Annotated in this window: 170 protein-coding genes, 3 tRNA genes, 9 pseudogenes and 1 riboswitch (1 of these 183 cut by a window edge); of the genes and pseudogenes, 83 read left to right on the top strand and 99 right to left on the bottom strand. The window is 64.4% G+C overall.

Annotated features, from left to right (window positions below):
• Nucleotides 1-260: 260 nt before the first annotated feature.
• Nucleotides 261-1,517, bottom strand: a complete 1,257-nt coding sequence (locus H5J25_RS18635) for an MFS transporter (protein WP_225883236.1) — start codon at nt 1,515-1,517, stop codon at nt 261-263.
• Between the two features lie 168 nt (nt 1,518-1,685).
• Between H5J25_RS18635 and H5J25_RS18630 the strand changes: the two genes are divergently transcribed.
• Nucleotides 1,686-2,732: a YeiH family protein gene (locus tag H5J25_RS18630; RefSeq protein WP_225883235.1), complete on the top strand. Its 1,047-nt coding sequence runs from the start codon at nt 1,686-1,688 to the stop codon at nt 2,730-2,732.
• A 72-nt stretch (nt 2,733-2,804) separates the two neighbouring features.
• Here H5J25_RS18630 and H5J25_RS18625 read toward each other — a convergent pair whose 3' ends face one another.
• Nucleotides 2,805-3,812, bottom strand: coding sequence for a LacI family DNA-binding transcriptional regulator (locus tag H5J25_RS18625; protein WP_225883234.1), 1,008 nt, complete (start codon nt 3,810-3,812; stop codon nt 2,805-2,807).
• 135 nt (nt 3,813-3,947) lie between these two features.
• On the opposite strand from H5J25_RS18625, the gene H5J25_RS18620 reads away from it, so the two are divergent.
• Nucleotides 3,948-6,077 carry a transglycosylase domain-containing protein gene (locus H5J25_RS18620; protein ID WP_202093638.1) on the top strand — a complete coding sequence of 710 codons (2,130 nt, stop codon included), beginning with the start codon at nt 3,948-3,950 and terminating at the stop codon, nt 6,075-6,077.
• A gap of 15 nt (nt 6,078-6,092) precedes the next feature.
• Here the strand turns inward: H5J25_RS18620 and H5J25_RS18615 are convergent, their stop codons facing one another.
• Nucleotides 6,093-6,587, bottom strand: coding sequence for a hypothetical protein (locus tag H5J25_RS18615; RefSeq protein WP_202093636.1), 495 nt, complete (start codon nt 6,585-6,587; stop codon nt 6,093-6,095).
• Nucleotides 6,539-7,546 (bottom strand): SGNH/GDSL hydrolase family protein, encoded by a 1,008-nt coding sequence (locus H5J25_RS18610; RefSeq protein ID WP_202093635.1) that lies wholly within the window; start codon nt 7,544-7,546, stop codon nt 6,539-6,541. Before H5J25_RS18610 ends, H5J25_RS18615 begins: the two co-directional genes overlap by 49 nt.
• A 303-nt stretch (nt 7,547-7,849) precedes the next feature.
• Here H5J25_RS18610 and H5J25_RS18605 point away from each other — a divergent pair, with 303 nt between their 5' ends.
• Nucleotides 7,850-8,563 carry a helix-turn-helix domain-containing protein gene (locus tag H5J25_RS18605; protein ID WP_202093634.1) on the top strand — a complete coding sequence of 238 codons (714 nt, stop codon included), beginning with the start codon at nt 7,850-7,852 and terminating at the stop codon, nt 8,561-8,563.
• Nucleotides 8,564-8,614: 51 nt separating this feature from the next.
• Entirely contained in the window at nt 8,615-9,616 is a 1,002-nt protein-coding gene (locus tag H5J25_RS18600) for a threonine aldolase family protein (protein ID WP_202093632.1), read from the top strand.
• 4 nt (nt 9,617-9,620) lie between these two features.
• Here the strand turns inward: H5J25_RS18600 and H5J25_RS18595 are convergent, their stop codons facing one another.
• Nucleotides 9,621-11,750 carry a TonB-dependent receptor gene (locus H5J25_RS18595; protein ID WP_202093630.1) on the bottom strand — a complete coding sequence of 710 codons (2,130 nt, stop codon included), beginning with the start codon at nt 11,748-11,750 and terminating at the stop codon, nt 9,621-9,623.
• A gap of 141 nt (nt 11,751-11,891) precedes the next feature.
• On the opposite strand from H5J25_RS18595, the gene H5J25_RS18590 reads away from it, so the two are divergent.
• Nucleotides 11,892-12,728, top strand: a complete 837-nt coding sequence (locus H5J25_RS18590; protein ID WP_202093629.1) for an HpcH/HpaI aldolase/citrate lyase family protein — start codon at nt 11,892-11,894, stop codon at nt 12,726-12,728.
• Here the strand turns inward: H5J25_RS18590 and H5J25_RS18585 are convergent.
• The 3 genes from H5J25_RS18585 to folK all read right to left on the bottom strand — a co-directional run bounded on the left by H5J25_RS18585 (nt 12,708) and on the right by folK (nt 14,072).
• Nucleotides 12,708-13,439: a phosphatase PAP2 family protein gene (locus H5J25_RS18585; protein ID WP_225883233.1), complete on the bottom strand. Its 732-nt coding sequence runs from the start codon at nt 13,437-13,439 to the stop codon at nt 12,708-12,710. The genes H5J25_RS18590 and H5J25_RS18585 overlap by 21 nt on opposite strands.
• Nucleotides 13,440-13,494: 55 nt before the next feature.
• Nucleotides 13,495-13,570 (bottom strand) — tRNA-Lys (locus tag H5J25_RS18580).
• A 16-nt stretch (nt 13,571-13,586) separates the two neighbouring features.
• The gene (gene folK / locus H5J25_RS18575; RefSeq protein ID WP_202093627.1) at nt 13,587-14,072 is read right to left on the bottom strand and encodes a 2-amino-4-hydroxy-6-hydroxymethyldihydropteridine diphosphokinase; all 486 of its coding nucleotides are present in this window, start codon (nt 14,070-14,072) and stop codon (nt 13,587-13,589) included.
• Between the two features lie 23 nt (nt 14,073-14,095).
• Between folK and H5J25_RS18570 the strand changes: the two are divergent.
• Nucleotides 14,096-14,742: pseudogene (locus H5J25_RS18570) on the top strand (uracil-DNA glycosylase).
• A gap of 12 nt (nt 14,743-14,754) precedes the next feature.
• On the opposite strand, the gene H5J25_RS18565 reads toward H5J25_RS18570, so the two are convergent.
• The 12 genes from H5J25_RS18565 to gluQRS form a co-directional block, all read right to left on the bottom strand.
• Complete coding sequence (locus H5J25_RS18565; RefSeq protein ID WP_202093625.1) at nt 14,755-15,099, bottom strand: hypothetical protein; 345 nt, start codon at nt 15,097-15,099, stop codon at nt 14,755-14,757.
• Between the two features lie 9 nt (nt 15,100-15,108).
• Entirely contained in the window at nt 15,109-15,555 is a 447-nt protein-coding gene (locus H5J25_RS18560; protein WP_202093623.1) for a hypothetical protein, read from the bottom strand.
• 51 nt (nt 15,556-15,606) lie between these two features.
• Entirely contained in the window at nt 15,607-15,978 is a 372-nt protein-coding gene (locus tag H5J25_RS18555; RefSeq protein WP_202093620.1) for a hypothetical protein, read from the bottom strand.
• 52 nt (nt 15,979-16,030) lie between these two features.
• On the bottom strand, nt 16,031-16,555 hold the full coding sequence (locus H5J25_RS18550; RefSeq protein WP_202093618.1) for a response regulator transcription factor: 525 nt from the start codon (nt 16,553-16,555) through the stop codon (nt 16,031-16,033).
• A gap of 40 nt (nt 16,556-16,595) precedes the next feature.
• Nucleotides 16,596-17,456 (bottom strand): N-carbamoylputrescine amidase, encoded by an 861-nt coding sequence (gene aguB, locus H5J25_RS18545; RefSeq protein WP_202093616.1) that lies wholly within the window; start codon nt 17,454-17,456, stop codon nt 16,596-16,598.
• A 110-nt stretch (nt 17,457-17,566) separates the two neighbouring features.
• Nucleotides 17,567-17,959: an acyl-CoA thioesterase gene (locus H5J25_RS18540; protein WP_202093614.1), complete on the bottom strand. Its 393-nt coding sequence runs from the start codon at nt 17,957-17,959 to the stop codon at nt 17,567-17,569.
• The gene (locus H5J25_RS18535; RefSeq protein ID WP_202093612.1) at nt 17,956-20,013 is read right to left on the bottom strand and encodes a S9 family peptidase; all 2,058 of its coding nucleotides are present in this window, start codon (nt 20,011-20,013) and stop codon (nt 17,956-17,958) included. Before H5J25_RS18535 ends, H5J25_RS18540 begins: the two co-directional genes overlap by 4 nt.
• An 83-nt stretch (nt 20,014-20,096) precedes the next feature.
• On the bottom strand, nt 20,097-21,074 hold the full coding sequence (gene egtD, locus H5J25_RS18530) for an L-histidine N(alpha)-methyltransferase (RefSeq protein ID WP_202093610.1): 978 nt from the start codon (nt 21,072-21,074) through the stop codon (nt 20,097-20,099).
• On the bottom strand, nt 21,074-22,333 hold the full coding sequence (egtB, locus tag H5J25_RS18525; protein ID WP_202093608.1) for an ergothioneine biosynthesis protein EgtB: 1,260 nt from the start codon (nt 22,331-22,333) through the stop codon (nt 21,074-21,076). Before egtB ends, egtD begins: the two co-directional genes overlap by 1 nt.
• A gap of 45 nt (nt 22,334-22,378) precedes the next feature.
• Complete coding sequence (locus H5J25_RS18520; protein WP_202093606.1) at nt 22,379-22,954, bottom strand: cob(I)yrinic acid a,c-diamide adenosyltransferase; 576 nt, start codon at nt 22,952-22,954, stop codon at nt 22,379-22,381.
• A 33-nt stretch (nt 22,955-22,987) separates the two neighbouring features.
• Nucleotides 22,988-23,221, bottom strand: a complete 234-nt coding sequence (locus tag H5J25_RS18515; RefSeq protein ID WP_202093604.1) for a twin transmembrane helix small protein — start codon at nt 23,219-23,221, stop codon at nt 22,988-22,990.
• 9 nt (nt 23,222-23,230) lie between these two features.
• Nucleotides 23,231-24,067: a tRNA glutamyl-Q(34) synthetase GluQRS gene (gluQRS, locus tag H5J25_RS18510; protein WP_202093602.1), complete on the bottom strand. Its 837-nt coding sequence runs from the start codon at nt 24,065-24,067 to the stop codon at nt 23,231-23,233.
• A gap of 125 nt (nt 24,068-24,192) precedes the next feature.
• Here gluQRS and H5J25_RS18505 point away from each other — a divergent pair.
• Nucleotides 24,193-24,758, top strand: a pseudogene (locus H5J25_RS18505) (HNH endonuclease).
• A 40-nt stretch (nt 24,759-24,798) separates the two neighbouring features.
• Here H5J25_RS18505 and H5J25_RS18500 read toward each other — a convergent pair.
• From H5J25_RS18500 to crtY, 4 genes are all read right to left on the bottom strand, one after another.
• Nucleotides 24,799-25,752 (bottom strand): phytoene/squalene synthase family protein, encoded by a 954-nt coding sequence (locus H5J25_RS18500; RefSeq protein ID WP_225883232.1) that lies wholly within the window; start codon nt 25,750-25,752, stop codon nt 24,799-24,801.
• Between the two features lie 16 nt (nt 25,753-25,768).
• Nucleotides 25,769-26,350, bottom strand: coding sequence for an LOG family protein (locus H5J25_RS18495; protein WP_202093600.1), 582 nt, complete (start codon nt 26,348-26,350; stop codon nt 25,769-25,771).
• Between the two features lie 151 nt (nt 26,351-26,501).
• Nucleotides 26,502-28,007, bottom strand: a complete 1,506-nt coding sequence (locus H5J25_RS18490) for a phytoene desaturase (RefSeq protein ID WP_202093598.1) — start codon at nt 28,005-28,007, stop codon at nt 26,502-26,504.
• Nucleotides 28,004-29,194, bottom strand: a complete 1,191-nt coding sequence (gene crtY, locus H5J25_RS18485) for a lycopene beta-cyclase CrtY (protein ID WP_202093596.1) — start codon at nt 29,192-29,194, stop codon at nt 28,004-28,006. Before crtY ends, H5J25_RS18490 begins: the two co-directional genes overlap by 4 nt.
• A 105-nt stretch (nt 29,195-29,299) precedes the next feature.
• Here crtY and H5J25_RS18480 point away from each other — a divergent pair, with 105 nt between their 5' ends.
• From H5J25_RS18480 to thiC, 6 genes are all read left to right on the top strand, one after another.
• Nucleotides 29,300-30,121 carry a sterol desaturase family protein gene (locus tag H5J25_RS18480; protein ID WP_202093594.1) on the top strand — a complete coding sequence of 274 codons (822 nt, stop codon included), beginning with the start codon at nt 29,300-29,302 and terminating at the stop codon, nt 30,119-30,121.
• Nucleotides 30,084-30,482 (top strand): DUF2141 domain-containing protein, encoded by a 399-nt coding sequence (locus H5J25_RS18475; RefSeq protein ID WP_202093592.1) that lies wholly within the window; start codon nt 30,084-30,086, stop codon nt 30,480-30,482. Before H5J25_RS18480 ends, H5J25_RS18475 begins: the two co-directional genes overlap by 38 nt.
• A 67-nt stretch (nt 30,483-30,549) precedes the next feature.
• Nucleotides 30,550-31,434, top strand: coding sequence for a MipA/OmpV family protein (locus tag H5J25_RS18470; RefSeq protein WP_225883231.1), 885 nt, complete (start codon nt 30,550-30,552; stop codon nt 31,432-31,434).
• Between the two features lie 212 nt (nt 31,435-31,646).
• Complete coding sequence (locus H5J25_RS18465) at nt 31,647-32,633, top strand: ferritin-like domain-containing protein (RefSeq protein ID WP_202093590.1); 987 nt, start codon at nt 31,647-31,649, stop codon at nt 32,631-32,633.
• Nucleotides 32,634-32,689: 56 nt separating this feature from the next.
• The gene (locus tag H5J25_RS18460; protein WP_202093588.1) at nt 32,690-33,778 is read left to right on the top strand and encodes a ferritin-like domain-containing protein; all 1,089 of its coding nucleotides are present in this window, start codon (nt 32,690-32,692) and stop codon (nt 33,776-33,778) included.
• Between the two features lie 84 nt (nt 33,779-33,862).
• A riboswitch (TPP riboswitch) is annotated at nt 33,863-33,971 on the top strand.
• 39 nt (nt 33,972-34,010) lie between these two features.
• Complete coding sequence (thiC, locus tag H5J25_RS18455; RefSeq protein ID WP_202093586.1) at nt 34,011-35,918, top strand: phosphomethylpyrimidine synthase ThiC; 1,908 nt, start codon at nt 34,011-34,013, stop codon at nt 35,916-35,918.
• Here thiC and H5J25_RS18450 read toward each other — a convergent pair.
• The 4 genes from H5J25_RS18450 to H5J25_RS18435 all read right to left on the bottom strand — a co-directional run bounded on the left by H5J25_RS18450 (nt 35,915) and on the right by H5J25_RS18435 (nt 38,466).
• Complete coding sequence (locus H5J25_RS18450) at nt 35,915-36,505, bottom strand: DUF4276 family protein (protein WP_202093584.1); 591 nt, start codon at nt 36,503-36,505, stop codon at nt 35,915-35,917. The genes thiC and H5J25_RS18450 overlap by 4 nt on opposite strands.
• Entirely contained in the window at nt 36,502-37,650 is a 1,149-nt protein-coding gene (locus H5J25_RS18445; protein ID WP_202093582.1) for an AAA family ATPase, read from the bottom strand. Before H5J25_RS18445 ends, H5J25_RS18450 begins: the two co-directional genes overlap by 4 nt.
• Before the next feature lie 286 nt (nt 37,651-37,936).
• Entirely contained in the window at nt 37,937-38,224 is a 288-nt protein-coding gene (locus H5J25_RS18440; RefSeq protein WP_202093581.1) for a type II toxin-antitoxin system RelE/ParE family toxin, read from the bottom strand.
• The gene (locus H5J25_RS18435) at nt 38,224-38,466 is read right to left on the bottom strand and encodes a type II toxin-antitoxin system ParD family antitoxin (RefSeq protein WP_202093580.1); all 243 of its coding nucleotides are present in this window, start codon (nt 38,464-38,466) and stop codon (nt 38,224-38,226) included. The genes H5J25_RS18440 and H5J25_RS18435 overlap by 1 nt, the downstream gene beginning before the upstream one ends.
• A 125-nt stretch (nt 38,467-38,591) precedes the next feature.
• Here H5J25_RS18435 and H5J25_RS18430 point away from each other — a divergent pair, with 125 nt between their 5' ends.
• Nucleotides 38,592-39,641, top strand: coding sequence for a hypothetical protein (locus H5J25_RS18430; RefSeq protein ID WP_202093579.1), 1,050 nt, complete (start codon nt 38,592-38,594; stop codon nt 39,639-39,641).
• 238 nt (nt 39,642-39,879) lie between these two features.
• Here H5J25_RS18430 and H5J25_RS18425 read toward each other — a convergent pair whose 3' ends face one another.
• The 6 genes and pseudogenes from H5J25_RS18425 to H5J25_RS18405 form a co-directional block, all read right to left on the bottom strand.
• The gene (locus H5J25_RS18425) at nt 39,880-40,329 is read right to left on the bottom strand and encodes a pyridoxamine 5'-phosphate oxidase family protein (RefSeq protein WP_202093578.1); all 450 of its coding nucleotides are present in this window, start codon (nt 40,327-40,329) and stop codon (nt 39,880-39,882) included.
• A gap of 63 nt (nt 40,330-40,392) precedes the next feature.
• A complete protein-coding gene (locus H5J25_RS18420; protein WP_202093577.1) occupies nt 40,393-40,836 on the bottom strand; it encodes a DUF1810 domain-containing protein in 444 nt (147 codons plus the stop codon).
• Nucleotides 40,833-41,541: pseudogene (ung, locus tag H5J25_RS18415) on the bottom strand (uracil-DNA glycosylase). Before ung ends, H5J25_RS18420 begins: the two are co-directional and overlap by 4 nt.
• Before the next feature lie 9 nt (nt 41,542-41,550).
• Entirely contained in the window at nt 41,551-41,853 is a 303-nt protein-coding gene (locus H5J25_RS18410) for an alkylphosphonate utilization protein (protein WP_202093576.1), read from the bottom strand.
• 6 nt (nt 41,854-41,859) lie between these two features.
• Nucleotides 41,860-41,985 (bottom strand): hypothetical protein, encoded by a 126-nt coding sequence (locus H5J25_RS21230; RefSeq protein ID WP_263973942.1) that lies wholly within the window; start codon nt 41,983-41,985, stop codon nt 41,860-41,862.
• Nucleotides 41,986-42,381: 396 nt separating this feature from the next.
• The gene (locus H5J25_RS18405) at nt 42,382-43,401 is read right to left on the bottom strand and encodes a GGDEF domain-containing protein (RefSeq protein ID WP_202093574.1); all 1,020 of its coding nucleotides are present in this window, start codon (nt 43,399-43,401) and stop codon (nt 42,382-42,384) included.
• A 248-nt stretch (nt 43,402-43,649) separates the two neighbouring features.
• Here H5J25_RS18405 and hisN point away from each other — a divergent pair, with 248 nt between their 5' ends.
• Both hisN and H5J25_RS18395 read left to right on the top strand, forming a co-directional pair.
• Nucleotides 43,650-44,432, top strand: coding sequence for a histidinol-phosphatase (gene hisN, locus H5J25_RS18400; protein WP_202093573.1), 783 nt, complete (start codon nt 43,650-43,652; stop codon nt 44,430-44,432).
• 4 nt (nt 44,433-44,436) lie between these two features.
• Nucleotides 44,437-44,838, top strand: a complete 402-nt coding sequence (locus tag H5J25_RS18395; protein ID WP_202093571.1) for a ribosomal maturation YjgA family protein — start codon at nt 44,437-44,439, stop codon at nt 44,836-44,838.
• 14 nt (nt 44,839-44,852) lie between these two features.
• Here the strand turns inward: H5J25_RS18395 and H5J25_RS18390 are convergent, their stop codons facing one another.
• On the bottom strand, nt 44,853-47,003 hold the full coding sequence (locus tag H5J25_RS18390) for an AsmA family protein (protein ID WP_225883230.1): 2,151 nt from the start codon (nt 47,001-47,003) through the stop codon (nt 44,853-44,855).
• A gap of 182 nt (nt 47,004-47,185) precedes the next feature.
• Between H5J25_RS18390 and rpmI the strand changes: the two genes are divergently transcribed.
• The 7 genes from rpmI to H5J25_RS18355 all read left to right on the top strand — a co-directional run bounded on the left by rpmI (nt 47,186) and on the right by H5J25_RS18355 (nt 54,720).
• Complete coding sequence (gene rpmI, locus H5J25_RS18385; protein WP_017977259.1) at nt 47,186-47,389, top strand: 50S ribosomal protein L35; 204 nt, start codon at nt 47,186-47,188, stop codon at nt 47,387-47,389.
• A 13-nt stretch (nt 47,390-47,402) separates the two neighbouring features.
• A complete protein-coding gene (rplT, locus tag H5J25_RS18380) occupies nt 47,403-47,768 on the top strand; it encodes a 50S ribosomal protein L20 (protein ID WP_202093569.1) in 366 nt (121 codons plus the stop codon).
• Between the two features lie 126 nt (nt 47,769-47,894).
• A complete protein-coding gene (locus tag H5J25_RS18375) occupies nt 47,895-48,254 on the top strand; it encodes a GIY-YIG nuclease family protein (protein ID WP_202093567.1) in 360 nt (119 codons plus the stop codon).
• A 44-nt stretch (nt 48,255-48,298) separates the two neighbouring features.
• Nucleotides 48,299-49,375 (top strand): phenylalanine--tRNA ligase subunit alpha, encoded by a 1,077-nt coding sequence (pheS, locus tag H5J25_RS18370; RefSeq protein ID WP_202096489.1) that lies wholly within the window; start codon nt 48,299-48,301, stop codon nt 49,373-49,375.
• Nucleotides 49,372-51,735 (top strand): phenylalanine--tRNA ligase subunit beta, encoded by a 2,364-nt coding sequence (gene pheT / locus H5J25_RS18365; protein ID WP_202093565.1) that lies wholly within the window; start codon nt 49,372-49,374, stop codon nt 51,733-51,735. Before pheS ends, pheT begins: the two co-directional genes overlap by 4 nt.
• On the top strand, nt 51,728-52,603 hold the full coding sequence (locus tag H5J25_RS18360) for an aldose 1-epimerase family protein (RefSeq protein ID WP_202093563.1): 876 nt from the start codon (nt 51,728-51,730) through the stop codon (nt 52,601-52,603). Before pheT ends, H5J25_RS18360 begins: the two co-directional genes overlap by 8 nt.
• Nucleotides 52,604-53,148: 545 nt before the next feature.
• On the top strand, nt 53,149-54,720 hold the full coding sequence (locus H5J25_RS18355; protein WP_202093561.1) for a peptide chain release factor 3: 1,572 nt from the start codon (nt 53,149-53,151) through the stop codon (nt 54,718-54,720).
• A gap of 170 nt (nt 54,721-54,890) precedes the next feature.
• Here H5J25_RS18355 and H5J25_RS18350 read toward each other — a convergent pair whose 3' ends face one another.
• The 3 genes from H5J25_RS18350 to H5J25_RS18340 form a co-directional block, all read right to left on the bottom strand.
• Entirely contained in the window at nt 54,891-55,037 is a 147-nt protein-coding gene (locus H5J25_RS18350) for a hypothetical protein (protein ID WP_202093559.1), read from the bottom strand.
• Complete coding sequence (locus tag H5J25_RS18345; RefSeq protein ID WP_202093557.1) at nt 55,034-56,308, bottom strand: spinster family MFS transporter; 1,275 nt, start codon at nt 56,306-56,308, stop codon at nt 55,034-55,036. The genes H5J25_RS18350 and H5J25_RS18345 overlap by 4 nt, the downstream gene beginning before the upstream one ends.
• Before the next feature lie 117 nt (nt 56,309-56,425).
• On the bottom strand, nt 56,426-58,804 hold the full coding sequence (locus H5J25_RS18340) for a TonB-dependent receptor (protein WP_202093555.1): 2,379 nt from the start codon (nt 58,802-58,804) through the stop codon (nt 56,426-56,428).
• Nucleotides 58,805-58,931: 127 nt separating this feature from the next.
• Here H5J25_RS18340 and H5J25_RS18335 point away from each other — a divergent pair, with 127 nt between their 5' ends.
• On the top strand, nt 58,932-59,615 hold the full coding sequence (locus H5J25_RS18335; protein ID WP_202093553.1) for a TetR/AcrR family transcriptional regulator: 684 nt from the start codon (nt 58,932-58,934) through the stop codon (nt 59,613-59,615).
• Nucleotides 59,616-59,639: 24 nt separating this feature from the next.
• Here H5J25_RS18335 and H5J25_RS18330 read toward each other — a convergent pair whose 3' ends face one another.
• Nucleotides 59,640-60,164: a YceD family protein gene (locus tag H5J25_RS18330; RefSeq protein ID WP_202093551.1), complete on the bottom strand. Its 525-nt coding sequence runs from the start codon at nt 60,162-60,164 to the stop codon at nt 59,640-59,642.
• Nucleotides 60,161-60,679 (bottom strand): ubiquinol-cytochrome C chaperone family protein, encoded by a 519-nt coding sequence (locus H5J25_RS18325; protein WP_202093549.1) that lies wholly within the window; start codon nt 60,677-60,679, stop codon nt 60,161-60,163. The genes H5J25_RS18330 and H5J25_RS18325 overlap by 4 nt, the downstream gene beginning before the upstream one ends.
• A 112-nt stretch (nt 60,680-60,791) precedes the next feature.
• Between H5J25_RS18325 and H5J25_RS18320 the strand changes: the two are divergent.
• Nucleotides 60,792-61,278 (top strand): annotated as a pseudogene (locus H5J25_RS18320) (outer membrane protein assembly factor BamE).
• 134 nt (nt 61,279-61,412) lie between these two features.
• A complete protein-coding gene (locus H5J25_RS18315) occupies nt 61,413-61,964 on the top strand; it encodes an RcnB family protein (RefSeq protein WP_202093547.1) in 552 nt (183 codons plus the stop codon).
• Nucleotides 61,965-62,291: 327 nt separating this feature from the next.
• Here H5J25_RS18315 and H5J25_RS18310 read toward each other — a convergent pair whose 3' ends face one another.
• From H5J25_RS18310 to H5J25_RS18275, 8 genes and pseudogenes are all read right to left on the bottom strand, one after another.
• The gene (locus H5J25_RS18310) at nt 62,292-62,663 is read right to left on the bottom strand and encodes a tRNA-binding protein (RefSeq protein WP_202093545.1); all 372 of its coding nucleotides are present in this window, start codon (nt 62,661-62,663) and stop codon (nt 62,292-62,294) included.
• A gap of 13 nt (nt 62,664-62,676) precedes the next feature.
• Nucleotides 62,677-63,348 carry a glutathione S-transferase family protein gene (locus H5J25_RS18305; protein ID WP_202093543.1) on the bottom strand — a complete coding sequence of 224 codons (672 nt, stop codon included), beginning with the start codon at nt 63,346-63,348 and terminating at the stop codon, nt 62,677-62,679.
• Between the two features lie 57 nt (nt 63,349-63,405).
• Nucleotides 63,406-67,951 (bottom strand): annotated as a pseudogene (gene gltB, locus H5J25_RS18300) (glutamate synthase large subunit).
• Nucleotides 67,944-68,435, bottom strand: a complete 492-nt coding sequence (locus H5J25_RS18295; protein WP_202093541.1) for a hypothetical protein — start codon at nt 68,433-68,435, stop codon at nt 67,944-67,946. Before H5J25_RS18295 ends, gltB begins: the two are co-directional and overlap by 8 nt.
• On the bottom strand, nt 68,432-68,728 hold the full coding sequence (locus tag H5J25_RS18290) for a nucleotidyltransferase domain-containing protein (RefSeq protein WP_202093539.1): 297 nt from the start codon (nt 68,726-68,728) through the stop codon (nt 68,432-68,434). Before H5J25_RS18290 ends, H5J25_RS18295 begins: the two co-directional genes overlap by 4 nt.
• Nucleotides 68,725-70,179, bottom strand: coding sequence for an NAD(P)-dependent oxidoreductase (locus tag H5J25_RS18285; RefSeq protein ID WP_225883229.1), 1,455 nt, complete (start codon nt 70,177-70,179; stop codon nt 68,725-68,727). The genes H5J25_RS18290 and H5J25_RS18285 overlap by 4 nt, the downstream gene beginning before the upstream one ends.
• A gap of 160 nt (nt 70,180-70,339) precedes the next feature.
• Nucleotides 70,340-71,137: an undecaprenyl-diphosphate phosphatase gene (locus tag H5J25_RS18280; RefSeq protein ID WP_202096487.1), complete on the bottom strand. Its 798-nt coding sequence runs from the start codon at nt 71,135-71,137 to the stop codon at nt 70,340-70,342.
• A gap of 98 nt (nt 71,138-71,235) precedes the next feature.
• Nucleotides 71,236-72,171, bottom strand: a complete 936-nt coding sequence (locus H5J25_RS18275; RefSeq protein WP_202093538.1) for a complex I NDUFA9 subunit family protein — start codon at nt 72,169-72,171, stop codon at nt 71,236-71,238.
• A 103-nt stretch (nt 72,172-72,274) separates the two neighbouring features.
• Here H5J25_RS18275 and H5J25_RS18270 point away from each other — a divergent pair.
• A tRNA-Leu gene (locus H5J25_RS18270) sits at nt 72,275-72,361 on the top strand.
• A gap of 297 nt (nt 72,362-72,658) precedes the next feature.
• On the opposite strand, the gene rfbA is transcribed toward H5J25_RS18270, so the two are convergent.
• From rfbA to rfbC, 4 genes and pseudogenes are all read right to left on the bottom strand, one after another.
• Nucleotides 72,659-73,534, bottom strand: coding sequence for a glucose-1-phosphate thymidylyltransferase RfbA (gene rfbA / locus H5J25_RS18265; RefSeq protein WP_202093537.1), 876 nt, complete (start codon nt 73,532-73,534; stop codon nt 72,659-72,661).
• 43 nt (nt 73,535-73,577) lie between these two features.
• Nucleotides 73,578-74,461: pseudogene (rfbD, locus tag H5J25_RS18260) on the bottom strand (dTDP-4-dehydrorhamnose reductase).
• Nucleotides 74,458-75,522, bottom strand: a complete 1,065-nt coding sequence (rfbB, locus tag H5J25_RS18255) for a dTDP-glucose 4,6-dehydratase (RefSeq protein ID WP_202093536.1) — start codon at nt 75,520-75,522, stop codon at nt 74,458-74,460. The pseudogene rfbD and the gene rfbB overlap by 4 nt, the downstream one beginning before the upstream one ends.
• Nucleotides 75,523-75,529: 7 nt before the next feature.
• A complete protein-coding gene (rfbC, locus tag H5J25_RS18250) occupies nt 75,530-76,093 on the bottom strand; it encodes a dTDP-4-dehydrorhamnose 3,5-epimerase (RefSeq protein WP_202093535.1) in 564 nt (187 codons plus the stop codon).
• 305 nt (nt 76,094-76,398) lie between these two features.
• On the opposite strand from rfbC, the gene H5J25_RS18245 reads away from it, so the two are divergent.
• The 4 genes from H5J25_RS18245 to H5J25_RS18235 are packed head-to-tail and all read left to right on the top strand — an operon-like array spanning nt 76,399 to nt 82,184.
• Complete coding sequence (locus H5J25_RS18245) at nt 76,399-76,848, top strand: hypothetical protein (protein WP_202093534.1); 450 nt, start codon at nt 76,399-76,401, stop codon at nt 76,846-76,848.
• Nucleotides 76,821-77,183 (top strand): hypothetical protein, encoded by a 363-nt coding sequence (locus H5J25_RS20960; RefSeq protein ID WP_225883228.1) that lies wholly within the window; start codon nt 76,821-76,823, stop codon nt 77,181-77,183. The genes H5J25_RS18245 and H5J25_RS20960 overlap by 28 nt, the downstream gene beginning before the upstream one ends.
• Entirely contained in the window at nt 77,077-78,618 is a 1,542-nt protein-coding gene (locus H5J25_RS18240) for a Y-family DNA polymerase (protein WP_225883227.1), read from the top strand. Before H5J25_RS20960 ends, H5J25_RS18240 begins: the two co-directional genes overlap by 107 nt.
• Complete coding sequence (locus H5J25_RS18235) at nt 78,591-82,184, top strand: error-prone DNA polymerase (protein WP_202093533.1); 3,594 nt, start codon at nt 78,591-78,593, stop codon at nt 82,182-82,184. Before H5J25_RS18240 ends, H5J25_RS18235 begins: the two co-directional genes overlap by 28 nt.
• Nucleotides 82,185-82,213: 29 nt before the next feature.
• On the opposite strand, the gene H5J25_RS18230 is transcribed toward H5J25_RS18235, so the two are convergent.
• Nucleotides 82,214-83,188 carry an agmatine deiminase family protein gene (locus H5J25_RS18230; RefSeq protein WP_202096485.1) on the bottom strand — a complete coding sequence of 325 codons (975 nt, stop codon included), beginning with the start codon at nt 83,186-83,188 and terminating at the stop codon, nt 82,214-82,216.
• 4 nt (nt 83,189-83,192) lie between these two features.
• Nucleotides 83,193-84,848 (bottom strand): M28 family metallopeptidase, encoded by a 1,656-nt coding sequence (locus H5J25_RS18225; protein WP_202093531.1) that lies wholly within the window; start codon nt 84,846-84,848, stop codon nt 83,193-83,195.
• Between the two features lie 148 nt (nt 84,849-84,996).
• Here H5J25_RS18225 and H5J25_RS20955 point away from each other — a divergent pair, with 148 nt between their 5' ends.
• Together H5J25_RS20955 and H5J25_RS18220 are read left to right on the top strand one after the other, a co-directional pair.
• Nucleotides 84,997-85,299, top strand: coding sequence for a hypothetical protein (locus tag H5J25_RS20955; protein ID WP_225883225.1), 303 nt, complete (start codon nt 84,997-84,999; stop codon nt 85,297-85,299).
• A gap of 42 nt (nt 85,300-85,341) precedes the next feature.
• Nucleotides 85,342-86,973, top strand: a complete 1,632-nt coding sequence (locus H5J25_RS18220) for an alpha/beta hydrolase family protein (protein WP_225883224.1) — start codon at nt 85,342-85,344, stop codon at nt 86,971-86,973.
• 82 nt (nt 86,974-87,055) lie between these two features.
• Here the strand turns inward: H5J25_RS18220 and rpsD are convergent, their stop codons facing one another.
• A complete protein-coding gene (rpsD, locus tag H5J25_RS18215; RefSeq protein ID WP_202093529.1) occupies nt 87,056-87,670 on the bottom strand; it encodes a 30S ribosomal protein S4 in 615 nt (204 codons plus the stop codon).
• A gap of 230 nt (nt 87,671-87,900) precedes the next feature.
• Here rpsD and H5J25_RS18210 point away from each other — a divergent pair, with 230 nt between their 5' ends.
• Nucleotides 87,901-88,206 (top strand): chorismate mutase, encoded by a 306-nt coding sequence (locus H5J25_RS18210; protein ID WP_202093519.1) that lies wholly within the window; start codon nt 87,901-87,903, stop codon nt 88,204-88,206.
• Here the strand turns inward: H5J25_RS18210 and H5J25_RS18205 are convergent.
• Genes H5J25_RS18205 through rpiB form a run of 5 tightly spaced genes read right to left on the bottom strand, consistent with a single transcriptional unit; the run spans nt 88,203 to nt 91,345 of the window.
• The gene (locus H5J25_RS18205) at nt 88,203-88,955 is read right to left on the bottom strand and encodes an RNA methyltransferase (RefSeq protein ID WP_202093517.1); all 753 of its coding nucleotides are present in this window, start codon (nt 88,953-88,955) and stop codon (nt 88,203-88,205) included. The two genes, H5J25_RS18210 and H5J25_RS18205, sit on opposite strands and share 4 nt — an antisense overlap.
• Complete coding sequence (nrdR, locus tag H5J25_RS18200) at nt 88,952-89,413, bottom strand: transcriptional regulator NrdR (RefSeq protein ID WP_202093515.1); 462 nt, start codon at nt 89,411-89,413, stop codon at nt 88,952-88,954. The genes H5J25_RS18205 and nrdR overlap by 4 nt, the downstream gene beginning before the upstream one ends.
• On the bottom strand, nt 89,414-89,578 hold the full coding sequence (locus tag H5J25_RS18195; protein WP_202093512.1) for a hypothetical protein: 165 nt from the start codon (nt 89,576-89,578) through the stop codon (nt 89,414-89,416).
• A gap of 1 nt (nt 89,579) precedes the next feature.
• Nucleotides 89,580-90,896 (bottom strand): serine hydroxymethyltransferase, encoded by a 1,317-nt coding sequence (gene glyA / locus H5J25_RS18190; RefSeq protein ID WP_202093510.1) that lies wholly within the window; start codon nt 90,894-90,896, stop codon nt 89,580-89,582.
• Complete coding sequence (gene rpiB / locus H5J25_RS18185; protein ID WP_202093508.1) at nt 90,893-91,345, bottom strand: ribose 5-phosphate isomerase B; 453 nt, start codon at nt 91,343-91,345, stop codon at nt 90,893-90,895. Before rpiB ends, glyA begins: the two co-directional genes overlap by 4 nt.
• Nucleotides 91,346-91,603: 258 nt before the next feature.
• Between rpiB and H5J25_RS18180 the strand changes: the two genes are divergently transcribed.
• The 3 genes from H5J25_RS18180 (at nt 91,604) to H5J25_RS18170 (ending at nt 93,551) form a co-directional block, all read left to right on the top strand.
• The gene (locus H5J25_RS18180) at nt 91,604-92,122 is read left to right on the top strand and encodes a sigma-70 family RNA polymerase sigma factor (RefSeq protein ID WP_202096484.1); all 519 of its coding nucleotides are present in this window, start codon (nt 91,604-91,606) and stop codon (nt 92,120-92,122) included.
• Complete coding sequence (locus H5J25_RS18175; RefSeq protein ID WP_225883223.1) at nt 92,119-92,907, top strand: anti-sigma factor; 789 nt, start codon at nt 92,119-92,121, stop codon at nt 92,905-92,907. Before H5J25_RS18180 ends, H5J25_RS18175 begins: the two co-directional genes overlap by 4 nt.
• A 77-nt stretch (nt 92,908-92,984) precedes the next feature.
• Nucleotides 92,985-93,551, top strand: coding sequence for a fasciclin domain-containing protein (locus H5J25_RS18170; RefSeq protein WP_202093506.1), 567 nt, complete (start codon nt 92,985-92,987; stop codon nt 93,549-93,551).
• Between the two features lie 209 nt (nt 93,552-93,760).
• Here the strand turns inward: H5J25_RS18170 and H5J25_RS18165 are convergent, their stop codons facing one another.
• Nucleotides 93,761-95,233: a glycosyltransferase family 2 protein gene (locus tag H5J25_RS18165; RefSeq protein WP_202093503.1), complete on the bottom strand. Its 1,473-nt coding sequence runs from the start codon at nt 95,231-95,233 to the stop codon at nt 93,761-93,763.
• 96 nt (nt 95,234-95,329) lie between these two features.
• Here H5J25_RS18165 and H5J25_RS18160 point away from each other — a divergent pair, with 96 nt between their 5' ends.
• Nucleotides 95,330-95,890, top strand: coding sequence for a cytochrome b (locus tag H5J25_RS18160; protein WP_202093502.1), 561 nt, complete (start codon nt 95,330-95,332; stop codon nt 95,888-95,890).
• A gap of 2 nt (nt 95,891-95,892) precedes the next feature.
• On the opposite strand, the gene ppc is transcribed toward H5J25_RS18160, so the two are convergent.
• The gene (gene ppc, locus H5J25_RS18155; protein WP_202093501.1) at nt 95,893-98,574 is read right to left on the bottom strand and encodes a phosphoenolpyruvate carboxylase; all 2,682 of its coding nucleotides are present in this window, start codon (nt 98,572-98,574) and stop codon (nt 95,893-95,895) included.
• Nucleotides 98,575-98,644: 70 nt separating this feature from the next.
• Complete coding sequence (locus H5J25_RS18150; RefSeq protein ID WP_202093500.1) at nt 98,645-99,037, bottom strand: EF-hand domain-containing protein; 393 nt, start codon at nt 99,035-99,037, stop codon at nt 98,645-98,647.
• A gap of 202 nt (nt 99,038-99,239) precedes the next feature.
• Here H5J25_RS18150 and H5J25_RS18145 point away from each other — a divergent pair, with 202 nt between their 5' ends.
• Nucleotides 99,240-99,464, top strand: a complete 225-nt coding sequence (locus tag H5J25_RS18145) for a hypothetical protein (protein ID WP_202093499.1) — start codon at nt 99,240-99,242, stop codon at nt 99,462-99,464.
• On the opposite strand, the gene H5J25_RS18140 is transcribed toward H5J25_RS18145, so the two are convergent.
• Nucleotides 99,453-99,899 carry a hypothetical protein gene (locus H5J25_RS18140; RefSeq protein ID WP_202093498.1) on the bottom strand — a complete coding sequence of 149 codons (447 nt, stop codon included), beginning with the start codon at nt 99,897-99,899 and terminating at the stop codon, nt 99,453-99,455. The two genes, H5J25_RS18145 and H5J25_RS18140, sit on opposite strands and share 12 nt — an antisense overlap.
• 205 nt (nt 99,900-100,104) lie before the next feature.
• Nucleotides 100,105-100,335, bottom strand: coding sequence for a hypothetical protein (locus H5J25_RS18135; protein WP_202093497.1), 231 nt, complete (start codon nt 100,333-100,335; stop codon nt 100,105-100,107).
• Nucleotides 100,336-100,441: 106 nt separating this feature from the next.
• On the opposite strand from H5J25_RS18135, the gene H5J25_RS18130 reads away from it, so the two are divergent.
• Both H5J25_RS18130 and H5J25_RS18125 read left to right on the top strand, forming a co-directional pair.
• Nucleotides 100,442-102,256, top strand: coding sequence for an ABCB family ABC transporter ATP-binding protein/permease (locus tag H5J25_RS18130; protein WP_202093496.1), 1,815 nt, complete (start codon nt 100,442-100,444; stop codon nt 102,254-102,256).
• 103 nt (nt 102,257-102,359) lie between these two features.
• Nucleotides 102,360-104,474, top strand: a complete 2,115-nt coding sequence (locus H5J25_RS18125; protein ID WP_202093494.1) for a M3 family metallopeptidase — start codon at nt 102,360-102,362, stop codon at nt 104,472-104,474.
• A 39-nt stretch (nt 104,475-104,513) separates the two neighbouring features.
• On the opposite strand, the gene H5J25_RS18120 is transcribed toward H5J25_RS18125, so the two are convergent.
• A complete protein-coding gene (locus H5J25_RS18120; RefSeq protein ID WP_202093492.1) occupies nt 104,514-104,786 on the bottom strand; it encodes a GNAT family N-acetyltransferase in 273 nt (90 codons plus the stop codon).
• A 131-nt stretch (nt 104,787-104,917) separates the two neighbouring features.
• On the opposite strand from H5J25_RS18120, the gene H5J25_RS18115 reads away from it, so the two are divergent.
• From H5J25_RS18115 to H5J25_RS18080, 8 genes are all read left to right on the top strand, one after another.
• Nucleotides 104,918-105,496 (top strand): ComF family protein, encoded by a 579-nt coding sequence (locus H5J25_RS18115; RefSeq protein ID WP_202093490.1) that lies wholly within the window; start codon nt 104,918-104,920, stop codon nt 105,494-105,496.
• A gap of 3 nt (nt 105,497-105,499) precedes the next feature.
• Nucleotides 105,500-106,057, top strand: a complete 558-nt coding sequence (locus H5J25_RS18110) for a hypothetical protein (RefSeq protein ID WP_202093488.1) — start codon at nt 105,500-105,502, stop codon at nt 106,055-106,057.
• Between the two features lie 55 nt (nt 106,058-106,112).
• Complete coding sequence (gene recQ / locus H5J25_RS18105; protein ID WP_202093486.1) at nt 106,113-107,891, top strand: DNA helicase RecQ; 1,779 nt, start codon at nt 106,113-106,115, stop codon at nt 107,889-107,891.
• A 238-nt stretch (nt 107,892-108,129) separates the two neighbouring features.
• Entirely contained in the window at nt 108,130-108,564 is a 435-nt protein-coding gene (locus tag H5J25_RS18100) for a TIGR01244 family sulfur transferase (RefSeq protein WP_202093484.1), read from the top strand.
• Nucleotides 108,565-108,575: 11 nt separating this feature from the next.
• Nucleotides 108,576-108,965, top strand: coding sequence for a hypothetical protein (locus tag H5J25_RS18095; RefSeq protein WP_202093473.1), 390 nt, complete (start codon nt 108,576-108,578; stop codon nt 108,963-108,965).
• A gap of 12 nt (nt 108,966-108,977) precedes the next feature.
• A complete protein-coding gene (locus H5J25_RS18090; protein WP_404829555.1) occupies nt 108,978-109,955 on the top strand; it encodes a sterol desaturase family protein in 978 nt (325 codons plus the stop codon).
• On the top strand, nt 109,889-111,469 hold the full coding sequence (locus tag H5J25_RS18085) for a GMC family oxidoreductase (RefSeq protein WP_202093471.1): 1,581 nt from the start codon (nt 109,889-109,891) through the stop codon (nt 111,467-111,469). Before H5J25_RS18090 ends, H5J25_RS18085 begins: the two co-directional genes overlap by 67 nt.
• A gap of 127 nt (nt 111,470-111,596) precedes the next feature.
• The gene (locus tag H5J25_RS18080; protein WP_202093469.1) at nt 111,597-111,767 is read left to right on the top strand and encodes a hypothetical protein; all 171 of its coding nucleotides are present in this window, start codon (nt 111,597-111,599) and stop codon (nt 111,765-111,767) included.
• 127 nt (nt 111,768-111,894) lie between these two features.
• Here H5J25_RS18080 and H5J25_RS18075 read toward each other — a convergent pair whose 3' ends face one another.
• From H5J25_RS18075 to H5J25_RS18065, 3 genes are all read right to left on the bottom strand, one after another.
• A complete protein-coding gene (locus H5J25_RS18075; RefSeq protein WP_202093467.1) occupies nt 111,895-113,337 on the bottom strand; it encodes an ammonium transporter in 1,443 nt (480 codons plus the stop codon).
• Nucleotides 113,338-113,363: 26 nt separating this feature from the next.
• Nucleotides 113,364-113,702: a P-II family nitrogen regulator gene (locus H5J25_RS18070; RefSeq protein ID WP_202093465.1), complete on the bottom strand. Its 339-nt coding sequence runs from the start codon at nt 113,700-113,702 to the stop codon at nt 113,364-113,366.
• Nucleotides 113,703-113,855: 153 nt separating this feature from the next.
• Nucleotides 113,856-114,059, bottom strand: coding sequence for a putative signal transducing protein (locus H5J25_RS18065; protein ID WP_202096481.1), 204 nt, complete (start codon nt 114,057-114,059; stop codon nt 113,856-113,858).
• Between the two features lie 131 nt (nt 114,060-114,190).
• Here H5J25_RS18065 and H5J25_RS18060 point away from each other — a divergent pair, with 131 nt between their 5' ends.
• Nucleotides 114,191-114,412: a hypothetical protein gene (locus H5J25_RS18060; RefSeq protein ID WP_202093463.1), complete on the top strand. Its 222-nt coding sequence runs from the start codon at nt 114,191-114,193 to the stop codon at nt 114,410-114,412.
• A gap of 50 nt (nt 114,413-114,462) precedes the next feature.
• Here the strand turns inward: H5J25_RS18060 and tldD are convergent, their stop codons facing one another.
• From tldD to H5J25_RS18045, 3 genes are all read right to left on the bottom strand, one after another.
• Nucleotides 114,463-115,893, bottom strand: a complete 1,431-nt coding sequence (tldD, locus tag H5J25_RS18055) for a metalloprotease TldD (RefSeq protein ID WP_202093461.1) — start codon at nt 115,891-115,893, stop codon at nt 114,463-114,465.
• 57 nt (nt 115,894-115,950) lie between these two features.
• Nucleotides 115,951-116,361 (bottom strand): DUF3224 domain-containing protein, encoded by a 411-nt coding sequence (locus H5J25_RS18050; protein WP_202093459.1) that lies wholly within the window; start codon nt 116,359-116,361, stop codon nt 115,951-115,953.
• Nucleotides 116,362-116,429: 68 nt separating this feature from the next.
• Nucleotides 116,430-116,663, bottom strand: a complete 234-nt coding sequence (locus H5J25_RS18045) for a zinc-finger domain-containing protein (protein ID WP_202093458.1) — start codon at nt 116,661-116,663, stop codon at nt 116,430-116,432.
• A gap of 96 nt (nt 116,664-116,759) precedes the next feature.
• Between H5J25_RS18045 and H5J25_RS18040 the strand changes: the two genes are divergently transcribed.
• Nucleotides 116,760-117,683, top strand: coding sequence for an ABC transporter ATP-binding protein (locus tag H5J25_RS18040; RefSeq protein WP_202093456.1), 924 nt, complete (start codon nt 116,760-116,762; stop codon nt 117,681-117,683).
• 24 nt (nt 117,684-117,707) lie between these two features.
• Here the strand turns inward: H5J25_RS18040 and H5J25_RS18035 are convergent, their stop codons facing one another.
• Nucleotides 117,708-117,878: a hypothetical protein gene (locus H5J25_RS18035; RefSeq protein WP_202093454.1), complete on the bottom strand. Its 171-nt coding sequence runs from the start codon at nt 117,876-117,878 to the stop codon at nt 117,708-117,710.
• A gap of 153 nt (nt 117,879-118,031) precedes the next feature.
• On the opposite strand from H5J25_RS18035, the gene nadB reads away from it, so the two are divergent.
• The 5 genes and pseudogenes from nadB (at nt 118,032) to H5J25_RS18010 (ending at nt 126,771) form a co-directional block, all read left to right on the top strand.
• The gene (nadB, locus tag H5J25_RS18030) at nt 118,032-119,621 is read left to right on the top strand and encodes an L-aspartate oxidase (protein ID WP_202093452.1); all 1,590 of its coding nucleotides are present in this window, start codon (nt 118,032-118,034) and stop codon (nt 119,619-119,621) included.
• Nucleotides 119,622-119,790: 169 nt separating this feature from the next.
• Nucleotides 119,791-120,867, top strand: coding sequence for a serine hydrolase (locus H5J25_RS18025; protein WP_202096480.1), 1,077 nt, complete (start codon nt 119,791-119,793; stop codon nt 120,865-120,867).
• On the top strand, nt 120,864-122,357 hold the full coding sequence (locus H5J25_RS18020) for a glycosyltransferase family protein (RefSeq protein ID WP_202093450.1): 1,494 nt from the start codon (nt 120,864-120,866) through the stop codon (nt 122,355-122,357). The genes H5J25_RS18025 and H5J25_RS18020 overlap by 4 nt, the downstream gene beginning before the upstream one ends.
• 54 nt (nt 122,358-122,411) lie before the next feature.
• Nucleotides 122,412-125,202, top strand: a pseudogene (gene polA, locus H5J25_RS18015) (DNA polymerase I).
• Between the two features lie 147 nt (nt 125,203-125,349).
• Nucleotides 125,350-126,771 carry a lipopolysaccharide biosynthesis protein gene (locus H5J25_RS18010; protein ID WP_202096479.1) on the top strand — a complete coding sequence of 474 codons (1,422 nt, stop codon included), beginning with the start codon at nt 125,350-125,352 and terminating at the stop codon, nt 126,769-126,771.
• Nucleotides 126,772-126,889: 118 nt separating this feature from the next.
• Here H5J25_RS18010 and purH read toward each other — a convergent pair whose 3' ends face one another.
• The 4 genes from purH to H5J25_RS17990 form a co-directional block, all read right to left on the bottom strand.
• Complete coding sequence (gene purH / locus H5J25_RS18005; protein ID WP_202093448.1) at nt 126,890-128,455, bottom strand: bifunctional phosphoribosylaminoimidazolecarboxamide formyltransferase/IMP cyclohydrolase; 1,566 nt, start codon at nt 128,453-128,455, stop codon at nt 126,890-126,892.
• Nucleotides 128,456-128,569: 114 nt separating this feature from the next.
• Nucleotides 128,570-130,297, bottom strand: coding sequence for a heparinase II/III family protein (locus H5J25_RS18000; protein ID WP_225883220.1), 1,728 nt, complete (start codon nt 130,295-130,297; stop codon nt 128,570-128,572).
• Nucleotides 130,294-130,968: a ribulose-phosphate 3-epimerase gene (gene rpe, locus H5J25_RS17995; RefSeq protein ID WP_202093446.1), complete on the bottom strand. Its 675-nt coding sequence runs from the start codon at nt 130,966-130,968 to the stop codon at nt 130,294-130,296. The genes H5J25_RS18000 and rpe overlap by 4 nt, the downstream gene beginning before the upstream one ends.
• Before the next feature lie 40 nt (nt 130,969-131,008).
• Complete coding sequence (locus tag H5J25_RS17990; protein ID WP_202093444.1) at nt 131,009-132,301, bottom strand: RsmB/NOP family class I SAM-dependent RNA methyltransferase; 1,293 nt, start codon at nt 132,299-132,301, stop codon at nt 131,009-131,011.
• 103 nt (nt 132,302-132,404) lie between these two features.
• On the opposite strand from H5J25_RS17990, the gene H5J25_RS17985 reads away from it, so the two are divergent.
• Both H5J25_RS17985 and H5J25_RS17980 read left to right on the top strand, forming a co-directional pair.
• Complete coding sequence (locus H5J25_RS17985; protein ID WP_202093442.1) at nt 132,405-132,569, top strand: DUF1674 domain-containing protein; 165 nt, start codon at nt 132,405-132,407, stop codon at nt 132,567-132,569.
• Nucleotides 132,570-132,612: 43 nt separating this feature from the next.
• A complete protein-coding gene (locus tag H5J25_RS17980) occupies nt 132,613-134,478 on the top strand; it encodes an AsmA family protein (protein ID WP_225883219.1) in 1,866 nt (621 codons plus the stop codon).
• 70 nt (nt 134,479-134,548) lie between these two features.
• On the opposite strand, the gene H5J25_RS17975 is transcribed toward H5J25_RS17980, so the two are convergent.
• Nucleotides 134,549-135,526: an NAD(P)H-dependent glycerol-3-phosphate dehydrogenase gene (locus tag H5J25_RS17975; protein ID WP_202093440.1), complete on the bottom strand. Its 978-nt coding sequence runs from the start codon at nt 135,524-135,526 to the stop codon at nt 134,549-134,551.
• Entirely contained in the window at nt 135,523-136,557 is a 1,035-nt protein-coding gene (gene tsaD / locus H5J25_RS17970) for a tRNA (adenosine(37)-N6)-threonylcarbamoyltransferase complex transferase subunit TsaD (RefSeq protein ID WP_202093437.1), read from the bottom strand. The genes H5J25_RS17975 and tsaD overlap by 4 nt, the downstream gene beginning before the upstream one ends.
• A 77-nt stretch (nt 136,558-136,634) precedes the next feature.
• Here tsaD and hemC point away from each other — a divergent pair, with 77 nt between their 5' ends.
• From hemC to H5J25_RS17955, 3 genes are read left to right on the top strand one after another with little or no spacing between them, the layout of a single operon-like run.
• Nucleotides 136,635-137,552, top strand: a complete 918-nt coding sequence (gene hemC, locus H5J25_RS17965; protein WP_202093430.1) for a hydroxymethylbilane synthase — start codon at nt 136,635-136,637, stop codon at nt 137,550-137,552.
• Nucleotides 137,549-138,211 (top strand): uroporphyrinogen-III synthase, encoded by a 663-nt coding sequence (locus H5J25_RS17960; RefSeq protein WP_202093427.1) that lies wholly within the window; start codon nt 137,549-137,551, stop codon nt 138,209-138,211. Before hemC ends, H5J25_RS17960 begins: the two co-directional genes overlap by 4 nt.
• 32 nt (nt 138,212-138,243) lie before the next feature.
• Nucleotides 138,244-139,116 carry an MICOS complex subunit MIC60 gene (locus tag H5J25_RS17955; protein WP_202093426.1) on the top strand — a complete coding sequence of 291 codons (873 nt, stop codon included), beginning with the start codon at nt 138,244-138,246 and terminating at the stop codon, nt 139,114-139,116.
• A 9-nt stretch (nt 139,117-139,125) separates the two neighbouring features.
• Here the strand turns inward: H5J25_RS17955 and H5J25_RS17950 are convergent, their stop codons facing one another.
• The 4 genes from H5J25_RS17950 to H5J25_RS17940 form a co-directional block, all read right to left on the bottom strand.
• Nucleotides 139,126-139,926 carry a DUF72 domain-containing protein gene (locus H5J25_RS17950; RefSeq protein WP_202093424.1) on the bottom strand — a complete coding sequence of 267 codons (801 nt, stop codon included), beginning with the start codon at nt 139,924-139,926 and terminating at the stop codon, nt 139,126-139,128.
• A 131-nt stretch (nt 139,927-140,057) separates the two neighbouring features.
• Entirely contained in the window at nt 140,058-141,320 is a 1,263-nt protein-coding gene (locus H5J25_RS17945; protein WP_225883218.1) for a hypothetical protein, read from the bottom strand.
• 47 nt (nt 141,321-141,367) lie between these two features.
• Nucleotides 141,368-141,724, bottom strand: coding sequence for a hypothetical protein (locus H5J25_RS20950; RefSeq protein WP_225883217.1), 357 nt, complete (start codon nt 141,722-141,724; stop codon nt 141,368-141,370).
• A gap of 269 nt (nt 141,725-141,993) precedes the next feature.
• Nucleotides 141,994-142,068 (bottom strand) — tRNA-Gly (locus tag H5J25_RS17940).
• A 173-nt stretch (nt 142,069-142,241) separates the two neighbouring features.
• Here H5J25_RS17940 and H5J25_RS17935 point away from each other — a divergent pair.
• Entirely contained in the window at nt 142,242-143,138 is an 897-nt protein-coding gene (locus H5J25_RS17935; protein WP_202096476.1) for a tetratricopeptide repeat protein, read from the top strand.
• Nucleotides 143,135-143,776: an LON peptidase substrate-binding domain-containing protein gene (locus tag H5J25_RS17930; protein WP_202093422.1), complete on the top strand. Its 642-nt coding sequence runs from the start codon at nt 143,135-143,137 to the stop codon at nt 143,774-143,776. The genes H5J25_RS17935 and H5J25_RS17930 overlap by 4 nt, the downstream gene beginning before the upstream one ends.
• 102 nt (nt 143,777-143,878) lie before the next feature.
• Here the strand turns inward: H5J25_RS17930 and H5J25_RS17925 are convergent, their stop codons facing one another.
• The gene (locus H5J25_RS17925; protein ID WP_202090443.1) at nt 143,879-144,832 is read right to left on the bottom strand and encodes an IS110 family RNA-guided transposase; all 954 of its coding nucleotides are present in this window, start codon (nt 144,830-144,832) and stop codon (nt 143,879-143,881) included.
• 501 nt (nt 144,833-145,333) lie between these two features.
• Complete coding sequence (locus tag H5J25_RS17920) at nt 145,334-146,551, bottom strand: UbiH/UbiF/VisC/COQ6 family ubiquinone biosynthesis hydroxylase (protein WP_202093416.1); 1,218 nt, start codon at nt 146,549-146,551, stop codon at nt 145,334-145,336.
• Between the two features lie 154 nt (nt 146,552-146,705).
• Between H5J25_RS17920 and H5J25_RS17915 the strand changes: the two genes are divergently transcribed.
• The 4 genes from H5J25_RS17915 (at nt 146,706) to ribA (ending at nt 151,896) form a co-directional block, all read left to right on the top strand.
• Complete coding sequence (locus H5J25_RS17915; RefSeq protein WP_202093414.1) at nt 146,706-149,021, top strand: DNA translocase FtsK; 2,316 nt, start codon at nt 146,706-146,708, stop codon at nt 149,019-149,021.
• A gap of 141 nt (nt 149,022-149,162) precedes the next feature.
• Nucleotides 149,163-149,771 (top strand): LolA family protein, encoded by a 609-nt coding sequence (locus H5J25_RS17910; protein ID WP_404829554.1) that lies wholly within the window; start codon nt 149,163-149,165, stop codon nt 149,769-149,771.
• Between the two features lie 272 nt (nt 149,772-150,043).
• Entirely contained in the window at nt 150,044-150,838 is a 795-nt protein-coding gene (locus H5J25_RS17905) for an exodeoxyribonuclease III (protein ID WP_202093412.1), read from the top strand.
• Nucleotides 150,835-151,896, top strand: coding sequence for a GTP cyclohydrolase II (gene ribA, locus H5J25_RS17900; protein WP_202093410.1), 1,062 nt, complete (start codon nt 150,835-150,837; stop codon nt 151,894-151,896). The genes H5J25_RS17905 and ribA overlap by 4 nt, the downstream gene beginning before the upstream one ends.
• On the opposite strand, the gene H5J25_RS17895 is transcribed toward ribA, so the two are convergent.
• Both H5J25_RS17895 and H5J25_RS17890 read right to left on the bottom strand, forming a co-directional pair.
• Nucleotides 151,893-152,555: an HAD family hydrolase gene (locus H5J25_RS17895; protein WP_202093408.1), complete on the bottom strand. Its 663-nt coding sequence runs from the start codon at nt 152,553-152,555 to the stop codon at nt 151,893-151,895. The genes ribA and H5J25_RS17895 overlap by 4 nt on opposite strands.
• Nucleotides 152,552-153,220, bottom strand: coding sequence for a YggS family pyridoxal phosphate-dependent enzyme (locus tag H5J25_RS17890; RefSeq protein WP_202093406.1), 669 nt, complete (start codon nt 153,218-153,220; stop codon nt 152,552-152,554). The genes H5J25_RS17895 and H5J25_RS17890 overlap by 4 nt, the downstream gene beginning before the upstream one ends.
• A gap of 21 nt (nt 153,221-153,241) precedes the next feature.
• Here H5J25_RS17890 and H5J25_RS17885 point away from each other — a divergent pair, with 21 nt between their 5' ends.
• Nucleotides 153,242-153,829, top strand: a complete 588-nt coding sequence (locus H5J25_RS17885; protein ID WP_225883216.1) for a thiamine phosphate synthase — start codon at nt 153,242-153,244, stop codon at nt 153,827-153,829.
• A gap of 339 nt (nt 153,830-154,168) precedes the next feature.
• On the opposite strand, the gene H5J25_RS17880 is transcribed toward H5J25_RS17885, so the two are convergent.
• A complete protein-coding gene (locus tag H5J25_RS17880; protein WP_318781337.1) occupies nt 154,169-154,894 on the bottom strand; it encodes a hypothetical protein in 726 nt (241 codons plus the stop codon).
• Between the two features lie 219 nt (nt 154,895-155,113).
• Between H5J25_RS17880 and H5J25_RS17875 the strand changes: the two genes are divergently transcribed.
• The 4 genes and pseudogenes from H5J25_RS17875 (at nt 155,114) to holA (ending at nt 159,665) form a co-directional block, all read left to right on the top strand.
• A complete protein-coding gene (locus H5J25_RS17875) occupies nt 155,114-155,587 on the top strand; it encodes a DUF3576 domain-containing protein (RefSeq protein ID WP_225883215.1) in 474 nt (157 codons plus the stop codon).
• Nucleotides 155,588-155,599: 12 nt separating this feature from the next.
• Nucleotides 155,600-158,158 carry a leucine--tRNA ligase gene (leuS, locus tag H5J25_RS17870; protein ID WP_202093399.1) on the top strand — a complete coding sequence of 853 codons (2,559 nt, stop codon included), beginning with the start codon at nt 155,600-155,602 and terminating at the stop codon, nt 158,156-158,158.
• Nucleotides 158,155-158,644: pseudogene (lptE, locus tag H5J25_RS17865) on the top strand (LPS assembly lipoprotein LptE). The gene leuS and the pseudogene lptE overlap by 4 nt, the downstream one beginning before the upstream one ends.
• 7 nt (nt 158,645-158,651) lie before the next feature.
• The gene (holA, locus tag H5J25_RS17860) at nt 158,652-159,665 is read left to right on the top strand and encodes a DNA polymerase III subunit delta (RefSeq protein ID WP_202093397.1); all 1,014 of its coding nucleotides are present in this window, start codon (nt 158,652-158,654) and stop codon (nt 159,663-159,665) included.
• Between the two features lie 15 nt (nt 159,666-159,680).
• Here the strand turns inward: holA and H5J25_RS17855 are convergent, their stop codons facing one another.
• From H5J25_RS17855 to H5J25_RS17830, 6 genes are read right to left on the bottom strand one after another with little or no spacing between them, the layout of a single operon-like run.
• Complete coding sequence (locus tag H5J25_RS17855) at nt 159,681-160,583, bottom strand: ParB/RepB/Spo0J family partition protein (protein WP_202093395.1); 903 nt, start codon at nt 160,581-160,583, stop codon at nt 159,681-159,683.
• Nucleotides 160,580-161,371, bottom strand: a complete 792-nt coding sequence (locus H5J25_RS17850) for a ParA family protein (protein ID WP_202093393.1) — start codon at nt 161,369-161,371, stop codon at nt 160,580-160,582. Before H5J25_RS17850 ends, H5J25_RS17855 begins: the two co-directional genes overlap by 4 nt.
• Nucleotides 161,368-161,979, bottom strand: coding sequence for a 16S rRNA (guanine(527)-N(7))-methyltransferase RsmG (rsmG, locus tag H5J25_RS17845; RefSeq protein WP_202093391.1), 612 nt, complete (start codon nt 161,977-161,979; stop codon nt 161,368-161,370). Before rsmG ends, H5J25_RS17850 begins: the two co-directional genes overlap by 4 nt.
• Nucleotides 161,976-163,802 carry a tRNA uridine-5-carboxymethylaminomethyl(34) synthesis enzyme MnmG gene (gene mnmG, locus H5J25_RS17840; protein WP_202093383.1) on the bottom strand — a complete coding sequence of 609 codons (1,827 nt, stop codon included), beginning with the start codon at nt 163,800-163,802 and terminating at the stop codon, nt 161,976-161,978. Before mnmG ends, rsmG begins: the two co-directional genes overlap by 4 nt.
• A gap of 54 nt (nt 163,803-163,856) precedes the next feature.
• A complete protein-coding gene (gene mnmE, locus H5J25_RS17835) occupies nt 163,857-165,140 on the bottom strand; it encodes a tRNA uridine-5-carboxymethylaminomethyl(34) synthesis GTPase MnmE (protein WP_202096471.1) in 1,284 nt (427 codons plus the stop codon).
• A 13-nt stretch (nt 165,141-165,153) separates the two neighbouring features.
• Nucleotides 165,154-165,387, bottom strand: coding sequence for a DUF6489 family protein (locus tag H5J25_RS17830; protein WP_202096470.1), 234 nt, complete (start codon nt 165,385-165,387; stop codon nt 165,154-165,156).
• 105 nt (nt 165,388-165,492) lie between these two features.
• Here H5J25_RS17830 and H5J25_RS17825 point away from each other — a divergent pair, with 105 nt between their 5' ends.
• Nucleotides 165,493-166,188 carry a dienelactone hydrolase family protein gene (locus H5J25_RS17825; protein ID WP_202093380.1) on the top strand — a complete coding sequence of 232 codons (696 nt, stop codon included), beginning with the start codon at nt 165,493-165,495 and terminating at the stop codon, nt 166,186-166,188.
• A 139-nt stretch (nt 166,189-166,327) separates the two neighbouring features.
• Here H5J25_RS17825 and H5J25_RS17820 read toward each other — a convergent pair whose 3' ends face one another.
• The 5 genes and pseudogenes from H5J25_RS17820 to hemE form a co-directional block, all read right to left on the bottom strand.
• The gene (locus H5J25_RS17820; protein ID WP_202096469.1) at nt 166,328-167,014 is read right to left on the bottom strand and encodes a YjbE family putative metal transport protein; all 687 of its coding nucleotides are present in this window, start codon (nt 167,012-167,014) and stop codon (nt 166,328-166,330) included.
• Nucleotides 167,015-167,061: 47 nt separating this feature from the next.
• Complete coding sequence (locus H5J25_RS17815; RefSeq protein WP_202093378.1) at nt 167,062-167,355, bottom strand: antibiotic biosynthesis monooxygenase family protein; 294 nt, start codon at nt 167,353-167,355, stop codon at nt 167,062-167,064.
• Between the two features lie 139 nt (nt 167,356-167,494).
• The gene (rho, locus tag H5J25_RS17810) at nt 167,495-168,751 is read right to left on the bottom strand and encodes a transcription termination factor Rho (protein ID WP_202093376.1); all 1,257 of its coding nucleotides are present in this window, start codon (nt 168,749-168,751) and stop codon (nt 167,495-167,497) included.
• Between the two features lie 193 nt (nt 168,752-168,944).
• Nucleotides 168,945-169,391 carry a CopD family protein gene (locus H5J25_RS17805; RefSeq protein WP_202093374.1) on the bottom strand — a complete coding sequence of 149 codons (447 nt, stop codon included), beginning with the start codon at nt 169,389-169,391 and terminating at the stop codon, nt 168,945-168,947.
• Between the two features lie 2 nt (nt 169,392-169,393).
• Nucleotides 169,394-170,426 (bottom strand): annotated as a pseudogene (gene hemE / locus H5J25_RS17800) (uroporphyrinogen decarboxylase).
• Between the two features lie 292 nt (nt 170,427-170,718).
• Here hemE and H5J25_RS17795 point away from each other — a divergent pair.
• The 10 genes from H5J25_RS17795 to H5J25_RS17750 form a co-directional block, all read left to right on the top strand.
• The gene (locus H5J25_RS17795; RefSeq protein WP_202093373.1) at nt 170,719-171,555 is read left to right on the top strand and encodes a pyruvate, water dikinase regulatory protein; all 837 of its coding nucleotides are present in this window, start codon (nt 170,719-170,721) and stop codon (nt 171,553-171,555) included.
• A gap of 44 nt (nt 171,556-171,599) precedes the next feature.
• Nucleotides 171,600-172,148 carry a Maf family protein gene (locus tag H5J25_RS17790; protein WP_404829625.1) on the top strand — a complete coding sequence of 183 codons (549 nt, stop codon included), beginning with the start codon at nt 171,600-171,602 and terminating at the stop codon, nt 172,146-172,148.
• Nucleotides 172,145-172,957 carry a shikimate dehydrogenase family protein gene (locus tag H5J25_RS17785; RefSeq protein WP_202093369.1) on the top strand — a complete coding sequence of 271 codons (813 nt, stop codon included), beginning with the start codon at nt 172,145-172,147 and terminating at the stop codon, nt 172,955-172,957. The genes H5J25_RS17790 and H5J25_RS17785 overlap by 4 nt, the downstream gene beginning before the upstream one ends.
• Nucleotides 172,958-172,970: 13 nt before the next feature.
• Complete coding sequence (coaE, locus tag H5J25_RS17780) at nt 172,971-173,555, top strand: dephospho-CoA kinase (protein ID WP_202093367.1); 585 nt, start codon at nt 172,971-172,973, stop codon at nt 173,553-173,555.
• Between the two features lie 16 nt (nt 173,556-173,571).
• A complete protein-coding gene (dnaQ, locus tag H5J25_RS17775; protein ID WP_202093365.1) occupies nt 173,572-174,279 on the top strand; it encodes a DNA polymerase III subunit epsilon in 708 nt (235 codons plus the stop codon).
• 50 nt (nt 174,280-174,329) lie between these two features.
• On the top strand, nt 174,330-174,914 hold the full coding sequence (gene hpf, locus H5J25_RS17770; RefSeq protein ID WP_202093363.1) for a ribosome hibernation-promoting factor, HPF/YfiA family: 585 nt from the start codon (nt 174,330-174,332) through the stop codon (nt 174,912-174,914).
• Nucleotides 174,915-174,986: 72 nt separating this feature from the next.
• Nucleotides 174,987-175,454: a PTS sugar transporter subunit IIA gene (locus tag H5J25_RS17765; protein ID WP_202093359.1), complete on the top strand. Its 468-nt coding sequence runs from the start codon at nt 174,987-174,989 to the stop codon at nt 175,452-175,454.
• Complete coding sequence (locus H5J25_RS17760) at nt 175,444-175,923, top strand: PaaI family thioesterase (protein WP_202093357.1); 480 nt, start codon at nt 175,444-175,446, stop codon at nt 175,921-175,923. Before H5J25_RS17765 ends, H5J25_RS17760 begins: the two co-directional genes overlap by 11 nt.
• A complete protein-coding gene (locus H5J25_RS17755; protein WP_202093355.1) occupies nt 175,920-176,261 on the top strand; it encodes a DUF1491 family protein in 342 nt (113 codons plus the stop codon). Before H5J25_RS17760 ends, H5J25_RS17755 begins: the two co-directional genes overlap by 4 nt.
• 165 nt (nt 176,262-176,426) lie before the next feature.
• Nucleotides 176,427-176,657, top strand: partial view of a cell wall hydrolase gene (locus tag H5J25_RS17750; protein WP_202093353.1) — the start only. It continues 426 nt past the right edge of the window; 231 of the gene's 657 nt are visible here — the first part of the coding sequence; its start codon is at nt 176,427-176,429; its stop codon lies beyond the right edge, outside the window.

Genomic DNA, 176,657 nt, shown 5'->3' with positions numbered 1-176,657 from the left:
CATAACGGCCGCCGAGACGACCAAAGAAGACGATACGCTCCAATCCTAAGATCGAAGGGATCGTCATCAGAGATAACGCTAACCTCGCCGCCGATCCCCCGGTTTATCGGGGTGGTTTGCGAGGACCCAACCGCTTGGACCGTTAGGCCGTCGCTGCTGGAGGCGGCTATCTATGGTCCTCGGCTCGGGCTGTCAACAACCGTTTCTCACTTTTTTCGTTCCCGATCGATTTTTTGACGGATGCCGGAAACGCGCCGTCTTCAATGCGCTGCGACCAAGCCATCGCCGCGCTCGGACTCCTCCACCGGCACGATCACGGGGATAAGCAGATGGATGACGCCCAGCGCCACGAGATAGGAACCGGCGCAGATGGCGAGCGCCGGGCCGTACCCCCAGCCATGCGACAAGGCATAAGCCTGGAACTGGATCATCCCGATCGAACACAGGTTTCCGCAGAACGCGGCGATACCGATCCGCGACCCGACCGATCGCGCCGGGGTGATGTCCGTCGTCAGCCCGAATACGTTGGTGGAAAATCCCTGGTGTGCGAACAGGACGAGACCCAGCAACAGGGCGGCCGTCCATGGGCTTCCCACGCTCTGCACGAACACCACTGGCAGGACGAGCACCGCATAGCCGAGCATCGCCGTTTTGCGCGCACGATTCACGCTCCAGCCCATGCCCATCAGCTTCGACGGTATGTAGCCCCCCGTCAGCGCTCCACATGCTGCCAGCACATAGACCAAGGCGACCGGCAGGCCGAGCGTCCCCTGCTTCATCCCGAACAGCCGGTGAAACAGGTCCGGCAGCCAGAGCAGCATGAAGAACCACACCTGATCGGACAGGATCTTGGCGATCGCGATGGCCGCCGTCTCGCGGCTGCGCAGCACCTTCAGCCACGGCACCCGCACCGGCGCGACGGCATCCAGCGCCACCGGCTTTATGCGAATCGCGAACCAGACGATCACCCACAGGACGCCCAGCCCACCGGCGATCAGGAACGCCGCCTGCCAGCCATAGGCGACGGCGATCGCCGGGATGAACAACGGCGTGATGATCGCGCCGATATTGGGCGCGGTGTTGCCGATGCCCAAAGCGATCTGCCGATCCTTGTGGTTGAAATAGGTCGCGGCGGATTTCACCGCGGCCGGCGTACCGACCGACTCCGCCGCGCCCAGCAGGATGCGCGCGGCGAAGAATGCGGGGACGGTCGTGGCGAAGGCATGCGCCATTCCGGCCAGGCTCCACACCAGCACGCCCAGCGCGAAACCGATCCGCAACCCGACGCGATCGAGGAACCAGCCTGTGCCGAGAAACGCAAAGGCGGTCGCGACTTGGAACGCGGTGCCCATGTTCGCATAATCCTGATCGGACCATTCGAACTGCGCCTCCAGCGTCGGCTTGAGCAGGGCGAGGATCTGGCGATCGACGTAATTGAGCATGATCGCCACGAACACCATCGCGACGATGACCCAGCGGGCTCCCCCGCCTCTAGCTGCCCAAAATCCCGCCATCATCCTGCCCCATCATGTCATGCTGTCTTTTCGTTCCGATAACGTTGTCATACCCGCGCGATCTGCGCTAGTCCCCGTCGATACCGATCGTCTGCGACGCCATTGCGGCCGCTTTCCTCAACCGGGGAAACATGGAAGACCAGGCCGGCACGATCTACTCCACGGGTGACAATGGCAAGCATCACGAAACGTCCACTGCCGATGGCCGCCGACCTGTACGGCGATATCGAGCCGTCGCCCAAGGCGACCTGGCGCGGATATCTGCCCGGTCTGGTGATCGTCGCGGCCGGCACCCTGGCGGCTGCGTTCATCTCGGATCATTATGGCGCACCCCTGACGCTGATGGCGCTGCTGATCGGATTGGCGCTGAACTTCCTGTCCGCGGATACGCGGCTCACGCCGGGACTCGCCTTCGCATCGCGATCGCTGCTGCGCTGGGGCATCGTATTGGTGGGCGTGCGAATCACGTTCGGGCAGATTGTCGCACTCGGACCCGTGGCGTTGCTCTGCGTGCTGGCGATCGTCGCATTGACGATCGGGGCGGGGATAGTCGCGGCGCGACGGTTCGGCTTCGACACCGCATTCGGAACGCTGGCGGGCGGCGCCGTCGCGATTTGCGGTGCGTCCGCGGCGATGGCCCTGGCCACCACATTGGGCGAAAAACGCGCCAGCCAGGCACAATTGACGATGGTCCTTGTCGGAATCTCCGCTTTGTCGGCGACCGCGATGGTCGTGTATCCGATCGCAGCACACGCGCTGGACATGAGCGATCTGCGCGCCGGTTTCCTGCTCGGCGCGTCGATCCACGATGTCGCGCAGGCATTGGGCGCAGGCTATTCCTATTCCGACGCCGCGGGCGGGATCGCGGCGATCGTCAAGCTGACGCGAGTCGCCTTGCTCGCGCCGGTGCTGGCCGTGGTCGCGCTTTTCCTGCGCGGGGACGAATCACGCGCCAAGGGCCCCGGCATACCGTGGTTCGTCGTCGGCTTCTTCGTGCTGGCCGGGATCAATTCGTTCGGCGTGATCCCGCCCGTCGCGGCGCGCGGTGCGGAGCAGATCGCGAGCGGGCTGCTGGCGGCGGCCGTCACCGCGACGGCCATCCGGTCCCCGCTGTCGCAATTGCTGGAGGCCGGGCCCAAGCCGCTGTTCGTCATTCTGGTCGCGACCGTCGTGGCGTTCGCTTTGTCGCTCGCCGCCGCCATGCTGTTCATCGGATAAGGGGTACGATCTCTCCTACGGGGAAAGCAGTGACGCAGGCGGTCGCGCCCGATCAATACGTCTCGCCTCCCCTTACGCCCCCCGCACCGGCCCCGTCGATCCACGCACGACCAGCTCGAACGGCACCTCGCGCCGCTCGATCGGGGCGTCGTCGCCGGCCAGTAACAGGTCCGCTGCCTGATACCCCATTGCGCGCGTCGGTTGCCGGATCGTCGTCAGCGGTGGCCAGACGACGCTGGCCAGCGCCGTATCGTCGAACCCCGCCACCGACAGGTCGTCGGGAATGCGCAGCCCGCGTTTGTGCGCCGCGGCCAGAACGCCTGCCGCCATATCGTCGCTGGACGCGAAGATCGCGGTCGGTGGATTGGGCAGGTCGAACATCGCCTCCGCTGCCGCTCCCCCGACGCGAAATCGAAGAAGCCGCCGCGGATCAGCTCCGGTTCGTGCGATATGCCCGCCGCCGCCAGCGCCTCGGCATAGCCCGCAGAATCGGTGCGCGCTGGTGGCGTAATCGGGATGCCCCTTCACGAATCCGATCCGGCGATGGCCCAGTCCGATCAGATGGTCCGTCATCGTCCGGGCCGCCGCCACATTGTCGATGAAGCTGCACGAGGTAAGCCCGGTATCGCCCCCGGGGGACACGCGCACGAACCGCACGCCGCGCCGCGCGAGCAGGTCCAGAATCGCGGGATAGTCGGTCACGGGCGGGGTCAGTATGAGCCCGTCGACGCTGGTCGCATCGACCAGGCTCTCGACATCGTCGATCAACGTCGCCGAATCGCGGTCATAAGGCTGCGCGATCATCCGCACCCCGTCCTGCACGCAGCGATCGCGGATGCCCGATTGCATCTCGTAGACATAATAAGGGCTGGGATTGTCGCAGATCAAAGCGATCTGGAAACTGCGCTTGCCCGCAAGCGATCGCGCCGCCATGCTTGGGCGAAAGTTGAGCAGTGCGACCGCTGCCTGAACGCGCTCGCGCGTATCGTCCCCGACATATCGCTCGTTGTTCAGCACCCGCGATACCGTCTTGATCGAAACCCCCGCTTCGCGAGATACGTCCTTGATGGTAACGCGCACGAAGTTGCTCCGAAAATTCGTTTCGACCCCGGATGTGCCCCAGCCCGGCGGATGCGTCCAGCCGCTTGCGGCAACTGTGCTATATTGATAATACAGCCGCTTGCTGCTTCGCCAGCGGGCTGAACCTGGAAACAGATGCGACCTTACCCTTTCGATCCGGCCACGACGCCCCCTGCCAAGCCGCTTCGCGGCTATGATCCGGCCGCCTATGGCCCGACGGAGCCTCCACCCCCGCCGCCCGCATCCCCGCCCCCGCCGAACTACGATCGCGAACCGGACGACTATTCCGAAGACTCCGTCCGCCCCCGTCGCGGATCGCGGTGGCGCTGGCCGATGCGGATCGCGGGTTTGGGCATCGTCCTGTTCGTGCTCGCGGTGATCTGGCTCGCCTTTACCGCACCGCTGTCCAAGTCGCTCGAACCCCTGACCCCGCCCAGCATCACGCTGTTGGCGGAGGACAATACGCCGATCGCGCGGCGTGGTGCGATCATCGGGCAACCCGTCGATGCGGCGAAGCTTCCCGCGAACGTCACCAACGCCTTCCTCGCGATCGAGGATCGCCGCTTCAAGTCGCATTGGGGCATCGATCCCCGCGGTATCGCGCGCGCCTTCTGGCACAATGTCCGGTCGAGCGGGCGAAGCCAGGGCGGCAGCACGATCACGCAGCAGCTCGCGAAGAACGCCTTCCTCGATTCGGACCGCACCGCCGCACGCAAGATCCGCGAGGTCATGATCGCATTCTGGCTGGAGGCGTGGCTGTCGAAGGACGAGATCCTGTCGCGCTACCTGTCGAACGTCTATTTCGGCGACAACGTCTACGGGCTGACCGCAGCCGCGAAACATTACTTCAACCGGTCGCCGGACGATCTGTCCATTGGCCAGTCCGCAATGCTCGCCGGCTTGGTGAAGGCACCGTCGAAGCTTGCCCCGACCGTCAACCTGTCAGGCGCACGCGCGCGGCAGAAGCTGGTCGTCGCCGCAATGGCGGATGCCGGCTTCATCACTGCGCGCGAGGCCGCCGACGTGCGGCCGGCCCGGTTGTCCACCAACAGCATCAAGCCGCTGCCCGATGGCACCTACTTCGCCGACTGGGTCCTGCCCGAAGCGCGCGACCGCGCGGGTGAGATCGTTCGCGAGACGACGGTCAAGACGACGCTCGACCGCCGGCTGCAGACCGCTGCGGAACGCTCGGTCCGCAGCGCCGGCCTGCGCGATGCACAGGTCGCGTTGGTCGCGATGCGGCCCGATGGTCGCGTCGTCGCGATGGTCGGCGGGAAGAAATATGCCGACAGCCCGTTCAACCGCGCGACACAGGCGAAGCGCCAGCCCGGTTCGGCGTTCAAGCTGTTCGTCTACCTCGCGGCGATGCGCGAAGGCCTGACGCCCGATTCGCTGGTCGAGGACACGCCGGTGACGATCGCCGACTGGAGCCCCCGCAACAGCGACGGCCGGTATGAGGGCAAGATCACCCTGCGCCGAGCCTTCGCCAAATCGAGCAACGTCGCCGCTGCACGGCTGATCCAGCAGGTCGGCGTCAAGAACGTCATTCGCGCCGCACGCGATCTGGGCATCTCCACCCCGATCGCCAGCGAGGCCACGATCGCACTCGGCACTTCGACCGTGTCTTTGCTTGAATTGACGACGGCCTATGCCGCGGTCGCCGCAAAATCCTATCCGGTCCGCGCGCACGGCGTCGAGGCGGAGGGCGATCGCAGCTGGTATCAGACGTTGACCGAACGATCCCGGCCGCTCGCAGGCGACGTGCAGGAACATATGCTGGACCTGCTGTCCGCCTCTGCCGAGACGGGCACCGGTCGTCAGGCCGCTTTGTCGGTCAAGACGTATGGCAAGACCGGAACGACTCAGGATAGCCGCGACGCCTTGTTCCTGGGGTTTGCGGGCGATCTGGTCGTCGGTGTCTGGGTCGGCAATGACGACAATACGCCGAATGCGGGCCTGTCCGGCGGCGGCATTCCCGCGCGGATCTGGCGCGATTTCATGATGCGCGCGCTGCGGGTCGGCCCCGCCGTGGCGCCTGAACCGGATCCGGTCGTCGACGAGGCGTCCGGCAATGAGGAAGGGCTGTTCGGTATCGACGGCATCAACCTGCCCGAAGGCGATATCGAAGGCCTCGGCCTCAACCTGCATGTCGGGCCGGACGGTAGCATCGAACTGAACCGCTCCCGCGACGGGGAACGGCGTCCGCCGCCGCGGCGCGAGGAACGCGCGCCGCGGGACGAACCGTTTCCGGACGAGGAGCCATGACCCCGCCCGGCCTTATCAAGCCGTAGCAGCCGGGATCGCGCCGATCCGTTCGGCGAAGATCGTCAGCAGGTCGATGCTGCCGCTGATCGCCGTATTCGGCGGAAGGTAGACGCCGAGCGACAGGAAAAACGCACCCTGCGACGCGGTCGCCGGCGTGTCGTCTCCTTCGAGCAGCATCGGACCATCCAGTGGCGCGGCGATCACCTGCGCCGCGGGGGATATCCCCACGGAGGAGACACCCAACTGTGTCCCGCCCACCGCATTCGGATTGTTCGCGCGTACATTCAGCCCGATCAGGCCGCTCATCGCGTTGAAGTTCAGCAGCGCGCCCGCCGTGACCACGTCCCCGACTACGATGGCCGAGTCGGCACTGACCAGCCAGCTGAACGTCAGCCCGGTCGTGTTCGCCCCGCTGGTCCCGCTGAACGCGACCCGCACCGCGGGCCAGGCGCCCTTCGGTATCAGCCCGCCATGCTGGCTGACGGATACGGTAGAGGCGGCGAATGCCACGCCGAGCGTTCCGTCGATCGTTCCCCCAGCGTCGATCCGGCGGGCGGCAGGCCGGTGACCGTTCCCGTGCCGCTGTTCGTCAGGCTGATCGTGCCCGTCGGCGCGACGATCCGTCCGTCCGCCCCCACCATATTGGCACCCGTCGCGTTCGGATTTCCGAAGACGAGCGCACGCGACAGGCTCCGGGCGGGCTTGCGGCGATACAGATCCCGCAGCGGCAATGTCGCGAAGCGCTTCGCATAGCGGCCGTAATTCGAACAATGCAGCCCATCGTCGGTCACCGCCCCGACCGGCATCGGCGCGGCCGTCGTGTTGAACGGTATCGGATGGCCGTTCACATTGCCCAGCGCCGGATCGATCATCACGCCTGACGTATCGACGAACATCACGTCGAACGGATTGACCAACGCATAATGTTCGTACAGCCGGTTGGTCGTGTACAGGTGCGACGCCGAGGCCGGGCTGCCCGGCGACCGCGGATCGACCGATACCAGCATCAGATATCGGAAACAGGGTTGCGGGCGCAGATACTGTTCGTGGAACTTGCGGATGTTCGCCATCGTGGTCGCCGGCGCCAGATTGGCCGACAGATCGTTGGTCCCGATCGTCAGGAAATAATCGACCGTCCGCCCGGCGGCCGAATGCGCATCGAGCGCCGCCCTCGCCAGCGCGAGGCGCGCCGGACTCAGCAGATTGCTGCTGCCAGTGCCGCTATTGCTTCCCCCGACGCCCAGATCGCCACCGTCGAGGCGAAGTTCCAGCCCCTCGAAATAGGCCATCCACTGCAATCCGGACTTGATCTCGCTGGTCTTGCTGTCGCCGTCGAACATACAATGGATCGGACTATGCCGCCCCGCCCGCTGCGCGAGCGCGACCATATTCGCGTTGATCTTGTCGCCGCCGGCCTGAGCCGAATCGCCAGCGCCGGTCGTCGTATCGATACGTTGCAGGGCCATCATGATACCTTTCCGAAAACGGGCGTGCGATCGCCCCAATATTGGGTGCGGGAGCCGAAGAACCGACCAGTGTCAGCCGGGCCGGGGTCACGCGGGCGGCGAACGACAGTCTGCGGAATGCTGAGTCCGACGCCGATCATCCGCGACCGCTCCCCGCCGATGCTGCTGCTGAAAGTGTATCCGGCATGTCATGATCCCCCTGTTCGAAGTCCGCTCGATCGTCCGGCTGCGCGATTGGCGCTGCGCAAAAGATGATTTTACCGCTACGTCCCGTTTTCAGGACCGGATTACATGGAAGCTTGCGTTATGGCTGGCCGCACTGCCAAGGCGATCGACAATCGGGCCACTACGTCCCGTTTTCGGGATAATCAATCCCATCCAACAAAGTCTGCTTTTGCAGACCGGCTTCGGACGACGCTTGCTAGGCTCGACCTCAGCGATGCGTATTTCGCGCGCGCGGCCGACATCCCGACCAGCACGTTCGCCCGCTACAAATCGGGCGACAGCATTCCGAAGGGCGACGACCTGTTCCGCCTGTCCGACGCACTCCGTGTCTCGCCGCGATGGCTGATGCTGGGCGACGAAGGCACTGGCGGATCGCTGGTCGATGTCGCCGATGCCGACTTCGTCACGATTCCGCGCTACCGGCTCGCGGCGTTGACCGACACGTCGAAGGGCGATCCGCTCGAAACCGTGCCGTACCGGAAGGACTGGCTCGCGCGTCGGCTGGGAACCACCACCGGGCTGTGGATCACCGAACTCCCCTCCGATTACGACGCGCTCGGGCTGGAGGAGGGCGACGCGATCATCTGCGCGGATATCGACGCGGCCGGTCCCGCCGAGAAATGGGTCTGCATCTTCCGCGGCCCCGGCGGACCGTTCGTCGCGCGATACAGCAATCGCGGCACGATCGCCGACCCCGACCAATCGGGCACGAGCGTCGTGACGGCGACCGATTTGCGCAACGGCGAAATCTTCGCGATCGCCCGCATCCGGGCGCGCATGCTGGCGAAACTCTGACGTCGATCACGGCGGTTGACGCATCCCGCCGCGCCACGCAAATGCCGGGGCATGCGCTTCTTCTCCGACAACGCCGCCCCCGTCCACGCCGCCGTCATGGCCGCGATGACCACCGCCAACACGCTCGACACCGCCTATGACGGCGATGCGCTGAGCAAGCAGCTGGACGGTCGCTTCTCCGACCTTTTCGAAACGGACGTCCGCGCGCTCTGGGTGCCGTCCGGCACGGCGGCGAACTGCCTCGCGCTTGCGGCCCTGTGCCCGCCTTATGGTGGCGTCGTCTGCCACCGCGACGCGCATATCCAGAACGACGAATGCGGCGCGCCCGAATTCTACACGCACGGCGCCAAGCTGATGCTCTGCGATGGCGATGGCGCGAAGCTGACGCCGGCCACGATCCGGACCGTGATCGACGCCATCGCGAACGACGTCCACCGCGTTCAGCCGCACTCAATCTCGATCACCAACGCGACCGAATATGGCCGCGTCTATACGCCGGGCGAAGTCGCGGCGATCGGCGAACTGGCGCGCGAGCGGAAACTCGGTTTCCATATGGACGGCGCGCGATTCGCCAATGCCGTCGCGCATCTCGGCTGCTCCCCCGCCGAGGTTACGTGGAAGGCGGGCGTCGAGGCGCTCAGCTTCGGTTTCGTCAAGAATGGCGGGATGAGCGCGGAGGCGCTGATATTCTTCAAGCCGGACCTGGCGGATGCCACGCTGATGCGGCGGAAGCGCGCCGGGCTGCTCTTGTCCAAGGGCCGGTATCTCGCCGCACAGCTTCTCGCGATGCTGGACGGCGATCTGTGGCTCGAAACCGCACGCGCCGCCAATGCGGGCGCGTCCCTGCTGGCGAACGCGGCCGGCAATCGGCTGCTTCATCCGGTGGAGGCGAACGAGGTGTTCCTGCGGGTGACGGCGGCGGAGGCGGCCTCGCTCCGCGCGAAAGGCTTCGATTTCTACGACTGGGCGGACGGCGAGGCGCGCCTCGTCACCTCCTGGGATCAGCAGGCTGCGGCGATCGCTCCGTTGGCGGAGGCGATCGCCGCGCTGTAAGTCGTTAAAGGCCGAAACGGATCGTCGCGCGAATATCGCGGCCAGCGAGCGGCGCGAAATCCTTCAGGAAGCTGCTCGCGCGGCGCGCCTCGACGTCGAAGATGTTGTTCGCGCTGATCAGCAGGCTTGTCTTGCTCGATTTGCCGAACGGCGAGAAGCCGACCGAAGCGTTGACCATCGTATAGCCGTTCGTCGGGGTCTCGAACGCGGCGATGCGGTTCTGCTCGAAGACATGCTCCGCCTCGATCCGGCCCTGCAACCTGTCGCCCTGCGCCTCGATTCCGCCGAGCACGCGTGCCGGCGGGATACGCGGTGCCGGCCCCAGATCGATGATGTTCGCGCGGACGTAATCGCCCAGGATATCGGCGTTGATCGTGTAATCGCCGATGCGCGCGAGCCGGAGCGAGGCGTCCGCCTCGATCCCGTAATAGCGCGCATCTGACTGCTGGTTCTGGAAGCAGGGCAGATCCACCTCGCGGCCTGATGGGGCCGCCGCGGCTTCGCAGATTCCTTGTGCGACCTGGTTCTCGGAAATGTAGTTCGAGAACTTCGTGTAATATGCCGACGCGTCCAGGCTGAAGCCGTCGCCGTGGACGTGCATCGTCAGTTCGGCGCCGTTCGACTTTTCCAGCCGGAAATTGGGATTGCCCAATTCATAGGCTTGCGTCCCGGCATGCGCGCCGTTGGCGAACAGTTCCTCGGCCGACGGCGCACGCTCGGTATGCGACAGGTTCAGGCCGAAGCGTACTGCGTCCGTGACACCATAGGACCCGCCGACCGATCCCGACACCGCATGAAACGCGCGCTGCCCGTTGAAGAAGCGCAGATCGTCCGCCGGGTTGCGTCCCGCGACGTTCGTGATCTCGTAGCGCAACCCGCCCTCCGCCTTGAAGGCGCCGCTGCTATATTGTTGCAGCGTGAAGAATCCGGTCTGGTTGGTCTCGTTCTTGGGCAGGAACGCCTCATCGCCCGCCACATCGAAGATACGGTTGAAGAACTGCACGCCCGACGCCCCCTGCCAGCCACCGCGGTTCGCCTGGACCAGTTCCAGCCGGCCTTCCAACCCCTTGTTATAGAAGGCGGTGCCGACCGAATTGTCTTCCTCCAGTTCGAAATGGCGGTAGCTCGCCTGGCCGGCGCGGAACCGGATCTTGTCGAGAAAACCGCCGCCGGTATTCACCTCGGCACGGACGTCGAAGCGGTTCTGGACGACATCCAGTCGCGGTGCTTCCTGCTCCTGTCCGACTTCCGTCGCGAAGCGGATCGGCACGCCGTACAGGCTGTCATAATGGCTGTACGACACGCCGAGCGACCCCGCGTCGGTGATGATCGATGCGCCGACCCCCGCGGTCCAGGTTTCCGCCGCGGAATTGGGCAGGCGGCGGCGCAACGCGGCCGATCCGGCAAAGTCGATCGCATCCTCGCCCGGTTCGACCTCCTGCGGCAGCCCGACCTGCGACAGGGCCGCAGCCCGCGCCGGACCGGACAGCAGATATCCCTTGCCGGTGCGCAGGTCGCCGCTCTTCAGATACGATCCGTCGGCATGCAGCACCAGATGCTCGCCGATCGCGACATCGCCGGCAAGACCGCCGGACCGTTCATCCGCCGTGCTGCCGTAATTGGCGATACCGTTCACCCGGTACCCCTTTTCCGGCACGCTGCGCGGGATACGCGTATCCACCACGTTGACCACGCCACCGACGGCGGACGATCCGAACAGCAAGGCGGACGGCCCGCGCAGCACCTCGATCCGCTCCGCCAGCAACGGGTCGATGATGACCGCGTGATCGACCGACGTGTTCGATACGTCGATCGAACCGATACCGTCGGTCAGCACGCGAATACGCTCGCCCTGGAAGCCGCGCAGGATCGGGCGCGATGCGTTCGGGCCGAAAGACGATGCCGACACGCCCGGCTGCCGCGCCAGCGTCTCGCCGATCGTCGGGCGCAACTGCCGCGTCAGTTCCTCGCCCGTCAGGATCGACGTACCCTGCAGCACGTCGGTCTCGCTTTGCCGGACGGGCGCGGTGACGATGATCTCGCCAGCGGGGGCGGTACCGGTCGGCGCGGTCTGCCCGAATGCGGGCGTGGCGACCAGCAGCGCGGTGCCGGCGAGGAGGGTATAGCGAATCATGGGCGACCTTTGTTTTGATTGATGCAGCGCACAACGCCCCTAGATGTGATGATACAAAGTCTCAAGCCCCATTGGCGCGCTTTTCGAACGGGCCGTCGATAGCTAGGGTCGGCCACCCCCGCGATGAACGGAAGATGACAAATGCCGCGCCTCAGATCCCTGCTGTTCGTCCCCGGCGATCGCCCCGACCGGATGGAAAAGGCGCTGGGCCTCGGCGCCGACGCGCTGATTCTAGATCTCGAGGATTCCGTTGCCCCCGCGGCGAAGCCCGCGGCGCGCGACATGGTCGCCGCTTTCCTGCGTGCGGAGCGGCGGACGACGCTGTTCGTCCGGATCAATCCGCTCGATTCGGGTCTCAGCGACGACGATCTCGCCGCAATCCTGCCGGCACGCCCGGACGGGATCGTCCTGCCGAAAGCGGAGGGCGCGACGACGCTCGCGGCGCTGGACGCCCGCCTGTCCGGCGATACGATGATCCTGCCGATCGCCACCGAAACGCCCGCGGCCGTCTTCGCGCTCGGCAGCTATGGCAATGTCACGCCGCGTCTCGCCGGGCTGACCTGGGGCGCGGAGGATCTGCCCGCCGCGATCGGCGCGGCCACCTCGCGCGAGCAGGACGGCAGCTACACCGCGCCCTACCAGCTTGCCCGTTCCCTGACCCTGTTTGGCGCGCATGCGGCGGGCGTGCCCGCGATCGAGACCGTCTACCCGGATTTCCGCGACCTGGAGGGGCTCGCCGCCTATGCCGCGCGCGGCCGCCGCGATGGCTTTACCGGCATGATGGCGATCCACCCGAGCCAAATCGCGGTGATCAACGCCGCTTTCGCCCCCACCGATGCCGAAGTCGCGCATGCCCGCGCGGTGATCGCGCTGTTCGACGCCAATCCCGGCGCAGGTGCGCTTGCGCTGGACGGCAAGATGGTCGACGCGCCACACCTCAAATCGGCCCGCGCGATCCTAGCCGGGCTGGAGAGCTGACCGTTTGATCCGGACGAAAGCGGCGATGCCCCACCACATCAGCGCCCACAACGCCCCGAATCCCCATCCGGTCAGCACGTCGCTCGGCCAGTGCACGCCCAGATAGACCCGACTGCACCCGATCGCCCCGACCAGCAGCACGGCGACGCTCAGGATATAGATGCGCAGCGGCCGACCGCGCACGATCTGCATGATCACCGCCGCGATCGTCAGATAGACGATCGCACTGCTCGTCGCATGGCCGCTCGGAAAGCTGGCGGAATTCACCGTGACGAGGTGATCGACCAGATCGGGGCGCGGCCGCGCAACGATCGACTTGGCGACCGAGACCGCGATCGCCCCGCTGATCGTCGACAGGAGTATGAGCGTCATCGTCAGCCACAGGCGCTTCAACGCCAGGAAGATCGCGACGATCGCGGTCACCAGCGTCAGCACGGTCACACCGCCCAGCGCGGTGATATCGACCATCGCCGCGCGTACCCAAAGCGGGCCGATCGGAATACCGTGCGCCGTGCCGTGCCGCGTCCACAACATGATCGCGGCGTCGATGCGGAATTGCGACCCGCGATCGATCAGCGCGCCGATCCCCGCCACCAGCAGGAATGCGATCCCCAACGCCCCCAAAGCGATCAACAGCCACGGCGGATGGCGAACGTTGCCGGGCACTTCCCCCGCCGCGTCGGCACCCTGTGCATGGAGCGGATCGTTCATTCGGCCCTCGCTGGAGATCGACGTGCGCGGATGGCGCACAGGATGAGAGGGGATTTGGTGGGCCCGTCGGGATTCGAACCCGAGACCTACAGATTAAAAGTCCGTTGCTCTACCAACTGAGCTACGGGCCCGACCAAGCCACGCGCGTTACGGGCGGAGGGCGCGCCGGTCAACCGCTTGTGCCCGATACGCCAGATGACGGACGGTCAATCCCGTCACCGGATCGCGCCACGCAGCCGCGATCGTCCTCATCGGCCCGAGAACGAAGCGCCGTTCGCGAAACGCCGGATGCGGCACGATCAGGTCGCGCGCCGTCCAGCGCCCGCCCGACCAGGATATGATATCAAGGTCGATCACCCGCGCGCCCCAGCGCTGCCCCCGCCGTCGCCCGAACGCGCGTTCGATCTGCTTCAGCCGGGCGAGCAGTTCCGGGGGCGTCTCGCGCGTTTCGATCGTCACAACGGCATTGGCGAACCGGCGGATCGACGGCCCCAACGGCGCGCTGCTGACGATCGCGGACGCCGTCACGACACCCCTTAATGCGCGCATCGCAGCCGCAACTTCGCGTTCGGGCGCGCCGTGTCGCCCGCGACGATTGGACCCGATGGCGATGGCATAGCTTGTCGTCGGCATGGCGACGTGCCTATCGCATCCGCGTGAACTTCGCACCCGACCTGCCCGCCCCGCCCGCCGATTGCCCGCTTTGCCCGCAATTGGCGACCTATCGCGCGGAATTGCGTCTCGAACAGCCCGAATGGTGGAATGCGCCGGTCGGTGCCTTCGGCGATCCGGACGCCTGGCTCGCCATCGTCGGCCTGGCGCCCGGCAAGCACGGCGCGAACCGCACCGGCCGGCCCTTTACCGGCGACGGATCCGGCGCATTGCTGTTCGATGCGATGCGCGATCACGGGCTGGCGAGCGGCGAATATCTCGGCACGCCGGACGACGGCCTGACGCTGCGCGGCGCGATGATCCTGAATGCGGTGAAATGCGTGCCCCCGCTCAACAAGCCGCTGCCGGAGGAAATCCGCACCTGCCGCCGATATCTCGAGGCCGAGGCGGCGGCCCTGCCCCGCGCGCGCATCTTCATCGCGCTGGGCCAGGTCGCGCATCAATCGGCGGTCAAGATGCTGGGGGGAAACTGCCCAAATGCCGCTTCGCGCACGGCGCCGAACACCGCGTGCCCGATGGCCGCATCCTGATCGATAGCTATCACTGCTCCCGCTACAACCAGAATACCGGCCGGCTGACGCGCGAGATGCTGGACGCGGTATTCGCGCAGGCGATCGCACTGAAACCCTAGGCGTCGAGCAAATCACGCAAGACGTCTTCCGCCCTGGTGGTGAGCCGGACGGCGGCGGACAGCTCTCCCGAGATCCTCGTCATACTCGACCATGCCGCACCCGCGCAGCGCGCGCAGCCAGCGTACCGACACGCTCTTGGGCACCGACATCTCGTCGCACAGGCGATAGACGCTGGTCCGGAACCCGCGCTCCTGCGCGACGAAGCACCGGAGCAGCAACTGCCACGCAATGTCGTTCACCGGCATTGCGAAGGGTTCGAAAACCTTGGTCCGCACCTCGCTGAACGCGATCAGTCGCGCCGCAATGTCATGCGCCGTCGGACGCTCCACGTCCGCGGGGCCGCGTTCATCCGACATGCGACTCTCCTAGGCCAGCCGGGTGCACCAGTCGGCATCCTCGCCATACTGTCGCACGCGCCAGAAATGCCGCGCCGTCCCGATCGCCAGCAGCAGCAGCATGGGATAGGCGATCCGCGATATGACCGCGAAATAGACGATTGGCAGGACGTCCTCCTGATATGCCCGCGCGACGTGCACCAGCAGCGCGAACATCTGAAACGACGCGATCCATATTGGCCAAAACCTGTTCGCTCGAAGTGCGACACCCGTCAGTACGGCCAGCAGTCCGGCGTCGATCAGCAGCAGGCCGACCTCCACGCCGTGAAAATGGCCCTTCGCCGGGATGACGGCGTAGCTGGCGGCAGCCGCGGCGACGAACGCCGCGGCCACCACCCGCTCCGGCGCGCCGCCCCGCGCAAAGGCGTAGACGGCGCACATGACGAGTAGAAAGTTGAAGAGGACGACGATCAGCATCCCGACCGATCCGACCGATATCTATGTCGAAACAACCGGATGCCGTTCGCGTCAGGCGGCGATGCGCAGGTGATCGGCCCGGCCGTCGGTACGGGCAACACCCGTCGTGAATACCTTGTCGTCCGGCTTCGGGCTTTCCTCGCCGAAGCTGATCACCGGCAGGCCCATCAGTTCGCGCACCTTGTCGAGATGCTTGTGCGTGGCGATCGTCTGGCGCCGCGCCGCAACCAGCGACTGGACCGCGTCGGTCAGCGTATCCAGCGAATGCTGCCCGACCAGCGCCGGCAATTTCGCCTCGACCCGTGCGCGCGGCAGGACGGCGGTCAATTCCGCGCCGCAACTGACTGCTTCGTCGATCAGCAATTCGAGCTTGTGGAGCAGGGTGCCGACCTGGCCGGCGATGAGTTCCTGGGACGTCGTCATGGCTCTATCCTTCGTGCTCGGGCCCCCGTTTCCGGGGCCGATGGGCGCCCGATCAGAGCAGCACGGTCGCGACCAGCTTGAACAGCTTGCTCGCCACGCTGAGCCCGAACCCCAACATGCCGACCGCCACTGCCAAGGCCACCGGGATCAGGCCGATCCACGCCAACCGACGCCCCATCGACAGGGTGTTGTACCTGCCGCCTTTGGGGCGGATCGGCAGCCAGGCCGCTTTCGCGTCCCGACTGCCTCCCCTTTGTGCCAACTCCTCAGACGCCGCGACCATGTCCGATCCGGCAACGGGAACAATGTCCGGCGATTGGTATACGAAAGGCTCGTATGTCGTATCGGCGCCCGCGACGGGGGCGGGGGCGGATTGCGCCTCATGCTCGGCCAGGATCCGCGCCGCATCGAACCGGCTGGTCGCGCCCAGCGTGGCGATCGCGCGCTCCAGCCTCTTGTCGACGGTATGCGACGATATGCCGAGCGCCAGCGCGATCTCCTTCGAGTTGCGCCGCGTCAGCACGAGTCGAAGACATTCGCGTTGCGCTTCGGTCACCCGGTCGAAGCGCGGCGTCACCACGGACAAATTAGGAACGTCATATCGACACGCGGCGCGGTCACACGTCCTGCACGAGCCGATGATACAATTCGGGCCGACGATCGCGGAAGAAGCCGAAGGCGGCACGGTGGCGCTTGATCCGGTCGAGATCCAGCGTCGCGACGATCACGCCCTCTTCCTCGCGCCCCAATTCGGCCAGGATATCGCCGCGTTCGTCGGTGATGAAGCTGGTGCCGTAGAACGTCTGGCCATGTTCCGTCCCGATGCGGTTCGCGGCGACGACCGGCACGACGTTGGACACCGCATGCCCGACCATCGCCCGGCGCCACAGGCGCGCGGTGTCCAGGCTGTCGTCATGCGGTTCGCTGCCGATCGCGGTCGGATAGAACAGCACTTGCGCGCCCATCAGCATCATCGCGCGGGCGGTTTCCGGATACCATTGGTCCCAGCACACGCCGACACCCAGCGTCGGCGCGCCGGATTCCGCCGGGCCCGGCCACACCTTGAATCCGGTATTGCCGGGGCGGAAATAGAATTTTTCCTCATAGCCCGGCCCGTCGGGAATGTGGCTCTTGCGATAGACGCCCATGACGTTGCCGTTGGGTCCGATCATCGCCAGGCTGTTATAATGATGCGGCCCGTCCGCCTCGAAGAAGCTGGTCGGGATGGTCACGCCCAGTTCGGCCGCCAGCGACCGCATCGCCAGCACCGCCTTGTGCTCGCCCACCGGCTTGGCATTGGCGAACAGGCCCTCGTCCTCGACGCGGCAGAAATATTCGCCTTCGAACAGTTCGGGCGGCAGGATCACCTGCGCACCGCGCCCCGCCGCCTCACGCACCAGCGCGGAGACGTTGGCGATATTCGCATCGATGTCGGGCGTGAAGGCAAGCTGCAGCGCAGCGACGATGATCTCGGTCATCCTTCCGCCTTAGCGGTTCGGCCGACGGTTTGAAATGCACAGCTACGGGAAATTCACGCCACTTTCCCGGCAACTCGCGCGGATTGCCCGTAGTCGGTTCGCAAACAGGCCTAATTGAGAAACGGCGCGGCGATCTCAGGACGCACGCGCAGCAAACGGCCGGTCGCACGATCCAGCAACGCCCAGGTCGTCACCGCCTCCACCTTGACGCGCCCGTCGCTGCCGGTGAAGCGGACATGGCGGTCGAAGCGCGCACCCTTCGGCCCCTCGGGGACCCAGGTCTCGCCCGTCACCGTCTCGCCCTCGACCACGTTGCCGCGATAATCGATCTCATGCCGCGTCACGACCCAGACATAGGCGGCGACATGCTCGGGCGGCGCGACCGCTTCCCAATGCGTCGTGGCGATCCGCTGGATCCACTGCACCCATACCGCATTGTTGACATGGCCCAGCTCGTCGATGTCGTCGGGCGATGCGGTGATCGATATCGTGAAGCGGCTCACCCGTCCACGCCCAATTGCCACAGCACGAAGGCATGTTCCTCCGCCGCCTCGCGCAGCGATTCGAACCGGCCCGACTTGCCGCCGTGGCCCGCGCCCATATTGGTCTTGAGCAGCAGAACGTTGTCGTCGGTCTTCGTCGCGCGCAGCTTCGCCGCCCATTTGGTCGGCTCCCAATAGGTCACGCGCGGATCGTTCAGCCCGCCCGAGATGAACATCGGCGGATAGGTCTGCGCCTTCACCTGATCGTAGGGCGAATAGCCGCGGATCAGGTCGAACGCCGCCTTGTCCTCGATCGGGTTGCCCCATTCGGGCCATTCGCCGGGCGTCAGCGGCAGATCCGCGTCGAGCATCGTGTTCAGCACATCGACGAACGGCACGTCCGCGATCACCGCGCCCCACAATTCGGGATCGGAATTGACCACCGCCCCCATCAACTCGCCGCCCGCCGACCGTCCGGCGATCGCGATCCGGCCCGCCTGCGTCCATCCATCGGCGATCAGGCCCTCCGCCACATCGACGAAATCGTTGAACGTGTTCGCACGCTTCTCCAGCTTGCCGTCCAGATACCATTGCTGCCCAAGATCGTCGCCGCCGCGGATATGCGCGATCGCATAGGCGAAGCCGCGGTCCAGCAGGCTCAGCCGGCCGGTCGAGAAACCGGGGGGAATGGCATAGCCGTATGCGCCGTACGCATAGAGGAACAGCGGCCCCGATCCATCGCGCGGGAAATCCTTCGGATAGACGATCGACACCGGAACCTCGGTCCCGTCGCGCGCGATGATCTTCAGCCGCTCGGTCCCGTATCGGCCCGCATCGTAGCCGGACGGGATTTCCTGCACCTTCAGTGTGGTCAGCTGGCCGGTCGCGACGTCGTAATCATATTCGGTGCCAGGCGTGACCATCGATTCATAACCGACGCGCAGCACCTGCATGTCATATTCGGGATTGTTGCCCAGCCCCGCATCGTAGCTCGCCTCGGGAAACGCGATACGCTGCGCCTCCAGCGGCGTGTCGTAGCGGCGCACCTCGATCTGATCGAGCCCGTCCTCGCGCCCATCGACGATGAAGAAGTCCCGGAAGCATTCGACCCCGGTCATGTAGAAATGCCGCGACGGCGGGATCAGTTCGCTCCACTCGCCCGGCGCATCGACGCTCGCGGTGCACAGGCGGAAGTTCGGATCCACGTCGTTGGTGTGGATAAACAGCGTGCCGTCATGCTCGTCCACGTCATATTCCCGCCCGACCTGCCGCCCGGAGACGAGCAAGGGCGTCGCGAGCGGATCGTTCGCTGGCAGAAGATAGACTTCGCTGGTGACGTGATCGCCACTGGAAATGACGATCCACTTCCGGCTGCTCGTCTCCGAAACGCCGACGCGGAAGCCCTCGTCCGCCTCGTGGAACAGTTCGACATCGTCCGACACCGGCGTGCCCAGCCTGTGATAGCGGACATTGTCGGTGCGCCACTGTTCGTTCGCGAGCCCGTAGAGGAAACCCGTCGAATCGCTCGTCCAGACGATTTCGGACAGCATGCCGGGAATGACCTCGGGCAGATGCTCGCCGCTTTCCAGATCCTTGACACGAACCTCGAAGCGCTCCGACCCGTTATCGTCGATCGCATAGGCCAGATACCGCCCGTCCTCGCTGACCGTCAGCGCGCCGAGCCGAAAATACTCCTTGCCCTCCGCCAGTGCCGGCTCGTCGAGGATCAAGACATCGTCGCCGCCCGCCACCGGCTTGCGCCACCATTTGCGATACTCGCCACCCGTCTCGAACGACGTCCAGTACAGCCAGTCGCCATCCTTTTGCGGGACGGAGGAATCGTCTTCCTTGATCCGCCCCTTCATCTCTTCATACAGCCGGTCGGTCAGCGGCTTGTGCGGCGCCATCACGCTTTCGAAATAGGCGTTCTCCGCGGCGATATAGGCGAGCACGTCCGCGTCGGTGACGTCCGGATAGCCCGGATCCTTGATCCACGCATAGGGATCCTCGATCGTAACGCCGTGGACGGTGAAGCTGTGCGGGCGCCGCTCGGCGACGGGAGGGGTCAGGGTCATGACCAGACCACTACCGCCCGCCAGCAGCAACGCAAACCCCGGTTCGCGTTCCAGTTACTGCGCCAGACCCGGCGTCCGGCCAGCTACGGCGCGAGACGCGGCGCCTGCGCTTCGGTCAGGATGACGGAGAACAGGCTGTCGGGGTCGGTCCACGATGCGATCGGCGTCCACCCGCCGGCGCGCAGCAGCAACTTGGCGTCGCGCGGGCCGAATTTGTGGCTGTTCTCGGTATGGATCGTCTCGCCGGCCGCCATCTCGAACGGACGTCCCTCGATCGTGAAGGCGACATCCCCGGTCGCCTCCAGATGCATCTCGATCCGCGCGCGATCGTCGTTCCAGATCGCGCGGTGCCGGAAACGGTCGATCGGGATCGTGCCGTCCAGTTCGCGGTTGATCCGCTCCAGCAGGTTCAGGTTGAACGCCGCCGTCACGCCCTGCGCATCGTCATAGGCGGCGGTCAGGACATGCTCGTCCTTCACCCGGTCCATCCCGATCAACAGCATCGCGCCCTCGCCCAGGCTTTGCTTCATCGCGCGCAACAGATCGACCGACGCGTGCGGGATCATGTTGCCGATCGTCGATCCGGGAAAGAAACCCAGCTTGGGCAAGGTGCGAACCTGCTCGGGCAAGGCGATCGGATGCATGAAGTCCGCCTCCACCGGCAACACCGGAAGCCCCGGAAAGGCGGATGACAATTGCGCCGACGATTCACGCAGGAAATCGCCCGAAATATCGATCGGCACGTAAGCGGCGGGCGCGACCGCGCTCAGCAGGATCGGCGTCTTGGTCGACGAACCCGATCCGAATTCCACCACCGCGCGCCCTTCGCCCGCCAGCGCGGCGACCTCGGGACACACCGTGCGCAGGATCGCGGTCTCGGTCCGCGTGGGATAATATTCGGGCAGATCGGTGATCGCCTCGAACAATTCCGAACCGCGCCGGTCGTAGAACCAGCGCGCCGGAATCGCCCGCGGGCGAAGCGCGAAGCCGCGCAACACGTCCGCCCGGAATGCCGGATCCGCCAGCGTCATGTCGCCGTCTTCGATTTCCTGCTTCAGCATTATAGATCCTTGGCCAGCCGGACGCCGGTGAATTGCCAGCGCTGGTGCGGGTAGAAGAAGTTGCGGTAGCTCGCCCGCGCATGGCCGCGCGGCGTGGCGCACGATCCGCCGCGCAACACGCACTGCCCCGACATGAACTTGCCGTTATATTCGCCGACCGCGCCCTCGATCGCCTTGAAGCCCGGATAGGGGCGGAACGCGCTGCCGGTCCATTCCCAGACATCACCGAAAAATGCCGGCCCGCCCGCCGAAGGCCGCGGCTCCACCGGTCCGGCGCTGTCCAGCTGGTTGCCGCCCGACACGTCATAGGCTGCAGCAGCGACTTCCCATTCGGCCTCGGTCGGCAACCGGGCACCCGCCCAGGCCGCATAGGCATCCGCTTCGTAGAAGCTGACGTGCGTCACGGGCGCGGCAGGATCGATCGGTCGGCGCCCGTCGAGACCGAACCGCGTCCACACATCGTCGCGACGCTCCCAATATAAAGGCGCGCCGATTCCCTCGCGCTGCACCCATGCCCATCCGTCGGACAGCCAGTGCCGCGCATCGGTGTAACCGCCATCCGCGATGAACGCGGCCCATTCGCCGTTCGTCACCGTCCGGTCCGCGATCGCGTGCGGGCGCAGCAGCGTCGCATGCCGTGGCCCTTCGCAATCGAACGAGAAGCCGGTTCCTTCGAACCCGATCTCCACCACTTCGCCCGCGCCTTCGATCCACCCGATCGGACCTGGCATCTCGACCGGAACCTTCGGCGCCGCCGGCCAGATCGCCGGTTCCAGCGGGTTTTCCGACATCAGATGGAGGATGTCGGTGATCAGCAGCTCCTGATGCTGCTCTTCGTGATGACATCCCAGCGCGACGAGTTCGACCGCCGCCGCCGGAAGGCCGGGCAGCGCCGCGATCACCGCCGCATCGACGTGATGTCGGTACGCCAGCACCTCGTCCAGCGTCGGGCGCGTCACCATGCCGCGACGACCGCGCGCATGGCGGCGGCCTTCCGCCTCGTAATAGCTGTTGAACAGGAACGGGAAGCGCTCGTCGTGCAGCTGATAGCCGGCGACGAAATCGCGCAGGATGAAGGTTTCGAGAAACCAGGTGGTATGCGCCAGATGCCATTTCGCCGGCGACGCATCCTCCATCGACTGGACCGTTGCGTCGGCGTCGGACAGCGGCGACACCATCGCCTCCGTCAGCGCGCGGACTTTTGCAAAGCGATCGGCAAGAGTGGCGTCATCGATCGCGCGGGAGGGATTCGTTCGCATTTCGTTCCTATAAACCGGAATGCGACGCGACCCACCTGATGCAGATCAAGTCCCGCGAGAAGCGCCCGGGATCCATAGAACGTCGCCACCGGCATTTTGGTTCACAAACCGGGCCGCAACGAAAAGATAGTCCGACAAGCGATTGATATACGCCAGCGCCTGAGGATTGATCTGCACCGACTGCGCAGCCGCCACGGCCGATCGCTCGGCACGCCGGACGATCGCCCGCGCCAAATGTACCGACGCGGCACCAGCGCTTCCCGCGGGCAGTATGAAGCTGCGCAGGGGTTCCAATCCGATGTTCATCGCATCGATCTCTTCCTCCAGCCGCGCGACCTGGCGAGGAACGATCCGCAACGTCATTTCGCCGGGCGTGAAATCGTCGCCGGGCGTCGCTAGATCTGCGCCGAGATCGAACAGGTCGTTCTGGATCCGCGTCAAGGCATCCGCCGTCTCGCCGGTGCCGAGCGCGGCAATCGCCACGCCGATCGCGCTGTTCGCCTCGTCCACATCGCCGATCGCGGCCATGCGCGCATCGCTCTTCGCAACACGCGACCCGTCGACCAGTCCGGTCGTGCCGTCGTCGCCGGTGCGGGTATAGATACGGTTCAGTTTGACCATCGTCGGACGCGCGTCAGGCGGGGTTAGGCAGGATCAACCCTTGCCCGCCAGCATCAGCAACAGCACCACGATGACGATCGCAATCGCCTGGAAGAAGATGCGATACTGCATCATCTTGTTCGATTTCAGCGCCGATGCACTCGGCCCCGTACCGCCGTTTTTCGCTTCCTCCGTCGCATTCGCCAGGAAAACGACGAGCCCGCGTACGAACACGACCACCACCGCGATCATCGCGGCGACGAGGAGGAGGATCAGGAAAATGCTCATGAAATCTATTTAGGCATTCGGTACGCCAAAGCCAATGGGTAGCCGCCCGGCGCGCAGGTCGTCCGCCAGTCTCCGACCGTCCACCCCCTGCTCCCGCAACGATGTGAGCGTCGGCGCGCCATCGCGCTTCGCCAGCCGCCGTCCATCCGCATCGGTCAACAGCGCGTGGTGGCGATAGATCGGCATGGGCAGGTCCAGCAGGCATTGCAGCAGGCGGTGGACGTGCGTCGCGTCGAACAGGTCGCGTCCGCGCACGACGTGCGTAACTCCCTGAAACGCATCGTCCACCGTCACCGCCAGATGGTAGCTGGCGGGCGCATCCTTCCGCGCGAGCACGACGTCGCCATGCGCCAGCGGATCGGCGCGCTGCACGCCCGCCAGTTCGTCGGTCCAGTCGAGCAGCCCGCACCGCGCGACCGCCGCCGCCATGTCGATCCGCCACGCCGCCCCGCTTTCGTCTACCGCCGCGCCACGGCAAGTACCCGGATAGATCGCGCCGGAGGGGCCATGCGGCGCGGACCCGCTCGCGGCGATATCCGCGCGCGTGCAGATGCAGGGATAGAGCAGCCCCATCGCCTTCAACCGCTCCAGCGCCGCGGCGTAGCGATCCAGCCGCGACGACTGGAACAGGACGTCACCGTCCCATTCCAGGCCCAGCCATTGCAGGTCCTGAACGATGCCCGCGACATGGTCGGGGCGGGAGCGCGTTCCGTCGATATCCTCGATCCGCAGCAGGAACGATCCGCCGTCGCCGCGCGCACGATCATGGCTTCGGATCGCGGAAAAAGCGTGGCCCAGGTGCAGCTTGCCGGTCGGGCTGGGCGCGAAGCGCGTGACGATCGTCATCCCCTGCTCGCGCCCCCTTGACCGCATTCCCTGCGCCGTGCTGTCATGACGCCGTCATCCAAGTCGGCGAAAGCGCCGTCAAACATGGCGAGCATCGGCGCCACGGCGCAAGGAGAAAGGGGGTTATGTACCATCCCGATCTGATCCGACACCCTGACGGGTGCCCTGCTCTGGTGCTGAACGCGGATTACACGCCGCTCAGCTATTATCCGCTGTCCGTCTGGCCGTGGCAGACCGCGATCAAGGCGGTGTTCCTCGACCGCGTCGATATCGTCGCCGAATATGAACGCGAAGTGCGCAGCCCGACGCGTGCGGTGAAGCTGCCATCGGTGATCGCGCTGAAATCCTATGTCCGGCCCTCCGCCTTCCCCGCCTTCACGCGCTTCAACGTGTTCCTGCGCGACAAATTCTCCTGCCAGTACTGCGGATGCGGGACCGATCTGACCTTCGACCATATCATTCCGCGCGCCCAGGGCGGGCGGACGACATGGGAGAATGTCGCCACCGCCTGCGCGCCCTGCAATCTGAAAAAGGTGGCCGCACCCCGAAACAGGCCGCCATGCCGCTGCACATCGCCGCGATCCGCCCGACCAGCTGGCAGATGCAGGAACATGGCCGCCGGTTTCCGCCTAACTATCTGCACGATACGTGGCACGATTGGCTGTACTGGGACGTCGAACTGGAGGCCTGACGGCCGGCCACCGGACGGGCTAGTCGCCCCTACGCCGGTCTCACCGCCCCGGCCGCACCCATGCGATCGTGCGCGGTTCGGGCGGATACCGCCTCCGTCGTTCCGCCGCCGCGACCGCCGATCGCGCGATGAACTTCAGCTTGTCCAGCTTCGACGTCGTTACCCGGTGGTCCCACGCATGATCGCCGCGCTCGGCCACCGTTCGCCCGATCGCACCGTAGATATCCGCTGCCGACAGCACGGCCCAGGCGGAGCGGAACGGCAGTGCAGGCGTGCCGATCCGCGCGCTCGCCTCGAATTCCGCGCTGCGCTCCGCCAGCCGCCGCGCGAGCACGCTCAACCGCGACCGGAATGGCGGCTTCATGTGCTGGCCGGGCGGGATATCCATTTCGACCAGCCATTCCTCGGGGACGTAGCAGCGCCCCACCCGGTCATCCTCCTCGATATCGCGCGCGATGTTCGACAATTGGAACGCCATGCCCAAATCGCATGCCCGGTCCAGCGTCGCGGCGTCGTCCGGCGACACGCCCATCGCCACCGCCATCATGCACCCGACGACGCCTGCGACATGGTAGCAATATTTGTACAGGTCCGCCTCCGACCGCGGACGCCAGTCGCGCGCGTCCAGCGCGAACCCGGCGATCAGGTCGCGGGCGAATTCGGGCGGCATGCGCGTTTCCGCCGCAACGATGCGCAGCGCGTCGAACGCCGGGTCGCCGACGATCTCCCCCTTGAGCGCCGCCTCGGTCATCGCGCTGACCTGCGCCAGCCGCGCCGGCGCGTCCTCCACCACGCTCATCCCGTGGCCGTGATCCTGCCCGTCGGCGATATCGTCGCACGCGCGGCACCACGCATAGAGCAGCCACGCCCGCTCGCGCGTTTGGCGATCGAACAGCTTGCTCGCGGCGGCGAAGCTCTTGGACCCCCGCGCGATCGATTCCTGCGCCGTCGCGACGATCGCGTCGCGGCTCGGCAGGTCCTGGCCGTCGCTCACGACGCGGCGCCAGGACTCAAAGGTCGCTGGCCTTCATCTTGGTGATCGTCTCGATCGGCACATGCGCAAACATCTTCGCCAGCAACCCGTCCAGCGCGTCGTCGATCAGCAGGATGCCGCGATGTTGCGGCCGCAGGAACCCGACCTCGCCCATCTTTTCGTAAAAGGCGATCAGATGATCGTAATAGCCCGCGACGTTCAGCAACCCGACCGGCTTGGCGTGATAGCCGATCTGCGCCCAGCTCAGCGCTTCCCACAATTCGTCCATCGTGCCCGTCCCGCCGGGCAGGTTGACGAAGCCGTCCGACAGATCGGTGAACGCCTGCTTGCGCTGGTGCATCGTGTCGACGACGTGCAATTCGGTGCAGCCGCGATGCGCGACCTCGGCACTCACCAGCGCCTGCGGGATGATCCCGATAACCTCGCCGCCGGCCTCCAGCGCACTGTCCGCCACCGCGCCCATCAACCCGAGCCGCCCGCCGCCATAGACGACACCGATCCCCCGCTCCGCCAGCGTCCGCCCGACCAGCCGCGCGGATTCGATATAGACCGGGTTGGCCGGCGTCGCCGAACCGCAATAGATCGCCAGACGCTTCACGCGCGATCCTCCCCGGCACGGGGAGGTGGCAGCCGAAGGCTGACGGAGGGGGCTTGCCGCAAGCGGGCCGCTTGTGGAAAGGCCCCTCCACCATTCGCGTGAAGAACGCGAACGGTCCCCCTCCCCGTGCCGGGGAGGACCGACATGCCCATCACTTCGCGCCTTCCAGCATCAACGCCGCCGTCGCCTTCGCGCTTCCGACGACGCCCGGAATCCCCGCGCCCGGATGCGTGCCGGCCCCGACGAAATACAGGTTCGGGATATGATCGTCGCGATTGTGCACGCGGAACCACGCGCTCTGCGTCAGGATCGGCTCCAGCGAGAAGGCACTGCCCAGATGCGCGTTCAGGTCGCGCGAGAAGTCCTTCGGCGTGTACGAGAACTTGGTCACGATCCGGTCGTGGATATCGGGGATCAGCCGGCGTCCGATCTCGTCCAGGATGCGCTTTTCTAGTACCGGCGCCATCTCGTCCCAGTCGACCGGGAACTTGCCCATGTGCGGCACCGGCGCCAGCGCGTAGAAGCTGGAATGCCCCTCCGGCGCCAGGCTCGGATCGGTCACCGTCGGGTGATGCAGGTACAGGGAGAAATCTTCCGGCAGCACGCCCGTATCGTACAGATCCGCCAGCAATCCCTTGTAGCGCGGTCCGAACAGGATCGAATGGTGCGGAATGCCCGGCCACGTGCCCTTGATCCCGAAATGCACCACGAACAGCGATGGCGAGTAGCGCTTCCGCTCCAGCTTCGCCTTGGTCCGCTGCCCCGACCGGTTGGTCCTCAGCAGATCCTTGTACACGTGCATCACGTCGCCGTTGCACGCCACCATGTCGGCAGTGGCGCTCCATCCGCTCGCCGTCGTCACGCCGGTCGCCTTGTCGCCCAGCGTCTCGATGCTCACCACCGGATCGGCGAGCCGGACCGTACCGCCCAGCCGTTCGAAATGAGTCACCATGCCCGCGATCAGGCGGTTCGTGCCGCCCATCGCGAACCACACGCCGCCATCGCGTTCCAGCTTGTGGATCAGCGCATAGATCGCGCTCGTCGTCATCGGATTGCCGCCGACCAGCAACGTGTGGAAGCTCAGCGCCTGGCGGAGATGCTCGTCCTTCACATAGGACGATACGATCGAATAGACCGACCGCCACGCCTGGTACTTGGCCAGCGCCGGTGCCGCCTTGATCATCGACGCGAAGTCGAGGAACGCGACCGAGCCGAGTTTCTCATATCCTTCGCGGAACACGCCCGCCGAATAGTCGAGGAACTTGGCATAGCCCGCGACATCGTCCGGGTTCAGCTGAGCGATCTGCGCATTCAGCAGCGCATCGTCGTTGGTGTAGTCGAACGTCGTCCCGTCCGGCCAGCTCAACCGGTAGAAGGGCTGCACCGGCGCCAGCGTCACGTCTTCGCTCATGTCGCGCCCGGTCAGCGCCCACAATTCCTGCAGACAGGCGGGGTCGGTGATCACGGTCGGCCCGGCGTCGAAGGTGAATCCCTCCTGTTCCCAGACGTATGCGCGCCCGCCCGGCTTGTCGCGTGCCTCGACGATCACCGTCTCGACGCCCGCCGATTGCAGCCGGATGCCGAGCGCGAGCCCGCCAAACCCTGCACCGATGACGATCGCGCTGCGCCCGGCCACCCGGGGTGGAGCACTGCTCATGCGGTCTTCCCGCGCGACGCGCCGATCGTCGCCGGTTCGGTGATCGCGCGCAACGCACGGCCGATCGGCACCGGCGGCTTGCCGGAAAGTATACGTGCCTTGTCGGTCATGGTCGAACGTCCCGCATAGAACCGGCCGATCAGCCGGGGGTCAAGACGGTAGAAGCGTTCGAGAATGCGGTAGCGTTCCGCCGGTTCTGCCGCCTTGAACAACATCTTGTCCAGCATGCGATAGAAACCGCGGTTTGCCCATGCCCTGCGCGCGAAATTATGCGTCAACTCATGCAGCGCCGCACCGGTCAGGTCGCGCGCATCGGCGATCAGCGCCGCCGTGCGCACCGCATCGGGCAGCGAATAGCCCGTCGTCGGGTGGAACAGCCCGGCGCGCATCCCGGCCTTCGCGACGCCCTTGCCGCCATTCACCCAATAGCGTTCGAAATCGCCGCCCATCGCCACCGGCAGGACACCGGCTTCCTCGCGCTCGACCCGTTCCGGCTGCCAGCCGCGCCCAGCGACATAGGAGTCGATCCGCGCGCCGAGCGCCTCGGCGTCGATATCCGGCGTATCGCTGTAATAGGTATCCTCGACGAACATCCGCGTCGCGGCGAACGGCAGGCAATAGACGAACCGATATCCGTCCAGCTGCGGTACCGTCGCGTCCATCACGATCGGGCGCGTCATGTCGTGCGGTTCGGCCAGGCTGAATTCGCGGCCCAGGAATTTCTGCCACCCCAGATCGAGCACGCCCGGATCGCCCATCCCGCGGCAATCGATCACGCCGCGCGCCTGCACCCGGTCGCCATCGGTCAACACCACCGCAGTCGGGCTGACGCTCAGCACCTTGCGACCCAGCATCAGCGCACCCGTTGGCAGTTCCGCGCGCACCACCGTATCCAGCCGGTCCGACTCGATCGAATAATAGGAGGCGTCCAGCGTGCGGGAATGTCCCGGAAACGCGACGTCATAGCCTTTCCAGCCATAGGAGATCAGCGGCGCGACGATCCAGCGATGCTCCGGCGTCACATCGCTCGCGAAGAACGACCACAAGTGATTGCCGCCGATACGGTCGTCCGCATCGATCAGCCGGATATCGAGTTGGGGATGTCGTCTTCTGAGCGCCAGCGCGATCATCCCGCCGGCGAGACCCGCGCCGACGATCGCCACATCGCATGGGATAATCGCCGCCATGGCGGAGCGGTTAGCCGATCCCGGCGGACGCGCAAGCACTTATCCCCCATCCTGCGGCAAGATTCCGGCATGACGTGTCGCCTTGCGGACGGTAAGAGGCTGGGAATGTCATCCCTGACCAGCGCCGCCCTTGCCATAACGCTGTCCGCGCTCGCGATGACCGTGATCGTCGGCGTGCGCTACCTGATCGTCAGCGGCGCGTTCGCGGCGTGGACCAGGTCGCGCCATCCCGGCCTCTATGTCGGGCTGGACCGGCAGATGCGCCGCGAAATCGTCTGGAGCCTCGCCTCCGCGGCGATCTACGGCATCCCCGCCGGGGTGATCGCCTGGGGCTGGCAGCATCACGGCTGGACCCGCGTCTATGCCGATCTGCATACCTATCCCCTGTGGTACCTGCCGGTGTCGATCCTGCTGTACCTCGTCGCGCACGACACGTGGTTCTACTGGACGCACCGCTGGATGCACCGGCCGCGTCCCTTCCGCCTCGCGCATGCGCTCCATCATGCCAGCCGCCCGCCCACCGCCTGGGCCGCGATGGCGTTCCACCCTATCGAAGCCTTAACCGGTGCTGTTGTAATTCCGCTACTGGTCTTCGTGATTCCGATCCATCCTGCCGCACTCGGGGTGGTGCTGACGGTAATGACGGTTATGGGAGTAACCAATCACATGGGCTGGGAGATGTTCCCGGCCGCGATGTGGAGGGGGCACCTCGGGGGGTGGCTGATCACGGCCAGCCACCACCAACGTCATCACGAACGTTATGGATGCAATTATGGGCTCTATTTCCGGTTCTGGGATCGCCTCTGCCACACCGACCAGGGGATCGGTACGTTCAAGGCCAGGCCGTCGCGTGACGCCAGGGCCGTCGATCGTGGCGGCGTCCTGCGCGATGCTGATGTTGCTGCCGGGGGCGACGCCGGTCGCTGACCTGCATGTCGACGTGGCGAAGCTGCGGTCGGGCAAGGGCATGCTGCGTCTGTGCCTGACGGCGGATCCCAAGAATTTCCCCGCCTGTGTCGACGATGCCCGCGCGATCACGCGCTCCGTCTCCGCCACGCATCCCGAAATGGTCTTTGCCGGCCTGCCGACCGGCGATTACGCGCTGGCCGTGATCCACGACGAAAACGGCAATAACAAGCTCGACACGATGCTCGGCATCCCGCGCGAGGGGTTCGGCTTCTCGCGCAATCCGACGATCACCTTCGGCCCGCCGCGCTTCGCCGCCGCGCGGTTCCAGTTGAATAATGATGCCAATCGGCAACAGGTGCGCATGAAGTACATGTTCTAGGGCGCCGCTGTCGGAGCCAAAGGCGCATGGGGGCGTTGCGGGGGAAACAATCCTCGGGAGTATTACCTTGCGCACGTCGATCCGTCGTCTGGCACCTTATGTCGGTGCCGCTCTCTTCCTGTCGGCCAGCCCGGCGTTCGCGCAGAATTCCGACACGATCGGTCAGCCTTCGCTGCCACAGCCGGAAATCGTCACCGGCGGCGACTCCGTCTCGATCGCGGTCGGCGTCGCGACGATCCCGGGCTATGAAGGCTCGGACAAGAACCGCGTTATTCCCGCGGGCCTGATCCGCGGCTCGGTCTCGGGCATCAACTTCATTTCGCGCGGCGCGCAATTGTTCGTCGACGTCGTTCCCGGCGGCAACGGCCCCACCTGGGACTTCCAGCTCGGGCCCGTGGTCGGCCTCAACTTCGACCGTACCAACCGCAAGAACATCAACGACCGGCGCGTCGAGGCACTGGGCGAGCGCAAGACCGCGATCGAGGTCGGCGGCTATACCGGCATCGGCAAGACCGGCGTCATCACCAGCGATTACGACAAATTGACCGTCAGCGTGTCCTACGTGCAGGACATCAACAAGGCGCATAAGAGCTACATCATCACGCCCGGCGTCGATTACGGCACGCCGCTCAGCCGCAAGATGTATGTCGGCCTGTCCGGATCGGCCAGCTATGTCGGCGGCGAATATGCCGATACCTATTTCAGCATCGACACGCCCGGCTCGCTCGCCAGCACGCTGCCGGCGTACAATGCCGGCAAGGGCTGGAAGAACTATCAGGTCTCCGGATATGCGACCTATTCGCTTACCGGCGATCTGACGCACGGCCTGTCGGTGCTGGGCGGCGTCTCCTACTCGCGCCTGCTCGGTGATTTCGCGCGCAGCCCGGTCGTCAGCATCGCGGGCGATCGCAATCAGTGGCTCGGTGCGGTCGGCCTGGCCTATACGTTCTGACGTCCTGACGTCATCTCCGGTTGATGCGGCATTTTTTATTGCCCTGCTGCATCCGCGCCGATCGCGCGGACGTATAGAGTTGAAATGCCGTGTCGATCTCCTGCATCGGGGGGACGAGGCGGCGGTGTTTTCCGGTCGGTTGTCCTGAAACGGTGGATCAGGGTGGTCGTGTTCGAGTAGTCCGCCGCAATGATCCAAGGGAGACGACCGGCATGACCGATACCAACCAGCAGCTGATCGACCATTTCGATGGCCGCGTCGAACGGCGCAACGAACGGCGTGAGTTCTTCAGGACCGCACTCGGGGCGGCGGCGGTCGCCGGAGCCGGTGCGGCTGCGGTCACGCTAGGTGGCGTCGCGACGGCGCAGACCTTCAATGATGCCGACGTGCTGAATTTCGCGCTCAACCTCGAATATCTCGAGGCGCAATTCTACCTCTATGCGTTGAATGGCACCGGCCTCGATGCTGCCGACACGACCAGCGGCGCTGGTGCTGCCGGCGGCACGGTCACCTGGGGCTCGACCAAGGTGGACTTTTCGGGCGACCCCATCGTCGGCGCCTATGCCAAGGAAATCGCAGCCGACGAGGTCGCCCATGTCCGCTTCCTGCGTGCGCAGCTCAGCACCGCCCGCGTCGCGATGCCCAACATCAACATCAGCCCGGCGACCTTCAACACCGTGGCGTCCGCAGCCGGGATCACCTCGCCAACGCCGTTCAATCCATATTCCTCGCCGGAAAACTTCCTGCTCGGCGCGTTCATCTTCGAAGACGTCGGCGTAACGGCCTATAAGGGCGCGGCCCCCCTGCTCTCCAGCAAGACCTATCTCGAGGCCGCCGCCGGCATCCTCGCGGTCGAGGCCTATCACGCCTCGATCGTGCGCACCGCGCTCTACGCAAAGGGTATCGCCACGCCGGGGCTGATCGACGCAACGGAGAAGATTTCAAGCCTGCGCGACAGCCTTGACGGTGCACCCACGCTCGATCTCATCAAGGGCATCGGCCCCGACGACGATCAGGGCATCAAGCCTGAGGGCATGGGCGCCGCGACGGTCTCCAACATCGTCCCGCTCAATCCGAATGGCCTCGCCTACAGCCGTTCGACCGGTCAGGTGCTGAACATCGTCTACGGCAACACCACGACGCCCAGCGGCCTATTCTTCCCCAATGGTGTGAATGGAACCTTCAAGGCCAACGCCTGAGCATCGCTCACGGCCGGCCATTGAACTTCATCACCGTATTTCAGGGAATTTTCGAAATGATCGATCAGAACACCAGCACCGAAATCTTCGACGCCATCGCCAAGCGGCGCGGCGAACGTCGTAACTTCATGAAGGTCGCAGGCGGCGCCACCGCGGCGTTCGGCGGCGCGACCTTGCTGTCCGCATGCGGCGCCGACAACAACAATCCCAACGCGACCCCGACGGCGACCACCTCGCCCAGCCCGACCTCGACCGCAAGTGCCGCGACGCTGGATCTCGACATCCTGAACTTCGCGCTCAACCTCGAATATCTCGAGGCGCAATTCTACGTCTATGCCGTCACCGGCCAGGGTCTCGCCACCTCGCAGACCACCGGCCCCAACAGTGCAGCACCCGGCACCGTCACCGGCGGCGCTCAGGCGAACCTGTCCGGCGACCCCCTCGTCCTGGCCTATGCGCGTGAAATCGCGGCGGACGAGACGGCGCACGTAACCTTCCTCCGCGCTGCGATCGGATCGTCGGCGGTGGCGATGCCCAACATCAATATCGGCGGCGGTACGAACGGCGCCTTCACCCAGGCGGCGATCGCGGCAGGCATCATCACGCAGGGCCAGACCTTCGATCCCTATGCCTCGCCCGAAAACTTCCTGCTCGGCGCGTTCATCTTCGAGGATGTCGGCGTCTCGGCCTATAAGGGCGCCGCGCCGCTCATCACCAACAAGACCTATCTCGAGGCCGCCGCCGGTATCCTCGCAGCCGAAGCCTATCATGCCGGCCTCGTCCGCACGGTTCTGTACAGCAAGGGCATCGGTACGCCCTCCGCGCCGGCGATCCCGGCGCTGATCATCAACGCACAGAAGATTTCCGACGCGCGCGATTCGCTCGACGGTACGGTCGCCAGCAACAGCGTCGGCGCGGTGGATATCGATCAGGGCCTGACGGTGACGAATGCGGGCGTCACCGACGCCAACCTCGTCCCCACCGACGGCAACGGCATCGCCTATAGCCGCAGCGTGTCGCAGGTGCTGAACATCGTCTATCTCAACACCGCGGCGAAGACCGCCGGTGCGTCGATGGGCGGCTTCTTCCCCAACGGCCTGAACGCCACGTTGCCCGCGTTCAAGACGAGCGCCGCCAATCCCTGATCCTTCCTTCGAAGCTTCGACCCTGAAGGCCGCGCGAGGGACACCTCGTGCGGCCTTTCTTTGCCCGCCGATGCGCTTACGATCCGGTCATCCCCGGGGGGGCTGCGCCTGAGCAGCTGAGATATGGCTGATGCCGTGACCCGCCGAACCTGATCCCGTTAGCGCGGGCGGAGGGAGGGAGCGGTCCATATCCGGAAACCGCCCTCGCTCCGTGTTTTTTGGAGCTTGAGACATGGCCGACCTTCCCGCCCGTACCGAGATTGGCGTCACCACCGGCCCGATCCGCGGCAGCCGCAAGATCCACGTCGCTGCGCCTAACGACCCCACCGTCCGCGTCGCGATGCGCGAGATCATGCTCGACCCTACGTGCAGCGAACCGCCCCTGCGTGTCTACGACACGTCCGGCCCCTACAGCGACCCGAACGCCCGCATCGACATCAACGCCGGCCTACCCGAACTGCGCCGCGACTGGATCATGCGCCGCGGCGACGTGGAGGCGTATGACGCGCGCGAGATCCGGCCCGAGGATAACGGACAGCTCGGCCCCGATCGCTCCGGCGGCGTCCCGCAATATCCCAACGTCATCCGCCGCCCCCTGCGCGCCAAAGCCGGCCAGAACGTCAGCCAGATGCACTATGCGCGGGCGGGGCTCATCACGCCCGAGATGGAATATGTCGCCATCCGCGAAAATCTCGGCCGCGCCGAACTGCGCGACAAGGCGATCCGTGACGGCGAAAGCTTCGGCGCCGCCATCCCCGATTACGTCACGCCCGAATTCGTCCGCGACGAGGTCGCCCGCGGCCGCGCGATCATCCCCAACAACGTCAACCACCCCGAATCCGAACCGATGGCGATCGGCCGCAACTTCCTGGTCAAGATCAACGCCAATATCGGCAACTCCGCCGTCGCCAGCAACGTCGCGGCGGAGGTCGACAAGATGGTCTGGTCGATCCGCTGGGGCGCGGACACCGTCATGGACCTGTCCACCGGCCGCAACATTCACGATACGCGCGAATGGATCATCCGCAACTCGCCCGTCCCGATCGGCACCGTGCCGATCTATCAGGCGCTGGAAAAGGTCGGCGGCGTCGCCGAGGACCTGACCTGGGAAATCTTCCGCGACACGCTGATCGAACAGGCCGAACAGGGCGTCGACTATTTCACGATCCACGCCGGCGTCCGCCTCGCATACATCCCGATGACCGCGAAGCGCGTCACCGGCATCGTCTCGCGCGGCGGCAGCATCATGGCGAAATGGTGCCTCAGCCATCACAAGGAAAGCTTCCTCTACGAACGCTTCGACGAGATCACGGAGATCATGAAGGCGTATGACATCGCCTACAGCCTGGGCGACGGCCTGCGCCCCGGCAGCATCGCCGACGCGAATGACGAGGCGCAGTTCAGCGAACTCTACACGCTCGGCGAACTCACCCACCGCGCGTGGAAGAGCGACGTGCAGGTCATGATCGAAGGCCCCGGCCACGTGCCGATGCACAAGATCAAGGAGAATATGGACAAGCAGCTCGAAGTCTGCGGCGAAGCACCCTTCTACACGCTCGGGCCACTCACCACCGACATCGCACCCGGATACGACCATATCACCAGCGGCATCGGCGCCGCGATGATCGGCTGGTACGGCACGGCGATGCTCTGCTACGTCACGCCGAAGGAACATCTCGGCCTGCCCGACCGCGACGACGTCAAGGTCGGCGTCGTCACCTACAAACTCGCCGCCCACGCCGCCGATCTCGCCAAGGGCCACCCCGCCGCAAAGATGCGCGACGACGCACTGTCCCGCGCAAGGTTCGAATTCCGCTGGCGCGACCAGTTCAACCTGTCGCTGGACCCCGACACGGCCGAGCAATATCACGACCAGACCCTCCCCGCAGAAGGCGCCAAGACCGCCCACTTCTGCTCCATGTGCGGCCCGAAATTCTGCAGCATGAAGATCACGCAGGAAGTGCGGGACTTCGCGGGGAAGCAGAATCAGGGTGTCGAAGGGTTTATCGCCAGCGGTCCGACGGGTGCGGAGACTGCGGAAGCGAGCAAGGCGGCAGCGATCAAGGGGATGGAGGAGATGAGCCGGCGGTTCAAGGAAGGAGGGAGCGAAGTTTATCTGACGACCGATATATCGCGTTAGGGCAGGTTTGTGAGACGATCGACTGCTCTACGTAAACTAGGAGATCGATCGGCCGCTCTATCAATATTCCAGATCGTTTCCACATAGTTTGATAAGACGCGGTTGTAGCCAAGGCCCTGAGACGCCAGCGTGTTTCTGCCTACTACCAGTTCCGATCGAACACTTCGCGAGGCATTACGTGCGGCATTTAACAAGGTACCTTTTGGGTCTGGCAAGTCATCGGGCTGGGAGGGAAGACTTGCTTCGCTAATCCCCATGAGGGCGGCCATGCCCTGCCGGTCCGCCAGAAGCCAAGCTTCTATCTCCCGCACTGGAACGCGGAATAGAAGCTTTTCTGGCAAAGGAAAACCTCCCGCCCAGCTATTAATCAACTCCGGAGCACAAATTAAGCGATCCAGATCTGTTAAAAGAAGAACATATTCTCTATTGGCCATCTGACAAAACTTATTAAAGCTTGATCGTAGGTAGCCAGCCCCGCCCTTACGCAGTTTCAGGCCAATCGTGCCGCCCGGTACAACTTGTGTCACGAGCTTTACCGCCACGCACTCAGAGAGTTCGTCCTCCGTCGCCGTATTGAAGACGGTCATTCTAGAGCGAACGAAAGTTGCTTTGCCGACGCTGGCCTTGCGGCAGGTAAAACTACATCAGCTATTGAAAAGCCATCTTTAATAGCATTCGCCTCATTCGCATTGATTTCTCGAATGGTGGAACCGTTTTCACCTGGCTCAATAAGTAAAACACCACCCGCATCAATACCCGGATTGCTAAGCAGCGCTTCACTATGACTTGAAATCAGTATTTGTCGCCTTCTTTTGCTCTGACGCTGTATTTTTGCCATCATTGCAGGAATTTCCGCAACAATCGAAGAGTTAAGGGAAAGCTCTGGCTCTTCCATTAAAAGCAAAGATGATCCATCGAGAAGAGACCATAATAGTCCCAGCAGTCTCAAAGTTCCATCGGAAAATTGCTCTTCTCGTTGCCATCCCACATTTGGCCTGAAATGCTTAAAACGCGCCTTTAGATGCGGGCGACCGGTGAATTCGTCTTGTTCAAAATCTAGGGCTTCAAATTGTGGAACGGCAATTTGCAGCACCTTCTGTATTTTGGCTAAGCGACTTTCACGGGTCCGCCGCTGGGAACGGGCAATTCTCTCTAAGAACCCCTGACCGAATGGATCATCTTCAAGTACCTGCCCACCAATTTGCTGACTGTGCTTGAGCAGCTGAGGAACAAGATGAAGATAAACCGTTTCTGAAAAAAATTCAGTAAGCTCTCTAAATTCTTCATTAGCCTGAATTTGTTCAAGGTATGTTTGAGTTAAGCGGGTTGGGTCGCGTTTATCGTCTTTATTTGGTCTAGTAAAAAGAACCTTTTCGTCTTTTATAACTTCTTCTTTTGAAACCAAAATGCGCTGAGCGCCCTTACCCTCTGACTTGAATTCAAGGGCATACTGCCAGCGTGTGCCAGTGGGACTTATAAGATCTACTTCAATGCCAACTTGTGGGCGTCGCGTGTGTAAGCAACGCAATTTCGACATTCCTCCGCGATCTATGATGGCTTTTTGTAACCCGCCGCCTTCTCGCTTGGATACATCTCTTAAAAACCGAAACACGTCGAGAAAGTTGGATTTTCCCGAAGCGTTGGATCCAAGAATATACGTTGTGTCGGCTACCGGCACATCCACGGTCTGGAAATTACGCCAGTTTTTCAATTTTATGTGTCTAATGTTCATACGAGGTTCCGCATCGCGATTGGAGCGTACAGATGTCGTGAGAAGGCTGCAATCCGTACTGCCAAAAGACGCATGCCCGTCTTTCTTGGAATGAGTTCGATCCTTTCGATAACCATAACGGCTCGGTGCCACCTGCACGTTTGTGCACCGCCGCCGCCGGTCACGTTACACTCACCGATATTCCTGATTTGGGCGAGGCCCCCAGCCCATCGAATTGCCGCCTAGCAGCTTCGGCTTCAGCGAGTGGCGGACAAGATACCTAGCCAACGCCTTGCAACTCCCTCCACTACAGATGCCGTTCAGCGTCCATCGCTTTGTGCAGCACGCGCTGCACGACGATAAAGTCCTCGAAAACGTCATAAAATATCCGGTGGCTGCCATAGGGCAGGCTGCGAATTGGCGGTCGAACGTGATCATGCAATGTGCCGATCGCAGGATGCACGACGATCAGCGCAAACGCGTTGTCGAACCCGCGAAGATACGCTTCCGAAGCATCTTCGCCGAACATGTCGTAGCCGTACCTTAGGATGCCCAGCAGCTCATCCTGCGCCTCGTCGCTGACTTCGATCCGCATCAGGCCATTGCGCGCCGCTGCCGTTCATCGGCGATGATATCCTCGATCGTACGTTCACTGGAAGGGGATGCCCGCCCCTCATCAATCGCCGCCTGTAACCGCTGCAACTTCTCCGCATATTCCTGATCGCGCCGGACCAGATCGCGTACATAATCGCTGGTGCTGCTATACCGCCCCTCGGCGACGCGCGCTTCCGCCCAGCTTTTGAGTTGGTCGGGGATCGAGATGTTCATCTGTGCCATCCGGCATCAATACGATTCTGCGCTATTTCTGACAAGCGCGGCGACGGATGCCCGAACGCCACATGCCCACGAAACCCCAAACTTCCCTCTGTCCTATTTGGAAATGCTTTGCTCCACGCTCGTGGATGGCAAGCAAACCAACCCGCAACCGCGCTTCCGCCGCTGGCCGAAGCGTCCCCGCAGCTCCAAAGCCGGCGCGCACGCCGCACCGTCCGGCCGCCGATCCGGCGCCCGATCCGGTGGACGATACGTTCACGCCGCCACTCCGCACCGTGCTCCCCTCCGCGACACCGCCGGCGACGATCCCGCCGGCTCCACCCGAACCCGCCTGTGAGCCCGACACCCCCGCGCCAGGCACCGCGCTCGACGCCAACGGTTTCGATCCGGGTGCCTATGACTGGGTGCCAGTCGCCCGCGCGCGGCGGGTCGACGGCTGGGGGCCGGAGCGGCAGCGCAGTTTCATCGGGCACCTTGCCGATACCGGCAGCGTCCGCACCGCCGCCACCCTTGCCGGCATGTCCCCCTCCAGCGCCTATCGTCTGCGTCGCGCGCCGGAGGGCAAGGCGTTCGCCGCGGCCTGGGATGCGGCGATCCATCAGGCCGCGCTGGCACTGGTCGATGCGGCGTTCGAGCGCGCCGTCCACGGATCGGAGGAGCCGGTATTTTGTCGGGAGGGTCGCGTCATCGGCCGCCGTTTCCGCCAGAGCGACGCGATGATGATGTTTCTTCTCCGCAAGCATCTTCCCGACCGCTACGGCGATCTCCATCGCGATCGCGCCATGCCCGCCATATCCGCCACCGCGCCGGTACCGATCGCGGTGGACGATGCGCTCGCACGGCTCGGCCCCGTGCCCCCGGCCGATCCGGCCGCGACGCTCGATCCAGGTCGGCTGGAGTTATACATCGCGCGCGCCGATAACGGTAAATTGCCCGCCGATCTGCAAAACGCGGATGATGCTCCACATGAAGGACTCGGCCCTCAATTCGAGGCCGAACTGGAACTGGCGAAGCGCGGCCTGACCGCAGAGCAAGGTGAAGATGATCCGGACAGCGAAGAGGCAGACTTCGACGACGACGACGATGACGGTTTCGATCTGGACCAATGGGCCGAGATCCTTGGCTATTATCCCTGCGTCTCCGAAAACGAAGACGACGAAGGCGAGGGACCGGACTGACGCTCGGAGGCAAGCGTCACACGGGCGGCGAGAGCGCGATGACGTGAAAACGATCCGTTCGTGCTGAGCCTGTCGAAGCACCTTTCCTAGACTGCCCGCCCTTCGACAAGCTCAGGACGAACGGTAGAGTTGGAATGACCTTATGCCATACTGCTCCAGGACCTGCCGATACCGTGTGAACTTGTGTGAACTTCGGAGGAGCGGCGCAGCGTTCGAACCGCGCCCCCGCCCCTTCTGATCAGGCCGCCAGGTCCGGCTTCAGCACCAGTTCGCCTTCATCCTCGCCGTCCCAGTAATGCGCGCGGACGCCTTCGACCTTGATCAGGACGAGGCCCGGCGTGTCGACGCCTTGCGGGAACCAGCGGTCGAGCCCGCTCGTCCAATGGTCCTCGAACAACGCCTTGTCGCGGATCAGCACCGCGCGTCCTTCTATCGCGATGAAGAACGGGCGCATGCCGAGCAGCCCGGCCTTGCTCTGGAAGCTGAGCGATACGTTCGGGTCCGCGGCGATATCGTCCACCATCCGCGTGTCGTCGGTGGTGAAATACCAGCTCGCGCCGTCATAATCGACCTCGCGATTGTTGCTCATCGGGCGAGCGCCGATCATCCCGTTCTCGGTCCGGGTGGACAGCATCGTGAAATCGATCTGCTTCATCGCTTCTGCGATGTCGGTCAGCGTCTTGGGCATCTTTGTTCTCCTGTGCGACGGGGAACGTGCCAGCACGCACTTCGCTCCCGCCGCGTCAGGCGATCATCCGAGCAGCCCGATCGTCGCCGCATCCCGCCGCCCGTCGAAGAACCCGTCCAGACACGCCGCGAACACCGGCGATCCGGCTCCCAGGTCGGACCCCGCCGCCTCGAACCCCGCCACCTCGAAAAGCGTACAACACGACCGAAGCTTCATCGCATCCGTGTCGCCCAGAATCGCGACCGCCGATCGCCGCCCCGCCCAGCCGAGTATCGCTTCCACGCTCTCGATCAATCGCGGCCCCAACACCGGATGCGCCAGATACGCCTGCGCCTCCGCCACGTCGCGGATCGCATAATGTTGCGCCGTCGGGCTTATCCCCAGACCGGCGATCTGCGGAAAGACGAACCACATCCAGTGGCTCCGCTTCCGCCCCTCGCACAGTTCCTCCAGCGCCTCCGCATGGACGCCGTCCTGCGCCGTCACGAACCGCTCCAGCCCGCTCATCCCGCCACGTCCGGCACCGCCCAGTCGATCGCACCGCGCCCCTGCGCCTCCAGAAACGCATTCGCCTTGGAGAAATGCCGGCTGCCGAAAAAAGCCATTATACGCCGACAAAGGCGACGGGTGCGCCGCGGTCAGCACCAGATGCCGCCCGCCATGTGTAACGTCATGGATCAGCGCAGCCTTCTTCTGCGCATGATTGCCCCACAGCATGAAGACGACCGGCTTCGGCCCGGCATCGACCGCGGCGATCACCGCATCGGTGAAACGCTCCCACCCCTTGCCCCGATGCGACGCGGCCTGCCCCATCTCCACCGTCAGCACGGTGTTCAGCAGCAGCACGCCCTGCCGCGCCCAATGTTCGAGGAAGCCGTGCCGCGGCTTAGGTAGGCCCAGATCCGCCTCGATCTCCTTATAGATATTGGCAAGGCTCGGCGGCGTCCGCACGTCGGGTTGCACGGAGAAACACAGCCCGTGCGCCTGCCCCGCGCCGTGATACGGATCCTGCCCCAATATGACGACGCGCACCTCGTCCGGCGGCGTCAGGTCCAGCGCCCGGAGCCGGTTCGCCGGGGGCGGAAACACCTGCTTCCCCGCCGCGTTCTCGCTCGCCAGGAACGCGTCGAGCGCCGCCATGTACGGCTGCTCGAACTCGGCCCCCAGCACATCGCGCCAGCCGCCGCCCGGCCCGATCACGGTCTCCGCCATCATCTGCGCTCAGCGTTTCTTGACGAACTCGGCCCGCAGCACGAGGCCCTTGATGCCGTCATACCGGCAATCGATCTCCTGTGCGTCGCCGGTCAGGCGGATCGACTTGATCAGCGTACCCCGCTTCAGCGTCTGGCCCGCACCCTTGACGGTCAGGTCCTTGATCAACGTCACCTGGTCGCCATCGACCAGCACGTTGCCCACCGCGTCCCGCACCACGACACCCGTATCGGATGCCGCTTCCGCGTCGGACGCGACGACCCATTCGCCAGTCGCTTCGTCATAGATGTAGCTGTCTTCGTCGTCGGCCATCTGCGATCAGCTTTTGATCGTGACCATGTCGACGGCCTTGTTCTTCGTCGAACTGTTCGCGGCGATCGCCTTGACCTTCTCGGCCTTCGGCTTGCGCACTTCCTTGTTCGTCTTCTTCTGTCCCTTGGCCATCGCATCGATCCTTGCCGGGCGTGGTGCCCGGCGCAGGATATAGACCGTTCCGGCGACGGAAGCGCGCGGATTCGGCGAAGGGATATTCCAGCGCGTCGTTCCGGTCAGGCGACCGGAAGGACGGGGACGGCTGCGCTGATCATCACGGCAGCGACGAACAAGGATGCGACGAGCGAAACGGCGACACGCTGGGCGGATTCGAAGTGGAACGACATGATGTTTACTCCTTGGTGCGGCGGGCCGGACCATCCAGCCGCCGATGCCAGGGATCATGCAGGGACCGTGCCAGTTTCGAAAACGGCGGAAAAGCTAGACTTTCGCTTCGGCCCGCGAACAGCCATCGCACGACACGCCAACTTCCGTTGGAATTATCACCAAGTGTTGGCGCCGGCGGGGTCAGCCGATCTGGATCTGGTTCCGCCCCGCATGTTTCGCCGCGTATAGCAGCTTGTCGGACCGCCCGAACACGGTGCCCAGCCCCTCGCCCTCTTCGGCGCAGGTCAATCCGGCCGAGAAGGTCACCTCGCCCAGCGGCTGGTCCGACTCGCGCAGTCGATATCGCTTGGCCGCCACCGCCTTGCGCGCCAGCTCCAGCGTATCCAGCGCAGCGACACGCTCGATCCCGGTGAACAGGATGGCGAATTCCTCGCCGCCATAGCGCGCCACCACATGACCGCTGCACGTGCTCGTCAGCGCCTCGGCGATCGCCTTCAGCACCCGGTCGCCCACCGCATGGCCGAACCGGTCGTTGACCTGCTTGAAATGATCGACGTCGCACACCGCGATGCACATCCGCTCGCCCTTCGCCACGCCGGCCGCGAATGCTTCCTCGAACGCGCGGCGGTTGGGCAGGTCGGTCAGCGGGTCGCGCCGGGCATTGTCGCGGGCCTCTTCAAGCTTGGCGCGCAATTCCGTCGCCTCGTGCGTCGCCGCTTCCAGCCGGCTTTCCGCCGTGCGGACCCGCTCGAGCATCGCGCCGGTCAACCGGACCACATCGTCCGGCACGGCGGCGGCGTTGCGCATCGCATCGGCGCTTGCGGCAAGGTTGCGTCCGAAATCCTCCGTCTCGGCACGCATCGCCACGACCATGTCGGTGAAGCCGTCGACCTGCATCTGCGTCTTCGCGACGAGCCCGTCATTCTTCTCGCGCGCCGCCGCCGCCTCGGTCGCGGACGGTGCGACCGTGCCGCCCAGTTTCTCGATATCGCCGCGCGACAGCCGCACGCCGCCATCGGTAATCGTCGCCACCGCCTTGGCCAGCGCGCTGTTCCGGTCGGTCATGATGCGATAGGCGAAGGCGTAATGCTGCGGGTCGGGGCTCAGGCGCTGCTCCCACAGGAATTCACCGATCCGCGCGAACAGATCGTCAGAGCCCTTTGCGGTGCCGGTCCTGTAGAGTGGATTCGCCGTCTTCATCGTGCCCCTTGGCGATCGAATTCACGATCACGTCCCCCCGGACGCGGCGCGATATCCTGCCCTTTCACATGCCCCGTGATAGAACCGAACTGCTAATAAGCCGTATGCGGACCCATCGGACAGGTCGTTACGAGGCTGATTAGTATCGCGCGAACCATCCCATGCCGCAGCCGTCGCCCAACGGCAATCGCTACGATGACGGCATCGCCGGGGTGGCAAGTGCGGCGCGCGGCGGCTAGGCAGTCGGCATGCGCAGTTCCAGTCCAGAAATCGCCTTTGCCGGTCAGCTCGCCGACGCCGCCGGCGCCGCGATCCGTCCGTATTTCCGCAACGCTCACGGGCTGGAGGCGAAGGACGACGCGTCGCCCGTGACGCTCGCGGATCGCGCGGCGGAGGCGGCGATGCGCGCACTGATCGAACGCGCCTATCCCGACGACGCGATCATCGGGGAGGAATATGGCGTGAAGGAAGGCCGGTCCGGCCGCGCCTGGGTGCTCGATCCGATCGACGGCACGCGCGCCTTCATCTCCGGTCGCCCGATCTTCGGCACGCTGATCGCGCTGATGGTCGAAGGCTGGCCGATGCTCGGCGTGATCGACCAGCCGATTCTCAAGGAACGCTGGCTCGGCGTGATGGGGCAGCCGACCCTGTTCAACGGCGCGCCCGCCGCCACGCGCCGCTGCCCCGATCTCGCCAAGGCTTTGCTCGGCACGACATCCCCCGCCGCATTCGATGACAGCCAGTTGCACGCATTCGAACATCTCGACGGTGCAGTGATGAGCACGGTGCTGGGCGGCGACTGCTACAATTACGGATGCGTCGCCAGCGGCTGGATGGACATCGTGGTCGAGGCGAACCTGAAGATCCACGATTTCGCCGCGCTCGCCCCCGTGATCGAGGGCGCCGGCGGCCGGGTCTGCGACTGGGCGGGCGATCCGCTCACTGCGGACAGCGTAGGCGAGGTCATCGCTTCGGGCGATTCGGCGCGCGTCGAGGAGATCATCGAAGCCCTCGCCTGTCGCGGCCACTGATCGGATGAATCGCCGCCGCTGGTTTTACGTTGCGGCGACGTTCGTCCTGTTTCTGGTCGAGGTGGCAATCGCCCTGTTCGTCCATGACGCGGTGATCCGGCCCTATGCCGGCGACAGCATCGTCGTGATCATGGTCTACACCGCGATCCGCGCCGTCACGCGCCTCGGCGTGCGAGCGGCGGCACTGGCCGCGTTCCTGTTCGCCTGCGCAGTCGAGGTCGGCCAGTATTTCCACCTCGTCGATCGCATCGGCTTCGGCCACAACGCCTTCGCCCGAACGATCTTGGGGACGACCTTCGTACCGGAAGACTTCGTCGCTTATGCGATCGGGGCGTTGGTCGCCGTGGCGCTGGAAGAAGCGTGCAGCGTATTGGATTCGACACGGCCGATACGGGGAAGCGGGTAACCGTAAACCCCGCCTCAGAATATCCCGAGGAACTTCTTTTTCTTCTCTTCCGGCTGCCCGACCGTCGCCTTTCCGTTCCCCACATCCTTGCGCGGCTTGCCATCGGTCGTGCGCTGCTGCGCCGCCGTCGCGCCCGCCAGCACCGGCCCACACGCCGCCGCCTTCGCATCGCCGATATCGACGAACGCCAGCACCGCACCGATCGGCGTCGCCACCAGTCCCAGCCCGATACCGGCCCCGGCACGCGTCAGTAATTCCGGGCTGATCGGATTGATCCGCGGCGCGGAAAAATAGCCGCCCACGCCGACCGGCGACTGGCCGGAGAACAGGCTGAACTTCTTCCCATCCGCCCGGAACGCCAGGTCGAGCGCTTCGGTACGGAAACTGAACCCGCCGCGCCCGGCGATCACGTTCTTCTCCGTATCGATCAGGATCGGGTCCGCCGCGGCAACGCCGCCCCGCACGGTGAAGGCGACCGCGCCGCAATTGATCGTCACGGGCTTCTTCAACTTGTCCTGGATCAGCTTCTGCACGAACGTACCGATATCCAGTTCGGCAAGCTGCACGTTGCGCGTCCAGAACGTACCCTGCGGCATCGTGAAGGCGATCCGCCCGTTCGCGCTGCTCAGCGAATCGTGGATCGTGTCGCCGTCACCGACTAGCTGGACGCGACCCTTGATCGTCCCCGTCGTCCCCGCCTCGGCCACGCCGAACCCGGCAAGCAACCGTCCCATCGGAGTCGAAGCCAGCCGGATATCGTACATCGTGTGCGCGGGGCGGCGGCGGGTATCGATCTTCACGTCGGCCGCAACGTCGCCGCGCGACATCGTCATCGTCAGCGGCGACAGCGTCAGCACGCGATCCTTAAGCTTCAGCGTCAGCGCGATGTTCGATATCGGAACGTTCTTCGATCGCACGATGCCCACGCGCCATTTCAGGTCCGCGTCGAACGCCTTCATCGCCTCGATATTCAACGGCGCGTCGGGCATCACCCGGGCCGGCGCCGCGCCCGTTGCAGCGGCGGCTGCGATCGCACCCTTGGTCGCGACGATATCGGGATTGTAGCCGATGAACGGCGCGACATCGATGATGTCCAGCCGCCGGGTGGTCAGCGTCGCATCGATATACACCTTCGGCTCGGTCTGGCTGACGGTGAACCGCCCCGCCACGTCGCTGTCGCCGAACCGCCCGGTCAGCCCGGTAAAGGCATAGTCGATCCCGGTCTTTATCAGTTGCGCCTTCAGCCGGTAGTTCCGCGTATCGGGCGTCACGACCCCGATGATCTGCAACAACTCCGCGACGTTGCTGCCGCGCGCGGTCACGGCCAGCGGAACACCCTCGATCTCGGCGATGCTCGGCAGCGTGCCGGTCACGTCGATCTGGTTGTTCGCGGCGAACGCCCGCATCACCAGCTTGTTCTCGCCCCGCGCCACGGTCGCGTTCGGCGACATCAACGCACCCGACAGCCGGAACGGCGTCTGGCGTATCGTGCCCTTGCCCGTGAAATGCACCGCGTCGGCGATCTTCGCGTCGCGCGACGTGATCGTCTGGAACTTCAGGTCCGTCTCCAGCCGCAACCGCGAATCAAGATAGCGGAGCGTCGTCCCAGCGACGGTCGCCCGTCCGATGATCGGGAATTCCAGCCGCTTGCCGCCCTTCTTCTCGCTGAACGTCCAGGTGTTTGTGTCGTGCGCGTCGTTCCATTCCAGATCGATCGCCGCATCGGTCAGGTCCAGCCAACGCATCCGCCTTCTGCCCCAGATCAGCGACAGCGGCGCGATTCGCGTATCGATCCGCTTCGCCTCGAACAGGTTGGGCCGAGTCGCCCAGGCGGGGTTCGAGATGGTGATCCCCTCGGCCAGGAACTTGATATCGAACGGCGCGAAATACAGCTGGAAGTCGCCGCGCACCGTCACCGTGCGATTCGTCAGCGATCCGGTGACCCGCTCGAACGTCGATTTCAGGAACCGTCCCTTGGTGATGAACAGGATCAGCCAGACGGCGGCGATCAGCGCCAGCAGCGTAAGCAACACGCGCCGTAGCCAGCCGAGCGGGGTCGCCCCGCGATAGCGTCGCTTATACCAGCGCGGCTCCGCAACCGGCGCACTTGCCGGATCAGGAGCCGTCATGGGCGGCGTGGTTCCGGTTTCGGACACATCGGTCATCGGGCATGCAAGCGCGTGGGCGATATGAATCGTTCCCGCCCCCCGCTTTTCGCGCACCCCATCTTGCTTTTCGGGGAACGCCCGGCTAAGCGCCCCGACTTCTCCGCGAGTAAGAGGAATGGTCCGGCCGGTATGGGCTGCCGTGGCTATTCATAAGCGCCCGCGATTTTGAAAGGACGAAAATGCCCAAACTGAAAACGAAGAGCGGCGTGAAGAAGCGCTTCAAGCTCACCGCCAGCGGCCTGCTGAAGCATGGCGTTGCCGGCAAGCGCCACCGCCTGATCAGCCACAACAGCAAGTATATCCGCCAGAACCGCGGCACCAAGGTGCTGTCGAAGGCCGATACGGCCACCGTTAAGGCGTGGGCGCCTTACGGGCTCAAGTAAGGGGATATAGGACATGGCACGCGTAAAACGGGGTGTTACCACCCACGCCAAGCACAAGAAGATTCTCGGTGCGGCGAAGGGCTATTATGGCCGTCGCAAGAACACCATCCGCATCGCCCGTCAGGCGGTCGAAAAGGCCGGCCAGTACGCTTATCGCGACCGTAAGGTTAAGAAGCGCACGTTCCGCGGCCTGTGGATCCAGCGCATCAACGCCGGCGTCCGCGCCGAAGGCCTGACCTATTCGCAGTTCATGCACGGCCTGAAACTGGCCGGTGTCGAACTGGACAGAAAGGTTCTGGCCGACATCGCAATGCACGAGGGTGCCGCGTTTAGCGCCATCATCGCGCAGGCGAAGGCGGCTCTGCCCCAGGCCGCTTGAGGCGACCTGACGCGAGTATGAGATTCGGGGCGTCGGTGGTTCTCCACCGGCGCCCCTTCTTTTGGATTCATGCTACTCTATCCGTCATTCCCGCGAAGGCGGGAATCCATACCAGAGGGCAGGCCGATGGATCGCGAACCGTGCGTCTACATGCTCGCAAGCGGCAAGCACGTAACGATCTATACCGGGGTGACGTCGAACCTGCTCGCACGGCTAGCCCAGCACCGCGAAGGCTTGATCAAGGGCTTTACCTCTCGCTACGGCGTGAAGCATCTGGTCTGGTTCGACATGGCAGATACGATGGAGGCAGCGATCCTCCGCGAAAAGCAGATCAAGAAATGGAATCGCGACTGGAAAGCCAATCTGATCGAGACGAACAACCCGCACTGGGCGGATCTTGCGATAGGCCTGGGATTGCCGCCCGTGGCAGCGCCAGCGTCTCGACGCGACGACACACATTATGGATCCCCGCCTTCGCGGGGATGACGGAGTAGTCAGTGACCCCCGATCAATCGACCGATATCGACCAGATGAAGACCGATCTCCTCGCCGCGATCGATGTCGCAAGCGGACTCGACGCGCTCGAAGCGTGCCGTGTGCATGCGCTTGGCAAGGCAGGCACGGTGACCGCCTTGCTCAAGACGCTCGGCGGCATGTCGCCCGAACAGCGGCTGGTCGAAGGTCCACGGATCCAGGGCCTGCGCGAGGCCGTGACGACGGCGATCGCGACCCGCAAGGCGATGCTGGAACGCGCCGATCTCGACGCCCGGCTGGCGCGCGAGACGCTGGACATGACGCTGCCCGCCGATGTCGCGCCGACCGGCACGATCCACCCGGTCAGCCAGGTGATGGACGAACTCGCGGAAATCTTCGCCGATCTCGGCTTCGCGGTCGCCACGGGTCCGGAGATCGAGGACGACTGGCACAATTTCAGCGCGCTCAACATTCCCGAAACGCACCCCGCGCGCGCGATGCAGGACACCTTCTATCTTGCGGGCGAGCACGAACCGCCGATGGTCCTCCGCACGCACACGTCGCCCGTCCAGATCCGCACGATGGTCGAGATCGCGAACCGCACGCAGAAGGCCGGCGAACCGATCCGCATCATCGCGCCCGGTCGCGTCTATCGTTCCGACTGGGATGCGACGCACACGCCGATGTTCCACCAGATCGAGGGGCTGGTGATCGACAAGGGGATCACGCTCGGTCATCTCAAATGGACGCTGGAAACCTTCCTGCGCGCCTTTTTCGAACGCGACGACGTCGTCCTGCGCCTGCGCCCCAGCTACTTCCCGTTCACCGAACCCTCGGCGGAGGTCGATGTCGGCTTCAGCCTCGAAAAGGGCAAGCGCGTGATCGGCGGCAGCGACGGCTGGATGGAAGTCCTCGGCTCCGGCATGGTCCACCGCAAGGTGATCGAGGCGTGCAGCCTGGACCCCGACGAATGGCAGGGTTTCGCCTTCGGCTGCGGCATCGATCGCCTCGCCATGCTCAAATACGGCATCGACGATCTGCGGCCGGTGTTCGAAAGCGACGTCCGCTGGCTGAAGCATTACGGCTTCTCCGCGCTCGACGTCCCCACTTTGTCCGGCGGAGTCGGCGCATGAAGTTCACCCTCGACTGGCTCCGCCAGCATCTCGACACGACCGCCTCGCTCGATGAGATCGTCGAGACGCTCACGCGCATCGGCCTCGAGGTCGAAGGCGTCGAGAATCCCGGCGAAAAACTTGCCGCATTCAAGGTCGCCAAAGTCCTCACCGCCGAACGCCATCCGCAGGCGGACAAGCTGCAGGTCCTGTCCGTCGATGCCGGTGACGGTCCGATGCAGGTCGTCTGCGGCGCACCCAATGCGCGCGCCGGGCTGGTCGGCGTGTTCGGTGCCCCTGGAGCCTATGTCCCCGGCAGCGACATCACGCTGAAGGTCGCCGAGATCCGCGGCGTGGTGTCGAACGGCATGATGTGTTCGACGCGCGAACTGGAGCTGGGCGAGGACCATGACGGCATCATCGAACTGCCCGAAGACGCGCCCGTGGGCACCGCCTATCCTGATTATGCCGGCCTCAACGATCCGGTGATCGACGTCAGCATCACCCCCAACAAGCAGGATTGCATGGGCGTCCGCGGCATCGCGCGAGATCTCGCCGCCACCGGCATCGGTACGCTGAAGCCGCTCGCCGTGGAGCCGGTCGCGGGGCAGGGCGCAGGCCCCGACGTCCGCACCGACGATCCGCAAGGCTGCCCCGCTTTCTACGGGCAGACCGTCGCCGGCGTGACGAACGGCACCGCCCCGGACTGGATGCGCCGGCGCCTCACCGCGATTGGCCAGAAGCCGATCTCCGCGCTGGTCGACATCACCAATTACGTGATGATCGACCTCGGCCGCCCGCTTCACGTCTACGACCGCGCCAAGCTGACCGGCGGCCTCGTCGCGCGCAAGGCGGCCGTGGGCGAACAAGTGCTCGCGCTCAACGGCAAGACGTACACGCTGGATGCGGGCATGACCGTCATCGCCGACGATACGCATGTCCACGACATCGGCGGCATCATGGGCGGCGAGGATTCGGGCGTGTCCGACACGACCACCGACGTGCTGATCGAATGCGCCTTCTTCGACCCCGACCATATCGCGCGCACCGGCCAGAAACTGGCGCTGACCAGCGACGCGCGCCAGCGCTTCGAACGCGGCGTCGATCCCGCCTTCCTCGACGACGGGCTCGCCATCGCGACGCGCCTCGTGCTCGACATCTGCGGCGGACAGGCGAGCGAGGTCACCCGCGCCGGCACGCCGCCGACCGCACAGCGCACGATCGCCTATGATCCGGGCCGCGCCGAAACCCTCGGCGGCCTCGCCATCGCCGCCGATCGCCAGCGCGAGATCCTCGAAAGCCTCGGCTTCGCGGTCGATGCCGGCTGGTCCGTCACCGTCCCCACATGGCGCCGCGATGTGGACGGCCCAGCCGATCTGGTCGAGGAAGTCATCCGCATCGAAGGCATCGACAAGGTGCCCTCGGTCGCCCTGCCCCGCACGCCCGGCGTCGCGAAGCCCACCGCCACGCCCGACCAGAAACTGGAACGCCGCGCCCGCCGCGCCGCCGCCGCGCGCGGACTGGACGAAGCGGTGACGTGGAGCTTCCTGTCCGACGCGCAGGCCGCGCCGTTCGGTGGTGGCGCCTGGACGCTCGCCAATCCGATCAGCGAGGAACTGAAGGTCATGCGGCCGTCGCTGCTGCCCGGCCTGCTGTCCGCTGCCGAACGCAACCTCAAGCGCGGCCAAACCAGCGTCCGCCTGTTCGAGATCGGCCGCCGCTACCTGTCCGACAAGGAACGCCCGACCCTGGGCGTCGTCCTCGCCGGATCGTCGCGCCCGCGCGGCTGGCGCGGCGGTAAGGCGGTCGGCTTCGACGCGTTCGACGCCAAGGCGGAAGCGATCGCCCTGCTCGCCGCCGCCGGTGCGCCGGTCGAGAACCTGCAAGTGATGGGCGAAGCTGGCGACGCCTGGCATCCCGGCCAGTCCGGCACGCTGCGCCTCGGTCCCAAGACCGTGCTCGCGGCGTTCGGCATGGTCCACCCCAGCGTCCTCAAGGCGTTCGACCTCGACGGCCCGGCCGCCGCAGTCGAACTGTATCTCGACGCTCTCCCCGCCAAACGCAGCACCGGCTTTATGCGCGCGGCCTATACGCCCCCCGCGTTGCAGGCCGTGACGCGCGACTTCGCCTTCCTCGTCCCCGCCGATCTCGCCGCCGACACGCTCGTCCGCGCGATGAAGGGCGCGGACAAGGCCAGCATCGTCGCGGCCCGCCTGTTCGACGTCTTCACCGGCGCAGGGATGGAGGATGGCAGGAAAAGCCTCGCGGTCGAGATCACGCTGCAACCCACCACGAAAAGCTTTACCGACGAAGAATTGAAGGCGATTGCCGACAAGGTCGTCGCTGCGGCGGCAAAGCTGGGGGCGACGCTTCGTGGTTGAACTCGTCGTCATTCGCTCGCCGAAACTCAGCGCCGGCATCAACCATGTCGGCGCGGAACTCACGTCGCTTCGCGATCGCGACGGGCGGGAATTGATGACCAACGCCGATCCGGCCTTCTGGACCGGTCACGCGCCGATCCTGTTCCCGATCGTCGGCGCGCTCGCGGGTGATACGCTGCGCGTCGACGGCGCCAGCCACAGGATGAAGAAGCACGGCTTCGCACGCCTCAGCGACTTCGAAGCGATCGAGCATCGCGACGACCGCGTGACCTTCCGTCTCACGGACAGCGAGGATACCCGCAAAAGCTACCCCTTCGCCTTCGCGCTAGATGTCACCTACGTCCTTGAGGACGCAACGCTGACGATCACCGCGCGGATCGAGAATCGCGGCGAAACCCCGATGCCCGCCAGCTTCGGCTTCCACCCCGCCTTCGCCTGGCCGCTGCCCTACGGCGAACCGCGCGAGGCGCATCGCATCCTGTTCGCGCGGCAGGAACCGGCCGCGCTGAAAACGCTCGCGAAGGACGGTACGATCACGCCGAACGACCGCCCCACGCCGCTGGACGGTCGCGCGCTGCGCCTGCGTGACGATCTGTTCACCGACGATGCGCTGATCTGGGATCCGGTCGCATCGGACAAGGTCACCTACGGCGCATTCGGCGCACCCGTGCTCGACATCACGTTCCCCGACACACCGCAACTCGGCATCTGGACCAAGCCCGGCGCCGCCTATGTCTGCATCGAACCCTGGCACGGCATCGCCGACCCGCAAGGCTATGCCGGCGACTTCCGCGACAAGCCGGGCGTGTTCGAAATCCCCGTCGGCGGCGAAAAGATCATCACGATGAGCGTCACGCTGACCACCTGAGGCAAGCGCCGCCACGGCCTTCAGCGCGCAGCGCAAAAACCATCTCCTATCTTCGCGTCTTCGCGCCTTCGCGTGAACCACTCTTCAAGCGCTCCCCCGCTTCGAAAGAATGTTCACGCGAAGGCGCGAAGACGCGAAGGAGAATAAAGAACGAACTGCCGCCCCGCCGCCTTGAATGGGCGCCCCCTTCTAACTCTGTCCCTGAAAGGGAGGCGCTCTCCTTCTTGCTCCCCTCCCTGGAAGGGAGGGGCTGGGGGTGGGTCGGTCTCGTGGAAACGGAATGCGCGCCTCAGGCCCACCCACCCCCGTCCCCTCCCTTCCAGGGAGGGGAGAAGATCGGCCTTCCACGCCGATCACCCTCTGCGCCCCCAGCGCCTCGGCGCGAACAAACCTTCTATCTCCGCGTCTCCGCGCCTCCGCGTGAACAATTCTTCCCCACGCGCGATCGTAGAATGATTCACGCGGAGACGCGGAGAAGAAAAGACAGCGCTGCGCCCCGCCCGCCTCCAGTTGAGCAAATCGCCCACACCAGCTACGGCGCTGCGATGAATCATACCTCCGACCGCCGCACCTTCGCGATCATCTCGCATCCCGACGCCGGCAAGACCACGCTCACGGAAAAGCTGCTCTATTTCGGCGGCGCCATCCATCTCGCGGGCGAGGTGAAGGCGCGCGGGCAGAACCGTCGTGCCCGCTCCGACTGGATGAAGATCGAGCAGCAGCGCGGAATCTCCGTCACTTCCTCGGTCATGACGTTCGAGAAGGACGGCCTGACCTTCAACCTGCTCGACACGCCGGGCCACGAGGATTTCAGCGAGGATACGTACCGCACGCTGACCGCGGTCGATTCCGCGGTCATGGTGATCGACGCCGCGCGCGGTATCGAGGCGCAGACGCGCAAGCTGTTCGAGGTCTGCCGCCTGCGCTCGGTTCCGATCATCACCTTCGTCAACAAGGTCGATCGCGAGGGCCGCCCGCCGTTCGAACTGCTCGACGAGATCGCCGACATGCTCCAGCTGGACGTCTGCCCGATGAGCTGGCCGGTGGGCATGGGCAGCGATTTCGAAGGCGTGTACGATCTGCACGCCAATACCCTCAGCCAGCCCGAGGGGCCGAGCCGCGAGTTCATGGGCCGCGCGATCCCGTTCGACGGAATGGACGATCCGAAATTGGCCGCGACGATCACGTCGGCCGGGCTCGCCACGCTGAAGGACGAATCCGAACTGGCGATGGGCGGCTATGCCTCGTTCGATGTCGAGGCGTATCGCGCAGGCGATCTGACGCCCGTCTATTTCGGCTCCGCGCTCAAGGATTTCGGGGTCGCAGAACTGATCGCGGCGCTGGGACAGCATGCCCCCGGTCCACGCCCGCAGCCGGCCGAACCCGCCGCCGTCACGCCGGAACGCCCCGACGTCACCGGCTTCATCTTCAAGGTCCAGGCGAACATGGACCCCAATCACCGCGATCGCATCGCGTTCATGCGGCTATGTTCGGGCACGTTCAAACGCGGCATGAAGCTGACCCCGACCGGCCACGGCAAGCCGATCGCGATCCATTCGCCGATCCTGTTCTTCGCGCAGAACCGCGAACTCGCGGACGAGGCGTTTCCGGGCGACATCATCGGCATCCCCAACCACGGCACGTTGCGGGTGGGCGACACGATGAGCGAGCGCGCCGACGTGCGCTTTACCGGCCTGCCCAATTTTGCACCCGAAATCCTGCGCCGCGTCGCATTGAAGGACCCGACCAAGACCAAGCAGTTGCGCAAGGCGCTGGACGACATGGCCGAAGAGGGCGTGACCCAGGTCTTCTACCCGGAGATCGGATCCAACCTGATCATCGGCGTTGTCGGACAGTTGCAGTTGGAGGTTCTGCTGTCCCGGCTCGACGCGGAATACAAGGTCGATGCCGGCCTCGAAATGGCTCCCTACGACACTGCGCGCTGGGTCTCGGCGGAGGATCCGGCGGACCTCAAGGCGTTCATGGACCTCAACCGCTCCAGCATGGCGAAGGACCGCGACGCCAACCCCGTCTACATGGCGAAGACCGCTTGGGACGTCGGCTACGTCTCCGATCGCTACCCGAAGGTGAAGTTCGCCGCCACGCGCGAGCGGTAGAGGCGGTCGAGGTTCGCGGTCACTTCAATTGATCGCCATTCCCGCTTCACCCCTCCACCGTTCGTTTCGAGCGAAGTCGAGAAACCGGCCCAAAGCACCCGGCGCATGTTTCTCGACTACGCTCGAAACGAACGGGGACGGGGAAATCCACCCGACCCGGCCAGTCTCAGCTATTCGCCTCGCCCCACCCGCTCGCGCGGCTTGACCGCCAGCAGCGCTAGTACGGCGGCGACGAGGTACAGGCTGACCCGATAATCGCCGCATAGCGAGGCTTCGCCATACCTGTGCTTCAGCGCATCGGACAGCGCGCCAGTCACGCCGCCGGCTCGTCCACCCAGTCTCTGCGCAGCGGCTTCGCGGCGAGGAAACCGAGCAACGCCGCGACGAAATACAGGCACACGACCGCTATCGCCGAATAGCGCAGGGCGTCGTTCCCGAACTGTGGCGTCATGATGTCGGACAGCTTGCCCATGGCCAGCGATCCAAGCCCCAGTCCGATCAGATTGTTGATGAACAGGAAGCTGGCCGAGGCTGTCGCGCGCATATGTGGTGGCACCAGATGCTGGACCGCGGTGACCAGCGGCCCCAGCCACAGGATGTTGAGCGCGTTGGGGATCAGCAGGAACGCCCAGGCGACCGCCGGCGACGGGCTCATGAATCCCGCGATGAACAATGGTGCGGTGATCAGCCACGCAAGCGCCGGCAATCGCGCGTAGAATCCGCGATCCGTTTTTCCCATCCGGTCGGCCAGTACCCCGCCGAGAAAGACACCCGCGACGCCGCCGATCAGCAGCAACGATCCGAAGAAATAGGACGTCGTCGCCAGATCGAACCCGTAACTGCGGATCAGCACCGATGGCACCCAGAATGCGAGGCCATATCCCGCCATCGAACTCATCGACGCGGCGAACGCCATCAGCCAGAAGCTCGGCTTCTTCGCGAGCACGCCAAACACGGCCGATATCGGGGCCTGCCCCTTGGGCGCGACGGGGCGCACCGGGTCCTTGACGATCAGGCGGAAGATCGGGGCCAATATGATCCCCGCCAGCCCGACGATCAGGAACGCCGCACGCCAGTCGACATGATTGGCGATATACGCGCCAAGCAGCGTGCCGCTCGCCAGTCCGATCGGAATGCCGAGCGAATAGATGGCCAGCGCCCGCGCGCGCTTTTCCGGCGGAAAATAGTCCGCGATCAACGCATAGGACGGCGCGACGCCACCGGCCTCGCCCACGCCGACGCCGAGGCGGAAGGCGAACAGTTGCCAGAAGTTCGTGGCTATGCCGCACAATGCGGTGAAGCCGCTCCACACCGTCAGCGATATGGTGATCACCCAGCTTCGGCTCGTCCGGTCGGCGATCAGCGCCAAAGGGATCGCCAGCGTGGAATAGAGCAGGGCGAAGGCAATTCCGCCCAGCGCGCCCAGTTGCGTATCCGTCAGCCCCAGGTCCGCCTTGATCGGCTGGACCAATATGCCCAGGATCTGCCGGTCGAGAAAGTTGAACGTGTAGACGAGCAGCAACATCGCCAGCACCAGCGACGGCGGGCGTGACGTGCGGGGCAGGCCGGTCTGTGGGGCGGTGCTCATCGTCATGCTCTCCGGGCGCGCTGGTAGGACGGCAGTGTAACGGGCGCCCAATCGTTGCCGCGCGCCCGTATCGTCATGACGACCGCCGGGGCGGTCGTCCATGCGCAATCACCGCATTCAGAACTTCGCGGTGACGGTCGCGAACACCTGGCGCGGGTTGCCGTAATAGGCTGTCAGCACGCCGGTATTGCCCAGCGTCGATCCCAGACCCGGCACGAGATAGTTCGGGTTCGTCTGCACGACCGACAGCACGTACGCCCCGGTCGTCGGGTTCTGCGCCAGGAAATTGTAACCCGACACGATGTACCTTTTGTTCGTCAGGTTCTTGCCATGCACGCCGATCGAGAAGCGCTCGTCGATATTGTAGACGATGTTCGCATCCAGCAGCGCGAAGCCGGGCTGGTCCAGACCCGGCGTACGCAGTTCGAACTGCTGAGAGGAACTGCGATACGACAGCGTTGAACTCAGATCGACCGAACTGCTGCCGATCGGTGCGGAGAAGGCGACGGTGCCGCTCGCGGTCAGGTCCGGCGTGTTCTGGAACTTGCGGAACTTCGCCACGTCGACCGGCAGATTGTTGATGTTACCGATGAACTCCAGATACTTCGCGTCGAGGTAGCCGAGCGTGCCCGCAACCGACAGCCGCGTCCCGTCCGTGCCCCGGATCAGCGTCGCATTCGCTTCAAGCTCGACGCCGTTGATCCGCGCCTTGCCCGCATTCGTCGTGATGCCCGCAAAGGTCGGGATGCCGCCGACGATCGTGCCTGCCGATCCCGGCACCTGCACATCGGTATATTTGGAATGAAAACCCGATACCGCGAGCGTCAGGCGGCGATCGAACATCGATGCTTTGTATCCGACTTCGTAGCTTTCGACCGTTTCGGGATCGAACGACAGGAAGCTGTAGATGTCCCCCTGATCGCCGCCCGCGCCGTTCACGCCGTTGCCGTTCAGATCCGGCGCCAGGGTTGCGACACCGCGCGGGTCGAACCCGCCGCCCTTGAAGCCCTTCGAATAGCTTGCATACAGCAAGTGATCCTGCGCCGGCTTGAAGCTGATCGAGGCACGCGGCGTAAATTTCGCAAAGTCCGCCGATCCGCGAAAATTGGTTTGTGGAACGGCCGGCGCGCTTGTCCCGCCGAAATAGGGCGACGACCCGATATACAGGTTGCGCTGGATCTGCGACCGGCGCGTATCCCAGGTGTACCGCCCGCCGACCGAGATGCTCAGCATCGGCGTGATGTCGTATGTCGCATCGCCGAAGATAGCGACCGTATCCGTCCGCACGTTGCCGAACGTCAGCGCCGTCAGCGATCCCGGCAGCCGCACGTCGAACACCGTGGTCGCCTGCGCATCCAGATAATACAACCCGACCAGCGCGTTCAGCGGCCCGGTATCGACCAGCAACTGCACTTCCTGGCTGAACTGCTTGTTGTTGTAGAAAGCGGGCACGTCGACATCGACCGCAGGCAGCGCGTCGAAATCGATCGGCGTCGCGCTGTCGTCCTTGCGATATCCGGTGATCGACCGGAACGTCAGCCAGTCGCTCGGCTTCACCTCGGCGAACAGCGACCCGCCATATGCCTCGACCGACTGCTTCGGCGCCAGCAACGCGCCACGGCTGTCATACACGTCATTCAGTACCGGGAAATTGGTGCCGTTCAGCGGTGCGATCAGCCGGTGGCCGCCGCGCGTGTTGCTATTATCCTTGGTATAGTCGCCGGACAGGCGGAAGAATGCGCTGCTGCCCGGTTCGAACTGCAACGTGCCGCGCGCACCCCACAAATCCTTGTTATAATTGTCCTCGCCGGTCGTCAGGTTCTTGCCGAACCCGCCACGCGTCAGCCGCGCGACCGCACCGCCGATCCGGAAACCGCTGTCGCCGATCGGTGTGCTCGCGCTGATCACGCCGTCCGCCTGGTCATAGCTGCCATAGGTCGCGCGCAGGTTGAGCGTCGGCTTGTCGCCGATCCGCCGCGTGACGTACTTCACCGCGCCGCCGATCGTGTTGCGCCCGTACAGGGTCCCCTGCGGCCCGCGCAGCACCTCGATCCGCTCCACGTCGTAGATGTCGAGCACCGCCGCCTGCGGACGGTTGAGATACACGTCGTCCAGATAGATGCCGACGCCCGCCTCGAACCCGGCGACCGGATCCTGCTGCCCCACGCCGCGGATGAAGGCCGACAGCGTCGAGTTGGTGCCGCGCGATACTTCCAGCGTCACGTTCGGCGTCACGTTGGACAGGTCGGTCACGTCGATCGATCCCGACGCCTCCAGCTGCGCACCCGAAAAGGCGGTGATCGCGACCGGCACGTCGATCAGGCGCTCCTCGCGGCGGCGTGCGGTAACGACGATCGCACCCGAATCGTCCGGGATCACGCCTTCCTCGACCAGCGCGGCGGCAGGGGCCTCCTGCGCGAAAGCCGGAACTGCAGCGATGACGGCGAATGCGGCGCTGGCGTTGAGCAGCGTGCGCGTGGATACCCGGCGTGACATGGTAGTGATCCCCTCCTGCTGACGCTGCATGATGCCCCCGGTCGAAGCCGGGTTGTGCGCCGTATGCGGTCGCTATAATGAAACCTGAACCAGGTTTCAACTTGGGTCGGGCGGGGGAGAGGAAATAATGCAAAAGCGTGTCGATCCGGCAACGCCGCCCGCCGGGCAAACACCTGATCTATCGACGGAAACCGGCCGCGAACTGGCCGCCGACGCCGCCGGGGCGGGCAAGACCCCGCGCACCGAACGCGGCCGCAAGACGATGCGCGCCATCCTGGATGCCGCCGCGCTGGAATTCGGCGAACGCGGTTTCCACGACGCATCGATCAGCGGAATCACCCGCCGCGCCGGCGTCGCGCTCGGCAGTTTCTACACCTATTTCGATTCGAAGGACGCCGTGTTCCGCGCGCTGGTCCGCGACATGTCCGATCAGGTCCGCGATCACGTTGCCCCCGGAATCCGCGCCGCGCCCGATCAGCTCGCGGCGGAACATGCCGGCCTGCGCGACTTCATCGCCTTCGTCCGCGGCCACAAGGAATTGTACCGCATCATCGACGAATCCGAATTCGTCGATCCGGAAAGCTTTCGGCTCCATTATTCGACCACCGCCGACCGCATCGCCGCCCGCCTGAAGGCCGCCGCCGCCCGCGGCGAGGTTCGCGACGACGTCTCCGAAATCCACGCCTGGGCGCTGATGGGCATCAACGTCTTTCTCGGCCTGCGCTACGGCGTCTGGGAACAGGACCGCTCGCCCGCGGACGTCGCCGACGTCATCGCCGACATGCTCGCCACCGGCATCGGCCCGCGCTGATCGAAAGCGGGGCAACCCACCCCCTCACTTCTTCTCCAGCAACCCCTTCAACCCGGCCAGTGCACCCAGCGGCTTGACCTCGTCCTCGCCGATCACGCCCGCCGCCTTCAACGCGGCCTCGGCATTCGGGCTGCGCGGGAACGGGTCCAGCGCCAGCGCGACCGTCTCCGCCGCCGCCTCGCCCAGGTCGATCGCCGATCCGGTGTAGAACATCGTGTCCAGCGCATCCTCGGACAGTTCGATCTCCTCTTCGTTCACCGCATCTTCCTCGATGAAGCGCAGTGCGACCTCTTCCGATATCTCGACCGGAATCGGTTCGTCCGTCACCGAACAGGCCTGCACGACGGACGCATCCACCGTACCCCGTGCGACGATGCCCGCCGCTTCCATTCGTACGCGGAAGCTGGCGGTCAGCCGGCCCAGCGACACCAGCCCGAATCGTTCGGCCAGTTTCCCGCGCTCGGTCTCGTTAGCCTCGATCTCGACCGTGCGCTCGCCCGCGCCGAACGTGTCGATCCGCTCGACCCGCGAAAATTCCGGCGCGATCATGGCAGGCGTCCTTCGCCCAGATCGGCGATCGGCGTCGCCGCCAGCCGGTCGCGGAACGCCAGCAAGGTATCGCGAACATGCGCCAGCGCGGCCGGTGCGGGCGCCGCGCCACGATACAGGTTGCGAACCAGCGCCGCGTCGATCCCGTCACCCGCCAGCCCGTCGCGATACGCGCCCAGCCGACCGCCCAGCATCCCCATCATCTTGCCGATATGCTTGCCGACAACGACGTCGCCGATCCCGATCTGACGCAATTGCCCGTCCATATCGTCCACGAACCGCTCGGTCAGCACCGCCGATATCGCCGCGCCCTGCCGGTCCTGTTCCAGCCGCAGCACGACGAAGCCCAGCACCGCCGCGATCATGTCGAATCGGCCATCGACCGTATCGGGCACCTGACCGTCCAGATACCAATGCGGTTCACGCGCACGCGCCACCACCGCATTGTACAGCGGCAGCGCTTCCTCGTTCCTGCGGCCCATTATGCCGTCCAGCCAGCCCGTAATAAGATTCATGTCTGCTCCGTGCCCCGCGCTTGCCCTTGTTTGGCCGCGATCCCCGGCATATTGAGGCGATCGCGCGCCGGTGCAACGTATACTCTTGCCGCCGGCTCTTGGAGATAGTTCGATGACCGTCACGAAAACCCGGCTGATGACGATCGCCGCCCTCGGGCTTGCGACCATCGCCGCCGGTGCCTGCACCCCCCTTGCGGTCGCATCAGGGCTATATCGTCGATGCCGATCTGGTGAATTCGGTGCAGCCGGGGGTCGATAACCGCGCCTCGGTGCTCCAGACGTTGGGCAAGCCGACCTTCACCAGCCAGTTCAATCAGGGCGACTGGTATTACATCTCCCGCGATTCCCGGAACTTCGCGTACAACAACCCGAAGGCTAAGGAGCAGCTGACGCTGCGCATCTCGTTCAACCCGCAGGGCGTCGTGACGGGTGTCGCAAAGGGCGGCGTCGAACAGATCGCCTCCGTCAGCCCGTACGGCAAGACCACGCCGACTTTGGGTCGCAAGCGCGGCTTCTTCGACGAACTGTTCGGCAATATCGGCACGGTCGGCGCGATCGGCGCACCGGGTGGCGGCGGCGGGGATCGCGACACGCCGTAACCGTCGCAGTACCTTCCTCTTTCCCTTACAATTTGCTGACGAACGCGTTCCCGCTCCATTCAGCGGGCGGCCTCCATATAGCAGGACGACGGCGGTTCCCCCGATCTGCCGCCGGACAGAATGGAGATGCCAAGATGCGTAAATTGATCCTCACCGCGCTGATCGCCGCAACGGCGTTCCCCGTCGTCGCGCCGACCGTCGCCAACGCCCAGTCAAACGGCGAAATCCGCCGCGACCGGCGCGATGTGCGGCAGGAACAGCGCCAGTTGAACGACGCCTATCGCCGCGGCGACCGCAGCGATATCCGCAACGAACGCCGCGACGTCCGCGATGCCCGCCGGGAATTGCGCGAGGACGTACGCGACCGCCGAAACGATTGGCGCGACAACCGGCGCGACGATCGCCGCAACTGGGGCCGCAACGACTGGCGCGGCTATCGCGACCAGAACCGCAACATCTATGCCCGCGGCAACTGGAACGCACCGTTCCGCTACAACGTCTTCCGCAGCGGCGTACGGATCGCCCCGACCTATTACGGATCGCGCTACTTCATCAACGATCCGTGGCGCTATCGCCTGCCCAACCCGGGCTTCAACCAGCGCTGGGTGCGTCATTACAACGACGTATTGCTGGTCGATACCCGCCGCGGTTTCGTGATCGACGTGATCCGCAACTTCTACTGGTAAGCTCCCGGTAGACACCTGGCCCGGGCGGAGCGATCCGCCCGGGCCTTTTCGCGTGAGGGGGCCAGCGCCCGTGCCACCCTCCTCCCGTTCGTTTCGAGCGAAGTCGAGAAACAGGCCCCACGCGCTAACCAAGGTTTCTCGACTTCGCTCGAAACGAACGGAGGTCAGGACATACCAACGCCCCGTAACGCTTCCGACAGCCGATACCCCCACACGATGCATCACCCACCACCGTTCGTGCTGAGCCTGTCGAAGCACCTGTCCTGCCACACCCGCCCTTCGACAAGCTCAGGGCGAACGGTGGATATGGACTATGTCACCCAAACCCTAAAACAACCGCCCGCCATTAGGCACGCCCGCGCTCGGCACCACCAGCACGACCTTCCCCTCGGCATCCGGAAACCCCAAAGTCAGAACCTCCGACATCACCTTGCCGATCTGACGCGGGGGGAAATTTACCACCGCCGCCACCTGCCGCCCGAGCAGGTCTTCCAGCGTATAATGCTCGGTAATCTGTGCGGAGGATCGTTTGATCCCGATCACGGGTCCGAAATCGATCAGCAGCCTGAACGCCGGTTTCCGCGCTTCGGGAAAGGGCAACGCCTCGACGATCGTCCCGACGCGGATGTCGACCTTCAGGAAATCGTCGAAGCCGATCTGCTCGGCGGGTCCTGCGGTCGCGTCGTGGCTAACGTGCATGCGGCCTCCCGGATCAGAAGTTCACGTCATCATAATGCGCCGGCGGGGAGATGCCTTCCATCCGTTCCGACAATAACGGGCGGAAGCTCGGGCGGCTCTTCATCCCGGCATACCAGCGCGCGGTTTCCTCGTGATTCTTCCAGTCGATGCCGCCGAGATAATCCGTCACCGATATCTGCGCCGCCGCCGCCAGATCCGCCAGGCTCATCGTCGTGCCGGCGATCCAGTTGTGATGGCCCAGCAGGTAATCGGTATAATCCAGATGCCGGACCGCGCCCTTCATCGCCTCGCGCAACGCTTTCGAATCGGGCGACTCCTTCGTCACCAGCCGCTTCACCATACGTTCGTGCAGCAATGGCGCGGTGACGTCCTGGAAGAAGTGCGTGTCGAACCACGACACCAGCCGGCGGATCTCCGCACGGTTCGTCGCGGTGCCGTTGATCATCGCGGCCTTGTCGACCGTCTCTTCCAGATATTCGCAGATCGCCATCGAATCCATCAGCAGGATCTTGCGCGGTTCATCCGTCATCACCGGCACTTGCCCGGCGGGGTTCATGTCGAGGAATTCGTCGCGGCGTTCCCACGGGGATTCGCGCTTGAGTTCGTATCCCACGCCCTTCTCCCCCAGCAGGAGCCGGACCTTGCGTGAAAAGGGACACAGAGCGAATTGATGAAGTTGCCACATGCCCGCCGTTTAGGCCCGGCGGGCATGTGAAGGAAGGCGAAACGCGCGCGGCCGGGCTTATTCCGCGGCGATCACCTCGAGGCTGTCGTCGATCGGATGCGCCAGCCGGCCGAGCATTTCCTTCGGCACGACCTGCCAGAAACGCTCCACTGCACGGCCCCAATCGTCGAGCAATGCGCCCGACCATTTGCTGTCCGTCGCCGCATGATGCGCGCGGACCAGATTCAACAGCACCGATTCCCAATGCATCGATGACAGCCGGTTCCAGGTGATGTTCTCCGGGTTGGCGCGGCGTTCGAAACTGTCGTCCGCATCGTAGACGAACGCCATCCCGCCGGTCATCCCAGCGCCGAAGTTCGCGCCGACGCTGCCCAGCACGACCGCCACGCCGCCGGTCATATATTCGCACCCGTTCGCGCCGCAGCCCTCGACCACCACCGTCGCGCCCGAATTGCGCACTGCGAACCGCTCGCCCGCTTGACCCGCCGCAAGCAGGCTGCCCGACGTCGCGCCATACAGGACGGTGTTGCCGATGATCGTATTGTCCTGGCTCGCCAGCGTGGAACTGACCATCGGCCGCACGACGATCTTGCCGCCCGACAGGCCCTTGCCGACATAATCGTTCGAATCGCCGAACACTTCCAGCGTCACGCCCTTGCACAGGAACGCGCCCAGCGACTGGCCCGCACTGCCGCGCAACCGGACATGGACGTGCCCGTCCGCCAGTGTCGACATGCCGAACTTCGCGGTGATCTCCGCCGACAGCCGCGTGCCGACCGCGCGGTGCGTGTTGCGCACGCTGTATGTCAGCTGCATCTTCTCGCCCCGGCTGAACACCGCCGCCGCATCGCGGATCATCTGCGCGTCCAGGCTGTCGGGCACCTCGTTCCGCCACGTCGTCAGGCTGAACCGGCGCTGGTCGTCCGGCGCATCCACCTTGGCGAGGATCGGATTGAGATCCAGATCGTCAAGATGTTCCGCCCCGCGGCTCACCTGCCGCAGCAATTCGGTCCGCCCGATCACTTCGTCCAGGCTCTTGAACCCCAGTCGCGCCAGGATGTCGCGCACTTCCTCCGCGATGAACGTCATCAGGTTGATGACCTTCTCCGGATTTCCGGTGAATTTCTGCCGAAGCGCCTCGTTCTGCGTGCACACGCCGACCGGACAGGTGTTCGAATGGCATTGCCGCACCATGATGCAGCCCATCGCGACGAGGCTCAGCGTCCCGATGCCGAACTCCTCCGCGCCCAGGATCGCGGCGATGACGATGTCGCGCCCGGTCTTCAGCCCGCCATCGGTGCGCAGCTTGATCCGCCCGCGCAGGCCGTTCAGTGTCAGCGTCTGGTTGACCTCAGACAGCCCCATTTCCCACGGCGTGCCGGCATATTTGATGCTCGTCTGCGGGCTGGCCCCCGTACCGCCGACATGCCCGGCGACCAGGATCACGTCCGCATGCGCCTTCGCCACGCCCGCCGCGACCGTGCCGATCCCGGCTGACGAAACCAGTTTCACGCACACCCGCGCACGCGGATTGATCTGCTTCAGGTCGTAGATCAGCTGCGCCAGATCCTCGATCGAATAGATGTCGTGATGCGGCGGCGGCGAGATCAACGTCACGCCCGGAGTTGCGTGGCGCAACTTCGCGATGAACTCGGTCACCTTGAACCCTGGCAACTGCCCGCCCTCGCCGGGCTTGGCACCCTGCGCGACCTTGACCTCGATCTCCTCGCACGCGCCCAGATATTCCGCCGTCACGCCGAACCGCCCGGACGCGATCTGCTTCACGCCGGAATTGGCATTGTCGCCGTTGGCATAGGGCGTGTAGCGCGCCTTGTCCTCGCCGCCCTCGCCCGACACCGCCTTCGCGCCGATCCGGTTCATCGCGATCGCCAGCGTCTCGTGCGCCTCGGGCGACAGCGCGCCCAGCGACATGCCCGGCGTCACGAAACGCTTGCGGATCTCCGTGATCGCCTCGACCTGATCGACCGGCACGCCCTCGTCGGGGAAATTGAACTGCAGCAGATCGCGCAGATAGACCGGCGGCAACGCCTCCACCCCGCGCGAGAATTGCAGGTACGTCGAATAGCTGTCCGTCGCGACCGCGCTCTGCAACAGGTGCATCAGTTGCGCCGAATAGGCATGCGTCTCACCGGTATGCCGCTGGCGATAGAAGCCGCCGATCGGCAGATGCGTGACGCCCCCCCCCTAAATTTGGCGCATCATACGCCGCCTCGTGCCGGTCCGTCGCGTTGACGAACAAAGACGCATAGCCTTCGCCCGAAATCTTCGCGGGCATGCCGGGGAAGAAATCGTTCACCAGCGCACGGGACAGCCCCACCGCCTCGAAATTATACCCGCCGCGATAGGAGGAGATCACCGCGATCCCCATCTTCGACATGATCTTCAACAGGCCCTCGTTGATCGCCGTCCGGTGCCGCTCCAGGCACTGCTCCAGCGTCAGATCACCGAACAGCCCGCGCCCGTGCCGGTCCGCGATCGACGCCTCGGTCAGATACGCGTGCACCGTCGTCGCGCCCACGCCGATCAGCACGGCATAATAATGCGTGTCGAGGCATTCCGCGGTCTGGATGTTGATGCTCGCATAGGAGCGCAGCCCCTTGCGGACGAGATGCGTGTGCACCGCCGCCGCCGCCAGCACGCCGGCGATCCCGACCCGGTCCGGCCCGATATTCACATCGGTCAGGAACAGCTCGCTCTTCCCCTCGCGCACCGCCTGCTCCGCCTCGCTGCGGATCCGCGCGATCGCACCGCGCAGCGTCTCGGGCGTGCCGCCTGTTTCGAACGTACAGTCGATCTCGGCCACCTGATTGCCGAAGAACCCCTTCAGCCGCGCCCAGTCGGCCCCGGTCAGCACCGGGCTTTCCAGCACCAGCACGCCGTTCTGCCGCGCCCCCGTATCCAGGATGTTCGCCAAATTGCCGAATCGCGTCTTGAGCGACATGACATGCCGTTCGCGCAACGGATCGATCGGCGGATTGGTCACCTGGCTGAAATTCTGCCGGAAGAACTGGCTGATCAGCCGCGGCTTGTCGGACACGACGGCGAGCGGCGTATCGTCGCCCATCGATCCGATCGCTTCCTTCGCCCCCTCGACCATCGGCGACAGGATCAGCTCCATATCCTCCAGCGTCTGCCCGGCGGCGATCTGCCGCCGCGTCAGGTCGGCCCGGCTATAGCGCGTGACGGTATCGCCCTCGGGCGTCTTCAGGTCGTCGATCGACAGGAACTTGCCGATCATCGCGGCATAATCCGCCTCGCCTGCAATCTTGTCCTTGATCTCGGCGTCCTTGAACAGCCGGCCTTCCTCCAGATCGACCGCGATCATCTGGCCCGGCCCCAGCCGCCCCTTCTCGACGATCGTCGATTCCGGCACCACGACCATCCCGCTTTCCGATCCGACGATCAGCAGCCCGTCGCCCGTCAGCGTATAGCGTAAGGGACGCAATGCGTTGCGGTCCATCCCCGCCACCGCCCAGCGGCCATCCGTCATCGCCAGCGCCGCCGGGCCGTCCCACGGCTCCATCACCGATGCGAGGTACTTGTACATATCCAGGTGCGCGCGCGGCATTTCGCCCTTCGGACCCCATGCCTCGGGCACCAGCATCAGCTTGGCGGTCGGCGCATCGCGCCCCGAGCGGCAGATCGCCTCGAACGTCGCGTCCAGCGCGGCGGTGTCGGACGCGCCCGCCGGGATCACCGGCTTGATGTCCTCGGAATGCTCGCCGAATGCCAGGCTGGCCATCTTGATCTCGTGGCTCAGCATCCAGTTCTTGTTGCCGCGGATCGTGTTGATCTCGCCATTATGCGCAAGGCAGCGGAACGGCTGCGCCAGCCACCATTGCGGGAAGGTGTTGGTCGAATAGCGCTGGTGGAAGATCGCGACGCGGCTCTCGAAGCGCTGATCCTGCAGATCCGGATAGAAGACGGACAGCGATTCCGCGAGGAACAGCCCCTTGTAGATGATCGACCGGCAGCTCAGCGAACAGATATAGAAACCCTGAATCTGTGCCGCGATCACGCGCTTCTCGATCCGGCGGCGGACGAGATACAGGTTCTTCTCGAACTCCGCGGCGGACTGCTCGTCGGGCAGCGGACCCGCGATCATGATCTGCTCGATCTCGGGACGCGTCGCCTGCGCCTTCTGGCCGATCACCGATACGTCGACCGGCACCTGCCGCCAGCCATAGATGGTATAGCCTTCCTCGATGATCGCGCTCTCGACGATCGTCCGGCAATGCTCCTGCGCGCCCAGATCGGTGCGCGGCAGGAAGATCATGCCAACGGCCAGCCGGTTCGGCATCGCCTTGTGCCCCGACGCGGCGACCGCATCGTCGAAGAATTTCAGCGGCAGGTCGACATGCAGGCCCGCGCCGTCGCCCGTCTTGCCGTCCGCATCCACCGCACCCCGGTGCCACACCGCCTTCAACGCATCGATCGCCGACTGCACCACACGGCGCGAGGGGCTACCGTCGGTTGCTGCGACGAGACCCACACCGCAGGCGTCGCCCTCGAATTCGGGGCGGTACATGCCGTGGGCGGCAAGGCGTTCGCGTTCTTCAGAAAGACGGTCGAAATCAAGCATTGCCGTTCTCCAGAATATTGCGGTCGGCTATGTGGGTGATCACGCGATCGAACTCGGCCATCATCGCTGAGGACAGTTCGACTGCGGCTTGTAGGTCGAGGATACGATCGGCAGCGTCCAACGGATATTCGTGGATAAGCCGGTTTCGGAGTTCGGTGCGTTCTACCCAGACGAGCCCGCTGTCGAAGAACTTGAAACGCTCCAGCCAAACGAAAAGATCTCGCAAGGCCGGTGGCCGGTCACCAGCGGTGGCAACTCGATAGAACGCCGGATACAGGCGGTGTGTCATGTGTTCGTGCACTTGTTGGAAGCGTTGAACGAACGCGTCGAGTGCCCGTAATAGTTCTTTGTCCTGCTCAACATTCGGATCAGCAATCGCTCTCGCAATAAGGATCCGATCATCAACAATCGAGGACTTAAGACGCTCGGTTGCTCTTGACGTTACATCGACAGCGGCTGCGAGACGGAGTGCATCTCGATTCATAGGACAATGCCTTCTTCATAGGCAATTTCATCGATTGGACGCAGCGGTCGGCCTCGTACTCGAAAAACTAGATCGACTTTTTGTTCGTCGATGCGATCGAACAAACGCCATCGAAAGGCGGCAGCTTTGCGATAGTCTTGGCTGCCGTCGTCCACTTCGAGATGAAGATCGATATCACCACCACGCAGCGTATCGTCGATCCGACTACCAAAAAGGCGTACGATTGCCGACGGACCAAACGCTTCGGCTACCGACGCCTTTATGGCTTGAACTTCCTGTGTCCGCAGCCTCACGCCGCCACCTTCGCCGCCGCCGCCTTCGCCTTCGCCTTCAGATACTTGTGCATAGCGGCCGACACGTCGCGTCCGTCGCGGATCGCCCATACCACCAGCGACGCGCCGCGCACGATGTCTCCGGCAGCGAACACGCCGTCCAGCGACGTCATCAGCGTCTTGCCGACCAGCAACGTGCCCCAGCGGGTGACGCCCAGTTCGGGTGCGCCGAACATCGTCGGCAGGTCCTCGGCATCGAAACCCAGCGCCTTGATGACCAGATCGGCCGGCACGTCGAAGCCGCCCGCCGGGTCGATCTCGGGCGCGCGCCGTCCGCTTGCGTCGGGCGCGCCCAGCCGCATGCGGCTGGCCTTCACGCTGGTCACGGCGGACTCCGCCGCGTCCGCCGCCGCAAAGGCCCCGGGCGCGGAGAGCCAGACGAATTCGACGCCTTCTTCCTCGGCATTGGCGACTTCGCGCTGCGATCCCGGCATGTTCGCACGGTCGCGGCGGTACAGGCATTTCACGCTCGCCGCACCCTGGCGGATCGACGTCCGCACGCAATCCATCGCTGTATCGCCGCCGCCGATCACGACGACGTGCTTGCCCTCGGCATTCAGCGATCCGTCGTCGAACGCGGGCACGGCGTCGCCGAAGCCCTTGCGGTTGGATGCGGTGAGGAAATCGAGCGCATCCACGACGCCGCGATGCCCGACGCCGGGCGCCTTGATCGCCCGCGGCTTGTACACGCCGGTCGCGATCAGCACGCCGTCGTGGCGCTGGCGCAATTCGTCCAAAGTCCCGTCGCGGCCGACCTCGAACCCTTCGTGGAACACGATGCCGCCCTGTTTCAGCCGCTCGACCCGCCGCATCACGACATGCTTTTCCAGCTTGAACCCGGGGATGCCGTAGGTCAGCAGCCCGCCCGCCCGGTCGTACCGATCATAGACGTGCACCTCATAGCCATAGCCGCGCAGATATTCCGCCGCCGCCAGACCCGCAGGTCCTGCACCGACCACGCCGACCGATTGGCCGCGCGACGGTCCGGCGGCCAGCGGCTCGACCCAGCCCTCTTCCCATGCCGTGTCGGTGATGAACTTCTCGACCGATCCGATCGTCACCGCGCCGTGACCTGAGAATTCGATCACGCAATTGCCTTCGCACAACCGGTCCTGCGGGCAGATTCGGCCGCAGATTTCGGGCATGGTCGATGTCGAATTGCTCAGCTCATACGCCTCGCGCAGCCGCCCCTCGGCGGTCAGCCGCAACCAGTCCGGAATGTGATTGTGCAACGGGCAGTGGACCGAACAATAGGGCACGCCGCACTGCGAACAGCGCCCGGCCTGATCCTCCGCAGTCGGCGTCGCATAGCGATCGGCGATCTCTCGAAAATCCTCCGCGCGCAGTTCCGGAGCGCGCTTGCCGGGGAATGCCTGTGGCTTTTCCACGAATTTCAGCATGGTTTCGGTCATCGGTCTCGCTCGCATTGTCGAGGATCTAATATTTCAAATTTTACCGCGTGTCACGACCGAAACGGCTTTTAGGTAAGTAGTGTTGTCCTAATAAAGTTAAGCAGCTGAAACAAGCTATTTCTCGCTTGAACAACTATCCCATTATAGGGCCGATACGGACTTATCCTAGCGATAGGGCGATGAGTGCTACGGTCCCCGCGACTATACGATACCACGCAAATGGTCCGAAGCCGTGTTTGCCGACGAATCCGACGAACCACCGAATCACGACCAAAGCGACCAGGAACGACACGACAAACCCGATCGCGATCGCCGTCAGATGCGCATCGCCGAGTTCGTGGCGACCCTTGAACAACGCCAGCGCGGTCGCGCCCATCATCGTCGGTATGGCGAGGAAGAAACTGTATTCAGCCGCCGTCTCGCGATCGACGCCCAGTGTCAGCGCCCCCATGATCGTCGCGCCCGACCGGCTTACGCCCGGTATCATCGCCAGGCACTGTACGACGCCGATCGTCAGTGCGGTCCGCCACGGCATGTCCTCCACCGACCGCGTCTTCACCGTCTTGGACAGACGCTCGATGATCAGGATCAGAACGCCGCCGACGATCAGCGCCACCGCGACCACGACCGGGCCGATCGTGGGCGCCTCCAGCACCGCCTTGATCGCCTTGTACGCCACCGCGCCCACGACAGCCGATGGCAGGAACCCCAGGAGGACGTTGCGCGTGAAGCGGATCGCGGCGGGATCGCGCGCCAGCAATCCACGGCCGACCTTCATGAACCGCCCCCAGAACAGCACGATGACCGCCAGGATCGCACCCAGCTGGATGACGATGTCGAACGTCGCATCCGCGCTCGGCAAGCCCAGCAGCGCGCCCGCCAGGATCAGATGGCCGGTCGACGAGACGGGCAGGAATTCGGTCACCCCCTCGACGATGCCGAGCAGGACGATGATCATCAGGTCCACGAAACTTCCCCTATCGGGGCGACCGTTCGTCCGGCCGCCTGCATGTCCCTGCCGGCATCTTCTGGCCGGACAGGCTCAGGTGATCTGGCTCAGGTGATCTGGCCGAGCGTCCCGAACCGGCCCTCGCGGCGATACCGCACCAGCCATGCGTGCGCCACGCTCGCCATCGGCGTCGGCGTGATGCCAAACGCCTCCAAACCGTTCGTTCCGGTCACGATATTGTCCTTCTGGAGCATCTTCCACTGGTCGCGCGTGATCGGCGCACCGGGCAGGAAGCCCAGATTGGACAGTGCTGCACCGGCGAAATCGGGCAGCTCGATGATCGAAGGATCCCGCCCGATCGCATTGGCGATCCACCGGATAAGCTCGCCCATCGACACCACGTCCGGCCCGCCCAACTCATAGGTCGCACCCCCGAACCGCCCCGGCTGCAAAGCCGCCTGCGCGGCACCTTCGGCAACATCCGCAACATAAACCGGCTGAAACTTCGCCCCCGACCGCAACACCGGCACCACCGGAAACGCCGCGACCATCGCCGCGAAACGGTTCACGAACTGGTCTTCCCGCCCAAACACGATCGATGGCCGCAGAATCGTCGCCGACGGAAACGCCGCCCGCACCGCCGCTTCGCCTTCGCCCTTCGACCGACCGTAAGCCGAGTCGGATTCGGCATCCGCGCCGATCGCGGAGACGTGCACGAGCGCCGCTACGCTGGCAGCAGCTGCAGCCTTGGCGACGTTCTCCGCGCCCTCGGCCTGTATCCGCTGGAAATTCCCCGACAGTACACCAACGAGGTTCACCACTGCGTCCGATCCGCGCACCGCCCGCGCGATCGATTCCGGCTTCGTTACGTCTACTGCCGCATATTGCATCTGGCCGAGCGCGCCCTGGGTCTTCAAAAAGAAGGCCGACTTCGGATCACGTTGCGCGATCCGTACCCGCGCCCCGGTTTTCAGCAGCTCCTGGGCGACATAGCGCCCGACGAACCCGCCGCCCCCGATCAGCGTTACCAGCATGTCCTTCATCGCCACAGCCTGTCTCGATTAATTGTGCCAATCCCCTTGCCCCAGCAGACAGCGTGTTGACAAGGCCATCCCCCCCACCCCTAAAGGCCGCCCCCTACCCCGTGCCCAGATGGCGGAATTGGTAGACGCACCAGCTTCAGGTGCTGGCGCTCGCAAGGGCGTGGAGGTTCGAGTCCTCTTCTGGGCACCATTTTCCTGTTCGCGGTGATCCGTGTGCAGCTGGGCGGCGGGCGCCATGTTGAGCATGCCCCCGGCTATGAGGAACAGCATCTATACAGGCTCGAACTACGCGTTGAAGCGGTATAATCCGGTGCAAGGATATTGGGAACCCGAACGGTAATTGTTCCCGATCTGAGCGGATCAATACGTTGAGCTGAGCGCTGACGGGCCTTCGAAAAGCTAAGGGGCGACGACCGCCCATCCATGAGGCCAACGCGTCGGTCGCATTTCTTTCACGCGTTTGTGCGCCATATGCCGGTCAACGACGTCAGCGCCCGGCGCGTTCCAGCATGCGGCGGATCGACGTTGCATATTCGGACTTGCCGAGCGCGGCAATCGCCTTGTTCAGTTGCGCTTCGTCGATGAATCCTTGCGCGAAGGCAATTTCTTCCGGGCAGGCGACCTTAAAACCCTGACGCTTTTCGATCGTGCGGACGAACTCGGCAGCTTCGAGCAGGCTGTCCGCAGTGCCAGTGTCGAGCCACGCAAAGCCCCGGCCCATGATGTTGACCGACAATTCGCCGCGTTCGAGGTAGATCCGGTTGACGTCGGTAATCTCTAGCTCGCCGCGTGCCGACGGCTTCAGGTCTGCGGCAATGTCCACCACTTGCGAATCGTAGAAATACAGGCCGGTGACCGCCCAGTTCGAACGCGCCACCGCAGGCTTCTCCTCGATCGACAGTGCGCGCATGTTCTCATCGAACTCGACTACGCCATACCGTTCCGGATCGTGGACGTGATAGGCGAAGACCGACGCACCGTTGGGGCGCGCCATTGCGGTGGCGCAGAGTTCGGTCATGCCATGCCCATAATAGATATTGTCGCCAAGGATCAGCGCGGATGCATTCCCGTCGACGAAGTCCGCACCAATAATATAGGCCTGTGCCAGCCCGTCGGGATTAGGCTGCACGGCATATTCGATGTTCATGCCCCATTGCGATCCATCGCCGAGCAGCGACTGGAACGAGGGCACGTCGCGCGGCGTCGAGATGAGCAGCACTTCGCGGATCCCGGCGAGCATCAGCGTGGACAGCGGATAATAGATCATCGGCTTGTCATAGACCGGCATGAGCTGCTTGGACGTCGCCAACGTCATGGGATGAAGCCGCGTACCGCTGCCGCCGGCGAGGATGATGCCCTTCATGATCGTCTGTCTTTCGTGTGTGGTTCGGAGGGATGGCCGGGGATCAGGAAAGGTGACGCGCGACGATCGGATCGACCGCATGCGTCCAGTGGCCGAGATCGATGCCGTAATTCCGGGCGAGCTTTGTGCAGTCCAGCCGCGAATTGGCCGGTCGTCTGGCCGGGGTCGGATAATCGGTCGACGGAATATGCCGGACCGTCGCCGCCGGACCGCCATGCGCCGCGGATGCGGCAAAAATCGCCTCGGCAAAGCCCGCCCAATTGGTGCCGCCATTGCTGGTCATGTGAAACACGCCGCGCAGATCGGCGGTGGAATCGTCCTTCAGGCGTTCGATCACGTGTAACACCGTGTCGGCGATGTCGAGCGCGCTGGTCGGGTTGCCCAGTTGATCGGCGACGACGCCAAGTTCGTCGCGATCGGCCGCCAGCCGCAGCATCGTCTTCAGAAAGTTCGCGCCGAACGGGCTGTAGACCCAGGCGGTGCGCAGGATCGCACTGTCGGAATGCGCGGCCAGCACGGCCTGCTCCCCGCCAGTTTCGACGCGCCATAGACACCCAGCGGCGCGGTAGGATCGGTTTCGACGTACAGGTCGGGCTTGCTGCCGTCGAAGACGAAGTCGGTCGAAAGATGGACCAAGGGCACGCCAAGCGCAGCGGCCGCTTCGGCAACCGCTCCGGCACCGGTGGCGTTGACCGCGAAGGCCGCGTCCGTATCCGATTCCGCCTTGTCGACCGCGGTGTAGGCGGCCGCGGAAACGATCGCGTCCGGTCGTGCGGCGGCGAGGACGGCATGTACGCTGGAGGCATCGGCAAGGTCGAGATCGGGCCGGCCGAGCGGGATGACGATATGGTTTGACCCATCGCGCGCGCCGCGCTCGACCAGGCTCTGCACGACCTGGCCCTCACGGCCGGTGACGGCGATCCTCACGGCGTCTTTGCCTTCGTCGCTTCAAGGCCGAGCCGGGCCCCGTCATAACTGTCGCGCAGCGACCGCCACCACCATTCGTTATCGAGATACCATTGCACCGTCTTGTCGATGCCGGTCTCGAAGGTCTCTTGCGCGCGCCAGCCGAGTTCGGTTTCCAACCGGGTCGCATCGATCGCATAACGGGCGTCGTGGCCGGGGCGATCGGTGACGAATTCGATCAGCGTCTCACGCGGGGCATCGCCGGGGACCAGCCGGTCCAGCGTCTCGCAGATGCGGCGCACGACATCAATGTTCTGCCGCTCGTTGCGACCGCCGACATTATAGGTTTCGCCCGGGCGACCCCGTTCGGCGATCAGATCGAGCGCGCGGGCATGATCCTCGACATACAGCCAGTCGCGAATGTTATCGCCCTTGCCGTAGACCGGCAGCGGACGGCCATCCAGCGCGTTGAGGATGATCAACGGGATCAGCTTTTCCGGGAAATGATACGGCCCGTAATTGTTCGAACAATTGGACACGACGATCGGCAAGCCGTACGTGCGCTGCCACGCCTTGGCGAGGTGATCGGACGATGCCTTGGACGCCGAATATGGCGAACTGGGATCGTAGGGCGTTTCCTCGGTGAACAGGCCCTCGGCCCCGAGCGAGCCGTACACTTCGTCGGTCGAGACGTGCAGGAAACGGAATGCCTGTTTCGCATCGGCGTCGAGCGCCAGCCAATAGGCGCGGGCGGCCTCCAGCAGCGTGAACGTGCCCATGATGTTGGTGCGGATGAAATCGGCAGCGCCGGTGATCGAGCGATCGACATGGCTTTCCGCCGCTAGATGCATGATCCGGTCAGGCCGGAACTCGGCGACCGCGGCGTCCATCGCATCCCGGTCGCAGATATCCGCCTTCAGGAAACGGTGATTGGGCTTGTCCTGGACATCGCGAAGCGAGGCCATATTGCCGGCATAGGTCAGCGCATCGATCGTCAGGACGTCATAGCCCTTTTCGACCACCAGGTGGCGCACGAGCGCCGACCCGATGAAGCCCGCGCCGCCGGTAACAATGATCCGCATCTCGGTCTCAGCCCTTATGATGAAAATAGGCAGGAAGATCGGCCAGCACGGGCTGAACGCGATCCTTTGGCGACAGCGTTTCCGGATCGGCGACCGATGGCCAGTCTATGCCGATCGCCGAATCGTCCCACGCGAGCCCCTTGTCGCTCGCATGGTCGTAATAAGCGGTTACCTTATAGGCGAGCATCGTGTCGGGCAGCAGCGTGCAGAAGCCGTGCGCGAATCCCGGCGGCACCCACAATTGCTGCCCATTCTCGGCGGAAAGTTCCAGCGCGATCCATCGGCCGAAGGTTGGCGAACCGGTACGGATATCCACCGCGACGTCCAGCAGCGCGCCGGCGATGCATCGTACCAGCTTACCCTGCGCGAACGGGTCCGTTTGGAAATGCAGCCCGCGGATCGTCCCGACCTTGGCGCTAAGCGACTCGTTTTCCTGGACGAAGGCGATGTCGCCCACCGCTTGCTCGAACGCGTCCGCGCGAAAAGTCTCGGCAAAATAGCCCCGCGCATCACCCCGCCGGACCGGCCGCATCGCAACGGGGCCGGCGATATCGAAAGTCTCAATGTCCATGCCCTGGTCGCCCCCGACTCGACCCTCCGATACCAAAATGGAATCGGCTCGGTTTCGTACCATTCGTGGTGCTCGTAGCGGGGACTTTAATTCAGAACAATCACGCGACGATCCAGTTTTCGTCAGGGCGGGTATGTTCGACCGGCTGGCCTGATGCCCTCAATTCGGAGGGCGCCCCTGCCAGCATCCGACGCTTCTTCGCTATCTAAGCATGGCCGTGACATTGAACACGTCACTTATCGTTCAAATCACGATGCTTGACTCAAATCCGTATCAGGAAGAACAGGAACATAACGGGAACGGAAATGCGCGATTCGGTCATAGCTTTTACGGCGCTCAGGCAGCGTGTCTCTCAAATCGAGGGGCGGCGCCAGACGGAAACGTCGGGCGTCACAGTGTTGGGTCATGCCGGGATCGATGCCAGCCTTGGGGGCGGGCTGGAGCGGGGGCGGCTGCATGAAATCTTCGCGGCCGATGCGGAGGATGCGAGCAGCGCCGCCGGATTTGCGGCAATGATCGTACGGCGCGGGGGTACGGGATCGGTCGTGTGGCTGAAGGAGGAGGGCGTGCAGGGGGCCGGCGGCGCGCTGCACATGCCCGGTCTGGTACAGCTGGATCTGCGCGGCACCGATCTGATCGTCGGGTTGCTGCCCGATGCGCTTTCGGTGCTGCGAGTCGCGGCGGAGGTCGTGCGGTGCGCGGATGCCGGGATCGTGGTGATCGAACTGTGGCGCTCCCCCGGGCGCTGGACCTGACCGCCAGCCGGCGACTGGCGGTGGCGGCGGAAGCCTCTGGCGTGACGGCGCTGATGCTGCGCGTGCTCGCCGAACCATCGCCCAGTGCGGCGCATACGCGGTGGCAAATACGGTCGGCGGCGGCATCGCCGCTGGCGGCGAACGCGCCGGGGTTTCCGACGCTGGATGTGGAATTGTCGCGACGACGCGGCGGAAAGGCCGGCGGACGCTGGTGTGTGGAGTGGGATCGTGACGAGGCAATCTTCCGGTCGGCAGGATATCAGGCGGCGCTTTCTGGCGCTGTGGTTCCCGTTCCTGGCAGCGGATCGGCTGGCGCGGCACGGCGCGCCGGATAACCCCTATGTCTTCGTCGAGAAACAGCGCGGTGCGATGCGGCTGGTGGCGGTCGATCGCGCGGCGCAGGCGCTGGGCATCGACGCTGGCATGGCGCTGGCAGATGCCCGCGCGCGCGTGCCCGAACTGGCCGCGATCGAAGCCGATCCTGCCGCAGACGATGCGCTGCTGGAGCGCATTGCGGAGGGATGCGATCGCTATACCCCGCTGGTTGCGATCGACGGGATGGACGGGCTGACGCTCGACATCACGGGCTGCATGCATGCGGGATGGACCGAAGACGATCTGGCCGCAGACGTGGAACGACGGCTGGCGGCGTTTGGCGTGCAGGCACGGCACGCGCTGGCCCGCACGCCCGAGGCGGCACAGGCGCTGGCCCGGTTCCAGACAATGCCCGCGCCCGACGAGGCCGCGGCGGTGCGGCGGCTTGGCGTCGTCGCATTGCGGCTGGACCCCGATACCGAACTGGCTCTGCGCCGCGCGGGACTGAAGACGATCGGCGATCTGGCGGGCCGCTCCAGCGCTCCACTCGCCGCGCGGTTCGGCGATGCGATGGTCGCGTCGCTCGCTCGGCTGACCGGCAAGTCGGACAGCCGCATCGTACCGCGCCGGACGGAGCCTGCATTGACGGTCGAACGGCGGCTTGCCGAACCGTTGACGCAGACCGCCGCCGCGCTCGACATCCTCGAATCGCTGGCGTGCGAGGCTGCGGAGACGATGGCCGAGCGGCATCAGGGCGGACGCAAATTCGCCGCGCGATTGTTTCGCAGCGACGGACTGGCGGTCGATCTTGTCGTCGAGACGAGCCTGGAAGTGCGCGATCCGAAAGTCGTCATCCGCCTGTTCGAGGAACGGATCGAGGGATTGGCGGATCCGATCGATCCGGGCTTTGGCTTCGACATGGTCCGCCTGAGCGTACCGACGCTGGGTCCGCTCGCGCCGACGCAATTGCAGCTGGAAGGCGGCGCGGTCGCGGAGGGCGAGTTGGCGACATTGATCGATCGGTTAAGTACTCGGCTGGGTCGCGGACGCTTCCGCCGGTTGCGCGCGCAGGACACGCACATTCCCGAACAGGCGGTGCTCGCGCTGCCCGCGGTCGAAACGGTCGCCACGACATGGGAGGCGCCGACACCCGGCGAACCGCCGTCACGCCCGCTGCACCTGTTTGATCCGCCGCAGCCGATCCAGGTCACGGCAGAGGTGCCGGACGGCCCGCCGCGGCAATTCCGCTGGCGCCGTACGCTGCACGACGTCACGCGTTTCGAAGGGCCGGAACGCATCGCCGCCGAATGGTGGCATGATGGCCCGACCCGGCCGACGCGCGATTATTACCGTATAGAAGATGCGCGTGGCCGGCGTTTCTGGGTGTTCCGCCACGGTCTGTACGGCACGGAACGTGCGGCGCCCGGATGGTATGTCCACGGCCTGTTCGCATGACGACGGGCACGCCCTTCGCCGAACTGGCCGCCGCCACCAACTATTCGTTCCTGCACGGTGCATCGCATCCGAGCGACATGGTCGCGCAGGCGGTCGCGCAGGGGCTGCGCGGCATCGGCATCGCGGATCGCAATACGGTGGCGGGGGTCGTGCGCGCCTGGGTTGCGCTTCGCGATGCACCGGACAAGGCGCGCGAGGCTTGGCTTGCCGATAAAGAACGGCGCGGCGAACCGGTGATACTGACGCCCGAGGAACATGCAGCGTGCGAGACGGACCTGCGCGTCGTCTCGGGCGCGCGCCTGGTATTCGCTGACGGCACGCCGGACATCGTCGCCTATCCGGCCACGCGCTACGGGTGGGGCCGGCTGACTCGCCTGCTGACGGTCGGGAACGGGCGCGCGTTGAAAGGGGGATGCCTGCTGGAGATTGCCGACCTGTTCGCGCATCTCGAGGACCTGCTGTTGATCGTAATGCCCGAAAGCAGCTTCGATCCTGCCGAGAACGGCGCGATGGCGGCAGAAAACAGGCCCGGACGGAACACGCAGGAAATACGGGATGCGCAGGAGCCCGCTCCGAACGTCGTGGCGCTGCCCGGTGCCGAGACGATCGCGCCGGATCAGCCGCGATACTGGCAGGCGCGGCCTAATACAGGCGATCTGGCGACCACGCTCGCACGATTGAGACGCGCCGCACCGGACCGCGTCTGGCTGGGCGCGACGATGCCGTTCCAGGGATCGGACCGGCGCCGGTTGAGCGGGCTGTGCCGGATCGCGGACGACGCCGGCGTGCCGGTGATCGCCACGTGCGACGCCTTGTATGCCGGTCCCGATGCCCGCCCGCTACACGATATCCTCACCTGCATTCGTGCGGGCGTGAAGGTACAGCAGGCCGGTCGCATCCTGCGGCCGAATGCGGAGCGTTATCTGAAATCGGGCGACGAAATGCTTCGCCTGTTCGAGGATCGTCCATCGGCAGTGGCAGCGACGATCGCCTTTCTCGACCGGATCGACTTTAGGCTCGACGATCTGAAATACGAATATCCGCACGAACCCGTGCCCGACGGTTACGATCCGCAGGACTGGCTGCAGCATCTTGTCCTGCTCGCGGCGGTGGAACGCTATCCGGAGGGGCTTCCGGGTAAGCTTTGCCGGTTGTTGTATGAGGAATTCGGGCTGATCCGCGAACGGAATTATGCCTGTTATTTCCTCACCGTGCACGACGTGGTCCGCTATGCCCGCTCAGTCGATCCGCCGATCCTGTGTCAGGGGCGCGGGTCCGCCGCGAATTCGGTGGTGTGTTTCCTGCTGGGCGTCACGTCGGTCGATCCGATGGAGCACGACCTGCTTTTCTCGCGCTTCGTGTCGAGCGAGCGGGACGAGCCGCCGGACATCGATGTCGATTTCGAACACGAACGCCGCGAACTGGTCATGCAGTATATCTATGACCGGTACGGGCGGCACCGCGCCGGGATCGCCGCGACGGTGATCCATTACCGGCCACGCAGTGCGGTCGGCGAAGTGGGCAAGGCGCTCGGCCTGACCGAGGACGTGACGAGCCGGATCAGCAGTACGGTATGGGGCAGCTTCGCCGATGCGATCGAGGAACGCCGTTTCGCGGAGACGGGCTTCGACCTGCACAGCCCGGAAATCGCCCGGCTGAAGATGCTGGTCGAACAAATCCTGAAATTCCCTCGCCACCTGTCGCAGCATGTCGGCGGATTCGTGCTGACCGAGGACCGGCTCGACGAAACCGTGCCGATCCATAACGGCGCGATGGCCGACCGCACATTCATCGAATGGGACAAGGACGATATCGATGCGCTGCAATTGATGAAGGTCGATATTCTGGCGCTCGGCATGCTGACCTGCATCCAGAAGGCGTTCGACCTGATGCGCGAGCATGGCAGGGGCGATCACGATCTCGCCAATATCCCGCAGGAGGACACGGCGACCTACGACATGCTGTGCAAGGGCGACAGTATCGGCGTGTTCCAGGTCGAAAGCCGTGCGCAGATGAACATGCTGCCACGGCTGAAACCGCGCGAACTCTACGATCTGGTGATCCAGGTCGCGATCGTCCGGCCGGGTCCGATTCAGGGCAATATGGTGCATCCCTATCTGCGCCGCCGCGCCGGGACCGAGAAGGTCTATTATCCCTCACCCAGCCCCGAACATGGTCCGGCGAGTGAATTGTACGACCTTCTCAACAAGACGAAGGGCGTGCCGCTGTTCCAGGAACAGGTGATGAAGCTCGCCATCGTCGCGGCGAAGTTCACACCCGGCGAGGCGAACCAGCTACGCCGCGCGATGGCGACGTTCCGCCATGTCGGCGGGATGGAGCATTTCGAGAAGAAGATGATCGGAGGCATGACCGTGCGCGGCTATGAAGAGGATTTCGCGCGGCGCTGCTTCGAACAGATCAAGGGGTTCGGATCCTACGGCTTTCCGGAAAGCCACGCTTTGTCGTTCGCACGTCTTGTCTATGTGTCGTCCTGGATCAAATGCCATCAGCCTGCGGTTTTCGCCTGCGCACTGCTCAATTCGCAACCGATGGGTTTCTACGCCCCGGCGCAGATCGTGCGCGACGCGGTGGAGCACGATGTCGAGATCCGCGCGATCGACGTGAATGCCAGCCGGTGGGATTGTACGCTGGAGCCGACTGCCGCCGATCTCGCACTACGTCTGGGGCTGCAACAGATTACCGGATTCCGGCCGGCTTGGGCGGACGCCTTGGTGATCGCGCGGGCGGAGGGCGCTTTTACCTCGATCGAAAGCCTGGCTCGCCGCGCCCGCCTGCCGGAACGCGCACTGCGCCTACTGGCTGATGCGGATGCGTTCGGATCGATCGGGCTCGGAAGACGCGACGCATTGTGGGAGGTGCGGCGCACCCCCGCCGCTTCGCTGCCGCTGTTCGCCGCGGCGGAGGCGGCCGAACTGGGGACGGAATCCGATGCCGAGCTTCCGGTCATGTCGCAGGCCGAGCATGTCGTCGCGGATTACCAGATGACGCGCCTGTCGCTGAAGGCACATCCGATGTCGTTCCTGCGTGCGATCCTGAAGGCCGACGGCGTGCTGAGCTGTGCCGAGACGTCCGCTGCGCGCAACGGCTTGCGCGTCCGCACGGCGGGAATCGTGCTGGTGCGTCAACGCCCCGGCAACGGCAATGCGATCTTCGTCACGATCGAGGATGAAAGCGGCGTGACCAACATCGTCCTGTGGGCACGGATGTTCGAACGTTTCCGCCGGCAGGTGATGGCCGCGCGGCTGATGGAGGTGGAGGGCAATGTACAGCGCGCCGGTCCGCTGGAGGGCAATGTCGTCCACCTGATGGCGACGCGGGTAATCGATCGGACCGACCTGCTCGACCACCTCTCCGATCTCGACAAGGCGAAGATCCGCCTGCTGCGATCCGATGCCTTCGAACACCCCCTGCCCTCCCGCCACGACGACCCGCCGCGTACTTCATCGCGCGACGGATCGCGTGGAACGGCGCAGGGGCGCGATACGCCACGGCACGGCCATCCGCGCGACGTACGAATCATCACGAAATCGCGCGACTTCCACTGATCGGTCGAGCCGGACGCCAGCCGTGCTGACTATTCCGGGATTTGCTGGCTGATGCAGTGGAAGCTGCCGCCGCCGGTCAGGATGTGATCGGCATGCAGCCCGATCGCCTGTCGGTCGGGGAACAGTGCCTGGATCGCCGCGACCGCCGCCGCATCGTTGGGAGCCCCATATTGCGGCACGACCACGGTCGCATTGCCGATATAGAAATTCATATAGCTGGCCGGCACGATCTCCTCGTCGCGCAATACGCGCCCGGGCGACGGGATCGTCACGATCTCCAGATCGTCGTGCAGCGCCGCGTCCCGCGCGGCATGCTGATAGACCAGCCAGTTGGGGTCGTTCTCCGCCGCCTGCGGGATCGCCAGCTTGCCCGGTCCGACGAACCGCGCGAGATTGTCGACATGCCCGTCCGTATGATCGTGCATCAGCCCCTCGCCGAGCCAGATCACGCTGGTGAACCCCAGATCAGACAGCAACCTCGCCTCGATATCCGTTTTGGACAGGCCGGGATTGCGATTGTGGTTCAGCAGGCATTGTTCGGTCGTCGCGACGCGACCCGTGCCGTCGCCGTCGATCGCGCCGCCTTCCAGGATCCAGTCGCACGATTCGGCGTGGATGTGCCGCCGCGCCGCCAGTCGCTGGCCGATATCGTCATCGCCGGGTAGATCGTATTTACCGCCCCAGCCGTTGAAGCGGAAATCGCGCGCCGTACCGTCGTTCAGCACGATCGCCGCGGTATCGCGTAGCCAAATGTCGCCGAACGGCTCGATCACGACATCGGCGATACCCTTCGCCATCGTGCGCGCGGCACTACCCGCTTCCTCGTCCGCGGCTACCAGAATGACGCGTTCGCCGCGCCCGTCGGCATGCACGGCGCGGGCGAACGCCACGACTTCCTCTCGCGCCGGCGCCAGATCCTCGACCCACAGATCCGGATGGCTGGGAAAGCCGATCCACACCGCCTTGTGCCGCGCCCACTCCGCTGGCTGTACGACATGCTTCATCATCTTATTTCGATCCTGCCCGGCTGGCGTCGCGCACCTTGCGGAATTCGGCGGATGGATACCAGTTCGGCCATGTGTCGCTTTCTGCCAGTCCGTGGCCAAGCGCGTAATAGATGTTCAGGTCAGACACCGCACCATCCCATTTCCACGCGGCATCATATTCGTCCTGCGGCTTGTGATAGCGATTGACGACATAATCCTCGGTCGCGGCCTTGCCGGCGGCGGTCCCGCCGACGACCAGATCCTCGCCGCTTTCGCCGTACAGCATCGGCACGCCCAGCTTGGCGAAGCTGAAATGATCCGACCGATAATAGGAGCCGCGTTCCGGATTGGCCTCCAGCGTGATCACACGCCCTTCGGCGGCGACCAGCGGCTTGACCAGATCCTCCAGCTCGGACTTGCCCGCGCCGACCAGCACGAAATCCTTCGCCTTTCCGATCACGTTCAGACCGTCCATATTGACCCCGCCGACCGTCTTGTTGAGCGGATAGACCGGGTTCTCGGCGTAGAATTTCGATCCCAGCAGCCCCGATTCCTCCGCCGTCACTGCCAGAAACACCTGACTGCGCCTGGCGGGGCCAGCCTTCACACTCGCTTCGGCCAGCGCGACCAGCCCGGCGATGCCCGTAGCATTGTCGACCGCGCCGTTGCAGATATCGTCGCCATTAACCGCATCGCAGCGGCCCAGATGATCCCAATGACCGGAATACATCACCACCTCGTCAGGCTTTGTCGTGCCCGGCAAGATGCCCACGACGTTCTTCGACGCCTGACGTCGGATCGTATTGGTGAACGAAACCGAGGCCTTCACGCCCAGCGGGACCGCCTTGAAGCCCTTGATCGATGCCGCCCTGGCCAGTTCGGCGAAGTTCTTGCCCGCGCTCGCGAACACGGCCTCCGCAATAGGTTTCTGCATCCATCCGATTGCCTGTGATTGGTCCATATGGTCGCCCGGCGTATCCTGTTCCAGTTGCGGCCCGGTCCAGCTTGATTGCACGACGCCCCAGCCATACGCGGCCGGTTCGGTATCGTGGACGATGATCGCCGCCGCCGCGCCGTGCCGCGCCGCTTCCTCGAACTTGTACGTCCAGCGCCCGTAATAGGTCATCGCACGCCCGCCGAACGGGCCGTCCAGGGTCATCGTTCGCCAGTCGGGATCGTTGATCAGGATGACGACCGTCTTTCCCTTCACATCGACTCCCGCATAATCATTCCAGCCACGCTCAGGCGCGTCGATCCCGTACCCGACGAACACCATGTCGCTGTTCTTGATCGCGACGTTCGGCGTCACGCGGTACGTCGCGATGACCAGATCCTTGCGATATTCCGCTGTCACCGGCGCCTTTCCCCCGCTGACGGTCAGCGGAGTCACGTTGCTGGCCGTGATCTCGACCAGCGGCACATCCTGGAACCAATTGCCCTTGTTGCCGGGCTTCAGCCCCGCCTGCTTGAAGCGTTCGACGATATAGGCAGCCGTCTTGTCCTCCGCAGGCGTAGCGGGCGCACGTCCTTCATAAGCGTCGGACGACAATGTCTGCGTCACTGTCTTCAGCGTTTCGATTGAAATGGCCGGCTTGGGCGCATCTTTTGCGGAAACGACAGTGATGCCCGACGACGAAGCCGCAGCCGCAGCCAAAAGCAGGACGATAGTTTTGCGCATGAAGAACTCCGGATGGTCGGGATCGACCGGGTTTGGCAGTGCCAAACGGTCCGCGCAAGACGCGGAGGCGCTATTGCACCGGACCGAGGCTGCTCTATCGTTTGTCGTTCGTTAAACGGGGGTCATCATGTTGCAATCTAGGGGTATCTTGCGCGCACTTCTTACCGGAGGAGCAATGGTCCTGACCGCGCCGGCGGGGGCGGCGCCGGATTTGGTTTTCGACGCCGCCGCCGCTTTCGGCGCGCGTGAAGGCATCTCTCAGATGAGCCTGTCGCCGGACGGCACACACGTCGCGATGATCACGCCGCTGAAGGGCAGGGGGGCGATGTTGATGATCGCGGATCTGGTAAAAGGCGGAAAGCCGACGCCGATCCTGAGTTCGAGCGGGGAACCCGACCGGCTGACCGAGTGTCGTTGGTCCAAGAACGATCGCCTGATCTGCAGCATCTAATTTATCGACCGCGGTGCGCAGACCCTGGCCTTTACCCGATCGGTGTCGATTAGCAGCGATGGTCGGGATCAGCGTCAGCTGAGCGCGCGTACCAACGCTCGCTCGCTGGGCGTCGCACAGGACGGCGGTACCGTCATCGACTGGCTACCGGACGATCCAGCCGGCCAGGTTCTGATGACACGCGACTTCATCCCCGAATCCTCGCTAGGTACTCATATCAGCAGTTCGGCCGAAGGGCTGGGCGTCGAGATGGTCGATCCTGCCGGGACACAGCGCCGTACCGTCGTATCCCCCCGGCCTTCGGCGGTGGAGTATCTGACTGACGGACATGGCACCGTTCGAATGATGGGCCTGCAACCACGCGATTCTGCGGGATATGCCGGTCCCGCGATCAACTACCTCTATCGTCTGCGATCGAGCAACGATTGGAAACCGTTCGGTACGCTGAACATAGGCGGCGACGCCACTATCGGGTTCAACCCTTATGCGGTCGATCGCGATCTCGATATCGCATACGGTTTCGACCGGCTGGATGGTAGAAAAGCGCTATACAGCGTTGCACTGGACGGCAGCCTGAAGCGGCAACTGGTGTTTGCCCGGCCTGATGTAGATGTTTCGGGGCTGATCCGTTTGGGGCGGCAGAACCGCGTTGTCGGCGCGTCGTTCGTCACAGACCGGCGCCAAGCGGAATTCTTCGATCCGGTTCTGCAGAAGTTGCGCATCTCGCTTGGCAAAGCTCTGCCGGGGCAACCGCTCGTGACCTTTATCGACGCCAGCGCGGACGAGAACACTCTGCTGCTGTTTGCGGGCAGCGACACCAACGCTGGACGCTATTACGTCTATCACAAGTCGAATCGCCAGCTCGAGGAAGTCGTATCGGCGCGGCCGCAACTTAATTCGGTTGCCTTGTCGCCGGTGAAAGCGATCACATTCCCTGCGGCCGATGGAACGATGATTCCGGCCTATCTGACACTGCCGCCGGGCAGCGATGGAAAGAACATCCCGGCCATCGTCATGCCGCACGGCGGACCGGGCGCGCGTGACGAGTGGGGCTTCGATTGGCTGTCGCAATTCTTCGCCAATCGCGGTTATGCCGTGCTCCAGCCGAATTACCGCGGCTCGACCGGATATGGCGATGCGTGGTACCAGAAGAACGGCTTTCAATCGTGGCGGACAGCGATTGACGACGTGAACGATGCCGGACGGTGGCTCATGTCGCAAGGCATCGCTGCACAGGGTAAGCTGGGGATCGTCGGCTGGTCTTACGGCGGATATGCCGCGCTGCAATCGTCCGTGCTTGATCCGGACCTCTTCAAGGCGATCGTGGCGATCGCCCCCGTAACCGATCTCGAAATGCTGCGCACAGAGGCGAGCGGCTATAGCAATTACAGGCTGGTCGACACGTTCATCGGCAAGGGACCCCATGTCGTTCAGGGATCACCGGCACGCAATGCGGCGCGGATCAAGGCGCCGGTATTGATGTTCCACGGCAATCTTGACCGCAATGTCGGCGTCGCGGAATCTCGCTACATGGCAGGCAGGTTGAAGGACGCAGGGCGAACCGTGGAATATGTCGAGTTCAAAGGACTTGATCATTATCTGGAGGATGACGGTGCCCGAACCGAGATGCTCGGCAAGTCCGACGCGTTCCTGCGTAAATCGCTAGGGCTATGAACGAGAAAGGGCGGCCCGTTGCCGGACCGCCCTCCTCATATCGTAACCGTGTCGATGCCGACCGGTCGATCCTCCCGCAGGGTTAGCGCGAGTAGAATTCGACGACCAGGTTCGGTTCCATCTTCACCGGGTAGGGCACTTCGTCCAGCGTCGGAACACGGGTGAACGTGACCTTGGCATTGCCGTCCGGCGCAACGTAATCGGGGATTTCGCGCTCGGCGAGGCTCTGCGCTTCCATCACCAGCGTCATTTCCTTGGCCTTGCTGCCCAACGTGATTTCCATGCCGGGGAAGCAACGACGCGATGCGATGTTGCACTTTACGCCGTTGACGCGGATGTGTCCGTGCGAGACGAGCTGGCGTGCTGCGAACACCGTCGGGGCGAACTTCGCGCGGTACACGATCATGTCCAGGCGCTGTTCGAGCAGGCCGATCAGGTTCTGACCGGTGTCACCCTTCATGCGGGCGGCTTCGGTGTAGCAGGCGCGGAACTGCTTCTCGGTCACGTCGCCATAATAGCCCTTGAGCTTCTGCTTGGCGCGCAATTGGATACCGAAATCGCTGACCTTGCCCTTGCGGCGCTGACCGTGCTGACCGGGGCCGTATTCGCGCTTGTTTACTGGGGACTTCGGACGACCCCAGATATTCTCGCCCATACGGCGATCGAGCTTGTGCTTTGCGCTGGAACGCTTCGACATGTAAATTACCTTTGCAATTGCCAATAACAGGACCGGCTTCGCGTGTGACGGCTAGGCTGATCGATACCCGGTCATCGCTCTGTCCGATCAAAGATCGGAATCAGGGCCGCCGCTTCACCGGGGTGCGGAGCCATTTGCGAATGGCGGGCGGTTAGCCGCACCACCGGCAGGAGTCAAGCTCGGGAGTCTCAAGCTGGACAGAGCCGAAGTGCTGCGACAAAGGCTTGGATATGAGCGATACGATCCTCCCCGCCCGCGACTGCACCACAATGGCGGAGGTTCGCGCCGGCGTGGATCAGGTCGACCGCGACATCGTTGCCCTGCTGGTCCAGCGATTCGCCTATATGGACGCCGCCGCGCGCATCAAGCCGGAGCGTGCCGCGGTTCGCGACGAGGTGCGCAAGGCCCAAGTCATCGCCAACGCCCGAACTGCTGCCGAGATGGCTGGATTGCCCGGCGCGGTCATCGCGGACCTGTGGGACGATCTGGTCGAAGCCTCCATTGCTTACGAAATGGCCGCGTTCGATCGGCGTTAAGTCGGCGGGTCTTTCGGCCCCTTCTTCCCCGACAAAGCACTCAGCATGCCGCGAAACGTCCGCACCTCCTGGCTCGACCAGCCCGGCTTGGTCAATAATGTGCGTAACGTCCGCTTCGTCACCGGGGTGCGCGCCGGGGGATAGAAGAAGTGCGCCGCCTCGAGCATCGCGTCCAACTGTCCGATCATTCCTTCCAATTCCTCGTGAGGAGCGGGAAGCGGCAGGTCGGTCTCCGGCGGCGAGGCAAGTTCGATACCTTTCGACCATTCGTATGCGACCAGGATCACCGCCTGCGCCAGGTTCAACGACCCGAATTCGGCGTTGATCGGAACGGTGATGATCTCGCGAGCCAGCGCCACGTCATCAGTCTCGAGGCCCGAACGCTCCGGACCGAAAAGGATCGCGGTTCGTCCTGCGGATGCGTGGATCGCACGCCCCGCCTGTTCCGGCGTCACGACCGGCTTGGTCACGCCGCGCTTGCGGACCGTGGTCGCATAGACATGCGTGCAGTCGGCAACCGCATCCGCCACGCTGTTATATACGCGCGCCTGTTCCAGCACGATATCCGCGCCACTTGCGGCCGGCCCGGCAGAGGGATTCGGCCAGCCGTCGCGCGGGGTGACAAGCCGCATCTCAGTCAGCCCGAAATTGAGCATCGCGCGTGCCGCTTTGCCGATATTCTCACCCAGTTGCGGGCGGACGAGCACGATAACCGGGAGTGGCGCGCTAGAGGCCGGTACGTCGCTCAATTCTTGCCCGCTTCGGTCACGCTGCCGGCGAATTCCTCGAAATCGCGAGCTTCACGGAAGTCCTTATAGACGCTGGCAAAGCGTATATAGGCGACCGAATCCATGCCTTTCAGCCCTTCCATCACCAGTTCGCCGATGCGTTTGGAGGGAATTTCGTTTTCGCCCTGCGTCTCCAGTTGGCGCTGGATGCTGGAAACGAGCTTTTCCAGCCGCAGCGCATCGATCGGCCGTTTGCGTGCTGCGATCGATACGGATCTCAGCAGTTTCTCGCGGTCGAACGGCTCGCGCTTGTCTTCGCTCTTCAGCACGTACAGGTCGCGCAACTGTATTCGCTCGAACGTGGTGAACCGTGCCGCGCACCCCTCACACTGGCGACGGCGCCGGATCGCGGCACCGTCATCTGTGGGGCGGGAATCCTTTACCTGGCTGTCTTCATGTCCGCAAAATGGGCAGCGCATTCAAACCTTCTTCTTTGCCTTGAGATAGGCGTATCCAGCCCCGGCCGCCGCGCCGATGATCGGGCCAACGAACGGCACCGGGATCGCCACGACGGCGCCGAGTGCTGCCCATTTCGCCATGCTCTTGCCCAGCGGCTTGTCGATGTTGGTGTTCGAATCGGTCATGTCAAAGTCCTTCGGGATAGATCGGGAACCGAGCGCACATGGCGGCAACTCGTTCCTTCACCTCCGCCTCGACCTGCGGATCGCCGGCTTCGCCCTTCTGACGCAGCCCTTCGAGCACATCGGCGACCATGTGGCCGATGTCGCGGAATTCCGCCGGGCCGAAACCGCGCGTCGTGCCTGCGGGCGATCCGACGCGGATGCCGCTGGTCTTGGTCGGCGGCAGCGGATCGTTGGGAATGCCATTCTTGTTGCAGGTAATGCCGGCGCGTTCCAGCGCCTCGTCCGCATCCTTGCCCGTCACGCCCAGCGGGGTCAGGTCGATCAGCGCAAGATGCGTGTCGGTGCCGCCCGAAACGACTTCCGCCCCGCGCTCCTTGAGCGTCGCGGCCAGCACTTTTGCATTCTCGACCACGGCGGCAATGTAGCTTTTGTAATCGGGCTGCAACGCCTCGCCGAACGCGACTGCCTTCGCTGCAATCACGTGCATCAGCGGCCCGCCCTGCAGGCCCGGGAACACCGCGCTGTTGATCTTCTTGGCGATCGCCTCGTCATTGGTCAGCACCATGCCGCCGCGTGGGCCGCGCAGCGTCTTGTGCGTCGTCGTCGTCACGACATGCGCGTACGGCAGCGGCGAGGGGTGATGGCCCGCCGCGACGATCCCGGCGAAATGCGCCATATCGACCATGAAATAAGCGCCGGCCTCGTCCGCGATCTCGCGGAATTTCGCGAAATCGATCTGGCGCGGATAGGCGGATCCGCCGGCGATGATCAGCTTCGGCTTATGCTCCAGTGCCAAAGCGCGAACCTGTTCGAAATCGATCAGGTGCGTAACCGGATCGACGCCATATTGCACCGCGTTGAACCACTTGCCCGACATCGCCGCGCGTGCGCCGTGCGTAAGATGTCCGCCGGCATCGAGGCTGAGGCCGAGGATCGTCTCGCCCGGCTTGACCAAGGCCAGCATCACCGCGCCGTTCGCCTGTGCGCCCGAATGAGGCTGCACGTTGGCGAAACCGCAGCCGAACAACTCGCAGGCGCGCGAGATCGCGAGCGCCTCCACCTCGTCGGACGGCGCGCAGCCCTGATAGTAGCGCTTGCCCGGATAGCCCTCTGCATATTTGTTGGTGAAGACGGACCCTTGCGCCTGCAACACCGCCTTGGAGACGATATTCTCCGACGCGATCAGTTCGATCTGCGTCTGCTCGCGCTTCAGTTCGTGCGCGACGCCGGCGAAGATCGCGGGATCGGCCTCGGCCAGGCTACGGGTGAAGAATCCGTCCGGCTGGACGTCGTTCAAAGTCTGCGGGTTGGTGCTCATGCTGGAAGCTCCTCGAACTGCGGATGGCTCAATTTATCGACGCGCGCCGAATGGCGGCCGCCGGCAAAATCGGTGGTCAGAAAAGCGGTGATGCAGACCTTCGCCATGTCCTCGCCGGTCAGGCGGGCGCCCATCGCGATGACGTTGGCATCGTTATGCTCGCGCGCAAGCGCCGCGGACAACGGCTCGCCCACCAGCGCGCAACGGATCGCGGGGTTGCGGTTGACCGCGATCGAGATACCGATGCCCGACCCGCACAAGGCAACGCCGCGATCGGCGTCCCCTGCCGCTACGGTATTCGCAAGCCGGTATCCGAAATCGGGGTAGTCGACGCGGTCCGTGCTGTCGGGGCCAAGATCGACGATGTCATGCCCCTGCCCCGCCAGCCAAGCTGCGAGAACCGCCTTCAAATTGAAAGCGGCGTGATCGGATGCGATGGCGATGCGCATGCTCGGCGGTGTCTCCTTGGGGCAGCCCGGCGTGTGCCGCGGCTCTTACGCAAAGCGCGCTGATAACGCTACCTTGGAATTGCCAAGTCGGTCACCGGCGCGCTTGGCACTCGATCCTGCCGAAGATCCAGCGATTGCCGTTCGCCGTAAGGCATTGTAGCAAGACGATCTGTGACGAGCTCGCAATCAGCTGAACCGATCGGAACCATTACCGATCCGGAACGGGCGGCCGCCGCGGCGCGTGCCTACCTGACGGAAATGCTCGTCAAGACCGGAGATGAGGATCGTCAGGCTTTTCGCGAACTGTACTTACTTACGTCTGCGAAACTATTTGGCATCACCTTCCGTATCTGCGGTGAACGACAAGCGGCGGAAGATGTGTTGCACGACGTATATCTGACGATCTGGAAGCGTGCGGGAGCCTACGAACCCTCGCGTGCAAGCCCGATCACGTGGCTCGCCACGATCGCGCGCAACCGCGCGATCGACTGGCAGCGCGCGCAGAAGATACGCCGCGCCAGCCCGATCGAGGGCGTGCCCGACATTGCGGACCGGGCACCGATCGCGAGCGAAACGATCGAGACCGATCAGGAAGCACGCCGGCTGCATGTCTGCCTCGACGGTCTCGAGGCACGGCAGCGGGACGCGATCCGTACGGCATTCTTCGACGGCGCGACCTATGCCGATCTCGCCGAACGCCAGAACGTGCCGCTGGGCACGATGAAAAGCTGGGTACGGCGCGGCCTCCTCAAATTGAAGGAGTGTCTCGGCGTATGAGCGACGATATGCTCCCGCCCGTCGCCGGCGCGCGCGAATCCGAAGGGCCTGATCCAGACATGGCGGCCGCCGAACTGGCGCTCGGCCTGATCGAGGGGGATGAACGTGCGCAGGCATTGCGGCGCGTGCTCGCCGATCCGGGATTCGCGCAGTCGGTCGAGGCATGGCGGACGCGATTGGCGCAATTGTTCGATCTCTGGCCGGAAATGACCCCGTCCGGCGGCGTGTTCGCGCGGATCGAGCGGTCGATCGATTCTCCCACTGCGCCTGCGCTCGAACCGGTGCGCCGGACAGGGCTGCTGTGGCCCGGCATCGCCGCGATCGCCAGCTTGATCGCGGCGAGCCTGTTGCTCGTCGTGCTGTTGCGCCCGGCACCGACTGCGCCCGATCCGCGTACCACGCCGTCCGCGCCGGTGATCGCCGCCCTGCCCGCGAAAATGCTCGTCGCTGCGATCTTCCCGGACACGACCGCCGTTCCGGACGCGTCGAGTGCTCCTGTGACTGCAGTCTACGATCCAACGACCGGCGGCCTGCGCCTGACGGAAGCCGCGCTTGCCGATGCGAAGCAGAGCGCTGAACTGTGGATCATCGGGGCCGACGCCACGCCCCGGTCGCTTGGGCTACTGAGCGGCAAGGGGGCAACGACGCTGACGGTCAATCGGGCTCACCGCGCGCTACTGGCCGCTGGCGCGACTCTTGCTGTCTCGCTGGAGGCAGTCGGCGGATCGCCCACCGGCCTGCCGCAGGGCCCGGTCGTGGCCAAGGGAACGCTGTCGCAGGTCTGACCTGCATCCGGATCGGTCCTTCCCCCGTACCTGCCGCCAATCCGCAAGCTTGCGGATCAATAAGCAGGAGAGCCCCTATGATCCTCACCAAGAACAAGACGCTTCGCGCGTCGGTCCTCGCACTTGCAGTCGTTGCCGGTGGTTCGACGCTCGCCTTTGCCAAGGGCAACCCGATGGTCGGTGGCGCGGCAATGTATCCGACGAAGAACATCGTCGAGAATGCCGTCAATTCGAAGGATCACACGACGTTGGTCGCCGCGGTCAAGGCGGCCGGCCTGGTCGAGACGCTGTCGGGCCCCGGTCCTTTCACGGTGCTTGCTCCGACGAACGCCGCATTTGCGAAACTTCCGGCCGGCACGGTCGAGACGCTGGTGAAGCCGGAGAACAAGGCGACGCTGACGAATATTCTTACCTATCACGTCATCCCGGGCAAGATCAGCGCGGCGGCGATCAAGGCCAATGCGGCCAAGCATATGGGCAAGGCAACCTACACCACCGTCAATGGCGGCACGGTAACCTTCATGAAATCGGGCAAGGGCTGGGGCGTGATGGATGCCAAGGGCGGCATGGCCAAGATCACGATCGCAGACGTCAACCAGTCGAACGGCGTGATTCACGTCATCGATACGGTGCTGATGCCCTGAATAATGTCCCACGTCGTATGATCTGGAAAATTTACGCGGCGGGGTGCATCCGGAAGGGTGCAGCGCCCGTATCTTCGATTGCCACTCCCGCGGGAGAGGTGAGTAACGGGCACCCGCCCCTCTGCGGTGCCCAACTGTACGCGTAGCGTAACTCGGACCTGCCGACCCCCAATGTCGGCAGGTCCATTTCGTTGGAGGCCTGCCGCCGGTCAGACGACATCGCCGGTCACGTTACGTGACGCGCGGATCGCGCTGCGGCTTTGCGCAGTCCAGCTTTCCTTGCCGGTCAGGAAAGCGACCCAGCCGAGTAGCGCGCCCAGATGCCGAAACAGTTGGAACGTGAACGGTTCCAGGATCGCGGCGATCAGCGCCGGCCCCCACCGCAATCCTTCTTGCTGCCCGGTCCAGCGCGCATACAGGCGCAGCGATCCCAGATGGAAACTCAGATCGATCGCGATCTTCGTCAGCATGATCAGCAGAATCGGCAGTACGATGTGCAACCTTCCGCTCGCCAGCACGGCGATCAGGATCGCGAAGGCGGCGAGCCCGTAGATCGGCTGCACCGTGTCGAGCGCTTTGACCGGAAGCATCTGCGTGCCCAGCTGACCGAACCGGCGGTTTCCCACCATATCGCGGTTCCAGTATTGCGTCTGCAAGAACCCGCCGAACCAGCGGCGTCGCTGGCGAAGGAATTCGGGCAAGGTCGCCGGTGCGTCGGTCCGGGCGATCGCTCGCCCGATCACCCGGACGCGCCAATCAAGCGCCTCGTTCGCGGCATGGCGATGCAGGCGGTGGATTAATTCGTAATCCTCGACCATGCAATCGGGATCGAACCCGCCCACCGTCACCACTGCCTCGCGCCGGAACGCGGCAAATGCACCGGATATCAGCAACAGGCTGTGCTGCTGTTCCCAGGCATGGCGCGACAGGAAGTTACGGACATATTCATACGTCTGGAACCACTCGAACACCCGTCCCTGCCAGTCTGGGCCGCACATCGGGCGGATCACGCCGGTCGCGGCCACCAGCTCCGGTTCGGCGGCAAAGGCGGCACGCATCGCGGCGATCGCACCCGGTTCCAGCAACGTGTCCGCATCGACCGTCAGCATCACCTCGGCATCGATCTCCAGCATCGCCGCATTCAGCGCGCGCGCCTTTCCGCCATGCGGCAGCCGCAACCAGCGGAGCGAGGGCAGCACAGGGCTAGGCGGACTGATGGTCCCGAACGGCGGCGGCTCCAGGCCGTATCTTGCCGCAAAGACCTCCGGCGTCGCGTCGTCCGATCCGTCGTCGGCGATCAGGATCACGTCCGGTGCATCCTCCTGCGCGGCGAGCCGGTCGATCGTCACGTCGATCACCGTCGCCTCGTTGCGTGCCGCGACGATCACCGCGAATTGCGGCCGCGCGTCGCCGGCGGGGCGCACGACCGCGCCGTCGCGCAGCGGCCAGATGCGCCATGCGGTGAACACCAGCAACGCCGTGTCGTAGAGGATATAGGCGATCCCGACCGCCCAAACCGCAATCCCCTGACGCAGGAACGCCTGTGCGATCAGCGCGCCGAAGATCGCGAGCACGCCGACGCTGATCAAGCGGCTGGAAACTCCGACGATGCGCGGCTTCAGCCGGGGCGATTGCGCCGCGAAGGCACGGGCGAGCTTCTCGCCTGCCGGGGTCTGGATCATCGGAATGCGGCGCTTTCGGGAGGAAAGATGCTCCCCCTCTAGCGCTGCTTCGCGCATCCCACTAGCGCTTTGCGGGACACGCCCGGGGGACCATGCATGCACGTCACGCGCTACACGAAGACCGCGATGCTGCTGCATTGGGTGATGGCCGTAGGGATCGTCGCCAACGTCGCGCTCGCGTGGCTCTGGCCAACTTTCGCCGACGAGAATGTCCGCCCGGCGATCGATACGCACAAGTCGATCGGCATGACGTTGCTGGGCCTTGCGATCCTTCGGCTGCTATGGCGTTTCGCGCACACGCCGCCGGGCTATCCTGCCAGTTACAAGGGATGGGAACGGACCGCATCGCACCTCGTCCATTGGGGACTGTACCTGATCCTGTTCGCGATGCCGCTGACCGGATGGATCATGGATTCCGCATACAAGAACGCCGCCGAGACGCCGATGTACTGGTTCGGCACGTTCGAGTTCCCACGCATCGGTTTCATCATGACGATGGAGCCGGGACTGCGCGACCGCGTCCACGACACGTTCGGCGCGGCGCACAGCCTGCTGCAATGGCTGCTATACGCGCTGCTCCTGCTGCATATCGCCGGTGCCCTGAAGCATCAGATGGACGGGGAGAAGGAATTGCAGCGGATGATGCCGGGCCGGTAGGCTCAGCCCGAATTGCGCAGCGCGGTTGCGATCGCGTTGATCGACAGCAGAATGCCCTCGCCGATCCGTTCATCGGCATCGCCCGCGCGACGCCGCTTGATCAATTCGATCTGTAACAGGTTCAACGGCTCGATATAGGGCAAGCGCAGCCGGATCGAGGCGTCGAGCGCCGGATGCTTTTCCAGCAATCGCGTCTGCCCGGTCGCATCGAGCAGTCCGTCATGCGCCTGATCCCACCCCGCCCTGATCCGCCCGAAGGTCGTATCGCGCAGCGTGTCGTCCTCGACCAGAGCGGCATAGCGTGCGGCGATGCTCATGTCGGACTTGGCGATCACCTGTTCCATATTGGCAAGCGATGCGGCGAAAAACGGCCAGCATTCCGCCATCTCGCGCAGCAACCCCTTGTCCTCGAATCCCGCCAGCGCCTGACCGACGCCGTACCAGCCGGGCAGCATCGTGCGCGCCTGGGCCCAACTGAACACCCAGGGAATCGCGCGCAGATCCTCGATCCGGTCCGATTTCGTCCGGCTGGCAGGCCGGCTTCCTATCTTCAGGCCGGAGATCTCGGCGATGGGTGTCATCTGGCGGAAGAAGATGCGGAATCCCGGCGCCTCATCACCATAGACGAGATCGCGATAGGCGCGGAACGCGGCGCCCGACAATTCGTCCATCGCGGCGCCGAACCGCTTCGTGTCCGCCGCCGACAATTGATCCGGTTCCAGGCTGGCGAGCAAGGTCGCGGACGCCATCGCCTCCAGGTTGACCATCGCACTTTCGCGCGTGCCGTATTTGCCCGCAATCACCTCGCCCTGTTCGGTGATGCGGATGCGGCCCTGCACCGTGCCGAACGGCTGCGCGCGGATCGCGGCGAAACTCGATCCGCCGCCACGCCCCACCGCGCCACCGCGGCCGTGGAACAATTGCATCCCGATCCCGGCGCGTTCGAACACCGGTTTCAATGCAGTCGATGCGACCGACAGGCTCCAGGTTGAAGTGAGATATCCGCCATCCTTGTTGCTGTCGGAATAGCCGATCATCACTTCCTGATGCCCGCGCTTCCCCGCGATCGCGGCGGTTTCCGGCAAGGCCAGCCACTCGGTCATGATGCCAGGCGCGGCCTCCAGATCGCCGATCGTCTCGAACAGGGGCACCGCCATGATCGCGGCGGACGGCGTCTCGCCCGCGCGGTACAGCCCGACCTCCTTCAGCAGCAGGTTGATCTCCAGCAGGTCGGACACCGACTGCGCCATCGATACGATATAGTTGGTGATGCACCCCGCACCGTACCGGGCATGCGCCTCCGCCGCGGCGCGGACGATGTCGAGTTCCCCGGCCGTCTCCTCGGAATAGTCGGCGAAGCTGCTGGTCAGCGGGCGGGCGTTGGACAGTTCGGCCCGCAACAGCGCGACGCGCGACGCTTCGTCGAGAGCGAGATAGTCCGGCTCGACCCCTGCTACCTTCAGCAATTCGGCGACAACGCGTTCGTGCACCGCGCTGTTCTGCCGCAGGTCGAGCGTGGCCAGATGGAAGCCGAACGTCTCGACCGCGCGGATCAGCCGCCCCAGCGCACCGCCGGTCGCCAGCGGCCCCTTGTCCTCCGCCGCCAAGCCGTGCGCGATGGCGACCAGATCGGCGCGGAAGCTTTGCGGATCGGGATAGGCCTGTCCGGTCAGCAGGCCGGGGCGCGGCGCCGGCTTGCCGGTCAGCTTGATATGCGTTGCGACCAGCCGGGCGTAGATGCCCGACAGCGCACGGCGATACGGCTCGTCGCTGCGGCTGGCGGCGGTATCGCCGCTCGCCTCGGCCAGCCGTTCGACCCCCGCATCGGCGGGCGCGAGATCGGTCGAGATGGAGAGTTCGGCCCCCAGTGCATGCACCGCGTCAAGATAATGGCCCAGCACCGCCTCGCTCGCCTTGCCGAGCGCCGCGCGCAGGGACTCCGCGGTAACGAACGGATTGCCGTCGCGATCGCCGCCGATCCAGCTGCCCGGCCGCAGGAAGCTCGGCGTGCGCGATCCCAGCGCACGGTCCCACCTCTGATACAAGGCCGGGAGGGCCGGGAGAAACACGTCGCGCAGGTAACTAAGCGCGATCTCAACCTCGTCAGTGACGTACAGCCGCTCGCGACGCAGCACGCGCGTTTGCCACAGCAGGGCGATCTGGCGCAGGATCGCTTCCTCGACCTTGTCGCCCTCCGGCGTTTCGTCGATCCCGCCATCCTTCATCGCCATCAATGCGGCGATGCGGTTGCGATGATCGATCATCGACTTGCGGCGCACCTCGGTGGGGTGCGCGGTGAGCACCGGCGCGATCAGCGCGTGATCCAGCAGTTTCATTACCGCGTCGTGGCCGATCCCCTCCGCTTCCAGCCGCTTCAGCGCGGCATCGACGGTAGCGCCCTCCTCGGCTGTAATGCCCTGACGATCCTCGGCCAGATTGGCGAGCATAGAGAACAGCATGAAACCGCGAACGAAATCGAGAGTCTCGTCGATATCCAGCCGGTCGAGCCCCAGATCGGTCTCACCGGTGGTGCCGTTGGCGCGGTACCGATCGACCGACGCCGCGCGGATGTATTCGGTCCGCTCGAACAATGTGTCGCCGCCATACGCACGGATTACGTCACCGAGCAATTTGCCCAGGAAACGGATGTCGGGATTGTTTGCGATCGTGGGGAGGTCGGCCATGCGGTCATGCTGCGCTGCGGTATCCTCGTCGTCAACCGTCAGCGACGCATTTGGAACGCTTTCAATAACTTCACTTGGTCGATGTCGTTGCGCGATTGCGGGTGCCCCAGCCGGCAGCATCGCGTTCCGCGCTGCTCAGCACGCGGTCCTTGTCCTTATCGGCTGCATCGAAGCGCGTGAGTTGCGCCGCTTCATATTCGCCGAGCGCGACGTGACCGTCACCGTTCGCGTCCATCGCCATGATCCGCGCGACGCGGTTTGCGCGGAGTTCGCCCTGCTCGATCGTGCCGTTGCGATCGGCATCCATCGCATGGAACCGCAAGCCCAGCGTACTGGCGAAATCCGCGCGATTCTGGTTCGTCGGCGGACGGAAATCCACCGCGTCGCCCTTCGCCTCCTGATCCGAACAGGCGGCCAGCATCACCGCGGGCAAAGCCAGCAGGGGCAGGACGAGAATGCGCATGACAAGACCTTTCCTGAAGACGGAAAACCGAACGGCGAGCCCGGATGTTCGTTCCGGATGCAGTTCGATCCGTCGATTGGGCGAAACTGCCCTCGTTCCGTATAGAGCGTCGGCAACGGCCCGATCGCCATGTCATGCCCAAGGCGTTGGTAACCACGTCCGTTAGCAGTGCGGGGGTGCCGGGCCACTAAGACTCAGAGGCATGACGATGCTTTCCCTGCGCCTGTCCCGCGCCCTGTCGAAGGGTCGGGCGGCGCGTGCCGAGCCGCAGAGTCGCGCGAATTTGCTTGCGACGTTGTTGCGCAAGCGCGCGGCGGCTCATGCGGCCGGGGCGGAGGAACTGGAGGCGTTGCTGCGTGACCAGATCCGCTGGTCTTTGCCGATGCTGCGCGACGGAGATGCCGAACCGCCACCGTCAGCCGAGTAACGGTTCGCCGCGATACGGCTTGTGATGCACCCGGCGCGCGATCCAGCCGCCGGCGAGCGGCGCGACGACGGTAGCGGCCTGCATCCAGAGGGGGTGCGGAATGGCAATCAGATTGGCGATGCCGCCCGCGATCAGGAACAGCACGACGATCCAGCCGGACCACGGCCAATCGCAGACGCGGAGCGCGAGCCATGCACCGCAGAACGCACCCGCGAACCACGCCGACACGACGATTGCTTTGGCTGTCGTGGATATGCTGTCCATCGCCGCGGAAAGATCCGCGCGGTTCGCCGTCTCGATCGTGTCAGGGAATGGGTAGAGCCACTGTGCAACCAGTTCGATCGCCCAGATGACGAGCATCGCCGCGATAGTGCCCAACATGACGCCCAGCGCCCGGCGCATCCAGCGTACCTTAGTAAGATGGGGTTCGCGCATCAGACCGATGCCGCATCGTCTGTTGCGGATCTGTAGAGCGGTCGGACAGGTGCTTCGACAAGACCAGCTGGAACGTGTGAGGGTAAGGTCATCTGATCTTCAAGCCCCGGACGCATCGTGCGCCCCGGTGGTAGGATAGCAGTCCTTTCCACAGCGACCAACGGGCAGTCCCGGATCGCAGGCGGCCCGTCGCTACGACCGACGATCAGGCGCCGCGCTTGGAGGTCTTTGCCTGTGCGGTATACTGGCCACTGGTGCGGCAATTGGCGGCGACGACCGGGTAATCGACATCGGTGTTGCGCATCAACGCTGCGGGCATTGCCGCGCGGCATTGCGCCATCGTGGCATATCGGGCGGTTTCGACGCGTGCCTCGGCGCAGGCCGCATTGCCATCCGAACAGCCCATGATCGCCATGACGAAGAACAACGGTTCCATATTTCGTCTCCCGCTTACGGGTATCAAAATCGACGAAGCGCCTTTCTTGTTCCATCAACCGCTTTCATGGGGGATTGACCGACCCTACATATCGCCTGTGCCCCCGATGACCGACCCTGCCAGCGCCGAGCGCCCGTTGCTGCCGACGCTGCGCCGCTTCCTGCCCTATCTTTGGCCGAAGGATGCGCCGTCGCTGCGATTGCGGATCGTCGGCGCTATGTCGCTGGTCGTGCTGTCGAAGCTGGTGCAGGTCTACGGCGCCCCCTTCGCCTTGCAGGGCGCGGTGGACGGGATGGTCAAAGGCGACCGGTCGGCGACGACGCTAATCCTGGCGCTGGTGATCGGATATGGCGCGGCGCGGTTCGGATCGGTGCTGTTCGACAATCTGCGCAATGCGGTATTCGAGCGCGTCGGGCAGGATGCGACGCGCCGGCTGGCGGCGAACGTGTTCCGCCATCTGCATCAATTGTCGCTGCGTTTCCATCTGGAGCGACGCACGGGTGCGGTGACCAAGGTGGTCGAGCGTGGCACGAAGAGCATCGATACGATGCTGTATTTCCTGCTGTTCAACATCGCGCCGACGATCCTGGAATTGGCGCTGGTGGTCGGCATCTTCGCGACGAAGTTCGGCGGGTGGCTGGTGACGGGCACATTGGTGATGGTGGTCGTCTATATCGCCTTCACGCGGTGGGTGACGGACTGGCGCGCGGCGTTGCGCACGCGGATGAACGACCTGGATACGGGCGCGGTCGCGCATGCGGTGGATTCGCTGCTCAATTTCGAGACGGTAAAATATTTCGGTGCGGAGGAGCGCGAGGCCAAGCGCTACGACGCCGCGATGGCGGCCTATGCCGGGGCGGCAGTGAAGAGCGAGAATTCGCTCGCCTGGCTGAACGTCGGGCAGGCGTTGATCACCAACGTGATGATGGCGTTCGGCATGGCGCTGATCGTGCTGGGGTGGAGCCGGGGCGAGTTCACCGCGGGCAACGTGGTTCTGGTGTCGACGCTGCTGGCGCAGTTGTTCCGGCCGCTGGATCTGCTGGGGATGGTGTATCGCACGATCCGGCAGGGCGTGATCGACATGGGCAGCATGTTCGACCTGATCGATACGCCGAGCGAAGTGACCGACGCGCCGGCCGCGCCCGCATTGGTGGTGGGCAAGGGTCATGTGCGGTTCGAGAACGTTCGCTTCGGATATGATGCGGATCGCACGATCCTGAAGGGCATCGACCTCGACATCCCCGCCGGCCACACGCTGGCAGTGGTTGGGCCGTCGGGGGCGGGGAAGAGTACGCTCGCGCGGTTGATGTACCGCTTCTACGACCTGACCGGCGGGCGCATCATGATCGACGGGCAGGACATCGCGCAGGTGACGCAGGCATCGTTGCGCGCGGCGATCGGCATCGTCCCGCAGGATACCGTGCTGTTCAACGACACGATCGGGTACAATATCGCTTACGGGCGAGAGGGTGCGACGCGGGCCGAGATCGAGGGTGCGGCGCGCGGGGCGGCGATATCCACGTTCATCGAAGGACAGAGCGACGGGTATGATACGCGCGTCGGCGAACGCGGGCTGAAGCTGTCGGGCGGCGAGAAACAGCGGGTCGCGATCGCGCGGACGCTGCTGAAGAATCCGCCGATCCTGATCCTGGACGAGGCGACGTCCGCTTTGGACAGCCGTACCGAGGGCGAGATCCAGTCGACGCTTGAGGATATCGAACGCGGGCGCACGACGATCGTCATCGCGCACCGGCTGTCGACGATCGTGCATGCGGACGAGATCGTCGTGCTGGAGGCGGGCGAAGTCGTCGAGCGCGGCACGCACGCGCAGTTGCTGCGCCGGAACGGCCTGTATGCCGAGATGTGGAACCGGCAGGCGCAGGAACGGGCGGACGAGGACGGGGTGCTGGCGGCGGAGTGATATCCGCGGTCTTCACCATATAAATACGGCGCTGATTTCACTTGCCGTTCAGCCGGTGCCGTTGAAAAGCGGCGACATATCTTTTGATCGAGGACCGTACTGCATGATCGTCCGCCTGCTTGCCACCACCGCTATCGTCATCGCCCTTCCGGCCACCGCGCAGACTGCGAACCCGTTCGCGAAGCCGAGCAATCTGCCCTATCAGGCCCCCGATTTCCGTGTGATCAAGGATGCCGATTATGTCCCGGCGTTCGAACAGGGGATGAAGGAGCATCTCGCCGAGATTCAGGCGATCGCCAATAATCCTGCCGCGCCGACGTTCGACAATACGATCGCGGCGATGGAAAAATCGGGACGGATGCTGGACCGGACGAGCCAGGTGTTCGGGGCGCTGGCGCAGGCCAACACCAACGACACGCTGCAGGCCGTCGAGACGAAGATGACGCCCAAGCTGAGCGAGCATTTCGATGCCATCTCACTCAATCCGAAGCTGTTCGCGCGGGTCAAGGCGTTACAGGACAAGCGCGCCACGCTGAAGCTGACGCCGGAACAGGCGCAGTTGCTGACCGTGACGTATCAGGGCTTCATCCGCGCCGGTGCGCAATTGTCCGCGGCCGACCAGACGAAGCTGCGCGCGCTGAACACCGAAATCTCGACGTTGCAGACCGCATTCCAGCAGAAATTGCTCGCGGGCACGAAGGCGGGCGCGCTCGTGGTCGATGATGCGAAGAAGCTGGACGGTCTGGGCGCGGACGGGATCGCCGCGGCGGCAAAGGCGGCGGAAGATCGCGGCCTGAAGGGCAAATACGTGCTTCCGCTGCAGAATACGACGCAGCAGCCTGCGCTCGCATCGCTGACCGACCGGGCGACGCGCGAGGCGTTGTTCAACAAGAGCTGGACGCGCACCGAACAGGGTGATGCGAACGACACGCGCGCGACGATCGCGCAACTGGCGCAATTGCGAGCGCAGAAGGCGAAGCTGCTCGGCTTCCCCAGCTATGCCGACTATTCGCTGCAGGACCAGATGGCGAAGACCCCGGCTGCGGCGTTGGGCTTTCTCAAGCAGTTCGGCCCGGCCTTGTCCGCGAAGCAGCGCGCCGAGGCAGCCGAATTGCAGGCGCAGATCAAGGCGACAGGCGGATTGTTCGAACTGAAGCCATGGGACTGGGACTTCTATTCCGAGCAGGTGCGCAAGGCGAAGTACGATCTGGATGGCGATGCGCTGAAGCCGTATTTCGAGATCAACAAGGTGCTGACCGACGGCGTCTTCTACGCCGCGAACCAGCTGTACGGCATCACTTTCAAGGAGCGGAAGGACCTGCCCGTCTATCATCCGGACGTGCGCGTGTTCGAAGTGTCGGAAGCGAACGGCACGACGATCGGGCTGCTGTATTTCGATTACTGGAAGCGCGACAACAAATCCGGCGGCGCATGGATGTCGAACTTCGTCGGCCAGTCCAAGCTGCTTGGAACGAAGCCGGTCATCTATAACGTCGCGAACTTCACCAAGCCTGCTGCGGGCAGCCCGGCGCTGATCAGCTTCGACGACGTGACGACGATGTTCCACGAATTCGGGCACGCGTTGCACGGCCTGTTCGCGGATCAGGTCTATCCGTCGCTGTCGGGGACCAATACGGCGCGCGATTTCGTGGAATTCCCGTCGCAGTTCAACGAACATTGGGCGCTCGATCCCAAGGTGCTGTCGCATTATGCAGTGAACTACAAGACGGGCGCGCCGATGCCGCGGGATCTGGTCGACAAGATCAAGCGGTCGCAGACGTTCAACCAGGGGTACAGCACGGGCGAGGCGCAGGAAGCGGCGCAGCTCGACATGGCGTGGCATGCACTGCCCGCCGACGCGCCGAAGCAGGATGTCGATGCGTTCGAGGCGAAGACGCTGGCGAGCATGGGGCTGGAAACGGCCTATGTCCCCCCGCGCTACCGAACGAGCTATTTCTCGCACATCTGGGGCGGTGGCTATGCGGCGGGTTATTACGCCTATGCCTGGACGCAGATGCTGGATCACGACGCCTATGCGTGGTTCGTCGCCAATGGCGGACTGACCCGCGCCAACGGCCAGCGGTTCCGCGACCTGATCCTGTCGCGCGGGCATACGCTGGATTACGGCCCGATGTTCAAGGCGTTCTACGGCAAGGACCCAGATGTCGGCCCGATGCTCGACTATCTCGGGCTGAACGCGGTGCCGACCGCCAAGTAAAGCGAGAGGGCCCCTCCTCCACCGGGAGGAGGGGCCGGATCAGGCGAGCAGATCCTGCGTTTCGGGATGCCGCTGGATATAGGCGGCGACGAAGCTGCATTGCGGCACCACCTTCATCCCGCGGCTGCGCGCCTCGCCCAGCGCGTAGGCGATCAGGCGGCTGGCGACGCCGTGCCCCTCCAGCGCTGGGGGCACGATCGTGTGCGTGAAGGTGATCGTGTCGTCCGAGACGCGATAGGCAGCGAAAGCGGTTTCGCCATCCTGTTCGAGTTCGAAGCGATGTTCGGCCGGATTGTCGTGCGGTTCGGTCATGACGACTCCTTTAGCATGCAAATCGCCATTTCGGCAGTATCGGATACTGCGCCGGAATGGCCGTAACCCTGCTTGCCCGCGACCCTCGCCCGGCTCACCCGCCCAAGCCTCAACGGACGAGGGGATGAGCGATGCAGTTCGGTATTCAGCCGATCAACGGGAATTGGGACGACGGCTACGTGTTGTCCAAGCATACGATTTCGAGCACCTATCTTGGCGACGACGAGAATGGCCACCCAAAATTCGATACCCTTCGGTCGAAGCCCGGCGAGGCGCTGTACCAACTGAAATATCGTAACGACTGGAAGCAGGTCGCGCCGATCGCGGCGGAACTCGCGACCCATATCTGGCCGTTGTTCGATCGGATCGACCTGATCGTTCCGATGCCCGCCTCGACCCCGCGCGACAGGCAGCCGGTCAGCGAATTGGCATGGGCGCTCGCCAAGATCGTCGGCGCCAAGGTTTCGGATACGTTGCTCACCAAGGCGCCGACTGCGCAATTGAAAAACCTGAATTCGAAGGACGAGAAGGCGGCGATACTTGCGGGCCAGTTCACGGTGACGGACGCGATACCCGGCGATGCAAAGCACGACGTCCTGCTGCTGGACGATCTGTTCCACACCGGCGCATCGATGGAAGCCGCTTGCGCCGCGTTGCGGACCTATCCAAAGATCGGCCGCATCTACGCTGCTGCCGTAACCTGGAGATAGATCATGGAGACCGTCTTCATCGCGGGATCGATCGCCATCAGTCGATTGAATCCGCTGATTGAGATGCGCATCCGCAATGTCGTCGAGAAGGGGTGGAACGTCGTCGTCGGTGATGCCGACGGCGCCGACAGTTCGATTCAGGCCTGCCTGCACTCCGCCGGCGCGACACTCGTCACGGTGTATTGCAGCGGAGACCGGCCGCGCAACAATCTCGGCGACTGGGAAACGCACAACGTCTTCCCGAGCGCCGCGCCGGGTACGCGTGCCTTCTTCACGGCGAAGGACATCGAGATGGCGATGGCGGCGGATTACGGACTGATGATCTGGGATACGAAGAGCACCGGCACGTTGAGCAACGTACTCGAGTTGCTTAGCCAGAAGAAGAAATCGGTGGTGTTCATCAACAAGAACAAGAAATTCGTCACCGTTTCGGATGTGGTCGGGCTTGAAACCCTGATCGGGCACATGTCCGACCACGCGCGTCAAAAGGCGGAGGACAAGATCCGGCTCAAGGCGAAAATCGCAGCGCTTTCGAACGAGCAATTCTCGCTTTCAATCTGATCGATGCCGGCGGGATCGCTCGACACGGGGGTAGCCTAGACGTTAGGCGACACCGATGCCCGTCGACCCGCTGCCCGTATTGCAATCCACCTTCGGCTTCCCCGGGTTTCGCGGGGTGCAGGCGGACGTCGTCCACCGCGTGCTGGCGGGGGAGAATACGCTGGCGGTGATGCCGACCGGAGCGGGCAAGTCGCTATGTTATCAACTACCCTCGGTCGCGCTGGAGGGGACGTGCGTGGTCGTGTCGCCGCTGATCGCGCTGATGCACGACCAGTTGCGCGCGGCGTCGGCGATCGGGATCCGGGCGGCAACGCTGACGTCGGTCGATATCGACCAGATGGAGACGATCAAGCGGTTCCGGCGCGGCGAGCTGGACCTGTTGTACGTCGCGCCGGAGCGGGCGTCGGGCGGGGCGTTCCGCGACCTGTTGTCACAGGCGAAGCTGGCGCTGTTCGCGATCGACGAGGCGCATTGCGTGTCGGAATGGGGGCACGATTTCCGCCCCGACTACCGGTTGCTGCGGCCGTTGCTCGACCATTTTCCGGACGTGCCGCGGCTCGCGCTGACAGCGACGGCGGACGAGCATACGCGCGCCGACATCTTGGACCAACTGGGAATTCCGCGCGAGGGGATGATCGTCGCCGGGTTCGACCGGCCGAACATCCAGTACCGGATCAGCCCGAAGGACAATACGACCCGCCAGATCACCGACCTGATCGCGGAGACGCCGGGCGCGGGGATCGTCTATGTCCAGAGCCGCGCGGGCACCGAAAAGATGGCGGAAGCGCTGGCGAAGACCGGTCGGCCGACGCGCGCCTATCATGCCGGGCTCGATCCGCATGTCCGCGCGCGCAACCAGGCCGATTTCGTCGCGAGCGAGGACATGGTGATCTGCGCCACGGTGGCGTTCGGGATGGGGATCGACAAGCCGGACGTCCGCTTCGTCGCGCATGCCGGCCTGCCCAAATCGATCGAGGCCTATTATCAGGAGACGGGTCGCGCGGGGCGCGACGGCGATCCGGCGGTGGCGCATATGTTCTGGGGCGCGGAGGATTTCGCCAAGGCGCGGCAGCGGATCGGCGAGGTCGAACCCGCGCGACAGGCGGGCGAGCGGACGCGGCTGACCGCTCTGGGGGCGCTGGTCGAGACGCCGGGGTGCCGAAGGCGTATCCTGCTGAAGCATTTCGGCGACGATGCGCCCGAAAATTGCGGGAATTGCGACAATTGCCTGAACCCGCCCGCCGCGATCGACGCGACGGAGGTGGCGAGGAAATTCCTCTCCGCGGTGTTTCGCACGGGGCAGAGCTTTGGCATCGGTTATATCGAGCAGGTGCTGACCGGCGTGTCGAGCGAGCGCAGCCTGATGAACGGGCACGAGGCGCTGGGCGTGTTCGGCATCGCGCCGTCGGCGGAGGAGCAGGCGCTGATCAAGCCGGTGGCGCGCGCATTGCTGCTGCGCGATGCGCTGCGAGCGAACGATTTCGGCGGGCTGGAATTCGGTCCCGGCGCTCGGGCCATCCTGAAAGAGAATGAGACGGTGTCGCTGATCGTCCCGCCCAAGCGCGAGCGGCGGACGCGTGGGCGGGGCAGTTCGGCGGGCACGGCGGCGAACCCAACCGGCGATCCCTTGTTCGAGGCGCTGCGTGCACGGCGGCGGACGCTGGCGGCGGAGGCGAGCGTGCCGCCATACGTGATCTTCCACGATTCTGTGCTGCGCGACATGGCGACGATCCGGCCGTCGACGTTGCGCGCGCTAGGCGAGATCAGCGGGATCGGGGCGCGCAAGCTGGAGGCTTATGGCGAGGCGTTTCTGGAGGTGATCCGGGAAGGGTGAGGTTTTGGGGTCGGGGGTTTGTACCCGGCCCTTCGACAAGCTCAGGGCGAACGGCTTTGGGGGCGGGGCTTTCCTTCCTGTGATCCGCATTCTCGCTCCCTCCGTTCGGTTCGAGCGAAGTCGAGAAACATGGTCCGGCGTGTGGGCCGCTTTCTCGACTTCGCTCGAAACGAATGGGGGGCGGCGCGTGGCCCATCGGTGCTTTCCCATCCCGCATGGGGGCGGTATGATCCGGCGCATGGCCAATATCCTCCACATCGACGACACGATCTCGGTCGCACCGCAAATCACCCCCAAAGATGTCGCTGAGATCGCGGCGGCGGGCTTTACCGCGATCGTCAACAACCGGCCCGACGACGAGGAATCCGGCCAGCCGGATGGTGACGCGGTGCGCGCGGCGGCGGAGGCGGCGGGGCTGTCTTATGCCGCGATTCCGGTGACGCATGCCGGTTTCTCGCACCCGCAACTGGACGCGATGGTCGATGTGCTGGAGGCGGCGGACGGGCCGGTGCTGGCCTATTGCCGGTCGGGGACGCGCAGTTGCAACCTGTGGGCATTGGCGCGGGCGAAGATGGGCGACCATCCCGATACGTTGATGGCGAAGGCGGCGGCGGCGGGATACGATCTGACCGGGATCCGCGCGATGCTCGACGCGCTCGCCTCGGGCCGGTAATCGGGCGCGCGGTGGACTGGACGCAGATCGGCGGGTCGCTGCTCGCGATCCTCGCGCTGGCCGGGGTCGCGCGGATGCTGCGGCTGGGCGATGCGCGGATCGGGGATGCGGACCGGGCACGCGAGATGGCCGAGGACATGCTCGCCGGGTTCGAGGCACGCGCGGCGATCGTCGGCATGGACGGCAATGCTGCCCTGGTGCTGGGCAACGGCACGATCGCGGTGTTGAAGCGGCACGGCGCCAAAGTCGCGGCACGGCGGCTGCTGCCACCGCTGCAACTGTTCACCGCCGTCGAGGGCGTCGAGGTCGCGACCGGGGAACGCCTGTTCGGGCGGGTCCTGCTGTTCGGCGTATTGGAAGCCGATGTGCGGGCACTGGAAGCGTCGCTGACAAGGGTGTAAGCAATCGGGGCCATGATGTCCCAGAAGCTGCCAGACGTCGTCCAATATGCCGTGCCGGGTTTCGTCCTGCTCGTGCTGGTAGAGATGATCGTCGCGCGCGTGCGAGACCGCTCGCGTTACGAGCCGAAGGATACACTGACGTCGCTGTCGCTGGGGCTGGGCAGTACGATCGCGGGCGGGCTGACCGCGGGGATCGCCTTCGCGATGGCGATGTGGGTGTGGCAGTTCCGCATCTTCGACATCGGATATGCCTGGTACTGGTTCGTCATCGCCTTCGTGATCGACGATTTCGCCTATTATGTGTTCCACCGCATGGCGCACCGGGTCCGCTGGTTCTGGGCGAGCCATGTCATCCACCATTCGAGCCAGCATTATAACCTGTCGACCGCGCTGCGGCAGACATGGACCGGGTTCATCAGCCTGGGATTCCTGTTCCGGCTGCCGCTGGCGCTGATCGGGTTCCCGCCGCCGATGCTGGTGTTCGTCGCCGGGATCAACCTGGTCTATCAATTTTGGATCCATACCGAGGCGGTCGGCAAATGTCCGCACTGGTTCGAGGCGGTGATGAACACGCCGTCGCACCACCGCGTCCACCATGCGACCAACGCGCGGTATCTGGACACCAATTATGCCGGCGTCTTCATCATCTGGGACAGGATGTTCGGCACCTTCACGCCCGAACGCGACGACGATCGGCCGCGCTACGGCATCGTGCACAATCTGGGCAGCTTCAACCTGTTCTGGGCCGCGTTCCACGAATGGATCGGCATCGCCAAGGATGTGTGGGCAGCGCCCGGCATTCGTGCCAAGCTGAACTATATGATCAAACCGCCGGGGTGGAGCCATGACGGCAGCCGCGACACGTCGGAAATCATCAAGGAAAAATGGGCCGCAAGACAGCGGGCCCTGAGGGGGGATGCGCAATGGAAGAAGCCGATATCGTCGTCGTCGGCGGAGGGTCTGGCGGGAGCGCCGCCGCCGGCCGGCTGAGCGAGAACGGACGCTATTCGGTCGTCCTGCTGGAAGCGGGCGGCACCAATACGGGGTATCGCACGCGCGTCCCCGGCTTCATCCCGTTCCAGACCGACAAGACCAACTGGCGGTTCGATACCGTGCCACAGGCCGAGCTGAACGGGCGAACCGGTTTCCAGCCGCGCGGGCGTGGGCTGGGCGGATCGAGCGCGATCAACGCGATGCTGTATCTGCGCGGGAATGCATGGGATTACGATAATTGGGCGGCTTTGGGCTGCACCGGATGGTCGTATGACGACGTGCTGCCCGTGTTCAAGCGCGCCGAATGCAATGCCCGCGGGGGTGACGATTATCACGGCGATTCCGGCCCGCTGCGCGTCGGGGACCAGACGTCGCCTCATACGGGATCGCTGGAATTCGTCGAGGCGGCGCGCAACCTGCAGATCCCGATCCGTGACGATTTCAACGGCGCGCGTCAGGACGGGGCGGGTATGTTCCAGGTGACTCAGCACAATGGCGAGCGGTGGAGCGCGGGGCGTGCCTATCTGAGCACGAAACGCGCCAATCTGGACATCAGGACGGATGTGATCGCCGAACGCGTGCTGTTCGAGGACGGGCGCGCGAGCGGCGTGGCGTATCGGCAGGGTGGGCAGGAGCGGACCGTCAAGGCGCGGCGTGCGGTGGTGATGGCCGGCGGCGTGTTCGGCACGCCGCAACTGTTGATGCTGTCGGGGATCGGGCCGGGCGCGCATCTGGCGGAGCTCGGTATCGACGTGCGTGTCGATCGGCCGGCGGTGGGATCCGATCTGCAGGATCATCTCGATTATGTCGGCGCGTTCGAGACGGACGGGCACTTCTTCCTCGGCCAGTCGCTGAAGGGGACGCTGCATATGGCGGGTGCGGTGATCGAGTGGTTCCGCAAGCGCACCGGCACGATGACGACGCCGTTCGCCGAGGCGGGCGCGTTCCTGACGGTCGGCGCCGATGCGCCAGCGCCCGATATCCAGCTGCATTTCGTGCCAGTGGTGCTGGAGGATCACGGGCGGACCAAGGTGAAGGCGCACGGCTTCAGCGTACACGTCTGCGTTTTGCGCCCGGAAAGCCGGGGGACGGTACGGCTGCGATCCGCCGACGCGCATGACGCGCCTTTGATCGATCCCGCCTTCCTCACCGATCCGCGCGACATGACACTGCTGAAGCAGGGAATCCGGGCGATGTACCGCATCGTCCAGACGCCGCCGCTGAGTTCGCACCGGCCCCGCGACCGGTATCCGTTCGCGATCGACGATGACGCTGCGCTGGATGCGCTGATCCGGGCACGGTCGGACACCATCTATCACCCGGTGGGGACCGCGCGAATGGGGGCGGACGAGGATGCAGTGTGCGATCCCCGGCTGCGCGTGCGTGGCGTCGAGGGGCTGTACGTGGCGGATGCGTCGATCATGCCGCGGCTCGTTTCGGGAAACACGAATGCGCCGTCGATCATGATCGGGGAAAGGTGTGCGGACTTCGTCGCGGCGGATCTGGGGTAGATCGGGGGCCGGGTTGAGCGCGCGTAGTTTGTCGGCGCTCGACGCGGCCTGTGCGGGATAGGGTGGTGAAGGCCGGGTCCCGTAAAAACAACGGTGCGTTCAGGGTGGATCGGCTATCGGTCGGCGCGTGGATAAGAACGATACGCTCAAAAAGGCCGGACTCGCGGCGGTGATCCTGCTCGCGCCGGGAGGATACATTCTCGGTGCCACGCTGGCGGCGCGATATTGGCAGCGGCGGCGGGCGGAAGGGCCGGTCGAAGATACGGTCGCCGACGATCCGGGACAGCCGCCAGCCTGATCCTGCCGGGCGGACCGCACGCCTTTTTGCGCGAAAAAGGGCCGGTGCGTTGCCGCACCGGCCTAAGGTTGTCCGCAGGAGGAACATCGTGGGGGCGCCGACTCTGCTGGCCAGCGCCCCGATAAGGTCAATAATTATAGGCGCGTTCGCCGTGTTCGTTGATGTCGAGGCCTTCCTGCTCGACCTCGACGGAGGGACGCAGCCCGATCGTGTGCTTCAGGATCAGGAACAGGATCGCCGAGACGCCACCCGAGAGCAGCAGCGTCAGCCCGACGGCCTTCGCCTGGGTCAGGATCTGCGCGCCCATGTCGTACGTGCCGGGAACCGCCGGCAGGACGGTGAAGTCCATCCAGCCCTGTCCGCCATAAGCGGGGTTGGCGACGATCGCGGTGCCGAGCGCACCGATGATGCCGCCGACGCAGTGGATGCCGAACACGTCCAGCGTATCGTCATACTTGAACTTCTTCTTCACGGTGGTGACGAAGAAGAAGCAGACGATCGAAGCGACGGCGCCAAGCAGGATCGAGGTCATCGGGTTGGCGAAACCGGCGGCCGGGGTGATCGCGACCAGACCGGCGACGACACCCGAGGCTGCGCCCAGCAGCGACGGCTTCTTGTGGACGACCTGTTCGATCACCGCCCACATCACGCCGGCGGCGGCAGTGGCCGTCATCGTGTTGATGAAGGCGAGCGCGGCGAACTTGTTGGCTTCGAGGTTGGAACCGGCGTTGAAACCGAACCAGCCGACCCATAGCAGGGACGCGCCGATCATCGTCATTGTCAGCGAATGCGGCGGCATGGGATCCGTCTGATACCCAACGCGCTTGCCGATCACGATGCAGCCGACCAGCCCGGCGATGCCCGCATTGATGTGCACGACGGTCCCGCCGGCGAAGTCGAGCGCGCCCAAGCCCCAGAGATAGCCGTGATCGTCGGGCAGGCCGGCGGTGAAATCCGGGCCCGGCCAGTACCAGACCATGTGCGCCATCGGGAAGTAGACGAGCGTCAGCCAGGCGACGACGAAGATGATCAGCGGCGTGAACTTCACGCGTTCGGCGAAGGCCCCGACGATCAGCGCGGGGGTGATCATCGCGAAGGTCATCTGGAAGACGACGAACACGGTTTCAGGCAAATAGACGCCGTTCGAGAAGGTCGCCGCGAAGGTGTTCGCATCGACGCCCTTCAGCATCACCTTGGAAAAACCGCCGACAAAGGCATTGAGGCTGCCGCCATTGGTGAAGGCCATCGAATAGCCCCACGCGCACCAGACCAGCCCGGCGACGCAGACGATCGTCAGCACCTGCATCAGGATCGACAGCATGTTCTTCGTGCGGACCAGACCGCCGTAGAACAAGGCGAGGCCCGGCACCGACATCATCAGCACGAAGGCCGCCGACAGCAGCATCCACGCGACGTCACCCTTGCTGACCATCGCATCGGTCGGCACCACCGCCGCGATCGCAGGCGCGGCATCGGCCGCAGCGGCGACGGTGTTGGCAAAGGCGGGAATGGCGGCGACCATCGTCGCCCCCGCGCCCAATATTCCAGCCAGTCTCAGTTTGGAATCCATCGTTACCCCCACAATGTCTCGGGCGCTCACAGCGCGGTGTTGTCGGTTTCGCCGGTGCGGATCCGCACCGCCTGCCCGACATCGAGGACGAAGATCTTGCCATCGCCGATCGCGCCGGTGTTGGCGGAGGCCTGAACCGTTTCGACGACGCGCGCCGCGAGATCGGTGGCGCAGACGATCTCGATCTTGATCTTCGGCACCATGTTCGTGCTGTATTCGGCACCGCGATAGATTTCGGTCTGGCCCTTCTGGCGACCGAAGCCCTTCACTTCCGTCACGGTCATGCCCGCGACGCCGATCTCCGTCAGCGCCTCGCGCACTTCGTCCAGCTTGAACGGTTTGATGATGGCAATGACGAGCTTCATGCACGCCCCCTTCTGATTGTCCCGGGGATTACACAGCAATCGTCGTGCCAGAGTCGAAACGACGCGGATTCGGGCGCGGAGACCGCGAAAACGCCTCCTAAAAAGCTTAACGAGAGGTAAAATTTTGTGCAGTTGCGAACATCTGCCCGAGAATCAGGCAGAGTCGGCGACAATCCTGCGGGCAATCTCGAGATCGTCTTCGTCGACCATCACGCGCACGGGGATGAACAGATAACTCCCGTCGCCAATGCTGGTTTCACCGTCGAATGCGATCGCAGGAATGCCTTCCGATTCAAGGCGTCCGATCAGGATGTGCGCTTCATTGCGATTGTATCGGCCGAGTTCGGTCAAGCTCATGTCGGTCGATCCCAAGTCGTTTCAGTAAAAGTCGTTACGGCTGCGGTAACGCGATGCTTCAATTCCTTGGCAAAGACGATGTGAGACCTTCACGATCGAAACGTCCCTCTTCCCACAAAGGGGAAAGTACCATGTCGATCGATCCCATCGCCTTCCCGCTGCCTGTGGTGGTCAAGGGCTATGCCTGCCTGACTGGTGCCGAAGTCGAACTGGCAAAGAAGGATATCGATCCCGCCCGGCCGTCCGAGACAAGCGACGTGCCCGCCCCCCGGTCGCGACCGCGGCCGAAGAACAGGGGAAAAAAGCGCCACGCGTCATATCCTACGCGCCTGGCGTCGTGCGTCACGAGGTAGCGGAGAAGGCGACCACCTATTCGGTGACCGCCTGACCGCCGCCCCGTCCGTTAGACGGCAGTACCCCCAACGGTCAGTCCGCTCATGAGAATAGTCGGCTGACCGACGCCGGCCGGGACGCTCTGTCCGCCCTTGCCGCACATGCCGACGCCTTCATCCAGCGCGAAATCGTTGCCGATCCCGATCACCTTCGTCAGTGCGCTCGGCCCGTCGCCGATCAACGTCGCACCCTTGATCGGCGCACCGAGCCGGCCATTCTCGATCTTGTAGGCCTCGGTGCAGCTGAACACGAACTTGCCCGAGACGATATCCACCTGACCGCCGCCGAAGCTCTTGGCGAAGATACCATTCTTGACGCGGGACAGCAGTTCCGCTGGATCGTCGCGACCGCCGCGCATGAAGGTGTTGGTCATGCGTGGCATCGGCGCGTGCTGGAAACTTTCGCGGCGCCCGTTGCCGGTTGGCGCGACGCCCATAAGCCGCGCGTTCAGGCGATCGTGGATATAGCCCTTCAGGATACCGTCCTCGATCAGGATATTCTCCTGCGTCGGCGTGCCTTCGTCGTCGATGCTCAGCGAGCCGCGACGGTCTGCGATCGACCCGTCATCCACCACGGTGACGCCCGGCGCCGCGACTCGCTCGCCGATCCGGCCGGAGAATGCAGACGTGCCCTTGCGATTGAAATCGCCCTCTAGCCCGTGGCCGATCGCCTCGTGCAGAAGGATGCCGGGCCAGCCCGGGCCGAGCAGGACGGTCATCTCGCCAGCCGGCGCGGCGACCGAGTCGAGATTGACGACAGCCTGGGCCAGTGCTTCGTCGATCGCGCGGTTCCACGTCTCGGGCTGCATCAGATCGTGATAGAGGTAGCGACCGCCGATCCCGAAACTGCCCGTTTCGCGCCGTCCGTCGCGTTCGACGACGATCGATACGTTGAGGCGAACGAGGGGGCGGATGTCGGTGGCGACGAAGCCGTCTGGGCGAACGATCTCGACCACGCTCCACGATCCCATCAGCGAGACCGAAACCTGCGCCACGCGCGGATCGCGTGCCCGCGCCGCAGCGTCGATCGTCTGACACAGATTCACCTTGTCGGCGAACGGCACGAGATCAAGCGGATCGGCATCAGTGTAGAGGTGGCGGTTCGTTCCCTGCGGCGGACCGGCCTTCGCACCGGTCGCGGGATCGATAAGGGCCATCGTCTCGCCCGCGCGCAGGATCGCGGCCGCGGACAGTTCGTTGGCATGGGCGAACGCGGTCGTCTCGCCAGAAACGGCGCGAAGGCCGAAGCCGGACTGCGTATCGTAGCTGGCCGTCTTCAGCCGTCCGTCGTCGAAGCCGAACGCCTCGGACTTGCGGTACTGGAGGTAAAGCTCGCCGTCATCGGCCTTGCCCAGCACCTGCGCGGTAAGGCGCTGCGCCTCCGCAGGGTCGAGCTGACCGTCATGATACAGGAAGGCGCGGGGATCTGATGTCGCTGTCATCCCATCAAGATAGGAGTGACGGGTGCCGCCGTAAATGGGGCGTGACAAGTCACAAGGTCAGGATTTGGCCGGCAGGGTGTAGGCGAGATCGTAGAAGTGCTTGCCCTCTTTCATTTCGATCGAGAAGGTGCCCGCTATCCCGGCCAGCGCACCGGTACCGCTTCCCGGCGAGATGATGACGCTGAGGTCTGCCTTACCCGCCGGATCGATCGTGCCGCGATGGAGCATGAGGAAACCGCCGGTACGTCCTTCCAGCGTGCCATGGACCTGATCGATCGCGACATAGCCTGCGGGTAACCCCGGTTTGGGCTCGCCCGCCGCGAGCATCGTGCCCGTCGCGGTTCCCGTCAGATCGCCGCTGAACGTCTTAGCGATACCCAGCCGGCTGGTCGGCAGGCCGTCGTCGGAAGCCGGCGCCTGCGCCTCGGGCGTCATCTTAACCTCGAACGTGCCGGTGGCGTGCTTCATCGTCATTCCTTCGGGAGCGGGCGCAGCAGCAAGCAGGACGAACGGCAGTAAGAGCGCCGCAGCGCGCCTCACAGGCCTGCGCCGTCCCCGTGATCGTGCAACTTGGCCTGGTTGGCACCGTCCGCAGGGCCACCGATCAACACGAATCGCCGGTCGCAATAGCCGCAATCTACATAGCCGCTCTCGTCGATTTCGAGGAAGACGCGCGGATGGCCGAGCGTCGCGCCCCCGGCGATATCGGTCGCGCCATCGCAGGCGTTACGCTTGTGGGAGACGCGGAGGATTTCGGGCGGTGCGATCATGCGCGGGGAATAGCAGCCGAAAACGCACCGCACAATTGCTTCCGCCTTGCCGGGAGAGGGGTTGAGGCGCACGGCGCGGGGGCCTATCGCCGATGCATGACCGAAGCCGCCATCGCGATCGCCAATCTGTGCAAGACCTACAAGGGCGGCAAGCGCGCGCTGGACGACGTGTCGTTCGAGGTGCCGCGCGGCACGATCTTCGGGCTGCTTGGGCCGAATGGCGCGGGGAAATCCACGCTGATCAATATCCTGGCCGGCCTGGTGAACAAGACTGGAGGCAGCGCCGAGATCTGGGGCTTCGACGTGGATGCGCACCCGCGCAACGCCAAGGCATCGATCGGGATCGTCAATCAGGAAATCCTGTTCGATCCATTCTTCACCCCGATCGAAACGCTGGAAATACAGGCGGGTCTGTACGGTGTGCCCAAGCGGCAGCGCCGGTCGATGGAATTGCTGCGCGCGGTGCATCTGGAGGACAAGGCCAACGCCTATGCGCGCACACTTTCGGGCGGGATGAAGCGTCGGCTGATGGTGGCCAAGGCGATGGTGCATTCGCCGCCTGTGCTGGTGCTGGACGAGCCGACCGCAGGCGTCGACATCGAACTGCGCCAGCAATTATGGGCCTATGTTCGCCAGCTCAACGATCAGGGCGTGACGGTGGTGCTGACGACGCATTATCTCGAGGAAGCCGAGCAATTGTGCGACCGCATCGCGATCATCAACCAGGGCAAGCTGATCGCCAACAAGCCGACGCGCGAGCTGGTCGGCATGGCGACGGAGAAACTGGTCGAGGTGACGGTCGATCGCGACGTCGCGGTCACGCCGCAAAACGCCTGTTTCCAGAAGATCGAACTGAAGGGCATGCGCACGCTGGCGATCACCTATTCGAAGGACAAGGTGAATGCCGGGGAAGTACTGGGCGCGGTACAGGCCGACGGGTACGGCATCGTGGACGTATCGACGCGCGAGGCCGACCTGGAGGACGTGTTCCTGAACTTGACGCGGGCGGCGAACGCCTGAGGCTTCAGTCCTTCGATACTGGCCTTATTCCACTCCGCTCAATTCCCGCGATCTCTTGGCGAGTTTCAGCGCCTCGTCGATCAGCTGCGCGGTGTGATCGACTTCCTCTTCCTTCACCGCGATCGCCAGGCAATTCAGCGCTTCGCGGTGCAGCCGTGCGGCGCGATCCTGCGCACGGGTCGGTTTCTGTCTCATAGTCACCCCCGGCAAATGCAGAGGCCCGTCCCGGCGTTCCTCCGTTCGTCGCATCGGCTGTTAACATTCGGTCGCCGTCGGATTTTCACCCGTTCGTCTTGTCATGGCGGACGGTTGCGCCTCTAAGGCGGCGACCCACGAAGGAGACGATCATTGGCGGATAGCGGGCACCAGAGCGACGTGCTGATCATCGGTTCGGGCGCCGCCGGATTGACCGCGGCGCTGAACCTGGCCGATCGTTTCAAGGTCACGGTGCTGGCGAAGGGACAGTTGAACGAAGGATCGACCGCCTGGGCACAGGGCGGGATCGCCGCGGTGCTGGAGCCGGGCGACACGTTCGACAGCCATATCGAGGATACGATGATCGCGGGCGCGGGACTGAACGACCGTGCAACCGTCGAGTTCGTGGTCGAGAGCGCGCCGGCGGCGATCGAGCGGCTGGCCGAACTGGGCGTGCCGTTCAACATGGAAGGCGATACGCGCCACCTAACGCGCGAGGGGGGTCATTCGCATCGCCGCATCGTCCATGTCGACGACGCGACCGGATGGGCGGTGCAGGAAGCGTTGCAGAATGCCGCCACTGCGCATCCGAACATCACGCTGGTGCCGGACCGGGTCGCGATCGACCTTGCCACCAGCCGGCATGAGCAGCGCTATTCGGGCGCGGGCAATGTGTGGGGCGTCTATGCCGTCAACCGCGCGACCGGCGGGGTGGAACTGTATACCGCGCGCGCGACGATATTGGCAACGGGCGGGGCGGGGCGGACGTACCTGTTCTCCACCGCGCCGCGCGGGGCGACGGGGGACGGCATCGCGATGGCGTGGCGCGCGGGATGCCGTGTGTCGAACATGGAGATGATGCAGTTCCACCCGACCTGCCTGTACAATCTGGAGGTCAAGAATTTCCTGATCACCGAGGCGGTTCGCGGTGAAGGCGGGCGGTTGCTGATCCCCGAAACAGGCTATCGCTTCATGCCCGACTTCGACGAGCGCGCCGAACTGGCGCCGCGCGACGTAGTGGCGCGCGCGATCGACCATGAAATCAAGCGGCTGGGGCTGGATTACGTCCATCTCGACATCAGTCACATGGGCGCGGACTTCATCACGCACCATTTCCCGACGATCCATGAAAAGCTGCTCGGACTCGGCATCGACATGACGAAGGAACCGATCCCGGTCGTCCCGGCACAACATTATACGTGCGGCGGGATCGTCATCGACCTGCATGGCAAGACCGACCTGCCCGGCCTGTATGCGGCGGGGGAATGCAGCGAGAGCGGGCTGCACGGCGCCAACCGCCTCGCGTCCAATTCGCTGCTGGAATGCTTCGTGTTCGGGGAAAGCGCCGCGAAACATATCGCGGCGTGCTGGGACGACCTGCCCCCGCCGCCGCAGATCCGGCCGTGGGACGAAAGCCGCGTCGAGAATTCGGACGAGGAGGTGGTGATCAAGCAGAACTGGACCGAGATCCGGCGCTTCATGTGGAATTATGTCGGGATCGTGCGGACGACCAAGCGGCTGGAACGCGCGCAACACCGCATCCGCCTGCTGACCGAGGAAGTGAACGACTATTACGGCCATTTCCGCGTCACGCCCGACCTGATCGAACTGCGCAACCTGTTGCAGACGGCGGAGCTGATCGTGCGCAGCGCGCTGCACCGGCATGAAAGCCGCGGGCTGCACTACACGCTGGATTATCCCACGACGCTGCCGGAACCGGTGGACACGGTTCTCGTCCCGTAATCGCCGGGCGGCGGTCGGGCGGTAACCTCGACTCGTTCCGCCGCAGGTCATGTCCTATTCACCGCAGACTTGTCAGATAGCTATTTTTTGGCAACTCTCCTCCGCTAGGCTCTGTCGTGCGGGGATACGGGGCGTGGGTTTGGTCGATTTGACATCAGATACGGGCGGGATGCGCAGGTCGCGGCGGCTGGGCGCGGCGCTGATGCTGGCCATTACGCTGGGATCCTGCAGCCACGGGGGGCAGCAGACTGCCGATGCGCTGACGCCACCATCGTACGAGCTTATCCTGCCCATCCCGCCACGCGCATCGAGGCCGGTCGCGCCACCACAGGCGCTGGCTGCCAACGTCGCGGCACTGGGTGCGAATTTCCACGGGAAGTTGGGTATCGCGGTCAGCAGCGTTGATCGCGGCTGGACCGTCCAGAGCAACGGCGACACCCGTCTGCCGCAGCAAAGCGTCAGCAAATTGTGGGTCGCGATGACCGTGCTGGACTTCCGCGATGCCGGTCGGTTGCGGCTGGAAGACCCGGTGACGATCCGGCGCGAAGATCTGACCCTTTTCCACCAGCCGGTGGCGGCGTTGGTCAAGGGCGACGGCTATGTCGCGACGGTCGGCGAATTGCTCCGGCGCGCGCTGACGATGAGCGACAACACGTGCAACGACCGGTTGCTGCAATATGTCGGCGGGCCGGGCGCGGTGCGGGCGTTCATCGCACGCAAACGGCTGGGCGACATCCGCTTTGGACCGGGCGAGCGCGTCTTGCAGAGCGAAACGGCGGGACTGGAGTGGAAGCCCGAATTCTCGTTTGGCGACGCGTTCAACCGCGCGCGTGACCGGCTGCCACGGGCCGACCGGATCGCGGCGTTCGATCGCTATGTCGCCAATCCGCCGGACGGTGCGGCGCCGAGCGCGATCGCGGGCGCGCTCGCCAGGTTGAAGCGGGGCGAGTTGCTGTCGCGCAGTTCGACCGAGTATCTGATCGGTACGATGGAATCGTCCAGGACGGGCAAGCAGAGGCTGCGCGGCGCGGTGCCCGCCGGATGGAGTTTCGGGCACAAGACCGGCACCGGGCAGGATCTCGCCGGGCGGACGGCAGGCTATAACGATGTCGGCGTCCTCATCGCCCCCGACGGCCGCAGTTATTCGCTGGCGGTGATGATCGGCGACACGCCGCGCCCGATCGCCGAGCGGCAGGCGCTGATGCAGGCGGTGGTCGCCGCAGTGGTGATGAACCACGGCGCTTGATCACGCATCGGCCTGACGATGTGCCGGTCGGCCTGAGGGCGCTGATCCGGGACCGGGCATTCCTGTCGATCCTCGCCTTCGCCATCGTCATCCGCATCGGCATCGCGATCTGGCCGGTGATCCACCACGCGGACGAGGTGTGGCAATATCTGGAACCCGCCTATCACCTGGGCGTCGGCCCGTGGGTGATGACCTGGGAAGCGCGCGAGGGGGCGCGGTCCTGGCTGCTGCCGATGCTGTTCGCGGGGCCGACCGCATTGGGATATGCGATCGCGCCGGGCAGCGCATTGCCGATCATCCTGCCGCGTCTGGTATGCGGAGTCATCTCGTTCGGGACGATTTTCGGCGCCGTGGCGTTGGGCGCACGACTGTCGCGCACGCATGCGATGGTCGCCGCGGTGATTGCGACGACGTGGTTCGAAATCGCCTATTTCTCGTCCCGCACCTTGTCCGAACCGATCGCGACCGCCTGTTTCGTCGCCGCGGCGGCTGCGCTGCTGGTGGATCGCCCGCCGCGCTGGACGGTGATCGGCGGTGCGCTGCTGGGCGCCTGCTGTCTCGTGCGGTTCCAATATGCGCCGGCGGTGGGGATCCTCGCACTCTGGGCCGGGCGGCTGGACGGGTCGCGATGGCGCGCAATGATCCTGGGCGGGGTCGGCGCCGCTATCATCGCCGGCGCGGCCGATCTGGCGGGCGGCGCATGGCCGTTCATGTGGATCGTGCGCAATTTCACGCTGAACCTGATCGACAATCGCAGCGCGGCGTTCGGCGTCGATCCGCCGTGGCGCTATTTGGTCGATATCTGGGACCTGTGGGGCTGGGCGGTCGTGCCGATCCTGATCCTGGCGGTGGTCGGTGCGCGGCGATATCCGGTCCTGCTTGTCGCTGCGGTCGTCAATTTGGCGATTCACGCGCTGGTGCCGCACAAGGAATATCGCTTCATCCTGCTGACCACGACGTTGATCGTGCTGCTCGCGGGGATCGGCAGCATCGATCTGGCGGCGCGGTTCAGGAAGACGCCGACGACGGGATGGATCATCGCGGGCTGGGTACTGCTATCGATCGCTTGCGGGGCGACGGGTGACTCGACGCGGACCTGGGGTCAGAATCCCGAACTGCTCGCGGCATGGCGAGTAGCCGGATCGCAACCGCAGGCCTGCGGTATCGCGGTATACCGGCCCGTGGAGCCGATCGTCGGCAGCTACGCCTTGTTCGGGCGCACCGCCCCGATCTATCAATATGGCGACGATGCGCAGGCAGATGCACGGTCATCGCGCGCGTTCGATCTCGTGATGACCTCCGCCGACCGCGCGGGCGACCTGCCCGGTTACCGGTTGGTCGACTGCCCGTATGCGAAGCGCCGATACTGCGTCTACGCCCGCCCCGGCCCGTGCGTCAAAGCCCCCCGGACGCCCGGTTCGAGATCAACCGGGTGCTGGAACGCCAGGGCTTCTAACGGCCGGGCCCGCGTGACCGCGACGAGCCGATAGTCGGGTGCGCGTTGCCTCTCGCTACCGCGCCGGAGCGCTGCTATCGCAGGCGCCATGCCGCATCTCTATCTCGTCGATGGCTCGGGTTACATCTTCCGCGCCTATCATCGCCTGCCGCCGCTGACCAACAAGCATGGCGAGCCGGTAGGTGCCGTCTATGGCTATACGACGATGCTGTGGAAGCTGGTCGACGAACTGCATGCGGCGGACGGCCCGACGCACATGGCGGTGATCCTCGACAAGTCGTCGAAAACGTTCCGCAACGACCTGTACGACCAGTACAAGGCGCACCGGCCACCGCCGCCAGAGGATCTGGTGCCGCAATTCCCGATGATTCGCGATGCGACGCGCGCGTTCAGCCTGCCGTGCATCGAGACCGAGGGTCTGGAAGCGGACGACATCATCGCCTGCTATTCCAAGGCCGCGCTGGCGCAGGGGTGGCAGGTGACGATCGTGTCGTCGGACAAGGATTTGATGCAACTGATCGAGCCCGGACTCGACCTGTACGACACGATGAACAATCGCCGGCTCGGGCCGGAACATGTCGCCGAGAAGTTCTTCGGAATCGTGCCGGGACAATTGGGCGACGTGCTCGCGCTGATGGGCGACAGCGTCGACAACGTACCCGGCGTGCCGGGTGTCGGCCCGAAGACCGCCGCGAAGCTGATCCTGGAACATGGCGATCTCGAATCCGTACTGGCGGCCGCGCCGACGATGAAGGCGAGCAAGCTGCGCGAGAATCTGATCGAGCATGCCGAAATGGCGCGCCTGTCGCGCGTATTGGTCGATCTGAAATGCGACGTGGCCTTGCCCGAGCCGCTCGACGATCTGGAACTGAAGGGTATTCCTGACGCACCCTTACGCGCGTTTCTGGAACATCACGGCTTCCGTTCGCTGCTCGCCAAGCTGTCGGCGGTGGCGGATGCGCCGGTCGCGGCCCCGCATTCCGACCCCGGCCTGATCGCGGTGCCCGAGGAGGAGGATCCGCCCTGCGACCATGACGGGTACGAGACCGTGGTGGACGAGGCGGGGCTGGACCGCTGGATCCAGGTCGCGCGGCATCAGGGCTGGATCGCGATCGATACCGAGACGACCGGCATCGATGCGACGCGCGCCGAACTGGTCGGGGTCAGCATGGCGCTGCATCCCAATCTCGCCTGCTACGTACCTCTCGCGCATGGGGGGGACGGACATGTTCGCTGAGGTGCCGGTGCAGCTCGACCGCAGGGTCGCGCTGGCCAAGTTGAAGGACCTGTTCGAGGATCCCAGCGTCCTGAAGATTGGGCACAATCTGAAATACGACATGATCGTGCTGGCGCGATGTGCAGATGAAATCGGTGGAATCGCCGTCGCGCCGCATGACGACACGATCGTGATGAGCTTCGACCTCGACGCCGGCTTGCACGGCCACGGGATGGACGAACTCGCCGCGACGCACCTGTCGCACAGCTGCATCGCGTTCAAGGATGTCGTCGGCGTCGGCAAGACTCAGCGCAGCTTTGCAGAAGTCGATCTGAAGGCGGCGACCCGCTACGCCGCGGAGGATGCGGACGTGACGCTGCGGCTATGGCGGCGGTTCAAGCCCCGTCTGGCGGGCGAGGCTGCGACCCGCGTGTACGAGATGGTCGATCGCCCGCTGATCCCGGTGATCGCGCAGATGGAACGTCACGGCATCAAGGTCGACGCCGCCAGGCTGTCGGCCCTGTCGGCGGAGTTCGCGGAGCAGATGGGCGCGTTGGAAGTCCATATCCACGCTTTGGCGGGCGGCGCCTTCACGATCGGCAGCCCGAAGCAGCTGGGCGACGTTCTGTTCGAGCGGATGGGCATCAAGGGCGGGCGCAAGGGCAAGTCGGGCGTCTATTCGACCGACGTCAACGAACTGGAGCGGATCGCGGCGGACAAGGATTCGCCGGGCAAGGATATCGCGCGCAAAGTGCTCGACTGGCGCCAGCTTTCGAAGCTGAAATCCACCTATACCGATGCGTTGCAGGCGCAGATCAACCCGTCGACCGGGCGCGTGCATACGTCGTACAGCCTGACCGGCGCGCAGACCGGACGGCTGTCCTCGACCGATCCGAACCTGCAGAATATTCCGATCCGCACCGAGACGGGCCGGCAGATCCGCGACGCGTTCGTGGCGGAGCCGGGCAACGTGCTGCTCGCGGCGGATTACAGCCAGATCGAATTGCGGCTGGCGGCGCATATGGCGGACGTACCGGCGTTGAAGGCGGCGTTCGCGAACGGCGACGACATTCACAGCCTGACCGCGCAGGAATTGTTCGGCGAGGTCAATCGCGACACGCGCGGGCGGGCCAAGACGATCAACTTCGCGATCCTGTACGGTATCAGCCGCTGGGGCCTGGCCGGACGGCTGGACGTAACGGCGGAAGAGGCGCAGGCAATGATCGATCGCTATTTCGAACGCTTCCCCGGCATCCGCAACTATATCGCCGCGACGACCGAGTTCGTCCGGGAGCGCGGCTACACGCTGACCTTGTTCGGCCGAAAGACGCATTTCCCGCGGATCAGCTCGAAGGTCCAGCATGAGCGGCAGGGCGCCGAGCGCGCCGCGATCAACGCGCCGATCCAGGGCACGTCCGCGGACATCATCAAGCGCGCAATGGTGCGGATGGGGCCGGCTTTGCTCGATGCGGGTCTGCCGAACGTCCGCATGTTGTTGCAGGTGCACGACGAGCTCGTCTTCGAACTGCCCGAAGGCGATGTCGAGGCGGCGCGCCCGGTGATCGAACGCGTCATGGCGACCGCCGCCGAACCCCTGGTCACGCTGGACGTGCCGCTGGGGATCGAGATCGGGACTGGCCTCAGCTGGGGTGCGGCGCATTGATAGCGTCCTTCGACATGTTCGCGGTGAACGGAGTCGATATCGGCTCGAACAGGCGCCTCAGGCGTGCCTGATCCCGTCGCCGCATCCGGTACGGATGAACTGAACGCGCTGGCCAAGGGCGGGCGGACCAACATCATCGGTTTCCTGATGCGGCTGGTCGCGCGGCTGCCGTTCCTCTTCATTGCCGGGCGCATCTACGGTCCGGATCAGGTCGGGCGGTTCGCGCTGGCGGTCGTCGTGGTCGAACTGGCCGCATTGATCGCGACCCTCGGCCTGAAACGCGGTCTCGCTCAAGCGCTGTCCGAGGGGGATCGACCCGCCGTGTGCGTGGTGTGGGATGCGATGGCGGTGGCGCTGATCGCGTCGCTGATCGCCAGCGCGGTGCTCGTGATGGTGCCCGAGGTGATGTATCCGAACAGCCCGATCCGGGGCATGGACCGGTGGCTCGCGCTGATCGTATTCGCGACGGCATGGTCCGACATCAGCCTTGCGGCACTCGCCTATCGCCGCAACGTCAAGGCCACGGTAACGGCGCGCGCGGTGATCGAGCCGTGGACGATCAGCATCGCGGCCTGGGCTTTCTCCTTCTATTCGCTGCGTGACGGGCTGGTCCTGTCCTATATCGCTTCGATGGCAGCGGCCTTGATCGCGTCGCTGATCCCGTTCATCCGCAGCTATGGTCTGCCTTATGGGTGGCGTCCGCGGCCTAGCATTCTGCTCCGTCTCGCCCGGCGCAACGCGCCGCTGGCGGGTGCCGATGCGATCGAATGGGGCACGCGTAACGTCGACCGGTTCATCCTGGGTGTGATGTTCGAACCGAAGATCGTTGGCATCTATTACATGGCGCAACAGGTCGCCTCGATCCCCGGCAAGCTGAAGACGAGCTTCGATCCGATCCTGGGGCCGGTCGTGACCACGGCGCTTGCCCGTAACGATAAGGAAGCGGTGGCGGCGCAGATCCGACAGGTGGGTTTCTGGATCATGGCGGCGCAGGTCGGGCTCGCGCTGATGGGGTCGATCCCGGGCGAAGCGGTGATGGGGATCGTCGGACCACAATTCGTCGCGGGCACCGCGGCCCTGGGGTTCCTGCTGACGGCGGAGGCGGCCGCATCGACCGGGGCGGTTTCGGAAAGCGCGCTCGTTTACATTGCTCGGTTCCGTAACCTGCTGATTTCTCTAGGTATGCTGGGCTTTCAGATCGGGCTTAGCTTTGGCTTGATCTTCGCGATGCGCGGCGTGGGCTGGCCGGTCAATTATCAGGCGGCTGGACCGGCGCTGGCATTGCTGCTGTCGGTCGGGCTGACATCGGTCATCAAGTCCAATTTCCTGTCGCACCTGTTGAAGGCGCGCGTCGCGGGGTGGCGATGGCCGATGCTGTGGGGCGCGCTGGCCGCGATCGTCGTCGGCACCGTATTTACCTGGTTGCCGCGCCGTTACGAATGGGCGGAGGTGGTGTTCGGCATCCCGGCGATTGCCGCGACCTATCTGTTCGTGCTGTTCAGATGGGCACTTACCCCGGCGGATCGGGCCTTGTTCAAGTCGATGCCGAAGGACAGCGCCGCAGGCTGACGTCTTTTTCGGCTGAGAAGATCGGTTCGCGAAGGCGCGAAAACGCGAAGAAAAGGTTGTATCCTTTCTTTCTCCGCGGCTCCGCGTGAACCAATCTTCTATACGCTAGGCGCCCGTATCAGTGCCGGAAGTGACGCATTCCGGTGAAGACCATCGCGAGGCCCGCCGCGTCCGCGGCCGCAATCACTTCCTCGTCGCGGATCGAGCCGCCTGGCTGGATCACCGCGGTCGCGCCAGCCTCGACCGCGGCGAGAAGTCCATCGGCGAACGGGAAGAAGGCGTCCGACGCGACGGCCGAGCCGATCGTACGCGCTTCGCCCCAACCCGCCTTGTCGGCGGCGTCCTTCGCCTTCCACGCAGCGATTCGCGCGGATTCGAGCCGGTTCATCTGGCCTGCGCCGATGCCGGCGGTGATGCCGCCCTTCGCATAGACTATCGCGTTGGACTTCACATGCTTGGCCACCGTCCAAGCGAACCGGCAATCCGCCAGTTCCTGTACGGTCGGGCTGCGCTTCGTAACGACCTTCAACTCCCCCGGCGTGCCATTGTCGCGCGTCTGCAACAGCCAGCCGCCAGTGATCGACTTGGCGAGCAGACCGGGCCGCGCGGCATCGGGCAGGTCGCCGGTCAGCAGCAGCCGCAAATTCTTCTTTGCCGCAAAGATCGCCAGGGCTTCCTCGTCCGCATCGGGGGCGATGACGACTTCGGTGAAGATCCCAGTGATCGCGCGCGCAGTGGCGGCGTCCAGCGGACGGTTGAGCGCGATGATCCCGCCGAACGCCGACACGGTATCGCACGCGAATGCCGCCTCATAAGCCACCGACAGGGTTGCCGCGGTAGCGACACCGCAAGGATTGGCGTGCTTGACGATCACGACGCTGGGATCAGCGCCGGCGAATTCGCTGACGAGATCGAGCGCGGCGTCCGCGTCGTTGAGGTTGTTGTAGCTCAGCTCCTTGCCCTGCACCTGACGCGCCTGTCCGATCCCACGCGCGGCGGGGCCGGTCGCGGTGTAGAAGGCGGCCGATTGGTGCGGATTCTCGCCATAGCGCAGCGCCTGTCCGTGCTTCAGCGTCAGCGGCAGGATGTCGGGGAAGGATTCGCCCTGATCGGAAAAAGCGAACCATTGCGCGATCATGCCGTCATAGGCAGCCGTGGCGGCATAGGCCTTGGCGGCAAGTTTCCGGCGATCCTCCAGCGTCGTACTGGCGTCCGTCAGCAGCGCGTAATCCGCCGGATCGGTGACGATCGCGACAAACGCATGATTCTTCGCGGCGGAGCGGATCATCGACGGGCCGCCGATATCGATATTCTCGATGATTTCCGGCCGTTCGGCTCCCTTGGCGACGGTCGCGGCGAACGGATAGAGGTTGACGACGACGAGGTCGATCGCGCCGATATCATGTTCCTGCATCGCCGCGACATGCTCCGCATTGTCGCGAACCGCGAGCAGCCCGCCATGCACGATCGGGTGCAACGTCTTGACCCGCCCATCCATCATCTCCGGGAAACCGGTCAGGTCGCTGATATCGCGTACATCGAGCCCCGCATTGCGCAACGCCTTGGCCGTGCCTCCGGTCGATACCAGATCGACGCCATTGGCCGCCAGCGCGCGGCCTAGATCGACGATGCCCGTCTTGTCGGAAACGGACAGGAGCGCGCGGCGGATGGGGATGGTCGTCATAGATCAATTCCAATCGTCCGTCCGCGGCCGGCCGGTCGGCTGCACGCGCGGCGGCGCGGCTGCGACAGGCTCGACCGGAACGATATGCGGGGCAAGCGCGCGCGCTTTGCCCGTTCAGATGGCGCGCTTCAAGGCCCAGCTGATGCTTGCGCCGCCGGGAGGCGATTCGCCGGTCACAACCAGTTGCTGGGTGCCGACCGGACGCCCCTCCGGATCGATCCAGAGACTGTCCTCGACGCTGAGCGTCCCGCCGCGGCAGCGATATTGCCACAACGTTCCACCGGGCAGGCGCAGGATCGCAGCCATACCGTCGGCGGTGGGGGATACCTGCACGCCCTTGCCCAGATGGAAGCGCAGCGCGAACAGTGTTGCGGCGGCGCTTTTCCGGCGTTTCCCGGCGGGCAGCAGCATATCCTCGCCGCGCAATTCCTTGCCATCGTTGCTGAGTACCAATTGGCGGCGGTGGACGAAACCGTAGCGGCGCGCATAGCCGTCATGGCTCGCCTCGATCCGGCTGGAATGTTCCGCCTCCTGCCGGGTCAGTTCGACCTCGGCTACACCACGACCGAGCGTTCCGTCCGCATGGATCGCGGTCGAATTGCTGTCGCCGACGACCAGCGTGGAATGCGCCGCAGTGGTGCGCAATCCATCCGCGAGATTAGGCAGCAGCTGCGAGACCGCTGCACGAGCGCCGCCGCAATTGACCACCAGCCGGTGTGGCCCGTCCGACATTTCGAACGCCAGCGTGGAGGCGCATCCGCCCTCCACCAGACGCGCGACCGGAGGGGGCGCTGCGTCGATGACGACGATCGCGGACCCGGCGGACAGCCGTTGATAGCCCCAGTCGCGCGCCTGACGCAGCGGGCGGGCGCGGATACCGGTGGCCTCGATCACCTGCGCCAGCATTTCGGCAGGCACTGGTCCGCCACCCTGCCAGCTGGATAGCCCGCGGTCTCCCAGGCATACCCCGAGCAAGGCCGGGACCATCCGCGCGAGCGCATCCTCCAGCGTCGCAGGGGCGGACAGGCGACGCGATTCGTACGTCTCGCGCAACATCGTCAGCAGCATGATAATGTCGAGATGCGCCATGGGCGAGCGCGCCACGCTGCCGCCATCATCGAACACCGATCCGGCGATCGCGCGGTTAAGCGCCGCCTCCATCCCGCCGCGCCGTGCATCGCCGCCCGCGATCAGCAGACCTGCGGCGCACACCCCGCTCATCGCGGCGATACGCGGCGCGCCCGGTGCCATTTTCTCCGCACCACGATCGATATGCCGTGCGCCCCGCGCCAGCGTGTTGAGCACCGAACTGCGATAGACGAGGTCGGCGGAGGACAGGATCAGCGGCGCATGCGCGGTCCAGAACAGGATGCGGCGCCCCCATAGATCCGCGCGCCATGCGGGTTCGGTCACCTTGTCCGCGTGCAGCGCCAGCCAACCGCGCATCACCTGTTCGGCGATCGGCGCACCCTGGGCACGCGTCGCGACGGTGGACAGGTCGCGCAGCCAGGCGAAACTTTGCAGATATTCGACGAACGCGCGCGATTGCAGCGACTTGCGATCGAACAGCGTATCGACCGCATGCGTTTCACCGCGGAACGTCATTTCTCCGGCAAGCAACGCCTGACCGCGGCGCGGATCGCCCATGAAGGGATCGTCGGGCACCGCGATCAGCTTCAGCGGATGACGTCCGCGCAGCTTCACGCCGTGGATCGGGGTGCGCCACGTCAGCCGATGGAAGCGTTCGGAAATGCGTTCGGCGAGCGACAGGCCGGTATCGCCACCCAGCTTGATCAGCCGCTTGCCTTCGTCGATCCCGTCGCTGCCACCCGAATCGCTCACCCGGCGACCGTTCCCGTCTTCAACCCGGCGATGTTCGCAGCATAGGCGTCCGGCCCGCCGCGGAAGGTCGCGGTACCGGCGACCAGCACGTCGGCTCCCGCGGCGATCGCGCGTGGTGCGGTGAGGTGATCGATCCCGCCATCCACCTCGAGATCGACGTCGAACCCGCCGGCATCGATCATCTTGCGGATCGCCGCGATCTTCTTCAGCTGGCTTTCGATGAAGCTTTGCCCGCCAAAGCCGGGATTGACGCTCATCACGAGCACGAGATCGACCGAGTCCAGCAGATAATCCAGCGCCTTGGCCGGCGTCTGCGGGGTCAGCACGACACCCGCGCGCTTGCCCATCGACCGGATGTGCTGGAGGCTGCGATGCGTGTGCGGTCCGGCCTCGACATGCACGCTGATCGTATCGGCGCCCGCATTCGCGAAATCTTCCAGAAACGCATCGACGGGCGCGATCATCAGATGCACGTCGATCGGTTTCGTCGTGTGGGGGCGGATCGCCTTCACGACCATCGGCCCCATCGTGATGTTGGGCACGAAGTGGCCGTCCATCACGTCGACATGGATCCAGTCCGCTCCGGCGGCGTCGATTGCACGCACCTCCTCGCCCAGTCGCGCGAAATCGGCGGACAAAATGGATGGGGCGATACGGACTGGCTGTTGCATGGCGCAGTCTCTAGCATGGCTGACTCATGCCGCAAGACGCTCAACCGGCGCGGATCAGCCTGACCATGAAAAACCCGTCCAAGCCACCGACATCGCGAAGCATTCCCGGCAAGGTCCTCAAGTATCCATCGGCGTGCGGGACCAATCCGTCAGGCAATTCATCCTGACGCACCGGATCGATACGGTAATCGGACCGTACCGACAGGAACCGGCGCAACTGTTCCTCGCCTTCGGCCGGCTCCAGCGAACAGGTGGCATAGACGAGCGTACCGCCCGGTTTCACCCAGTCTGCAGCGCGCGCGAAGATGCGTTCCTGCAACGCTGCCATTTCGGAAATGACGGAGGGGCGGACGCGGTACAGCACGTCGGGATGGCGACGGAAGATGCCGGTCGCGCTGCACGGCGCGTCGATCAACACCGCATCGGCTTGCGCGGGAGGCTTCCACAGCAACGCATCGGCAGTGACGATATCCGCCGCCTGTTTGGTCCGCGCGAGGTTGTCCGTCAGGCGCTCGATCCGGGTGGGCGAATTGTCGAGCGCGGTGACCGTCCAGCCGGCCGCCGCGAGTTGCATCGTCTTGCCGCCCGGCGCGGCGCAGATGTCGAGCGCGGTACCGGTTCCGGTGCCGATCAGCCGCGCGGGCAGCGACGCGGCGATATCCTGGACCCACCATGCGCCTTGCTCGAACCCGGGCATTTCGGGAACGTGCCCGCCGGGCAGGCGGACATGCCCGGGCATCAGCGATTCACCGGCGAGCTGCTCCGCCCATTCCTCCGTTCGAGACGGATCGGCAAGCGTCAGATCGAGCGGCGGAGGTACCGCTATCGCCTGTTCCGCGCCCTCGATGCCGTCATCGCCCCAGGCGGCATGCCAGCGGATCGCGGTGGCGTCGGGCAAGGTCGGAATTTCAGGCAGGGCGTCGCCGCGCCGGGACAGCGTGCCGAACACGCCGTGGACCAGCTTGCGCGGGCCGCCATCGACCAACGGCAATACGGTGGCGATCGCGGCATGCGACGGCGTGCCGAGCGCCAGCGCCTGAACCAGGGCGATACGCAGCGCGAAACGCGCTTTCGCATCGTCCGGCAGGGGGCGCGCGGTGGCCGAGTCGATCAATGCGTCCAGATCGGTCAGGCGGCGCAACGTCTCCGCCGCAATGGCCCGGGCCAGCGCGCGGTCGTCGCTGCGGTCGATTCCGGCCGTAGCGCGATCAAGCGCGGATTCGAGCGGCAGTCCCTGACGCAGCACTGCATCGAGCAGTTTCAGCGCCGCCCGGCGCGCAGGCACGCCCGGCGGATCGAAGCGCGTGTCGGAGGATTGTGATTGTGGAGGCATGCCCTGTCATTGGGGAGGCGGGCAGGCGATGTAAAGGCGAACGGCTTGCGGCATGACGTACGAGCCCCGATGTTAGAGGCCCCCAGCGCCCAAGGAAACGAGCATGGCCGACCGCCCCCCGCATGTGAAACCGCCGGCCTATCTGTCGAAAAGCCCGCCCGTGCCGGAACCCGAAAAGACGCCGCACGCGCAGCCCGAAGACCCTCTCGGGCGCGATCCCACGCGCTACGGCGACTGGGAGTTGAAGGGCATCGCGGTCGATTTCTGATACGTCCGCGGAACGATTGCCTGGCGGCGCGCGTCCCGCATTCGTGACCACGCGTACGATTTTCGCCGACCGACGGCTCCATTGGGCTGCAGGAGCGATCCTCGCCATCGCAACCGTCACCCTGCTGGTACTCGCCATATTTCCCTGGGGCGCCTTGCGCTCGACGATCGAGGGGCGGTTGCGGGATCGCTTCGGACAGGCGACGATGATCGGATCGATTGAGCGGCTCGATACGTTTTCCTTCGATCCCACTATCCGCATCCGCAACGTACGTATTCCGCAGGTGGAATGGGCAGGGCGGGGAGATCTTGCGCGGGTCGAGCAGGCCGACGTGACCTTTCACGCGCTGCCGCTGTTGATCGGCCGGTTCCGCCCTGATTCGATCCGTATACGGGGCATGCACCTCGCGCTGGTGCGGGCGGCTGACAAGCGGGAGAATTGGAGCAGCGGGAAGGGCGGCGGATCAGGCGGTTCGGGTGCACGACTCACAGGACTGACGGTCGAGGACAGCACGATCAGCTACCGCGATGCGAAGGCCGACCGTAGCTTCACTGCCGCGCTGAGCGCCGATACGTCGCGCGGATTACGTCTCTCCGGAACCGGGATCGTGCGCGGATCCCCGGTCAAGATCGCTTTCACCGGAACCGCCATCGAAGGTCTGGGCAATCGCCCCTGGCCGTTCACGGCGAAGATCGACGGCCCTGCGCTCGGCATGGAAGCGCGCGGCACGATGGACGCGCCGCTGGATACGCATGGCATGACCCTAGACCTCACCGCACGCGCCAGCGATCTGAAGATGCTGGACGGTGTGATCGAGGCCGGGCTGTTCGGCACGCAGCCGGTGCGGTTGAAGGCGCATGTCCGCCGCGAGTCACCAGACTGGATCATCACCGGTCTGTCGGGCACGATCGGGGGGTCGGACCTGACGGGCCGGCTTGACGTGAAAAAGCGCGATGGTCGCACGAACCTGGCCGGGGACGTCGCATTCGGCACGCTGAATTTTGACGACCTCTCAACCAATTCGGGGCTTGCCAAGGGTCGGGCGCTGGAACGCGCGATCGGACCGCGGCTGATCCCGGCGACGCGGATCAATATCGGCAAGATCGACCGGACGGACGGAACGATCACCGTTTCCGCAAAAAGGATCGTGGACAGTTCCGGTCCATCGACGCTGACATCGCTGGCGGGCAAGGTGACGATGGATCGCCAACTGTTGCTCTTCTCCCCGTTGCGGATCGGCCTGCGGGAGGGTGCGATCACCGGATCGATACGCGTCGATCAGCGGGGCGGACGGCCGGAACCTCTGGTGACTATCGATCTGGCGCTACGAAACAGTAATGTCGCGGCGATCGCCGGCAATATCAGCGCGGTCGAAGGTCGCGTCGATGGCCGTGCGAGGCTGACGGGCACGGGCGATACGATCCGCGAAGCAGTTGGGCGCTCGAGCGGCAAGATCGGGCTGTTCGCGCGCGACGGATCGCTGCCCGTGAAGATCGCGGCGATGATCGGGTTCGACGCGGGACGTGCGCTGACCGCGGACGAGCGCAAACGCGCGGCGTTGCGCTGCATGGCGATCGGACTGGACGTGCGGAACGGTGTCGGGCGGGCCGACCCGCTGCTGATCGACACGAGCGAAAGCCAGTCGCGCGGGGAGGGTACGGTGTCGTTTCCCTCCGAAGCGCTGGCGATCCGGCTGACCGGTGCGCCCAAGCGGGATACCGTCCTGCGGCTGCCCGGATCGGTCAGCGTGACGGGGTCGATCCGGGCACCTGAGATCGTCGTGCCGCGCGAGGTGAAGTCGGCGGGCAACATCCTCAAGGCGATCGGTCGCGCGATATCCGGTAAGCATGAGCCGGTTGCAGGGGATGCGAATTGCGCGGCACTTTCGGCGCGGGTGTTGGGGCGGTAGGACTAAGGTTCATCATCCCCGTTCGTTTCGAAGAGGTTCGGAACGAACACCCGGGGGCGAGCAACCCCGGCTAAACCCCTTCGCGAGTCAACGGGCGGGCGAGCAGGGCACCGACGACTTCGGTCACGTTCGCGCCTTCGAGCAGGGCGCATACCGCTTCGCTGACCGGCATCGCGACGCCGGCCTCACGGGCCGCTTCGCGAAGGACGGGCGCGGTGAAGGCTCCTTCGGCGACGGTGCGGCGGTCGGCCATCAATTCGGCGGCGGCGCGGCCCTGTCCCAACCCGACGCCGAGCGAAAAATTGCGCGAACTGGTCGAGGAACAGGTCAGCACCAGATCGCCGAGCCCCGACAGTCCGGCAAGCGTTTCGCTCCGCGCGCCACGGGCGAGGCCGAACCGGGTCATCTCCGCAAATCCCCGCGCGATCAGTGCCGCATGGGCATTCTGGCCGAGCCCCGCGCCCTCGACCACACCGCACGCGATCGCGAGCACGTTCTTCACCGCGCCGCCGATCTCCGCACCGACCACGTCGCTGGATGCATAGGTGCGGAAGGCCGGTCCGGCGAGCCGCGCCGCCAGCCGCGCGCCGAGCGCCTCGTCCTCGCAGGCCAACGTCACTGCGGTCGGCTGACCCGCGGCGACTTCGTGTGCGAAGGTCGGGCCAGACAGGACCGCGATCGGCGCGTCGGGCTGCACCGCGCGCGCGACTTCGCCGACCAGCAGGCGCGTGCCCGCCTCGATCCCCTTGGCGCACAACACCAGCGGCATCGTACCAATCCGGATCGCGCCGAGCACCGACCGGACATGTTGCGCGGGCGCGACGACCAGAAGCGCATCGCATCCCGCCAGTTCGCCGATATCGCCGGTCGCGCGGATCGTTTCGGGCAAGGGTATAGCGGATAGGAACATGGTGTTGACGTGATCGGCATTGATCGAGGCGACCACCTCATCCTCGCGCGCCCAGAGCAATATCTCGCGCCCGCCACGCGCCGCGACCTGCGCCAGAGCGGTGCCCCAGGCGCCGCCGCCGATGACGCCGATCTTCATGCCTTCACCCCCGCGCCGCGCACTGCCTCCGCCGCGGGATCGAGCGGCCAGCGCGGGCGGGCGGCGATGTCCAGAGGATCGGTCAACCCGGCGGCGAACCGTTCCGCGCCGGCCCAGCCGATCATCGCAGCATTGTCGGTACACAGCCACAAAGGCGGCGCGACGAAGCGCAGGCCGTTCTCCGCCGCCAGCGCCTGAAGGGCATTCCGCACCGCCTGATTCGCCGCGACCCCGCCCGCCACGACCAAGGCGGTGGCCCCGTCCGCCTTGTGCAGGCCGCGCGTCGTGCGATCGATGAGGCAATCGACCACCGCCTGCTGGAACGAAGCCGCGATGTCCTCCGCGCGCCATTGCCCCGAATCGACCGCGCGCGACACCGCGCTTTTCAGCCCGGCAAAGGAGAAATGCGGTTCTACGGAGCCTTTCAACGGTCGCGGGAGCGGCACGGCGAACGGATTGCCCGATGCCGCAGCGCGCTCCACCGCCGGGCCGCCCGGAAATCCGAGGCCGAGCAATTTGGCGGTCTTGTCGAACGCCTCCCCCGCCGCATCGTCGATCGTCGTGGCAAGGCGTCGATACGCGCCAACGCCCTCGACCAGCAGCAACTGACAATGCCCGCCCGAGACGAGCAGCAGCAGATAGGGAAATTCCAGATCGGGATCGCTCAACCGCGGCGACAGCGCATGCCCTTCGAGATGGTTGACCGCGATCAGCGGCTTGCCGGCGGCATGCGCCAGCGCCTTGCCCGTGACGAGGCCGACCATGACCCCGCCGATCAGCCCCGGGCCCGCCGTCGCGGCGATCGCATCGACCTGCGACAAGGTTTTGCCCGCATCGGACAGCGCACCCTCGATCAGCGGCATCAAGGCTTCGACATGGGCACGCGCGGCGATTTCAGGAACGACGCCGCCGAACGGACGATGCTCCGCCTCCTGTCCTGCCAGCCGATGCGCCAGGATGTTGCGGTCGCTGGTCACCAAAGCGGCGGCGGTTTCGTCGCACGAGGATTCTAGACCGAGAATGAGTGCCATCCGCACGCTTTAACGCCTCGGCCGGAATTTGTCGCGAACTTGTCGAGCGGCGGCACTTCTTCTAGCGGGTGGGCACGATGGCTCAACCTTTCCGCCTTGGCACCCGTGGATCGCCACTCGCCCTGACCCAGGCTAGCATGGTGCGCGATGCGCTGTACGCCGCGCATGGATGGAGCGACGGCGCGGTCGAGATCGTGCCTATCCGCACGACGGGCGACCGGGTACAGGATCGCGCGCTCGCCGAGATCGGCGGCAAGGCCTTGTGGACCAAGGAGCTCGATCGTGCGCTGCTGGACGGCGAGATCGATTGCGCGGTGCATTCGATGAAGGATGTCGAAACGGTCCGCCCAAGCGCCATCGCGATCGTCGCGATGCTGCCGCGCGCGGACGTGCGCGATCGCCTGATCGGGGCGGAATCTATCGCGGCGATCCGGCGGGACGGCATCGTCGGCACCAGTTCGCCGCGCCGTGCCGCGCAGATGCTGCGCGCTCGCCCGGACCTGAGGATCGTGCTGTTCCGCGGCAATGTCGATACGCGGCTGACCAAGCTTGCCGCCGGAGAGGTGGATGCGACCTTGCTCGCCGCCGCGGGGCTGGAGCGGCTCGGACGGCATGATATCGGCGTCGCGATCCCGGTCGAGACGATGTTGCCCGCCCCGGCACAGGGTGCGGTTGGTATCGAGACGCGCGCCGACGATGCCCGGGCGCGAGAGATTGTCGGGGCAATCGATCACCTGCCGACGCGGACGTGCGTGCTGGTCGAACGTGCCATGCTGGCGGCGTTGCGGGCGGATTGCCACTCACCCGTCGCGGCCTTCGCTTCGATAGACGGCACGACGGTCACCTTGCGCGCGGAATTGCTTGCCGAGGATGGCAGCCTGTTCGTGGCAGGCGAAGGGGAAGGTGGCGCGGATGACGGCGACCTTGCCGAACGGGTCGCGCGTGATTTGCTCGACCGGGCGCCGCCACTGGTACGGGCGCTGTTCGCCGCATGACCCGCGCGCTGGCGGTGCTGCGGCCCGAGCCGGGCAACGCCGCTACCGCCGCCCGCATAGCCGCGCTCGGCCTGACGGCGATCCGGATGCCCTTGTTCGAAGTGCGGCCGCTTGCCTGGACGCCGCCCGATCCCGACCTGCACGATGCCCTGATCCTGACGAGCGCGAACACGCTGCGCCATGCAGGTCCCGGCCTTGCGGAACTGGATAGGCTGCCCGTATTCGCGGTCGGGCGGACGACGGCGGATGCGGCGCGGAATGCAGGTTTTCGCGTCGTTTCTGTGGGAAATAAAGACGCTGCCGCTTTGCTCGCGCATGCCCAAACCCGCGGCATCGCACGCGCGCTGTATCTCGGTGGGCGCGACCGGATGATCGCGCCGGGCGGCATCGTCGCCACCGCCCTGTCCGTCTATGCCAGTGCCGCGCTGTTGGTAGCAGCCAAGAGGGTCGATGAGTTGCGAGACTCGATCGTACTGCTCCATTCGGTACGCGCCGCACGGGCCTTCGCCGACCTCGTGAACGCGCGCGACCAATATCGCATTGCCGCGATCAGCCCCGCAGTTTTGAACGCCGCCGGAACCGGCTGGGCGGGCGCGGTCGCCGCGTCGGAGCCGACCGACGATGCATTGCTCGCCGCTGCCCGTAAGCTGGCCGATTGACCGGCTTCGCAGACGCAGGGATAAGGCGAGGCATGAGCGATTTCATGCCGACCCCGCTGGTGGCACCGGCCAAGCCCCGCGTCCGATGGCCGGCCGTCATCGCCGCCTTCGCGTTCCTGCTCGGGCTCGCCGCGATGGCCGCGACGATGCATTACTGGAGCCTGTGGTTTCCGCCCGAAGCCACCACCCCCGTCGCCGCCGCGAAACTGCCCGTCGTGGTCGTCCCCGCAAACGGCGCACCCGCGCCCGTAGCGGCCCCGGTGATCGACCTGAACGCACTGTCTACGCGCGAAACCGAACTGGCCGGTCGCCTCGCCGATCTGGAACAGCGCACCGCTCGCGTCGGCAGCGATGCGCAGGCCGCCTCGGGCTATGCCACGCGTGCGGAGGGGATGATGGTCGCCTTCGCCGCGCGCCGGGCACTCGATCGCGGGCTGCGGCTCGGCTATATCGAGGATCAGTTGCGCACCCGCTTCGGCGCGACGCAGCCGCATGCCGTCGCCGCGATCCTGCAGGCTGCGCGTGAGCCGGTGACGATCGCCGAACTCCGCGCCGGGCTGGACGGGATCGGTAGCGAACTTGTCACCGGCCAGGCGAGCACGGGCTGGCTCCGCAGTCTGGGTCGCGAATTGACCAATCTGGTCGTCATTCACCGATCGGACACACCGTCCCCGCTACCGGTCGACCGGCTGGCGCGGGCCAAGCAGATGCTGGATACCAACAAGGTTGAAAGCGCGCTGGCCGAGGTCGCGCGGATGCCGGGCGCGCCACAGGCGGTGCGGTGGACGGCGGCGGCGCGGCGCTATATCGGCGCGCGACAGGCGCTGGATACGATCGAAGCGGCCGCGATCACCGGCCAGACCAATCCGACGGATATTCCGGGGACGCTTACGCCGGCGACGTGAGCGGCTCCCCTATCGTTTGAGCCGCTCGATCATCGCCAGCGCACCGGCCGGCGCCCTGACCTTCGCGCCATTGATGAAGAAGACGAACGTATCGCGGGTGGCTTTTGTCGGCTTCGCGGTGTCGGCATAGGGCAGGCCGTCGGGTGCCGTGCCGGCCGCCCAGTCCCGCGCAAGGTCCGTCCATCGATCCAGTTCCACATCGGTATAGCCCGTCGCGACATCCTCCCACGCATTTTCCAGCCGGGCATAGACGAAGTCGCCGGTGATATCCGCAAGCGCGGGATATTCGGCGGAATCAGCATAGACGATCGTCACCCCCGCCGCCCGCGCCATCGCGACGAATTCGGGGACGGCGAACGATTCGTGGCGGACATGCACCGCATGACGCAATGCGATCCCGTCCTGCTTCGCCGGCAACAGCTTCAGGAACGCGCCGAAATCCCCCGCATCGAACTTTTTCGTCGCCATGAACTGCCACAGGATCGGGCCGAGCTTGTCGCCCAGCTCGGTGATCCCCTGTCCCAGGAACTTGTCGATCGATTCGCCTGCCTCGGCCAGGATCTTGCGATTGGTGCAATAGCGGCTGGCCTTCAGCGCGAAGACGAACCCGTCGGGCGCGGTCTTCGCCCAGGTCGCGAAGGTCGCGGGTTTCTGGCGGCTGTAATAGGTGCCGTTCACCTCGATCGCGGTCATCACATGCGACGCGAATTCCAGTTCGCGCTTATGCGCCAGCCCCTCCGGAAAGAAGGTGCCGCGCCAGGGTTCGTAGGTCCAGCCGCCGATGCCGACGCGAATCGATGCTTTGGTCATGCGTCCTGTATAGCCCGACAGCCGGCTCGTGCGGCAAGCCGCTGCTCACCGAACAGATAAGCGGATCGCCAGCAACCCTATCGCAGTATAAATGCTCGCCTGCCGGGATCCGAGGCAGTTCGCACGGTCCGCTAGTTTGCCGGAACCAAGCGGCGCCACGGTCTGACGTCCCTAATATCGAGACGGCAGACGTGTCGTAAGCCATGCCGGCGCACATAGTCTGTAATGCGCGCATCGTAATCGCGCGCCAATGGCCTGGCAAAGTTCCAGTCGGGCGGGTTAAAGGTGGAGAAGCCGTTGATCGTCGGTACTCGCCACAATTCGGCCAGCAGCATCGCATCAACGTTATGCGGGTAGAGCGCGTTCCTTTCGGCGTCGATATAGAGTGGTTCCGTACGCCGGGCCGCCACGACGTAGAAGCTTTCGCAGTCTGTCGGCGGTCGCGGGACGCTCGCAAAGGCCCGCAATTGAATCACACGGCTCAGTTCGGCCGGCGATTGTGCGTTGAGATTTTCGGCGATCAGGAACAGCCCGATCAATAACGCCAACCATGGCGAGGACCGCGCCAGCCTTGCCGCCTGCCGTCGCCAGGCCGCAACGACAATCAGAAGAAAAGGTAGAACCAACCATAGCTGATATCGCGATACGACGCGCATGCCCTTCGCCCCCGGCACCAATGCGTACACCAGCCCCCACGGGGAAGCCTTCCAGAATTGGAGTGTCAGGATCCATGCGATCAGCACCGCCAGGGCAAATGCACGCAGCTCGACCGAAATCGATCGGTCCTTATCGCCGGACTTACCAGCGAGCAGACGCCAGATTGCGGTTACGACCAACGCAAAAAACGCCAGCGGTATGCCTGAAATATGCTCGCCACCGAGAACACGTCCCGGCAGCATGGGATCGGACGGGAAAATCCCTCCGAGCCTGGCCTGCAAGCCGCGGAAGATCCAGCCCCAGACGTAGTTACCGGGTCCGACATTCACCATGTCGATCACGGGCGTGACCAGATATCCAAGTACGTGACCGTAGGACTGGCCGCCTGTTTCCCGCGCCTTCGGCAGATAAACCGACAGGAACGGAATGATCAGAATGGCGAAGGCCAATCCAACGAATATCAACGATCCGGCATGACGCCGCATCAGACCGATCGCCGCAACCAACCGCAGATTGCCTGTGAGCGCGGCCCAACACAGCAGGTATAGCCCACCCGAAAATATGGTGAACCAGGCCATATAATATGCGGTCATCAACCACGCTGCCATCAGGCCGCCCAACGCTACCCCGAGCGTCCGTGCGCCGAGGTACCTGCCAGCCTGTTCTGCGCGAATGGCAGATATTCCGAGGATCATGGCGACCGGCAACAACGCCACGCTCTGCAATTGTGCGTGCACCGCCTGAAGCGAGATGTTTCCGGAAATCGTCCACAGCGAGGCGACTATCAGGGCGGGAACACGCCCCCAAGCCAGCGAGCGCGAGACCAGTACATATGCCGCAAAAATCCGATCGTCTTGAACGTCACGATGTTCAAGACGTCCGCATGAAACGGATCGGCAAATGCTCTCCAGAACGAGTAAATCACCCCGTATAGAAAGTATCCGTCATTATATCCCAAGGTATCGGTATATGGATAGAAATACGCAGTCGTCGTCCAATCCGCCTCGCCGCGGAAAACGTTGTGCCAATGCTCGAGGATCGAAATCTCGATGATTCCATCCGCTCTATCGCCAAAGCCCAGATCAAATCCGCTGACGATCGACGGCCAAAAGAATAGCACGACCGAAAACGCATAAAACAAATACAGAAAGAAAGATCGTACAAGATAATTATATCGTTGGATTTTCCGACAACAACCAGATTTTTTTATCTGTGTATCAGGTTTGTCGAGCTCTGAAGTCTTATCCGTTCTCATCTCGTGCGTTTATTGAGGCGCGTTAAGACCGTCCACAACAATAGCAGACGCGCAAAAAGTCGCAGCAATTCGGCATCCGACGCACAACACGGCGCGTGGGGTAAAATACAAATACGCAGAAGATAGATGCAGACTTCCGATAATCCGGAAGTCGCTGGAGCGGGCGAAGGGATTCGAACCCTCGACCCCAACCTTGGCAAGGTTGTGCTCTACCCCTGAGCTACGCCCGCTCTGGCGCCGGGCCCGGTAGCGATACCGGGCGGGGAGCGGGGCCATTAGCAGCGGTATTCGGACTCGGCAAGCCCCGATGTACAAGATACGAAAAGGGTTGGCGTGACGGCGCGGCCCCCCCCACATAAGGCTTTGAACCACACGGACGGAGTTTATCTTGGCCACCTTGGGTATGAGCGCGGCGGAACGCGAAGCGGTCGAGGGCTTTCGGCGCGACGTCGTCGAACCGTCGATGGCGAACCTCGTCATCATCGATTTCTGGGCGGAATGGTGCGGCCCGTGCAAGGCACTGACCCCGGTGCTGGAGAAAGTCGCGGCGGATTATGCCGAGAAGGGCGTGATCCTGGCCAAGGTCGATACCGACAAGAACCAGTTCATCGCGGCGCAATTCCAGATCAAGTCGATCCCTACTGTCTATGCGATGTTCCAGGGGCAGTTAGTCGCGGACCTGACGCCGGCGCGGACAGAATCGCAGTTGAAGACGATGCTGGACCAGATCCTCGCCAAGCTGCCGATCCAGAGCCCGGCCGCTGACCTGGAGGCAGAACTCGCGCCGTTGATCGCGATGGGCGAACAAGTGCTGGCCGAGGGCGAAGCGGAGCGCGCGCTGTCGGTCTTCGCGCAGTTGGTGGACATGGCGCCGGATCACGTTGCGGTGCAGTCGGGGTTGATCCGGGCGCTGGTCGCGGCGAACCGGCTGGACGAGGCGGACGCGGCGATTGCGGCCCTACCCGAGGAGATCACAAACGCCGCTGAGATCGAACGCGCGAAATCTGCGCTGGCGCTGGCGCGTGACGCGAGGCCGGTGGACGATCTGTCCGCGCTCGCCGCCGATGTCGCCGCGCATCCCGACGATCATGCCAGGCGCTTCGAACTCGCCGGAGGCCAGATGGCGGCCGGGGACCGCGATGCGGCGGCCGAATCGCTGCTTGCGATCATCGCTGCGGATCGCGGCTGGAACGAGGGGGCGGCGCGCACGCAGTTGCTGAAGCTATTCGAGGTCGTGGGGCTGGAAGATCCCTGGGTGTCGCAGCAGCGTCGCAAGCTGTCCGCGATCCTGTTCGGATGATCGCCCCCGCGAACGGCACCACGCGTCTGTCGGTCTTCCCGCTGCCCGGCGCGTTGCTGTTCCCGGGCATGCATCTTCCGCTGCATATCTTCGAGCCGCGATACCGGGCGATGATGATGGATGCGATGGCGCGCGATCGGCGAATCGGAATGATCCAGCCGCGCCCCGGCGCCTATGCGCCGAACGAGCCGCCGCCGCTGTTCGAGATCGGATGCGTCGGCAAGATCGCGGAATTCGAAGCATTGGACGACGGACGCTACAATCTGATCCTGGAGGGTGTGTCGCTGTTCCGGATCGTCCGCGAACTCGATGTGACCACCGCGTTTCGGCAGGTCGAGGCGGAGTTGCTGCCGGTCCTGGCGACGGATGACACGCTGTCGCTGTCGCGCCGGTCGTCGCTGGAACTGGAATCACGCCGTTTCGCCGATGCGCAGGGCTATGCGGTCGATTGGGAAGCCGTGACGCGGCTGGATGACGAGGCATTGGTCAACGGTATCGCGCAGATCGCGCCGTTCGACGTGGCGGCGAAACAGGCGCTGCTGGAAGCTGGCGCGATCGAGGAGCGTGCGGAGCTGATCATCCAGTTGATGCAGTTCTTCGGGCGGCATGACGGCGAGGAATCGGTGACGTTGCAGTGAGGCGCCGACTCGGTCCGGTGTCTTTCCTCGGAGTGCGGTTGCCGCACAGCACGATCCCATATTGCCGGTTACATACCCGCCGCTCGTCCTGAGCAACTGTGTTCACGCGGTGCGATATTCGGTATTGTTTTTGACCATCGCGTTGAGGGTTACGAGCAGTTTTCGCATTGTGGCGACGATGGCAAGCTTGAAGGGTTTGCCGGCCTCTCGCAGGCGGTTGGTGGTAGCGGCGAGTTGCCCCTTGCCCGAGCGCGCGATGCTGAGCGCGGCCAGATAGAGACAACGTCTGATGCTGGGCCTGCCGCCCGAGCATCGCCCCGGCCGGCTGGTCTTGCCGCTTTGGCGATCGAAGGGGGCGAGGCCAGCAAGCGCTGCGACCTGTCGACTGGAGAGGCGTCCGAGTTCTGGCATGCGTGCCAGCAGGCATGCGGCAACGACCGGCCCGACGCCGGGTGCTGTGCGGAGCAGGGCTTCGCGAGCGGCCAGATCGGGCGAGGCGGCGATGACGCTGGCAATGGCTTTTTCGATGCGCAGAACCAGGGCCTTGAGCCGTGCGACCTGCGCGACGACGAGGCGGCGCATGGCGGGATCGGCGATGCTCTCCAACTGATTGCCGAACTGGACCGCCTGGGCGACGGCAAGATCGCGCATGCGGACATGCTCGGCCAGCCTCACGGCCTCGGGATCATGGACATAGGGCGTCAGTTCGGGATGCAGTGCTGCCAGACACCGCGCGATGACGGCCGCATCGAGTGGGTCGGTTTTCGCGAGTTGTCGCTCGGCACGGGCGAAACTGCGCACGCGTGCCGGATCGAGGAGATAGGCTGTAACGTCCATCCGATCGAGCAGGATGGCGAGCTTGCGCTCGTAACCGCCCGATGCCTCGAAGCCGATCCGCAGGCACGCCGTACCGGCAAGCCGGACAAGCTTGCGGCCGAGTGCGGCAATGCCGGTCTTGGTATTGGGTACCCGCCAGAGCATTCCTGCCGGATGAGCGTGGATAACGAGTTCGTCCTTGGCAACATCGATGCCGACAAAGAGGTCGGAGTGTGACATGATCCGGTCTCCCAAGCTTGTCATGCGGGGTCCGTAAGCACGGCCCCAGGCAACTGTCCGGGGTTTGGGAAGACGGATGTGGCCCTGCTCAGGAACGGTCTTTGTCGACCGGCTTGTCGAACGGCCTCACATCCGCCGCCTGAGCCGGGTGGCCACCCGGCTCAGGCACCTTGCCGATTACACCATTCCAGACAGACAAGCTTGTCGAAGGACGGGTACAGAGGACAGGTGCTTCGACAAGCTCAGCACGAACGGTTTTGGGTGAAGGCATCCGGCTGAAGGGTGAGTAGAAAGCGGCCGGCAGGCGGCCGATCGAACTTCGAGATCGTGGAACGGGACTTTCTCCAACCGTCATCTCGGACTCGTTCTGGGGTCCACCCTGCCGCGAACGGTGCCCTGGAGCCTCTCGCCGATACCCGGGGCCGAACCGTGGACCCCGGAACGAGTCCGGGGTGACGATGGACGGGAGAAGCGACGGTTCGCCTTAAACCTCGAACGATCCTAGACTTTCATCCCCTGCAACAACTTCGGCACTTCACCACTTTCACCTCGCGCTTCGGCCATGAAGCGATCCTTCAGCGCGGGCAGCTTCTGCACCGCCGACAGACCGAAGCGGCGGGCGGCGTTGGCGGTCTTGCCGGGGATGCCGAACAGGCGCTGCAGGCCGTCCGTCGCCACAGACACCATTAACGTGTCCAGACTGCGCCAGCGCTGGTAGCGCGCGAGCAGTGCCGGGTCGCCCAGATCGAGGCCGAGGCGTTTTCCCTCCACCAATACCTCGACCAATGTCGCCACGTCGCGGAAGCCGACATTGACGCCCTGTCCCGCGATCGGGTGGATACCGTGCGCCGCGTCCCCGACGAGTGCTAGCCGGTTCGACACGATCTGCGCCGCATGATGAAAGCCGAGCGGATAGCTGGAGCGAGCGCCCAATGGCCCCAACCGGCCGAGGAACCCACCCATCTTCTTCTCCGCCTCCGCCAGGAAGCCGCGTTCGGACAGTTTCAACATGCCCGGCGCCTCGGCCCGCGACACCGACCAGACGATCGCGGAGCGGTGTCCGTCGGCATCGTCGTTCAGCGGCAGGATCGCGAACGGGCCTTGCGGATAGAAGATCTCGAACGCGATATTCTCATGGCTATGTTCGTGGTGCAGCGAGGTGACGATCGCGGCGTGATCGTACGTCCAGCGCGCGGTACGGATACCGGCGGCGTCGCGAGTCGGGGAATTCCGCCCCTCCGCCGCGATCAGCAACGGCGCGGACACCGTCGCGCCCGAATCGAGCGTCGCCACTACGCCGTGTTCGCCGCGATCGACGGAGACCGCGCGTGTCTTCATGCGCAGATCGACATTCGGCGCCGCCACCGCGGCATCGTACAGCGCGCGCCGCAACAGCCGGTTCTCGAACATATGGCCGAGCGCACCGTCATCCGAGCCGGGTTCGAAATCGAGCGCCCCGGGTTCCAGACCGTCGCTGACGCGTATGCCCGCGATCGGACAGCCTTGGCCCTCGAGGCGATCGAGGACCCCGATCGTGCCGAGCATCCGATACGGCGCGCTGGCGATAGCGGAGGCACGTCCGTCGAAACCGGCGGCGTGGATCACGTCTGGATCCGCGATATCGACGACGATCGCGCGCATCCCATGCTTATCGAGCGCGACGGCCAACGCGCTGCCGACCAGTCCGCCGCCCAAGATGATAACATCTGCTTTTTCCATGACGGCGACCCTAGGCCGCTGCGGCCGCGCTGCCAATCCAAAGCGCTGCGCCAGCGACCATATCCAGCCGTCCCAAAAAGCGCGGCATCTTGACGCCGGACTCCCGAAAGCGGATGATTTCGGGAACGAACAGCGGACAGACGGGGACAAGATCATGGCGAGCCGGGCTCGACCAGCGCTGTGGCGCGAGACGGTGAAAGCGGGGGCGGTGCGCAGCAGCGCGCTGCTGGGTGCGCTGGCGCTGTTCTGCGCGACGATCGTTATGGTCATCGCGCTGGCCAGCTATCATTCGGGCGACCCGTCGCTGAACACCGCGGCCGGTGGCCCGGCGGAGAATTGGCTGGGCTTGCCGGGCGCTTGGTTCGCCGATCTCGCTTTGTCGCTGTTCGGCTGGACGGTCGTGCTGCTGTTGCCGATCGCGCCGATCGTCGCTTTGCGGCTGTGGCGGGACGAACCGGCCGGGCGCTGGGTGCGCATGCTGGGCGGCGGGGTGCTCGGAGCGGTGCTGATCGGTACCGCGATATCGTTCTTCGCCGCATCGTCCGTGCTGGCATTGCCCGCTGGATGGGGCGGCGTAATGGGGCTCGGCCTGGCCGAGGCGTTGCATTGGGCGATCGGTTTCATCGGCGATACGACCGCGATCCTGTGGACCGGCCGCGCCGTCGGACTGCTGGCCGGGATCGTGGGGTTGGTGATATGGGCGCGCAGCCTGCAGATCGCGCTGACCCGCCCGCGATTGCCCAGCCTGCCGCGGTTTAAGGCACAACCGCGCCTGATCGCCGATGCGGACGAATTCGACGAAGACGATGTGGTGGCTGAACCGGCGCGAAAGTCCGCCCCCGCGCCGCGTGCCGTGGCGATGCCCGATGCCCGGCCCGGCCCGGTGATCGCCGATCGCAACGTCGCGCCGTCCGTCGCCAAGCCGAAGGCGCAGCAGGAGCGACTCGATCTGCGCGACAATAATTACCGCCTGCCGTCGATCGACCTGCTCGTTCCCGCGCCGCCGGCACCCGGCGCGGCGATCGACAAGGCGTCGCTGGAGCGCAATGCGCGCTTGCTCGAATCGGTGTTGGACGATTTCCACGTCAAGGGATCGATCGTCGAGGTTCGCCCCGGTCCGGTCGTCACGATGTACGAACTGGAACCGGCTAGCGGCATCAAGGCGAGCCGCGTGATCCAGCTGGCCGACGATATCGCGCGCAACATGTCGGCGATCTCCGCGCGCGTCGCGACGATTCCGGGGCGCACCGTGATCGGCATCGAATTGCCCAACACACGTCGCGAGACCGTCGGGCTGCACGAACTGATCGCATCGCAGACGTTCGAGGATCAGTCCGCGTCGCTGCCACTGGTGCTGGGCAAGAACATCGCGGGCGACCCCGTCATCGCCGATCTGGCACCGATGCCGCACCTGCTCGTCGCAGGTACCACCGGCTCGGGCAAGTCGGTCGGGCTGAACTGCATGATCCTGTCGTTGCTGTACCGGCTGACGCCGGACCAGTGCCGCATGATCATGATCGATCCGAAGATGCTGGAACTCAGCATGTACGACGATATCCCGCATCTATTGTCCCCGGTCGTCACCGACCCGGCCAAGTCGGTCCGCGCGCTGAAATGGGCGGTCGAGCAGATGGAGGACCGCTATCGCCAGATGTCGTCGGTCGGCGTGCGCAGCCTTGCCAGCTTCAACGACAAGGTGCGGGCGGCGAAGGCCAAGGGGCAGCCGTTGGGACGCAAGGTGCAGACGGGGTACGACCCCGATACGCGCCAGCCGATCTACGAAGAGGAAACGCTCGACTTCGTCCCGTTGCCGCAGATCGTGGTGATCGTCGACGAGCTGGCCGATCTGATGATGACCGCGGGCAAGGAAGTCGAATTCCTCATCCAGCGTCTGGCGCAGAAGGCGCGTGCGGCGGGCATTCACCTGATTATGGCGACGCAGCGACCCTCGGTCGATGTCATCACCGGCGTCATCAAGGCCAACCTGCCGACGCGCATCAGCTTCCACGTCACGTCGAAGATCGATTCGCGGACGATCCTGGGCGAACAGGGCGCCGAACAGCTGCTGGGCAAGGGCGACATGCTGTATATGCCCGGCGGCAAGGGCACGGTGCGCGTCCACGGGCCGTTCGTCAGCGACGACGAGGTGCGCGCGGTGGCGGATCACTGGCGCGGGCAGGGCAAGCCCGATTACATCCAGTCCGTCACCGAGGAACCGGAGGACGGCTTCGCGCTGGATGGGGCACCGGACGGCGAGGATTCCGCGGAGGACCAGCAATATCGCAGCGCGATCCAATTGGTCGTGGAAAGCCAGAAGGCATCGACCAGTTGGCTGCAACGTCAGTTACGCGTCGGCTATAACAGCGCGGCGCGGCTGATCGAACGCATGGAGAAAGACGGCATCGTCGGCCGTCCCGACCATGTCGGCCGCCGCGAAGTGCTGCGCGATCGCGACGGAAATCCGCTCTGAACGACAGGCGGTGACCGTGATGTCTGGGCCTGCCGAACCGGCATTCGTCCGATCGGTCGGAAAGGGATCGGTGTTGGAACGTTCAGAACGGGTTCAACGCCGCACCGGCAGTGCGTCCCGTCTGTCTTTCAGGAGAATTCCGTGAACTTCCGCTACATCGCCGCCCTTGCCGTCGCGCCCGTCCTGGTTGCCGCGATCGCACCGGGCGATCTCGGGCTCGTCCAGTCTCATTTGCAAGCGGTCCAGAGCATGACCGCCAGTTTCACGCAGACCGATAGGGTGGGCAAGGTGCTCACCGGCACGCTGACGCTGAAGAAGCCGGGCAAGATCCGCTTTCAGTATGAAAAGGGCGTGCCGATCCTGATCGTCGGTGACGGCAAGGCGTTGTGGTTCCTGGATTATTCTGTCGGCCAGAAACAGCGCTGGCCGATCGGCAATTCCCCGCTCGGCGTTCTGCTGGATCCGACGCGCGACATGACGAAGGTCGCGCGGGTCGTGCCGGGTAACGATCCGCGTATCATCTCGGTCGAGGCGGCCGATCCGAAGCATCCCGAATATGGCCGCATCACGCTTGTGTTCGCGCGCAATGCATCCGCGCCGGGTGGCTTGATGCTGCAAGGCTGGGTCGCACTCGATGCGCAGAACAACCGGACGACGCTACGGCTCACGAATCAGCAATTTAACGCACCGATCAGCGACGGAACGTTCCGCTTCAACGATCCGCGGCGGAATTCCGGTCCCAGACGCTAATCCATTCATATTGGCGACAGGTTTGCTGCCCTAAAGGCAGTCGTGCGGATGCGGAGCGGTTCGGGATTTTCCCCCTGTTGCTCGGATTTAGGTTCCCATCCCGCCTGCGTGACGAACGCTAGGTCGGCCCTCGCTCCATGCCCCCGGAGCGGGGGCCTTTCGTCTTTCAGAGGCTTCGATATCTTTGGATCTGAAGCCGGTAAGGCGCATTGATCGAGGTTTGAAGAACCAGCCACTGGTGCTGCGCCCGCCGCGTGGCTACATGCCGGGCCATGGCGCAGCCGCTCAAGATCGTTTCCTGGAACATCAATTCCGTCCGTTTCCGCATCGAGATCGTCGAACGGTTCCTGCGCGAAGTCTGTCCGGACATATTATGTCTGCAGGAAACCAAGGTGATCGACGGCGATTTCCCCGCGGCACCGTTCCGCGCATTGGGATACGACCAGATCCTGCTCCACGGTCAAAAGATGCATCACGGCGTCGCGATCCTGTCACGCATTCCGCTGGTCGAGGACGACCGGTACGACTGGCAGGCGAATATGGAGGCGCGGCATGTCGGCGTGCGGCTGCCGAACGGCGTTCGGCTGGACAATGTCTATGTGCCCGCGGGCGGTGACATTCCGGACCGCGACGCCAATCCGAAATTCGGCCAGAAACTGGATTTCATAGATCGGATGACCGATTGGTCGACGAACCTGACCACGCCTACGATCATCACCGGCGACTTCAACATCGCCCCGCTCGAATCCGACGTGTGGAGCCACAAGCAATTGCTCAATACGGTCAGCCATACCGCGATCGAGATCGAGGCCCTCAACCGCTTCAAACAGTCGAACGACTGGGTCGATCTGGGGCGGCATTTTCACCCCGCCCCGGCACGACTGCATACATGGTGGAGTTATCGCTCGCCGGATTATACTGCGAACGATCGGGGCCGCAGGCTGGATCATATGTGGGCGACCGCGGATGTCGCCGCACAGGCGGTGTCGCACACGGTTTTCGAAGATTGCCGGTCTTGGCTGAAACCATCGGACCACATTCCGATCATGACCGAGTTCGCATTTTGAACGACGCGCACCGCGCCGCACTGGCGATCGACGCATTGCGTCGCGGCTGGCCGATCGCCATTGCAGGGGCGGGGGGAACCGTCGCGTTGCTGCCGATCGAGACGGCCGATCCCGTGCGCCTAGCCGCGTTCGACCCGGACGGGACCGCGCCCGTATTGCTCTCTGCCGGCCGCGCCTTCACGCTGAAGCTTGCCAATCAGATCGAGGCGGCGGTCCCCGATGCGCCGGTGCTGGTGGAACGCGTCACCTGGCTCGACTTCGCCACCGCGACGGCCTTGGCCGATCCGCAATTCGACCTTCGGACGCCGTTAAAGGGCCCGTTTCGCGCTATAACCCTATCGCAGCAGGATGTCGGCACGGCTGCGCTACGCTTGGCGCGGATCGGGGGATTGCTGCCCGCATTCTTCGCGATCCCCGGCGGAACGGCCGACCTGACCCTCGACATCGACGACATTGACTCGCACGAGGATGCGGCGCGGCTGTCGATCGCCACCCGCGCGCGCCTGCCGATCGGACGGGCGGAGGATGCAGAGATCGTCGCGTTCCGTACGCCGGAAATGCCGGGAGAGCATATCGCACTGCTGATCGGCACGCCCAATGGCGAGCCGGCTTTGGTCCGGCTGCACAGCGAATGCCTGACGGGCGATATGCTCGGCAGTCTGAAATGCGACTGCGGTCCGCAACTTGATGCCGCCATTGCGGCGATCGCGGAAAGCGGTTGGGGCATCCTATTGTATCTGCGGCAGGAAGGCCGGGGAATCGGCCTGATCAACAAGCTGCGCGCTTACGCCCTGCAGGATCAGGGGTTCGATACGGTCGATGCCAATACAAGACTGGGGTTTGCGGTGGATTCACGCAACTTCCGTGTCGCCGCTCGCATGCTCGAACTGCTCGGGCAGCGTGCCGTCCGGTTGCTGACCAACAATCCGGAAAAGGTCGCGCAGCTTGAGGGCGCCGGGATCTCGGTGGTCGAGCGCGTTCCGCATGTCCTGCCCGCCAATCCGCATAACGAGAAGTATCTCGCCACGAAACGCGACCGGACCGGGCATCAATTCTAGGCAACGAGCAAGGCGATCTCGTCGAAGCTCCCGGCAATATCCTGCACTCCGATCGCTTGCAGTCGATCCGCATGATCGGGCGCACAATGGCTGCCGCCGACGAAACCGATGACATGCCCGCCAGACGCGACTGCACCCGTCGCGCCGACCGGTGAATCCTCGATGATCGCGCAGTGGGCGATATCCACGCCGAGCGCACGGGCCGCGAAGAGATAAAGGTCGGGCGCCGGCTTGCCGCGCGTAACATGTTCGCGGCCGGAGAAGATCATCGCGCCGAACCGGTCGCGCAGCCCGATATGATCCAGATGCCGTTCGATCCACGCGACCGAGCTCGACGATGCGATGGCGACCGGTAAATCGCTTGGCAACCCGCGCACGAATGCCACCGCGCCCGCCACCGCATCGATCCCCGACGCCATGACGCGCTCGTCCTCGGCCTTGCGCGCGCTGTGGAAATCGTCCGGCAGGGTGCGGCCGATCCAAGCCTCGACCGCGCCGATAAAATCGGCACCCGCCAGGCCCATGAACTTCGCCATCGACTGCTCGGTCGTGGTCGGATGCCCGATACTGGTCAGATAGGCCGCGATCTGGCGGTTCCCGACCAATTCGCTTTCGATCAGGACGCCGTCAAAATCGAAGATCAGCGCGGAAAATTTCATGAGCGCGCTCCGAACAAGGCCGATCCGACGCGCACATGCGTCGCGCCGATCATGACGGCCGTTTCGAAATCGCTCGACATCCCCATGCTGAGCCCCGCTAGCCCGGACTCCCGCGCCAGCTTTGCCAGCAACGCGAAATATGGCGCAGCTTCGGTGTCTGCTGGCGGGATCGCCATCAATCCGGCAACAGGCAGGCCGGCATCGTTCGCGGCAGCCAGCAAAGCGGGCAGATCGCCGATCGCGCAGCCGCCTTTCTGGTCCTCCTCGCCAATATTCACCTGGATGAAGCACGCTGGGCGTTTGCCGGTCTTGTCCATCGCCTTGCCGAGTGCCGCGACCAGCGACGGCCGGTCGACAGAATGGATTGCATCGAAAAGAGTGACCGCATCCTCGGCCTTGTTCGACTGCAACTGACCAATCAGATGCAGCACCGTATCTGGATAGTCGGCGCGCAATGCTGGCCATTTGGCCTCAGCCTCCTGAACCCGGTTTTCGCCGAAATCGCGCTGGCCCGCCGCCAGCAGCGGAAGAATGGCATCTGGCTGCTGCGTCTTCGATACGGCGATCAAGGTCACGTATTCGGGCTTGCGGGTGGCCAGCACCGCCGCGTGCGCGATCGACTGGCGGACGGTTTTGAGTTCGGTTGCGGGATCGTGTGCGGGCATCGGCGTGCTATAGGCAGCGTCGTGCCACGCCGCCACCCCAGCAAGCTGCCGCGCCTGTGGCTGATGACCGACGAGCGAATGGGCGACGGACTGTGGCAGGCGCTCGAACAATTGCCGCTGGGGTCTGGAGTCGTCTTCCGCCATTATGCGACGTCTCCGGCCGAGCGACGTGTGCTGTTCGCCCGAGTGGAGCGGGTAGCACGATCGCGCAGGCTGGTGCTGGTCCGGGCTGGTCTTGTACGTCTCGGCCGGGAGCAGGGCGTGCATGGCCGTTATAGGCGGCAGGGCGTAACGGGGTCCGGACAAATCCGCACGTGGCCCGCACATGATCGGATCGAAGCGCTCGCCGGGGTCCGGGCGGGTGCCGACCTGTTATTTGCCTCGCCGATCTTCGCCACCCGATCGCATCCGGGTTCGCGCGGGTCCGGTGCGATTCGCGCCGCCTTTCGTATCCGTGGAGTACCGGTGCCGGTCATCGCTCTGGGCGGGATGAACGAAGCACGGTTCAGGCGGGTGCGACCGTTAGGCTTCTACGGATGGGCCGCGATCGATGCGTGGCTTGGCGACGAGTCCAAGCCTGTCCGCCGCCGCCCTAAATGCATGCCGTGACGCGAGACATAATGTTGTCCCCACCAACCGTTCGTCCTGAGCATGTCAGAGGTCGAGGCAGCAGGACAGGCGCTTCGACAGGCTCAGCACGAACGGGGCGGGAAGCATGCTGGAATCCAGACGATTCGCGTGAAGTGATTGATGGGCTGTCGTATTTTTGAACGGATCGGACGAACACATCGTCACCCCAGGCGCACTCGGAAAAACCGGGGCATGGGACATGTCGCAGAAGGAGGCTCCAGCGTTTCCGTTCGCGTCACTATGGCCGCCGCAACTGCTCCGACGTGGCGGCATGAAACCCACGGTCTGTGCAACGTGGAAACTACCGGGACCTGAGTCTCAGAAGCGGAACGCGGTTCCAATATAGACGGCCTGGCTATCGACGCGGTTGTCGTCCTTCAGGCGTTCCAGCCGGTCACGCTCGCTCTTGTACCGAACGCCAGCCGTAACGGCGAGGTTACGTGTCAGCGAATAGGAGCCGCCGACGTCCAGTGCATAGGCCGGGGCCTCCTCGACCAGCTTCGGTGTACCGGCCAGCGGACGATCCGCGATTGCCTTTACCTGACCGCTGAACCGCTTGCCGGTATAGCTGAGGCCGACATCCATACGCTCGCGGCTGCCCGGCAGGCCCGCCATATCCACGCGCGCCACGTCGCTGGACAAGGCGAATCGCTTCCAGCCCACTGCAACGCCCAAGTTGTAGGCGATTGGCGCGAGCGTGACCTGTGGTGCCGCAACGCTGGCCGCCGCGGAGTTACGTTCGGCGTTCAGCACGCTGCGAGTCGAGCGGGCGCGGACCGCCACCGTGACCGCGCGACTGCCGGCGCGACGCGAGTCGGACGGAGTGAAGCTGAAGCCCGCCGTGTCCAGACCGCCCCGCGCAAATACTGCCGCCAGACGCGGATCGGCCGACGCGGGCGTGAAAGAACCAGCGCTGCGAGCGAGACTCACGCGCTTTTCCGCGCGATTGCCATTATCCGGCGCGCCGATCGCCGGTGCAACGGCGATGCCGGCGGCGACCAGCACCCCCATGGCAATCCCGGCAATCGTGCGACCTGCGACCACGAACACATCCCTCAGATACGGCGTTATCCACGCTATATTCCCGAACTGTGTCTAACACGTTTCGATCCGCCGTCGCCACCATCGGAGTCGCTTTATGTCGGAGTGTTGCAATCCGCCCACAGGGTAGCGACGAATGCAGCGTAACCCTGCCGCCTTGCGACAAGCGCGAGACCATCTATAGATGCGCATCCTAATGTGTTTTTACCCAGGAACCCGCCGATGATCCGCCTTCCGGCTCCGTCTCTCTCGTCAAGGGCGCCCGCCCGGACGATCGCCTTGTTGGCCGCCTTCGCGCTTCCGCTGGCCCTCGGTGCGTGCGGCGGCGGCAAGGATCGCCCGAAGACCGATCTCGCCGCGTCCAAGGTCACGACGATCGGCGTGAACGCGTATCTGTGGCGCGCCAGCCTGGACACGTTGAGCTTCATGCCTCTGGTGCAGACGGATTCGAACGGCGGCGTCATCGTCACCGACTGGTACATCAACCCGGCTGTTGCGACCGAGCGCGTCAAGGTGACGGTGACGATCCTCGATCAGGATCTCCGCGCCGACGGCCTTCGTGTCGCCGCCCTGCGCCAGGTGAACCAGAACGGCCAGTGGGTCGCAGCCCCGGTGAAGGCCGCGACCGTTCAGAAATTGGAGGATGCGATCCTGACGCGTGCGCGAGACCTGCGCCGCGCAGCCGTCGCTGGATAGAAAGACAGACATATGGCGTCGCGCTTCAATGCCTTGAAGGCGGACGCAGGCTGGCAGAAGGTTTGGGACGAGCGTTCCACCTTCGCGGCACGCGACGATTCGCCCAAGCCCCGTTCCTATGTGCTCGAGATGTTTCCCTATCCTTCGGGACGGATTCATATGGGCCATGTGCGCAACTATACGATGGGCGACGTGCTGGCCCGCTATCGCCGTATGATCGGGCATGAGGTGTTGCACCCGATGGGGTGGGATGCGTTCGGCATGCCGGCCGAGAATGCCGCAATGGAAAAGGGCGTGCATCCCGGCGCCTGGACCCGCGCAAACATCGCGACGATGAAGGCGCAGTTGAAACGGCTCGGCTTCGCGCTCGACTGGACGCGCGAGCTGGCGACGTGCGAGCCCGATTATTACGGACAGGAACAGGCGTTGTTCCTGGACCTGTTCAAGGCGGGCCTCGTCTATCGCAAGGAATCGGCGGTCAATTGGGATCCGGTCGACATGACCGTCCTGGCCAACGAACAGGTGATCGATGGGCGCGGCTGGCGCTCCGGCGCGCTGGTCGAACGGCGCAAGCTGTCGCAATGGTTCCTGAAGATCACCGATTTCGCCGACGAGTTGCTCGATGGCCTTGGCGACCTTGAGGACTGGCCAGACAAGGTCAAGCTGATGCAGGAGAACTGGATCGGCCGTAGCCGCGGGCTGACCTTCTCCTTTACCCTGTCCGACGGTGGCAAGGTCGAAGTCTTCACCACCCGCCCGGATACGATCTTCGGGTCGAGCTTCGTCGCCGTTGCCGCCGATCATCCGATCGCGCGCAAGATCGCCGAGACCAATCCGGACGCCGCGGCGTTCATCGAGCTGTGCAAGCGTGGCGGCACCACCGCGGCGGAACTGGAAACGCAGGAAAAGCTGGGTTTTGACACCGGACTGCGCGCCGCGCATCCGTTCTACGCAAGCTGGGGCCTGCCGGTCTACATCGCGAACTTCGTCCTGATGGAATATGGCACCGGCGCCGTTTTCGGCGTGCCGGCGCACGACCAGCGCGATCTGGATTTCGCGCGCAAATACGATCTGCCGGTCAAGCGGGTGGTGTCGGACGGCGAGATCGAGGATCCGGTCTTCGTCGGCAACGAAGCCTATACTGGTCCGGGCAGGCTGGTGAATTCGCACTTCCTCGACGGCATGGATATCGAGGATGCCAAGCGCACCGTGATCCAGCGCGCGGAAGGCGAGGGCTGGGGCAAGGGCTCGACCGTGTTCCGGCTGCGCGACTGGGGCGTCAGCCGCCAGCGTTACTGGGGCACGCCGATTCCGATCATCCATTGCGACGCGTGCGGGGCCGTGCCCGTGCCGCGCGAGCAATTGCCCGTCGTCCTGCCGGAAGACGTGACGTTCGACGTCCCCGGCAACCCGCTGGATCGCCATACCGGCTGGAACACGGTCGATTGCCCGTCCTGCGGCAAGCCCGCCCGCCGCGAGACGGATACGCTCGACACCTTCGTCGATTCATCCTGGTATTTCATACGCTTCGCCAGCCAACCGGATGATCGGCCGTTCGATCGTTCGGTTGCCGAGAAGTGGTTGCCGGTCGGCCAGTATATCGGTGGCGTGGAACATGCGATCCTGCACCTGCTATATGCTCGATTCTGGACGCGCGCGCTCAAGCATATCGGCCAGCTTGACGTGGCCGAACCGTTCGCCGGGTTGTTCACGCAAGGGATGGTCACCCACGAAACCTACAGCCGTACCGTGGAACAGTTGGGCACCGACGGCACGGATGTGATCGTCAAGCCGCTATGGCTCGGCCCCGATGACATCGAACGGCGCGACGGTGGTGTATTCGACCGCGCGACCGGCGACGCCGTGACAGTCGGCCGCGTCGAAAAGATGTCCAAGTCGAAGAAGAACACGATCGATCCCGAACCGATCGTCGACCAATATGGCGCGGACGCAGTGCGGTGGTTCATGCTGTCCGATTCTCCACCAGAACGCGACCTGCCATGGAGCGAATCTGGAATCGACGGGTCGTGGCGCTTCATCCAGCGGCTCTGGCGGCTGTTCGACGGCGAAGCCGAGGTGGGCGCACCGGGGGAGGGGCGCAACGTCGCGCTCGATCGCAAGCTGCACCAGACGATCGCCGGCATCGCTACGGATATCGAAGCGCTGTCGTTCAACAAGGCGGTCGCGAAACTGTACGAACTTACCGGCATGATCGAAAAGGCGGCACCGTCTGCGTCCCGAAGCGAAGCGATCTCGACGTTGATGCGGCTCGTCGCGCCGATGGCGCCGCATCTGGCGGAAGAGGCCTGGTCCGTGGCCGGCCAATCCGGCCTGATCGCCGATGCGCCCTGGCCAGAGGTCGATGCAACCTTGCTCGTCGAGGATGAGGTGACGATCGCCTTGCAGGTCAACGGCAAGCTGCGCGACACCGTGAAGATCGCGAAAGGCATGGCGAAGGACGCGATGGAGGCGCTCGCGCTGGACAATGCCAACGTCCAGCGCATCCTCGACGGCGCGACACCGAAAAAGATCGTTGTCGTGCCCGATCGTCTGGTAAACCTCGTCATATGAAGCGTCTTGTCAGTCTCGCCCTGATCGCCCTCCTGTCCGGGTGCGGCTTGCAGCCTCTGTATAGTGGCGGCAGTTCGGGTGCGGTCGCGACGTCATTGACCCAGATCGAGGTCGCCCCGATCGAAGGAAAATCCGGTTGGTTGATGACGAACGCATTGAATGATCGTCTGTCGGCCGGGCAAACGACGCCGCTGTACCGGCTGGAGGTCAAGCTTTAAGGACACGATCAGCGGCCTGGGCGTCCGGGGCGATAACAGCGTGGCACGCGAGCGGCGGACGCTGCGCGCGCGGTATCAGTTGGTCGATCTTGCCAATGGCAGCGTGCTGCTCGACGCGACGGCCGGGTCCGACGCCGGGGTCGATGTCGTCGGTTCCGAATATGCAACGATTGCGGCAGAAAACAGCGCGCTGGAACGGCTGTCGGGCATCGTCGCGGACCAGATCGTCTCGCGACTAGCTCTCCGCACCCGTCGAACGGCCCGATGATCCCGCGGTGAAGGCGAACGCCAACCAGATTCGTGCCGCGATCGACGCGGCCAGCCCCGATATCCGCCTTTTCCTGCTGCACGGCCCCGACGAAGCCGGTGCCCAGGATCTCGCCGTGCGGCTGGCCCGCAAGATGGGACCGGAGGCAGAACGCGTCGATCTTGAACCCTCTACGCTGAAATCGAACCCCGGGCGGCTGGCGGATGAAGCTGCATCCATGTCGCTGTTCGGCGGCGCGCGGCATATCAGGATCGCCGGCGCAGGGGAGGAATGCCTTGAGGCATTCTCTCTGTTGCTCGACACAGAACGCGCGGGAAATCCGGTGGTCGCAATCTCGCCGAATCTGAAAGGTACCGCCAAGGTCGTAAAGCTCGCACAGGGATCACCGCGCGCGATGGCCTTTGCATGCTACGTTCCGGAAGGCGCAGAGGCTGACAAGATCGTCTCTACGATCGCCCGCGAGTTGGGCATGCGCACGACGGGCGACACCGCCACCAGGATTGCAGCGGCCAGCGGCGGCGATCGCGCCGTGATGACCCGCGAACTCGAGAAGCTGGCGCTGTATCTGGATGCGGCATCGGATCGCCCGCGGGAAATCGATGATGCCGCGCTGGACGCGGTCGGCGCCGATCTCGGTGACACCGAGATCAGTCGCGTGATCGATGCGGCGATCGACGGTCGCCCGGATACGATCGGAGCGGAACTTGCCCGACTGGAGGAAGCAGGTGTTTCCCCAATCCCCGTACTGCGACAGCTTGCACGTCGGCTGATGAATCTTGCCGAGTTGCGAGCCCAGGTCGATGCGGGATCCGGGGTTGCACAGGTTACCGAAAGCGTCTTTTTTCGTGAAAAGGCCATCACCGCCCGTGCCTTGCGGCACTGGAGGAGTGACAAGCTAGCCGACGCGATCGATCGTATTCGTCAGGCCGAGCGGGCGATGATGGGGGCCGCAACGGCGGGGTCAGTGCTGGCGCAGGCGGCTATCGTCGCAATTGGTCGAATGGCCGCACGGCAGCGCTGACCTCTCGCGGTCTGGCTAGATCAACTCGCCGCTAAGCCTTTGACATACCATATCTAATTGATCGAGCGTGGCATAGCTAAGCGTAAGCGTACCGCCCTTTGCAGAATGCGCGATGCGAACCGAAAGCCCAAGCAAATCGCCTAGCTGGTTTTCCAGCGCCGCAAGATCGGCGTCGCGCCCACCGTCGCCCCCGGACCGAGCCCGCGGATCAGGCTTGGCTGCCCGCGCCAGGCGTTCGGTCTCACGAACCGACAACCCCTTAGCGATGACCTGATCGACCAGTTTCTCGACGTCCGGGGCACCGATCAGCGCGCGTGCGTGGCCCATCGTCAGCTCGCCGTCGACGACGCGCTCCTGAACCGGCCGGGGAAGGTCGAGCAGACGAAGGAGATTCGCGATATGGCTGCGGGATTTATGGACCAGCTTACCGAGCATTTCCTGCGTATGGCCGAAATCGCCGATCAGTTTCTGATAAGCCTCCGCTTCTTCGATCGCATTCAGGTCCTGCCGCTGAATATTCTCGACTAACGCCACTTCGAGCGTTTCCGCATCGTCGAAGTCGCGAACGATTACGGGGACTTCGTGCAGCCGTGCCCTCTGAGCCGCTCGCCAGCGCCGCTCGCCTGCGACGATCTGATAGCCCTTGCCGTGCGGCCGAACTACGATCGGCTGGATCAGTCCGCGCGCGGCAATTGAGGTCGCTAGTTCCTCGAGCGCTGCTTCGTCGAAATGACGCCTTGGCTGGCCGGGATGCGGGCTAAGTGAGCCGACGGGCAAGGTCCGCAGCCCAGGCGATGACGTTTCGGCACCGCCCACGGGTTCCTCGCGCGCCATGTCGCCTAGCAGCGCATTCAGTCCGCGGCCCAGGCCGGATCGTGGCTTCGGACGCGATGCGTCTGTTGCAAAAGGATCGGTCATGCTGCCTTCGCTGTTGGCGGACTGGATTTCGGTAGTCGGACGATAAGCTCACGCGCAAGTGCGATATATGCCTCCGATCCGGAGCAACGGTGATCGTAGATTAACGCCGGTAAGCCGTGGCTCGGCGCCTCCGACAATCGAACGTTCCTTGGAATAACGGTATCGAACACGACGCGTCCAAGTACAGCCCTGACGTCAGCCGATACCTGATCGGTCAGCCGGTTCCGGCGATCGTACATCGTCAACGCGACTCCCAGGATCGACAAACCCGGATTGAACCGTTCCCGTATGCGTTCGACCGTACCAAGGAGTTGGCTCAATCCCTCGAGCGCGAAGAACTCGCATTGTAACGGGACCAGCAGCGAATTCGCAGCAACCATCGCATTGAGCGTGAGCAGCCCAAGCGAAGGGGGACAGTCAATCAACGCCACGTCCCAATGATCGTCACACCGCGCCAGTGCACGGTTAAGGCGGTGCGTGCGCTCCTGATATTCGACGAGTTCGATCTCTGCACCGGACAAATCCGCAGTTGCAGGAATGATGTCGAGCTTGGGAACGCAAGTCGGGACGGCTGCTTCCGTCACCGGCATTTCTCCGAGTAGCACATCGTAGATCGATTTTTCGCGTTCCGATCGACCGATACCCAGGCCGGTCGATGCATTGCCCTGCGGATCCATGTCGATCACCAGAACTCGCATCCCTGTAGCCGCAAGCGCGGTCCCGAGATTGATCGCGGTCGTCGTTTTCCCGACGCCACCTTTCTGATTTGCGATCGCTATAACATTCATCGACGCGCAATCCCGCTGGCTATGACGATAAAAGACGTGGGATCAGTGACACTCTGTTCCACGTGAAACATACCATGCCACGATCGATTCGCCTGTGCCACCTCTTCGTGAGAATTGCGGCCCTTCGGCAAGATCCACACGGTGTCACGATTAGCCAAATGATGCGTCGAGGTAAGTAGTGCATCAATTTGCGATACCGCTCGCGCGGATATCACACCTGCCGACATACGTACCCTCTCTGCCTTGGTCCATTCAACGGTAGTATTCCGAAGCTGCAACATATCGATAGCGGACTGCAGAAACTCGACCCGGCGTTTCCGCGGTTCGACCAGAACCACCTCATTCTCGGTGATGGCACCCACCACTAAGCCTGGGAACCCTGCGCCGGTTCCGATGTCTGCCCAAGCGCCGAAATTGCTCGAAGCGAGTGGAAGCAGCTGCGCCGAGTCAACTATATGCCGGGACCAAATTAAAGGAATAGTCGCTGCCGATATGAGATTCTGGCGTTCAGACTCCTGTTCGACCATCCCGGCGAAAATCGCCAGGCGATCGACGGCGCAGGCCCCATACCTATCCGCTATCCAGGCCTTTGCTTCGTCCTCATTCATACGAACGCACGCTTGGCATGCAACATGATTGCCGTAAGCGCGGCCGGAGTGATGCCCCGGATCCTGCCGGCCGCTCCTAACGTAGCTGGCGCAGCCGTCGATAATCGCTCGACCATCTCGTTAGAAAGCCCCGCGATCGCGGTGTAATCCAATTCCGTTGGAAGGATGACCGCATCGTTCGCGCGGAGCCGAGTCACCTCCTCAACTTGACGTTCAACATACGGCGCATACCGCGCGTCCTCTATTGCCTCGGCGATCAACTCGTCCGGGTACCTTCCGACCAGCTCTGGCGCGACTTCGCTGATCGACATATTCTGAGTTCGCAGCCATTCCGCCCCAGTCCGGACCTCGGATCCATTCGCATGTCCAATGTCCTTCCCGCGCCGCGGAACACTTAAGCAATCCGCGATGTCCGCTAGCGCAATACGTCGCGCCGCGAAACGACGACGCCGTTCCTCTCCAACGCAGCCTGCGTCCTCGGCGATCGCGCCCAACCGAGTTTCGGCATTGTCAGCGCGAAGTCGTAGCCGAAACTCGGCGCGGGCGGTCAACATACGATACGGCTCCGTCACTCCTTGCAGGACGAGATCGTCGATCATGACCCCCATATAACTGGACGCCCGGTCGAGAACGACGGGCTTTGCGCCAGTAGCATATGCCGCGGCGTTAAGCCCCGCGATCAATCCTTGCGCGGCTGCCTCTTCATATCCCGTCGTACCATTGATCTGCCCCGCGCAAAACACGCCCGGTATCGCTCGTATCTCCAACGTCGGCTCCAGAGCACGAGGGTCGATATGGTCATATTCCACTGCATATCCTGGCGTCGCAACGACTGCATCTCCGAGCCCCGCGATCGACCGAATCATAGCCTCCTGAACATCCACGGGGAGCGAAGTAGAGATACCATTTGGGTAGATCAGATGATCGTCCAGTCCTTCCGGCTCAAGGAATATCTGATGCCCGTCGCGATCTCCAAAGCGGTGGATCTTGTCCTCGATCGACGGACAATAACGCGGCCCGACGCCGGCAATATCGCCACCGAACAACGGAGAGCGGTGGAGCGATTTCCGGATGACGTCATGCGTCCGCTCGTTGGTTCGCGTGATCGCACAGAAAACCTGTGGAAGCGTCCGACCGTTAGATGTCGGAGACATCGTCCAACCGTCCTCATCAGTTGGCTGCTGCTCGAGTGAAGCCCAGTCGATCGTCCGACCGTCCAACCGGGGAGGGGTCCCGGTCTTCAACCGCGCCATAGGCAACCTCGCATCGTAAAGTTGCCGAGCTAGCGCCGTCGCCGCCGCCTCACCTACCCGGCCGCCAGTCAAACGCTCCTCGCCACGAAACATCTTCGCGCCGAGAAATGTCCCGGTGGCCAAGACCACCGACGCAGCTTTCAGAACCTCGCCGTCCGCGAGATATAAACCATTCAATCGCGACTGCGCAAAGGACAGGGCAAGCGCTTCGCCCTCTACTACATACAGGTTGCGCTCGCTCGAGATCATGAGCTGAATCGCCTCGGCATAATGCTTGCGATCGGCTTGCACCCGTGGGCCTTGGACCGCGCTGCCTTTACTGCGATTCAGCAAACGGTAGTGAATACCCGCCGCGTCTGTTGCCTTCGCCATCAACCCGTCGAAAGCGTCGACCTCCCGGACGAGATGTCCTTTTCCCAATCCACCAATAGCCGGATTGCACGACATGAAACCAATCTTGGCGGCATCAAACGTCAGTAATGCCGTTTTTGCACCGCGCCGGGCGGACGCTGCTGCCGCTTCCACTCCGGCATGGCCGCCGCCGATAACGATCACATCGAATTTCGTCATCCGCTGGCGCTATTCATTTTAGTTCGGAGTGTCAAAATCGTTCCACGTGGAACATCATTTACCGATACAGAACTTTCCAAAAAGCGCGTCCAGCATCGCCTCGGTATCGCTAGACCCCGTGATCCGATCCAGACTGCTTAAACCCATCCTGATTCCTTCGGCAACGATTAGAAGATCGGACGACACAACGGAAGTTTCTATAGCCTGGTTGGCTTCGCCAAGAAGCCGGCGTTGCCGATTATTGACTGCGATCTCGTCGGTGCTAGGAAGCAAGGACGAAACTTCTCGCTCCAGAAGTCGCCAAAGCTCGGATAACCCCTCATCCGAATGTGCAGACACCGCTAACACGCAGTCTTTCGGCTTCTCTCCCCGGCCTAGCTCATCCGCACGGGCGTGGAGCCAAATGGCACCATATGGTGGCGGATCATCACCCAGCCATAAAACAATATCGGCAGTCTCGATCGCGCGGCGTGCCCGTTCGATCCCGATCGCCTCAATCGGATCGTTCGTATCGGGGGCCAGTCCGGCCGTGTCGGTTAACCGATAGGCAATCCCATTGCGGCTGACCTGGACTTCGATGCGGTCGCGCGTAGTCCCCGCAATCGAAGAGACGATTGCGGCATCGCGGCCGGCCATCGCATTCAGAAGCGTCGATTTGCCACTATTCGGCGGGCCAGCAAGAACGACGGACACGCCGTCACGCAAACGTTCGACGGGCGGCTGCGCCAACACGATACGCACATCGTTTGAAATCGCCGCGATATCCAACTTGATCACCTCGACTGCGAGAGCCCCGACATCATCCTCGTCAGAGAAATCCAACTCGGCCTCGATCTGCGCCGACACGGACAAAAGGCGCTTCGACCAATCCTCGATCCGTCGCCGTATCCCGCCATCCGCCGCCAAAATAGCGGCACGTCGCTGCCCCTCGGTTTCAGCGGAAAGCAGGTCACCCAAACCCTCCGCCTCGGTCAAATCAATCCGGCCGGCGGCCAGTGCCCGGCGGGTAAACTCCCCAGGCTCCGCGCGACGCAGGCCCGGTTGCGCCGAAAGGACCCGCTCTACCGCAGCCACGACCGCGCGACCGCCGTGTAGATGCAACTCGACAAGATCCTCACCCGTTGCGGTGGCCGGGCCGTCGAAAACCAGCACCAATGCAGAGTCGAGCAAACTTCCGTCTGCAGGATCCCGCAGTCGACGGAGTGAGGCGAGCCGCGCCCGCGGCAACGTACCAGCCAAGCTGATAGCACTGCGCTTCGCTGCCGGCCCGCTGATCCGTAAAACCGCAATGGCAGCAGGAGGAGCGCCGCTGGATACCGCGAAGATCGTATCGGCAATCACGGCGATCAGGTCAGCTGCCGCTCTTGCCGGCGCTGTCGAACATCTTGCGCCAGAAGTTCATCCCGGCGTCGCTCATCGGCGCCCAGTTCTTCATCATGCCTTCCAGAAGATCGGGGGCGATCACGCCGTCCATCGCGTCGGTCAGCGACGCGATATATTTGTCGTGTACTGGCGTCAGATCGGGAAGACCCATCATGCGCCGCGCTTCCTCGGGCGAACATTCGACTTCGACGTTGAACTTCATGATCGCTTCTCCGCTTGAGCCACAACGCAGCGGCGCATAGGCTTTCGCCATGTATGCGCGCGACTTCATCGAAATCGCAACGGCCATCGCAGAAGGGATCATAACTTGACCACACTCACAATTCCGACGCTGGATCACTCGCAGCACTTCGGCGGCTATGTCGCGGAGCCGGGATCGACACCCCAAGCCGCGATCGTCGTCATCCAGGAAATCTTCGGCGTCAACACCGGCATCAGGCGGAAGTGCGACTCGCTGGCGGCGGCAGGATATCTGGCGATCGCGCCCGATCTGTTCTGGCGGATCGAACCATCCATCGAGTTGGATCCAGATGTTCCCGAAGAGATGAAGAAGGGTCTGAACTTGATGGGGAAGTTCGACCAGGATCAGGGCATCCGGGATATCGAAGCAACGATCCGATTCGCGCGCGAGCGGATCGGCGGCGGGAAGGTCGGGGCTGTTGGATATTGCCTGGGCGGAAGACTGGCATTCATGACCGCAGCGCGGACGGATGTAGACGCAAGCGTCGGCTATTACGGGGTCGGCATCGACGGATTGCTTGGCGAGAAGCATGCGATCGCCAATCCGATCCTGTTGCACGTGCCGGTCGAGGACCATTTCGTCGATAAGGACAGCCAGAAGCGAATGCATGAGGGGCTGGACGATCATCCCAAGGTCACGCTGTACGATTATCCGGGTGAGGACCACGGTTTCGCGACCGAAATCGGTGTGCGCCGATCCGAGTCTGCGGCCCGGTTAGCCGACGAAAGAACGGCGGCATTCTTCGCCGAACATCTCGCCTGAGTCGTAACCCCTCTGCTCTAGGTACGGTCTGTCACGATGCCGATGCAAACCATCGGCACGATGACGCCCTTCCCAAGGGCTTAACATGCTAAAAAAGGGGGCCGGCAGCCCCCTTTTTGTTTCGCCCTGAAGACAGGATTCAGCCGGTCAGCGTCCCGACGAATGGCTGGACATCGTGCCAGCCCTCCAGGATCATCTTGCCGGCGACGTACAGGATGATGACCAGCCCGACCCACGCGATCCAACGATAACGCTCGATATATTTCGCGATGACGTTGGCGGCGAGGCCCATCAGAGCGACCGAGAGGATCAGGCCGATCACCATGATCCCCGGATGCTCCCGCGCGGCGCCGGCAACCGCCAGGACGTTGTCAAGGCTCATCGAGACATCGGCGACCGCTACGGCCCAGGCGGCGGAGATGAAACTCTTGGCGGGACGGATCCCGCTGGTCTCGTCGCCGTCGATCTCGGGCGATCCACCCGGTGCACCCTTGGGACGCAGTTCGCGGTACATCTTCCACGCGACCCAGAGCAGCAGCAATCCGCCGCCCAGCACCAGCCCGTAATGCTTGAAACTTTCCAGGCCGTAGAGCACCGCCACCGCGAACACGATCCGCAGGACCAGAGCGGCAAGGATACCGATCGCGATGACTTTCTTGCGCTGGTCGGCAGGCAGACCGGCCGCGAGCGCACCGACGATGATCGCATTGTCTCCGGCAAGGGCCACGTCGAGCAGCACCACCGTCGCGAATGCAGTCAATGCGGACGCCGTACCGATATTGGCGAAGTCGCTGACGATGTGGTTCCACAGCCAGCTGAGCGACATGGGCTCGACCGCGGGCAAAGCGGCGGCGGAGAGGAAGGCGACAAGGCTCAAAGGATGGACTCCGCGAAATAGGTGATCGTCGGCATCGGATCGTAAAATCCATGCAGCAGATCGCGCCAATTTTTATAACGATCCGAGGCGCGAAAGCCATCGCGATGTGCCGCGATATCGGCCCAGGTGACGGTCAGGAGATAGAGATCGGGCTGCTCCGCCGCCGGCCGGACATCGATCCACAGGAAACCGGGCGACGCGGCGATCAGCGGTCGTGCCTGACGCATGGCGGCTTCGAACGCTTCGGATTGTCCCGCGCGGATGTGGAGCAGTGCGTGTTCCAGGATCATTGCGGGTCCTTTGGCGAGGGGGCGGGGGCCAAACGAAAGGGGACGAGCAAAGCCCGTCCCTGCACGTCGGTCGGGCTTTGCCCGCCGGCCAAACCGGCGCGAGTTCCGGATTAGCAACGCTAATCCGGGCCGCGCTCGGTTACTGATTCATGCTTTCGAAGAAATCCTCGTTGGTCTTCGAATCCTTCATCTTGTCGAGCAGGAATTCCATCGCATCGATCGTGCCCATCTGCATGAGGATACGGCGCAGCACCCACATCTTCGACAGCTTGACCTTGTCGACCAGCAGTTCGTCCTTGCGCGTGCCGGACTTGCCCACGTCGAGCGCCGGGAAGACGCGCTTGTCGGCGACCTTGCGATCCAGCACGATTTCCGAGTTACCCGTGCCCTTGAATTCCTCGAAAATCACTTCGTCCATGCGGCTGCCGGTATCGATCAATGCGGTCGCGATGATCGACAGCGATCCGCCTTCCTCGATATTGCGGGCGGCGCCGAAGAAGCGCTTCGGACGCTGCAGCGCGTTGGCGTCGACACCACCGGTCAGCACCTTGCCCGACGACGGGACGACGGTGTTGTAGGCGCGGCCGAGACGCGTGATCGAGTCGAGCAGGATCACCACATCCTTCTTGTGCTCGACCAAGCGCTTGGCTTTTTCGATAACCATTTCAGCAACTTGCACGTGACGCTGCGCCGGCTCGTCGAACGTCGAGGACACCACCTCGCCCTTCACGCTGCGCTGCATGTCGGTGACTTCTTCCGGACGCTCGTCGATCAGCAAGACGATCAGGAACACCTCGGGATGATTTTCCGAAATCGCGCGCGCGATATTCTGCAACATCACGGTCTTGCCGACGCGGGGCGGGGCGACGATCAACGTACGCTGGCCCTTGCCCTGCGGGCTGACGATGTCGATCACCCGCGCGCTCTTGTCCTTCTGCGTCGGATCGAGCGTGTCGAGCGTCAGCTTCTGTTCGGGATAGAGCGGGGTGAGATTGTCGAAATTGACGCGGTGACGGACGACATCGGGATCGTCGAAATTGACCGCGGTCAGCTTCACCAGCGCGAAATAGCGTTCGCCGTCCTTGGGACCGCGGATCTCGCCCTCGACCGTGTCGCCGGTACGCAATCCGAACTTCCGCACCTGATTGGGCGAGATATAGATATCGTCAGGCCCGGCCAGATAGTTGGCCTCTGGCGAGCGGAGAAAGCCGAAGCCGTCGGGCAGCACCTCGATGGTGCCTAGCCCCATGATCTGCTCGCCCTCTTCAGCCTGCACCTTGAGGATCGCGAACATCAGGTCCTGCTTGCGCAGCGTGGAGGCGCCCTCGACCCCGAGTTCCTCGGCCATGCTGACCAGTTCGGCCGGCTTTTTGTTCTTAAGGTCTTTGAGATGCATGGGCTGCGTCCGGCTATTCTGGAGATTTGGGCATCGGAATGTGCGCGAAGGACTCGGCGAACGATGCGGGGAGAAGGATGCCGGGACGCGAGAACCGCACTACCGACATTGATGCGACCTAAGAGGGGGTCGCTCGCAAGTCAACGGGCGTTGTTGGTTTAGAGTTGCCCCCCTCCCTGGAAAGGAAGAGAGATCAGAAGGGTTTCACTACAACCAGAATGACGATGAACGTCAGCAGCACCGCCGGCACCTCGTTCAGCATGCGCAACTGCTTGCCGGTCAGCGTAGGTTTGCCCGCCGCCAGCTTCTTCGCATAGCCGACCGCCCAGCCGTGATACCCGCTGAGCGCCAGCACAAGCAGCAATTTGCCGTGCAGCCACGCCTCGCTCCAATGCTGTCCGGTCGTCGCTAGCGTCAGGCCGAGCAGCCACACCACGATCATCGCCGGGGTCAGGATGATCTTGCGGATCTTGCCTTCGCGCGACGTCCATTCGGCGGCCTCGTCGGCGCGCCCGGCGGCCAGCGCCTCCTGATGATAGATCAGATAGCGCGGCAGCATGAACAGCCCCGCCATCCAGAAGATGACGAAGATGATATGGCCCGCGAGATACCAGCTATACGCCAAGGCCAACCTTTCCATCACTATCGCCGTACCCGTGCCAACAGCGCCTCCACATGCGCGATCGGGGTGTCCGGCAGGATGCCGTGGCCGAGGTTGAAGATATGCGGGCGATCCACGAACGCCGCAAGCACCCGATCGACCGCATCGTCCAGCGCGGCGCCACCCGCGATCAACGCGAGCGGATCGAGGTTGCCCTGTACCGGCATGCCCTTCGGCACGTTGCGGTCGGCCCATACGGGATCCACCGTCTCGTCAAGTCCCAGCGCATCGACTCCCGTTTCGCGAGCATAAGCGGGCAGCTTGCCGCCGGCACCCTTCGGAAAACCGATGATCGGCGTGTCGGGGTGGCGCACCTTCAATCCGGCGACGATCGCCGCATTGGGCGCGATCACCCAGCGTTCGAACTGCGCCGGGCTGAGCGATCCCGCCCAGCTGTCGAACAATTGTACCGCTTCGACCCCCGCCTCGATCTGCGCGGAGAGATAGTCGACCGTCATCGCGGCGATCGCATCGATGATCTCGGCAAAGGCGACCGGATCGCCATAAGCGGCGCGGCGCGTCTCGCCCTGATCCTTGCTGCCCTGTCCCGAGACCATATAGGTCGCCACGGTCCAGGGGCTGCCCGCAAAGCCCAGAAACGTCGTTTCCGGGGGCAGGGCAGCCGCGACACGCGAAACGGTCGCGTAGACCGGCTCCAGGCGCTCTGGCGAGGGCTGCAAATTCGCCAGCGCGCTGTCAACCAGAGCCGGCGCCAGACGCGGGCCTTCGCCGACGCCGAATGTCAGATCCTGGCCGAGCGCCCACGGCACCATCAGGATATCGGAAAACAGGATCGCGCCGTCGAACCCGAAGCGCCGGATCGGCTGCAACGTCACCTCGGCCGCGGCCTCCGGATCGGTCGCGAGCGCGAGGAAGCCGCCTTTTTCGGCCCGAAGCGCACGATATTCGGGAAGATAGCGACCGGCCTGGCGCATCAGCCAGACGGGGGGGGACGGCCTTGCGATCACCCTTCAGTACGGAGAGCAACGTCTTTGAGTCAGTGGTGATCGACACGCTGGACGGGCCCTTACTTCAATTAAGATTAGAATCTTGAAAGGTGGTAGCGGTTGTTGGCGCGTTGAAGCCGGGGCTTATGCGTTCGTCCCGTAAATGCCAACAGCTTGACCCGCGCTGCACCGCCATTCCCTCGCGATTCCCGAAAGTCGTCCACGTTTTCCACAGCCTGTGGATAAAACCGGGGCCTCTGGACAGGATTGTGGATAGATCGCGGCTTATCCCCGGCTTGGCGAGCGGTTCCGCTTGGCGTATCGATTCTGCCGATGTTGTCCACAGACCTGTCCTGACCGTGCGGTTGCACCTCCATTTGCTGTCGGATTCGACCGGGGAAACGCTCGAGAACATCGCCAAGGCCGCGCTCGCGCAATATGACGATGTCGAGACGATCCGCCATTTCTGGCCGATGGTGCGGACTGAGGCGCATTTGGAACGCATCCTGCAGGAGATCGCGCAGAATCCCGGCCTGGTGATCTTCACCCTGGTCAACAGTTCGGCGCGCGCGACGCTAGAGGCGCGGTGCCGCAAGCTGGGCCTCGCAGCGGTTGCGCCGCTCGATGCGGTCAACGATGCGCTGTCGGGCATGCTCGGGCAACAGGCCAAGGCGCGACCGGGGCGGCAGCACGTTCTGGACGAGGCCTATTTCGACCGCGTCGATGCGATCCAGTTCACGATGGCGCATGACGACGGCATCGGCTGGGAGAATTGGGAAGAGGCGGATATCGTGCTGGCCGGCGTCTCGCGATCGTCCAAGACGCCGACCTCGATCTATCTGGCCAATCGCGGGTTCAAGACGGCGAACATCCCGATCGTGGTCGAATCGCCGCCGCCCGCTCTGTTGTATCGGCTGAAGAACCCGCTGGTCGTCGGTCTGACGACGAGTTCGGAACGGCTGATCCAGGTGCGGCGCAACCGGTTGCTGTCGCTCAACCAGGCACCGGAAACCGCGTATGTCGATCATGACGCCGTCACGCGTGAAGTGGCGTTCGCGCGCCGCCTTTTCGCGGATAATGGCTGGCCGGTGATCGACGTCACGCGGCGTTCGATCGAGGAAACGGCGGCGGCGATCATCGCTCTGTGTCAGGAACGCCGGGGCGAGACGGCGAACGGCGCGGCGGACGACGAATGAGCCTGAAACTGATCCTGGCGTCGCAGAGTGCGTCGCGGCGCGCGATGCTCGACGCCGCGGGCGTTCCGTTTGCGGCGATGTCGGCGGGCGTGGACGAGGATGCGGCGAAAGCGGGATTGCAGGGGCTGGGCGCGCGCGACCTGGCCGATGCCCTGGCCGAACTGAAGGCGCTGCGCGTCTCGGGGCGGGAGCCGCATGCCTTGGTGCTGGGCAGCGATTCGGTCGTTGCGCTGGAGGACGGCACGTTGCTCGACAAGCCCGAGACGCGCGAACAGGCCGCCGATCATCTGCGGCTGATGTCGGGCAAGCGCCACGATCTGGTCAGTGCGGCAGTGATCGCGGAAGGGGGCAGACCGGTCTGGCGGGTCGTCGATCGTGCGAAGATGTTCGTGCGGCCATTGTCGGACGCGTTCATCGAAACCTATCTGGACGTGGAATGGCCGGCGATCTCGGGCTGTGTCGGCTGTTACCGGATCGAGGGGCCGGGCGCGCAATTGTTCACCCGGATCGAGGGCAGCCAGTTCACCGTACTCGGCCTGCCGTTGCTGCAAGTATTCGATTATCTGAGGGTGCGGGGATTATTGGCGTCATGACGAAAATCTACGCGGAAGTGATCGGCAACCCGATCGCGCAGGCAAAATCGCCGCTTATCCACAAATTCTGGCTGGATGCGCTGGGGATCGATGCGGACTATCGCGCGACGCACGTAACGGCGGAGGAGCTTCCGGCGTTCTTCGAGGCGCGCAAGGCCGATCCCGACTGGCGGGGGTGCAACATCACCATTCCGCACAAGCTCGCCGCGCTGGATCATGTCGCCGATCCGGGCGGGGTGCGGGATTCGATCGGCGCGATCAACACCGTGTTCCGGCAGGGCGACGGCGCGGTGATCGGCACCAACACCGATGCGGGCGGATTCTATACGCCGATCGCCGAACTGGATCTGGCGGGCAAGCCGGTGGTTGTTATCGGTGCGGGCGGCGCGGCGCGCGCGGTGTTGTTCGCTCTGTCGCGGATCGGCGTCGGGCCGGTGACGATCCTGAACCGCAACGTGCTGAAAGGCGCGGCCTTGCTCTCGTCGTTCGGGCTGAAGGGCAAGGCGCTGCCGCTGACTTCCGCGGTGCCGGCGGCGGCGTTGCTGGTGAATACGACCGCGCTCGGCATGACCGGGCAACCGCCGCTGGAGATCGACCTGTCGCCCTTGCCGGACGACGCGGTGGTGTACGACGTCGTCTATGCGCCGATCGAAACCGATCTGCTTGCCCAGGCGCGGGATCGCGATCTGGAGACGATCGACGGGCTGGAAATGCTCGTCGGACAGGCTGCGGTGGCGTTCGAACTGTTCTTCGGCGCCGAACCGCCGCGCGACCGGGACGAGGACCTGCGCGACCTGCTGACGGCATGATCGTGTTTTCCCTGTGATCGTGCTGGGGCTCACCGGGTCGATCGGCATGGGCAAGTCCACTGTGGCGAAGATGTTCTCGGATCGTGGCGTGCCCGTGTTCGATGCTGATGCGGCGGTGCACCGTTTGCAGGGCAAAGACGGGCGCCTCGTCGCCGCGATCGAGGCGATGTTCCCAGGCACGACCGGCCCCGACGGCGTCGATCGCCAGCGGCTGGGCGAGCGGGTGCTGAACGATACGCCTGCGCTCAGGCGACTGGAGGCCCTCGTCCATCCGGCGGTGGGTGAAGATCGCGCGGCATTCCTTGCGGATCATAGCGACGCGCCGATGGTCGTCTTCGACATCCCACTGCTGTTCGAAACGGGCGGCGAATCGCGCGTCGACAAGGTCGCGGTGGTCAGCGCGCCGGCCGACATCCAGCGCGAACGCGTGCTGGCGCGGCCGGGCATGCCCGTCGATCGCTTCGAATCGATCCTCGCGCGGCAGACACCCGATGCGGAAAAGCGCGCGCGTGCCGATTTCGTCATCGCGACCGGCGGTTCGCTGGAGGAAACGCGCCGCGCGGTGGATGCGGTGATCGCTTGCGTGAGCCGCGGATAAGGCCGATATTCCGGTTATGCGTGAGATCGTTTTCGATACCGAGACTACCGGCTTCAGCTTCAAGGACGGCGACCGGATGGTCGAGATCGGCTGTGTCGAGCTGATCAACAAAGTCGAGACGGGGCGGACGTTCCACGCCTATTTCCACCCCGAACGCACGATGCCGGCCGAGGCGCAGCGGATCCACGGCCTGTCCGACGTCTTCCTGTCCGACAAGCCGTTGTTCCACGCGCAGGTGGAGGCATTGCTTGAGTTCCTGGGCGACGCGCCGCTGGTCGCGCACAACGCCTCGTTCGATTTCGGATTCCTCAACGGCGAGCTGACGCGGTGCGGCCGGGGCGCGATCGACTTGGCGCGGATGGTGGACACGATCGTGCTGGCGCGCGCGCGTCATCCCGGTGCCAAGCATAGCCTGGACGCGCTGTGCAGCCGTTATGGCATCGACCGCAGCCACCGCATCGTCCACGGCGCCTTGCTCGACGCGCAATTGCTCAGCCAGGTCTATGTCGAACTGTCCGGCGGGCGGCAGATCGGGCTTGGGCTGGTAACCGAGATCATCGAGGTTCAGCAGAGCTTCCAGCCCGATGCCGCACCGGTTCAGGCCCGGCCCGCCCGCGTCTTTTCGGCATCGGAGGCGGAACTTGCGCGGCACGCGGCCTTTATCGCCAAACTCACCAATCCGATCTGGGGCACGGTTCAAGGGGGGAACGAGGCGTCCGGTTGACGTCGTTGCACGGGGCGCCCAACTTGGATGGCCCCAATAAGGAGAATGCTATGGAAATCCGGGTATCGGGCCATCAGGTCGCCACGGGCGACGCACTGAAAACCCATGTCGATGATCGGCTCCAGGGCATCGCCGCCAAATATTTCGCGCGCGCAATTTCCGCACAGGTCACGTTCGGCAAGGGGCCGCACGACAATGGCTTCACCTGCGATATCGTCGCCCATGTCATGCACGGCCTGGTGCTGAAGGGCAGCAATACCGGGCGCGACGCGCATGTCGCCTTCGATGGCGCGGCGACCAATATCGAAAAGCAGCTGCGTCGCTACATGCGCCGCCTGAAGGATCGCAATGCCGGCGCAGTGAGCGAAGCGGCGGAGGCATCGGCCTTCGACAATGCCGGCTACACGCTGTTCCAGGCTGCGCCCGAGGATGCCGAGGTCGAGGACCATCCGCTGATCATCGCCGAAACGCGCGTCGACGTTCCCGAATCCAGCGTGTCGGATGCAGTGATGATGCTCGATCTGCGCAACACGACCGCCCTGCTGTTCAAGAATAGCGGGTCGGGCGCGTACAACATGGTCTATCGCCGCGGCGACGGGACGATCGGATGGGTCGAGCCGCAGCGCGCGGGCTGACACCAACACGCTATGCTCCGGACCCGTTCGGCGCTACAGGCGCCACCGGGTTCGGGGCTGGATTTGCAAAGAATGACCGATTTCAGCGATCTGCTGCTGCCGGACACCGTGGTTCAGGGTGTCACTGCGGCGAGCAAGAAGACATTGCTGCCGCAACTGGCCGGCATCGTCGCATCGGCGCACGATCTCGACGCCAAGGCGGTCGGCGACGTCTTGATCAAGCGCGAGAAATTGGGTTCGACTGGTTTCGGCGGCGGCGTTGCGATTCCGCATGGCAAACTGCCCGGATTGACGAAGGTGGTCGGCCTGTGTGCCAGACTGGCGCACGGTATCGATTTCCAGGCGATCGACGATCTGCCGGTCGATCTGGTCTTCGTATTGCTGTCGCCGGTCGATGCCGGGCCGGAACATCTAAAGGCGCTGGCCCGTGTCTCGCGCCGATTGCGGGACCGGACTTTCGTAGCAAAACTGCGCGGCGCCGGATCGCGCGACGCGATCTACGCGCTGCTCACCGACGACGAAGCGCGCGATGCCGCCTGACGCGGCGGACGCTGGCGCGATCGAAGGCGAGCAGGCGCATTTCCGTGCTCTGGAATCGCTCTATGCCGCCGCGCCGATCAACCGTCTGTTCGATTCGACGCTTGAGATCGCCGAACGTGGTCTCGCGCGAATCCGGTTCCAGATCGACGATCGCTACTTCCACGCGGCGGGCGCCGCGCACGGCACCAGCTATTTCAAGATGCTCGACGATGCGGCCTTCTACGCCGCGAACAGCCTCGTCACCGATCGCTTCCTGCTCACGACGTCATTTAACCTGTTTCTCACCAAGCCGCTGAAAGCCGGGCCGGTCATCGCGGAAGGCCGGTGGATCAGCGGGCAGCGGCGAGTGTTCGTTGGCGAAGCGCGGCTGATCGATTCCGATGGCGAGGAAGCCGCACGTGGAACGGGAACGTTCATGAAATCGCGTATCCCGCTCGCCGGTTTACCGGGATACCGCGCGCTTCCGTGAGCGGGCGATTGCCCAGCGGCGTCCTGGTCAGCGCCATCTTGCGGCGGGTCAACGACGCCGGAGGAATGGGCATGATGCTGGCGAAGGGTGACCCGCAGGGTGGCGCCATTTTGATCATCGCATTGGAAAACAACGCAAATCCGCGCGCGCTCGAACGAGGAATCACGTCCGATGGCACGGTTGGCCTGCTACGTTGGACACCCCGAGATATGGGGGATTCGGCCGAAGTGACCGCCTATTGGCAGCGTCGGCGCCGAAACGACCCAGATTTGTGGGTGATCGAACTGGACATCCCGTTTGTCGAACGGTTCGCCGCTGAAACGATCCTCGATCATTGACGTGTTGCGCCGCACAATGCAGTCGGATTGCATTGTGAATAGCGTTGTGTCGAAACGGGTGCGATCCGGGTCGATTACGCAGTCGGGGGCAAGCCCGGACGATGAACCCCATTCAGGGTGGGAAAGCATCGCATCCGCGCACCAACCGCATAGTTTGAAGTATGAATGTCGTTTTTTCAACGCGCCGCAACGCTTGCGGCGATGACGCTCGGGATTGCCTTTATCGGCTCCAGCACCCCCGGCTTCGCTTTTCAGGGTACGCATGTTGTAAACGCAGGTGAACCGAATCCGGTTCCCGCGGTCGCCGAGATTCCCTCCGCCGACACGCTTTCCACCCCCGCCCTTTCCCAGACCCAGACCTCTTCCCCCATCGCGCAGCCTGCCGTCGTTCAGAAC

Origin of the sequence: Sphingomonas aliaeris (genome assembly GCF_016743815.1) — a bacterium.
Taxonomy (GTDB): Bacteria; Pseudomonadota; Alphaproteobacteria; order Sphingomonadales; family Sphingomonadaceae; genus Sphingomonas; species Sphingomonas aliaeris.
The sequence above is the reverse complement of the archived record's forward strand: the minus strand, read 5'-3'. Positions and strand labels throughout refer to the sequence as shown.

Excerpts from the sequence above, each read along its gene's own strand:
- H5J25_RS18635 (WP_225883236.1), bottom strand. The coding sequence starts at position 1,517 with ATGATGGCGGGATTTTGGGCAGCTAGAGGCGGGGGAGCCCGCTGGGTC.
- H5J25_RS18630 (WP_225883235.1), top strand. The coding sequence starts at position 1,686 with ATGGCAAGCATCACGAAACGTCCACTGCCGATGGCCGCCGACCTGTAC.
- H5J25_RS18620 (WP_202093638.1), top strand. The coding sequence starts at position 3,948 with ATGCGACCTTACCCTTTCGATCCGGCCACGACGCCCCCTGCCAAGCCG.
- H5J25_RS18610 (WP_202093635.1), bottom strand. The coding sequence starts at position 7,546 with ATGATGGCCCTGCAACGTATCGATACGACGACCGGCGCTGGCGATTCG.
- H5J25_RS18605 (WP_202093634.1), top strand. The coding sequence starts at position 7,850 with ATGGCTGGCCGCACTGCCAAGGCGATCGACAATCGGGCCACTACGTCC.
- H5J25_RS18600 (WP_202093632.1), top strand. The coding sequence starts at position 8,615 with ATGCGCTTCTTCTCCGACAACGCCGCCCCCGTCCACGCCGCCGTCATG.
- H5J25_RS18595 (WP_202093630.1), bottom strand. The coding sequence starts at position 11,750 with ATGATTCGCTATACCCTCCTCGCCGGCACCGCGCTGCTGGTCGCCACG.
- H5J25_RS18590 (WP_202093629.1), top strand. The coding sequence starts at position 11,892 with ATGCCGCGCCTCAGATCCCTGCTGTTCGTCCCCGGCGATCGCCCCGAC.
- H5J25_RS18585 (WP_225883233.1), bottom strand. The coding sequence starts at position 13,439 with ATGAACGATCCGCTCCATGCACAGGGTGCCGACGCGGCGGGGGAAGTG.
- folK (WP_202093627.1), bottom strand. The coding sequence starts at position 14,072 with ATGCCGACGACAAGCTATGCCATCGCCATCGGGTCCAATCGTCGCGGG.
- H5J25_RS18565 (WP_202093625.1), bottom strand. The coding sequence starts at position 15,099 with ATGTCGGATGAACGCGGCCCCGCGGACGTGGAGCGTCCGACGGCGCAT.
- H5J25_RS18560 (WP_202093623.1), bottom strand. The coding sequence starts at position 15,555 with ATGCTGATCGTCGTCCTCTTCAACTTTCTACTCGTCATGTGCGCCGTC.
- H5J25_RS18555 (WP_202093620.1), bottom strand. The coding sequence starts at position 15,978 with ATGACGACGTCCCAGGAACTCATCGCCGGCCAGGTCGGCACCCTGCTC.
- aguB (WP_202093616.1), bottom strand. The coding sequence starts at position 17,456 with ATGACCGAGATCATCGTCGCTGCGCTGCAGCTTGCCTTCACGCCCGAC.
- H5J25_RS18535 (WP_202093612.1), bottom strand. The coding sequence starts at position 20,013 with ATGACCCTGACCCCTCCCGTCGCCGAGCGGCGCCCGCACAGCTTCACC.
- egtD (WP_202093610.1), bottom strand. The coding sequence starts at position 21,074 with ATGCTGAAGCAGGAAATCGAAGACGGCGACATGACGCTGGCGGATCCG.
- egtB (WP_202093608.1), bottom strand. The coding sequence starts at position 22,333 with ATGCGAACGAATCCCTCCCGCGCGATCGATGACGCCACTCTTGCCGAT.
- H5J25_RS18520 (WP_202093606.1), bottom strand. The coding sequence starts at position 22,954 with ATGGTCAAACTGAACCGTATCTATACCCGCACCGGCGACGACGGCACG.
- H5J25_RS18515 (WP_202093604.1), bottom strand. The coding sequence starts at position 23,221 with ATGAGCATTTTCCTGATCCTCCTCCTCGTCGCCGCGATGATCGCGGTG.
- gluQRS (WP_202093602.1), bottom strand. The coding sequence starts at position 24,067 with ATGACGATCGTCACGCGCTTCGCGCCCAGCCCGACCGGCAAGCTGCAC.
- H5J25_RS18490 (WP_202093598.1), bottom strand. The coding sequence starts at position 28,007 with ATGAGCAGTGCTCCACCCCGGGTGGCCGGGCGCAGCGCGATCGTCATC.
- crtY (WP_202093596.1), bottom strand. The coding sequence starts at position 29,194 with ATGGCGGCGATTATCCCATGCGATGTGGCGATCGTCGGCGCGGGTCTC.
- H5J25_RS18480 (WP_202093594.1), top strand. The coding sequence starts at position 29,300 with ATGTCATCCCTGACCAGCGCCGCCCTTGCCATAACGCTGTCCGCGCTC.
- H5J25_RS18475 (WP_202093592.1), top strand. The coding sequence starts at position 30,084 with ATGCTGATGTTGCTGCCGGGGGCGACGCCGGTCGCTGACCTGCATGTC.
- H5J25_RS18465 (WP_202093590.1), top strand. The coding sequence starts at position 31,647 with ATGACCGATACCAACCAGCAGCTGATCGACCATTTCGATGGCCGCGTC.
- H5J25_RS18460 (WP_202093588.1), top strand. The coding sequence starts at position 32,690 with ATGATCGATCAGAACACCAGCACCGAAATCTTCGACGCCATCGCCAAG.
- thiC (WP_202093586.1), top strand. The coding sequence starts at position 34,011 with ATGGCCGACCTTCCCGCCCGTACCGAGATTGGCGTCACCACCGGCCCG.
- H5J25_RS18450 (WP_202093584.1), bottom strand. The coding sequence starts at position 36,505 with ATGACCGTCTTCAATACGGCGACGGAGGACGAACTCTCTGAGTGCGTG.
- H5J25_RS18445 (WP_202093582.1), bottom strand. The coding sequence starts at position 37,650 with ATGAACATTAGACACATAAAATTGAAAAACTGGCGTAATTTCCAGACC.
- H5J25_RS18440 (WP_202093581.1), bottom strand. The coding sequence starts at position 38,224 with ATGCGGATCGAAGTCAGCGACGAGGCGCAGGATGAGCTGCTGGGCATC.
- H5J25_RS18435 (WP_202093580.1), bottom strand. The coding sequence starts at position 38,466 with ATGGCACAGATGAACATCTCGATCCCCGACCAACTCAAAAGCTGGGCG.
- H5J25_RS18430 (WP_202093579.1), top strand. The coding sequence starts at position 38,592 with ATGGCAAGCAAACCAACCCGCAACCGCGCTTCCGCCGCTGGCCGAAGC.
- H5J25_RS18425 (WP_202093578.1), bottom strand. The coding sequence starts at position 40,329 with ATGCCCAAGACGCTGACCGACATCGCAGAAGCGATGAAGCAGATCGAT.
- H5J25_RS18420 (WP_202093577.1), bottom strand. The coding sequence starts at position 40,836 with ATGAGCGGGCTGGAGCGGTTCGTGACGGCGCAGGACGGCGTCCATGCG.
- H5J25_RS18410 (WP_202093576.1), bottom strand. The coding sequence starts at position 41,853 with ATGGCCGACGACGAAGACAGCTACATCTATGACGAAGCGACTGGCGAA.
- H5J25_RS21230 (WP_263973942.1), bottom strand. The coding sequence starts at position 41,985 with ATGGCCAAGGGACAGAAGAAGACGAACAAGGAAGTGCGCAAGCCGAAG.
- H5J25_RS18405 (WP_202093574.1), bottom strand. The coding sequence starts at position 43,401 with ATGAAGACGGCGAATCCACTCTACAGGACCGGCACCGCAAAGGGCTCT.
- hisN (WP_202093573.1), top strand. The coding sequence starts at position 43,650 with ATGCGCAGTTCCAGTCCAGAAATCGCCTTTGCCGGTCAGCTCGCCGAC.
- H5J25_RS18395 (WP_202093571.1), top strand. The coding sequence starts at position 44,437 with ATGAATCGCCGCCGCTGGTTTTACGTTGCGGCGACGTTCGTCCTGTTT.
- H5J25_RS18390 (WP_225883230.1), bottom strand. The coding sequence starts at position 47,003 with ATGACCGATGTGTCCGAAACCGGAACCACGCCGCCCATGACGGCTCCT.
- rpmI (WP_017977259.1), top strand. The coding sequence starts at position 47,186 with ATGCCCAAACTGAAAACGAAGAGCGGCGTGAAGAAGCGCTTCAAGCTC.
- rplT (WP_202093569.1), top strand. The coding sequence starts at position 47,403 with ATGGCACGCGTAAAACGGGGTGTTACCACCCACGCCAAGCACAAGAAG.
- H5J25_RS18375 (WP_202093567.1), top strand. The coding sequence starts at position 47,895 with ATGGATCGCGAACCGTGCGTCTACATGCTCGCAAGCGGCAAGCACGTA.
- pheS (WP_202096489.1), top strand. The coding sequence starts at position 48,299 with ATGAAGACCGATCTCCTCGCCGCGATCGATGTCGCAAGCGGACTCGAC.
- pheT (WP_202093565.1), top strand. The coding sequence starts at position 49,372 with ATGAAGTTCACCCTCGACTGGCTCCGCCAGCATCTCGACACGACCGCC.
- H5J25_RS18355 (WP_202093561.1), top strand. The coding sequence starts at position 53,149 with ATGAATCATACCTCCGACCGCCGCACCTTCGCGATCATCTCGCATCCC.
- H5J25_RS18345 (WP_202093557.1), bottom strand. The coding sequence starts at position 56,308 with ATGAGCACCGCCCCACAGACCGGCCTGCCCCGCACGTCACGCCCGCCG.
- H5J25_RS18340 (WP_202093555.1), bottom strand. The coding sequence starts at position 58,804 with ATGTCACGCCGGGTATCCACGCGCACGCTGCTCAACGCCAGCGCCGCA.
- H5J25_RS18335 (WP_202093553.1), top strand. The coding sequence starts at position 58,932 with ATGCAAAAGCGTGTCGATCCGGCAACGCCGCCCGCCGGGCAAACACCT.
- H5J25_RS18330 (WP_202093551.1), bottom strand. The coding sequence starts at position 60,164 with ATGATCGCGCCGGAATTTTCGCGGGTCGAGCGGATCGACACGTTCGGC.
- H5J25_RS18325 (WP_202093549.1), bottom strand. The coding sequence starts at position 60,679 with ATGAATCTTATTACGGGCTGGCTGGACGGCATAATGGGCCGCAGGAAC.
- H5J25_RS18315 (WP_202093547.1), top strand. The coding sequence starts at position 61,413 with ATGCGTAAATTGATCCTCACCGCGCTGATCGCCGCAACGGCGTTCCCC.
- H5J25_RS18310 (WP_202093545.1), bottom strand. The coding sequence starts at position 62,663 with ATGCACGTTAGCCACGACGCGACCGCAGGACCCGCCGAGCAGATCGGC.
- H5J25_RS18305 (WP_202093543.1), bottom strand. The coding sequence starts at position 63,348 with ATGTGGCAACTTCATCAATTCGCTCTGTGTCCCTTTTCACGCAAGGTC.
- H5J25_RS18295 (WP_202093541.1), bottom strand. The coding sequence starts at position 68,435 with ATGAATCGAGATGCACTCCGTCTCGCAGCCGCTGTCGATGTAACGTCA.
- H5J25_RS18285 (WP_225883229.1), bottom strand. The coding sequence starts at position 70,179 with ATGACCGAAACCATGCTGAAATTCGTGGAAAAGCCACAGGCATTCCCC.
- H5J25_RS18280 (WP_202096487.1), bottom strand. The coding sequence starts at position 71,137 with ATGATCATCGTCCTGCTCGGCATCGTCGAGGGGGTGACCGAATTCCTG.
- H5J25_RS18275 (WP_202093538.1), bottom strand. The coding sequence starts at position 72,171 with ATGAAGGACATGCTGGTAACGCTGATCGGGGGCGGCGGGTTCGTCGGG.
- rfbA (WP_202093537.1), bottom strand. The coding sequence starts at position 73,534 with ATGAAGGGCATCATCCTCGCCGGCGGCAGCGGTACGCGGCTTCATCCC.
- rfbB (WP_202093536.1), bottom strand. The coding sequence starts at position 75,522 with ATGCGGATCATTGTTACCGGCGGCGCGGGCTTCATCGGGTCGGCGCTC.
- rfbC (WP_202093535.1), bottom strand. The coding sequence starts at position 76,093 with ATGGACATTGAGACTTTCGATATCGCCGGCCCCGTTGCGATGCGGCCG.
- H5J25_RS18245 (WP_202093534.1), top strand. The coding sequence starts at position 76,399 with ATGCGCGATTCGGTCATAGCTTTTACGGCGCTCAGGCAGCGTGTCTCT.
- H5J25_RS18235 (WP_202093533.1), top strand. The coding sequence starts at position 78,591 with ATGGTATGTCCACGGCCTGTTCGCATGACGACGGGCACGCCCTTCGCC.
- H5J25_RS18230 (WP_202096485.1), bottom strand. The coding sequence starts at position 83,188 with ATGAAGCATGTCGTACAGCCAGCGGAGTGGGCGCGGCACAAGGCGGTG.
- H5J25_RS18225 (WP_202093531.1), bottom strand. The coding sequence starts at position 84,848 with ATGCGCAAAACTATCGTCCTGCTTTTGGCTGCGGCTGCGGCTTCGTCG.
- rpsD (WP_202093529.1), bottom strand. The coding sequence starts at position 87,670 with ATGTCGAAGCGTTCCAGCGCAAAGCACAAGCTCGATCGCCGTATGGGC.
- H5J25_RS18210 (WP_202093519.1), top strand. The coding sequence starts at position 87,901 with ATGAGCGATACGATCCTCCCCGCCCGCGACTGCACCACAATGGCGGAG.
- nrdR (WP_202093515.1), bottom strand. The coding sequence starts at position 89,413 with ATGCGCTGCCCATTTTGCGGACATGAAGACAGCCAGGTAAAGGATTCC.
- H5J25_RS18195 (WP_202093512.1), bottom strand. The coding sequence starts at position 89,578 with ATGACCGATTCGAACACCAACATCGACAAGCCGCTGGGCAAGAGCATG.
- glyA (WP_202093510.1), bottom strand. The coding sequence starts at position 90,896 with ATGAGCACCAACCCGCAGACTTTGAACGACGTCCAGCCGGACGGATTC.
- rpiB (WP_202093508.1), bottom strand. The coding sequence starts at position 91,345 with ATGCGCATCGCCATCGCATCCGATCACGCCGCTTTCAATTTGAAGGCG.
- H5J25_RS18180 (WP_202096484.1), top strand. The coding sequence starts at position 91,604 with ATGCTCGTCAAGACCGGAGATGAGGATCGTCAGGCTTTTCGCGAACTG.
- H5J25_RS18175 (WP_225883223.1), top strand. The coding sequence starts at position 92,119 with ATGAGCGACGATATGCTCCCGCCCGTCGCCGGCGCGCGCGAATCCGAA.
- H5J25_RS18170 (WP_202093506.1), top strand. The coding sequence starts at position 92,985 with ATGATCCTCACCAAGAACAAGACGCTTCGCGCGTCGGTCCTCGCACTT.
- H5J25_RS18165 (WP_202093503.1), bottom strand. The coding sequence starts at position 95,233 with ATGATCCAGACCCCGGCAGGCGAGAAGCTCGCCCGTGCCTTCGCGGCG.
- H5J25_RS18160 (WP_202093502.1), top strand. The coding sequence starts at position 95,330 with ATGCACGTCACGCGCTACACGAAGACCGCGATGCTGCTGCATTGGGTG.
- ppc (WP_202093501.1), bottom strand. The coding sequence starts at position 98,574 with ATGGCCGACCTCCCCACGATCGCAAACAATCCCGACATCCGTTTCCTG.
- H5J25_RS18150 (WP_202093500.1), bottom strand. The coding sequence starts at position 99,037 with ATGCGCATTCTCGTCCTGCCCCTGCTGGCTTTGCCCGCGGTGATGCTG.
- H5J25_RS18145 (WP_202093499.1), top strand. The coding sequence starts at position 99,240 with ATGACGATGCTTTCCCTGCGCCTGTCCCGCGCCCTGTCGAAGGGTCGG.
- H5J25_RS18140 (WP_202093498.1), bottom strand. The coding sequence starts at position 99,899 with ATGCGCGAACCCCATCTTACTAAGGTACGCTGGATGCGCCGGGCGCTG.
- H5J25_RS18135 (WP_202093497.1), bottom strand. The coding sequence starts at position 100,335 with ATGGAACCGTTGTTCTTCGTCATGGCGATCATGGGCTGTTCGGATGGC.
- H5J25_RS18130 (WP_202093496.1), top strand. The coding sequence starts at position 100,442 with ATGACCGACCCTGCCAGCGCCGAGCGCCCGTTGCTGCCGACGCTGCGC.
- H5J25_RS18125 (WP_202093494.1), top strand. The coding sequence starts at position 102,360 with ATGATCGTCCGCCTGCTTGCCACCACCGCTATCGTCATCGCCCTTCCG.
- H5J25_RS18120 (WP_202093492.1), bottom strand. The coding sequence starts at position 104,786 with ATGACCGAACCGCACGACAATCCGGCCGAACATCGCTTCGAACTCGAA.
- H5J25_RS18115 (WP_202093490.1), top strand. The coding sequence starts at position 104,918 with ATGCAGTTCGGTATTCAGCCGATCAACGGGAATTGGGACGACGGCTAC.
- H5J25_RS18110 (WP_202093488.1), top strand. The coding sequence starts at position 105,500 with ATGGAGACCGTCTTCATCGCGGGATCGATCGCCATCAGTCGATTGAAT.
- recQ (WP_202093486.1), top strand. The coding sequence starts at position 106,113 with ATGCCCGTCGACCCGCTGCCCGTATTGCAATCCACCTTCGGCTTCCCC.
- H5J25_RS18100 (WP_202093484.1), top strand. The coding sequence starts at position 108,130 with ATGGCCAATATCCTCCACATCGACGACACGATCTCGGTCGCACCGCAA.
- H5J25_RS18090 (WP_404829555.1), top strand. The coding sequence starts at position 108,978 with ATGATGTCCCAGAAGCTGCCAGACGTCGTCCAATATGCCGTGCCGGGT.
- H5J25_RS18085 (WP_202093471.1), top strand. The coding sequence starts at position 109,889 with ATGGAAGAAGCCGATATCGTCGTCGTCGGCGGAGGGTCTGGCGGGAGC.
- H5J25_RS18075 (WP_202093467.1), bottom strand. The coding sequence starts at position 113,337 with ATGGATTCCAAACTGAGACTGGCTGGAATATTGGGCGCGGGGGCGACG.
- H5J25_RS18070 (WP_202093465.1), bottom strand. The coding sequence starts at position 113,702 with ATGAAGCTCGTCATTGCCATCATCAAACCGTTCAAGCTGGACGAAGTG.
- H5J25_RS18065 (WP_202096481.1), bottom strand. The coding sequence starts at position 114,059 with ATGAGCTTGACCGAACTCGGCCGATACAATCGCAATGAAGCGCACATC.
- H5J25_RS18060 (WP_202093463.1), top strand. The coding sequence starts at position 114,191 with ATGTCGATCGATCCCATCGCCTTCCCGCTGCCTGTGGTGGTCAAGGGC.
- tldD (WP_202093461.1), bottom strand. The coding sequence starts at position 115,893 with ATGACAGCGACATCAGATCCCCGCGCCTTCCTGTATCATGACGGTCAG.
- H5J25_RS18050 (WP_202093459.1), bottom strand. The coding sequence starts at position 116,361 with ATGAAGCACGCCACCGGCACGTTCGAGGTTAAGATGACGCCCGAGGCG.
- H5J25_RS18045 (WP_202093458.1), bottom strand. The coding sequence starts at position 116,663 with ATGATCGCACCGCCCGAAATCCTCCGCGTCTCCCACAAGCGTAACGCC.
- H5J25_RS18040 (WP_202093456.1), top strand. The coding sequence starts at position 116,760 with ATGACCGAAGCCGCCATCGCGATCGCCAATCTGTGCAAGACCTACAAG.
- H5J25_RS18035 (WP_202093454.1), bottom strand. The coding sequence starts at position 117,878 with ATGAGACAGAAACCGACCCGTGCGCAGGATCGCGCCGCACGGCTGCAC.
- H5J25_RS18025 (WP_202096480.1), top strand. The coding sequence starts at position 119,791 with ATGCGCAGGTCGCGGCGGCTGGGCGCGGCGCTGATGCTGGCCATTACG.
- H5J25_RS18010 (WP_202096479.1), top strand. The coding sequence starts at position 125,350 with ATGCGGCTGGTCGCGCGGCTGCCGTTCCTCTTCATTGCCGGGCGCATC.
- purH (WP_202093448.1), bottom strand. The coding sequence starts at position 128,455 with ATGACGACCATCCCCATCCGCCGCGCGCTCCTGTCCGTTTCCGACAAG.
- rpe (WP_202093446.1), bottom strand. The coding sequence starts at position 130,968 with ATGCAACAGCCAGTCCGTATCGCCCCATCCATTTTGTCCGCCGATTTC.
- H5J25_RS17990 (WP_202093444.1), bottom strand. The coding sequence starts at position 132,301 with ATGCCTCCACAATCACAATCCTCCGACACGCGCTTCGATCCGCCGGGC.
- H5J25_RS17985 (WP_202093442.1), top strand. The coding sequence starts at position 132,405 with ATGGCCGACCGCCCCCCGCATGTGAAACCGCCGGCCTATCTGTCGAAA.
- H5J25_RS17975 (WP_202093440.1), bottom strand. The coding sequence starts at position 135,526 with ATGAAGATCGGCGTCATCGGCGGCGGCGCCTGGGGCACCGCTCTGGCG.
- tsaD (WP_202093437.1), bottom strand. The coding sequence starts at position 136,557 with ATGGCACTCATTCTCGGTCTAGAATCCTCGTGCGACGAAACCGCCGCC.
- hemC (WP_202093430.1), top strand. The coding sequence starts at position 136,635 with ATGGCTCAACCTTTCCGCCTTGGCACCCGTGGATCGCCACTCGCCCTG.
- H5J25_RS17960 (WP_202093427.1), top strand. The coding sequence starts at position 137,549 with ATGACCCGCGCGCTGGCGGTGCTGCGGCCCGAGCCGGGCAACGCCGCT.
- H5J25_RS17955 (WP_202093426.1), top strand. The coding sequence starts at position 138,244 with ATGAGCGATTTCATGCCGACCCCGCTGGTGGCACCGGCCAAGCCCCGC.
- H5J25_RS17950 (WP_202093424.1), bottom strand. The coding sequence starts at position 139,926 with ATGACCAAAGCATCGATTCGCGTCGGCATCGGCGGCTGGACCTACGAA.
- H5J25_RS17935 (WP_202096476.1), top strand. The coding sequence starts at position 142,242 with ATGAGCGCGGCGGAACGCGAAGCGGTCGAGGGCTTTCGGCGCGACGTC.
- H5J25_RS17930 (WP_202093422.1), top strand. The coding sequence starts at position 143,135 with ATGATCGCCCCCGCGAACGGCACCACGCGTCTGTCGGTCTTCCCGCTG.
- H5J25_RS17925 (WP_202090443.1), bottom strand. The coding sequence starts at position 144,832 with ATGTCACACTCCGACCTCTTTGTCGGCATCGATGTTGCCAAGGACGAA.
- H5J25_RS17920 (WP_202093416.1), bottom strand. The coding sequence starts at position 146,551 with ATGGAAAAAGCAGATGTTATCATCTTGGGCGGCGGACTGGTCGGCAGC.
- H5J25_RS17915 (WP_202093414.1), top strand. The coding sequence starts at position 146,706 with ATGGCGAGCCGGGCTCGACCAGCGCTGTGGCGCGAGACGGTGAAAGCG.
- H5J25_RS17905 (WP_202093412.1), top strand. The coding sequence starts at position 150,044 with ATGGCGCAGCCGCTCAAGATCGTTTCCTGGAACATCAATTCCGTCCGT.
- H5J25_RS17895 (WP_202093408.1), bottom strand. The coding sequence starts at position 152,555 with ATGAAATTTTCCGCGCTGATCTTCGATTTTGACGGCGTCCTGATCGAA.
- H5J25_RS17890 (WP_202093406.1), bottom strand. The coding sequence starts at position 153,220 with ATGCCCGCACACGATCCCGCAACCGAACTCAAAACCGTCCGCCAGTCG.
- H5J25_RS17875 (WP_225883215.1), top strand. The coding sequence starts at position 155,114 with ATGATCCGCCTTCCGGCTCCGTCTCTCTCGTCAAGGGCGCCCGCCCGG.
- leuS (WP_202093399.1), top strand. The coding sequence starts at position 155,600 with ATGGCGTCGCGCTTCAATGCCTTGAAGGCGGACGCAGGCTGGCAGAAG.
- H5J25_RS17855 (WP_202093395.1), bottom strand. The coding sequence starts at position 160,583 with ATGACCGATCCTTTTGCAACAGACGCATCGCGTCCGAAGCCACGATCC.
- H5J25_RS17850 (WP_202093393.1), bottom strand. The coding sequence starts at position 161,371 with ATGAATGTTATAGCGATCGCAAATCAGAAAGGTGGCGTCGGGAAAACG.
- rsmG (WP_202093391.1), bottom strand. The coding sequence starts at position 161,979 with ATGAATGAGGACGAAGCAAAGGCCTGGATAGCGGATAGGTATGGGGCC.
- mnmG (WP_202093383.1), bottom strand. The coding sequence starts at position 163,802 with ATGACGAAATTCGATGTGATCGTTATCGGCGGCGGCCATGCCGGAGTG.
- H5J25_RS17830 (WP_202096470.1), bottom strand. The coding sequence starts at position 165,387 with ATGAAGTTCAACGTCGAAGTCGAATGTTCGCCCGAGGAAGCGCGGCGC.
- H5J25_RS17820 (WP_202096469.1), bottom strand. The coding sequence starts at position 167,014 with ATGTCGCTCAGCTGGCTGTGGAACCACATCGTCAGCGACTTCGCCAAT.
- H5J25_RS17815 (WP_202093378.1), bottom strand. The coding sequence starts at position 167,355 with ATGATCCTGGAACACGCACTGCTCCACATCCGCGCGGGACAATCCGAA.
- rho (WP_202093376.1), bottom strand. The coding sequence starts at position 168,751 with ATGCATCTCAAAGACCTTAAGAACAAAAAGCCGGCCGAACTGGTCAGC.
- H5J25_RS17805 (WP_202093374.1), bottom strand. The coding sequence starts at position 169,391 with ATGGAAAGGTTGGCCTTGGCGTATAGCTGGTATCTCGCGGGCCATATC.
- H5J25_RS17790 (WP_404829625.1), top strand. The coding sequence starts at position 171,600 with ATGCTCGACGCCGCGGGCGTTCCGTTTGCGGCGATGTCGGCGGGCGTG.
- H5J25_RS17785 (WP_202093369.1), top strand. The coding sequence starts at position 172,145 with ATGACGAAAATCTACGCGGAAGTGATCGGCAACCCGATCGCGCAGGCA.
- dnaQ (WP_202093365.1), top strand. The coding sequence starts at position 173,572 with ATGCGTGAGATCGTTTTCGATACCGAGACTACCGGCTTCAGCTTCAAG.
- hpf (WP_202093363.1), top strand. The coding sequence starts at position 174,330 with ATGGAAATCCGGGTATCGGGCCATCAGGTCGCCACGGGCGACGCACTG.
- H5J25_RS17765 (WP_202093359.1), top strand. The coding sequence starts at position 174,987 with ATGACCGATTTCAGCGATCTGCTGCTGCCGGACACCGTGGTTCAGGGT.
- H5J25_RS17760 (WP_202093357.1), top strand. The coding sequence starts at position 175,444 with ATGCCGCCTGACGCGGCGGACGCTGGCGCGATCGAAGGCGAGCAGGCG.